Below are 230686 nucleotides of genomic sequence, written 5' to 3'. Positions count from 1 at the left end.
GGGGTCGCCGGCTTGCGAATAATCAGGTTGCCCACCTCGTCCACCACGGTGTCCAGGCCGCGCAGTTCCGCCCAGCCTTTCAGGTAGTCGCGCAATTGCTGCTCATGCTTGGACGGACGCGGGATTTCACACAGGGTCTGGAAGTGCTCCCAGACGACTTTGGGTTCTAGTTCTGCAATTCGGGTCACGGAAAGTCCTCTAAATCATCAAGATGCGATAGCGGTTCGGGCTATGGCCGAACGCGCCGCGCCAGGCGCGGCGACGTTGGAATTCAGACTGTCCACTTTATCACGCCCGCATGCGCCGCGTCATGTGGGAAACTCATGCCAAAAGCGTCTAATCCGCTGAATCGCTTGACCGAAGTCATGAGTCCGCCTGCAAGCGTCGCCATGCTATTTGCCAGCTGTGACAAAGCCGCTATCCTCCGACACTGAATAATCCCCGCATCTGTTTGTCAGAGCCTGTTCAAAGGCTGGCGAGCTGGAGCGCCGCAGACTTGAACAGCATCTAAAGAAAGGCCCGCCATGCACCGTTACCCCGATCAAGACATCGCCGCCATTTACCGGGTGATAGAGCAGCGGCGCGATATGCGCCATTTTCTGCCGGACCCGGTGGACCCGGCGCTGCTGCGCCGCCTCTTGGAAGCCGCCCACCACGCGCCCAGCGTCGGCTATATGCAGCCGTGGCGCTTCATCCGCATCGCGGACCGCGGCCTGCGCGAAAAAATAGGCGCGCTGGTGGACGCGGAGCGCTTGCGCACCGCGGATCAACTGGGCGAGCGCCAGGCGGAATTCCTGCGCCTGAAAGTGGAAGGCATCCGCGACTGCGGCGAGGTGCTGGTGGCCGCCCTGATGGACGGCCGCGAACGCCATGTGTTCGGCCGCCGCACCTTGCCGGAGATGGATCTGGCCTCGGTGGCCTGCGCCATCCAGAACCTGTGGCTGGCGGCGCGCGCCGAAGGCCTGGGCATGGGCTGGGTGTCCCTGTTCGACCCCGTCGCGCTCTCCGCGCTGCTGGGCATGCCGGAAGGCGCCAAGCCCATCGCCGTGCTCTGCCTCGGCCATGTCTCCGAGTTCTACGCCCAACCGATGCTGGAGCAGGAAAAGTGGGCCAGCCGCCAGCCGCTGGAGCAATTGGTGTTCGAAGACCGCTGGCGCGACCATTGAGCCCCCCCGCGTCGCCATGCTAGCCTGAGGCGATGGAACACGCTCTGTACGACTTTCTCGATCAGCACCAGATCCGCCATCAGCGCTTCGACCACCCGCCGGTCTATACCTGCGAAGAAGCCGCGCGCCTGACGCCGGGCCTGCCCGGCGCGGAATGCAAAAACCTGTTTCTATGCGACGCCAAGGGCCGCCAGCACGTGTTGCTGGCGGTGCCGGCCGACGCCGGCGTCGACATCAAGGCTCTGGGCGAGCAACTGGAGCTCAAAGGCCTGCGCTTCGCCTCGCCGGAGCGCCTGCAGCGTTATCTGGGCCTGACGCCGGGCGCGGTGACGCTATTGGCCGCCTTCAACGACCGCGACCGCCAGGTCGCCATCGTCGTCGATCAGGACTTGAGCCGCCGGGACGCCATCCTCTGCCATCCCCTGGTCAATACCAGCACGCTGGCGCTGCCGATGGCGGAGCTGATGCGCTTCCTGGACCTGACCGGCCACGCGCCGCGCATCGTCGAGGTGCCGCGCCGGCAGGAGCAAGCCGGCCGGCCCTGAGCGCCGCGGCTTGTCAAGGCCACGGCAGTTCCTGCATGATGGTCGTTTCTTTCGATTCGCCCGGATTGCAGACCCAAGCATGTCAGACATACTCCACACCATCATCGCCACCAAGCGTGAAGAAATCGCCGCCGCCTTGCGCCAGCAATCGCTGAGCGCGGTCCGCGCCGCCGCGGAAGCACGCAGCGGCGATCGTCGCGATTTTGTCGCCGCGCTGCGCGCCAAACACGCGCTGGGCCAGGCCGCGGTCATCGCCGAGATCAAAAAAGCCAGCCCGAGCAAGGGCGTGATCCGCGAGGACTTCCGTCCGGCCGACATCGCCGCCAGCTACGCCGAACACGGCGCGGCCTGCCTGTCGGTGCTGACCGACCGCCAGTATTTCCAGGGCGACGCCGCCTATCTGCAGGCCGCCCGCGCCGCCTGCCGGCTGCCGGTGCTGCGCAAGGACTTCATCGTCGACCCCTACCAGGTATACGAAGCCCGCGCGATGGGGGCCGATTGCATTCTGCTGATCGCCGCCGCGCTGGAACTACCGCTGATGCGCGAACTGGAGGCCTTGGCGATGGAGCTGGGCATGGCGGTGCTGGCCGAGGTGCACGACGCCGAGGAACTGGAACAGGCGCTGCAACTCCAAACCGAGCTGATCGGCGTCAACAACCGCAATCTGCGCAGCTTCGAAGTCAGCCTGGCCACCACGCTGAAGCTGCTGCCGCAAATCGAGAACGGCCGCATCGCCATCACCGAAAGCGGCATCGCCACCGTCGACGACGTGAGGCTGATGCGCAGCCACGAGGTGCACACCTTCCTGGTGGGCGAAGCCTTCATGCGCGAAAAAGAGCCGGGAGAAGGACTCTCCCGGCTGTTTCGAAACCCGACGGACCGCTAAAACATTGCCGGCTATTGCGGCGGGAGGAAAGCGTCCAGCCGCAATTGCTCCTGCGCATTGAAGCGTTGGACGCGCAAGGCGGTCAGCGCCTGCTGTCTTTGCGCGGCGTCCAGGCCGGGCGCCGCCCGCAAGCGCTGCGCCTCCCGTCGGTAGCCGTCTATGCGCGCCTGCCACTGAGCCTGTTCGCGGTCCAGCTGCGACAAACGGTCGGCGGCGGCCTGCCCCACCATGCCGGCGCGCAAGGCGTACAACTCCTGCTCGCCGCCGCCCTTCTTCCTCAAAGCCGCCTCCGCCTCCGCCAGCGCCAGATGCTTGACCGGCTCCTGCCGCGCCGCGCGCAGCTCGGCCGGCAAAGCCGCCTCCAAGGCCTTGAGCCTAGCCGCCTTCTGCTCCGCGCTCAAACCGGCGTCGGCGGCGATGCGCAGCCGCTGGACGGTGAAGTCGTCGTAGACGTCCTCATCGCCAAACAAGCCCGCCACCTCGCTTGCGGACAAGAATTGCAGACGCAACGCCCTCATCCGCTGCAAACCCGCGGCCGCGTTTCCCGCCGCCAGCTTGGTCTCGCTCAAGGCTCGCCGATAGGCGACGTAACGGTCGAACAAGGCCAAAGCCTGCCCCAAGGCCGCGGCGCCCAATTGCGATTGCAAGGCCTGCTGCACCGCCTTGCGCACCGCCGGCAAGTCCCGCTCCCCCAGCGTCGCCAACTGGTAATCGAACAAGCGCCGCAGCTCCGCGTCCACTCTCAGCGCCCCGCTCGCCTCCACGCGCGCTTGGCCATCCGCCTGGGTGCCGCGCAAGGACGGCGCCGCCGCCGGCGCGGCGACTCCGGTTTGCGCCGCCGCGTCGTCGGCTCCGGACACGCACAGCCAGCCCAGCGCGGCCAGCAGCAGCGCGCAGCCCCACCCCATCCAGGCCCGCAACATCACAGGCCCGTGTTCTTCAGGCGATTGGCCTGCTGCCGGTACAAGCTCACCGGGCTGACCTCGAACAGGCTGACCAGACCAAAGCTCTGATTGATCTCGTTGACGTGGTTCATCCGGTAGTTATCGCGGATCACCTGACCCAGATGCGCGGAGCAGGCGCTGACCAGGCCATCGGTGGGCGTGGAGCCGAAGGCCAAGCCCAGCACGCCCATCGGCACCGACAGCGGATCCAGCACATTGGTGACGGTGGCCGAACCGGTCCATGAATAGTAGCGGATGCCGTTGACCTGATAATCGCCCTCGCCGCAAGCGCTGGTCGGCACCCCTTGCGGGAATTTGGCGCTGAAGGCGGAGGCTCCCGCCGTGGTCAGGGAATCCAACGCGCCCACCGGATATTGCGGCTGCCCGGTGGTGCCGGCGAAGAACTGCATCACCGCGGTCAAGGCCTTGGCCACCGCGGACGCCACCGCCTCGGACACCGATCCCGGAGGCGCGACGCCGCGCACGATGTCGGCCACCGCCGACCCCTTGTTGACCCCGCCCACCGAAGTGACCGAAGCCACCAGGTCCGGCCGTACCCCGGCCACGTAGCGCGCCGTGGGCGCGCCCTGGCTATGGCCGATCAGATTGACCTTGGCGGCGCCGGTGATGGCGATGATTTTTTGCACCTGCTGCAGCAACTGCTCGCCGCGCGCCTCATTGCTGTTCAGCGCGGACACCTCGGCCACGAACACCTGCGCGCCGTCGGCGCGCAAGGCCGCCGGCACTTGATAAAAATAATCCACTCCCAACAACTGACCGAAACCGAACAAGCCATGCACCAGCACGATGGGGTAGCGCGTCTGGGTATAGCCGCCGGCGGCGTGGGCGGCGGACAGGGGCAACAGCAGGCCCAGACACAGCAATGCTCCGTGTAACAACTTCTTCATGGTGTTTCTCCTCTAGTTGATCAATGCGGGCTGAGTATTTGCTCTTATTTGCATGCCCAAGATTGGTAATAGGAGAAAGCGGCCCAAAACACCAGAATTATTCAAACGTTTGTATTTTTACGTCACATATCAACAACAGAAAATACAAGAACTTAAAATTCAACCGTCCGAAAGATCGATAAGCGTGGGCCGGAGCAGCCGTTCGCTCCCACCAGGCCAATAAAAACAAAACGCTATATGGCGGCTGCCATATAGCGTTTTTAGTTTGATGAGCCTCAGGCCCAAGCCACAATCGACTCAGTAGTCGGACCCCAGATACAGATAGGCGGTGGGTTTGCCGCCCTTGGCGGTGCCGACGCCAAGGAAGAACGGCCCGATGATGGTGTCCGCGGCGAGGAAGACCGATCCGGCGGGAATCCAATCGGTGTTTTGCGATACCGACTCGTCAAAGCTGACACGCCCCCAAATCTTGCCCAGCTCCATCGAAACGCCGGCGTAGACGCCGGAACCAATTGCCGACGGCAGGCTGGACGCTCGCCAATACAGCATCGAGCGGAACAGCGACGAGCGAATGCCCACCAATTCGGAATCCTGATAACCGCTCAGGTTCAAGAAGCCGCCCAGCGATCTGGGCAAGGTCTGGGTATCCTCTCTGTTGTCGAGATTCAAAGCGCCCTTGTTCTTGGCGGTCAAGCGCATCGTCACGCTGCCCAGTGTCTTGACATACTCCATGGCCGTATCGTAGTTGGTCAGATTGACATCGCTGCCCCAGGACGGAATGCTCTTGGTCACCCGGCCGCTAAAGAAATAACCGGCACGCGGCCAGCGCGGATTGTCGAACTGATCCACCACCAGGCTAGTGCTGATCCCGGTATCCCTATAATTGAACGGCGCCACACCAGAAGCCCATGTCACTCGCGAGCCAAAGTGATTATCGTCCCGGTACGCGCCAATCCTCCACTCGCCGTAACGCCCCAAGGCCACGCCGCCATCCAGACGCACGCTGCCCACATCATTGTTCCACGCCATATTCAGCGTATGGTCAGCGTTATAAATCGACAAAAAATCCTGTCGATACCCAAAGGACGCCGCGCCGAACACCGGACTGCCCTCGTACAGCGGCTGGTACCACTCAGTCTTGAACAGCTTGTTCTGGCCGATGGACACATCGTTGCGCCAGGCGCCGCCGGCGCTATTGGCGTTGCGCCATTCATGCGAAGCCAAAAAGTTGAAATTGCTCTCGCCCGGCGTCGCGCTGCTCAGGTTCAGGCCGAAGCGCAGAAAGTTCGGGCCTATGCTGCGCTCCAGCGGCGACACCGTCATCACATTGCGGCCGGACACACTGTCCACGCGGTAGGTCAGCCGGTCGTAGTCGCCGCCGGCGAACACGCCGCGCAGACGGGTCTGAGCGCTGCTGACCGGCTCCACCACCGAGGAGAAAGCCAGCGATTTGGCCAGTTGCTCCGGCTTGGTGAACTGGCCGGGCTTGCCTTCCACCTGAATCTTGTCGATCAAGGGGAAGTGCGGCCGCTCCAAGCGGCGCTTCCACGCCGCGTACTCTTCTTCCGACACCGAATAGGCCGACAGCTGCTTGGCCAGAGCCTTGGCCGCCTCCTCGCCGCGCTGGGTGATTGCCTGGTGTTCGCTGAAAGAGGCCGCGGTATAGCCGCTCAAATCCGGCTTGATCACCAGATCGCGCTTATCCAGCTTCCGCAACTGCTCCTTGGCATTGCGGCTGACCATCAGATTGGAAGTCTGCGCCACCACATCGAACAGGCTGTTGATCTCTTTCGCCTTCATCAGCGGCGTAGACACGTCGACGACGATCACCCGATCGGCGCAGCGGCCTTTGACATCCTGAATCGGCAGATTGCGCGCCAGGCCGCCGTCCACCAGCAGGCGGCCATCGTCGTCTTCTATCAGATCGAACAAGCCCGGCACCGCCATGCTGGCGCGCAGCGCGCGCGCCAGCGAGCCCTGCGCGAACACCACCGGTTCGCCGGTGGCCAAGTCGGTAGCCACTGCGCGAAACGGGATCGGCAACTGGTCGAAACTGCCCACCACGCGATCACGCGTCAGCTTGTGGATGTACAGCTCGATTTCCTGCGAATTGATCGCGCTGCGCGGCACTTTCAGGCCGTCCTTCTTCAAGCCGAAGGTAACGTCCAGATAGTTCTTGTAATCGTCGCGCTTGCGATCGTAGGGCACGTCCGCCCGCGTCGGCTTGCCGGAGAGCAAGGCGTCCCAATCGGCGGCGTCGAACTCGTGCTCCATCTGCGCCAAAGGCAAGCCATTTGCATAAATACCACCAATCAGGGCGCCGGCGCTGGTCCCCGCGATACAGGCGATGGGAATCCGCAAACGCTCCAGCTCCTTCAGCACCCCCAGGTGGGCGAAACCGCGCGCGCCGCCGCCGCCCAGTACCAAACCCACGCCTTGCGGCGGATATGCGCCAAGCTCTTCCCCGTTGCCCGCCCAGGCCGTTTGCGACAAAACCCCGAGCAACAGCAGCGATGTCAGCCGCTGTCGCCGATTCCAGCGATTGTTATTTGTAAGCATATGGGTAAATAATGAGAATTACCGTTTCACCCACGCCTGTGCGTGGCGTAAGATATAGCGATATGCCAATGAAAACATAATTTCCTATAAAGCCGGGCTAAATGTTTGACTTCAAATCACTAGTCAGTTCCCTACTGAACAAAAACACGACTGCCTCCGAAGTGGCGCAGTCTGCAACGCTATTAGTGCGCGACCTGCCTGAAACCGAGTATTTCGGCGCCTTGGTGGAAATCATCAAAGCCGTCGCCAAAATCAATACCGACACCGATATCTCGCTGAAAGAGCGCGTCAAGACCCTGGTCTACGTCGACGACAAGGCCAACAACATCCACCGCCAGCTGTGCCGGGACTATTTGCAGTCCAAAGGCGGCAGCAAAGGCTATCTGCCCACCATCCTCGCCTACTGGCACGAGCTGTCCTCCGCCTACCAGATCTGCCTGAGACTGTACAAAAGCCATCCCAACGCGGTGCCGGAAGACGAAATCCGCATCGTCACCATCCGCGGCCTGCATCATCAGATGCGGCTGATCGCATGGAACTCCCTGCGCTATCTGAAGCCGGAAGGCGCCGCCTGGCAAAACGGTTTCCGCTTTTTCAGCCAGGCAGAGGAAAGCGGTTTTTCCCGGCACCCGATCAAGCTTTATCTGAACAGCCCGGACGAATTCAGCTGTGAACAACTGCTGATCCAGGCCGGCATGCTCTTCCTGGCGCAGACCGACAATATGCTGCACAAGGAGATCATCGCGGTAGACCAGTTGCTGATGATGCTGAGCCAGAGCATTCCGCTGGACAAACAGCCGCCGGTGGAAGAGCCCATCTTCGTCTACAACCTGTCGATGCCCGAACCGCCGCAAGCCATGCTGCGCGGCATGGCCGGCAAATGGCACCGCTACTGGTCCGCTTACGAAATCACCAGCCGCCTGGCGGATCTGATGTTCGATCTGGACAGGCGGATCCCTCCCGCCCTGGCGGCCATGGACGGTGGGCTGGAGCGCGAGGAATGGGCCATTCTATGCGAAAAACTGGCCATTCGCTGGTCTACCGACGGCGGCAAGTCCCTGCGCAAGTCGGAGCGCTCGCTGCACGCGTCCAACGCCCACGTCAGCATAGGCTTCGAACGCGTCGCCTATCAGGTCAAGGTTCAGGACGTGCCGACGCAGGATCCCGAGCGCGCCAGCGATTGGCGCATCAACGACATCAGTTCCACTGGCATGGGCCTCACCTTCATCGGCAAGGCGGTGGAACAGCTGGCCATCGGCCGCGTCATCCTGGTCAAAGCGGACAATCACCCGCAGCTGCTGGGCGTGATCCGCCGCATCCTGCGCCAAAGCAACGGCACCAAGGTGGGCATAGAAATCCTCGGGCAAAACCCCGTCGGCGTATCGCTGCTGGACCCCGAGCACTCGGAATCCCCGCCCTCCACCGCCATCTACATCACTCAGCCCAACTCCCGCAAAGGCCAGCGCTACTTCCTGATGCCCAAGGCCCTGACGCTGCCGGACAAGCAATTGGTGCTGGCGGCGCAAGGCAAGTCTTACCAGATTCGCCTCAAAACGCCGCAGCACGAATACGAGGACTGCAGCCACAGCGACTTCGACACGCTGTCCAAGGTGGACTAAGCCCCGCCCTCCGCCGCGCGGCGGGCAATAAAAAACCGGCTCGCCATGGCAAGCCGGTTTTTTTACGCGAGAACCGTCCCGCTTACAAGACTTCGATGATGCCGGCGGCGCCCATGCCGGTGCCGATGCACATGGTCACCATGCCGTAGCCCTTCTGGCCGGCGTCGCGCATGCCGTGCACCAGGGTGGCGGTGCGGATGGCGCCGGTGGCGCCCAGCGGGTGACCCAGAGCGATGGCGCCGCCATGCGGGTTGACCTTGGAGGTATCCAGCTCCAGATCGCGGATCACCGCCAAAGCCTGAGCCGCAAACGCCTCGTTCAGTTCGATCCACTTCAGGTCGTCCTGCTTCAGGCCCGCCTGGCTCAAAGCGGCCGGGATCGCCTCTTTCGGACCAATGCCCATGATTTCCGGCGGCACGCCCTTGACCGCGAAAGTGACGTAGCGGCCCAGCGGAGTCAGATTGAACTCCTTGAGCACGCGCTCGGACACCAGAATCACCGCGCCGGCGCCGTCGGACATCTGCGAGGAATTGCCGGCGGTGACCGAACCCTTGGCGTCGAACACCGTTTTCAGCTTGGCCAGGCCTTCCAGCGTGGTCTCGCGGCGCGGGCCTTCGTCGGTGTCCAGCACGCGGGTCTTGACCGCCACTTCGCCGGTTTCCAGATTGGGCGTGCGGTAGGTCGCCTCCAGCGGCGTGATCTCGCTCTTGAACTTGCCGCCGTCGATCGCGGCTAGCGCGCGGCGGTGCGATTCCACCGCGAACGCGTCCTGGTCTTCGCGCGACACGCCCCACTGCTGCGCCACTTTTTCGGCGGTCAGGCCCATGCCGTAAGCGATGCCGTAGTTTTCATCCTTGGCGAAGATTTCCGGGTTCAGCGACACCTTGTTGCCCATCATAGGCACCAGCGACATCGACTCGGCGCCCGCGGCGATCACCACGTCGGCCTCGCCCAGGCGGATACGGTCGGCGGCCATCTGCACCGCGTTGATGCCCGACGAGCAGTAACGGTTGATGGTGATGCCGCCCACGGTATTGGGCAGGCCGGCCAGCAACACGCCGATGCGCGCCATGTTCAGACCCTGTTCCGCTTCCGGGAAGGCGCAGCCCACCACGCAGTCGGAAATCAGCTTCGGATCCAGATTAGGCACCTGGGCCAGCGCGCCGGTGATCACGTGCGCCAGCATATCGTCCGGACGCACATGACGCATCATACCGCGCGGCGCCTTGCCCACCGGCGTGCGGGTGACGGCGACGATGTAAGCTTCTTGTACTTGTTTGCTCATTTTGATTCTCCTGTCGGCGGCCTGACCCGCGCTCCGGCGATCAGGCTGCCTTTCATCTGGCTATTGGCCGTGCTTGCGGGAGGATTCGTCGCGAGCGGGCCGAGATCGAAGCGAGAAGCGCAGCCGTACATGCGGTACGGCGAGCATCGCAGCATTCGATATCGGCGTGCGCAGCAGAATCACCCCCAAGCACTTAGTTGCGCAGCGGCTTGCCGGTGGTCAACATATTGGCGATGCGATCCTGGGTCTTGGAGTTCTTCAGCAAGGTCATGAAGGCCTTGCGTTCCAGATCCAGAATCCACTGCTCGTTGACCAGGGTGCCGGCCTCGACGTCGCCGCCGGTCATCACGTCGGCGATCAGGCCGGCGATGAAGAAGTCATGCTTGGAAATGAAGTTGCCTTCCAGCATGTTCACCAACTGGCCCTTGATGGACGCGGCGCCGCTGCGGCCGGCCACCGGGAAGCCCTTGACCTTGAGCGGCGGACGGTAACCGGCTTCGGCCAGCGCGATCGCCTGCTGTTTGGCCACGTGCAACAGCTCGTAAGCGTTGAACACCACCGGGTCGCCATTGCGGAAGAAACCGATTTCCTGCGCTTCGAAGCCGCTGGTGGCCACTTTGGCGGTGGCGATGGCCATGAAGTAGTCCTTCAGCGCGGCCAGCACGTCGCCGCGCGCCTCCTGAGCGGCGCGCAGGGCGAATTCTTTGCAGCCGCCGCCGCCCGGCAGCAGGCCGACGCCCACTTCCACCAGGCCGACATAGGACTCCAGCGCCGCCACGGTCTTGTCGCAGTGCATGGCGAATTCGCAGCCGCCGCCGAACACATAGCCCTGGGTCGCCGCCACCGTCGGCACCTGGCAATAACGCAGGCGCATCGAGGTTTCCTGGAAGCGGCGCACCGTCGCGTCGATCGCGTCCCAATCGCCCATCATGAAGGCCGGCATCATAGACTGCAGATCGGCGCCGACGGAGAACGGCTCCTCGGTCTGCCAGATCACCAGGCCCTTGAAGCGGTCTTCGGCGATGTCGACGGCCTTGTTCAGCCCCTCGATCACGGCCGGGCCGATCGCATGCGCCTTGGACTTGAACGACACCACCAACACTTCGTCGCCGGTGGTGAAAGCGCGCACGCCCTCGTTTTCGAACACGGTTTCGCCCAGCGGCGCCGCCGCCTCGCCCAGCACCTTGGCCGGCGCCAGCTGGCGCTGGTACACGTCCAGCGTGGAGCGGCCCACCAGCTTGTTGCCGGCCGGATCGTAAGAACCTTCGGCGAAGTGCACGCCGGCGCGGTCGCCCTGCAGCACCCAGGCCGGCAGCGCGGCGGCGCTCAGCGCCTTGCCGGCTTTCACGTCCTCGTCCAGCCACTTGGCCACTTGCTGCCAGCCGGCGGCCTGCCAGGTTTCAAACGGACCCACGCTCCAGCCGAAGCCCCAGCGGATGGCGAAGTCGACGTCGCGCGCGCTATTGGCGATATCGGCCAGATGGTGGGAAATGTAATGGAACACATCGCGGAAACATGCCCACAGGAATTGCGCCTGCGGATGGCTGCTCTCGCGCAGTTTCTGGAATTTTTCCGCCGGATTGGCGATCTTCAGGATTTCCTTGACCGCGTCGTCGCCCTTCTCGCCGGAGCCGACGTACTCGCCCTTGGCCGGGTCCAGCACCAACATGCGCTTGCCGTCTTTCTTATAAATGCCGGCCTTGGTCTTGGCGCCCAGCGCGCCGGCGGCGATCAGCTTCTGCATCCATTCCGGAGTCTGGAACAGGCCGTGCCAAGGGTCTTGCGGCAGGGTGTCCTGCATGGTTTTGACCACGTGGGCGAAAGTGTCCAGGCCCACCACGTCGGCGGTGCGGAAGGTGGCCGATTTGGGGCGGCCCAGACGCGGACCGGTCAGGTCGTCCACCACGTCGAAGCGGATGCCGAACTTGTCGGCGTTGGCGATGGTGGCCAGCATCGAGAATACGCCGATGCGGTTGGCGACGAAGTTGGGGGTGTCCTTGGCGCGAACTACGCCCTTGCCCAGGCTGGACACCAGGAAGCGCTCCAGATTATCCAGGATGTGCGCGTCCGAGGTCAGGCAGGGAATGATTTCCACCAGATGCATATAGCGCGGCGGATTGAAGAAATGCACGCCGCAGAAACGCGGGCGCACATTGTCCGGGCAGCTTTGCGCCAGCGTGTTGATCGACAGGCCGGACGTATTGGTGGCGAAAATGGTGTGTTCGCCCAGGTGCGGCGCCACTTTGTGGTACAGATCCGCTTTCCAGTCCATGCGCTCGGCGATGGCTTCGATCACCAGGTCGCAATCCTTCAAGAGGTGCAGGTGGTCGTCGTAGTTGGCCGGCTGAATGTGGTTGACGGCATCCTTATTGGCCAAGGGAGCCGGCTTCTGCTTTTTCAAGCCTTCCAGCGCCTTGAGCACGATGCCGTTCTTGTCGCCTTCCTTGGCGGGCAAGTCGAACAGGATGGTCGGAACTTTGGCATTCACCAGATGGGCGGCGATTTGAGCCCCCATCACGCCAGCGCCTAACACGGCTACCTTGCGTACGTTGAACTTGGTTTGAGACATGGTTTCCTCGTTTTGTTGAAACACAACATGAGACAGGCCCCTCTCGCCTGCTCAGCCTGCCTCAAGGACGGGCGTTGTTCGTCCTTGCGCTGAGTCGGCGGCGCGCCGCCGCTGCAGCCGGCACAACTCGGCCGGCCGGGAGAATGATTATGATGAAGCCCGGCCCGCCCGGAAGCCTGGCGAGAGATGGCTTCCCCTCCGCCGCGGACATCCGTCAATCTACTGAAAAACCGCGCCGGCAGCCACTATCGCGGCGGATCAAGCGCAGCTGGAAAAGATCCGCATTGAAAAATATCAAACACTCGCTTTTCTCTCAAATAAGTCTAACCCAATTTGGGCAAAAAAACAGGGGGTTCATGGAAAAATAGAGAGAGAAAACAAGCGGGAAAACCGGCACGGCACAGACGCAAAAACCGGGCGAGCGCCACCGCGCCCGCCCGACCCGAAATCCGCGCGCCCAGTGGCGCCGATTCAATTAAAACCGATAGTTGTACTGCAGACCGATCAACTGCAGATAGGTCTTGTAGCTGCCTTTGACCGTACCGCCGTTGCCGGTGCACGCCGCGCCTGTTGTCGGGCTCTTGCCCGCCGGGCTGCAGCCGTCGGTATAGTTCACATTGGCATTGGTAAAGTTGATGAAGCTATAGGCGACGTCGACCGAGCTTTGCTTGTTGATCTTGTAGTTTGCGCCCAGCGACAGCCACAGGCGGTCGCTATCCGGCAGCGCCGGGTGACGATCTTTGTCGGACTGCAACGGCGATTGCTCCCAAGCCACGCCGCCGCGGAACAGCCAGGCATCGCTGTACTGGTAGTTGGCGCCCAAGGAGACACGCCAGGTATCGCGCCAGTTCTGGTGAATCACCATATCGCCTTGAGCCACTCCACCCACGGTGGACTGCTGGATCACGATGTCCTTCATTTGCGAGTTGGCCACCCAGGTCACATCGCCCATCACCGCCCATTTCGGATTCAACTGATGGAAGAAGTTGGCCGATGCGGTTTCCGGCGTAGTGACATCTACCCTAGCCGAGGCATTCGGATGAGCCCCTTTAGCGAGAGTTGCTGCAGGCACCCCAGAGAGAGAGCCGGTGACATTATTAAATGTCCAAGTGGAAGAGCCACTCAGAGTATGCTTAATGCTCGAGCGATAGGCCAAACCAAACCGGGTATTCTCATCGAGGCTGAACATATAGCCGACATTCCAGCCAAACCCCCAATCATCCCCCTGAACATCGGCAAGCCCATCTCCACGAACTCCTGCCGCAGCCAGCAGGCCCGCAGCCGTATTCAGGTTACCAGGAGTCAACCCACCGGGTAGCCCACTAGCAACCTTCAAGGTCAGGCCGGAGGTTGCATCCGCCATCTGCTGCAGCTTAGCGTCCATATACTGCGCGGAGAGACCAAAGCCGAAGGAATGGCGGTCATCCAGCTTGAACGACATCGAAGGGTTGAAGTTGAACGATTGCAGATTCACACTCTTCAAGGCATAACGGCCGGCCCAGTCGAAACCATAGTCCAACTTGGCGCCATAGGGCACGAACACGCCAAAGCCCAGACTGATCTTGTCGTTCAGCTTGTGCGACAGGTAAAAGTTGGGCGCCGCCACTGCCTTGGGCGCAAAGGAACCGCCATTGCCGCCGCCAATCGATTTGCCAAGAATATTGGTCGAACCGTTATCGGTGTACTCGGAATGCGGCACGACCAAGGTCGCGCCGCCGGAAAACTGCGTGCCCTCCAGCCGGGACAGACCGGCCGGGTTGGCGAAAATAGTGGAAGGATCGTTGGCCTCGGCGCCGTTGGCATGCGCCGTGCCCTGGCCGGACACGCTCTGCGAACCAAACTGATAACCCGAGGCCACGGCCTGGGTGGACATTAGACCGAATGTTGCGCCCATGACCATCACGGACAGGCTGAGGTGCTTGAGTTTCATGTTCTCCCTCTCTCTTTGGCGTTGCTATAGTGTTCTTAGGTGTTAGATGACCAATAACAAGCACTGGTCATATTTGATGCTACCAGAGAATTAGAGCAATTCCACAAGGTTTTGGAGTGTTTGTTCCAAACAAACGTTTAATGAGACATTTCTGCAACAAGCACGCAAAAAAGCATGGAAATGCGCTAAATAACACCTAAAAGACGCGATTTTCCATCGCAATCCACCGCCACATAGGTAGCCACCACTTCGGTGATCGCCTCGTGCGAGCCATCGATGCGCTCCGCTTCGACGGTGATTTTCAGGGTGATGGATTTCTGGCCTATTCTCAGCCGTTCCACATAAAGGTCCACCACGTCGCCCAGCAGGATGGGCGCGGCGAATTGAAAGGTGTTGACCGCCACCGTGGTCACCGGGCCGCGCGACAGGCGCTCGGCGTCAAGGCTGCCGGCCATGTCGATCTGATTCATCAGCCAACCGGCCTGGACTCGGCCGTAAGCATTGGTGCTGGTTGGCAGCGCGCGCACGCGCAGCGTGGGAATCCGGACTTCAGGGCGGTCCATGCTCACTCCTTTGTTCTTGTTCATCGCTCGATCTTGGCGACTTTTCATCATTTCACGCCAGCGGCCGTCTGCCAGCCGCTGGCGTGAAATGCCGGGACGGATCCCGGCAAATCTTACCCCTTACGCTCAGAAGATCAAGCGTTGCAGCAGCTTATCGTCATGTTGCTCCAGCATCTTGTCGAAATCGTCCACCATGATCACGTCGCGCTTGAGCTTGCGCGCGCGGCTGACGGCGTCGAACTCGGTCTGATTGAGCAAACCGGCCGCCAAGGCTTCCGCCAGACGCTCTCTCGCGGTGACAGAAACAAACTTGCCGTCGCGCGCCAGCTTGCGCAGCTTCTGCTCCAGCGGCTCGGTGGCCAGCACGGCTTCCAGCGCGTGCGCCAGCACGCCCACCGCATCGGTTTCCTCCTTGGGCAGATACATGCCGCGCGTCAGCCGCTCGCGGGTCGCGCCCGGCTCCATCATCGCGCGCGCCACCTGGGTGCCGACGCGGTCGGACGCCGGCTTGAGCGTCAGGCCCCACGGGAAGATCAGCTTGCGCAGTACCGCCGCCAGCATGCGGCTGGGCAAGTTGGCCAGGAAGCCGTCCATCGCCTGCTGCACATCGTACAAGGCGTTTTCCACCGACCATTGCAACACCGCCAGGTCTTCCTTGGGCGCGCCGTCGCGCTCAAAGCGCTTCAGGCAGGCGGAGGCGATGTAAAGACCGGACAGCATGTCGCCCAGACGCGCGGACAGCTTCTCGCGGAACTTCAGGCTGCCGCCCAGGCTGAACATCGCCATATCGGACAGCAAGGCGAAGGCGCTGGAGAAACGGGTCAGCCGACGATAGTAGGCGCCGACTTCGCCGCCGCGCGGCGCGCCGACGAAACGGGCGCCGCTCAGACCCAGCCACAGCGAACGCACCACATTGCTGATCACGAAGTTGATGTGACCGGTAATGGCGGCGTCGAATTCCTTGCCGTCGTCGGTCATCGCCGCCTTCATTTCGCGCAGCACGAAGGGATGGCAGCGGATCGCGCCCTGGCCGTAGATGATCATCGAACGGGTCAGGATGTTGGCGCCTTCCACGGTGATGCCGATCGGAATCGCCTGATAGGCGCGCGCCAGATAGTTGCGCGGCCCCAGCACCACGGCCTTGCCGCCATGGATGTCCATCGCGTCGTTGATGGCTTTGCGCATGCGCTCGGTGTTGTGGTACTTGAGGATGGCGGACAGCACCGACGGCTTCTCGCCGGTATCGAGACCGGTCAAGGCCAGGTCCTGCGAGGCCTCCATCTGATAGGTGTAGCCGCCGATGCGCGCCATCGCCTCGTCCACGCCCTCGAACTTGCCGATGGGCAGGCCGAACTGATCGCGGATGCGCGCGTAAGCGCCGGTGACGAAGGTGCTCATCTTGCCGGAAGCCACCGACATCGCCGGCAGGGAAATGCAGCGGCCCACCGACAAGCACTCAACCAGCATGCGCCAGCCCTGGCCGGCGAATTCGCGGCCGCCGATGATCCAGTCCAGCGGAATGAACACGTCCTTGCCCCAGGTCGGGCCGTTCATGAAGGCGGCGCCGCCCGGGAAGTGGCGACGGCCGATGGCCACGCCCTCGTGTTCGGTGGGCACCAGCGCGCAGGTGATGCCCAGGTCTTCTTTATCGCCCAGCAGATGCTCGGGATCGTACATCTTGAACGCCAGGCCCAGGATGGTGGCCACCGGGGCCAAGGTGATCCAGCGCTTTTCCCAGCTGACGCGCAGGCCCAGCACGTCGTCGAAACGCTCGCCGGTGCGCGGATGGGTGTAGGAACCGCGGCAGACGATGCCGTAGTCGGGAATGCTGCCGGCATCCGAGCCCGCATAGGGGCTGGTCAGCGCGAAGCAGGGAATCTCCAGACCCTTGGCCAGGCGCGGCAGATAATAATCCTTCTGCTCCTCGGTGCCGTAGTGCTGCAGCAATTCGCCCGGGCCCAGAGAGTTGGGCACCATCACCGATACCGCGGCGGTGCCGCCGCGGGTGGCGATCTTGGTGACCACTTTGGCGTGGGCGTAGTTGGAGAACTCCAGACCGCCGTACTGCTTTTTGACGATCATGCCCAGGAAGCCGTTGTCCTTGATGAATTGCCACACTTCCGGCGGCAGATCCTTCAGCTCGTGGGTGATCTTCCAATCGTCAATCATCGCGCACAGCTGTTCGGTGGGGCCGTCGATGAAGGCCTGTTCTTCCGGCGTCAGCTTGGGATCGGGAAAGGACAGCAGGCGGTTCCAGTCCGGCTTGCCGGAGAACAGGTCGCGATCCCACCAGACCGTGCCGGCGTTGATGGCTTCCTGCTCGGTCTGGGACATCGCCGGCGTGATTTTCTTGAACACGCCGAACACCGGGCCGGTGAACACGGCGCGGCGCAAGGGCGGAAGATTGAGAACGGCGGCGATCACCGCGAAAACAGCCCAGGCCGCCGGCGGCAGCGGGCAATGGAAGACGAACTGGAGCGCGGCTAGCCAGGCGGCCAGCCCCACGGTCCAGGCCAGAACAGGCGCGCGGAAATACGCCAGCGCACCCAGCAGCACGACCAGAACAACGGCAGATATCATTTTGTTTTACCCTCGTGTTGACCCTTCCATTCCGGCGGCAACAGCAAGGGACGCGGCCTTGGTCGACGCGTCCTGCCCTGCGCTCCGGAATCAGCCTTCCATGGGCGCGACCAGGCCAGCCATGACAAAGGGCACGAGGTATTTGACGATCATGTCCGGATCCCGCGCGCTGACGATCTGACTACGAGTGAAGATCTTCAGCACATCGTTGCCGGCGAAGGCATTGAACATGACGCTGAACGCAAGATGCATTCTCCAGGCCAACTGCTCCGTGTCCAGCAAGGGCAAGGCGCGCTGAAACGCGCGACTGTAACGCTGGACGAACACGCTGTACTGCTGGGAGATGGTTTCGCGCAACAGGCGGTGGTTCTCCACCAAGGTGCGCGACAACAGGCGCACGAACATCGCCCCGCCGCGCGACGGGTCCTTGGACAGCGATAGGCAGGGCCGTATGAACGACAGCACCAAGCCTTCCACCGACAGTTTCTCCTCCGAGGCCTCCGCCTCCAGCTTGTCCAGTTCCGCCAGGCAGTCCGCTATCAGCGGGGCCAGTCTGCGCATGAACACGGACTCGAACAACGCGTCCTTGGAGCCGAAGTGGTAATTCACCGCGGCCAGGTTTACCTCGGCTTGCTGGGTGATCATACGCAGCGAGGTCGCTTCGAAACCGTGCTCCACAAACAAGCGTTCTGCAACGTCCAGAATGCGGGTGGCGGTATCGGGGCGGCTTGCTTCCATGTTCTCCAGTGCCTTTTTTGTATTTGCTGGTTTTATGGTCTTGCTCATTTCAGTTTTCGAACAAGCGTTTCAAACTTACGTTTTAATTTGACGAATGTCAAGACATGTCTCGACGGCGCTCGGGCCAAACTCTCAGGGCGGCAACAAAAGCGGCAGTCCGTATTTTAGACTGCCGTTTGAATGAAACACATGTTGAAAGCGTTTAGTCAAGGCCGCGCGCCAAATCCCGCTTCAGATCCTCGACATGCTCCAGGCCCACCGCCACCCGCAACAGGCCTTCGACGATGCCGGCCTTGGACCTGGCTTCCGGCGTGATGCGGGCGTGGGTGGTGGACGCGGGATGCGTAATGGTGGACTTGACGTCGCCCAGATTGGCAGTGCGGGAAATCAGCTGGACCCGGTCCACCACGCGCCAGGCCTCGGCCCTGCCCCCCTTGACCACGAAGGACACCACCGCGCCGCCGCCGGTTTGCTGACGCAAGGCCAGTTCATATTGCGGATGGCTGGCCAGCCCTGGATAAAACACCCGCTCCACCGCCGGCTGCGCTTCCAGCCAGCACGCCAACTCCAGCGCGTTGGCGCTGTGCTTTTCCATCCGCAGATGCAGGGTTTCCATGCCGGAGAGCAAAGCCCAGGCGTTGAACGGCGCCAAGGTGGGGCCGGCGGTGCGCACGTGCAGGTAGATCTGCTCGATCAGCGCGTCGCTGCCCACCACCGCGCCGCCCATCACCCGGCCATGGCCGTCCAGGTATTTGGTGGCGGAGTGCATCACCAGGTCCGCACCCAGTTTCAGCGGCTGCTGCAAGGCCGGGGAACAGAAGCTGTTGTCCACCACCAGCAGGGCCTCATGCTGATGGGCAATAGCCGCGATGGCGGCGATGTCGGCGATTTCCGTCAGCGGATTGGACGGCGTCTCCAGAAACAACAAACGGGTATTGGGCCGCGCCGCGTCGCGCCAGGCTTGCAGGTCGGTGGCGTCGACGAAGGTGGTTTCCACGCCGAACTTGGCCAATAGGCCGGCAAACAGATTGGTGGTGGAACCGAACAGGCTTTGCGAGGACAGGATGTGATCGCCGGCCTTGAGCAGACTCATCATGATGGCCTGGATCGCCGCCATGCCGGTGGCGGTGGCGATGGCGCGCTCGCCGCCCTCCATCAGCGCCAGCCGCTGCTGAAAGGCCGCGACGGTGGGGTTGGTGAAGCGGGAATAGGTGTAGCCGTCCAGTTCGCCCAGGAACATGGCCGCAGCCTGTTCCGCCGAATCGTAGGTGAAGCTGGAAGTCAGATGCAGGCTTTGGCTGTGCTCGCGATAATCGCTGATTTCGCGGCCGCCGCGGATTGCCTGGGTTTCCGGGTGCCAACAGGCTTGTTCGATATTGTCGGATGCCATTGATGTTTCTCTGCGGGTGCTTCTAAGAATTTGTTCACGATCGGCTGCGCGTCATGAGACCTGGCGCGGCGAATACTGCTTCGAAAGGCTCATGCGCCGTGCGCACACTCCGCTTTCCCAGCCGCAAGGCCTTGTCTCGCCTTGCCTCGCGGGAGCATGAACAGGCGCCAAGGATAAGGCCAACGGCCATATTGCCTGAAAATCCGCGGTTTGCTAAATGCCTGCCGGGCATAAAGCCGCCGGCCCGGCGGCATTAGCGCCAGCCGGCGACGGCGGCCGGCTCACTCGATCAGCAGCATATGCGCGCGCACCCAGTCGCGATCCGCCGCCTCGAAGTGCCACCACTCGGTGGCGATGCCGTTGAAGCCGGCCTGGCTCATGCAATGGCGCAACAGCTGACGGTTGGCCACTTGCGCCTCGCTCAGCCTGCCGGTCCGCAGCAGCTCCGCCTCGCGCTGCGGCTGCGCCCGTTCGGTGAAGTCGTCGAAACCGGTGCCCATGTCCAGTTCGCCCCCGTCGGCATCCTCCACGCTCAGGTCCACCGCCATGCCGAAGCTGTGGATCGAACCGCGCGCCGGGTCGGCGACGTAGATGCGCTGCGGCGTGTCCTTGACGATGTCCCACAGCACCCGCTGCACCCGCCCCGGCCTCAGCGCGTCGAAAACCAGCAAATGGAAGCCGGGACGCAGCCGGCGCAGCTCGCGCGCGGCCATGGTCAGGCCTTCGGCCGCGCGGCGGTGCAATAAGGCCGGCGCCGCCTCGCCGTAAAGGTTTCGCCCCACGAAATTGTTGGCGCAGGCATAGCGCAGGTCCAGTCTCACCCCGTCGATGTCCGCTATCGACAGGTATTCCGGATGCGCCGCCAAGTCCTCCATCCCGATCACCGCTTTCATGCTCGCCTCGCTTCCCTCGTCCATCCCCCGGCCCTCATTCCCCCGCCATCTCCCGCGCCAGCCGCTCGGCGCTGCCCAGGGCCAAGGTGAAGCCCAAGGCGCCGTGTCCCAGATTCAGCCACAGATTGGCTGGTCCGCCGGGCGCGCGGCCTATCATGGGCACCCCGTCCGGCGTCGCCGGCCTCAAGCCGGCCCATTCCGCCGCCTGTTCCAGGCGGCCCGCCCGCGGCCAATCTCGCATCACTTGCCGGCGCAAGCCGGCCACGCGCCGCGGGTCCGGGCTTTCGTCATAGCCGACCAGGTCCGCCGCCGCCGCCACCCGCAGACGGCCGCCTATCGGCGCGTACAAGATCTTGCGCTCGAAATCGGTGACGCTGAGTGCGGGCAAACCCTCGCCCGCCGGCATGTCCAGGCTATAGCCCTTCAGCGGGTAGAGCGGCAGCCGCAGGCCCAGTTTGCGCGCCAGCCCCGCGCCGCCGACGCCGGCGGCCAGCACCAGATGCCGGCAAGGCAGAGCGCCTCCGGGCAGCCAAACTTGCCGCACCCGCCCCTGGGCCAGTTCGAAGCCTACGACCTCCTCGCCGAAGCGGAACTCTACGTCCAGACCCTCGTCGCGCATTCTTCGCTGCATGGCCAGGCAGAACAGCCGGCAATCCGCCACCTCCTCATCCGGGGTATGCACCCCGCCGGCCAGCGGCCCGCTCAAGCCGGCCAAGGCCGGCTCCAGCGCGCGGCAGGCGTCCGCGTCCAGCAAGCGCTGGCGCGCGCCCAGCTCGCTCAAGGCCGCCACGCCTTGTCGCGCATGCTCCAGCGCCGCCGCGCCGCGGTACAGCACCAGCTTGCCGTTGCGCCGCCAGGCGAACCCCTCCAGGCCTTCCGCGCGCAGCGCGTCCAACTGCTGGCGGCTGCTTTGCGCCAAACGCCACAATTGGGCGCTGCCGGCGCGGTTGGCCTCGCGGTTGCAGGCGCGGTAGAAGCGCCACAGCCATTGCCACTGGGCCGCGTCCCAACGCGGGCGCAAACGCATCGGCGCGTCCGCGCTCAGCAGCCAGGCCAGCGCCTTGGCCGGCACCCCGGCGTCGGCCAGCGGCGCCACATAGCTGTAGCTTAGCTGGCCGCCGTTGGCGTGGCTGGCGCCGGCCGCCGCTTCGCCGCGCCGTTCCAGCACCGTGACCGGCCAGCCCGCCCGCGCCAGCCGCCACGCGCTGCACAGTCCAATCACGCCGGCGCCCACGATCAGCACCCTCGCTTCGTCCATTCCGCCCCCTCGCAAAGTCCGTCAAACCGCAAAGTCGGCTTTCGACGCCGGGAACCAATCGCCAAGACCTTGGACCGACAGCGGTAGATGACGGACAATTCGCCTGCCGCGAACAAGAACTCAGGATAGCGTAAATGACAAAATCGATCCTCTCCCTTTCCCTGCTGCTGGCCGGCGCGCTGCCCGCCGCCGCGCTGGCGGCCAAGCCCCTGGTCTTTTGCGCGGAAGCCGCGCCGGAAGGCTTCGACCCGGCGATGTGGGACACCGCCTCCACCTACAACATCGTCAAGCCCGTCTTTCAGGGGCTGACCGAATTCAAACGCGGCGGCGTGGCGCTGCGCCCTGGGCTGGCGGAAAGCTGGAGCGTGTCGGCGGACGGGCTGGAATACACTTTCAAGCTGCGCCGCGGCGTCAAATTCCATCAAACCGATTACTTCAAGCCCAGCCGCGACTTCTCCGCCGACGATGTGGTTTTCACCGTCAACCGCTGGATCCGGCCGGAGCTGCCGTTCAACCAGGCGTTCAAGACCCCGCTGACCGGCCCGGACGGCTACGGCCTGGTCAAGCTGATAGACTCGGTGCAAAAGCTGGACCCGAACACCGCCAAGATCCGGCTGAAAGAACGCAACGCCACCTTCCTGACCTTCTTCGCGATGGGCTTCGCCGGCATGCAGTCGGCGGAGTACGCCCAGCAGTTGCTGCAGGCCGGCAAGCCCGCGCAGATCAATCTGCAGCCCATAGGCACCGGCCCCTACCGCTTCAAGAGCTACGCCAAGGATTCGACCGTGCGCTACGAGGCCAACCCCCAGTACTGGGGCGCGCCGCAGAAAACCCGCAGCCTGATTTTCGCCATCGTCACCGATCCTCAAGTGCGCATCCAGAAACTGAAAGCCAATGAATGCCAGGTGGCCGCGGCGGTGCGCGAGGCCGATCTGGACACCTTGAACGCCGACAAGAACATCAAGATCGCCGCCACCGGCGCCAGCAACATCTCCTATCTGGCCTACAATCTGAAACGGCCGCAATTCGCCAAGCGCGAAGTGCGCGTGGCGCTGGACATCGCCATCAACCGCGACGCCCTGTTCAAGGCGATGTTCCCCAAGGGCGGCGCCACCCAGGCGGTCAACCCCTACCCGCCGTCCACCTGGAGCTGGAACCCCAAAACCCGCAATGAATACAACCCGGCCAAGGCCAAGGCGCTGCTGGCCCAGGCCGGCTACCCCAACGGCTTCGCCCTCGATCTGTGGGCGCTGCCGGTGCAAAGGCCGACCAACCCCAACGGTAAGCTGATGGCGCAGATGATCCAGCAGGACTGGGCCAGGATAGGCGTCAAGGCCAATATTCGATCCTACGAATGGGGCGAATACCTGAAACGCGCCGCCGCCGGCGAACACGATGTCTATATGTCCGGCCTGACCAGCAACTCCGGCGATCCGGACGATTTCCTGTGGAACTCGCTGTCCTGCAGCGTCAGCAAGGGCGGCCAGCGCTTTTGCAACCCCGAGTTCGACAAGCTGCTGCTGCTGGGCCGGCAGGCCACCGAGCAGAAGCAACGCGCCCAGTACTATTTGAAAGCCCAGGAGATTTTCAAATACGAGCGCCCCTGGATCACCATGGCCCATTCCCGCATTTACATTCCGCTGCGCAACAATGTGCAGGGTTTCGTGATGAATCCCAACGGCTCTTTCGACTTCGAGGACGTATGGCTCAAATAAACCCAAGCTGGCCGCCCTATTTCGTCAGCCACCGTTATCAGGGCTTGCGGGCCGGCTCCCGCTTGATCGTCACCGCCGCCGTGCACGGCAACGAGGGCTGCGGCACGCTCGCCGTCCGCCGGCTGATGGCGGAGCTGGAACAAGGCGCGCTGGCCTTGCGCACCGGCCGGCTGACCCTGGTTCCGGTGAGCAATCCGCTGGCCTTTCAGTTGGGCCAGCGCGGCGGCGAACGCAATCTGAACCGCCATCTCGCCCCCAGCGACGCGCCGCGCGATTACGAAGACCATGTCGCCAACTGGTTATGTCCGCTGCTGGCGGAGCACGAGGTTTTGCTGGACTTGCATTCCTTCCAGTCCCAAGGCCAGGCTTTCGTGTTCCTGGGACCGCGCGACAACGCCGGCGAGCTGGAGCCCTTCGCCCTGGCCGCGCAAGAAGAAGCGCTGGCGCAAAGGCTGGGCGTGGCCCGCGCGGTGGACGGCTGGCTCGCCACTTACGCGCTGGGCGTGAACCGGCGCGGCAAGACCCCGGACGGCGACGTCCGCTACGGCGTCGGCACCACCGAGTACATGCGCCAACAAGGCGGCTGGGCGCTAACGCTGGAATGCGGCCAACACGACGACCCGGCCGCGCCGCGCGTCGCTTACCAGGCCATCGTCAATACGCTGGCTCATCTGGGCATGATGGACGCGCAGCCCCCCGCGCCCGCGCCTCTGGAGGCGCTCAGCCTGTACGAGGTGGTGGACAAGCTTGACGACGGCGACCGCTTCGCCCGCGACTGGACCAGCTTCGACCCGGTGAGCAGAGGCGAGCTGATAGGCTGGCGCGCCGACGGCAGCCCGGTAACGGCGCTGGACGACGGCCGCATCGTCTTCCCCAACCCCCGCAGCCCTAGCGGCCAGGAGTGGTTCTATCTGGCCCGGGCGTCCTCCCGCTTTTGAGAAGCTGTTGACGATCCGCCACGCGCAGCGAGGCGCGGCCACCGCTTCGAAATGCTCATGCGCCGCATGAGCATTTCACTTTCCAAGACCGGCTCCCAGCGCCATTCTGCACGACTCAGCATTTCCACTTAAGTATTTGTTTTTCATAAAAACCGCCATTTAGGCCAGCACGCCCCCCACCCCAACTGCTACACCGATAAGCACTGCCGCGCGGCCGGCAGCCGCTACCGCGCCCGGTCGTCCCTGGCCGTGCGTCCACCTCAAATCATTCAGCGCAAGGAAGTGAACACCATGAGCCATCTTCCCACGCATCAAACGCTGCCTTATGGCGTCGCCATTCATCAGGCGATCGCCGAAGGCAACCTGGCGCAGATGAAAACCTTGCTGGAGCAAGGCGAGCAGCATCTGCACCAATACGGCGATCTGCACGCCGCCATTGAGCAATTGAAGCTGGAAATCACTCGTCTGGAACGGCGCTGAGCGCCGCGCAGCCCGAGGCATCCCTCACCTTTAGTTTTGGAGGTCTTATGTCAGGCAATACTCAGACTGAAATCGGATTGTTCCCCGTCAGCTACCTCATCGGCAACGATCTGGCGGGCGCGCCGACACTGCTCTTGAACCTGCTGGTGGCGCCCCCCACCCACTCGGTGACCGGCAGCGCCCACGTCGTCAACCAAAGCCTCCACCCGCCGCTGAACCTGCACTCCCATGTTCACGGCCAATACGCCTATCTGGGCGTGGTGCCGACCAGCGAGGGCCGCATCCTGATCTCCGCCCAAGGCCACAACGGCAACACCACCAACTTCAAATTGCACCTGGTGCTCAGCCACGACTGGAAAAAGGGCATCGCCAATTACAGCTATCTCGACGGCTCCACATGGGTGGAGGTGGACAATGTGCCGGCCAAGCTGAACCCGGAACTGAAATCCCGCTATTTCCCGCTGCCGCTGGAACCCGGCCCGGTGATCCTGCCCAATCCGCCCATCATGGCCCTGTACGGCGTGCCGATCCAAAGCGCCATCGCCAGCGGCGACCTGGCCCATATGAAAACCCTGGCCGCTTACGCCAAACAGCAGCTGGACGCCCAGCCGCAACTGCGCAAGGAACTGGATGCGCTGAAGGCGGAAATCACCAAGCTGGACCGCAAATAAGCAGGCGCGCGCGCCGATACCTTCCCATTCGTCAAGGAGTGCTCCATGTCAGCAACAGGATTGTTCCATGTCCGTTACCTCATTTCCCAACCGGTGCTGGGCGCGCCGGTCCTGACCCTGGACTTGCTGGTCGACACGCCGCAGAAAAAGATCAGCGGCCACGCCAGCATCACCCAGAGCGTCAGTCCGCCGCTGCAGTTCCAGGCCAATGTCTGGGGCCATTACAGCCAGGCCAAGCTGGACCCGTCGGCCGAGCATCACATCGTGCTGTCGCTGGAGGGCAGCCCCAGTTCGCCCAATAGCCAGATCGCCGAAACCTTCCATCTGCAAGGCATCCTCGATCAGGACTGGCAGGACGGCCACGCCAGCTATCGCTTCTTCTACCAGGAAGCCTGGCACACCGTCGCGCACGCCATCGTCACCGAAGCACCGGCCGTGCACCCGGAGCCGCGCGCCGGCAGCAAGCCCTATCCGCACCCCATCCCGCTGTACGCCGCCGCGCTGCAACAATCGCGCGTCAGCAGCAATCTGGCGCAGATGAAGTCCTTGGCCGGCCAGGCGGAAGAGCAGCTGAAGCAGCACGACAATATCGAGGCCGCGCTGAAGCAGCTTCATGCTGAAATCGCCCGCCTCGAAGGCAGGCACTAAACCGCCCCGCCTCATCCGCGCTTGTTCAAAGCCCAGGAGCGCCCGCCGGGCGCTCCTCGCCCTCTCTCAAGGACCCGCCCATGCTAGACGACAGCCCCGCCGTCCGCCCTGCACGCTATCTGGACGACGAAGACTTCAAGCGCTACGTCCCGGTGCACGTGGTTTGGGAAATCACCCTGGCCTGCGATCTGAAATGCCTGCACTGCGGCTCCCGCGCCGGCCACCGCCGCCCCAACGAGCTGTCCACCGCCGAATGCCTGGAAGTGATAGACGCGCTGGCGGCGCTGGGCACCCGCGAAATCACCTTGATCGGCGGCGAGGCCTATCTGCGCAAGGACTGGACCCAGCTGATCCGCGCCATCCGCGGCCACGGCATGTATTGCGCGATTCAGACCGGCGGCCGCAATCTGAACCCCGCCCGGCTGCAACAGGCGATAGACGCCGGCCTCAACGGCGTCGGCGTGTCGCTGGACGGCCTCGCGCCCCTGCACGACAAGGTGCGCAATGTGCCGGGCGCTTTCGACAAGGCGGTGGACGCCTTGCGCCGCGCCAAGGCCTCCGGCCTCGCCGTCAGCGTCAACACCCAGATCGGCGCGGCCACCATGCCGGACTTGCCGGCGCTGATGGATCAGATCATCGAGCTGGGCGCCACCCACTGGCAGATCCAGCTGACGGTGGCGATGGGCAATGCGGTGGACAACGACGAACTCTTGCTGCAGCCCTACCAATTGCTGGAGCTGATGCCCTTGCTGGCGCGGCTTTACCGCGAGGGGGTGGAACGCGGCCTGTTGATGAACGTGGGCAACAATATCGGCTACTACGGCCCTTACGAGCGGCTGTGGCGCGGCTTCGGCGACGAGCGGGTGCACTGGAGCGGCTGCGCCGCCGGTCAGACCGTGCTGGCGCTGGAGGCGGACGGCACCGTCAAGGGCTGTCCCTCGCTGGCCACCGTCGGCTTTTCCGGCGGCAATGTGCGCGACATGAGCCTGGACGACATCTGGCACCACAGCGAGGGCATCCATTTCGGCCGGCTGCGCTCAGTGGACGATTTATGGGGTTATTGCCGCGGCTGCTACTACAACGACGTCTGCCGCGGCGGCTGCACCTGGACCTCCCACTCGCTGCTGGGCAAGCCCGGCAACAATCCCTACTGCCATTACCGCGCGCTGGAACTGGAAAAACAGGGCCTGCGCGAGCGCATCGTCAAACTGCAGGACGCCGCGCCGGCCTCCTTCGCCGTCGGGCGTTTCGACCTGATCACCGAGGACATCACCAGCGGCCAGGAAGTCGGCCGCATCAGCCGCAGCGGCCAGGTGATCGCGCTGACTTGGAAAAACAAGGGCAAGGCCACGCCGCGCGAAGGCCGGCCGCCGGCCAAGCTGGCGCTGTGCCGGCAGTGCCAGCAATACATCCACCCCGACGAGACCTGTTGTCCGCACTGCGCGGCCGACGTCGCCGCCGCCGAACGCGATTACCTGCAAGAACAGGCCAGACGCCAGCAGGTGATCAACAATCTGCGCCGCCTGCTGGGTTTGCCGGACGATTAAGACGCCGCGCCGGCGCCGAAACGCGGTTTTATGCCAAAAAACTCGGCGCCGCCGCCACGGCCATCCACTGGCCATAGCTCATTTGACGAAAATCGGTCTACAATCGCGGCTTGCCTAGCCTCACCACGCCGCCATGGGAGCCCGATGCCCGCATGAACCGTTTCGCGCCGTTCGCCCTATCCCCGGAAGCCGTCGCTTCCGCCTTGCCGGGCCCGCGTCATGAGCGATAAGCCGCGCCGCCCGTCGCTGCAGGACATCGCCGACCGGGTAGGCACTTCCAAGATGACGGTCAGCCGTTATCTGCGCAACGCCAGCCTGGTGTCGGACGCCACCGGCCAGCGCATCGCCGGCGCGATGGAGCAACTGGGCTATATCCCCAACCGGGTGCCGGACCTGCTGGCCCGCGCCAAGAGCCGCGCCATCGGCGTGCTCTTGCCGTCCATGTCCAATCAGGTGTTCTCCAGCCTGGTGCACGGCGTCGAAGCCATGACCCGCGAGGCCGGCTACCACACGCTTTACGGCCATTACTGCTACGACATCGAACAGGAAACCCGGCAGGTGGAGCAGCTGCTGTCCTTCCAGGTGGACGGGCTGATCCTGTGCGAAACCGTTCACTCCGAACGCACTTTGCGCATGCTGCAGGTGGCGGCCATCCCGGTGGTGGAAGTGATGGAGCTGCCGACCCAGCCCATAGACCTGGCCGTGGGCCTGGACCATCAGGCCGCCGCCGAGGACATGACCCGGGCCATGATCGCGCGCGGCAAGCGGCGCATCGCCTATCTGGCCGCCCGTCTCGACCGCCGCACCCGCTTGCGCGCCGCCGGCTACCGGGCGGCGATGGAGCAAGCCGGGCTGATCCCGCTGGAGATCCAGACCGAACAACATTCCAGCTTTCAGCTTGGCGGCGAAATGCTGCGCCAGGCCATGGCCTCCGCGCCGGATCTGGACGGCGTGTTCTGCACCAACGACGACATCGCCGCCGGCGCGCTGCTGGAGGCCCAGGCCATGGGCCTGGCGGTGCCGGAGCGCATCGCCGTCGCCGGCTTCAACGCGCTGGACATCGGCGCCGCGCTGCACCCGCGGCTGGCCAGCGTGGTCACGCCGCGCGAAGCGATAGGCCGGCTGGCGGCGCAACGCCTGCTCGGCCGCATCCACGGCCAGCGTTACGCCGATCCGGTCGTGGACCTGGGCTATACCCTGAGCCTGGGCGGCAGCGTCTAAGCCGGTGCCGGAATACGACACCGGCCTCCCCGTAAAATCCCTTAGCAATCAAGCCCTCAAGCGATGACGCCGGTTCCGGATCAAGCCCGGCGCTCAAAACGCTTGCCTGCTCGCCGCAAAGCCGACATATTGTCATCGGCATGATGTTACCGGTAACAATCACGATCCGCCTTCAAACGAAAGCGACAACTCATTGGAGTGGCTTCATGAATTCCACACCACATCAGGTTTACGTGCTGATGGGCGTCTCCGGCTGCGGCAAATCGGCGCTCGCCGCGCGGCTGGCCCAACACCTGACATGCGCCGTGCTGGACGGCGATTTCCTGCATCCGCGCGCCAATATCGACAAAATGGCCGCCGGAACGCCGCTGGACGACGCCGATAGGCTGCCCTGGCTTGCCGCGCTCAGCGACGCCGCCTACGCCATGCAACGCAGCAACGCGCTGTCCATCATCGTCTGCTCCGCGCTGAAACGGCGATACCGCGACCAGCTGCGCGCCGGCAACCCCCAGCTGTCCTTCCTCTATCTGAAAGGCGACTTCGACTTGATCCTGCAACGGCTTCAAGCCCGGCAAGGCCATTTCCAGAAGGCCGACATGCTGGCCTCTCAATTCGCCGCGCTGGAAGAGCCGGGGCCGGACGAGACCGACGTCCACGCCCTGGACATCCGCCCCGAGCTGGACGGCGTCGTCGCCGGCGCGCTGCGCCTGATCCAGTCCCGCCAGGAGCGCTGACATGTCCATCGCAACCCTGGTATTGACCGCGCTGGGCTCGGTCGCTCTGTTGTTGTTGCTGGTGATGAAGGCGCGCCTGCACGCCTTCATCGCGCTGATGCTGGTCTCGATCGGCGCCGGCGTGGCCTCCGGCATGCCGGTGGAGAAAATCGCCGACACCATGCAAAAAGGCATGGCCGGCACGCTGGGCTTCCTCGCCGTGGTGGTGGCGCTGGGCGCCATGTTCGGCAAGATCCTGCACGAAACCGGCGCGCTCGATCAGATCGCCGACCGGCTGCTGAGCCGCTTCGGCGAACGGCGCGCGCATTACGCGCTGGGCGTGGCCGGCCTGGTCTGCGCGTTGCCGCTGTTCTTCGACGTCGCCATCGTGCTGTTGATCGGCGTGGTGTTCGCGGTGGCGCGCCGCACCGGCGGCAATGTGGTCAAGCTGGCGGTGCCGCTGTTCGCCGGCGTGGCCGCGGCGGCGGCCTTCCTCTTGCCCGGCCCCACGCCCATGCTGCTGGCTTCGCAGATGCAAGCCGACTTCGGCTGGATGATTCTGATCGGGCTGGCGGCGGCGATTCCCGGCATGCTGCTGGCCGGACCGCTGTTCGGCAGCTTCATCAGCCGGCACGTCAGCCTGGCGCTGCCGGACGACATCAGCGAGCCGGCTCTGGACCGCGGCCGCATGCCCTCCTTCGCCTTCAGCCTGACCCTGGTGCTGTTCCCGCTGGTCATGGTGGCCTGCAAGACCCTGGGCAGCCATCTGGCCGCGCCGGGCTCGGCCGTCTACCACTGGCTGCAGTTCATCGGCCACCCGTTCAGCGCCATCCTGGCCGCCTGCCTGATCGCCATCTACGGCCTGGCGATCCGCCGCGGCATGGACGCGGAACAGGTCATGCGCATCTGCAACGCCGCACTGCAACCGGCCGGCATCATCCTATTGGTGACCGGCGCCGGCGGCGTGTTCAAGCAGGTGCTGGTGGATTCGGGCGTGGGGCCGGCGCTGGGCAACGCGCTGATCGGCGCCGGCCTGCCCATCGCCGTCGCCTGCTTCGCGCTGGCGGCCGCGGTCAGGGTCATACAGGGCTCGGCCACCGTCGCCTGCCTGACCACGGTGGGCCTGGTGCTGCCGGCCATCGAGACCATGGGCTTGTCCGGCGCGCAGCTGGCGGCGCTGTCCGTCTGCATCGCCGGCGGCTCCATCGTGCTCAGCCACGTCAACGACTCCGGCTTCTGGCTGTTCGGCAAATTCACCGGCGCCGACGAGACTCAGACGCTGAAAACCTGGTCGCTGATGGAGACCATACTGGGCACGACCGGCGCGCTGGTCGGCATGGCGGCCTTCGCCATGCTGTGACGCGCGGCATGCGCCTTGGCAAGCATGGCCGCCGGGTACGATACTCACTGAAACACGCTTGAGTAGCCCACCGCCATGACGGACCCCCTCTGCACCACTCTGCTTGCCTTGCTGGACGACAGCGCGGTCCTGATCGCGCTGTTCGACCCGCAAGACATGCTGCGCTACGCCAACACCGCCTTTCGCCAAAGCTTCTTCCTGTCCCAAGAAGAACACCTGAGTTGGGCGGAACTCATGCGACGAAACTACCGGCAGAAGCAAGGCTCGCGGATAGAAACCGACGATATCGAAGCCTGGCTGCGCTCCGCCTGTTCGCGCCGCGGCAAACTGCCTTACCGCGCTTTCGAGGCCGATCTATGCGACGGCCGCTGGATGTGGATGACGGAAACCATGAGCGCGGACGGCTGGATGCTGTGCCAGGCCAGCGACATCACCGAACTGCGCGCCGACAAGCGCGAACTGCGCCAGGCCCGCGACGTGGCCGTGCGCGCCGCCCAGACCGACCCGATGACCGGCATCAGCAACCGCACCCATCTGATGCAGTTATTGCAACTGCTGTTGCAGCAGCGGCTTCAGCACGCGGCGCCGTCCTGTCTCGCCATTCTCGATCTCGACCACTTCAAGCGCATCAACGACCTGGAGGGCCATCCGGCCGGCGACCACGTCATCTGCGGCTTCGTCCAAACCGCGCGCGCTCAGCTGCGGCAAAGAGACGGCTTCGGCCGCTTGGGCGGCGAGGAATTCATGCTGCTGCTGCCGCAAACCTCGCTGCTGGAGGCCGAGCAATGCTGTGAACGGATTCTCGCCGCCGCGCGGCTGGACCGCCCCCTGGCGGCCAAGCCGGAGCTGGGCTACACCTGCTCGATCGGGCTGACCGAGCTGCGGCCCGACGACGACATCGCCAGCTGCTACGCGCGCGCCGACGAAGCGCTGTACCACGCCAAGGGCAGCGGGCGGGATTGCGTGAGCAGCGTGCGTTAAAACCGGCTCAGTCGGCCGTGGCCAACAGCTCGGACGCTTGCCAGCGCTGGAATCGCCGCTGCGCCGCCGCCACGCTGGACGCGGTCAGCGTCAGGCCGCCGCAAGCCGGCGCCCAGTCTTCCGCGCGCTCCGGCGCGTCGTCGAAGGCCAGCAAATGCGGCGCGCCGCCGGCCGCCATGCCCGCGCCCAGCAACACCGCGCCGTCCGGATTGCCGGCGCTTTCCACCAGGCCCACCCGCCCCTCGTTCAGCAGCATCGGGAAACGATGGCTGGCCGCCACCGCCTGGCGCGCGTCGCGAGCGATCTGCAGCTTGTCCGCGTCGCCGGGCTCCAGCAATACCGGGCATGGCAACGCCGAAGCCAGCTCCCGATGAATCTGACTCTCGATCACGGTGGGCGGCAGCAACACCGCGCTGACCAGATCGCTCAGATACGCCATCTCATTGGGCTGAATCAAGACATGCGCCAAGGGAACGCCCGCGGCCAGGCATCGCAGATAAACCTTTCTTTGCTCCAACAGCGCTTGTCGTCCGCGCCCCGTCGTCGCGACGGCAAGCGGCTGGGCCAACACGCTCCAGCCCGCCTCCCGCGACAGCCAGGCGCTCAGCTGTTCAGCCTGCTCCAGCAAGGCCGGCAGCGGCAAACGCAGCAACAGCAGGCGGCGCGTCCCCGTTCCGGCTATCGCGGCCTGAGTCAGACGGCGGCCGCGCGCCACCGTCTCCCGCGCCCTGTCGTCCGCCATCGCGTCGGCCATCAGTTCCCGCGGCGAGGGCAAACGCAGTAAGCCCATCGGCTCCGCCGTCTGCGCACTATCGGGAACACCGTCCATGCTATCGCTGCCTTCAAAATACATTGTCGCTCTCCATCCTGCGCCTGCCATGCAAGCGGTTCAATTGGCGGCTACGATATTTTTATTGATAATGATTGTCAATTGCATTCTTGTTCCAGACAAGCAAATCGCATAGCCAACCACTCCCTCTTCATCCCTGAGTAGCCCACCGTCTTGCCCGCTTAGTCGCTCTTTCCAAACTTTATCGACCGGCAAGGACAACTCCTTAATCCCAGACCCTTCTCACGACCCAAGCGCTTCAAAAAAACAGTATTCCCCCTATATCCCTAGTCAAAAAATGTGGAATCAATATCATCTGTACGCAATATCACCGTATTGCAATGGATAACGATTATCATTTATATTCGCCCTCGACGCTCAGACGAGCCATCCCCCACCTACCCAGTGGACTCAGGAATAGCGATGAACCAAACCTCACTCGACCCAGCCTATAGCGGCGAACACAATCTGTTGGCCGCCTACCAGGCCGATTCCGCCTTCTTCTTCGCCTCGCCATGCCACACCCTGCTGGCCGAAGGCATCCAGCAAGTGATCACCGACACCGATCCCAGCGCCGCCATCGCCGCCGCGCTGGCCGCCCAGCCGGACCCGGCTCAGGCCGTGGTCGTCGGCGCCATCCCCTTCATGCCGGAACAACAACCGTGGTTGTTCGTGCCGCAACAAGTGCGCCGCGCCGACGCGCTGAGTCAGGATCAGCGCAGCGCCCTGCGCCAGCCCTTGCAAGCCGATTGCCAATTGACGCCGCAGCCGGCGCCGGCCGCTTACTGCCAGGGCGTCAGCGACGCGCTGGCCCGCATCGGCAGCGGCGCGCTGGACAAGGTGGTGCTGTCGCGCACCTTAGAGCTTTCCGCCAAGCAGGCCATAGACCAGCGTCAATTGCTGCTCAATCTGGCCAGCCAGAATCAGCACGGCTACACCTTCGCCGTGCAGCTGAGCGAAGACGGCGCGCCGCGCCGCGCGCTGATGGGCGCCAGCCCGGAACTGCTGCTGGCGCGCTACGGCCGGCAAGTGATCACCAATCCGCTGGCCGGCTCCGCCGCGCGCAGCCCGGACCCGGCGGAAGACCGCCGCCGCGCCGACGCGCTGCTGGAGTCCGGCAAGGACTTGTTCGAGCACAAGCTGGTGATCGACGCCGTGGTCGAGGCGCTGGCGCCGTACTGCCGCGATCTGCAAGTGCCGGCCGGCCCGTCCCTGGTCTCCACCGCCACCATGTGGCATCTGTCCACCCGCATCAGCGGCGAGCTGATCGATCCGGCGGTGGGCTCCTTCGAACTGGCGCGCGCGCTGCACCCCACCCCGGCGGTGTGCGGCTTCCCAGCCGACCCGGCGCGCAGCCTGATCCGCGAGATCGAACCCTTCGACCGCGGCTTCTTCACCGGCATGGTGGGCTGGTGCGACGGCAAGGGCGACGGCGAATGGGCGGTCACCATCCGCTGCGCCGAAATCGCCGAACGCACGCTGCGCCTGTTCGCCGGCGCCGGCATCGTCACCGGCTCGCTGCCGGAAAGCGAATTGGCCGAAACCGCGGCCAAATTCCGCACCATGCTGCGCGCAATGGGCCTGGCCGACCTGGCGGAGGCGGCATGAGCGAGCAACAACTGGACTGGACGCCGTGGCCTGAAGATTTCGCCCGCCGCTACCGCGAGGCCGGCTATTGGCAAGGCCAGACCCTGTTTTCCATGCTGGCGGCCCAGGTCGAGCAGCAGCCGGAAAAGCTGGCGCTGGTGGCCGGCAAGCAGCGGCTGAACTACCGCGAGCTCAAGCTCTACGCCGAGCGCCTGGCCGCCGGCCTGTACGCCCGCGGCCTGCGTCCCGGCCAGCGCGCCGTGGTGCAGCTGCCCAATTGCGCCGAATTCTTCATCGTCGCCTTCGCGCTGTTCCGCCTCGGCATGCTGCCGGTGTTCGCTTTGCCGGCGCATCGCCGCGCCGAAGTGTCCTACTTCTGCCAGCACACCGACGCCGCGGTCTATATCTGCGCCGACCAGCACGCCGGCTTCGACTACCGCGCGCTGGCGGCCGAGCTGCTGCCGCTGGCGCCCTCGCTGCAGCAGGTGATCGTGGCCGGCGACGCCGGCGACTACACCCCGCTCAACAGCCTCTACCTGATGGACCAGCCCTTGCCTGCGGAGCCGGACCCCAGCGGCCTGGCCTTCTTCCAGCTCTCCGGCGGCAGCACCGGCGTGCCCAAGCTGATTCCGCGCACCCATGACGACTATCTGTACAGCTTCGCCGCCAGCGCCGAGATCTGCGGCCTGAGCCGCGACAGCGTCTATCTGTGCGTGCTGCCGGCCGGCCACAACTTCCCGATGAGCTCGCCCGGCAGCTTCGGCGTCTTCCACGCCGGCGGCACCGTGGTGCTGGCCTCCGGCCCCAGCGTCGACGAATCCTTCGAGCTGATCGAGACCGAGGCCGTCACCATCGCCGCCCTGGTGCCGCCGCTGGTGCCGCTGTGGCTGGACGCCGCCGCCAAGCAGCCGGGCAAGCTCGCCAGCCTGCGCCTGCTGCAAGTGGGCGGCGCCAAGTTCGGCCCCGAGCTCGCCGCCCGCGTCGAGCCCGCGCTCGGCTGCAAGCTGCAGCAGGTCTTCGGCATGGCCGAAGGCCTGGTCAACTACACCCGGCTGGACGACGGCCCGGAGCAGGTGCTGAACACACAAGGCCGGCCGATCAGCGCCGACGACGAAGTGCGCATCGTCGACGACGAGGACCAGCCGGTGGCGCCGGGCGAAGTCGGCCACCTGCTGACGCGCGGCCCCTACACCATCCGCGGCTACTGGCGCGCCGCCGACCACAATCAGCGCGCCTTCACCGCCGACGGCTTCTACCGCACTGGCGACCTGGTGAGCATGAACGCCGACGGCTATCTGACGGTGGAAGGCCGCGCCAAGGACCAGATCAACCGCGGCGGCGAGAAAATCTCCGCCGAGGAAGTGGAAAACCACCTGCTGGCCCACCCGCTGGTGCGCGACGTCGCCATCGTGGCGATGAGCGACCCCTATCTGGGCGAGCGCTCCTGCGCCTTCATCATCCCGCGCGAGCAACAGGCGATCCGCCTGCCCCAGGTGGCCGCCTTCCTGCGCGAGCGCGGCCTCGCCGCCTACAAGATTCCGGACCGGCTGGAGCTGGTCGACACCCTGCCGCAAACCAGCGTCGGCAAGGTCAGCAAGAAAACCCTGCGTCAGATGCTGGAACAGAAACTGGCCGCGCAGTCCACCCAAAGGTCACAAGCATGAGCATTCCCCGCATCGCCCCCTACGCCATCCCGTCGCAACTGCCGGACAACCGCGTCAACTGGACGGTGGCGCCGCAGCGCGCCGCGCTGCTGATCCACGACATGCAGGAATACTTCCTGGATTTCTATGACCGCGAGGCCGAGCCGGTGGCCACCGCGCTGCGCAATATCGCCGCCATCCGCGCGCGCTGCCGCGAGCTGAACATCCCGGTGTTCTACACCGCCCAGCCGGCGGAACAGGCCGACAGCGACCGCGGCCTGCTCAACGATATGTGGGGCCCCGGCCTGCCGGCGCGCCCGGAACGCCATCCCATCGTGGCCAGCCTGAGCCCGGCCGCCGACGACACCGTGCTGACCAAGTGGCGCTACAGCGCCTTCCAGCGCTCGCCCTTCCTCAATCTGCTGCGCCAGCAAGGCCGCGACCAGCTGATCATCTGCGGCATCTACGCCCACATCGGCTGCATGAGCACCGCGCTGGACGCCTTCATGTACGATATCCAGCCCTTCTTCGTCGCCGACGGCCTGGCCGACTTCTCCGCCGACCGCCACGCGATGGCGCTGGAATACGTGGCCCAGCGCTGCGGCGTGACCCTGGACAGCCAGCGCCTGCTGGGCCAGCTGGACCAGCAGGCCGCACCGGCCAGCGCCGCGCCCAGCGCGGAAGCGCTGCGCGCCGCCATCGCCGAACTGCTGCAGCAGCCGGCCAGCGACATCGGCCTGGACGACAATCTGCTGGACTGGGGCCTGGACTCCATCCGCCTGATGAGCTTGCTGGAACAATGGCGCGCGCTGGGCGCGGAAATCGACTTCATCGAACTGGCGCAACAACCTACCGTCAACGCCTGGCAGGCGCTGCTGGCGCGCCAGCTGGACGGGGCCGCCGCATGAGCGCCAGCTACCCGGAATTCCACGGCCGGCTGGCCGTGGTCAGCGGCGCGGCCCAGGGCATAGGCGCGGCGCTGGCGCGCTCGCTGGCGGACCAGGGCTGCCGCGTGGCGGCGCTGGACCTGCGCGCCGACGGCCTGCAACAGCTGGCGCTCCACGCGCCGGCCCACGCCGACGGCCGCATCATCCCGCTGCCGCTGGACATCCGCGACGGCGCGGCGGTGGAACAGGCGGTGGCCCGCATCGAAGACGAGATCGGCGCCATCGACATGCTGGCCAATGTCGCCGGCGTGCTGCGCCTGGGCACGGTGGAACAGCTCAGCGACGAGGACTGGCTGCAAAGCTTCGCCGTCAACACTCACGGCGTGTTCTTCCTCAGCCGCGCGGTGGCGCGGCGCATGCAGGCGCGCCGCCGGGGCGGCATCGTCACCGTGGGCTCCAACGCCGCCGAAGTGCCGCGCACCCAGATGGCGGCCTACGCCGCGTCCAAGGCCGCCACCACCCAGTTCAGCAAATGCCTGGGCCTGGAGCTGGCCGAGTTCGGCGTGCGTTGCAACATCGTGTCGCCCGGCTCCACCGACACCGCGATGCAGCGCCAGTTGTGGAGCGACGACGCCATCCCGCCGGCCATCTTGCAAGGCTCGCTGGAGCAGTACCGCACCGGCATCCCGCTGCAACGCATCGCCGCGCCGCAGGATGTGGCCAATGCCGCGCTGTTCCTGCTGTCGGATCAGGCGCGCCACATTACGCTGCATAATCTGTACGTGGACGGCGGCGCGACGCTGGGGATCTGAGAACCTGTTTACGATCTGCTGCGCGTCGGCGATACGGCGTTGAAACCGGATTCGAAATGCTCATGTACCGTATGTACACTCCGCTTTCTCAGCCGTTTTCGCCTTGTCTCACCTTAGCTCGCGAGATCGTAAACAGGTTCTGAACACCGATTCACGATCCGCAAAGAAAAACGGGCAAGACCATTGGTCTTGCCCGTTGTCACGTCGCCGCGCCAAGCGCGGCGCGGCTCCGGCCCAGCGGATCAGTTCACCGGGCAGCGGTTGGCGGCGCGGTAATCCACCACCTTGATCTTGCCGCTGACGATGTCCTTGCGCGCCTGCAGAATCTTCTTCTCCATCTCAGGCGTGATCAGCGAACGGTTGTGCGGGTCCAAGGCCCAGTCCACGCCGTTTTCCTTCAGGCCCATCAGCTTGACGTCCGGCTTCCACGCGCCGTTCTTGGCGTCGCGCATGGTTTCGTACACCGCGTTGTCCACGCGCTTGACCATGGAGGTCAGCACCACGCCCGGCTGCAGATAGTTCTGATTGCTGTCCACGCCGATGTAGAACTTCTTGGCGCCCTTGGCCGCCTGGATCACGCCCATATTGGACAGCGCCGCCGCGGCGAACACCACGTCCACGCCGCGATCGAACTGGCTCTTGGCCAATTCCCCGCCGCGCGCCGGGTCGTTGAAGGCGGCGTGGGTGGTGCCTATCATGTTCTGCATCACCACCGCCTTGGGATTGGCGTACTTGGCGCCCTGGGCGTAACCGCAGCCGAACGCGCGGATCAGCGGCACGTCCATGCCGCCCAGATAGCCCACCTTGCCGCTCTTGGACTTGAGCGCGGCGGCCATGCCCACCAGGAAGGAGCCTTCCTGCTCCTTGAAGGCGATGCTCTGCACATTCGGGCCCTTGGCCACCGAATCCACCAGGGTGAACTTCACCTTGGGGAATTCCTTGGCCACGGTCTCGATGGACTGGGTGTAGGCGAAGCCCACCGCCACCACCAGGTCGGCGCCCTTGCGCGCCATATTGCGCAGCATCTGCTCTTTCTGAGCGTCGTTGCTGACCTGGCCTTCGCGGTAGTTGATGTGGAATTCTTTCTTGAAACGTTCGGCGCCGTTGAATGCCGCTTCATTGAAGCTCTTGTCGAACTTGCCCGCCTGATCGTAGATCACGGCGACAGTGAAATCCTTGGCTGCAACCGGGCCTGCCAGCAAGATGGCAGCGGTTGCGCCTGCGATGTGTTTCAGCGCAAACGTCATGTTTTATCTTTTCTATGTGGATTACAGGCGATGCGACAGCGCCGCGGGCGGCGTTGCCGGCGCTTCAAGCGAAAGACGGAGGGGGAAACCGAGTGGACCGCGGCTGCCGGAGCAGACGGGACGAAACAGAACCACGCCGCTGCGAACCGCAGCGGATACAACGCGCCAATTGAAGCTGCCGGATTGTAGGCAGCCCGCCGCCGGCTGTAAACCGGCGTGGCCGAATCCTGCAACAACAGGTCGAAAAACGGACAGCGCGCCGTATGAGAGGCGGCACGGTGAGTGCGGCTTCGAAATGCTCATATACCAAACGTACATTCCGCTTTCTCAGCCGCGACACCTTGTCCCGCTCCCGCTCGCTAGACTTTGAACAGGCTCTGAAAACTAGGGCGACGGGCCGTCGGCAACGCTCAACACACGCTCAGCGCGGAAACAGCTGGCCGATGTCCTTGGCCTCCCAGTGCGGGAAGTATTTGCGCACCAGCGCGTTCAACTCCAGCTCGAAGGCGCGCAAGCGCTGCAATTCGTCCTGAGGCGCGGCCGCCTGCTCCGTCCTGGCCGCCGTGATCATGCCGGCGCCGGCGGTGGCGTTGCTCAGCCGGTCGATCACGATGAAGCTGCCGGTGCCGCGGCAGGCGGCGTAGGCGTCTATCACCGCCGGCGCGTTCAGGCTGATCCGGCACAGCGCGATCTCGTTCAGGTGCAGCGCCTCGGCCGGCTTCTGCTCCAGCGTGTTGACGTCCACCTGGTGCAGGATGGCCTCCACCCGGCCGGTGACGAATTTGCCGGCCAGCTTGAAGCCGTACTCCTTGCCGGCGCGCAAGGGCGCGTCCTGCATCCACACCAGATGCGCGTCCAGGCTGGACGCCACCGCCGGCGGCGGCTGATCGGCGCGCACCAGCATATCGCCGCGCGACACGTCGATCTCGTCTTCCAGCGTCAGCGTGATCGCCTCGCCGGCCCCGGCCGCGGCCAGTTCGCCCTCGTAAGCCACCACGGCCTTGACCCTGCTGCGGCGGCCGGACGGCAGCGCCAGCACCTCGTCGCCGGGGCGGATCTCGCCGGCGGCGATGGTGCCGCAAAAGCCGCGGAAGTCCAGATTGGGCCGGTTCACGTACTGCACCGGCAAGCGGAAGCCTTCCAGCGCCGCGTCGCTGCGCACTTCCACCGTTTCCAGCAACTGCATCAGCGTCGGCCCCTGATACCAGGGCGCGCCCTCGCCGCGGCTGACCACATTGTCGCCGCGCAGCGCGGAGATCGGCACAAAGCGGATGTCCGGAATCGCCAGGCCCTCGGCGAAGGCCAGATACTCGTCGCGAATGCGCTCGAACACCGCCGGGTCGTAATCCACCAGGTCCATCTTGTTCACCGCCACGATCACATGACGGATGCCCAGCAGGCTGACGATGAAGCTGTGGCGGCGGGTCTGGGTCTGCACCCCGCGCCGCGCGTCGATCAGAATGATGGCCAGATTGCTGGTGGACGCGCCGGTGGCCATATTGCGGGTGTACTGCTCATGGCCCGGGCAATCGGCGATGATGAACTTGCGCTTGTCGGTGCTGAAATAGCGGTAGGCGACGTCGATGGTGATGCCCTGCTCGCGCTCCGCCTGCAAACCGTCCACCAGCAAGGCCAGGTCTATCTCCTGATCGGTGGTGTTGTATTTCTTGGAGTCGCGCTCTATCGCCGCCAGCTGATCCTCGAAGATCAGCTTGGAATCGTGCAGCAGCCGGCCGATCAAGGTGGACTTGCCGTCGTCCACGTTGCCACAGGTGATGAAGCGCAGCAGATCCTTGTTTTCGTGCTGGCGCAGGTATTCCAGGATGTCGCCGGCGATCAGATCGGATTGGTGGGTCATCAGAAATATCCTTCCATCTTTTTCTTTTCCATCGAACCGGCGCTGTCGTGGTCTATCACCCGGCCCTGACGCTCGGAAGTGCGGGTCAGCAGCATCTCCTGAATGATGTCCGGCAGCGTGGCCGCCTGCGATTCCACCGCGCCGGTCAGCGGATAACAGCCCAGGGTGCGGAAGCGGACGCGGCGGGTTTCAATGCTCGCCTTCTCCGCCGGGCTCAGATAATCCAGTATCCGCTCGTCGTCTATCATGATCAGCGTGCCGTCGCGCGCTATCACCGGCCGTTCGGCGGCGAAGTACAGCGGCACGATCTCGATGTTTTCCAGGAAGATGTATTGCCAGATATCCAGCTCGGTCCAGTTGGACAGCGGGAACACCCGTATGCTCTCACCCTTGTCTATCTTGCTGTTGTAGATGTTCCAGAGCTCGGGCCGCTGGTTCTTCGGGTCCCAGCGGTGGTTGCGGTCGCGGAAGGAATACACCCGCTCCTTGGCCCGGCTTTTTTCCTCGTCGCGGCGAGCGCCGCCGAAGGCGGCGTCGAAACCGTATTTGTTCAAAGCCTGCTTCAGGCCCTCGGTCTTCATCACGTCGGTGTGCTTGGCGCTGCCGGCGGTGAACGGATTGATGCCGGCGTCCACGCCCTCCTGGTTGACGTGGACGATCAGATCCCAGCCATACTCTCGCGCCTGCTTGTCGCGCAGCGCGATCATTTCCTTGAACTTCCAGGTGGTGTCCACGTGCATCAAGGGAAACGGCGGCTTGCCCGGCGCAAACGCTTTCTTGGCCAGATGCAGCATCACCGCCGAATCCTTGCCTATCGAATACAGCATCACCGGGTTTTCGAATTCCGCGGCCACTTCGCGAATGATGTGGATAGACTCCGCTTCCAACTGCTTGAGGTGAGTCAGCCTCTGTTGACCGATGTTCATGCTTCCTGCCCATCCTGTAGATGCGCTCAAATCTACCGAAAGCCCATCGGCGCATCAAAACCGATGGGTTATATCAATATGCTCTTAGCAAATCAACAATTAGTCCAAAGGGCAATAAGAACGCCAGGACGGACGCTGCGGAATCTTCGGCCCACGCGGCAATAACTGTCTACATTAGTACAAATACGCAAGCCGCACGGAGACAGCGATGAGCCCCGCCGCAGAGCCGGAATACCAAATCGTCGCCACGCTGCACTGCCCGGACGGCCTGTCGGTACTGCTGGCCAGCCGCGACGGCGCGGCGCTGGCGTTGGTGGAGTCCGCGTCCGAGCTGCCGGACGCGCCGCCGCGCCCGGCCTTCCGCCATCCCTTGCTGCAAGCCTGGCAGGGCCAGGCCCGCCTGGACGGCAAACCCTACGCCGTCTACCGGCAGGACACGCTGCAGCCCTTGCGTCTGAAGGCGCTGGCCGCGCTGCCGCTGGCCGAGCGCATCGGCCTGGCCTGCGACATCCTGGAGCCGCTGATCCACCTGCACGCCAGCGGCAAATGCCTGGGGCGGCTCTATCCCGAAACTGTGCTCGCCGACATCCACCAGCGCGTCGCGCTGCTGGGCGAACACGCCTGCCAGGCCTTGAACCCGGAACGGCTGCGCCAAGAGCTGTCTCAGGCCGAACAACTGCTGCGCTGGCTGATCAGCGCCGGCGCGCCGGAACGGGACTGCGATCCGGAGCTGGAGCAATGGCTGGACGCGCTGCGCGACCTGGCGGCCGACGCCGGCGCCTGTCGCCGCGCGCTGGCCGGGCTGCAGGACTGGTTGGCCCGCCATCAACGCTTCAACCGCCAGGAAGGCGGCCGCGCCGCGCTGGACCACTTGCTGCAACGCATGCGCCACGCGCCGGACTTTCCGGCGCTGTCCCAGGCCATCGCCGCCATCAACAAGAGCAACAACGCCGACAGCGAGCGCCTGCAAGCGCTGTCCAGCGCCATCCTCAAAGACGTGTCGCTGACCAATAAGCTGCTGAAAGTGGTGAATTCCGCCAATTTCAGCCAGTACGGCGGCGCGGTCAGCACCATCTCGCGCGCCATCGTGATCCTGGGCTTCGACACCATACGCAATCTGGCGCTCAGCCTGCTGCTGTTCGAACACCTGCACAACCGCGCCCACGCCGACGAGATCCGCGACGTGGCGATCAAGACCCTGTTCACCGGCCTGCTGGCCCGCTCGCTGGCACCGGCCTGCGGCGTGCGCGAGGCGGAAGAAGCCTTGATTTGCGGCATGCTGCAAAACCTGGGCGAACTGCTGTGCGTCAACTACTTCCGCGACGAGTACCGGCAAATCCAGACGCTGATCGCCGCCGGCGCCGGCGTCGACCAGGCCGCGCACCAGACGCTGGGCGCTCATTACGCCGACCTGGGCGCCGCCACCGCCGCCTTGTGGCGTTTTCCGGAACGGATTCTGACCGGCATGGAACCGATGCCGGCCGGCGCGGTGCGCCAGCCGCAAACCGGCGAGATGCGGATGAAGGCGCTAAGCTCGCTGTGCCGCGAACTGGTCTGCCAACTGACCCAGAGCGGCATCGACCAGGCCGACGCCAGCCGCAAGCTGCTGCAACGCTACAGCCGGGCGCTGGCGCTGGAGTGGGCACCACTGGAGCGGGAACTGGCGCAGGCCCAAACCCAGCTCACCACCTATCTGGCGGAACTGGGCCCGGAAGCCGGCCAAGGCCCGCGCTCGCAGGCCTTGCGCCAGGCCAGGCTGGACAAGAGCGCGCCGCCGCCCAGCCCCGCCGCGCCGCCGCCGCCCGCGCCGGACCCCACCCGGCTGCAGGCCACCGCTGGCTCCGCCGGCCGGATCGCCGTGCTGTCCGCCGGCGTGCAGGACATCACCAACACCCTGCTGGGCGATTACAAGCTCAACGACCTGCTGCGCATCATTCTGGAAACCATGTACCGCGGACTGGGCTTCGACCACGCGCTGATCTGCGCGCGCAGCGGGGCCGATCTGCCGCTGCAGGCGCGCTTCGGTTTCGGCGAAAAAGTGGAGTTGCTGCTGCCGGCGCTGCGCGCCGACATCGACAGCGGCGACAGCCTGTTCCGCAAGGCGCTGGAACGCAACGCCGACATGCTGATAGACGACATCGACGCGCCGGCCATCGCCCAGCACATCCCAGCCTGGTTCCGCCAGATGGGCGTCGCCCATACCTTTGTGCTGCTGCCGCTGTCCTTGGACAAACGCAAGCTGGGCATACTCTACGGCGACCGCCGCCAGGCGGGCTCGCTGGCCATCGCGCCGGAGCAGCTCAGCCTGCTGAAGACGCTGCGCAATCAGGCCTTGCTCGCCATCCGCCAACAGCCCGCGCGCTAAGAAGCTGTTTACGATCTGCTGCGCGTCGTGAGACGTGGCAAGGTGAGCGCCGCTTCGAAATGCTCACGCCCCCCTTGTACACTCCGCTTTCTCAGCCGCAACGCCTTGTTCCGCTCTGGCTCGCGAGAGGTTGAACCGGCGCTAAACCACCTCGCCGGCGAAACCGTCCAAGGCCTCCAGCAGGCGATCGATGTCGGCGAACTCCGCGTCCGGACACAGCAGCAACATATTGTGGAAGGGCGTGATCAGGAAACCGCGGTTGAGCAGGTAAAGATGGATCACCCGCTCCAGTTCCTCGTCCAGCATCGCCCCCGCCTCGCTGCCGTTGCGCGGCGGACGCGGGGAAAACTGGAACTCGCAGCGCGCGCCGACGCGGCTCACGCACCACGGCAGCCGCCAGCGTTCTATCCAGTCCTGCAAACCGTCCGCCAGATGCTGGGCCAGCGCGAACATCCGCTGATAGGCGGCGTCGCTCATCACCTCGGCCAGGTTGGCGCGCATCGCCGCCGCGGCCAGCATATTGCCGCTCAAGGTGGTGCCGATGCCGGAATGGCCGGGCGCGGCCGCGCGCTTGGCGCGCTGCGCCCGCTCCGCCAGCTCGGCGCTGAAGCCGTACACCGCGCACGGCAGGCCGCCGCCCAGCGGCTTGCCCAACACCAGCGCGTCCGGCTTCAGGCCGTAGGCCGCGCCGTAGCCGCCCGGCCCGCTGCTGATGGTGTGGGTTTCGTCCAAGAGCAGATAGCTGCCGTAGCGGCGGATCAAATCCTGGGCCTCGCTCCAGTAACCGGGATCCGGCAACACCATGCCGATATTGGTCATCACCGGCTCGGCCAGCACGCAGGCCGCCCGCTCGTCGCTGAGGGCCCGCTCCAGCGCTTCCAGATCGTTGAACTCCACCACCCGGGTATGCGCGGCCGGATCGTGGACCTGGCCCAGCAGGCTGGCGCGCCGCCTGGGCCGGCCGTCGACCAGATCGACGAAGGCATCGTCCACCGTGCCGTGGTAACAGCCGTTGAACACGACGACCTGGTCCCGGCCGCTAGCGGCGCGCAGCCAGCGCAGCGCGAAGCGGTTGGCGTCGCTGGCGCTGAGGGCGAACTGCCAGTGCGACAGACCGAAGCGCCGCGCCAGTTCCTCCGCCACCCAGACCGCGTCCGGCGACGGCAGCATGGCGGTCAGGCCGCGCGCCGCCTGTTCGGCGATGGCGCGCGCCACCGGCTCCGGCGAATGGCCGAACATCGCGCCGGTGTCGCCCAGGCAGAAATCCAGGTATTCATGGCCGTCCACGTCGCGCAGCCGCGCGCCCCGGCCCTCTTCCACATAGAGATTGAAGGGAGTGGACCAGTCCGCCATCCAGTGCAAGGGCGCGCCGAACAGCAAATGCTCGCCGCCGGCGGCGGACAGCTGCCGCGAACGCGGGCGCCGCTCGGAAAACATCGCCAGTTCCTGCCGGTGCAAGGCCTGGGCCTTGTCGAAATCGATGCCGTGACGCAAAGCCATGAAGCTCTCCTTGAAGGGGAAGACTGCGCGTCAGTATATCCAGATGCCGTCGACGGCGGCAGCGGCGCCGGCCCTCCCCGGCACAAGGAACAGCCTGAATGCGACGAAGCCCGGCCGAGGCCGGGCTTCGTCAGCGCCGCGATGGCGGCTTTCACAAGGGCAGATGGCCTGCCAGAGCGTTGATTTTTTGCAGCGCGCGGCGGAAGCGGCTGTGAGCGCGGGACACGGTGGACTCGCTGATGTCCATTTGCTGGGCGGCGAAGTAGCCGGTCATGCCCTCCACCTCCATCAGCCACACCGCTTCGCGCGAGCGTTTTTTCAGGCCGATCAGATCGGCCACCTGGTTGAAATCGTCAAGCTTCATCGCGCTGTTCTCCTCAGGCGTTCGCCTTCGCATCATGACAGTCCATGCAGTGGGCGGCTTTCTCGACAATGACGTGGCCGCGCGTTTCGCGCGACATTACCAGTATAGAGGCTTGCAAAAAAAATGCAGGCAGCGCTCCGTGTAAATACGCAGTCGCCGCCTATTGCGCTGGCGTGGACGCAACAGGCCTCAAGCCTGCCGCATCCAGCGCAGCACGCCGCCGGCGGCGGCGCGCCCGGTGGAGAAGCAGGCGGTCAGCAGATAACCGCCGGTGGGCGCTTCCCAATCCAGCATCTCGCCGGCGCAGAACACGCCGGGCATCGCCTGCAACATCAGATTGTCGTCCAACGCGCCGAAGGTCACGCCGCCGGCGGTGCTGATCGCCTCGTCCAGCGGCCGCGGCGCCAGCAAGCGCAACGGCAAGGCCTTGATGCCCTCGGCCAGCTTGGCGGGGTCGTTGAACACGTCCTTGTCCAGGCATTCGCGCAGCAAGCCCATGCGCACGCCCTTCAGACCCAAGCGGCTTTGCAAATGGCTGGACATCGAACGCGAACCCCGCGGCCGCGCCACTTCGCCCAGAATGCGCTGCAAGCTCCAGTCCGGCATCAGGTCCAGATAACACAAGGCCGCGCCGCTGCGCGCGATTTCGTCGCGGATGGCGCCGGAGCAGGCGTAAATCAGATTGCCCTCCACGCCGCCGGCGGTGATGACGAACTCGCCGCGGCGGCTGAACGGATGACCGACGGCCGGATGGAACTGCAAGGTCACCGATTTCAACGGCGCGCCGGCGAACTTGTCGGCGAAATACTCGCTCCAGCCGGCGTCGAAGCCGCAGTTGGACGGCTGCAGCTTGGACACCTCCACGCCGCGCTCGCGCAGCATCGCCGCCCAGCTGCCGTCCGAACCCAGCTTGCGCCAGCTGCCGCCGCCCATGGCCAGCACCACGGCGTCGGCCTCGGCCAGGCGCTCGCCGTCCGGCGACGACAGCCGCAGGCGGCCGCGCTCGTCCCAGCCCAGGAAACGATGGCGCACGTGGAAGCTCACCCCCGCCTCGCGCAAGCGCGTCAGCCAGGAGCGCAGCAGCGGCGCCGCCTTCATTTCCTTGGGAAACACCTTGCCGGAACTGCCGATGAAGGTTTCTATGCCCAGGCCGTGCACCCAGGCGCGCACATGTTCGCCGTTGAACACGTCCAGCATGGGCCGCAACTCGGCGCTGTGAGCGCCGTAGCGCTGCACAAAGCTGGCGTGGGGCTCGGAATGGGTGATGTTCATGCCGCCCACGCCGGCCAGCAGGAATTTGCGGCCGACCGACGGCATCGCGTCGTAGACATCGACCCGCACGCCCGCCGCCGCCAGTTGCTCGGCGGCGGCCAGGCCGGCCGGCCCGCCGCCGATGATGGCTACGCGGCGTCCGCTTGTGTCACCCATATACTGCGCTCCTTGAAATCCATGGTGAAGAATGCGCCCAAACTGCGGCGAGGGCGGGATTTTCACAGAAAACCGCCGCAAACCCAAGCCTAATCGTTTTAACTATAAGTTTGATTTAAACCAACATTCCTACGTCATCAAATCACTACCATCGCGCTGCGACCCATTTCAATAAACCTATAGCGGCAATCGCGCGATTCTACAAACACACCGGGAGAACGGACCCTCCGTCCGCACACGCATGCGCAAATTTTCCGATTGGCCGATCTGGCTGAAACTGACCATGGCGGTATGGTGCTGCCTGGTCCTGGCCTGGAGCGGGCTGATTGCCTGGGAAACCAGCGTCAGCCGGGACATCGCCGTGGAACAGGCGCAAGACCTGGCCCACAGCATGAATGAAATGACCATGGCCGGGCTCACCGGCATGATGATTACCGGCACCGTGGGCCAACGCGACGTTTTTCTGGACCAGATCAAGGAACTGTCCGCGGTGCGCGATCTGAGAGTGATCCGCGCCCCGGCCGTCAGCAAACAGTTCGGCCCCGGCAACGCCGGCGACAAGAATCTGAACGGCGACGCGGTGGAGCAACAGGCGCTGCGGGACGGCAAGCCTCATATCCGGATTGAATCCACGCCGGCGCTGGGCGAACATCTGCGCGTGGTCTATCCGGCGCTGGCCTCGCGCAACTATCTGGGCAAAAACTGCATGATGTGCCACCAGGTGGCGGACAAGACGCCGCTGGGCGTGGTCAGCATGCGCGTCTCCCTGGAGAAGCCTTACGCCTCGGTCAGCCGTTTCCGCGATCAGAGCATTCTGTTCGCCATCCTGGCTTCCCTGCCCCTGATGGCGGTGGTCTTCCTGCTGGCGCGCCGCCTCGTCACCCGCCCGCTGCAGGCGATGTCGGCCGGGCTCGCCGAACTGGCCCAGGGCGAAGGCGACCTGACGCGACGGCTGCCGGTGCGCAGCCGCGACGAAATCGGCGACACCGCCTTGCGCTTCAACCAGATGCTGGCCGCCATCGCCGAGCTGGTGCGCCACGTCGGCGCCTCCGCCGGCGCGGTGTCCCAGTCCTCGCGCCAACTGGCCGACGGCGCAGCCCACCTGGCGGAAAGCTCGCACAGGCAAAACCGCCAGTCCCAGTCCGCCGCCGGCGCGGTGGAGCAGCTGGCCAGCCATATCGGCGAAATCGCCGGCAAGGCCGAGGACGTCAGCGCCGAAGCCGACCAGAGCCTGCAACGCTCCGAAGACGGCCGCGCCAGCCTGAGCCAGCTGCAACGCGAAGTCAGCCAGGTGGAGCAGGCGGTGCGGCTGATGGCGCAGGCGGAAACCGAGCTGGCCAGTTCCACCTCCAGCATCACCAATATGACCAAGGAAGTGCGCGAGATCGCCGAACAGACCAATCTGCTGGCGCTGAACGCGGCGATCGAGGCCGCGCGCGCCGGCGAACAGGGCCGCGGCTTCGCGGTGGTGGCCGACGAGGTGCGCAAGCTGGCGGAGAAATCGGCCCGCTCCGCCAGCGAGATCGACGCCGTGACCGGCGCGCTCAACCAGAAAACCGACGCGGTGCGCGCCGCGGTCAACGCCGGCCTCAGCTCGCTGGCCGCCAGCCGCCAGTCCGCCGACAGCGTGTCCAGCGTGCTGGACGCCGCCAATCAATCGGTGGCCGAGGTGCGCCAGGGCCTGCGCCAGATCGTCGCCGTCACCGAGCAGCAGCGCGCCGCCAGCCAATCCGTGACCGGCAGCATAGACGCCATCGCCGAAATGGCGCAGACCAACGATCAGGAGATCGGCCAAACCGTGAACGCCGCCGAACAACTGGAACAATTGGCCCAGCGGCTGACGGAATCGGTGTCGCGCTTCACCGTGTGAATCCAACTTCATGGAGCCGCCAGTCAATTTCGGCCCCGTTCGCGCGGGGCCTTCGCCTTCTTGCGAGCCGGAGCCGAAATAAATCCGCCGGCGGCGGATATCCGATTTGGCCGTTGGCCGCCGGCCTGTTACACTCGCAGCCCGATACCGTAATACGCCAAGTCATTGTGAAAAAAGCCGCTTTCTCCACCCTGCCCCTGTCCGCCGCCCTCTTGTCCAATCTGGACAGCCTGGGCTACCACAGCATGACCGCCATCCAGGCGGCCAGCCTGCCGGCCATTCTGGACGGCCAGGACCTGATCGCCCAGGCCAAGACCGGCAGCGGCAAGACAGCGGCTTTCGGACTCGGCATCCTGGCGCGCTTGAACCCGCGCTGGTTCGGCGTGCAAGCGCTGGTGCTCTGCCCCACCCGTGAGCTGGCCGACCAGGTAGCGCAGGAAATCCGCCGGCTGGCGCGCAGCATAGACAATGTCAAAGTGGTTACCCTGACCGGCGGCAGCCCGATGGGCCCGCAAATCGGCTCGCTGGAACACGGCGCCCACATCGTGGTGGGCACCCCCGGCCGGCTGCAGGATCACCTGTTCCGCGGCTCGCTGAATCTGTCCGGCGTCGGCACCCTGGTGCTGGACGAGGCGGACCGCATGGTGGACATGGGCTTCATCGAGGAAATCGTCGGCATCGTGCGCGCCTGCCCGCGCCAGCGCCAGACCCTGATGTTCTCCGCCACCTATCCGGAAAACATCCGCAAGATCAGCGCCCAATTCATGCGCCGGCCGCAGGAAATCCAGGTGGAGTCGCTGCACAGCGGCGAACGCATCGAACAATGGTTCTACAAGATCAAGCCGGAACAGCGGCTGGAAACCGTCACCACCATACTGCGGCACCTGCGCCCGACGTCCGCGCTGGCCTTCTGCAACACCAAGGAACGCTGCAAGGAGCTGGTGCGAGACCTGCAGGCGCGCGGCTTCAGCGCGCTGGCGCTGTACGGCGACCTGGAGCAGCGCGAACGCGACCAGATCCTGCTGCGCTTCGCCAACAAGAGCGCCACCGTGCTGGTGGCCACCGATGTCGCCGCGCGCGGCCTGGACATCAAGGAACTGGACCTGGTGATCAACGTCGACGTCACCCATGATCCGGAAATCCACATCCACCGCATCGGCCGCACCGGCCGCGGCGAGGCGATGGGTCTGGCGCTGACCCTGACCGCCGACAACGACGACAAGCGGCTGGCGCTGATCGAAAGCTATCAGCAGGCGCCGCTGACTTGGGCCAAGCTGGAACAACTGACCCCGGCCCCCGGCGGCCCGCTGCTGCCGCCGATGGTCACGCTGGAAATCGCCGGCGGCAAGCGCGAAAAACTGCGCCCCGGCGACATCCTCGGCGCGCTGACCGGCGACGCCGGCTTTAGCGGCGCCCAGATCGGCAAGATCAGCATCTTCGAATTCGCCAGCTTCGTCGCGCTGGACCGCGCCATCGCCGAGCAGGCGCTGGAGCGCTTGTCCGCCGGCAAGATCAAGGGCAAGCAGTTCAAGATGCGCCTGATTTGAACGACGACGCGCCCCCGGCCCGACAAGCACTGCCGGGCCGGGGGCGTTTTTGCTAGAATACGTCTCATTAGCCGCAGACACGCACATCACCAGAATCCCATGAGCATCCAACTGAAAAACGCCCAAGACATCGAAAAGATGCGGATCGCCGGCCGCCTGGCGTCGGAAGTCCTCGACTACATCACCCCCTTCATCAAGCCCGGCGTCACCACCGAAGCCATCGACAAGCTGTGCCACGACTACATCGTCAATGAGCAGGGCGCGATCCCGGCGCCGCTGAACTACGCGCCGGACGGCCACAATCCCTACCCCAAATCCGTGTGCACCTCGGTCAACCATGTGATTTGCCACGGCATCCCGAACGACAAGCCCCTGAAAAGCGGCGACATCATGAATCTGGATGTCACCGTGATCAAGGACGGCTACCACGGCGACACCAGCCGCATGTACCACGTCGGCAACGTCAGCGAACACGCCCGCCGCCTGTCCCGCATCACTTACGAATGCATGTGGCGCGGCATCGACAAGGTCAAGCCGGGCGCCACGCTGGGCGATATCGGCTACGCCATCCAGCAGCACGCGGAAAACTCCGGCTACAGCGTGGTGCAGGAATTCTGCGGCCACGGCATCGGCACCAAATTCCACGAAGAGCCGCAAGTGCTGCACTACGGCCGCCCCGGCACCGGGCTGGAACTGCAGGCCGGCATGATCTTCACCATCGAGCCCATGATCAACCAGGGCAAGCGCCACCTGCGCATGCTGGGCGACGGCTGGACCGTGGTCACCAAGGACCGCAGCCTGTCCGCGCAATGGGAGCACACCGTGCTGGTCACCGACAGCGGCTACGAGATCCTGACCCAGTCCGCGGGCACGCCGCCCAAGCCCGGCAAATAAGCCGGAAACGCCATCCCCAGCCCGGCGCCGCCGGGCTTTTTCACGCCCATGCCCGCGCCATCCGCCGCGGCGCGACTTTACCCAAAACCCGGCTTGCCCTGCCCCGCGCGCTTTCTTACACTGAAGAAGTGAAACCACATCCAGCGGGAGCCGGCCATGGCACTGACCATCAATAGCAATCTGAGCGCGCTGCAGGGGCAGAACCAGCTGAACCAGACCCAGAAAGCCAAAGACAAGCTGCTGGCTCAACTCTCGGCCGGCAAGACTACCAACAACGCCGCCAACAACCCGGCCAACGCCGCCATTTCCGAAGCGCTGCTGGCCCAGATCAACGGCAACAATCAGGCGATCAACAACGCCAACGACGGCATCTCGCTGGCGCAAACCGCCGACGGCGCGCTCAATCAGCTGCAAAGCAATACCCAGCAAATCCAGGAGCTGGCGATCCAGGCCGGCAACGGCGCGCTCAGCGCCAGCAACCGCCAGGCGCTGCAACAGCAGGTGGACCTGCTGACCCAGGCCAACTCCGCCATCGTGCAAAGCACCGAATTCAACGGCACCCCGCTGCTGAACAGCAACGCCTCCACCACCTTCCAGGTGGGCCCCAACGGCAGCGCGGACAACCAGGTGAACATCTCCGGCGTCAACCTGTCCGCCGCGCCGGCCAGCGGCGGGCTCAACAGCTACAACGCCAATCTGAACGCCACCGGCACCATAGACATCAGCACCCAGGCCGGCGCGCTGGCCGCGCAGCAAAGCACCAACGCCGATCTGAACACGCTGGCCAACACCCGCAGCACGCTGGGCTCGATCAGCAACCGTTTCGAGGCCAGCATCAACAATCTGCAAACCGCCTCGGTCAACACCGCCGCCGCCAATAGCCGGATCAGCGACACCGACTTCGCCGCCGCGACGGCGCAGCTGGCGGCCAAACAGATCCTGGGGCAAACCGGCCTCGCCGCCCAGGCTCAGGCCAATGTCGGCCCGCGCGCGGCGCTGTCCCTGCTGGGCTGAAGCGCGAGGCCGGGGCTCCCCCCGGCCCAAAGCCCAGTATTAGCGGCGATTGCGCCGCCAAGCCTTGTTACACGCGGTTACAAGCGATATCATTGGCACACACGCTTTTCGCGCACTAAATCATCGGGCACCCTGCGGTGCCCTTTGTCTATCTGAAGGAGTTGCATATGTCGACAAGCCCGGCCATCACGGTGTCCTCTCTGGACTATGAGCGCCTCGCCGCGCTGCTGGAGGATTGCGAGAGCGGCCACCCCACCGCGGCCGCGCTGGAAGCCGAGCTGGAGCGCGCCGATGTGGTGGAGCCCGCCGCCATGCCCGCCGGCATCATCACCATGAACAGCTGCGCGCGGGTCAAGCTGGACGACGCCCAGGAAAAAACCCTGACCCTGGTCTACCCGCGCGAAGCGGACAGCGAACAGGGCAAGATCTCGGTGCTGGCGCCCATCGGCGCCGCGCTGCTCGGCCTCTCCGCCGGACAGAGCATAGATTGGCCGACGCCGGCCGGCAGCATCCGCCTGAAGGTGCTGGAAGTCACCTACCAGCCAGAAGCCGCGGGCGAACTGCACCGCTGATAAAAAAACCGGCCATCGCATGGATGACCGGTTTTTTTGCGCCAGGGCCTGACGACGCCCTACCAACAGCGCTGAATCGTCTGCGCCAGCTGCACCAGGCGGCCATGGAAGAAATGGCCGGCGCCGGGAAACACCACCACCGGCAAGCCTTGCGGCCGCGCCCATGCCATCACCGCGGACAGCGGAATCACCTCGTCCTCCTCGCCGTGAATCACCAGCGCATCGGCCGGCACCTCCGGCGTCGGCGTTTCGTACTTGCCCACCGCCACGCCCATCAGCAGCAATTTGTCCGACGCTATGCGCGCGCGGGTGCGCGCCGCGACGAAGCCGCCGAAGGAAAAACCGGCCAGCGCCAGCGGCAGATCGCCCTGCTCGCGGCGCGCGTGCTCCACCACGGCGATCACGTCCTCCACCTCGCCGATGCCGTAATCGTGCTGTCCCTCGCTGTCGCCCACGCCGCGCAGATTCGGGCAGTAGCAGACATAGCCCAGCTGCGACAAGGCCTTGGCCGCGGTCTGCACCACCTTGTTGGTGTTGGTGCCGCCCTGCAGCGGGTTGGGATGGCAGATCACCGCAATGCCGCGCGCCTCCGCCTGGGCCGCCACCACGATGGTTTCCAGACCGCCGGCGGGCCCGGCCACCACTTGCTTGTTCATCGCCTTCAACATCAGATCTTCAACCTTTCCACCACGCGCCCGCCCACCATGTGCTCGGCGACGATTTCGTCGATGTCTTCCTTGTCGACGAAGGTGTACCAGGTCTCCTCCGGATACACCACCATTACCGGGCCGTCGTCGCAGCGCCCAAGACAGCCCGCCTTGTTGACGCGGATCTTGCCCTCGCCGGCCAGGCCCAGGGCCTTGACCTTGTCCTTCATATAGCCCAGCAGTTCGCTGGCGCCGTGATTATTGCAGCAATCCTCGCAGCCGGCGCGCTGATTACAGCAGATGAATACATGCTTGTCGAAAAAGCTCATGGAATGCCTCGTATGCTCACAGAACCATCTTAGAACGTGTTTACGATCTCGCGAGCTAAAACGAGACAAGGCGAAAACGGTTGAGAAAGCGGAGTGTACAGACGGTACATGAGCATTCCGAAACCATTTTCAACGCCGTATCGCCGACGCGCAGCAGATCGTAAACAGGTTCTTAGGAGTCGCTGTCCGCCCAACCGCTGACGCCCAGCGTGGCGGCGTTGTCGAACTTGGCGTACTTGCCGACGAAGGCCAGCCGCACCGCGCCGGTGGGACCGTTACGGTGCTTGCCGATGATGGCCTCGGCCAGGCCCTTCACTTCCTGGTTCTCCGGGTTGTAATACTCTTCCCGGTACATGAAGACGATCAAGTCGGCATCCTGCTCGATGGCGCCGGATTCCCGCAAGTCCGACATCATCGGCCGCTTGTTGGGACGCTGCTCCACCGCCCGCGACAGCTGGGACAGCGCGATCACCGGCACCTGCAGCTCCTTGGCCAGGCCTTTCAGGCCGCGCGAAATCTCGCCCAGCTCGGCGGTGCGGTTGTCGCCGCGGCCCGAGCCCGACATCAGCTGCAAGTAGTCGATCACGATCAGACCCAGCTTGCCGCCGTGCTGGCGCGCCAGACGGCGCGCGCGCGCGCGCACTTCCAGCGCGGTCAGCGCCGCGGTTTCGTCGATGTACATCGGCGCCTCGGACAGCTTGCCTATCGCGTAAGTCAGCTTCTGCCAGTCGTCGTCGCCCAACTTGCCGGTGCGCAGCGTGTGCTGATCCAGCCGCCCCACCGAACCCAGCATACGCATCACCAGCTGCGTGCCGCCCATCTCCATCGAGAACACCGCCACCGGCAGATGCTGCTCCACCGCCACGTGCTCGGCGATATTCATCGAGAACGCGGTCTTGCCCATGGACGGACGTCCGGCGACGATGATCAGATCGCCCGCTTGCAGGCCCGAGGTCTTGGCGTCCAGATCGATGAAGCCGGTGGGCACGCCGGTGACCTCGTCCGGGTTCTCCCGGCTATAGAGCATGTCGATGCGCTCCACCACCTCTTTCAACAGGCCCGGCATTTCCAGGAAGCCCTGCTTGGACTTGGCGGTGGATTCGGCGATCTGGAACACCTTGCCCTCGGCCTCGTCCAGCAGCTGCGAGGCGTCGCGCCCCATCGGCGCGTAGGCGGCCTCGGCGATCTCGGTGCCCACCAGCGCCAGCTGGCGCATGATGGAGCGCTCGCGCACGATCTCGGCGTAGCGACGGATATTGGCGGCGGACGGCGTGTTCTGCGCCAGCGTGGCCAGATAGGACAGGCCGCCGATATTGCCCAGTTCGCCGTTCTTGTCCAGGCTTTCGGAAACGGTGACCACGTCGGCCGGACGCGCCAGTTCCACCAGCCTGGCCACGTGTTTGTAGATCAGCCGGTGGTCATGGCGGTAAAAGTCCGCCTCGGACACCACGTCGGCGATCTTGTCCCAGGCGCTGTTGTCCAGCAACAAGCCGCCCAGCACCGATTGCTCGGCTTCGATCGAATGAGGCGGCGTGCGGATCGCCGCCATCTCGCTGTCAAAATTCTCGTACGATTCAGTCATGTAGACTCGGAGTGATGGCGCGGCCTGGCCGCGCGAATGAAGCAAGCCTGGATCAGGCAAAACCCGATTTTAACCCGAAACCGCCACTCGCTGAGCATGCGTTGACAAGCGCCCCGCGCGGCCCCAGCATCGAAGCTTCGTTCATCTGGAGCCGCCATGACGCCCACCGCCCTCGTCCAAAGACAACTCGACGCTTACAACCAACGCCAGCTGGAGCCCTTCCTCGCCGTCTACGCCGACGACGTGACGGTGTACCGGCTGCCCGGCGCGGAGCCCAGCCTGCGCGGCAAAGCCGCCCTGAGAGATTTCTACGCCGGCCAGCGCTTCAACTTGCCGGACCTGCACGCCGAACTGGTCAAACGCATCGAGTTCGGCAACAAGGTAATCGACCACGAACGCGTTAGCGGCGTGGCCGAGCAGCCCTTCGAAGTGGCGGCCGTCTATGAAATCATCGACGGCAAGATCCAGAACGTGTGGTTCCTGGCGGCGGACTAAGAACCTGTTTACGATCTGCTACGCGTCGGCGATACGGCGTTGAAAACATCTTCAAAATGCTCATGTACCGTATGTACACTCCGCTTTTTCAGCCGTTTTCGCCTTGTCTCGCCCTTGCTCGCGAGAGCATAAACAGGCTCCAAGATCAGCAATGCATCCCGGCCACATAGCCTGACGACCAGGCCCACTGGAAATTGTAGCCGCCCAGCCAGCCGGTGACGTCCACCACCTCGCCGATGAAGAACAGGCCGGGCACCGCGTTGGCCATCATGGTCTTGGACGACAGCGCCTTGGTCGACACCCCGCCCAGCGTCACCTCGGCCTTTTTATAGCCTTGGGTGCCGTTGGGTTTGACCCGCCAGCCGTGCAAGCGCTCGGCCAGCTGCTGACGCTGCTTGGGCGACAAGTCCTTCAGCCGCTTATTGCAGCCCTCGCGCTCAAGCCAGGCCTCGGCGAAGCGCTTGGGCCAGCCGAACTCGGCCAGCGCGTTGGCGATAAGCTGCTCGCTGCCGGCCTTTTGCTCCAGCCAGGCCGCGGCGTCCGCGTCCGGCAGCAGGTCCAGTTCCAGCGTCATGCCCGGCTGCCAATAGGACGACACTTGCAGAATGGCCGGGCCGGACACGCCCTTGTGGGTGAACAACACGTTCTCGCGGAAGCGCCCCTTGCCGGCGCGCGCTTCCACTTCCAAAGACACGCCGGCCAGCGGCGCGAACGCTTCCGCGTCCTCCACGTGAAAGGTCAGCGGCACCAGGGCCGGCGTCAGCGGCGTCAGCTCCAGGCCGAACTGTTCGGCCAACTGGTAGCCGAACGGCGTCGCGCCGATCTGCGGGATGGACAAACCGCCGGTCGCCACCACCAGCGACGCCGCGCGAAAAACGCCGGCGCCGGTCTCCAGCGCGAAACCGTCCGCGTCCCGGCTCACCCGCAGAACCTGCGCCTCCATGCGCCGGTCCACCCCGCCCAGCCGGCACTCCTCGTCCAGCATGGCGATGATGCGTTCGCTGCCGTCGTCGCAGAACAGCTGGCCCAGCTTTTTCTCGTGATAGCCGATGCCGTGGCGCTCGACCATGGCGATGAAATCCTGCGGCGTGTACTGCGCCAGCGCCGAACGGCAAAAATGCGGATTGGCCGACAGATAACAGTCGAAACGGGCATGGAGATTGGTGAAATTGCAGCGGCCGCCGCCGGAAATGCGGATCTTCTCGGCCAGCTTGCGCGCATGGTCCAGCAAGAGCACGCGCCGGCCGCGCTGACCCGCGGTGGCCGCGCACATCAGGCCGGCAGCGCCGGCTCCAATGACAATAACATCATACTGCAATGGCGTTCATCCTTACTTTACTTTTTTAGTCAACTATTGGCGACCAGCGGCTTAATCCAGTAAACTTGCGGCTAAAGCATCCGCTTATGCGGCTTACTTTCTCAACAAGGAGAGCATAATGGAACACAAACTGCCGGAACTGCCGTACGCGCTGGACGCGCTTGCCCCGCACATTTCCAAGGAAACCCTGGAATTCCACTACGGCAAGCATCATCAGACCTACATCACCAACCTGAACAACCTGGTCAAGGGCACCGAGTTTGAAAACGCCTCCCTGGAAGAGATCGTGAAGAAATCCTCCGGCGGCATCTTCAACAACGCGGCCCAAGTTTGGAACCACACCTTCTACTGGCTGGGCTTCGCCCCCAACGCCGGCGAAGAGCGCAAGCCCACCGGCGCGCTGGCCGACGCCATCAACGCCAAATGGGGTTCCCACGACGAATTCAAGAAAGCCTTCACCCAAACCGCCATCGGCACCTTCGGTTCCGGCTGGGCCTGGCTGGTGAAGAACACCGACGGCTCGCTGGACCTGGTATCCACCAGCAACGCCGCCACTCCGCTGACCACCGACAAAAAGCCGCTGCTGACCTGTGATGTGTGGGAGCACGCGTATTATATCGATTACCGCAACAGCCGCCCGAACTATCTGGACAGCTTCTGGAAGCTGGTGAACTGGGACTTCGTCGCCAAGAACTTCGCCTGATTCGACGCTGCCTGACAGCCTGATGCAAAAGGGACCTCCGCGGTCCCTTTTTTGTCGCTCTCGCGCCATGGCCTCTCAGGTTTTTACGCCCTGCATCCGCTGCCGCAAGGCCGCCACCGCGCGCAGGGCGAAGGCGTAAATGGACAGCTGCGGATTGGCCCCCACGCTGCTGGGAAACACCGAACCGTCCACCACGGTCAGATTGTCCAGCTGCCAATGCCGCCCCCATTCGTCCACCACCCCGGACTCAACGTCGCCCGACATCGCCAAGCCCCCCATCACATGAGCGCTGACCACCTTGGCCAGCAAGGGCTTGAGCGTCAGCCCCGCAATCATGCTCCGGGCCTCGCCCCAGCTGCGGGTCAGGCCGGCCTGCTCGTGCACCGTCAGCACCTGCCTGGCGCCGGCCGCGAACTGGATCTCGGCCATGCTCAACCAGGCGCGGCGCGCGCCCTCCCACAAGACCTCGTTCAAGGGATAGTCCAGCTCCGGCGAACCATCGCCGCGCAAGCGCACCTGGCCGCCGCGGCTTTCCGGGTGAAAACCGTCGCGCAACAAGGCCAGCGTCGCGTGCAGATGCGGCAAGCGCCGCAGCAAGGCCGGCTGCGCCGCGCCGAAGCCGGGAAAGGTGATGCCAGCCAGCAAGGGATGGATGGGCGGCACCTCCAGCTTGTAACCCAAGGGACCGTCCAGCGCGTGAACATGCATGAAGTGATCGCTGTACACCGTCTGCGGCGCGCCGTTGAACGGCTCCACCGGTTCCGGCATCAAGGCCGCTGACAGCAGCACCGGATGCAGAAAGGTCCGCGTCCCGGTATGACCGCCCGGATCGATCAGGCCGCTGCGCAGCAGGATGGCCGGCGAACCGATGGCGCCGGCGGCCAGCACCACCTGAGCCGCCTTCACCGTGAAGCGGCGCCCGGTTTCTCCCACCCCGTCCGCTGCCAGAAAACGCCCTTCCAGCCCTTCCAACCGGGTTCTGGCGGCATTGGCGCGCAAACGATCCACCCGCGCCCGGCTGATCAGCCTGGCGCCATGCTCCAGCGCGGCGGGAATCGCCGTCACCAGCATGGACTGCTTGGCGTTGGTGGGGCAGCCCATGCCGCAATAACCCAGGTTCCAACAGCCGCGCACATTGCGGCGGATGCGCGCATGGGCGATGCCCAAGGCCGCGCAGCCGCGGGCCAGCGCCGCGTTGTTGGGGTTCGGGTCCGGCAGCCAGTCGGCGATGCCCAGCCGCGCCTCGGCTTGCTCGAACCAGGGCCGCATCGCCTCCTCGCCCACGCCGCTCAAACGGTGGCGCTCCCGCCACCAGTTCAGCGTGTCCGGCGGCGTGCGGAAGGAACTGGTCCAGTTGACCACGGTGCTCCCGCCCACGGCCCGGCCCTGCAGGATGGAAATCCCCTTATCCGCCGTTTTGCGACAGGCGGACTCCTGATACAGCTCCGGGTAGGCCTTGGCTTCCAACAGACGAAAATCGCGCGAGCTGTACAGGCCGCCCTCCTCCAACAGCAGCACGTCCAACCCGGCCGCGGCCAATTGCTCGGCCGCCATGCCTCCGCCGGCGCCGCTGCCGACGATGACCACATCGGCCCGCAGCTCCAGATCGGGCAGGCTCGCGCCGTCCAGCGCCTTCCAGCCTGCGGCGACGCCGGCGGCCACCGGATCGGGTATCGTCGCGCGGCTCACGGCAACATCTCCATCACCGCCGCCGGCTGCCGATAGCCCAGCGCCGGCCAACTGGCCGGATTGCCGTACCAGGCCGCGTTCAGCAATTGGTGCAGGGCCTGATAGCCGCTGCGTAGCAAGGGAAAAACGCTGCCGCGCCAGCGCCGCAGAAAGGCTTCGATGTCCTCGACCGACGCCTGGCGCCACGGCGCGGACACTCCGGCGATCCAGCGCCGCCCCCAGGGGTTGCCGAGCAAATCCAGCAATTGACGCAGTTCGGCCCGCATCGCCGGCGGCAAGCCGGCCACCGCGCGGTCCACGCCGCGCACCACGTCCTCGGGCGGCGCAACGCCCGCCCCCAGGATGCCCGGGGCGATCGCCGCCAGCAACTGGGCGTCCCGCGGCGTCAAGGCGCGCAGCTTCAAGGGCTTGGCCCAGCCCTCGGCCGGGCCGTCCGGCTGCGGCGAGGCCAACAAGGTGGCCAGCGCCAAGGCCGCGGCGCCGCCCAGACCGGTTTTGAGCAACTGGCGGCGGCTCAACATCTCAGCGCAGCATCCACTTCAACAGCCGCTCCACGCCGGCGCCGTAAGGCGCGCGCGTCAAGGCGGTGCCGGCCCAGCGGCTTTGCCGGAACACCGGCTTGAGCTTGGAGAAGGCCATAAAGCCCTCCTTGGCGTGACAATGCCCCATCCCGGACGGGCCGACGCCGCCGAAAGGCAAATCCTCCTGCACCACCTGCAGGGCGATGTCGTTGATCGCCACCCCGCCCGACACGGTTTCGCGCAAGGTTTTCTCTATGCGCAGCGCATCCCGGTCGAACAGATACAAGGCCAGCGGCCGCGGCCGCGCGTTGACGTAGGCCAGCGCCTCGTCGAATTTGTCGTAACTCAGCACCGGCAGAATCGGCCCGAAAATCTCCTCCCGCAACAAAGTCGCGTCTTCCGGGCAGCCCTGCACCAGGGTCAGCGGGAATTTGCGGCTGGGCCGCCAGTCCTCCGCCGCCGGGTTGATCTGCTCCACCTCGGCGCCGGCCACGCGCGCCTCCTCCAGCCACTGCAGCAGGCGCTGGCAATGACGCTCGTTGATGATGGCGCTGTAATCGGGATTGTCCGCCAGCGTCGGATAGGCGCGCCGCGCCGCGCCGCGCAACTCGTCCAGCAAGGCCTCGCGGTCCTTGTCGTTGACCAGCACATAGTCCGGCGCCACGCAGGTCTGGCCGGCGTTCAGCATTTTGCCGGCGACGATGGCCTCGGCCGCGTGACGCAGATCGGCGCCCCGGGCGACGATGACCGGCGATTTGCCGCCCAGCTCCAAGGTCACCGGCGTCAGATTCTCCGCCGCCGCGCGCATGACGTGACGGCCCACCGCGGTGGAGCCGGTGAAGAACAGGTGGTCGAAAGGCAGCCGGCTGAAGTCCTGGGCCAGTTCGGCGTCGCCGTTGACCACGACCATCACCTCCGGCCCCAGATAGCGCTCGGCCAGGCGCTGCAACAGCGCGCCGGTTGCCGGCGTGTATTCCGACATCTTCACCATCACCCGGTTGCCGGCCGCCAAGGCGGACACCACCGGCCCCAGCGCCAGAAACAAGGGATAGTTCCACGGCACCAGCACGCCGATGACGCCCAAGGGCTGCGGCATCACGCTGTTGCCAGCCGGCTGGAACCACATAGACACCCCGCGCCGTTCCGGCCGCATCCAGCGCCGCAGCCGCCGACGCGCGTAACGTATGGCCTCCAGCGAGGGAAACAGCTCGGCCAGCCGGGTTTCCACCGCGCTGCGGTGGCCGAAGTCCTGGCTGATGGCGTCGACGAAAGCCTGGCGGTTGTCCTGCAACATGCTCTCCAGGCGCTTGAGCCAATCCTGGCGCTGCTCCAGCGGCGGAAACGCTGAAGCCCGGCTAAGGCGGTACAGGCGGGAAAACTCCGCTTGCAGATGATCATCCCGGCAAATGGGCATGGCGGCGGCATTCATTGTATTATCCTTAGGATAGCAGTATCCGAACGATTGTTTAGAGCCGTGACTCTAAAACAAGAATATCATCGCCCACCCACGCTGTCACCCTCTAGCCGCGCCATGTTGATCGATTTTTTTTACGCCCTGCGCGAGGCCGGCCTGCCGGTCACGCTGAAAGAATTCCTCACCTTGCTGGAGGCGCTGCAAAAACGCGTCGCCTTCGGTGATCTGGACGCGTTTTACTATCTGGCGCGCACCGCGCTGATCAAGGATGAGAAACACTTCGACCGCTTCGACCAAGTGTTCGGCAGCCATTTCAAAGGCCTGTCGCTGGCGCTGGACGAACTGAAAACCGGCATCCCGGAAGACTGGCTGCGCAAGCAGGTGGAAAAGCACCTGTCCGAGGAAGACAAGCGCCGCCTGGAAGCGCTGGGCTGGGAGCAGTTGATGGACACCCTGCGCCAGCGGCTGCAAGAGCAGCAGGAACGGCACCAGGGCGGCAATAAATGGATTGGCACCGGCGGCACCAGCCCCTTCGGCGCCTTCGGCTACAATCCGGCCGGCATCCGCATCGGCCAGCATGAGTCGCGCCATCGCCGCGCGGTGAAAGTGTGGGACCAGCGCGAATTCCGCAATTTCGACGACTCGGTCGAGCTGGGCACCCGCAATCTCAAGATCGCGCTGCGCCGGCTGCGCGAGTTCGCCCGCGACGGCGCCGAGGAAGTGCTGGATCTGGACGCCACCATCGCCGCCACCGCCGGCAAGGCCGGCATGCTGGACCTGCGCATGCAGCGCGAGCTGCGCAACGCGGTCAAGGTGCTGGTGCTGTTCGACATCGGCGGCTCGATGGACGACCACGTCAAGGCCTGCGAGGAACTGTTCTCGGCGGTGAAGTCCGAGTTCAAGCACCTGGAGTATTTCTACTTCCACAACTGCGTCTACGAAGCGGTATGGAAGGACAACGCCCGCCGCCACACCCAGACCCTGCCCACCTGGGACCTGATCCATACTTTCGGCGGCGATTACAAACTGATCATCGTCGGCGACGCCACCATGAGCCCCTATGAGATCAGCTATCCGGGCGGCAGCGTGGAACACATGAACCAGGAGGCCGGCGAAGTCTGGCTGCGCCGCCTGCTCGCTCACTTCAAGCACGCCGCCTGGCTCAACCCGGTGCCGGAAGCGCACTGGGACTACACCCAATCGCTGCACATGCTGCGGCAACTGATGTCCGGGCGGATGTACGGGCTCACGTTGCAAGGCATTGATCAGGCGATGCGGGCGCTGAAGCGCAGCGCGCCTTGAATTTTAACTTTCCGACACAAATTATTACTTGAGCTTGCGGCGGCTTGTGTTCCAGAATGAAATCACAGGGGGCCGCCATAGACGACTTTGCTTCCAGGCCGGTTGGCCGGCAATCGTCTTCACCAACAAGTTCGTACTCAAGCCTCGGGGAGCCATGCCATGGAAATTTTGCTTTTATTCGCCCTCATCGCCGCTGTGGTCGTCGTCGCCAAGATGTTGAGCGGCCCGGTGGAAGACCAGGACCAACTGGCTCCGATCCGCATTCGCAACGATCAGGACCAGCGCCGTCGCTGACCCCCGTCCACGCATAAGAAACGAAAAAGCGCGCCGCTAGGGCGCGCTTTTTTCATTCGGCGACACGCGGATCAGAACTCGCGCTGCGGCACCAGCACCGTCCGGTTGCCGTTGCTTTCCATCGGGCTGACGATGCCCGCCGCTTCCATTTCCTCGATCAGCCGCGCGGCGCGGTTATAGCCTATGCGCAGATGGCGCTGCACCGATGAAATAGACGGCTTGCGGGTGCGCATCACGATTTCCACCGCCTCGTCGTACAGCGGGTCGCTTTCCGTCGCCGCCTGCGCCTTGGCCGTGGCCGCGGCGGACTCCTCCTCCGCCTCGCTCTCGCCGGTCAGCAGGCCTTCCACATAATCGGGCTCGCCGAACTGCTTCAGATGTTCGACGATGGCATGCACTTCGTCGTCGGTGACGAAGGCGCCGTGCACGCGCTGCGGGTAACCGGTGCCCGGCGGCAAGAACAGCATATCGCCCTGGCCCAGCAGGCTTTCCGCGCCCATCTGGTCCAGAATGGTGCGACTGTCCACCTTGCTGGACACCTGGAAGGCGATCCGCGTCGGAATATTGGCCTTGATCAGACCGGTGATCACGTCCACCGACGGCCGCTGGGTGGCCAGGATCAGATGGATGCCGGCGGCGCGCGCCTTCTGCGCCAGCCGCGCGATCAATTCCTCGATCTTCTTGCCGGCCACCATCATCAGGTCGGCGAACTCGTCCACCACCACCACGATGAAGGGCAGCGCCTCCAAGGGCTCCGGCGTTTCCGGCGTCAGGCTGAACGGATTGCCGATGCGCTGCCCCATGGCTTCGGCCTCGCTCACCTTGTCGTTGTAACCGGCCAGATTGCGCACGCCCAGCGCGCTCATCAGCCGGTAGCGGCGCTCCATCTCGCCCACGCACCAGTTCAAGGCGTTGGCCGCCAGCTTCATATCGGTGACCACCGGAGCCAGCAGATGCGGGATGTCGTTGTACACCGACAGTTCCAGCATCTTGGGATCTATCATGATGAAGCGCACTTCGTCCGGCCGCGCCTTGTACAGCATGGACAAAATCATCGCGTTGACGCCCACCGATTTGCCGGAACCGGTGGTGCCGGCCACCAATAGATGCGGCGCCTTGGCCAGATCCATCGCCACCGGCTGGCCGGTGATGTCCTTGCCCAAGGCCAGGGTCAGGCGAGAACGCGGCTGCTGGAACACTTCGGAGGAGAAGATCTCGGACAAACGTATCATCTGGCGCTTGGGATTGGGCAGCTCCAGACCCATGCAGGTTTTGCCGGGTATGGTTTCCACCACCCGGATCGCGGCCAGGCCCAGCGCGCGCGACAAATCCTTCATCAGATTGACCACCTGATTGCCGCGCACGCCCACCGCCGGCTCCACCTCGTAACGGGTGATCACCGGGCCGGCGTAAGCGTCCACCACGCTGACCTTGACCTTGAACTCGGCCAGCTTTTCCTCGATGACGATGCCGCGCTCCAGCAACTCCTCCTCCGAGCACGTCACCGTCGCCTCGTCCGCCGGGCGCAGCAAATCCAGCCCCGGCAAACCGTAATCGTCGTATACCGGCCGCGGCTTGGCTTCCGCTTTGGCGTCCGGCGTCGCCGCCTGCTCCACCTCGGCCTGCGCCTGCCGCGCCCATGCCTCGGACGCCTCCGGCGCCGGCTCGGCGTCCCAGGGCGGACGAAGCTCGGCCAAGACTTCCTCCGGCTTCGCTTCCGCCGCCGGCGGCTCGATCAAGACCCAGGGCATGGGTTTGGCCGCCAGCTGCCGCGCCGCGGCCGCCGCCGAAGGCGGCTCTTCCGCCGGCAACACCGCCTGCTGCACCACCGCGGGCTTTTCATCCTCCTGCACCAGAACCGAGCGCGTTTGCGGCCAGCGCCACGGCGCCGGCTCCGGCGGCCGCGTCGGCTCCGCCTCGTCTACGGTCTGCGGAACGGAAACCGGAACCGTGTCGATAAGCGGCAACGCCGCCTCGTCGGCCGCGGGAGCCGGAGGCGCGGCCTCGGCCGGCGGCGGCGCCCATTCCTGCTCGGACCTGGGCTCCACGTCAAACAGAAACGCCGGCGCGGCGGGCTCGACCGGCGCGAATACCGGCGACGCCGGCTCCGACGACGGGGCCTGGGCCTCGTCCTCCGGCCTAGGCGGCGCGATCTCCGCCATCGGCGCGGACATCTCCTCGAACACCACCACTTCGGGCTCGATCAACGGCGGCGCCGGTCGCGCCTGCGCGGGCGGCGGAGACAGCCAGCCGTGATGCGCGGGCCGCGCGCTGGCCGGCAATTCATGCCGCACCACGGGCGGCGGCACGATTTGCGGCTCCTCCGCCTCTTGCGGCTTGAGCGCCTGGGGGCGAATCACGAAAGCTTGAGGCGCGGCCATGGTTTTGCCGCGCTTGGAATGGATGTGGCGCAACTGCTCGCGCACCTCGCTGGGCTCGATCACCGGCAAGGCGGACGCGCCCTGATCCTTGGCGCTCTGCGTCAGAACCCGGGAGGCCTGGCGGCGACGGTAATCCGACTGCAGATTATGTTGCAGCTCATGCAGGCCGATCACCGGCAGATCCTTGGCCTGTTCTTGCTCGGCCGACGGCTGGCGCACGCGCTTGCGGTATTCGCGGGACAGTTCCAGCGTCGGCAGTTCCGGCTTGGCCTGCGGCGGCGCGGCCGGCCGTTTCGGCAAGACCACGGTTTCGCGCTCGACGGCGGCCGGCGGCGCTTCGCGCTCAGGGGACGGCTGCGGCGCGGACCGTCTGGCCGGCTCCTGCTCGGCTGGAGCGGGAGACACGTCGCGGGGCGCGATCGGCTCGGTCCGAGGACGGCTCCACGTCTCCGCGGCGTGCGGCCCGGCGTCGGCCTCCTCCGCGAAGTAGTCCGGCTCATGACGCTCCGTCGGCGACATGCCCAACAAGCGATCCAGCTTTTGGGTCCATTCGGACAAGACGACGCGGCCGGTATACACCAGCCAAGCCAGCGCACCCAGCACCAACAGCAGCACACACAGCACAAACCACACAGTTCACAACCTCTGACGATGTCGAAAATTAACGGCCGGACCCGCACCCGCTGCGGGCCCGACTGCGGCGATTGTACCGTTTTTTATAGTGTTCGCGGCAGGCGCGCGCGGACGATGAGCGTCCAGGCGGAGAAAAAAATTAAGCCGCGGCATGATGCGGCGGCTTAATCCCTGCTGGCGGCGCGGTCCGGCTAGGCGGCCAGTTGCAAATATCCCTGCAGCTGACCGTTGGCCAACAAGCGGCGCAGATGGCTGCCCGGCGTGGGGCCGGCGTAGGCGACGCCGGCCTGTTTGCAACGCAGCACCTGGCCGGTGGCCAGGGTCACGAGCTCCATTTCCAACACCCAGGCCTGAACGTCGTCCACGCCTTCGACTTCCGGCTCCAGCGTCGCGGTCAGGCGATAGCGGCCATCGCCGGAATTCACATCCAACAAGCCCATCAGCCCCAGATTGTTGCGCACATCGGCATCGTCCGCGTCAAAAGCGCCCGTCGCCAACGCGGCGGCCGGCAGCTTGTCTTTAACAGTGTTTGCAACCATGACAGTTAATCCCCTTTGATGTTGTTATCGTTTGCCGCTTTGGGCTGGCCGCGGTTCAAAGCGCCGCGCGGGCGCGGGCTCCCGAACTAAATCAGCCGCGGAGACGGGAAACGCCGCAACATCATGCTGCATTTCATTGGCCTACTGCAATCCCTTGCCAGAGGCCTCTGCGTTGCGAGACGGACAAACTGTCCTTTTTGCCACTTCTTCACATTGCGGGACGATTACAGCAAACGCGGATTTAGCGTATAGCGGCCGCTCAAGCTGGCCGAGGCCAACACATGGCCGTCCAAAGCCGCGACGATATTCGCAGGCGTCAAGACGCCGTCCACCGGCAAAGCTGCCACGTCCAAGGCGTAGACGGTGAAAACGTAGCGGTGCTCCAGGCTATCGTTCCACGGCGGGCAGGGGCCGTCGTAGCCGTAGTAGTCGCCGGCCATAGCCGCGTCGCCGGCGAACCAGCCGGTGTAGTCGTTGATGCCGTGACGCAAGCCCTGCGGCGCGTCCGGACCGCTCTTGCCGCGTGCGCTCACCCCCGCGCTGTGGCCGCCCTCGGCGATCTCGCTCTGTCCGGCGGGAATGTCCAGCAGCAGCCAGTGATAGAAGTCCACCCGCGGCAGATCCGCCGGCACCTCCCTGCCCTCCTGATTGACGTCGTCGCCGCGCGACGGCACGTCCGGATCATGGCATATCAGCGCGAACGAGCGCGTCCCCTCCGGCGCTCCGCTCCAGACCAGATGCGGGTTGAGGTTGTCGGACAGCGCGACATGGCTGTCGGCGTCCGGCACGCAGAAGGCCAGGCGGCCCGGAATGCGTTCCCCGTCTTGAAAGCTGCGGCTGTGCAATTGCATGAATCTGCTCCTTGACTACGGCCGGCGATAGGCCGATTGAAAAAAAGCCCCGACTTGCGGGGCTTTGGCGATGCTGGATATCAAAACCGGCCAGGCTTAGCCCGCCTTCACCACCTGGGCGATGGCGGAAGCCACATAGGTCAGGTTCTTGCTGTTCAACGCCGCCAGGCAGATGCGGCCGGTGGACACGGCGTAGATGCCGAAGTCGGCGCGCAAGCGCTCCACCTGGGCCGCGCTCAGGCCGGTATAGGAGAACATGCCGCGCTGCTGGGCGACAAAGGAGAAGTCCTGAGCCACGCCTTCGGCCTTGATCGCCTCGACCAAGCCGACGCGCATCGCGCGAATGCGATCGCGCATGCCGGCCAGTTCGTCTTCCCACAGCTGGCGCAGTTCAGGGTTGGACAGCACCGCGGCCACCACCGCGCCGCCGTGAATCGGCGGGTTGGAATAGTTGGTGCGGATCACGCGCTTCAGTTGGGACAGCACGCGCGCGGATTCTTCCTTGCCGGCGGTGACGATGGACAAGGCGCCCACGCGCTCGCCGTACAGCGAGAAGCTCTTGGAGAAGGAGCTGGACACGAAGAACTGCAGGCCGGAGGCCGAGAACAGGCGCACGGCGACGGCGTCGGCGTCGATGCCGTCGGCAAAGCCCTGATAAGCCATGTCCAGGAAAGGCACCAGGCCGCGCTCGCGGCAGACCTGCACCACCTCGGCCCATTGCGCGTCGGACAGGTCGGCGCCGGTGGGATTGTGGCAGCAAGCGTGCAGCACGATCACGGAGCCGGCCGGCAGTTGCGCCAGGAAGGCGCGCATGCCGTCGAAATCGACGCCGCGGGTGGCCGCGTCGTAATACGGGTAGTTTTCCACCTCGAAGCCGGCGGACTCGAACAGCGCGCGGTGGTTTTCCCAGCTCGGGTTGCTGATATAGACCTTGGCCGCCGGGTTCAGGCGCTTCAGGAAGTCCGCGCCGATTTTCAGGGCGCCGGTGCCGCCCAGCGCTTGAGCCGTCACCACCTGGCCCGCCTTGATCAGCTCGCTGTCCGCGCCGAACAGCAGGTTCTGCACCGCGCTGTCGTAAGCCTGAGCGCCTTCGATCGGCTGGTAGCCGCGCGGCGGCATGGTTTCAAGACGCGCCTTCTCCGCCGCCTTCACCGCCGCCAACAGCGGAATCTTGCCGTTGTCGTCGGAATAAACGCCAACGCCCAGATTCACCTTGGTGGTGCGGGTGTCGGCGTTGAATGCTTCGTTCAGGCCCAGGATAGGGTCGCGCGGCGCCAGTTCTACGGCGGAGAAGATCGAGGTCATGCAAGGCTCCATTACTTTACGCAACAACCGGCCAAAAGCGCTCGCCCTGGCCGGCTGGACAAGAAAAACCGGATGGCCACAGTCTAACATGGAGAGCCGTTCTCCGGGCTCTCATCCACCGTCGCCGCGTTTTGACAGTGCGTCGCCCGGCCATTACCCTGACATCAGCCACCCAAGCATTTCCTTGCGGCAGCCACAGGAGCATGACTCAATGAAAAAAGGCATCTTGCTGTTCTGGCCCTCCTTCATCATCGCCATTCTGGCGACAGGGGTGTTCTTCTCCATTTTCGATCCGGCCGAGCTCAGTCTGCACGGCAAAACCCTGTTCAACGACAAGCTATCGGCCTACTCGGTGTTTTTCCTGGTCAGCTGGGCTTTCGGCGCGCTCAACACCAGCATTGTGCTGCTGTTGGAAAAAAACGCCCGCGAACTGAACGGCTTCACCCCGCCGCCGGTGGTGATACCGGAAGACGACGCCGCCCAGCCCTAAACCCCTGCCGGCAGGCATGAAAAAAGGAGCCTCGCGGCTCCTTTTTCTGTTTGACGGCACGGGCTCAAATCACGCCCAGGCCCTTCAGCATCACCACCAGGATCAACAGCGGCGACACATAGCGCAGCACGAAGAACAGCGCTTTCAACAAGCCCTCGTTCTTCAGGGCGCCCTGATTGCTCAGCGCCTGCTTCAGCTGTTCGAAGCCCCACATCCAGCCGACGAACAGGCAGAGGAAGATGCCGCCCAATGGCATCAGCAGGTTGGAGGTCACGAAGTCGAACAGGTCGAACAAGGTCATGCCGAAGAGCTTGAAGCCGGACAGCGTGCTGTTGGACAAGGCGCAGCCCGCGCCCACCAAGGCCAGCAGCAGCAGGTTGATCACCGTGGCCTTGACGCGGCTGATGCCGAAGCGCTCGCTGAACACCGACACCGGCACTTCCAGAATGGACAGCATCGCGCCGGTGGCGGCGATCGCGGCCAGCACGAAGAAGGCCACCATGAACACATTGCCCAGCGGCATGCTGGCGAACACCGCCGGGATGGTGATGAAGAGCAGCGACGGGCCCGCCGCCGGCTCAAAGCCGAAAGCGAACACCGCGGGAAAAATGGCGATGCCGGCCAGCAGGGAAACGAACAGGTCCGCGCACATCACCCGGAAGGTGGTGACCGGGATGTTCTGATCATCGCGGAAATAGCTGCCATAGGTAATCATGGTGCCCATGCCGATGGACAGCTTGAAGAAGGCCAGCCCCACCGCGGTCAGCACCACCGCGCCGCTGATCTTGGAAAAATCAGGGGTAAACAGGAAGTCCAGCCCTTTGGCCGCGCCGGGCAGCATCAGGCTGCGCGCGCCTATCACCAGCAACAGCAGGAACAGCAAGGGCATCAGCTTCTTGGTCACCGCCTCGATGCCTTTGGACACCCCCATCAGCAGAATGCCGCCTATCAGCAGCAAGACCAGCCATTGCCACAGCAAGGATTGCACCGGATCGGAGATCAAGGCGCCAAACGCCTGCGAGGTCACCTTGGGATCGCTGGACAAGAGGCCGCCGCCCAAGGACTTGAACACATAGGCGAAGACCCAGGCCGCCACTTCGGAATAGAAAGCCATGATCAGGAAGGCGGCCAGCACGCCGAAAGCGCTGATCAGCCACCAGGGCTGACCGGCCGGCGCCAGCGTCTTCAGCGCCGTCACCGCGTCGCGCTTGGCTTTGCGGCCCAGCATGATCTCGGCGATCATCACCGGCAAGCCCACCAGCAGCGTGGCCAGCACGTACACCACCAAAAAACCGGCGCCGCCATTGGTGCCGGTCAGATAAGGAAACTTCCAGATATTGCCGAGGCCCACGGCGGAACCGAGAGTCGCCGCCAACACGCCAAAGCTGGAGGTGAAGCCGTCTCGCGACTTGGCCGCGCCTCCCTGCCGCACAGATCCCACGTTCTGACTCATTTATTTTTTCTTTCTGACTACCGCGGCGCCAACGCTCGCCGGCCCCTTGGGACCGGGCGTTGAACAGCTGCTCACGCCGCCATAAAACAAGCCCGCCTAAGGGATCCCCCCGGCGGGCAACTTGAGTGTTCGGCTTGTCGCCGGCAGCGATTTTGCGGCTATTCGGTCATCAGCGCAAAAAAATCTTCACGGTTTTTGCGTCAGCTCATCTCCCAGTCGCCGCAACCAGGCCGCGCACTGCTCCAGTTGATCGATGTCGATGTATTCGTCGGGCCGGTGCGCTTGTTCGATGTTGCCGGGCCCCAACACCACGCAAGCGATGCCGGCCTCGCTGAACAGGCCGGCCTCGGTGGTGTAGGCGACGCCCTTGCCGCCGTCGCAGCCGCACAAGCGCGCCACGGTGCGGCGCACTGCGCTGTCTTCAGACGATTCGAAGGCCGGGCTGTACACCACCCGTTCGATCTCGATCTGCGCCTCCGGCGCCACCTCGCGCATCTCCAGCAACAAGGTGGCGGCGTAGTCCCGGACGGAACTGACAAAACGCTCAGGCCCATCGCCCGGCAACCAGCGGCACTCGAACATGAATTCGCAATCCTTGGGCACGATATTGCAGGCGGTGCCGCCATGAATGGTGCCGGTCTGCAAGGTGGTGAACGGCACATCATATAAGGACTGACGATGGCCGAAGGACGCTTCGGCGTCGGCCAGCTTGCGGATATGGGTGATCAGCCGCGCGGCGAACTCGATGGCGTTGACGCCTTGCGGGGTGAGCGAGGAATGCGCGGCGCGGCCGCCCACCTTGCACAGGAAATGAGCGATGCCCTTGTGCGCGATCACCGGCTGCATGCTGGTGGGCTCGCCGACGATGCAGCCCGACACCTTGACCCCGTCCGCCGCCAGGCGGTCTATCAGCCGGCCCACGCCCAGGCAGCCGACTTCCTCGTCGTAAGACAGGGCGATGCCTATGCCCTGCCTTAATTCTCCGCGCGCGGCCAACTCCGCGAACCAGGGCGCCAGCGACAGCACGCAGGCGATGAAGCCCTTCATATCGGCGGAGCCGCGGCCATACAAGCGACCATCGCCCTTGTCGGTCAGAACGAAGGGATCGCTGCTCCAGACCTGGCCGTCCACCGGCACCACGTCGCTATGGCCGGACAGCACCACCAGCGGCAGCTCCGGCGCGCCGATGCGGGCGAACAGATTGGCCTTGCTGCCCTCGTCGTTGAAGGTCAGCGTGGACTCCACGCCCAATTGCGACAGATAAGCGCGCGTCCACTCGATCAATTGCAGATTGGAATGCCGGCTGGTGGTGTCGAAGCGAATCAGTTCCGCCAACAGTTCTTGCGCCGATTGAACCATCACACACTCCCACGCTTGCCGCGGTATTAATATAGATGCCGCCCAGTCTGCCTGCGCGGCCGCGCTTCGGCAACCGACGCCGCGGCCGGCGTCGCGACAAAAACGCACGCCGAGCTTGGCAAAACGGCCGCTTGTCGTTAGAATGCGTCTTCTCTTGAGGCGGGTCTCCCCGCATTGCGCGATAGCGAACCTGGTCAGGTCCGGAAGGAAGCAGCCACAGTTATTTAGCGCAAGTGCCGGGGGTCAGGCTCGCCGCCCCTCCCCTTTTTTTCAGTCTCAAATGCCAAAACGCTTTACAAAAAAGCGACCACACAGTATCTTTTTGCGTCTCGACCTGCAAATCCCATTGTCCTTGACAATAAGAATCCACTAACATTGCAAAAAACGAAGTCGACTCTTAACGGAACTTCATGAACTTTTTTGCATCAGAATTATTCCTGATGGATTTTTTTTGCTATTTTTAGGGTGCAGGGCACGAAACCTAAAAAATATTAGAACCAATATTCTTTGATACTGAGAGGAACACTCATGAAACTGTTTGAAAAGATCCCCAACCCGCGTGAGATCCGCCGCAAGCTCGGCCTGAACCAGCAAGAATTCTGGAGCCGCATCGGTGTGACCCAGTCCGGCGGCTCCCGCTACGAAAGCGGCCGCAACATGCCCAAGCCGGTGCGCGAACTGTTGCGCCTGGTTCACGTCGAGCAGATCGACCTGTCCAAGGTTCGCCGCGAAGACTTCGAAATCGTCGAGTACCTGAAGGAAACCCACCCGGACCTGTACAAGAGTCTGCGCAAAGCGGTTCGCACCAAGCTGGAAGCCCAGGACGGCAGCGTGGAAGCCACCGCCGGCTGATCCCCTTCCGCGAGGAAAGCCAGCCCGCAGCGATGCCGGCTGGCTTTATTTTTGCCCGCGTGATTGTCCGACAAGCAACGGCGCGCCTCACTCCGTCCATGCAAGGCGCCCGCCATGCCATCAGCCTAGTCCCCCGGGTTGCGCACCAGCAACACCGGTACGTCCGCCAGTTTAAGCACGCCCTCCGCCACGCTGCCCATCAGCAAATGCATTAAGCCGCTCCAGCCATGGGTACCCATCACTATCAAATCGGCGCCCCAGACGCCGGCGTCGTCCACCAGCACCGCGGCGATTTTGTCGCCCCAGCTTTCCAGGATCTTGCAATCCGCCGTCACGCCCAGTTCCTTGGCCTTGGCCCCGGCCTGGCCCAACACCTGCTCGCCCGCCTGCTTGATCGATTTCTGCAGCTCGGTCGCGTCCAGAAACTCGGTGCCGCCCCAGCCGAACTGGGCCAAATCCACCACATGCACCAACTTCAGGCTGGCGCCCACCTCCTTGGCCAGATGGCAAGCCTCGTGCAATGCCAGGTTGGAGGTTTCACTATCATCCACGGGTACGAATATGCGCTGATACATGACTCTGCTCCTTGTTGTATTTGCCTTACACTTGCAGTCTATCAAACCATGCCACTGCCCTGTTGACTCAGGTTAAGACAAACAACTCAGCCAAACCACTCGCCCAAAGCCCACATCATGCCCAGAATCCAGATTGTCCTGCCTGAGCGCTTCGCATTCGAAACCCGCGTCGACATCCGCATCGGAGACATCAACTACGCCGGCCACCTAGGCAACGACGCCGTGCTGAGACTGGCTCAGGAAGCGCGGCTGCGCTTTTTACAAAGTCTAGGCTATCCGCACGAACTCAGCATCGAGGGCCTGGGCGTCGTGGTGGCGGACACCGCCATCCTCTATCGCGCGGAGGCCTTTCACGGCGAGGTGCTGCGCTTCGCGCTGGCCGTGGACGACGTCGGCGCGCGCGGTTTCGATCTGCTCTATCAGGCAAGCAATGACAAAACCGGGAAAGAAGTGGCAAGATTGAAGACAGGCCTAGTCTTCTTCGACTACGTCAGCCGCAAGCCTGCCGCCATGCCCCCAGCGTTTCTGGAGCGGCTAGGCGTCACATCAGAATAAAGGAAAGGCGTCATGAGAAAATACGCACTCAATAGCCCGGAAGCACTGGCGCGCCTGCTGGCCATGTTTATGATCACGGATGGCAATATGGACCCGCGCGAGCTGGAGCTGCTGGAGAAACTCCACGTCTACGACCTGATCGGCCTGCCGCGCAAGCAGTTCACCAAGGTGCTGGTGGATTACTGCGACGACGTCTCCGACGAAGCCAACGACGACGGCACCATTCATTTGCTGGACGCGGAGCGCATCAACGGCCTGCTGGCCGAGGTGAGCGACCACCGCAAACGCATCCTGGCCTGCGTGCTGGCCATGGACATCAGCAAGTCAGACGGCACCATCAGCGAGCCGGAAATGGCCTTGCTGAGCCATATGATGAAAAGCTGGGGCATTTCGCTGGACGATCTGGAACGCGAATTCGCCCGTTAACCCCTTTCCGCGCCAAAGCAGCCGTCCGCGCGGCTGCTTTGGCCATTTTGAAGCCTCCCCCGCCCATGACGAGCAATACCCGATTTTCCGGCACCGACAACTACATCGCCACCGAAGACCTGATGATGGCGGTGAACGCCGCCATCACGCTGGAGCGCCCGCTCCTGATCAAGGGCGAACCCGGCACCGGCAAGACCATGCTGGCCGAGGAAGTGGCCCGCAGCCTGGGCCGAGAGTTGATTGTCTGGCCGATCAAGTCCACCACCAAGGCGCAGCACGGCCTGTACGAATACGACGCGGTGTCGCGGCTGCGCGACTCGCAGCTGGGCGACGCCCGCGTGCACGACATCCGCAACTACATCGTCAAAGGCAAACTGTGGCAGGCTTTCGACGCCGACGCCGCCCCGGTGCTGCTGATCGACGAAATCGACAAGGCCGACATCGAATTCCCCAACGATCTGCTGCGCGAACTGGACCAGATGGAGTTCTTCGTCCACGAAACCCAGGAGTTCGTGCGCGCCCGCCAGCGCCCCATCATCATCATCACCTCCAATAATGAAAAAGAGCTGCCGGACGCCTTCTTGCGCCGCTGCTTCTTCCATTACATCCGCTTCCCGGACCGGGACACCATGCAGGCCATCATCGACGCCCACTTCCCCGCCCTGCGCCAGCAACTGGTCAGCGAAGCGCTGGAGGTGTTCTTCTCCATACGCGAGCTGCCGGGCCTAAAGAAGAAACCCAGCACCTCGGAATTGCTGGACTGGCTGAAACTGCTGTCGGCGGAAAACATGGACGCCGCCGCGCTGAAGCAGCGCCATCAGGACAACGCCCCGCCGCCGCTGGCGGGCGCGCTGCTCAAGAGCGAACAGGATCTGCAATTGTTCGAGCGCCTGATGCAGATGGCCAGGCTGCGCCGCTGAAATGGACATCCTGGAGCGCTTCGCCGCCTCGCTGGCGCTGGCTGGCCGCAGCGGCCACACCGCCGCCGCCTACCTGCGCGATCTGGAACAACTGGCCGCCCTGCTGAGCCCCGCTCCGCTGGAGCGGGCCGAACACGCCCAGTTGCGCAGAATCCTGGCCAAGCTGCACGCGCAAGGCCTGCACAGCCGCAGCCTGGCGCGCAAGCTCTCCGCCTGGCGCCGCTTCTACCAATGGCTGTTGGACAACGGACAGCGCGGGGACGACCCCAGCCAGGGTCTGCGCGCGCCCAAACAGGACAAGCCGCTGCCCAAGGCCTTGCCGGTGGACAGCACCGCGGCCTTGCTGGACCGCATCGACGACAACGACGCGCTCTCCATACGCGACCGCGCGCTGTTCGAGCTGATGTATTCCTGCGGGCTGCGCCTGTCCGAAGCGGTGGGATTGAATCTGGAAGACCTGGACTTTTCCGACGATCTGCTGCGCATCCGCGGCAAGGGCGGCAAGGAACGCATTGCGCCGCTGGGCGCCGAGGCGCGCGCCTGCCTGCAGCGCTGGCTGGCGCAACGCCAGGCGGCGCAGGAGGAGCGCGCGGTCTTCATCGCCCGCCACGGCGGACGGCTGGGCGGACGGCAAGTGGAAAAACGCCTGCGTGACTGGGCGATCAAGACCGGCGCGCAACAACACGTACATCCGCATATGCTGCGCCACTCCTTCGCCTCTCACCTGCTGCAATCATCCGGGGACTTGCGCGCGGTGCAGGAACTGCTGGGGCACGCCAATCTGTCCAGCACCCAGATCTATACCGCGCTGGACTTCCAGCACCTGGCCAAGGTCTACGACGGCGCGCACCCGCGCGCGCGCAAAAAACCGGACAACAAAGACTAAAAGCCTGTTCAAAGCCCGCCGCGCTTCAGCGGGTGGACGCTAAGCCGCGCGGCTGCGCGCGGCCAACAGCTCGTCCAGACGCTGCAAGGCGCGGATCACGGTTTGCGCGCGCACCTGCGCGCGATCGCCGTCGAAGCGGCAGCTGAAAGCCTCGCTCCAGCCGTCAGGGCCGGCGATGCCGAACCAGACCAGCCCCACCGGCTTGGCCGCCGTGCCGCCGCCGGGGCCGGCGACGCCGGACACCGCCACGCTCCAATCCGCGCCGGACAACGTCTGCGCGCCGGCGGCCATCTGCCTCACCACCGCCTCGCTGACCGCGCCGTGCTCGCGCAAGGCGCCGTCCTCCACCCGCAGCAGACGCTGCTTGGCCTCATTGCTGTAAGTGACCACGCCGTAGCCGAACCAGGCGGAACTGCCGGCGATGTCGGTCAGCGCCGCGGCGATCATGCCGCCGGTGCAGGATTCGGCGGCGGCGACGCTCTCGCCCGCCGCCAGCAAACGCTCGCCCAGACGGCGAGCCAATTCCAGACTTTCTTGCATAGCCATCCTCTCAGCCTCGCCGCGCTTTGAAATGGCGGATCAAGCCGTTGGTGGAGCTGTCGTGAGCCAGCGCGTCGTCGCCGGCGGCCAGCTCCGGCAGAATGCGGCGCGCCAGTTGCTTGCCGTACTCCACCCCCCATTGATCGAAGGAGTTGATGCCCCAGATCACGCCCTGCACGAACACCTTGTGCTCGTACAGCGCCAGCAGCATGCCCACACTGCGCGGACTCACCTCGTCCAGCGCCAGGGTGTTGGACGGCTGATTGCCCGGGAAGAGCTTCTGCGGCAACAGCATGTCCAGCTGCTCGCCCGGCAAATGCGCCAGCTCCCGCATCGCCTCAGCCTCGCTCTTACCGCGCATCAAGGCTTCGGTCTGGGCCAGGCAGTTGGCCACCAGCACCTGGTGCTGGTCCGCCACCGGATAATGACTGCGCATCGGGATGATGAAGTCGCAAGGCACCAGTCGCGTGCCCTGATGCAGCAGCTGGAAAAAGGCGTGCTGGCTATTGGCCCCCTCTTCGCCCCAGATCACCGGGCCGGTGTCGAAATCCAACGCCTCGCCGTAACGGCCGACGCGCTTGCCGTTGGACTCCATGTCCAATTGCTGCACATGGGCCGGCAAACGCCGCAAGCCGTGGTCGTAAGGCATGATGGCGTGGGTATGGGCGCGATAGAAGGTGTTGTACCAGACGCCGATCAGCGCCAGCAGCACCGGCATATTGGCGGCGAAGGGCGCGCTGAAGAAATGCCGGTCCATCGCGTGACCGCCGGCCAGGAATTCCTGGAAGCGGTCGAAGCCTATCGACAGCATCACCGGCAGGCCAATGGCCGACCACGTGGAGTAGCGGCCGCCCACCCAGTCCCAAAAGCCGAACATATGCGCCGGATCGATGCCGAAAGCCTGCACCGCCGGCTGATTGGTGGACACCGCGACGAAATGACGCGCGATATCGGCCTCGCTCCCCGCCTGCAAAAACCACTGCCGCGCCGCCTGGGCGTTCAACAGCGTCTCCGGCGTGGTGAAGGATTTGGACGCGATGATGAACAGGGTTTCGGCGGGGTCCAGCCGCTGCAGCGTGCGCGCGACGTGCGCGCCGTCCACATTGGAGACGAAATGCACGTCCAGCTCCGGCGACGCGTACGCGGCCAGCGCCTCTTTCACCATCAGCGGCCCCAGATCGGAACCGCCTATGCCCAGATTGACCACGTGACGGATGCGCCGGCCGCTGAAGCCTTTCCACTCGCCGCCGCGCACCTGTTCGCTGAAAGCGCGCATCCGCGCGAGCACCGCCTGCACCTCGGCCACCAGCTCGCAGCCGTCCAGCAGCAGGCTCTCGCCGGCCGGCAGCCGCAAGGCGGTGTGCAGCACCGCGCGGTCCTCGCTGACGTTGATGCGCTCGCCGCCGCGCATTTTCTCCATCCAGCCGGCCAGATCGGCCTCGCGCGCCAATTCGAACAACAACTCCAGCGTACGTTCGGTGATGCGGTTCTTGGAGTAGTCCAGCAACAGGCCGTCCAGCTCCAGCGAAAAGCGCTGGAAACGCTGCGGATCGGCATCGAACAACTCGCGCATATGCATGTGCCGGGTCGCGCGCTGATGCTGATGCAGCCGGGCCCAGACCCGGGTGGAATTAATGTCGGAACTGCGTTGCGAAGCCATATGGATTGCCGCTGGAATAAGTGTTCGCCAATAAAAAGGAGCAAGCTCCGCTGCGGAGCCGCTCCTGTGGGACAGTACCCCGCTTAAAACGTGTCTACGATCTCGCGAGCTAGAGCGGGACAAGGCGTTGCAGCTGAGAAAGCGGAATGTACTCGTGGCACATGCGCATTTCGAAGCGGCACTCGCCGTGCCACGTCTCACGACGCGCGGCGGATCGTAAACAGGTTCTTAGAGCTTGAGGAAATGCTCACGGTAGTAACGCAACTCCTCGATGGACTCCAGGATGTCCGCCAGCGCCTCGTGCTTGCCGCGTTTGACCACGCCGCGCGCCACCTCCGGCTTCCAACGCTTGCACAACTCTTTCAGCGTAGACACATCCAGGTTGCGATAGTGGAAATACTCTTCCAGCTTGGGCATCCAGCGCACCATGAAACGACGATCCTGGTGGATGGTGTTGCCGCACATCGGCGTGATCCGCGGCGGCACGTGCAGAGCCATGAAATCCAGCAGGATTTGCTCGGCCTCGGCTTCGCCCAGCGTGGAGGCCTTGACCTTTTCGATCAGGCCGCTCTTGCCGTGGGTGTTCTTGTTCCAGTCGTCCATGCCGTCCAACACCTCGTCGGGCTGGTGGATCACCAACACCGGCGATTCCGCCACCACGTTCAGCTGGCTGTCGGTCACGATCATCGCCACTTCGATGATGCGGTCGGTCTCTGGATTCAGGCCCGTCATTTCCATGTCGAGCCAGATGAGGTTCATTTGATCTTGTGTCATACTTGCCAATCTTTGCAAAACCCTTCTATTTTCCTTCATTGCCGCGCTGGCGGCAAACCTGACAGCAGATAACGGACTCCGATGACCGAGGCATTCAGCTCTCTCTTCCTGGCCGCGCTGGCGGCCACACTCGCGCTAAAACTCTGGCTGGGCTGGCGCCACGCCCGCCACATCGCCCGCCACCGCGCGGAAGTGCCCGCCGCTTTTCGCGACGCCATCGCCTTGCAACAACATCAATTGGCCGCCGATTATTGCATCGCCAAGACCCGTTTCGGCCTGTTTTCCGCCGTGCTGGACAGCCTGGTAATCCTGGCGCTGACCTTTGGCGGCGTGCTGCAATGGCTGGCCGGCGCCGTGGCCGCCGCAGGCGTCTCGCCGCTGCCGTCCGGCCTACTGCTGATCGTGGGCGTGGCGGCGCTGACCGGCTGCGTCAGCTTTCCGCTCAGCCTGTACTCCACCTTCGGCATCGAGGCCCGCTTCGGCTTCAACAAGACCACCCCCAAGCTGTTCATCATCGACCAGATCAAGGGCCTGCTGCTGGGCGCCGTCATCGGCTTGCCGTTGGTGGCGCTAGTGCTGTGGCTGATGGACATTTCCGGCCCGCTGTGGTGGCTATGGGTCTGGCTGGTCTGGACCGGCTTCCAGCTGCTGATGGTGGCGATCTACCCGACGCTGATCGCGCCGCTGTTCAATAAATTCACCCCGCTGGAAGACCTGGAGCTCAAGGCGCGCATCGAAGCGCTGCTGCAACGCGCCGGCTTCCAGAGCCAGGGCGTCTTCGTGATGGACGGTTCCCGCCGCTCCAGCCACGGCAACGCCTACTTCACCGGCTTTGGCGCCGGCAAGCGCATCGTGTTCTTCGACACCTTGCTGGGGCAATTGGACCATCAGGAAATCGAAGCGGTGCTGGCTCACGAGCTGGGCCATTTCAAGCGCCGCCACATCGTCAAGCGCATCGCGCTGGCCTTCGCGCTGTCGCTGGGCTTCCTCTTCCTGCTGGGGCAGTTGCTGGACGCGCCCTGGTTCTACGCCGGCCTGGGTGTTTCCACGCCCAGCACCGCGATGGCGCTGATCCTGTTCTTCACCGCGGTGCCGGCCTTCACCTTTCCGCTCACCCCGCTGTCCAGCAGCCTGTCGCGCCGCCATGAATACGAGGCCGACGACTTCGCCGCCAGCGAAACCGACGCCGGCAAACTGGTGTCCGCCCTGGTCAAACTTTATCGCGACAACGCGTCCACGCTGACGCCGGACCCGCTGCATTCCGCTTTTTACGACTCGCACCCGCCCGCCGCGCTGCGCATCAACCATCTACAAGGAAACCGCTGACATGAACCTGCTCGAACTGTCCTGCGAAGCCCAACACGGCGCCAGCCCGCTGGCCGCCAGCACCGTCAACCAATTGATGGGTTCCCTGCCCGGCTGGAACATCCGCGGCATCGAACTGACCAAGACCTTTCCCTTCGCCAACTTCCACGACACCATGGCCTTCGTCAACGCGCTGGCCTGGATCGCCCACCGCGAAGACCACCACCCGGACCTGTCGGTGCATTACAACCGCGTCGTCGTCAACTTCAGCACCCACGACGCCGGCGGCCTGACCCTGAACGACTTCATCTGCGCCGCCAAGACCGAAGCGCTGCTGGCCCGCCCATGACAGGTCAGACCGGACAAATCATCCGCAGCCACGGCCGCCGCTTCATCGTTGAATCCGACGGCCAGGTTTACGATTGCACCACCCGCGGCAAACGCGTCGATTTCGCCTGTGGCGACTGGGTGGACATCCTGGTGCAGAACAAGGAACAGGCCGTCATCGAGCGCTCACAAGAGCGACGCAGCCTGCTCTACCGCCAGGACGACTGGAAAACCAAGGTCATCGCCGCCAATGTGACCCGCATCCTGTTCGTGATCGCCGCCGTGCCCAGCCCCAACGAAGAACTGCTGGGCCGCTGCCTGATCGCCGCGGAAGCCGGCGACATCAATCCCGTCATCGTGGTCAACAAGGCCGACCTGCCGGAAACCGAGGGCTTGCTGCGCAAGTTGGAGCTGTACCGCCAACTGGGCTACCAAGTGGTCACCCTGTCCGCCAAGCAGGACGTTGCGCCGCTGCTGCCCTTGCTGCAAGGCCAGACCAGCGTCTTCGTCGGCCAGTCCGGCATGGGCAAGTCCACGCTGACCAATGCGCTGCTGCCGGACGCCAACGCCCGCATCGGCGACATTTCCACCGCGCTGGACTCCGGCCGCCACACCACGACTCACGCCACGCTTTACCATCTGAACGCGGACAGTCATCTGATCGATTCCCCCGGTCTGCAGGAGTTTGGCCTCAAGCATTTGAAGGCCGCCGAACTAACCCGCTACTTCCCGGAAATACGCCCGTTGATTGGTCAATGCCGCTTCCACAATTGTTCGCACCGCGTGGAACCGAACTGTGCCATCATGACCGCATGTGAATCGGGCGCCATCGCCAAGTCCCGGCTCTCTTTGCTGCAACGTCTAACGGATGAACTTTCACCGTCCAAGCCGTGACGAAGGGTGTGCGTACTTTCCATTCACATACGCGGGTAATTCACTTATCCTAAAAAACTGAAAGTCGTATCGCATAAGCATATCCAGACAGACAGCCAAAAAAGGAGCCAGCACTATGACTAAGCGAATCGCACTCGTAACCGGCGGCATGGGCGGTATTGGCACCGCCATCTGCAAAGCCCTGGCGGAAAGCGGTCACATCGTAGTCACCACCTACAGCAAGCCCGGCCGCGAACAAGCCTGGCTCGCCGACATGAAGGGGCTGGGACTCAAGGATATCCACGCCTACCAATGCGACGTCACCGACACCGCAGCCTGCAAGGCACTGGCCGAAAAGGTGGCCAAAGACCTGGGGCCGGTGGACGTGCTGGTCAACAACGCCGGCATCACCCGCGACTGCAGTTTCAAGAAGCAGACCAAGGACGATTGGGACGCGGTGCTGCGCACCAATCTGGACTCCCTGTTCAATATGACCAAGCCGGTGGTGGACGGCATGGGCGACCGCGGCTTCGGCCGCATCATCAACATCTCCTCGATCAACGGTCAGAAGGGGCAGTTCGGCCAGACCAACTACTCCGCCGCCAAGGCCGGCATGCACGGCTTCACCATGGCCCTGGCACAGGAAGTGGCGCGCAAGGGCGTGACCGTCAACACCATTTCGCCCGGCTATATCGCCACCGATATGGTGATGGCGGTGGCGGAGGAGACGCGCAACAAGATCGTGGCGCAGATTCCGGTGGGCCGCCTGGGCAAGCCCGAGGAAATCGCCGCCCTGGTCGCCTTCCTCGCCTCCGAACAAGCCGGCTTCATCACCGGCGCCAACGTGGCGATGAACGGCGGTCAACACATGATGTAAACGGGCCCCGGCCCGCCGCGCGACGCCGCCCCGCCGGGCGGCGTTTTCTTTTGCCCGCCCGCTGTGTATGCTGTCGCTTTCCCAAGCCACACCCCGACGACACCCCATGGCAGAACAGCTGATCATCCACGGCGCCGACAAACAAGAGCGCTATCAAACCCTATTGCCGCAGGCGCTGGCGCTGATTGAGTCCGAGACCGATCAGATCGCCGCGCTGGCCAATCTCTGCGCCGCCTTGCACAGCAGCTTCGACTGGCTGTGGACCGGCTTCTACCTGGTCAAGGACAAGCAACTGGTGCTTGGCCCCTTCCAGGGCCCGATCGCCTGCACTCGCATCCCGTTTGGCAAAGGGGTGTGCGGCAGCGCCTGGCAGGCCGAAAAAACCCTGGTGGTGGATGATGTCGACGCTTTCCCCGGCCATATCGCCTGCTCCTCCAGCGCCCGTTCGGAAATCGTGGTGCCCGTCCGCAACGCCGCCGGCGAAGTGGTCGCGGTGCTGGATGTGGACTCCAGCGAACCGGCCAGCTTCGACGCGGTGGACGCCGAATACCTGGAGCGCATCGCCGCGGGGCTGGCCCGCTTGTTCTGAGAAAGCCCGCAAACCGGCCTCAAGAGCTTTCGAGGCCGCCGCGGCCATGAAAAAGCGCGCCCTTTGGCGCGCTTTTCATTGCCGGCCCTTGCCGCCGGCTACGACTGCAAATGCATAGGGTCTCGCCCCTCGCGGGATCTCGACCACGCGCGCCCCGCCAGCTCCAGAACCCAGAACACGGCCAGACCGGACAGAATGGACAGATTCTTGCCCGCGGCCATCGCCAGCAAACCCTGCCAGAAAGAGCCGCCGTCCGCCCAGCACAAGCCGCACCACACGAACAAGGCCAGCAGGGAGATCAGCGCCGGCGCGCGATAATATTCGACGAAAGTCATATTGCCTCCAATCAAGACAATCCTCACGTCAAACTAGCAAAGCCGGCTTCCGCCGGCATCGTGGCAAGCACTTAGTAGAAACACGCGTCCGGAGCGCGCTAGCCCAGCAAGGGCAATTGCAGTTGCCGCCCCAGCCATTCGCGCAAGCCGGCCTCGTCCAGCGCCAACAGCTCCTGGCGCGAACCGGCCAGAATCTCGACCAAACGCGCCAGCTGCCGCTCGGCGCCCAGATTCACCTCGCCGGCCAGCCGGCTGTTCTCGCTGGCCATATCCAGCAAGCGCGCCGAAGTCTGCTCCAACTGCACCGCCTGCCGCAACGCATCCTGCTCCAAGGCGGCGCTGCGCCCTTCCAGCCACTCCAGCCTCGCCTCCAAACGGCCGTTGTCTCGCTCGCGCTCCGCTAGACGGTCGCGCCACTCGCCCTCCAGCCGCGTCCGCTCGCGCCGGCTTTGTTGCAAAGCCTCTTCCTGGCGCGCCTGCGCCTGCTGCATCGCCCGACGCTCCTCTTCCATCTGTTCGTAGAGCCGCAGCCGCAAACCTTCCAGCCGCTCATAGGCCAGCGCCTCGCGCCGCGCGGCTTCCTCTCGCGCCTCCTGCACTTTCAGCTCAGCGCGCTCTTCCAGTTCCTGCTGACGTTGCTCCGCCTGACGCCTAAGCTCGGACAACTCCTTCCTGGACTGCTCCAGCCTCGACTCCTGCTCCAGCTGCGCCCGCTCCAGCATCTGGCGCCGGGTTTCCTCGCCCTGCAAGCGTCCTTCCAAATCCGCCAGCCTCGCGGCGCGCAACTCCAGCTCGCGCAAGGCGGACTGCAACTCGGCCTGGCGCGCCGCCAAGCCGGCTTCCAGCTCGCGGGTCTCCGCCGCGGCCTGCGCCACCGCGGTTTCCGCGTCCTGACGCAAAGACTCCAGCCGCCCGTCCGCCTCGTCGCAGGCCCGCTGCCACACTTGTTCAAAGGCTTCGGCCAGGCCGGCCGGCCAATCCGGCCGCCGCGACGACACCGCCACCCGCGACAGAAACTCCTGCCGCCACTCTTTCAAGGTGTTGTTGATCGTGGTGTTGGAGCCCGCGCCTATCCTGGCCCTCACCTCCATCACCGTCGGCCATACGCCTTCGCCCACCAGCTCGAACGCCGCCTGCCGGATGCGCGAATAAATATCTGTCGCCATGCCTGAAAATGCCCGTTTGTCGTGGCCGACATTCTAGCAAAGCGTCGCTTTAAAATATATTACGTATTACATTTAAAATTTAACAGACAGCCTGCGCATGCCTTGGCCGGAAAACACAAAGGGCGGCGCGCCGTTTACGGCGCCCGCCCCGCATCGCTCCGTCCGCCCGCGTCAACCGCGCGCGGCTTCGCCCACAAAGATTTCCACCCGCCGGTTCTTCGCCCGCCCAGAGGCGCTGGCGTTGCTCGCCACCGGCTCATGCGAGCCGCGGCCGGCGATGCTGATCCGCCCCTCCGCCACGCCGCGCGCGGTCAGATAGTCGCGCGTGGCGCGGGCGCGGTTCAGCGACAGCGGGTCATTGACCGCATTGGAGCCGGTGTTGTCGGTATGGCCGACGATCTTCACCGTGGTCACCGGGTTCTGGTTCAAGGTGGCGGCGAAACGGTCCAGAATCGGCCGCAGATTGGGCTTGATGTCGTAGCGGCCCACGTCAAAAGACACATCGCTGGGGATGTCCAGCTTCAGCTGATTGTCCGCGGTTTGGCTGACGCTGACGCCCGAACCCTTGGTCGCCTGCTCCATCGCCGCCTTCTGCTCCTGCATGTGCTTGGACCACAAATAGCCGCCGCCGGCGCCCAGCGCCGCGCCCAGGGCCGCGCCGGTGGCGGCGCTGCGGCCAGGGTTGCCGCCGGCGGTCAGGCCGCCCAGCACCGCGCCGGCCACCGCGCCAATCGCCGCGCCGGTACCAGTGTCTTTCTGGGTTTCGGACATGTTCGCGCAGCCGGACAGACCGCCGCTCCCCAGCGCCAATGCAACAAACATCACGATCAGTTTATTCATGCCTGGATCCTTTCCATTCAGTCCATTACCCGCCCCGGCTCCTGCGGGACGCGCTTTCAGCATATACCCATTGCGTTGCGGCCACCGCGCGTCCCGGCCAAAAGACAGGCGCGGCCAAAGCCGCCAAAGCGACAAAACGCTTGATTCGGTTGCCAAAGCCTTCCCTTGCCGCGCCAATCCGCGTACCATCGCGCCTCGCTTTACGGGAGGGAATATGAACACGCAGACTACGGCCCGCGCCTGCGGCATTGACTTTGGCACATCCAACTCCACCGTGGGGTGGCTGCGCCCGAACCAAGCCACTCTATTGACGCTGGAGGACGGCAAGATCACCTTGCCTTCGGTGGTTTTCTTCAATTACGAGGAAGATCATTCCGTGTTCGGCCGGCTGGCGCTGCAGGAATACATGGAAGGCTATGAAGGCCGGCTGATGCGCTCGCTGAAAAGCCTGCTGGGCTCCAACCTGATCGACAGCCAAACCGAAGTGCAAGGCAAGGCCCTGCCTTTCCGCCACCTGCTCAGCCTGTTCATCCAGGAATTGAAGCTGCGCGCCGACCGCGCCGCCGAGCGTCCGTTCGAACAAGTGGTGCTGGGCCGCCCGGTGCACTTTGTCGACGACAACCCCAAGGCCGACGCCGAAGCCGAGACCACACTGGGCGAGATCGCGCGCCAGGTGGGCTTCAAGGACGTGTCCTTCCAGTTCGAACCCATCGCCGCCGCCTTCGACTACGAAGCCCGGCTGGAGCGCGAAGAGCTGGTGCTGATCGTCGACATCGGCGGCGGCACCTCGGACTTCACCCTGATCCGCCTGGCGCCCGAGCGCCACCGCCTGGACGAGCGCCTCGACGACATTCTCGCCACCGGCGGCGTCCACATCGGCGGCACGGACTTCGACAAGCAATTGAGCCTGCACGGCGTGATGCCCCTGTTCGGCTTCAAGAGCCGGCTGCGCAACAACGCGGAGATGCCGTCCAGCCAGTACTTCAACCTGGCCACCTGGCACACCATCAACTTCGCCTACACCCGCAAGGCCTGGATGGACCTGCAGGACGTGCACCGCGACGCGGCGCAGCCGCAGGTGCTGGACCGCCTGTTCCGCCTGATCCAGGACCGCGCCGGCCACCGACTGGCGATGCAGGTGGAAGCCGCCAAGATCGCGCTGTCGGACGAGGCGCAGCACCGGCTGGACCTGGGGCATATCGAGGCCGGCCTGCACTGCGAGTTGAGCCGCGATCAATTCAATCACAGCATAGACGCGATGCTGGGCCAGATCGGCGCCACCGTGCGCCAATTGCTGACCGACGCCTGCGCGCAGGCCGACGACATCGACACCGTCTTCTTCACCGGCGGCTCCAGCGGCGTGCCGGCGCTGCGCGACAGCATCAAGCGCCTACTGCCCCAGGCCCGCCATGTGGAAGGCGACCTCTTCGGCAGCATCGGCAGCGGCCTGGCGATCGAGGCCGCCAAACGCTACGGTTAAGACACGATTCGCGCCCGGCCCGCCGGGCCCGGAAACGCCAAAGGCCGAGCATGCTTGCTCGGCCTTTTCGCTTATTCGCACGCCGGCGGCGCTTACGCGCCGGAACCGCCGTTAGTCTTCTTGCCCTTGCGCCGCGCCTCCGGCGGCAGATCGAACTCGAACAACTGCGCGGTGCGCCCGGTCTGCGATTGACAGGCTATCATCAGCGCGCGGTTGATCGCCTCCTTCTTGCTGACGCCCCACCACTCTATCATTTTATCCAGCGACTTCTGCGCGTCCCGGCTCAGCTCCACCGTCACCGACAGCTCCTGCAGACGGCTGCGGCGCAGTTCGCGGCTGCGCCGCTTGCGCTCGGCCACCGTCATCGCGCGCTCGCCCAGGGGCTTGCGTCCCGGCTTTTTGCGGACGCCGCCAATCAGATCGAAGGTGTAGTGATCGCAAGGATCTTTCATGGCTTGAGTGACGGGTCACGGTCGTTGCTGAAGAGGGGCGCAAGGATAGCACAAAGCAAGCCCTGGCGGGCGTTTCACGCATTCCCGGCGCAAAATATCCCATTGCGATGCGGCGGGCGCAAAAAAACCCCGGCCTGGTGCCGGGGCAGACTCAATCAGCCGCCCTGAAGGCTGATCGAAAGCGACTATACAGTTCCAGCATAGCCCTTGTTTCGGCTTTGCACAGCCCGCTTTGGCGTAGTCGGGCCCCGTCTCAGTCGCTGCCGAATTCCCGCTCCAGTTCCGCCAGCGCCTGGCGCGTCACCCGCACCGGCATCAAGGCGCGGCGCAAAGGTTGGGCCTGCCCCAGCACCAGCTCTTCGAACTCCAGTTCGGTGGCGTCTTCGCCCGGCGCGTCCTGCTTGATCCCCATGCGGTTCAGGTACAAGGTCCGCCATTCCAGCCGAAAATATTCGGCCGGATGCTCCAGCACATGGCGCACCGTCTCCAGCAAGCCCTCAAGGCTCAGCGCGCCGCGCGCCTCGCGCAATTGGGGCTCGATCTCGGCCATGCGCCGCTGCACCCCTTCGCAGGTATCGGGCAAGGGCGAACCGTCCGAGGAGCCGTCCACCACGGTGCCGGCCTCGCAACGCAGCACGCTCAAGCGCAATTGCAGCCGCGACATCTCGTTGTCCAAGGTCTGGCGCAACTGCTCCAGCAGGCTCAGCCGCCGCGCGATCACCGTGACCAGCATTTCCTCGCTGCGCCGCGCGCTGCTCTCAAGCAGCAGCTCGCGCGACGCGCAGGGCATGGCCAGCCTATGACCGTCGAAGCTCACCACCTGCTGCGGCACTTCGCGGCGCAGCTCCCCGCCCTCCATCGCCACGCCCAGGCGGCCGGTTTCGCTGCGCGCCATCGACAACAAGGCCCAGGCCTCGTCGCCCTGGCTGGCGGACAGGAAGAAATTGCGCAAGGCTTCGCTCTGCCGCAGGCAGGACAAAAGGCTGGCCGGCCCGGAAAACAGCAAGCCCAGCCGCGGGTCCTGCGCAAAGCCGCGCAAGGACAGCGTCAGCGGCTCCGGCATTCGGCTGGGCAACTCGGCCAGATAGGCTTGGGTGACGCGCATGCCCGGGGCCAGCGCGTCCAGATAGCCGGGAGACAGGCGCAAACGCTTGTCCGTGCCGTCGACCAGGCTCTCTATCGCCTGCGTCAACTCCCGCTGCTGCTGCCGGCTTTCGGCATCCAGCCCCCATCTTTGCAACAAGCGCCCTAACATGCGTCCCCCACTGACAACCGGCCGTCCGGCCGGATCAAAACGATTCGTCGTCGCGCAGATAGCGCCATTGGCCGGTGGGCAGATTGCCCAGCTTGACCTTGCCGATGCGAATCCGCTTCAGGCCTACCACGCGCAAGCCCACCAGTTCGCACATGCGGCGGATCTGGCGTTTCTTGCCCTCGCGCAGCACAAAACGCAACTGATCCTCGTTTTGCCAAGCCACGGTGGCAGGCAGCAATTTTTTACCATCCAGCTCCAGACCGTGATTGAGCAGACTCAAACCTTCGTCGGAAAGTTCGCCCTCCACCCGCACCAGGTACTCCTTGTCCACGCTGGAATGCTCGCCGATGATCTGCTTGGCCACCCGGCCGTCCTGGGTCAGGATCAACAGGCCCACCGAATCAATGTCCAGGCGGCCGGCCGGCGCCAGCCCTCTCAGATGCTGCGCAGAAAACCGGCGGCGGCTCTTGTCCTCCGCCCACTGGTTTTCCGGTTTGACCAGCACCACCGCCGGCTCGTAGCCGTCCTCGGCCTGGCCGGACACGTAACCCATGGGCTTGTTCAGCAGGATGGTGACGCGCGAGGCTTGAGCGTCCTGCGCCTTCTTGTCCACTTCGATCAGATTGTGCGGCAGCACTTTCTGCCCGAGGACGGCCACCTCGCCGTCCACTTTCACCCACCCTTGTTCGATATAGCTATCGGCCTCGCGGCGCGAGCACAAACCCAACTCGGCCATGCGTTTCGACAGGCGCACTGGTTCCATCATTTCGTTCCGTAATAAAAAAAGCGGCTTGCGCCCGCTGCGGCGCCCGCTCCGTCTCCATCTTCCAAGACAGACGCTCGGGCCACCCGCAACCACCGGCAAGTCCGCTGTTGCATTTCGCCGTATTGTAGGGGATAGCGCCCCCGCTGACCATGGATGGATACGCCCTTTGGCCCGCCTGCGCCCAAAAAGGCCTTGCGCCTGGCCTTGCGCCAACGATACCGTTAGCATAAGCCTACGCCACCGCATCGCCACGAGGATCGCATGACCGTTTTCAACGACTATGAACAATACGACGGCATTGGCCTGGCCCAGCTGATCGCCGGCGGCCAGATCAGCGCCGGCGAGGCCGCGGCCGCGGCCCAGGCACGGCTGGAGCGCTGGAATCCGGCGCTGAACGCGGTCTGCCTGCCGCTGCCGGAACAGGCTCAGGCCCAGTTGCGGCAAGCGCAAGGCGCCGGCCCGCTTGCCGGTTGCCCGATGCTGATCAAGGATTTGCTGGCCGACATCGCCGGCGTGCCCACTCGCAACGGCAGCCGCCTGTTCGACGGCTATGTCGCGCCGCGCGACGCCGACATCATCCAACGTTATCGCCAGGGCGGCCTGATCTTCATCGGCAAAACCGCCACGCCTGAACTGGGCCTCAGTCCCTACACCGAATCCGAGGTCTACGGCCTCAGCCGCAATCCCTGGGACCTGACCCGCACCCCGGGCGGCTCCAGCGGCGGCTCGGCCGCGGCGGTGGCCGCCGGCATCGTGCCCATCGCCCACGGCGGCGACGGCGGCGGCTCCATCCGCATTCCCGCCTCCAACTGCGGCGTGTTCGGCCTCAAGCCCAGCCGCGGACGCGGCCCGGCCGGACCGGACTACAGCGAGGGCTGGCAGGGCCTGGTCTGCCAACACGCGCTGACGCGCAGCGTGCGCGACAGCGCGGCGATGCTGGACCTGCTGGCCGGCGGCCCGCGCGGCGGCGAGGCCTATTACTGGCCGGCGCCGGAGCAAAGCTTTTTCGCCGCGCATCAGCGCGAGCCCGGCAAGCTGCGCGTCGCCTGGAGCAAGCGCCCCATCCTGGGCGGCGCGCTGCACCCGGACTGCGCCGCCGCGCTGGACGACGCGCTGGCCTTGCTGACCGAGCTGGGACACGAGGTGGAAGAAGCGTCGCCGCCGCTGGCGTCGCCGGAGGAATACAACCGCGCGATGCTGGCCATCATCTGCGGCGAGATGGCCGGCCTGCTGCGCGACATCGAGCGCCGCACCGGCAAACCGGCGCGCCACCAGCAACTGGAAGCGGCCAGCTGGGCGCTGGCGCGCTACGGCGAGCGGCTCAGCGCCGGTGAGCTGGCCTGGGCGCGCGGTTTCGCCTGGGAGCAGGCCCGGATCATGGAAACCTTCCACCAGCGCTACGACGCGCTGGCCACCCCGACCCTGAACCAGCCGCCCGCCCTCGTCGGCGGCCTGGGGCCCAGCGCCGCCGAAACCGCGATCTCGCGCTGGATGCTGGGCAAGCTGGGCTGGGACTGGACTTTGCGCTTCGGCCGGTTGATTCCGGCCACTTCGCGCCGTCTGATGGAGTATCTGGGCTGGACCATACCCTTCAATATGAGCGGACAGCCGGCAATGAGCGTGCCGCTGCACTGGAGCCAGGCCGGGCTGCCGATAGGCGTGCAATTCGTCGCGCGCTGCGGCGACGACCTGACCCTGCTGCGGCTGGCCCGCCAGTTGGAACAGGCCAGACCGTGGGCGCAACGGCGCCCGCCGGCCCCGCCTAGCGCTTGAAGCCGGCCAGAGCCGGCCCCAACTCGCCGGCCAGCCGGCGGCCCAGTTCGGTCACCAGCGTCTGCAGGCCGGCCGCGGCCGCTGCGGCGTCCGGCGTCGCCAAAGGCTGGCTCTGCAGGAAATAACCGCTGGCCAGCGGCCGTTTGTCGCCCTGCGTCGGCAACGCCTGCCAAGCCACTTCCAGCGAGGCGTCGCGCCCCGGACGCAGGCGCAGCTGGCGCACGTCCAGCAATAAGCGGACGTCCCCGCCGCCCATGCCCGGTTGCGGATAGGCGTAGATGCTGGCCAGACCCAGCGAGCGGGACAGGTCCGCCGCCACGGCTTGCGTCAGCATGCGGTCCAGCGGACCGGCCCAGCGCTGCAAGTCCAGCAATTCGACATTGCCGGCGGCGTCTTCCACCACCAGCTGGGGCCGCTCCAGCCCCGCGGGCAGGCTAGCCGGCCCCACCATCACGCTGACGCCCAGCACGGGGGTCGCGGCCGCCGTCGACAGCGCCGGCCGCAATTGATGGAAGGTGGTGGGCGGCGAGGCGCAGGCGCTTAGCAGCGCCAGCATGATCAAGCTCTGCGCGATGGATTTCATTTTTTCTCTCCCTTGCCGCGTATCAACGCTTCCGGATGGCGGTCCAGATAATCGGCCAGCGCGCGGAAGCTGCGCGCCGTTTCCGACACTTCCTGCGCCGCCGCGCGCACGTCCTGCTGCAGCGGCGAATCCGCCTGCATCGTCTGGCGCGTGCTTTCCAGCGTTTTCTGCAAGTCTTCCAGCGTTTTCACCGCCTGCGGCAGCACCTTGCCGTCCATGTTCTCGGACAGCTTGCGCATGCCGTCCAGCGTCTGGTGCAGCGATTTCAACGATTGATTCAGCTCCTCGCCTATGCTGTCGAACGGCACCTTGTCCAGCCGGCGCGCAATGCGCTGCAATACCCGCTGCAGTTCTTCCAGATCGCCCGGCAGCGTCGGCAACTCGGTCATGCCGTTGCGCACCGCCACCTTGGCCGGCTTGGCCTCGGGGAAAAAGTCCAGCGCCACGTAAAGCTGACCGGTGATCAGGCTGCCGGAGCGCAGCTGGGCGCGCAGGCCGTTGCGCACCAGAGATTCCACGGAAATCTTGGCCGACAGACTGTGATCGCCGGACAGGGTGTTGAGCCGGCTGGGATAGGTGCGGATGTCCACCGTCATGTCGAAGTCCTTGCGCGCCGCCGCGTATTCGATGCCGATGGCGGTGACTTCGCCAAAGGTGATGCCGCGGAAATCCACCGGCGCGCCCACGGTCAGGCCGCGCACCGACTGCCGGAACTTCAGCCGGAAGGACTGGGTTTCCCGGTCGCGGTTCTGCAGCGCCTTCTCTCGGGTTTCGTTGAGCAGAAATAAGTATTTGGCGTCCGGCGCCTTGTCCGGCCCGTCGCTAAGCGGGGTTTCGAAAGCGATGCCGCCCAAGGCGATCGCCGCCAAGGATTGGGTGTTGACGCTCAGGCCGTTGGCGCCGATGGCCACGTCGATGCCGCTGGCGTGCCAGAAGCGGCTGTTGACGGTGACGAAGTGATCATAAGGCGCGTTGACGAATACCGACAGCTTCACCGCGCTGCCGGCCGGGTCCAGCTCATAGCCCACCACCTGCCCCACCGGCACGCGGCGGAAATACACCGGCGAGCCGGCATTGAGCGAACCCAGATTATCCGAACGCAACACAAACATCTTGCCCGGCAGGTCCGCGTTGATGATGGGCGGCACTTCCAGGCCCTTGAACTCGGTGCGGCGCTCCTTGCTCTTGCCCACGTCCATGCCGATGTAGGAACCGCCCAGCACCGTGCCCAGACCGGACACGCTGCCGCCGGAGATGCGCGGCCGCACCACCCAGAAACGGCTGTCCGCCACCAGGTAATCGTCCACGTTCTTGCTCAGCTCCGCGGTGACCAGGATGGATTGACGATCCGGGCTCACCGACACCGCCTTCACCTCGCCTATCTCCACGTCCTTGTACTTGATCCGGGTTTTGCCCGCCTCCAGCCCTTCCGCGTTCTGGAAGGCGATGGTGATGGTGGGCCCGCGCGACAAGACCGCGCTCACCGCCAGCCAGCCGCCTATCACCGCCGCCACCACCGGAATCAGCCACACCAGCGACGGCGACCAGCGCCGCCGCTTCACCGGCACCGCGGCCGGCAAGTCCTCGCCGGCTGCGGCCGGTTTTTCGGGTTGATCACTGCTCATCGTCTTCCTTTACCTGATCCCAGATCAGCCTGGGATCGAAACTCATCGCCGCCACCATGGTCAGCACCACCACCGTGCCGAAGGCGATCGCCCCCGGCCCGGCCTTGATCGACGCCAGCGACTGCCATTGCACCAGCGCCACCATCAGGGCCACCACGTAAATGTCCAACATCGACCACGGGCCGATCACCTCCACCACCCGATACAGCCGCGTGCGTTGCCGCGGCGCCCAGCCGGAACCCAGCTGCACCGTCACCAGCAAGAGCAGCAAGGCCAGAATCTTCAACAGCGGCACCAGCACGCTGGCGGTGAACACCACCAGCGCCAGCGGCCAGGAGCCGGATTTCCACAAATACACCACCCCGCTCATGATGGTGTCGTTCTGCATGCCCATGATGGTGGAGGTTTCCATGATAGGCAGCAGATTGGCGGGCAGATAGGCCACCATCGCCGCCAGCAGCAAGGCCCAGCTGCGCTGCAGGCTGTGCGGCTTGCGCGAGTGCAGCGCGGCGTGGCAGCGCGGGCAGGATTGGGCGCCTTCTCCGGCCCGGCACAGCAGCCCGCAGCCGTGGCACAGCCACAGGCCGGACTGCGCGGCGGTTTTCACGCGGTAGTCCGACATTGCTGACAACGCTCCCACAAGTCTTCCGGATTGAAACGACTGGCGCTGGCCGCCATCAACACGATCAAGGCGAACAAGGCCATCAGGCCCACGCCCACGTGCACGGTGGCCAGGCTGACCAGTTTGACCAGGGACACCAGGATGCCCAGCAAAAACACTTCCACCATGCACCACGGGCGGGTCAGTATCTTCAGCCGCATCAGCCAGGGAAAGCCGCGCGGCACATGGCCGAAGGCCAGCGGCAGCCGCACATAGAGCATGCTGCCCAGCTCCAGCGACGGCATCACGATGCCGGTGAACATCACCAGCATCGCCACCGACAACATGCCCTGGCGCTCCAGCGCCACCACCGTCTGCCACAAGGTGGCCGCGCTGCGGGCTCCGGCGGCCTCCAGGGTCACCACCGGATAGACGTTGGCCAGCAGAAAGGCGATCACCCCGGTCAGCAGCAGCGCCAGTTCGGCGTCCTGCCGCTGCGCGCCGTAACGGCGCACCAAAGCGCCGCAGCGCGGGCAGCACGTCCGGCCCTCCCCCTTCAACGCCACCCGCATCAGTAGATCGCAATCGTGGCAGGCGGTCAGCTTGGAATCGGCGTCCGGCCGCGTCATCAGTAGCCGCCTTTCGCCTTGCGCTCGGCGGTGAAGCTCCACCACGGCCGCGCCTCGTCGCTGTCCATGTAATGGACCACCGACATCAGCGTATCCAGCACGCACGGGTCCTGCCGGGTTCCGGTCAGTTCGCACAAACGGTGGTACAGCCGCAAAGGCTCGGCGCCGCGCAATTGGCGCGGCTCTTCGATGCCGAGCAAGCGCAAATCTTCGGCCAGGCTGGGGCCGATATTGGGCAGCTCGCGCAAATGCCGCGCCCGCGCCGCGGGCGGACAACGTGATGGATGCATAAACTCTCTGCGCAGATGGCGACAACCCGCATCATAAAGGAGGCCGCGCCAGAGTTCAAAAGCCGGCCCGGCCCGGAGGCCGTTCAACATCCCGAGAATTAGGCGAGACAAGGAGGGAGGAAAGGAAGAAACGGAAGGGAGGCGGCGCATGCGCCTTGCGCAACGGCGCCCGCCGCGCCCGGTCCAGCACGGCGGACTTGAACAGACGCTCAGCCGTGGAAGATGTCCCAGCCCAGCTTGAGGATCAAGGTGCTGGTCAACAGCAGGAACAGCACCCGCACAAAGCCGGTGCCCTTCTTCATCGCCACCCAGGTGCCCACCGTCGCGCCGGCCATATTGCACACCGCCATCGGCAGCGCGTACTGGAACAGCACATGGCCGGCGGGGATGAAGAACAGCAGCGCCGCGCAGTTGGTGGTCAGGTTCACCACCTTGGCCGAGGCCGAGGCGTGCAGAAAATCGAAAGCGAAGAAGCGGATGAACAAAAACATCAGAAAGCTGCCGGTGCCGGGGCCGAACAGGCCGTCGTAAAAACCGATGGCGCCGCCGATGGCCATGCCTATCGCCATTTCGCGCCGGCCTATCGCCACCGGCTTGTGCAGGGAGCCGAAGTCCTTCTTCCACAAGGTGTACACCGCCATCACCACCAGGAGCGCCAACACCAGGGGGCGCAGCACGGCCTTGTCGATCAGGCTGACCGTGGCCGCGCCGGCAATGGACATGAAGAAGGCCGCCACCGCCGCCGGCAGCACCAAGCGCCACGGCACCTTGACCCGCTTCAGATAGGACCGCGCGGCGGACAGCGTGCCCATGGCCGCCGCCAGCTTATTGGTGCCGAACACCGTGGCCGGCGCCAGATTGGGCAAGGCGCTGAACAGGGCCGGAATCTGAATCAGGCCGCCGCCGCCCACCGCCGCGTCCACCAGGCCGGCGGCGAAGGCAATCACGCACAAAAAACTCAAGGTCAACAGCATCCACTTCTCCCGGCTCCGCGCCGCTTACAGTTAGGACAAGATTCTATGCCTTGCCAGCCAAGCGTGCTTGCAATACCGTATTGCGAAAATCGCAATCAGAATGCCGGGGCCGGGATGAAATCATTATGGGAATTGCGCGTGTTCTGCGCGGTGGTGGAAAGAAAAAGCTTTGTCGCCGCCGCGCGCCAGCTGGGCACATCGCCCAGCAGCGCCACCCGCGCGGTGCAGACGCTGGAAGAAGCGCTGGGCGGCAGCCTGCTGGCGCGCTCGCAAAAACAGGTCAATCTGACCCTGGCCGGCGAAAGCTATTACGCCGCGGCGCGCAAGATGCTGGACCTGCAGGAAGAAGCCGAGGACGAGCTGGCGGCCTTGAGCGAGGCGCCGCGCGGCCTGCTGCGCTTTTCCGCGCCGGAGGCGATGAGCCACGCTCTGTTGCCGCCGGTGCTGACCCGCATGGCCGACGCCAACCCGGAGCTGCGCTTCGACGTGCTGTACAGCGACACCATACTGGACCCGATACGCGAGAAGCTGGACTTCAGCATCCGCGGCGCCTTCCCCGCCTCCAGCGAGCTGATCGGCTACCCGCTGTGGGATTACCAGCGCCACCTCTACGCCAGCCCGGCCTATGTCGAGCGCCACGGCGCGCCGCAAACGCCGGAACAACTGCCGGAGCACCGGGTGCTGATCCACTCCGCGCCGCGCGTGCTGAAAGCCTGGAACTTCGTGTCCGCCGGCCACCAGCTCAGCCTCAATCTGACGCCCTGGCACCGCGTCAGCTCCGGCAGCGCCGTGCTCCACGCCGTGCTGGCCGGCCTGGGCGTCGCCCGCCTGGGAGACTGGCTGGCCGAGCCGCTGGTGCGCGCCGGCCAGCTGCTGCGGCTGTGTCCGGATTACCGCATCGTCTCCAGCCACGGCGACAATCCGCAGATGCACGCCGTCTTCGCCAACCGCCGCATTCCGCGCAAAGCCCGGCTATTGCTGGAGGAGGTGCGCGCGGCCGCCCGCGACGCCGGCTACGGGCTTAAAGCGCGCTGAACCATAAAAAAACGGAAGCCAAAGCTTCCGTTTCGATCGTGCTCACCATGGCCCGGAACACCGGCCCGCCATGGCCCCGCTCAACCCACCCAGCGGCGGGCGGCGGCGAACATCCGGTACCAAGCGCCGTTCTCGCCCCAATCCGCCGGGTGCCAGCTGTTCTGCACCGTGCGGAACACCCGTTCCGGGTGCGGCATCATGATGGTGAAGCGGCCGTCGGCCGTGGTCACCCCGGTGATGCCCGCCGGCGAGCCGTTGGGGTTCAGCGGATAGGTCTGGGTGGCGCGGCCGTCGAAATCGACATAGCGCAACGCCGTCAGCGCCTGCTCCTGCGCGCCCGGCGCGAACACCGCGCGGCCCTCGCCGTGGCTGACCACCACCGGCAGCTGGCTGCCCACCATATCGCCCAGGAAGATGGACGGCGAGGCCGTCACTTCCACCATGGCGAAGCGCGCCTCGAACTGCTCGGAAGCGTTGCGGTGGAACTTGGGCCAGTGTTCGGCGCCCGGGATGATGGACGACAGATTGGACATCATCTGACAGCCGTTGCACACGCCCAGCGCGAAAGTGTCGCCGCGGCCGAAGAAGGCCTCGAACTGATCGCGGGCGCGCGGATTGAACAGAATGCTCTTGGCCCAGCCTTCGCCGGCGCCCAGCACGTCGCCGTAGCTGAAGCCGCCGCAGGCGGCCAGGCCCTTGAAGTCCGCCAGCGACACGCGGCCGCTGATGACGTCGCTCATATGCACGTCCACAGTGTCGAAACCAGCGCGGTCGAAAGCGGCCGCCATCTCCAGCTGACCGTTGACGCCCTGCTCGCGCAGCACCGCCAGGCGCGGACGCGCGCCGCCGGCGACGAAGGGCGCCGCCGGATCAGCGTGCACGTCGAAGCTCAGCTTGGCGCTCAGGCCCGGCGCTTTCGGGCTGGAACGCAGCAGGTGTTCGCTGTCGGCGCAGGCCGGATTGTCGCGCAGGCGCTGCATGCGGGCGCTGGTCTCGGACCATTCGCGGTGCAGATCGGAACGGCTCTCGTTGAACAACTCCACGCCGCGGTGCTTGATCACCAGACGGTCCTTGTTGTTCACGCGGCCGATCACGAACAGCTCGCGGCCGATGCCGGCCTTCATGAAGCGCGAAATCACTTCCGGCGTGTCGGATTTCTTCACCTGCAACACCGCGCCCAGCTCTTCATTGAACAGCACCCGCATCAGGCGGCCATGGGTGGCGGCTTCCTGAGTGGGCTGCACGAAGTCGTCGATGATGCGCTGGGTGTTCTTGCGCTCGATCACCAGTTCCTGCAGATCGATGGTGACGCCGATATGGCCGGCGAACATCATTTCCGACAAGGTCACGAACAGGCCGCCGTCGGAGCGGTCGTGATAGGCCAGCAACATATCGTCGCGCAACAGCGTCTGCACGGTGTTGAAGAAGGCCGCCAACTGGTGCGGGCTTTCCACGTCCGGCGCCTTGCCTTCCATCGCCTTCCATACCTGGCCGTAGATGGAACCGCCCAGACGGCAGCGGCCGTAGCCCAGGTCGATCAGGATCAGATCGGTGTCCTTGTCCTCTTTCAGCTCCGGCGTCGCGGTTTTGCGCACGTCTTCCACCGGGGAGAAAGCGGAAATGATCAGCGACAGCGGCGCGGTCACCGCCTTCTTCTCGCCGGCCTCTTCCCACACCGTCTTCATCGACAAGGAGTCCTTGCCCACCGGGATGCTGATGCCCAGGTCCTGGCTCAGCTTGGACACCGCGTCCACCGTGCGGTACAGGCGCGCTTCCTCGCCCGGGTGGCCGGCGGCGGCCATCCAGTTGGCGGACAGCTTGACGTTGCCCAGGTGGCCGACAAAAGAGGCGGCGATATTGGTCAGCGCCTCGCCTATCGCCATGCGGCCGGAGGCCGGCGCGTCGAACAACGCGGTGGGCGTGCGTTCGCCCATCGCCATCGCTTCGCCGCGGTAGGTGTTGAAACCCATGGTGGTGACGGCCACGTCCGCCACCGGCACCTGCCAGCGGCCCACCATCTGATCGCGCGCGGTCATGCCGCCCACGGTGCGGTCGCCGATGGTGATCAGGAAGGATTTGTCCGCCACCGTCGGGTTGCGCAGCACGCGCAGCGCGGTTTCCTTCAATTCAAAACGCGAGGCGTCGAAGATGGCCAGATCGCGTTCGCGAGTGGCTACGTCGCGGGTCATCCGCGGCGGCTTGCCCAGCAACACCTCCAGCGGCATGTCCACCGGCTTGTTGTCGAAGTGATCGTCGCGCACTTGCAGATGGCCGTCGTCGGTGGCCACGCCCAGCACCGCGAACGGGCAGCGCTCGCGTTCGCACAGCGCGGTGAAGCGTTCCAGATCCTGCGGCAGCACCGCCATCACATAGCGCTCCTGCGACTCGTTGGACCAGATCTGCATCGGCGTCATGCCCTTTTCTTCCAGGTGCACTTTGCGCAAATGGAAGACGGCGCCGCGGCCGGCGTCGTTCACCAGCTCCGGGAAGGCGTTGGACAGACCGCCGGCGCCCACGTCGTGAATCGACACGATGGGGTTGGCGTCGCCCATCTGCCAGCAGCGGTCGATCACTTCCTGGCAACGGCGTTCGATTTCCGGGTTGCCGCGCTGTACCGAGTCGAAGTCCAGATCCGCGCTGTTGGCGCCGGTGTCCATCGACGAGGCCGCGCCGCCGCCCAGGCCGATCAACAGGCTGGGGCCGCCCAGCTGAATCAGCAGCGCGCCTTCCGGAATCTCGTTCTTGTGGATTTGCTGCTGCTGGATATTGCCCAGGCCGCCGGCGATCATGATCGGCTTGTGATAGCCGCGCATCTCGCCTTCCACCACTTCTTCGAAGGTGCGGAAATAGCCGGTCAGATTGGGACGGCCGAACTCATTATTGAACGCCGCGCCGCCGATAGGGCCTTCCAGCATGATCTGCAAGGCGGAGGCGATGCGCTCCGGCTTGCCGTATTGCGCCGCTACATCGCTGTAACGCTCCCACGGCTGCACAAAGCCGGGGATGTTCAGATTGGACACGGTGAAACCGGTCATGCCGGCCTTGGGACGCGAGCCGCGGCCAGTGGCGCCCTCGTCGCGGATTTCGCCGCCGTTGCCGGTGGACGCGCCGGCGAACGGCGAAATCGCCGTCGGGTGGTTATGGGTTTCCACCTTCATCAGAATATCGGTGGGCTCGCTGTGGTAAGCGTAGCCGTGGCCTTCCGGCTGCGGATAGAAGCGCTCGATGAAAGCGCCTTCGATCACCGAGGCGTTGTCCTTGTACGCCACCAGCGTGCCTTGCGGATTGGCGTCGTGGGTGTCCCGGATCATGCGGAACAGCGACTTTTCCTGCTCCTCGCCGTCGATGATGAATTTGGCGTTGAAGATCTTGTGGCGGCAGTGCTCGGAGTTGGCCTGCGCGAACATCATCAATTCCACGTCGGTGGGATTGCGGCGCATCTTGGTGAAGTTTTCCACCAGATATTCCACTTCGTCCTCGGACAGGGCCAGGCCCAGATCGGCGTTGGCCGCCTCCAGCGCCGCGCGGCCGCCGGCGAGGATGTCCACGCTGCTCATCGGCTGCGGATCTTGATGGACAAACAGGCGAGCGGCGTCGTCCAGCGAGGCCAACACCGTTTCCGTCATCCTATCGTGCAAGAGGCCCGTCAAAATATGACGAGCCTCTTCATTTAAAGATTGTTGCGCGGACTTAACCCAGAAGGCGGTGCCGCGTTCGATGCGGTAAATCCCTCCCAACCCGCAGTGCTGGGCGATATCGGTGGCCTTGGAGGCCCAGGGCGACAAAGTGCCCAATCGCGGCGTCACCAGAAACAGTTCGCCATCCGGCTGGCCGGCCAACGGCGCTTCGCCGTAACTCAGCAACTTGCCCAAGGTGGCCTGCTCTTCCAGCGTCAGTTCGGTTTCGCTTTCGGCGAAATGCCAAAATTCGGCACTGATGCTGAGGTCCGGCAGCCCGGCTTCGGCGGCTGCGGCAAGCAGTTTTTCAAGACGGAACGGCGACAGCGCAACGCCGCCACGGAGCTTGGTAAGGTAAGACATTAGACACCCGCGACAAGTATCAGGAAAGCGCGTCATAATACAGCAATTCACTGTTTGTTTTAAGCGGCTAATTGCCCGGATGTCCGCCGCTTAATAAAATAATCCGCATTTAGACAGCATTTCTTCTCATCAGCAAGGAGCTTCCAGCATGAAAAAGGTTGAAGCCGTGATCAAGCCGTTCAAACTGGACGAGGTGCGCGAGGCCCTGTCCGAGCTGGGCATCAACGGCCTGACCGTCACCGAGGTCAAGGGCTTTGGCCGCCAGAAGGGCCATACCGAGCTCTATCGCGGCGCCGAATACGTGGTGGACTTTTTACCCAAGGTGAAAGTGGAAGTGATCCTGCCGGACGACCTGGTGGAGCGCGCCATCGAAACCATCGTCGCCACCGCCCGCACCGGCAAGATAGGCGACGGCAAGATCTTCGTCACCCCGGTGGAGCAAGTGGTGCGCATCCGCACCGGCGAAACCAACGAACAGGCGATTTAAGCCCACCGGCAAGCGCCGGAACCCGTTCTCCAAGGCCCCGCTTCCGCGGGGCCTTGTCATTTAATCCAAAGGCCCGAACAGGCAGGTATGCGTATCCTGCCCCGCGGCCACCACCTTGCCGTCCCCGGACATGACGATGTGGCTGCTGCTCCTCTCCTCGCCCGGGCAGAACAGGCGCTGCGTCTTGGGCGCGCCAAAGCGCCAGCGTAAAGTGGCGTAGCCGCCCTGCTCCGGCTGGGTGGAGATGCCCGCCACCACGCGGCCGTCCTGACTATAAGCGGTCAGCGTCAGATCGCCGATCACCGGCGAGAACGGCGCCAGCTTGCCGTTTTCCAAGCGCAGCGGGTGTTCTCCGTCCATAGCGGACGCGCTCAGCCATACGCGGCGGCCATCCTCGGAAACCGAACGCAAGAACATCCCCAGGCTCTCCTTGCGGGTTTCCGCGCGCACCGCCGCCTCCAGATCCGCCTCGCCCTCCGGCGAGATTTGCACCAAGGCGCGCCTATGGTCGTTTTCCCGGTCAAAGGACACAAAAACCGTGCGCCCGTCCGCGGACAAGCCCTCCAACACCGACTTGGCGCGGATCACACTAACACCCTCGCCCCCACGCCAACGCACGGCGTCGCTTTCCGTGAAGATCTTCCCGTCTGCGCCGCTCATGCCGGCCCAGGCCAACACCTGAGCGTCGCGCTGCGCGCCATCCATCTTGCCTTCCGCCTCGACCGGCCACGGCAAGGGCTCGCGCCGGCTTGGCTTACCCTCGTCCGAGTTCCAGACAAAGCCGTGCCACATGCCGGTGTCGGCATGCTTGAAGTAGCCGGCCACATCGCCGCGCCCCAGATGGACGCCGGAAACATGCAGCTGAGTCGCCACGCCATCGCTCATCAGCGGGCTTTCATTCATGAAATCTTGCATGCGCCGCATCCGTCGCAGCGTGTCCAGATCGCCGCGCAGGGCGATGCCGGCCGTTACGGCCCCATCCGCGCTCAGCGCCAGCGGCAGACTCATGGGCTCCGGCAACAAGCTGAAGCCCTTGCCCTCCACCCATTGGAAGCCGCGCGGCATGGCTCCTTTATCGCTCAGCAGCCAGCCAATCACCGTGCGGCCGTCGGCGCTGATGTCGGTGACGCCGGACAGCCAGGCCTGGCCGGCAGGCACCAGCGTTTCCAACGTCCCGCCGCGCCGCCAGCGCACCGCCTCCAGCTTGCCGTCCCCGCCGCTTCCAAAAGCCAAGGTCAGGCCGTCTCGCGACATCGCCACATAGCTGGCGGTGAAATAGCCGCCCTTGGGCAAAGGCAAGGCCGCCTCCATTCCCCCCTGACGCAAGCTCAGGCCATTGGCCGAACGCAGCGCCCACAGCTCATGCCAGGGAAAACGCAGCTTGAGCGCGTCGATCAAACCCATGGCGGAATCGTTCAGTTCGCCGCTGCCGGCGCTCAGCAATTGCGCCGAGCCGTCGTAGGACAGCTTTTCCGGGTAACGCGCTTTCAATAGGACGAAGTCTGGTTTTGCGGCGGCGGCAAGCGGCGCGCACAAGACGGCCAGCGCCAATAGGGAGGCGAAGGTTTTGGACATGGCTAATTATGATTATCAGCTTAAAGGGCGAAACCATATCATCCCGCAGGCATTGCCCTCAAACCCTTGCCCCGCTGCGCCTGCGCGACATCAAACAAAAAGCCCCCGGATTCCGGGGGCTTTCAAACCATTTAAGGTCGGCTTACTTCCACAGCTTCCACCACGGCATGTCCTCGATGGACCAGCCTTCTTTCAGGTATTCGCTATTGGGGTAGTTCAGCGCCAGCACGCGCTTGGCGTCGTCGCGCAGTTGCGGCATGGACAGCTTGTCGTAAGCCGCCACCATGATGCCCAACGCCTCTTCCGGATACTTGGTGTTGGCGTAACTCTTCACCACGCCCTGGGCGCGGTTGGCCGCCGCCAGGTAAGCGCCGCGCTTCATGTAATAACGGGCCACATGCATCTCGTTGCCGCCCAGCGCGTCCAGCAGCCGCTCCATCTTCTTGGAGGCGTCTTCCTTGTAAATGCTGTTGGGGAAGCGCGTCACCAGCTCGCGGAAGGCGGCGAAAGCCTCTCGCGCGGCGCGCGGATCGCGCTCGCTCATGTCCTGACCGGCCCATTTGGCCAGCAGCCCGGAATCATCGTTGTAAAACACCAAGCCTTTCAGATAATAGATGTAGTCCAGGTTTGGATGGGTGGGATGAAGCTTGATAAAACGGTCGGCGGAGGCGATGGCCTGCTCCGGCTCATTATCCTTGTAATGGGTGTAAGCCAGGTCCATCTGCGCCTGCTGGGCGTAGCGCCCGTAAGGGAAACGCGCTTCCAGCGTTTCGTAGAGCTTGACAGCGCGGGTATAATTGCCGCTGTTCAACTCATCATGCGCTTCCGAATACAGCTTTTCCACGGTCCAGCCGCGAGTCTCATCGTAGGTTTCCGTGGTTGCACAACCGGCAAGCCCCATCACCAACATTGCAGCGACAACGTATCTTTTCATGACTGATCCTTACTTTGACCCGGACGATTATAGCGACATCTCGGAAAACGAGGTATCCGCTACACAACAACTTGATGTTCCGCTGTCGCTGTGCGGCGAACGGCTGGACGCCGCGCTGGCGAAATTGATGCCGGAATACTCCCGCAGCCGGCTGACGCAATGGATCAAGGACGGCCATGTGCTGCTGGACGGCAAACCCGCCGCGCCCAAGACCAAAGTGCTGGGCGGCGAAAAGCTGGACGTCACCCTGATGCGCAGCAACGAGGAGATGGCCTTCCAGGCGGAAGCCATGGACCTGCCCATCATCTTTGAAGACGATCATATCCTGGTGATCAACAAACCGGCCGGTTTGGTGGTCCACCCCGCCTCCGGCAACTGGAGCGGCACCTTGCTCAACGGCCTGCTCCACCACTGCCCGGCGCTGGCCCAGGTGCCGCGCGCCGGCATTGTGCACCGCCTGGACAAGGACACGAGCGGCCTGATGGTGGTGGCCAAGACGCTGCCGGCCCAGACCGAGCTGGTGCGCCAGTTGCAGGCGCGCACCGTCAAGCGCATCTACCGCGCCATCGCCGACGGCAACGTGCCGTTTGACGGCACCATAGAAACCCAGATGGGCCGCGATCCGCACAACCGCCTGAAAATGGCCGTGTTGAAGTTTGGCGGCAAACAGGCCATCACCCATGTGCGGGTGCTGGAACGCTTCGCCAGCCACTCCTACATTGAATGCAAGCTGGAAACCGGCCGCACCCACCAGATCCGCGTGCACATGCGCGAGGCCAACCACCCGCTGGCCGGCGATCCGGTCTACGGCAACCTGCGCCACAAGATGGACGAAGGCGTGGCCGCCGTGGTGAAGACGCTGGGCCGTCAGGCGCTGCACGCTTACTCCCTGACCCTGGTGCACCCGGCCAGCGGCGAAGAACGCAACTGGAAAGCCCCGCTGCCGGACGACCTGCGCCACCTGCTGGACGTGTTGCGCGGAGACGGCGACACCGCCGACGCCGCGCCGCTGCCGCAATTGCAGGACGAGCCGGAAGACGAGGATTGGGACGAAGAGGACGATGAAGACGACGGCGACGTGGAGGTGATCTATGTCCGCTGAACGGCCCGCCGAACAAGCGCCGGACTGGCTGGAGGCCGACTGGCCGGCGCCGCCCAATGTGCGCACCCTGATCACCACCCGCAACGGCGGCGTCAGCGCCGCGCCCTTCCACAGCCTGAACCTGGGCCAGCACGTGGGCGACGACCCGGCCGCCGTGGCCGCCAACCGCGCGCTGCTGCGCCAGCAACTGCCGGCGGAGCCGGCCTGGCTGAACCAGGTGCACGGCGTGACGGTGCTGAACGCGGCCGAGGTGGGCGCCCAGCCGCCGGACGCCGACGCCAGCTTCAGCCGCCAAAGCGGCGCGGTGTGCGCGGTGATGACCGCGGACTGCCTGCCGCTCCTGCTGTGCAATAGCGAAGGCACGGTGGTGGCCGCCGCCCACGCCGGCTGGCGAGGCTTGTGCGAAGGCGTGATAGAAGCCGCCGTGGCCGCCTGCCAGGAACGCCCGGCGCGGCTGATGGCCTGGCTGGGCCCCGCCATCGGCCCGGACGCCTTTGAAGTGGGCGCGGAAGTGCGCGCCGCCTTCATGGAACGCGACCCCGCCGCCGCGGCCGCCTTCAGCGATATCGGCGACGGCAAATTCCTGGCCGACATCTACGCGCTGGCGCGCCAGCGCCTGAACGCCGCCGGCGTGGAACAGATCTACGGCGGCGAAGAATGCACGGTGATAGACCGCGCGCGCTTCTACTCCTACCGCCGCGACGGCCAGACCGGCCGCATGGCCAGCCTGATCTGGCTGGAGTAAGAACCTGTTTACGATCTAAGAGCGTGTTTACGATCTCGCGAGCAAGAGCGAGACAAGGCGAAAACGGCTGAGAAAGCGGAGTGTACATACGGTACATGAGCATTTCGAATCCGGTTTCAACGCCGTATCGCCGACGCGCAGCAGATCGTAAACAGGTTCTAAGACACCCTCCCCACAGCCCCGCCGCCCGCGGGGCTTTTTATTGACCGCGCGGTCGGACAGGCCAAAAACCCAACACACCAATTACGCACCAATTTCCGCCCGCGCGACGCCGTCCGCGCCCTGATGCAAATCCACAACATCTAGTGGCCCGCGCCGCCCTCCCCGCTGCGGCTTGTTTCAGCAAGGTTTCCTGCCTACAGAGTGAAATGTGTCGGCCGGCCAAAAAAAAATCTCAGGCCCCGCAAAGCCAACAACCACGGGCTTTCGCCCCTCGTCCGCGCCAAAACAGCCATTAAATCTTCCGCTGTCAAGACTTGTACTGCCCCATACTCAACACTAGAATTTGGGTGTTCCGCGAGCTACAAACAATACATATTGTGTTTACCCACAGCTCGCGCACAGCTTTTCAACAGATTTGTCCACAGCCGGCCTGCCCCTCGGGAAACGCAGCAACGGAAGGACGCAACCACCCACCTTATCGAGGGCTACATGCAATTGACCACCTTTGAAGGGCAGACCGCCGCAGAACTCGGCCGCGCAGCCGCGCCCAAGGCCGATTTCAGCCAGTACAAAACCATCCGTCGCAACGGTGCGGTGGTGCCGTTCGAGCCCGTCAAGATCTCCATCGCCATGACCAAAGCCTTCCTGGCCGTCATGGGCCATCAAGGCGCCACCTCCGCCAGCCTGCGCGAAAAAGTCGCCCAGCTGAGCGAACAAGTGGCCAGCGCCCTGATGCGCCGCAAGCCGGAAGGCGGCGCCATCCACATTGAAGACATCCAGGACCAAGTGGAACTGTCTCTGATGCGCTTTGGCGAGCATGATGTAGCCCGCGCCTACGTGCTGTACCGCGAACAGCGCGCCCAAGAGCGCGCCGCCCGCGGCGAAGCGCTGACCCAGGTGCAGATCAACGTGGTGCGCAAAGACGGCCGCAAGCTGCCGCTGGACATCGCCCGCCTGCGCGCCACCATCGAATCCGCCAGCCAGAACCTGGCCGGCATCGATATCGACGCCATCCTGAGCGAAACCCTGAAGAACATCTACGACGGCGTCAGCGAAGACGAAGTCAACAAATCCGCCATTCTGGCCGCCCGCTCCATGATTGAGCAGGACCCGGCTTACGATTACGTGACCGCCCGCCTGCTGCTGAACAATATCCGCCTGGAAATCCTGGGCGAAGCCGTCAGCCAGGAAGAAATGGCCAAGCAGTACGCGCTGTACTTCCCCACCTTCATCAAGAACGGCATCGACGCCGAACTGCTGGATGAAAAACTGGGCGAATACGACCTGAAAAAAATGGGCGCCGCGCTGGACGCCAACCGCGACCTGAAGTTTGGCTACCTGGGCCTGCAAACCCTGTTTGACCGCTACTTCCTGCACGTGGACGGCAACCGCATCGAAATGCCGCAGGCCTTCTACATGCGCGTGGCCATGGGCCTGGCGCTGAACGAAGTGAACCGCGAAGAGCGCGCCATCGAGTTCTACAACGTGCTCTCCAGCTTCGACTTCATGTCGTCCACCCCCACCCTGTTCAACTCCGGCACCCGTCGCAGCCAGCTGTCCAGCTGCTACCTGACCACCATTGCCGACGACCTGGACGGCATCTACGAAGGCATCAAGGAAAACGCCCTGCTGTCCAAGTTTGCCGGCGGCCTGGGCAATGACTGGACCTCCGTGCGCGCCATGGGCTCCCACATCAAGGGCACCAACGGCAAATCCCAAGGCGTGGTGCCGTTCCTGAAAGTGGTCAACGACACCGCCGTGGCGGTGAACCAGGGCGGCAAGCGCAAAGGCGCCGTCTGCGCCTACCTGGAAACCTGGCACGCGGACATTGAAGAATTCCTGGAGCTGCGCAAGAACACCGGCGACGACCGCCGCCGCACCCACGACATGAACACCGCCAACTGGATTCCGGACCTGTTCATGAAGCGCGTGATGGAAGGCGCGGACTGGGCCCTGCTGTCCCCGTCCGAAGCCCCGGACCTGCACGACCTGTACGGCGCGGCCTTCGAGAAGCGCTACAAAGAATACGAAGCCATGGGCGAGCGCGGCGAACTCAAGGTGTACAAGCGCATCCCGGCGCTGTCCCTGTGGCGCAAAATGCTGACCATGCTGTTTGAAACCGGCCACCCTTGGATGACCTTCAAGGACCCGTGCAACATCCGCAGCCCGCAGCAGCACATGGGCGTGGTGCACAGCTCCAACCTTTGCACCGAGATCACCCTCAACACCAATGAGGACGAAATCGCGGTCTGCAACCTGGGTTCCGTCAACCTGTCCGCCCACCTGAAGGCCGACGGCAGCCTGGACTCCGAAAAACTGCAGCGCACCATCCGCATCGCCCTGCGCATGCTGGACAACGTGATCGACATCAACTTCTACCCGGTGAAGAAGGCGCGCAACTCCAACCTGAAACACCGTCCGGTGGGCATGGGCATCATGGGCTTCCAGGACTGCCTGCACCAGAAGCGCGTGGCCTACGGCTCCGACGCCGCGGTGGAGTTTGCCGACGAATCCATGGAAATGGTGGCCTACTACGCTTACTGGGCGTCCACCGAACTGGCGGAAGAACGCGGCCGCTACCCGTCCTACAAGGGCAGCCTGTGGGACCGCGGCATCCTGCCGCACGACAGCATCAACCTGCTGGCGGCCGAACGCGGCGGCTTCCTGGAAGTGGACCGCAGCGAACGCATGGACTGGAACGCGCTGCGTGAACGCGTGAAAACCCACGGCATGCGCAACAGCAACTGCCTGGCCATCGCGCCCACCGCCACCATCGCCAACATCATCGGCGTATCGGCGAGCATCGAACCGACCTACCAGAACCTGTTCGTCAAATCCAACCTGTCCGGCGAATTCACCGTCACCAACGAATACCTGGTGCGCGATCTGAAAGCCGCCGGCCTGTGGGACGAAGTGATGGTGGCCGACCTCAAATACTTTGACGGCAGCCTGGGCCAGATCGACCGCGTGCCGGCCGAGCTGAAAGCCATCTACGCCACCGCCTTTGAACTGGACCCGCGCTGGCTGGTGGAAGCGGCCTCCCGCCGCCAGAAGTGGATCGACCAGGCTCAGTCCCTGAACCTGTACATGGCGGGCGCTTCCGGCAAGAAACTGGACGAGCTGTACAAGCACGCCTGGTTGCGCGGCCTGAAAACCACCTACTACCTGCGCACCCTGGCCGCCACCAGCGCCGAGAAATCCACCGGCCGCGGCGGCGAACTGAACGCGGTGTCCAACAGCCACAGCCAAGCGGCCGCGGCTCCGGAAGCCATGGTGGACAACACCCCGGCCACCGACGCCAAGTTCTGCAGCATCGACAACCCGGATTGCGAGAGCTGCCAATAAGGCGGAAGCAGCCATCCTGGCTTGAACGGCCGGCCCCTCGGGGCTGGTCCAGCCTGGCCCCGGCCAGGCTCCATCTCACAGCCCCCTGCCCGCAGCCGGCTGTGAAATGGCCCCACAATCCGGCCGCCCCACCCATTGGCCAGCCGCCTGCCCGTCCAGACGGCTGGCCAATGGGGAACGCAGCAACAACCCGCGCCAGACCGTAAGGGCAAGGGAAGCCGCACACACACAAAACCAGGGGAAACCGGATGAACATAGAGGAATTTTTCAACAGCTACGCCGTTGGCTACAGCCAGCTGGATGTGCCCCAAGTGACCGCGCACTTCACCGTGCCCTTCACCGCCATCCACCAGGGAGACCTGAGCAGCTGGGAAGACATGGCATCGCTGCGCGACACCACCACCGCCTTGCTGGCGTGGTACCGCAGCCAGGGCTTTCTCAGCGCCAGCCACCAGCTAGACAGCGTGCTGAATTTTGGCGAAGACGCCGCCAGCGCCCGCGTGCGCTGGATTGTGCAACGCCAGGACCAGCCGGCCTGGGAATACTGCACCGGCTACCACCTGAAACGGGTGGACGGCCAGTGGAAGATTTACGGCCTGGTGCAGTACCAGGACGCGCCGCAGCAGTAAGTAGCGCCCAGCCTCAAGCCGCTTGCCCTCAGGCGGCTTCGGGATGGAAACGCCGCCGGCCCGCGATGCGGGCGACGGAAACAGCTCAAGGCCAAGCAAGCAAGCGCGGCGGGTGTTGAGCGGGTTCCAGGAAGACGAGGCCCACGGCCCCGCCGCCACAAGCCAGGCTTCAGCAGGAGGTCAGATGCAAACGTTTGAAAACATCCGGATCAACGGGTTTTGCGAACAAAGAACCCACAACCCTGACAAGCAGTTTGTGCTGTTCAATATGTACCTGACGCTGAACCAGGCCCCGCCCTGCGAATGGAAGGACCTGTTCAACGAAGCCCGCCGCCTGCCGCGCCAGAAAGTGTGGCGCAAAGCCTGGGTGGAAGCGGACGCGCTGGTGGTGTACTGCCAGCCGGAAGAACTGCAGCAGCAAATAGAGCTGCTCAAGCAAGACATAGAACAAGCCAACCGGCAATACCGCCAGCTGCTGAAGCTGCGGCAGCCGCGCGGCAGCCAGGTGGAGCAGGAGGAAAGCAGCGAACGCCAGCTGATCCACCGCCTCAGCCAACAGCTGCGCTTCTGAAAGGACGCCGCTCATGAGCGCCACCGCATTCTGTATCGCCCGCCATGGCGAAAATGGCAAAGACGCAGGCTACCGCAAACTGGGCAGCCTGCACGTGGACCTGGACCCGGTGCCGGCACTTGTCGCCGCGCCGCGCCAGATACAAATACTGCGCAAAAGCAGCCTGCCGCTCAGCCCCAGCCTGGCTGGCGACAAGCAGCCGCTGCCGCCCCAAATCACCGCGCCGGACGCGGAGTAAATCCAGACAGGAGCCCTTAATGCTGAACTTTGACGACACCATCGAAACCAAACCGGCCGCCCCCTCCGCGGGCGCCAACGCCGCCGGCCGCGTCAACGTGGTGGACAAAAAAGTGATCAACGGCACCACCGACGTCAACCAGCTCGTGCCCTTTAAACACAAATGGGCATGGGAAAAATACCTGGCCCAATGCGCCAACCACTGGATGCCGCAAGAAGTGAACATGCAGCGCGACATCGAACAGTGGAAAACCGGCCAGCTGACCGAAGACGAAATGCGCATCGTCAAGCGCAACCTCGGCTTCTTCGTGACCGCGGACTCCCTGGCCGCCAACAACATCGTGCTGGGCACCTACCGCCAGATCACCAGCCCGGAATGCCGCCAGTTCCTGCTGCGCCAGGCCTTTGACGAAGCCATCCACACCCACGCCTACCAATACATCGTGGAAAGCCTGGGCCTGGACGAAGGCGAAGTCTTCAACGCCTACAACGAAATCAAATCCATCCGCGACAAAGATGAATTCCTGATCCCCTTCATCGACGTACTGTGCGACCCGGCCTTCAAGACCGGCACACTGGAAAACGACCAGAAGCTGCTCAAATCCCTAATCGTGTTTGCCTGCATCATGGAAGGCCTGTTCTTCTATGTGGGCTTTGTGCAAATCCTGGCGCTGGGCCGCCAGAACAAAATGACCGGCGCCGCGGAACAGTACCAGTACATCCTGCGCGACGAGTCCATGCACTGCAACTTTGGCATCGACCTGATCAACACCATCAAGCTGGAACAGCCGGAAATCTGGACCGAAAGCTTCAAGGCCGAGATCACCGAACTGTTCAAGCACGCGGTGGAACTGGAATACGCTTACGCCGAAGACACCATGCCGCGCGGCGTGCTGGGCCTGAACGCCAGCATGTTCAAGGAATACCTGCGCTTCATCGCCAACCGCCGCATGCAGCAGATTGGCCTGGACCAGCTCTACCCCGGTGTGAACAACCCCTTCCCGTGGATGAGCGAGATGATTGACTTGAAGAAGGAGAAGAACTTCTTTGAGACGCGGGTTACTGAGTACCAGACTGGCGGGGCGTTGAGCTGGGATTGATTTGACATAGATTGTTGACAGGATTTTATGCAAAAGGCACACTTTTAAGTGTGCCTTTTTTATGCTTTATTCACATGACTGAAAATATTGCAATTAATGCGGAAAACAAAATTGATGCCTTTAATCATACATTTTATTTAAAGTATAAGCAGCACTTTGCCTATAGAAGCCGAAGATAAATTAAATGAGATTCGGCAAATTTTCTCTAGCAAAAATCAAGGAACTTCTTTGAATAATTGTCAGAAAATTTTAGCCAACTGATGGCAGAAATATATTAATCGCACGCAAAAGCATTGATGAAAAATAGAACAACTTGACTTAAGCCATTCAAATAATTGGCTCATAGAAAAAGCAAGTGCAAACGAAACGGATGAATCAACTTCCGGCTTAAATATTTTAAAGAACAAGGTCACTACAATTGAGTCATGACACAGCAGATCACTACCAATTATACCCGCCTTCATCGGCAGGATTAGCAATAATAAAAACGTGATATTGTTTGTTGATTTTATTGGAACTAAAAAATGCTTCGAAAAAAATAGCAATATTCTACAAGAAGGCAGCCAAAAACACCCAGCCATATACAATGACCTTTACTGAAATGCACTCATGGTGTGAGGTTGTAAAATCAGACTAACTTACTTAAACCACAATCAAGCTAAAACACAATGAACCTAAAAGCCGTATCAATAATTTCAGCAGTTATATCCATATCGGGCTGTGCAACCAACATATCAAACATGTATGAAGGCCCCGTTCTCCCCAATAGTGAAATTGCAATCTACTCACCGCTGAACAGAGCAAATCTTAATAGTCCATCGATCACCACCACTCACATTGACAACAAGATTATAAAAACATACTTTCCACAAGGCCATCCATTTGGCCCTTATGTCGGAATGTTACCAGGCGAGAAAACCGTAAGGATTACATTTCAAAATTATGAAAATGTAATCCCTGCAATCATTGCACCTAATCTCATCAATATGACGATAAAAAATTTCCAAGGGTATTACGACATAACGTTCAAAGCAGTGAAAGGTAAATTTTACGCACCAATTTTCAATTACAACCTACCACAAGACAAGATGATGTCAGAGGTTTGCATCGCAGAACTAGAGCAAACTATGTCACTAAGTGAAACAAGACACCCCCAGCAATACATCGCTTGCTCAAAAGCATCAATCCCTCCGACAAAAGAAAACATTAAAATATGCCAAGAAATAAATGCACAGACATGGACAGTTAAGCTATTTGAAGAAGCATGCCAAGGCCTCACCCAAAAATAGGAACTGTTGCATAATATCGATAGCAGCTCGACCTGATGGTACTACTCAGCCGCCTGCAACGCGACATCCACGAGGAAGTTTGTGGAAAACTTGACCATACCATAATCCAGGAGCAAGCCAATGAAACTAAATCGATTACTTCAAAATGCAATTCTCAATGTCTTGTCCAACCACTATCCTAATACCATAGATATGGGAACACTTAAACAGCGACTGCCATCGAGTTTTTCAGACTGTCAACACTTGGTTGATGGTACTGTTCAATATTTTGTTGAGCACGGTCTTGTTGAGCATCAAAACACAAAGTGCACACCTAGCTCTCAACAACAAGGGTGCTTCTACAAAGCAACGGCCAAAGGGTTAGATTTTTTGGCGGATGATGGAGGACTTTCTGCAATCTTAGGTACTGTGACAGTTAAGCTTCATGCAGATACAATCCGGGATGTTTTGGAGGCAAAAATTATGGAATCCGACATCCCATCAGAAGATAAAAAACACTTTGTCAATACCCTGAAAGCGCTGCCAGGTGAGGCACTTAAAACTTTCACAAACAAACTGATTGAAATGGCCTGCGATAACCCACAAGCTGTTTTTGCTAGCCTAATCAAGCTCATCTCATGAAAAAGCCGATTCATACTTGGAAAACTTATCAAGTAGTGTTTGTAGGGGCCCTGAGTTTTATCGTTTCTGGTTTCTATCTCTTTGTATTGGGAGATGTTATACCTGACTTGATCAAGACTTCTAACAAGGTCCCACTTGAAGATTGGTGGCCTAAGGGGGTCTTGCTTTGGCTGTTTTGTGGAGTGCTAGCCTTACTTATCTGGCCATTTGCAACAGTCGCCCAGCGTTGCCATGAAGTTTTAAAAGAGCGCTTTGTCGGCTAGCAATACAGCGTTGCCAAATCGCCCCCAAACGGCTCCAACACTTCGATAAATGCTTGGGCACGTTTGGGGTATTTCTCCCGCGAGCTTCTGCACTACCTCCGCCGCCTTCGGCTGGGGCGACCACCGTCTTACTGAAGTTGTCCACTAGACTGGCCTGCATAGTGACCTTCTTCTCGGTCGGGATATAGTCGCTAAAAATCAGCGTGTCCATCATCGCTTGGTAGTCAATACCAGAGGACCATCGACTTTACCCAAAATGATACACCACAGATGCAGCCAAAATTGTTCGGCATTGGCATCGCTTCACTTGAACAGATGGCAACTTAAAACTCTGAGGTTGGCTAGAAAACCAACTTGCACTGAAAAAAACATGGCATATCTATTCAATTCTGTTTTCTATCCATCACCGGATGGTTGCACTCTACCAAAAATTCAAATCAATCTAAAAGACTAAATCTACCAGTTCGGCTCCATAAAACATCAGCCGTCACACTCACTCAACACAGCCAAAATGAGTAATAATACTTAGTTTTCAATTATTTATGGCACTCCTACTTTCCGTGTCTAATATTCATCTAAAGCAATCACTATGAATATTCATCACGAAGCCGATCAGAATGCCAAAGCAAAATCCATTTTCTCTGTATGATTTTTTAGGATATCTCATCCCCGGCTATGCATCTTTATTGCTCTGCCAACTCTGCCTTTCAATTTTTCTTCCAGTTGATCAAATACCAACACTAAGCATAAAAAATGCGAACGCCACCGAACTTGCCAACATTGCTATAATTTCATATGTTGCAGGCCATCTTTTCAATTACATATCTTCCATAACAGTTGAACATTACTCAACACGAACAATTGGATACCCAACAAGATATTTACTTGGGGATGGAGTATTCAAGAGCTATTTGGACACTAAGGACGAGGAATTAGAAACCCAGAGAAGAATACTAAGGCTACTAATTTCACTATCGATCCTACCTATATGCATTGCTGATTTTTTGCTAGACAAAACATTGAGCATCAGGAGCTTGTATGCAAAAAAGCTCGATGCATTCTTAATAACAACCATAAAAACAAAGATAAATGAAATGCTAAAACTAGAAGGAGTGAGAAACTACAACCCCACAAAAAACAATGACATCCACCGCCTCATCTATCACTACATAACTGAGCATTCAACGAATCACTTTGGAAAAACACAAAATTACGTTGCAATATATGGCCTACTACGCTCATTCTCTCTACTAGCAAGTCTACTAACACTTGTTCTTATTGCAAAAAACATTGAAGCACTACTTATATATGATATAGAAAAATTACATTTTTCAATGATCAACCTCATATGTATATCATCCTCCTTCATGGCATCCTATTTATTCTATCTGGCCTTCGTGAAATTCTACAGGCGATTCACGCTTGAGTCACTGATGGCATTAACAGCAATAATATCTACAAAATCAAGATCAGAAACCACAAACCCACCAAGTCAAAAGGGGCCCCTGAAAAAATAGCCAACGATTACCTGTAATTACCGCCCATTTTTCCATGTTGGATTTTCAGATACCGAATTAGCTGTTATATTTTCACACGGTGCTCAACACACCTCCGTTAGCGGTGGCCCACGCCCGAAAGCCGTGGTTGTTCAACACGCCCACGCATTGCATCTCAACGCGCCCTTGCGCTCGCAATGCTTGGTCGGGCAAGCCGTTTGGAGACATCGCTATGGATGCTCGTCTTATATTTGTCGTCTCTATCTCCCCTTCCCTTATTTACTCTCCCCACCGCCTATCACATGCCTGCTTGCGACTGCGTGCCGCGTATCGCCATGCGTTTTTGGCAGCGCGGTTTGCGCGCCTCACTGGGGAGGCTCGGCCATGAATGCGGCTATCGGCCTGGAAGTAAATACGCCGCTGCGGCTGGATTTCGCCAAGGATTTGTCCATGCGGGTGCTGCGGCGGCCCGAGGGGTTCTGGTTTGTCGCGGCGGAGGTGGCTGCGTCCATGAAGCTGGAGGTGAAGGATTTGCAGCAGGCCTTGGGCGAGCCGCTGGGACAATCCTTCAGCCTGACGGACGCGGCGGAGCCGGTGTTGTGCCTGTCCGAGGGAGAACTGAACGAGGTGTTCCGCCGCATCAAGAAGCCCGGCGCGCGGCGGCTGCGGCGCTGGTGGCTGGAGGAAACCCGCCCGGCCTTGCTGCATCAGGCCGGCGCGGCTGGCACCGCGGAAACCCTGGACCTGGCGCTCGCCCTCGCCGCGGAGGCGGCGCAACAGGTCAGCCGCGCGGTGCTGGACACCGTGCTGCGCGAACCCGGCCCGTGGCTGCATTCACGCTGGGTGGTGATGCTGGATTACGCGCCCAACAACCAGCAGCGCTGGCCACACGGCAGGTTGATCGGCCTGGATAGCAGCGTCTCCACGCTTAGCGGCCTGGCGGAGCTGATCGCCCCGCCCGGCAAGATGCCGGTCAGCAAGGCGGAACTGGTGAAGCTAGCCACCGCCTGCCAGTTGCGTTTGGCGGAGCGCATAGGCAGTTAGAGCGGCTCACAAAAGCCCTGATGCTGCGTTGCGCCGACTTGCCGTACTCAAGGTACTGTCTGCCTCGGCCCGCCTTGCCTCAGCCGTAAAACTGAGTTTTGTTAGCCACTCTTAGTCGGCTAATCGCGCAGCGTAATAAGAAACACCGCTTCACTATTGCGAAGCGGTGTTTTCGTCAAAAGAGTCCTAGTAGTTTAAATGCGACCTACCCGTCGGCTTCTTTCTCAAAGTATTGACCTGGATATGCGGCCAGCGCGTCACCTGGCCGTTGGAGCCGAACATGAACTCAAAAAACAGCACTTGTTCATATTGAAGCTGCAACACCTCACAGCCGTCACTGTCGATCACCGTTTGTATCCACAAATTCAGATTCATCTCAGTAACATTGGCAAAGGCGCTCACAAAGGGGGTGTTTAAAATCCCACCTTGCGGCCCACCATTGTGCTTGCTGCTGAGCTGAATCAGCGTGTATTTTTTGATGCGCTGGTCTTTGATCACATCACGCAGCCGCAAATCCGGGCGTACGGAATAGGGGTAGTTTGGGTCAGCGACAATCCGTTGGAAATAAGTCAGATTGCTGTCCGGCTGGGTGGCCGGCAATGACTTGTCAAACGCCCAAGCCGGCGCGGGTTCATCCAGATTAAGCGGCGCGGCCGGCGTGCCCTCCTGAACCGACAGCAGTGCGGCTGCGCCCATGCTGGGTGAAATGGCGAGCGGAGACCCAGCCAGGGGCACGGGGTTGGCAGCAACGGCAGCCGGCACCGTATTATTGTCTTGCGGCGGCGGAGTCGTTGGCCACGAGTTGCTAAAGGGCTGAGTCCAACAGTCGGTGCCGGTGGGATATTCCGGTTTGCCGGGAATGTCCGCCTGAAATCCGCCGGTGATCATCATCGCACTGCCATGGGGTATAGTCCCGCTACGCGCAATGGAATAAGGCGGCACGTAATTTGGCCCGTTGGCGCCGGCGCCAATGGCAATCCCAGGGAAGCCGTTATCAGAAATGACGGATTCTTCAGTAGCCGCATGGTTGTACATCGGGTTCATCCACAAATACATGCCATCTTCTTCGTGAATGCCCACGCCGTCACTGACGCGCTGTATGCTTTGATTGTATTTCACCGCGCCCGCAAACTGCTCGTTGGTACCGCCCCGATTCCGCACCCCGCCATCCACCAGGGAAAACGTGAGTTCTTCGGTATAGTTTTCACAGAGGAAGTGGAATATGCCGAAAATGGTTTCAGAATTTGTCCCTGGAGACGGCATACAGGTGGTATGCAAGCCCCATCCCAGATTCGTCTTATCCGGATTGTAGTTAACCCATGTGCCTTCCAGCTGCTTCAGCACACCATAATCAGCCGGCTGATCCAGTACTTTATCCGAATATTCCGGATAGGGCGGAGCTGGCGTTTGAACCACATTGTTTTCAGGCATACACACCTCGCATGATCATTCATTTTGATAAAGGGCGGTGCAGCGAAAAGACGAGAAAAGCCGTGTCAGCTTTACGGGACTTACTGTACAAATAAAAACAAACCAATGAAAAGCTGGGTTTCTAGCAAAATTTGTATTTGCGTGGCTGAAATATTCTGCAAATCTTCAGCCATGAAATTAAGTAAATTCCGCCATACAAAAATCCTAGCACTAGACATGACAATGTCAAGACAAATTCTATTGATTATTTTATTGTGAATAGAGAACGTCTAAGTTAGGCGAAATTTTCTGAGAAACCATCTTTGGAGAGAATGCGGTCATGGGGACGGTAGAACCGAAACCCAAGCACAGTGGAGGTGATATCGCCCTCCCGGGCGATTGCGGTACAGCCGCCTTCCATCCGCACTTCGCTTTCGCCAAACTACAGTAGCCCACAAGCCGACACTTGCCTTTGAGGAACGCTTGCTGGAGCTAGAAATGAAGATCATGCAACTGGTGGAAGCAGATGCCCCTTTGCACGGGCCAACGCGCATCGGCGTATTAGGAAACGCAGCGCATAACAGCCTGACTCTCAAGCTATTGGCTCCCCCTCCACCAGAAACCCGGATTTTTCTACAGCACACGGGGCCGCCCAGGATTGCCCACAAGTGCCGCGTCAGTCCACAATAGAGAGTATTGCGCACAACCCCAGATACATATTCTGCAAGCGCAGCTATCCTCGCAGGAAGTAACACAATGACGAACCAAACCCTCCACAACGACAACACGCCTCTGGTTGAAACCTCCAGGCTGGCCTCTGCTCTCGAAACCTTTGCTGCCGAACGCGACTGGCATCAGTTCCACTCCCCCAAGAATCTGGTTATGGCTCTCTCCGGGGAGGTTGGGGAACTGACTGAAATCTTTCAGTGGATGAGCGAAGACGCCTCAAAGAGCGCAGGCAGTCACCCGGCCACGGCCGACAAGGTACGTGAGGAACTGGCAGACGTGTTGCTCTACCTTGTCCGCCTGGCTGATGTCTTGGGCGTTGACCTCAATGATGCGGCCAGCAAAAAGCTGCAGTTGAACACTCAGAAATACCCGGCCGACAAAGTCCGCGGCTCCAGCAAGAAATACAACGAGATCTGAATGCAAGCGTCCAGTTCAACCCATACCCTCATCTACCAGGCCGATAAGCAGAAATTCCTTCAGGATGCAGACCGCTATATCGAAGACCTGATCGAAATTCAGTATCAAGAGAAGACTGGCAAGAAAGTAAGCCCTAAAGAGAAGCAATCCTGGCAGAACTCGCTGCAGGAAATGGCTAAGATCTTGCGTGATGACAGCATCCCGGCCAGTGCGGGAGTGGGTATCGAACTATTCGCACCTCAGTCGATGAGCCGCATAGACTTTACTCTCACCGGTTATGACGAATACGGGAACAAGAAGGCAGTCATCATTGAGCTCAAGCAATGGAGCGGCATTGAGCAGACCAGCAAGGATGCCATCGTACGCACCATGCTGGGAGGCGGATTGAATGAGGCCATTCACCCCTCGTACCAGGCCTGGTCCTACGCCATGCTGTTTGAAAGCTTCAATGAGTCGGTTTCATCCGGCGACATCAAGGTGATACCGTGCGCCTTCCTTCACAATTACCCCGAAAACGACAACGCCATCCTGGATGCCCGATTCAAGGAGTACACCGAACAGGCGCCATTATTCCGTAAAGGGCTAGCCGAACGAGACAAGCTGCTTGCCTTTCTGCGCCAACACATCCAAAAGGGAGACCAACAGGCGGTGTTGCAGCAACTCATCAGCAGCCGAATTGGCGCATCCAAGGCGTTTGCTGACTCCCTGGCTCAGCTGATGAAAGGAAACACCGAGTTTGCCCTGATCAATGACCAAAAACTGGTTTATGAAAGCATCAAGGAAATTGCGCAGGCGGCAGCCCCGGGCAAACACAAAGTCATCATCATTGAAGGCGGCCCTGGCACCGGCAAAACCCTCATCGCCATCAATCTGCTGGTCAAGCTGCTGCAAACCGGCATAGCCATCAAGTATGTTTCCAAGAATGCCGCTCCTCGGCATGTCTACAAGGCCAAGCTAACTGGTACGGTTAAACAGACCCACTTTAACGGCTTGTTCACTGGCTCAGATAGCTTTCACGCCATGGAGCCGGATAGTTTTGATGTGTTGCTCGTTGACGAGTCCCATCGGCTGACAGAAAAAAGCGGCATGTTCAATAATCTGGGCGAGAACCAGATGAAGGAGTTGATCAACGCCGCCAAGTGCACGGTCTTCTTTATTGATGAAGACCAACGCGTTACCTTCCGCGACATTGGCTCCAGGGAGCAGATTCGTCACTGGGCGGCCATCAAGGAAGCGGAGATACACGAGTTCACCCTCAGCTCGCAGTTCCGTTGCAGCGGGTCAGATGGCTACATGGCATGGCTGGACAATGTTCTCGACATCCGCGAAACCGCCAATAATCTGCTGAACACCCAAAGTTACCACTTTAAGGTTTTTGATACGCCGGAAGCCATGCATGAGGCTGTCGAGAAAAAGAATGGAAAAAACAAGGCACGCGTTGTCGCAGGTTACTGTTGGCCATGGAACAGCAAGACGGATACCCGCCAGATGGACATCGTCATTGGTTCTCACTACCAGCGCCAATGGAATCTGGCCAGCAACAGCATGGTGTGGATTATTGCCCCAGACTCCATTGACCAAGTGGGCTGTATCCATACCTGCCAGGGTCTTGAGGTCGACTACATCGGCGTGATCATTGGCCCCGACCTCATCGTCCGCGATGGCCAGGTCATCACCGACGCCAGTCAGCGCTCCTCCATGGATCAAACCATCAAAGGCTACAAAACGCGTATCAAGAAAGATCCTGCGGGTACCAAAGCACTGGCAGACCGCATCATCAAGAATACTTATCGCACCTTGATGACGCGCGGCATGAAGGGTTGTTATCTCTACTGTTCGGATCCAGAAACTGCCGACTACTTCAGAAGCAAGTTACAGTAAGCCAACCCTTGCTTACAAAACAGCACGCGAAAACGCAAGCAACAGAAACCGCCGCCAACAGCACATGACCGCACTCGCCACACTGACCATTCAAGAATTCTGTGAAAAAGCCAAAAACCCAAGCTTTCCAGATGAACTTGAACAGCGTTATGCAGAAGTCTTTGAGCAGAGCCCGCTCAGCCCTCAAGAAAAGTCATCATGGACTCACTCCTTGCCGGCCCTGGCAGCCTTGCTGGAATCACAGCGGATCAACGGGCACATTTTGCTCGAATACCCCATGCCGCTAGGCACTAGACGAGCAGATTGCGTGCTGATTGGCGCTGACGCGGATGACAACACGCATATCCTCATCATTGAGCTAAAGCAATGGTCTCAAGGCAGCATCAGCCTGAGTAAAAGCGATGAGCCACGCAGCCTGACGGTTCATGCTCAACCGCCTTACTCAACGGAGCACCCTTGTGACCAAGCGCAAGTTTACATGACCGCGCTTGAGCACATGCTTGATTTCGGCTCCCATCAGCCAGTCATGCATGCCATGGCTTATCTGCACAATTACAGGGAAGTTGAAGATGATCTGCTAAGGTCACACCCCTTTGCCTCCCATCTGCAAAATGCGTTGCTACTCACTCTTAACCAGGGACAAGAAGCCGCCGCGAGCGTGCTTGGGCAACTACAGCAGCCCAGTTCTCTTCTTCCCTTTTTGTGCAACCCGGTACTGCATTACTCCGATGCCTTTATCGCCAACTTCAGCGACAAACTCAATTGCAGCGCCCTATTTGAGCCCAGCGCCGAACAAGAACAGACATTCCGAAAAATTCTCAGCGTGTTGGATGATACAAAGCATCGAAGCTGCGTCGTCATTAAAGGGATAGTTGGCACCGGCAAAACGGTTCTGGCCATGATGCTTATTCGGCATCTCATGCAGCAGCGGAAAAACCCAAAATACTATGTTATCTCCGCAGCCATCAAAGACTGCCTGCGCGCCCTGGATTTTAGCGCAGGCGGGCCTGCAAGCACCAAGTATTTAATCGTCGACGAGGCGCATCGTCTTAACGGCAAGTTTCTAGCCCAGCTCTTTAAAAATAAGCAACTCATCGTTTTTTTCATCGATGACAATCAATGGCTACAGCCCAACGAGAACTGCCGCAGCGCCGACCTCTCTGCTGCCGCCCAAAAAGAAGGCATGCAGCTCATCCAGCATACCCTCTCCGTACAATTGCGTTGCCGAGGGGCCGATAACTATATCGCTTGGGTTGATCGCTTTCTCAACCATGGCAAGCTCGACACCCTCAAGCCGGACACAGACTTTGAAGTTCAATTGGTAGACAATCCGCAACAAATGGAAAACCTGCTGCGCCAACGCGCACAGGGCAACACAAGCTGCCGCATGGTTGCCGGGTACTGTTGGGATTGGAGCACAATACATAGCCCGCCTGGCGAGGGCCACGATATTGAGATCGAAGATTGGACTGCGCGCTGGAATCAGTACTCGGCCTATGCCGACTGGAATCAGAGGCCTGGCTTTCACACTGAAGTTGGCGCAATCTATACCGTTCAAGGTTTTGAATATGACTATGTCGGAGTGATCATTGGACCAGATTTAATCCATACATCCAATGGCCTTAGAGTGCGCCCTAGTTATCAGAAATACAAACCACTACAAGATTCGCTGGATAGACCAGAAATCTCAATACCGCAGAGGAAGCAAGAATTTGCCAAGGCTGTACGCAATATCTACTACGTATTGCTTACCCGCGCCAAGAAAGGCGTATTCATTTACGCAACAAACCCGGAATTAAGGAATACTCTGCAAAAATTAAAAACACTTGAACCAACCTAACTCAAAAAATACAGGATGGCGCATAAGACGGACGGCAGAGCGGGGAAATCGAAAACTGCACAGGTGCCTGATGATCGCCAGGACGATACGGCTGTCAGGCATCCCCACCCCAAACGTGGCCTCCATCAGTCAAGCAAAAACCTATACACATTCCCCTCCTCCACAAAGGAAGCGAAATGCTTGCCCGCCAAGGGCACAAATCGGCCGGACTTAATCGCGTACTCATTGAGTACCACCCCAGCCGGCTCATCCTTGCCACCCTGATAGCGATACTCAAGCTTGTCGAACCGTACTTGGCCGTTCAAAAACCTAAGGCCCTGGCAAGATGCAAACAAGCTGGGCAACTTCCACCCTTGGGGCTTGGATCTGCCCAAGCGCAACAGGTAGACCGACTTATGTCTCACCGCCGTACCCGAGGCCGATGCAGGCGTATTTTCCACGCATGCCCAGCCGGTGGCAAAATACGCCACAGACCCCCTCCCCAGATCCCCTGCATTAACCACCTCGCCAGGGAAAGCCTTGATCGACTTGGCCAACCATGTCCTGCCATCCAGGATGATCTTGCCCTCTTTCAGCTCTACCTTATGACGGCCTCCCGCTGCCATGCCCTGCCAAACATATCGGATGTCTTGTTCCCCCTCCAGGCTGAAAGGTTCTAGCTCGATACCCGAAGACTGGAATAAGCGATTTGGCAGGCTGCGGTAATAGGTCTCATACCCATCAAACAGCCCAGCAGCCTGGGCCCATGTTGGCAGAAACAGTAAAACCGCAAAATGATTCATGCGCATATCATTGTAAGGTCAGCAGAAACAAGCCATTTTATCGCCGCTCTAGCCTGCAGAACTCGGCATTTTACACTTCAACAGAAGCTCCCGGCTTCACCAACAATCAAACCTAGCATTTTCTACTAGCAGCTCCCCAATCTCGTAGTGTAAGATACTTTTTAGGTCTCATAAAACCAAAGCACGACCTGTGTTTTAGCTCATTCAACGAATAACTTACCCGCCCCTCCTTCTGAACTGACAACTCATATCTTTTCCCGCTTTTATACTTATAAAAAATCAAGCCATTCCCTTGAAGATGATGCTCTTGAATAAACCCATTATCCTCAGGCGTTGCGCTCAAATTAATCCGATCGACAACGTGAAAACCCTCATCAAGCAGATAGAACAGATAATTTGTCCCCTCCCAAAAATCATTCTCAAGAACAACAAGAAATAAATGATCTATCTTATATTGAGCAAAAACAGTTTCATAATCCACCCTAACTCTTGTAGCATGACCATCAAACATCAAGTCAAAGCATTCGTCCACCTCCCTTAAGGGCTTCACTTTCTGCAAGTGAAACAAATTTATTGAATGTACCATCTAATAAAATCTCCCCACACTTGCCCCACTTAGCATTTGACAACCACTTTTCAAAAACAAGCCCCTACACCTCTGTTAAAAGCAAATATTTTCTCAATCGAAAAAAATCAAAAAATGGCCTCCCCTTAAAATCACTCAACGAATAAAAAACCTTTCCTTTACCATCTATCTTTAAAGAGTACTTCTTGGAGTTATCTGATCTTTTGAAAACAAACTCTCCCTCCGAAAAATGCTTATCAGTCATAAATCCATCACACCCATAAGACTGAAATTGCTTCACACAATCCAAAGTCGAAAGACCTTTATCCAAAAGATAAAAAGCATAGTTGACAATCTCAAAATGTTCATTCTTCAGCACAACAAAAAAACACCCACCCATTAATTTATATTGAACGACAATATCGTGATAGTAGATAGATTTGATACCAGTGTCCGCTCCTTCATACAAAAGTGTATACTCAACATCTCTTGATTCAGAAAGGTAGACATCACGTTTAGCTATGCTGAAAGCGCTTATTGCAACTGCCAATTTGCAAACTCCCCTAGCCTTTCATCTAGACAATCAATCGCCATTTTTATCAAGATTACAAGAACAGAAGGCATCATGCCTGCACTGACAGGGTTAAGAATTTCCGTGGCCTGATGAAATCAAGCAAAGCCCTATATTTGAAATCCCTTCCTGAATAACGAAATTCACCATCATCGCTAATCTTCAGCGCATATTTTTTATTACTCAGAGATCTCTCAAAGCAAAACACACCTTCATTCAGCTGATAGCTCTGTATAAACCCCCTATCCAATTCAGACCAATCCAGACACAAGCAATCCAAGACATGAAGATTGGCATCAAGCAAATAAACAATATAATTTACAGCATCCAAACACTCATTTTCCAAAACAACAAAAAATTGCCCACCTTCACCTAACCGATGCTGAATAAAGATAGTTTCACAATATGTTCTTACTCCTGTCCTATTGCCATCAAACAGTAGAAAGTAATAAGCACCCCCATCATTTGATGACCTCTCATCTTTTAGCAAGCTGAAGTTTATTATTTCAGACACCACCTTGCCCTCCTTTACACCTTACCCTACCACAACAATCGAAACCTTAAATAGCAGCACTACACTTCAGTTAGTGAAAAATATTTTTTCAGGCGAAGAAAATCAAAAAACGACCTACTCTTCAGGTCTCTTGTCGAATAAAAAAACCTTCCTACATGATCAATTTTCAAGACATATTTTTTCGCATTACCGGCTCTTTTGAAAGTAAACTCATCTCCATCAAGCCTATGGTCAACGATAAATCTCTCTTCACAATCATCAGAAGCAAATTGTCGCACACAGTCTAGAATCGAGAAATCAAAACTCAAGAGATAAAACTGATAATTAGTATCTTCCCAAGAGTCATTTTCCAGCACAACAAAATAGCGCCCCTCCTCCAACTGATATTGGGCAAAAACAGCATTATAGTAAATAGACTTGATACCGGTATCTTCTCCTTCACACAAAAGCACATACTCCACCTCTCCAGACTTGGAGAGGTGGCCATTACGTTCTTCTATACTGAAATATTTTATTGCAACTGCCAATTTGCAAACTCCTCCAGCTCATCATCTAGACTATCAACTACCACCTCAGACAATACCCCGCCAGCAACACTCCCCGCTAGGATCACAGCAATCGCACAAAATGGAGCACCTGGACCACAAAGAGTTGAAACTGCAAGTCCAGCAGCAGTTCCTCCCAGCATACCACCGCTAATAATAACTCCTTGTCTAATGGCTTCCTTTTTCTTATTCTCCGCTGCGGCCACCGAATACGTTGCTAGTGTGGCAGTTACAACCCAGCCCACCCTCCCCATCACTTTAAGTTTTTTTGCTTTCACATCAAACTTAGTACTTGAACTCGCTGCTGACTTGACTATTGCGTAGTAAACACTAGTTTTCTTTGAGCGCGTTAATCTTTCGAAGTCTTTACCATACAATCTCTTTGAATAAATATCTAACAACTCCTTTTCCGTAAGCCCTACTTTCTTATGGGCCTCGGCAATAGCAAGACCTTGCCTTGAAGTTATAACCCGGTGCTCCATCATAATTTTATTGCGCATCTTACTAGCAAATTGCATTCCTTCCTTTGCCGTTATAGTGCCAGCATCCACTTCATCAAGTACCGCCTGTGACATCCGCTGAATATTCTTCTGATAAGAAACCCGTACATTCCCATCACTGATAGCATCGGTTGCAAAACGTGCAGCCGCAGCTTCAAGTGCTTCAATGCTTTTCTTGAGCGGGGACTCCAGCTCATGCCGCTGGTTCACCTGATAATAGCCCCGGTACTCAATCTTATACTCGGGAGCGCTGGCCCCGCTGGTAGTGGAAGTACCGGCGCTGCGGCTTCTGCCATAAGTTACGGTATCGCTCATGTCTCAGCCCTCGATCAGATTAAGGATTTTGCTGGAGAGGTTTTCGTCGCTAACGTCTTCATTTGCCGGAATTTCAACATGGATGCCCGCGATCTCCGCAATGGAGTCGATCCGCAAACAGCTGGCCTGGTCAAATGTCATCTCCTTCGAACTGCCGTCGTTAAAGTTGATGGTGCAAGCCAAGCCTTGGTAGTTCTCCTGCTCAGGCAGAGCAAACTCGATCCAGTTCGGGCCTTGAGCCGGCAAGGCCGACCCTGCCGCAATCATCGCGCTCAGCGGCCCCGGCACCCTCTTGGCTGCGCCAGGGTCGGTATCTACCGTGGCTTGAGACTGGGAGGCAATCAGGACTGCGCCGCAGGAAGTGAGCATCCCTTCCACCGCCACATTCTTGCCCATGAAGATGACGTTTTGCGCCCCGGCCACGATGACGAACTCTGTCTTGCACTGCGGACAGTAGCCACGGTGGCCGATGCCGGATGCGTTCTTGCCATAGATATTGAAGTTGGGGAATGACTCCAGCACGGTGCCGCCATGTGAAGTGGTATCGCCCTCCCGGACGATTGCGCGCGCAGCCATAGTTTTCCTTTCCATTCAAGAAAGTAGCTTCCGGCACGCCACGGGCATTCTCGGCAATTATTCTTAAGATATCAACTAAACGAAGTCCCCTGCTCCGATTTGTCCATACGGAGGCAACCGAACCTAGCGGCTCCGCCGCTGTATAGGTTCGTCTGGCTGCGCCCTCGTCGTACCCGCAAGAAGGCCAAGCCTGACGGCTGCCGTAGTAGATCGCGGCCTTGCAACCTTGTCGCGCGCCGGGTCAAGCCTCTCCCGGCCGGCGCCAAAGTTGACCAGGAGGCCGCAATAACGCCTTCCCCTCCGCACTCCGCTGCGTATGCCTCGTCCATGGGATATGCCGGGCCGCCGGTCATCAAAGCATTGCGGGGCTTAAGCCAGCGCTTGCTCGCGCAACAGGAGCAAAACCCCTTGCCGCAGCTAGCCGTCCAAGCAAAGCGGCTTGCGGCACAGGAGGCTTTCCCACGCTATGGCGCCCGGAAAGTGGTGGTCCAGGCGGCGAACTGCTCAGCCGGCATCGGCGCGGCAATAAAATACCCCTGAGCATAGTCGCAGCCCAGTTCGCGCAGGCTCTGCCAGTCAGCGGCGGACTCCACTCCCTCCGCCACCACCAGCCGTCCCAGATGGTGGACAAGTTCGATGGTGGATTTCACGATCATGGCGGAGTCTTTGTCCTGCGACATATTCATCACAAAAGACTGATCAATCTTGATGTAATCCACCGGCAGTTTTTGCAGATAGCTCAACGACGAGTAGCCGGTGCCAAAATCATCCACATATAGTGCGACACCAGCGCATCGCAGTTCATGCAACAAGGCCAGCGCCAGCTCCGGGTCCAACATCACGGAGCTTTCCGTGATTTCCAGCTCCAGCAAGCCGGTGCGAATCGAACGCTGTTCCTGCCAAAGCCGCAGCTTGTCCGGCAAGGCGTCGTCTTGCAGATTGCGCGCCGATAAATTGACCGCGATGGGCAGCATCAGCCGCTGCCTCTGCCAGGCTTGCAGAAGCTCCAGCGTTGCCGTAATGACCCACTCGGTCAGCGGGTGGATAAGCCCGGACCTCTCAGCGATATCAATGAAGGCGCTGGGCCCCAACAAGCCCTGCTGCGGATGCTGCCAGCGCACCAAGGCCTCGGCGCCGCAGACCCGGCCATCGGCCAGACTGACCTTGGGCTGCAGGTATAGCCGCAGCTCGCCCTGCGCTATGGCATGGCGGAGTTCTCTGGCCAGCGTCAGCCGCTCGGCCTGCGTCTCGCCCTTGCCCGGTTCGTACAGGCAATAAGCCACCCCTCGCTGCTTGGCCTGCTGTGCGGCCTTGCCCATATGACGCAACAAATCGTGTACGTTCCCCCCATGTTGAGGGAACAGCGCGATTCCCACTCTTGCAGCAACGTCCAGGGTCAGCCCCGCCACTTCAAAAGCGGTGATCATCGTCCAGGTGACCGCCGTGACCAGCACCAAGGCCTCTTGCGCGTCGGCGCCGGGGAGCAAGACCGCAAATTCGTCGCCTCGCACGCGCGCGGCCAACGCGGCGGCGGGCAGGCAAGCCCTCAGGCGAGCGCCAAACTCACGCAATACCTGGTCGCCCTGCGCAAAGCCGAGCACCTCGTTGATTTCCCCCAGCCGTTCGATATTGAACTGCAGCACGGCCAGCATGCGGCCCTCCTGGCTGGCGTGCACAACGGCCAGCGTCAATGCCTCTTCAAACTGCAACATATTGGGCAGGCCGGTCAGTTGATCATGGCGCAGCATTTGCTGCATGGCTGCGCGGGCCTGCTCTCGTTCCCGCTGCGCACGCAAGGAGCCGATGCCGAACGCGAGATCGGCGCTGGCCTCAATCAGCAAATCAATCTCGTCGTCGTCAAAGGTATCCGCCTGCTTGTCGTAAATGGTCAGGGCGCCGATCACGCGGCCGTCCACCCGCAACGGGCAGGCCAGGCCGGATGCCGCCCCATACATCAAGGCCCGCAGCGCCTGGTACCGGCTGTCGTTCTGCATGTCGCGCGCCAGTTGCACCTTGCCGGTACGCACGGCAGTCGGCGTGATGCTGATGCCGCCGGCGGCATCGGCCCTGCCCAGGACAATGCCTTTCAGTTCGTCCAGCCCGCCGGCAAAGCCGCATTGAGCCATCGGCTGTAGCTCTTGCGCCTCTCCGTCGCCATACCAGATCACCGCCGTGTCGTAACCGCCGGCCTCAACAATGGCCCGGCAGCTGCTGTCCAGCAACTCCTGCTCGTCCTTGGCGCGCAACATGGCGCGGTTTCCGGCGCTGAGGGTACGCAAGGCGCGGGAAACATGCTCCAGCTCGCGCACTTGCTGAGACAGTTCGTTGTTGAGCAGCTGGATATGCTCCTCTGCCGCCTTGCGCTCGGTGACGTCGATGCCCAGCACGTAATAACCGATCACCTCCTCCTGCTCATTGCGTTTGGGCACATAGCGTATGTTTTGCCAAACCCCCGGAAAAGGTTGCCAGTCATAGTCCAGCGGCTCGCCTGCCAGCGCCTTGTCAATGCGCGGACAGGCTATGTCGTAACGCTCTTCCCCCAGAATTTCCTTCACTGCGCAGCCGGTGATGTTCACGCGCTCTGGCGCAAAGCGCTGCCGGTACTGTTCGTTGACATACACATAGAGGCGATCGGCATTGACATAGGCAATCAGCACCGGCACTGCGCTGAGGATGGCGTCCAGATGCGCCTCGCTTTCCACCAAGCGCAAAGACCGGTCCTGCACTCTCTCGGTAAGCAGGGCATTCTGCGCCAGTATGGTCAGCCGGGCATCCCGTTCCGCGGTGGAGTCATGGAATACGACCACCACGCCGTTTAGCTGACCGCCGCTGGCGATAATCGGGGCCACGGTGTAGCTGATCGGGCACTGCCGGCCGTCGCGCGCCACCAGTTCCCCATGCCAGGACTCCGGCATGTGCAGGGCCTGAGTCACCATTCTTGTGCCGCACGCCAATAAATCGATAGCCCGGTCGTCTTTATCCCGCCGCACCGTCAATATCTGTGACAGGGGCAAGCCGACGGCCTCGGCGGCGGGCCAACCCGTGAGTAACTCGGCCACCCGGTTGCAACGGGTAATCAAGCCGGCCGCATTGACGGAAACAACCGCGTCCCCAATCGAATGCAGCGTGGCGGCCAGGCTTTCCTCGCTGGACGCCAATGCCTCCCGGCTGGCCTTGAGCGCCCGCCATTGCCGCCGCACCATGAAAAAAGTCCCGGCCAGCAGCAGGTAAAGCGTGATGCCGCTCAGGCCGTTCCACCATAGCTGCCACTGCTGTGAGCGCTCATAATCGATCTGCCTCTGTTCCAACACCAGGTGCTCTTCCTGGTCCATTTCGTCCAGCAAGCGATATACCTGTGTGCGGGAGGCGCGTAGCGGCGCTTGCGTCGCATAGGCGCTGGCTGCGGTTCCGCCCTGCTGGCGATACAAGCGCTCAACCTCACGGGAGATTGCCAATCGCTGATTGACGACTCTGCGCAGAGCCATCCAACGCTTAAGCTGTTCCGGGCTATCGCCGACTCGCACACGAAGCTGCGCCAGCAAGCGCTCGCGTGCGTCAATTGCCCTGTCGCGCTCCTTTAAATTGGATTCATCGCCTGTCAGACGATAGTTCTGAGTGCTCATTTCCACTTGCGTGGTATAGCCGCGGATATGCGCCAACTGGTCCATGACCAGAACGCTGTTCGCCAGCCAGTGCGCGGCTTGACTGGCGTTGTCGACAACCTTCCAGATGGAAAGCGACAGCGCCGCTACAAACAACATGGCAACGGCAATGGCGACTCGCAACTTGGCTTCAAATCGGTCTGGCAAAATGTCCACCCCGGCGTGCTGACCCCAATCAATATCCTATATAGATAGTAAATTCCGCCGCGGTAGAACAAGGCATTAACCAAGGGTTTGGTCTTGAGGCCCCACAAACTCCAGCCCGCCCCCCCTTGAAAATTCCGACTTGATGAACCACTGCGCATCCTTTAAAAGATGACAATCATGAAACCCTCCTCTCCTCCGCCATTGGCTTGACGCCCCATCCCCGTCTCAGTACCCTGTGCCTCGCGCTGCGCCCAATACGCTGCGTAGGGCTGGCAAGCCCAGAAATGTATGATCGCAGACTCTTTTGTGTCCGCTTTGGCACAACTACGTCTGCTGCCACGCTGTACCCATTCGGGTAGGCCGTGGCAGGGAGCTCCTTGTGGGCTGCCGGTCCTTGATCATACATACCGGTCTTGCCACCTTGTCACGTGCCTGTCCATGCCTCTCCGGGCAGGCTCTAAAGCTGACTAGGAGACCGCAATGACCCCTTCCCATCCGCACTCCGCTTTCGCCAAACCGCCGCCTGATCCACAGAGCCAAACCCTGGCCGCCTGCGCCCTGGCCTTGAACTGCCTCGCCACCCTGCGTCATGCGCTTGACGCCTTCCAATCCCACGCCGCACAGTCACATCAACCCCGTTTGCAGCATCTGGCCTGCGCCGCCACCGCAGTGCTGGACGATTGCGCCAGCCAGTTGCACAGCCTTTGCCCCGACGCCGTTCCCTGCCCGCGGAACGACAGGCTTCCAACACTGACTTGGAGACCGCAATGACGCCTTCCCTCTCTTTCTCCACGGCCGCTAAACCGCCCCCGGCTGCCCGCTCTGTCAGACGTCCGCATCAGTCGGCGTTGAATTGTCATATTTTTAACAAATTAAGTTGTCATTCCTACCATCCTATGGTCTTATGCGTTGATGACAGCTGGGACCAAAGCCGTGACAGGGTTCCCGCGTCGTCAAACCGGATGTATGTGCTCAAGGATTGTTACTGCGCAAGCAGGCAAAACCTGATGACTTGGCTGAGGCCAAGCCGTCAGGTTTTTTTGTTTTCAGGGTGCGCGCTATGAAAATCAGCAAAATCTTGAACAACAACGCGGCCCTCGTGTTGGACGAACACCAGCATGAGTTGGTGGCCATGGGCTGCGGCCTGGGGTTCCAAAAGCGCCCGGGAGACGCGCTGGACCCGGCCCGGATCGAAAAACTCTTCGCCTTGCAAAACCATGAGCTGACATCCCGCTTGAGCGAGGTCTTGAGCGGCATCCCCGCGGAGGTGATGGCGGTGTGCGCCGATATCCTCAGCCTGGCGAAAAAGCAATTGGGCAAACTGCCCGAGGAGGTGTATCTGGCGCTGCTGGATCACTGCCATTTCGCGATTGAACGCCAGCGCCAGGGCATTGCCCTCCACAACGCGCTGCAATGGGAAATGCGCAGGCTCTACCCAAGAGAGTTCGCCCTTGGCCAGCAAGCGCTGATGCTGATTGAGCAGCGCCTGGGTCTGAGCCTGCCGGAAGATGAAGCGGGGTTCATCGCCTGGCATTTGACCAATGCCCAAATATCAACCGAGGCTCTCGGGATGCAAGCTATTTCCCAATTGATGCAGCAGATACTCCGGATTGTCACCTACCAGCAAGGGCGTGAGCTTGACGAGCAAATGCTGAACTACCACCGCTTCATTGCCCACCTGAAGTTTTTTGCGCAACGCGTGTTGTCGCAGCAGACATTGCCTGTTGGAGACGCCTCCTTGCATGCGGCGGTGAAGGCAAGCTACCCGCAGGCGTGGCGCAGCGCGGAAAGCGTTAGAGGCTTTATTTGGGAGCAGTACCAGAAGGAACTTGAGTTGGACGAGATGATGTTCCTCGCCATTCACATCAGCCGTCTGTAAGCCTGATCTTTACTCGCCGGCGGCTTTGAGCCGCCGAGACATCAACAGGGTTGTTACTGTCTAGAATAGGCAAAACCTGACCACGCCTCCCCCATTGCGGGCGGGCGCGGTCAGGTTTTTTTTTGAGCGTTCGCTCGCCATAGGGAGGAGAACAATGGACATACTCGCCAAGCTGATCGTCGCGGGAGTGGGCGGCAAGGACAATATTCTGAGCCTGGTGCACTGCGCCACCCGTCTGCGCTTCAAATTGCGCAACCCGGGGCTGGCCCATGCCGAAAGCTTGAACAACCTGCCCGACGTTCTCATTGCGCTGGAGAGCGGCGGGCAATTCCAGGTGGTGATCGGCAACCGGGTGGCGGAGGTCTATGCCGAGATACAGCCGCTGATGGGTGCCCAGGAGGACGCCGATAAGGAAGAAAAGGATGGGCTGTTCAATCGTTTTATCAGCCTGGTATCGGCCATCTTCATGCCCGTCCTGGGCATTCTTACCGCCTCCGGTGTTTTAAAAGGGCTGCTGGCTCTGTTCGTGGCTTGCGCTTGGCTGAGCAAGAGCAGCGGCACTTATTTACTCTTGTTCACCGCCAGCGACGCCTTGTTTTATTTCCTGCCGATGGCGCTGGGCTATACCGCCGGCAAAAAATTTGGCGGTAATCCTCTGTTCACCATGGCGATTGGCGGCGCCTTGGTGCATCCACAAGCGCTCCGTGCTTTTGAGGCCGCCAAAGACCCGGGGACGGCGGCTTTGGATTTTCTCGGCCTGCCCGTGACCTTGATGAATTACAGCTCCTCGGTGATGCCCATCCTGTTTGCGGCCTGGGTCAGTTGCCAAGTCGAGCGTAGGCTCCGTCCACGCCTGCACGACTCGGTGCGCAACATCCTGACGCCCCTGGCCTGCCTGATCCTGGTTGTGCCGCTCACCTTCATTCTGATAGGACCGCTGGCCACTTGGGCCAGCCAAACACTGGCGGGCGGCATTCAGGTCTTGTACGGCTTCATGCCCATGCTTGCGGGTGCCGCCTTGGGCGCGGGCTGGCAGGTCTTGGTGATCTTCGGCCTGCACTGGGGCTTCATCCCGCTGTTCTACAACAATCTGAGCGCGCTGGGCTACGACACCTTGACGCCCATGTTGATCCCCGCTGTTTTAGGGCAGGCTGGCGCAGCCTTTGGGGTGATGCTGCGCAGCCGCGACGCCAAAAAACGCGCCCTGGCCGGCTCGGCGGTCACGTCCGGCCTGTTCGGCATTACCGAACCAGCCATCTATGCCATCAATTTGCCGGCCAAACGCCCTTTCATCTTCGGCTGCGTGGGAGGCTCGCTAGGCGGCCTGTTTGTCGGCTATGTGCAGGCAAAAAAATACTCGATGGGTCTGGCCAGCATTTTTTCCTTTGCTCAACTCATTCCCGACAGCGGCATCGACTATACGGTTTGGGGAGCGATTGCCGGCAGCCTGCTGGCGGCGAGTCTCGCCGCGCTGCTCACCTTCTTCTTCGGCCAGCCCAAGGCCGAGGCGGCTGCCGCCGCGACGACAGAGCCTCCAACCGCGGTCGATGCCGCATCGTCTTATCAAGTCCTCTCCCCGATTCATGGCCAGCCCCAGGCGCTCGACACGGTTCCGGACCCCGCCTTCGCCAGCGGCGTGCTGGGCAAGGGCGTGGCCATCCTGCCGCACAGCGGCCGGGTGGTGGCGCCGTTTGGCGGCCGGGTCAAATCCCTATTCCACTCTTGCCACGCCCTGGCGCTCGTCGCCGACGACGGCATCGAAATACTGATCCATATCGGCATCAACACCGTCAAGCTCGATGGCCGCCACTTCAACGCCCATGTCCGGACAGGCGACGCCATCACGGCGGGCGATCTGCTGTTGGAGTTTGACCGCGCCGCCATTGCCGAGGCCGGCTTCGACATGACCAGCTTGGTGCTGATCTGCAACCCCGGCTGCCCGCAAGTGCAGCCTCTCACCATGGCCGAGGTGGCGGAGTTGGCCCCTCTGCTGGCCGTCAGTCGTTAACCACCGCATCAGGAGATATAGAGATGACATTGTTTCCCGCTGATTTTCTATGGGGCGGCGCTTTGGCCGCCAATCAGGCTGAAGGCGCTTACCTGGCCGACGGCAAAGGCCTGTCCACCTCGGATGTGCTGCCGCAAGGGGTGTTTGGCCCCATCGCCCAGCGCGTGGCCGGCGACAGCGGCCTCAAGGACCAGGCCATAGACTTTTATCACCGCTATCCGGAGGACATCGCCCTGTTCGCCGAGATGGGTTTTAGCTGCCTGCGCGTGTCCATCGCCTGGAGCCGCATCTTTCCCCAAGGCGACGAGGACGCACCCAACGAGGCCGGGCTGGCGTTTTATGATCGCCTGTTCGACGAAATGGCCAAGCACGGGATTCAACCCTTGGTCACGCTGTCGCACTTCGAAATGCCCTATGCGTTGACCCAGCGACACGGCGGTTGGGCCAGCCGCCAGACCATCGCCTTTTTTGAGCATTACGCCCGCACCGTGTTCGCCCGCTATCGCGACAAGGTCAAATACTGGCTGACCTTCAATGAAATCAATATGGCGCTGCACGCGCCGTTTACCGGCGTCGGTCTGCCGCCGGACAGCGGCAAGCAAGCGGTTTACCAAGCCATCCATCACCAACTGGTGGCCAGCGCCCGTACCGTCAAAGCCTGCCATGAACTGATACCGGGCGCCCGGATCGGCAATATGTTGTTGGGAGGCGTTCGTTACCCGCTCACGTGCCGGCCGGAAGACGTGCAGGAAGCTTTGCGGCAAAACCGAAAGTGGCTGTTCTTTGGCGATGTGCAGGCAAGAGGCGCTTATCCGGCCTATATGCAGCGCTTCTTCCGCGAGGCAGGCATCGCGTTGGACATCCGCGCTGCCGACCTTGACGACCTGCGCGCCACCGTGGATTTCATCTCCTTCAGCTACTACATGTCCGGCTGCGCCTCAGCCGATCCCATATTGGGCCAACAGGCAAACGGCGTGCTGGGCATGGTGTCCAACCCTCATCTGCCCAGTTCGGAATGGGGCTGGCAGATCGACCCGCAGGGCCTGCGCTACTTGCTCAATCTGCTCTACGACCGCTACCAGAAGCCGCTGTTCATCGTGGAGAACGGCCTGGGCGCGCGCGACGAGGTGACGCCGGACGGCCGCATCCACGACCCCTACCGCATCCAATACCTCAACGATCACCTGCTGCAAGCGGCCGAGGCGCTGGACGACGGCGTGGAACTCCTTGGCTACACCAGTTGGGGGCCTATTGATCTGGTCAGCGCCTCCAAGGCGGAGATGTCCAAACGCTACGGCTTCATCCACGTCGATCTGGACGACCAAGGCCAAGGCAGCCTGGAGAGACGGCGCAAGGACAGCTTTTACTGGTATCGAGACGTGATACGCAGCCGGGGACAAACGCTTAAGCCGGCCGGCTAATCGCAGAAACGGGAACATTTGCGGCCCGCCAACAGCGGGCCAAGCCATAGCAGGCGCTGCCATAGGCCAGGAGCGGGCTTTGCCCGCGCCTAGGCAGCCGCCGGAAAGATCAGGAGACAAACATGCCTACCTTGTTCTCTACCGCCCCGCGTCGCGGTCCCTTGGCTTTGGCGCTGAGCTTAGGGGTATTGCTAAGCCCCGATGTCATTCAAGCCGAAAGCCAAAACCCAGCCTGGAACGGCACGGTTCTGGGCTTCGAACCACAGGCCGGCGACTTGCTCAGCGCCGATACCGGTATTCGCAACCGGCTGGAACAATATGGTTTTCGTTATCGCCTGGCCCACGTCAGCCAAACCGCCTACAACGCCAAAGGCGGTTACAACACGGACAAGAAAGCCGAATACATCGACCAGTTTTCGCTGACCTTCAGCCAAAGCCTGGAGGCGCTGACCGGCATGCCCGATGCCGCGATCGAAGGCAATATCGTCAACCGTAATCATGACAACAATCTGACCAGCACGCGGCTGCAAGACCCACGCGTCGGTTTCAACGACCTGGCGCAGGAAAGCTGGGGCGGCCAGTCCATTACCCGGCTGGGCTGGCTGACCTTCCGTCGCAGCTTTCTCGACGGCAGATTGCAGTGGCGGATAGGACTGATGAACAAGGTGCAGGACTTCGACCAGATCATTCCCTGCGATTTCCAGACCTTGAATCTGTGCGGAGGAAAATCCGCCGGCTCGCGCACTTGGTACAACTGGAACGTGCACTACTGGGGCACAAGCTTACAGTACCGGCTCACTCCGGAAGTCACCCTGAAAACCGGCCTGCTGGAACAGAACCCGCAAGCGCCATCACGCAGCCACGCCTGGAGCGTATCCACCGACGGCAGCCGCGGCATCCTGCTGCCGCTGGAAGCGGAATGGAAAACCCGCCATTTTGGCCTGCCAGGCATTTACATGCTGGGATTGCTCTATACCAATGCCAAGCAACGCGACTTCTACGCCGGAGCATCCGGAGGCGCGGGAACGGACGACCCCACGGGGTATCGGCACTACCGCAATACTTGGTATCTGTACACCGGCTTCAATCAACAGCTGACTCGCCGCCTTGAAACAGCCAACCGCGGGCTCAGCCTCTCCTGGAGCTTGGGCGTGGCCGATCAACGCAGCAACGCCCGGTCCTATGCCAGCTCCTTGTCCTTACGCTATCGCGGACCATTTGATGCCCGGCCAAATGACTGGCTGGCCTTGGGCGTATCCAAATTTCAGGCCAGCCCCAACTGGCGCCGCAGCCAGAACCTGCTGAATCAGCGAGCCGGCGTCAGCGACTATCAGGACCCGCTTTACGCGCCGCTGCCGGAATCCTCGGTCAACGCCGAATTGATCTACCGCTACCAGGTCTGGCCCTGGCTGGAGTTGCAACCCGGACTCCAATACTGGGTGCGGCCGGGAGGGCTGGTTCAGACGCCCAATGCCTGGGTCGTGGGCCTAAAAACCACCCTCAACTTCTGATATCGCCAATCTTCTTGAGTTTTTCAGAGGGGTCAAACCAAGGAATGCCATGACAACGACCTTGCCCGCCATGGAGCAATTAAGGCGCTTGAACCAGAACCTGAGCAATGCACAGGACCAGAGCGCCTTGCCGCAGCTTGGCCGGCAACTGGCCCGGCAATGCGAAGAGATGGACGCCCGTCTGACGCAGGGCCTGATCGACATCCGAGCCGGCCATCTCGGCCTGCAGGCCATCCTGACCCTGCTGCAGCGCCGCGACGAGCCCTTGCTGTGGAGCAGCGAGGAAGCCGCGGCGCTGCTGGAGCCGCTGCAACAGCGCCTGAGCCAGGGCTTAAGCCGCATCAACCGCCTGGTCTAGGCTACCCGCCGCCAGGCGGCATCTACGCTACTTGGCGCTCAGCGGTATTTATCGGCGGATTCCAACGTCAGGTAAACGTGACTTAACGGCTGCCGGCCTTTTTAAGCCCCTCGGCAATCATTCCTGGTTCATAAATGGATTTCACCGCTTTCATGAAGGGCATACCCCACACATTGGCATGCGCAGCGCCATTGAACGGCTGCGCAAATACATGCTCTTCTTGCATCAATACATTCCACACTATCCCGCCAAACCATGCGCAGTTATGAATGGGCGTATACGCGCCATTCTGCGGATCGGCATTGGGCATCCCCATGGCTAGGCCAGCAAAATAACTCGCCATATTCAGCTCTGGCACAATCACATCTTCAAGGATTTTGATTTGTTTTTTCGGGCTATTCAGCGTCACGCACCTTTGGAGGTGAAATGATCTAGTAGGCTTATCTAGAGCATGATTTTTGACATAGCCTTTGCCTTCTCGATAGCTATAAGACGTGGGAGCTGTCGCACCTCCACGATCATGAAACACATTGATCCAGGTATGCCCAAATTTTCCTGATCCAAACTCCTTGGTCAGATGCATCATCACCGCCTTGGATCGATTGTTGTAATCCTCTTGCGGAAACCGATTAGCTACCTCATCAGCCTTCTTGACAATGGGAGCCATATCCGTTTTTTCCGGAGTCCGATTGGTTCTAATGCAGACTTGCGGATAGGCTACGCTGAGATCTCCATTGGGCATGTTCTGATCCGCCAAGATTTCCGCATAAGCCGCACAAGATAGACTTGCCAACACCACAGAACTGAAAATTGCTCTCTTTATTTTCATCATTTATTCCTAAAACTTAATCCATACCAGCCGCGCCGGTAAGCCATAAAAAAGTGCAGCAATTTAAGCCAAGCACAATCTCATTGACATTAAAAAATGCCAGACGCAACCCTACTCCCAATTTTTCATTCTATTAATAGGACTGGTACTAAATTAATTTTGTCTAATATATTTTTTATCGATAAATTTATTTAACAGACAATGGAATGTTGCCATGAGACGCGTATCCTGCTTGCTCCCAAGATTGCCGCAGCGGATAGGTCGCTGGAATGGAAGCTACGCCCGGCCAAGAAAAGGGAACTGTCAGAACTCAACGACGCCAGCCATGAAAGGCACGTCCTGTTCCCGACAAACGTCGATCTGACGATTGCAATAGTTGGGATAGGCCCTGCGCAACAGCGCCTGAGCCTGAGCCTGAGCTTAAGCCTGGTCTAGCCCGCCGGGCCTCCCTGCCGGCGGCCGGCGGGCCTCAGGTGCTGCTCTCGCTCAGCAGCCCCGCCAGGGTCAGCAGCCCGGACGCGCCGGTGGCGCCGTTGGGATCGGCGACATCCTCGCTCTGCGGGATGACCGACGCATCCGTCGGGCCCAGCCACAGCGGGGCCAGCCGGCTGAGGCCGCCTTGCATCAGCAGATCCGAGATCAGATCAAAGGCCGCGGCGGGCGATTGCAGGCGCAGCCATTCCGAGGCCGGCAGCCCCGCCGCGTCCGTTGGACTCACCTGCAGCTTGGCCGCCATCAGTTGCCGGCGGAAGGCGCTCACCTTGCGGCTGTAACCGCCGGCGATGTCCCGATCGAACGAGGCCACCGCCATGCTGCCGTCGAAGGTCATGCCGCGGCGCCGAAAATGGGTGGCGCCGCTCAGGCACCAGACGTCGTCGACAATGACGGTGGTGGTGCGCAGCTGCGCCCAGCGGCCGGGGAAGCCGCGCGGGTGGAACACCGCCACGCGCGCCGCGCCGGCGCTTTGCAGGATGTCCACGGCGTCCTTGCGCTGGGCGATCGCCCTGCGCACAAAGGGCGCGTACGCGGGCGCGAAGTCCGTCTCGCGCGGCAGGCAGACAATCACTTTCAGATTGGGGTTGACCGCCATCCGGTCCGCTATCTTTTGCGCAAGGTCTATCTCATAAGCGGCGGGCGGGCCGCTGGGCCGCGCGGTGCGGGCGAAACCGGCGGTCTCGATGTAGATCAGTTCATCGGCCTCGCCGATGGCGCGGGTCAGCGCCCAGAGCGAATCGCGGTTGCCGTGCTTGGAGACGAAGAATTCGCGCCGCACCGCGTTGATCAGCCGGTCTTCGTTGGAGATGGTGATGGACGGCGCGCTGCCCAGCCCCAAGGCGGCGGCCAGCTGGTTGAGCAGGTTCTGGAAGGTGATGGGCGAGGACGAGCCCAGCGGGTTGTCGTCGGGCAGCAAGGACAGCTCCGGCGTTTCGCATACCGCGCACACCGTTTCCAGCGCCACGCCCGAGGAGCTGCCGGGTGTGGCCGCCGGCGCGGCGGCGGGCGGGTTGAAGTTGTTGCCGCCAGACATGGCGATCCAGCCCGGCGTGCTGTCTCCAGGCAAGGGAAAGATGGGCTGGACGCGGCGCAGCGCGTGCTGGGCCAGGTCGTAAGCCAGCGCGCCGGTGACGCGCACGCCCGGCGCATGGGTGTCCGGGCCGGCGGGGTTGCCGGGGTTGGCGTTGGCGTGGTCCGCCGATCGGCTTTCGCGCGCCCAGCGGCCACCGCTGAGCACCGCGTCCCAGTCCAGCCCCGCCGATACGTTGGCGCTGGGAACGCCGGTGACGACGATCGCGTCGAAGCGCGCCATGGTGGGCATGCGCGGCCCTTGGCGCGGCTGGGTCTCGGACATCAGCGCGCGCGCCAGATCCGCCGCGGTGGCCGGGGAGCCGCCCGGCGGCGTCACGGTGCGCGGCAGGCCGAAGAGCGGCACCGGGCAGATGGATTTGATGTTGTCCGGCCAGGCCGCCAGCGGGTCTCCGGCGGCGAAGGGGTCGGCCGGCGCGGCCGCCGGCCCGGCGGCGATGACGGCGCGCTGCGCCGCCCACATGCGCCGCCGCCCGGTGCGCGGCGCGATCACCAGGTCATAGACCAGGGTGCCGGGGCTGGGCAGCGGGTCCCCGGGCTTCAGGCCAAACGGGTTGCGCACCAACACCTGCACCGGGCTGCCCGCCGCGGCGATCGCCGCGCCGCCGTCCGCGCGCAGGAAGGAGAGCTCCTCGCCTATGGCCTGGATCAGTTGGAAGCGCTGCGCGAAAACGCGCACGGTGGCGCCGCTGGGCGCGAAATCGGCCGGGATGGCCACCACCACGTCGTTGGTTCCGGACCAGGCGGCGGTGACGCCGGCCGGCGGCGCCATGCCCGCGCCAAAGCCGGCATTGGTGTTGGGGCCGGGAAAAGCCGGCCAGTGCGCGCCCGCGCCCGGCGCGGCGGCGGTGCCCACGCCGGGTTCAAAGGTGGGCGACACGGCGAACATCAGCGCGCCGGCGCCGGCTCCCATCATGCGCCCCGCCGTCTGAGACGCCGCGGCCAACATGTCCGGGCCGTCCGCCAGGTAATCCACGGTTACGCCGTCCCTGACCTGGGGCTGCAGGTCCGCCGGTATTTTCTGGTCGTCCGCGGGGATGCCGTTGACCGCGGAGGCGGTGCGGTTGCCGCGCAAATGCCAATCCAGGTCCACGGCGAAGGCGCGGACGAACTGGCGCGCCAGCGTCACGCCCGCCGGCAGATTGGGCACGGTGAGCGGTCCGGCCGACATGGTGCCGCCGCCGGCCCAGCCCAGGCGCAGCCTGGCCGCCGCGCCGGCTCCCATGCCCGCCAGTTGCTGGCCGGCGCTCATGGCCACCAGCCCTGCCGCGCCCAGCGCCGTGGACGAGCCGCCGCCGGACGCCTGCCTTTCCACGCCGGGGCCGCCGCCCACCGCTGAAAACGCGCGCCCGTGCAGCGTGACCACCTGGGCGAGCACGCCGCCGGCCAGGCCGGCAATGCTGCGCACCCCGCCCGCCGCCGCGGGCGATACCGCGCCGGCGCTGATATCCAGCGCGGGAAACGCCGTTTGCAGATCGTCCAACATGGCGGCCACCGCGACGGGGTCGACGATGAGTCCGCGCGCATCGTGAAAACTCAGCGCCGCGCCCGCGGCCCCGGCCGGCAGGTCATCGCCCGGATCGTAGCTGTGCGGCGAGACGTTGTCCGTCAGGCCGCGGACAATCAGGGTATGCGGCACGGCGCGCACCTGGGGCTGCCCGGGCGCGGCGTAACGGCCGGCGGCCAGCGTCTCCAGCCGCGCCGCCGCCTGCGGATGCAGGCGCAGCGCCGCGCCGGCCCCGCTCAGGGGCGCGCCGTCCGCCGCGCGGAACGCGGCCAGGCTGTCCAGGTATTCAAGAATGCCGCGCCACGGCGCTTTGGGCGCGCCGGCAAAGGCGAGCGTGAGCGCCGCGGCGTCAAACGCGGGGTTGGCCCCGCCCCAGCGAGGCCCCAGCCGCAGCGCGGTCAGCCCCAGCGCGTCCAGTCCGTGGTCCTTGAGCGCCTGCGCGGCGCCCGCCGGCGTCAACGTGAAAACCGTCACCATGGCGCGCTCCTTATCCGTGGGCCCGTTGTTCGACCGTGCGGCCGTCGGGCGTGATGATGCGAACCAAGACGCCGCGCAAGGCCAGCGCCGAGACGATGGCGAAATGGTCGTGCGCCGGCGCGGCCTGCCGCGCCACGGCCGGCCCCGACACGCCTAGGACGGGCCTGCCGGACACGGTGGGCACCGAGCCCAGCTCCGCCTCGAACACATAGACCCCGTTGATCAGCTTGAACTGGGACGGCGCGGGACGCGGGCCGATGATGATGGGCGGGATTCCTATGCCGCCTATGCCGCCCAGCCCGGGCGGCAGCCGCGGCGAGAGGGGCGGAATGGTCGGCAAGGGCCGGATGGGCGGTATCGGCGTAATGGGCGGAACCGACGGTTCGGGCGTCAGTTCTATGCGCAGACGATAGACCCCGCCCGCATCGCTGTCCGGCGCGTTGCTGCTAAAGGTGTAGGCCTTGCCGGATGGCGACAGGGCCGCGCCGACGATGGGCGACAACAGCGGCAGCGGGACGATGGAGCCGGACGGGATGGCCAGCGTACGCTCGCTCGCGCGTCCCAGCGGGTCCGTCATCCGCACCGTCACCGACACCGCGTCGCCCATGGCGGCGCGGCGCACCAGCAGCCGGTATTGGGTGGGGCCACCGTCTATGCGCCAGACGTCCGTGCCGGTGACGGGCGGCGCCAGGCCCAGCTTGTCCAGCGCCGTCTGCCGCCGCAACAGGGGCGCACCGCCGGCCAGGACGGCTTCCACCGACAGCATATGCGGCCCGGCCGGCGTGGCCGCCACCGGCGCGTTGGAGCTGAACTGCAGCAGCACCGCGGCCGGATCGCCGCCGGGCCAGCTCATCGTCAGCGGGGACAGGTCCGGCGGCCCGGCCGGCGGGATCAGCACCGACACCGCGGGCGACGGCCGCGAACGCCCCTTGAGCACGCCGCGCAGCGCGTCGTCGTCGCTCCAGGCCACGGCGCGATACCAGACATTGCGCCATGAGCCGCTGGGGCGGTCTTCGCCGGCCAGGCGGGCGATCCAGTCGCCGCCGCCATCCGGCGCGCTCACCGTCCAGCCGCCGCCGCTGGCCATGACGCTGGCGATTGGCGGGCCCATGCTGTCCAGCGCGCGCGCCGCGTCGTCCACGCGCACGCGGTACAGGTCTATGCGCTTGGGCCGCGCGCCGGCGCCGCCGCGCGTGCCCACCCGGATGCGCGCCCGGTAGTCCGGCGCGGCGGGCGGTTTGTCGAACACCATCTGCACTTCTATCGTTGGCGGCGCGGGCTCGGCCACGCGCGGCGCGGCGTAGGCGATAAGCGCCTGATCCGCGTTCGGCCCGCTGGGCCAGGCCGCTTCGTGGCCGCCCGCCATCATGGGCAGCACGGTGTAGACGTGGATGTCGCGCGAGCCGCGCGGCATCGTCACGTCGGCGGCGGTGACGGTGATCAGTTCGGCGTTGCGGCGGATGAAGTCCCGGCGGATGGGGTTGGCCTTGAACGCCTGCTTGATCGTGCTCAGCCGCTGGCTGAGCGTGCGTTCCGGCGTGGGTTCCGGCTGCCCGGGGTGGCTGCTGAGGATGCGGGTTTCGGTGCTTTCGTACACCGCGTAGCCCACGGCGCCGGCCACGGCCGCCCAGCTCAGGTGCGCGTGGCATTCGCCGGCGGCGTCCGGCAGGCTGGCGAGCTGGACGATGTCCACGACGGTGGGCCGCGCGCGCGGATCGGAGGCGTAAGCCAGGCGCGGCGTAGGCGGCCAGGGGCCGCTGCGGTGCGGCGCGATGGCCTCCACCGCGCGCGCCTCCAGCACCAGGCCGATATGCGGCGTGGCGCCGAAGTCCAGCGAGAAGCCGGGAATCGTCAGCCGGTAACGCCGGCTGCTGCCCTGCGCGGCGTGGCCGGGCGTCACCACCGCCGCGCCTTCCGCGTCCAACGCATCCACCGTGCCGCCGGCCAGCGCGGGCGCGTCGCCGGCGAAAGTCAGCTGCATGGCCGCCGCCGCGCCGCCCAGCGATTTTTGCAGCCCCGCCGGCGCGGGCGCGGCCGGCGGAGCGCTGCTGCGCGTGGCCGCGGCGAACAGGCGGCCGCGCAGATCGATGCGCGACGGGGTGCGCACGCGCCAGTCCACCGATATCTCGCACACCAGAGACGCCGCGCAGACGCTGCCACTGCCCGGGTCCGTCGCGCGCAGGTCGGCGGACAGGAACTGCACCGGCGAGAGGTCCGGCTGGCCCACGGTGATGGCCGCCGCCGCCCAGGGGCTCCAGATGCCGAAAATATTCTGGGTGGCCGCCGCATACGTCATGGCCACGCTGCCCGGATCATTGGGGACGGCGAGCGCGCCGTCGGTGGCGCTCTGGCGCGTCGGCTCCGGGTCGCGGTCGTTGCGCGCGCTGCCGATGGGGCGATGGCCGCCGGCCTGAGCGTGCTTTTGCAGCAGCGCCTCGGCCGCGCCGGGTGCGCCGTTGCGGCGCCGCGCCGCGGCGTAGCTGGCCACCGCGCTCAGCTGGTTCAAGGGAAAGCGCTCCCAGCTCGCCCGGATCGACGCCAGCCAGTCCCGGTCCGCCTGAGACGGCCGCAGATTGGCCTGGAAGTCCACCGCGAAATCCGCCGGCGTGGGCGCGGGCAAGGCCAGGCCCGGACGCGGCACCAGCGCGGCGAACTCCACCGGCCCCGACGCCCCGTCCAGCCCCTTGTCCCACAGGCCGGTGATCAGCCAGTCCCAATCGCTGCGGCTGGCGTCGCCGAACAGCTGGCTGCTGGCGAAGTTGATGGGCGGAATGTCCTCGTCCGCGTAGCCGGTGCCGTAGCCCAGCGTCACGGCCAGCAGCGGATCGGTCGACGCCGCCATCGCCAACAGCCCCACCGGCGACAGATCGGCCTTGCCCGGGGCCGTGGCGGGCATGGTTTCGCCGGCCGGGTTCTGCGGCGGATCGATGGTGAAGGTGAAGCGTTTGGCCGCCTGCTGATTGGGCGGCAGCGAGGCCACGTCATGCAGCATGGGCAGCAGTTCGATGGCGCTCTCGTCCACCAGCTTGGCCGGGTCCGGCAATTGCCACATCGGCGCCGGCGCGGCGTCCGGAAACGCCGGCCACCAGCCCAGCGGGTTGACGCCGCGCTGGTAGCGGTCCACCGCCGCGTCCGGCGCCGGCATTTCCGCGCCCACCCTGCCCTGTTTGACGCCGTGGCGCTGGCCCAGCCCCGCCCAGTCCGCCTCCGCCACCGGCAGCCCCACCGTTTCCACCAGCTGCCAGCCTTCCACTTTTTCCAGTTCGTCGGCGTTGAGCCCGGTGGGCGCGTCGTAGCTGGAGACGTTGACCAGCATCAGCCCAGTGATCAGCGGCGCCTGAAACTCCAGGGTGTCGCTGCCGCCCGCGGCCAGGGTGCGGGACTGCACGGCCACGATGGCCTCCAGCACCGGCGGCCCGGCCAGCACGGCCACGCTGAGCATGCCGCCGGCGCTGGAATGCACGGTCAGCCGCGCCGAAGCCAGCGGCGCGTCGAACTGAATGATGCGGAACAGCGGCGGCAAGGCCAGTTCTTCATAGCCCACCGGATGCGGCTGGCCCAGCGGCGTGGCCGGACGGCGCCAAACCTTGAAGGGCTCGCTGGGCAGCCCGGCCGCGGGGCTGGTCTGCCAGCGCAGCAGCAGCGCGCGCCGTTTGGGCGGCACCATGGTCGCCGCGCCGATATTGGGGTTGACTCCGCCGCGCTGGCGCAGGAGGGCGGTGAAATCCACCAGGGCGCCTTGCGCGTTCAGGATCGCGGGGTCGTAGATACGGGTCGCCATCTCGGGGCTCCTCAGAACTCTTCCCACGGCGCATGCGCCAGCGGTTCGTCGACGATCACAAAATCGGTGGGCGCGGCGCCCGCGCCATCGAGATAAGCCGCCTTGAAGACCTTGCGCTCCAGCGCCAGGCGCAGCCGCTGACCGCGCACGCCCGCGCCCAGGCGGATCAGCGCGCGCTGATTGCCCGGCGCCCACAGCGTCTGGCTCACGCCGGCCGCATTGCCGGCCGCCGGGGTCAGATCCAGCCAGACTTGCTCGGTCATCTGCCAGCGTTTGCTGGGCGGCGTGTCGCCGCTGGGCTCCTCGCTGGGCAGCGGGCGGGTGCGGCGCATGGGCTCGGGGGCGTCTATCATCACCGCCACCGGCTGCGGCGTGGCCGCGGGGTTGGCCTGTTCCCAGAACACGACGACGCGCGGCTCCTTGGGCACCGGCATCGGCTCCAGCCCGGCGGCCATCATCGCCTGATCCAGCTCCGGCCCCTGCGGGTCCCGGCTGGCGAAGGCGGCGGTGGCGAAAATGCCCTGCATGGCCCCCGTCGGCGCGTAACGGTGCTCGGTCAGCACGCCCTGGAAGGCGGTGGCGAACGCGTCGAAGGTGCCGAAGGCGCCGGTTGAGAAATGCCGCCGCAGCACGCGCTCGCCCACGGCGTTCTTGGGCGCGCCCATGGGCACGGCTTCGATGTCCAGCACGTAGTCGGTGTAGGGTTCGAGCGGGATCGGGAGGGTCAGCTCGCTGTGGCGCGAGCGGTCGACATCGACCGGGATGCACGGCCCGAACTCGGCCAGCTTGTCCACCAGCGCGCCTTCGAACGGCGACATCACGCTCGCCTTCACATCGCCCAGCTTGGGCTGGATGCCGGCGCCGCCCCCGGCGGGATGGACGATGGGCACAGGATGCTCGATGCCCGGCACGTTCACCTGGGCGAACGAGGCGGCCTTCAGGCGCACGCGCAATTCCTTGCCGTAGGCCCCCCACAATTTGTCCACATCGTTGGTCCCGAACACCAGGCGCACGTGCTCCTCGCCAAAATAATGCGCTTCCCCGGCGGCCGGCAGCGTGCACAGCATCCATGGTTCCAGCGATTTGGGGCTGTTGGCGTCGGTGCGGAACCAGAAGTCCTGCGTCTGCGCGCCGCCGTCGGTTTCGTTGCCGGCTTTGTCGCGGGCGCGGATATGGACCGTGGTGCGCAGGTGGTACAGTTCGTCCGGCGCCAGCAAGGCCACGTCGCCGCTGGCGGCGCCCAGCAATTGCTCCAGCACGCCGCGGTTGCGCTGGGTCTGGCGTTGATCCCAGTCTTCGCGCGCGGCCTCGGCCCAGCGGGTGAACTCCAGCGCGGCCACATAGTACGGCCGCCCGCTCACCTCGCGTTTCTTGGCCGCGGCCGGGTCCTTCGCGTGCGGCACGCCGATCTCGATGCGGTCCAGCTTCTCCGCCTTGTCCAGGTGGATCAGATACGGCACATAGCCCTGCGCCTGCATCAGCTGGGATTGCAGCACCACGTGGGACACCGGGTCCACCCACGGCCCGTTGGCGTCCGTCCAGCGCGGCGGCAGGCCGAGCAGGCCAAGCGCGTCGGCGTTGCTCACCACGCGGCGGCCGATCTCGGCGCCGTTCACGTCCAGCAGGCGCAGCACCAGGCCGCGCGCCGGCGTGGGGTTGGGCGGCAGTTCGCGCCGGGCCAGCAGCAGGATGCGGCCGTCGACGATGGCGCCGCAGCTCACCACGATCACATCGTCCAGCGGGCCTTGCTTGAAGCCGGCCTGCTCCAGTTGCGCGGCCACCTCGCCCGCGCGGCGCTTGTCGCCGAACACCACCGGCAGGCCGATGTCGTACAGCGGAGACGCCAGCAGACGGCTGTCGCAGCGGCGCGGCGGCACGGTGGCGGCGCCCGGCGTGGCGCCCGGCGTGGCGGCCGGCGGCGCCAGCGTGGCCAGGCCGGCGCTGATCTGCGTCAGCGCCGCGCGGTTGATGACGGTGCTGCTCGCCAGCTGGCGCACGGTGTCGGCAAACGCGACCGGGGCGACGTCGATGCGGTCGGTCCGGCGCAGCGCGATGGACGGCGCGGTGGCGGCTTCCAGCACCGCGCGCCCGACGGCGAGACGGCTGGCGAAACCCGACAGATTAAGCGGCGCGGCGACGCCCGCGGGCACGGTGGAGGACGGCAGTCCGGGCTTCTGGCGGCACGGCACTTGCGTGCCCGCGATGACGGCCGGCACGATGCCGCGCTGGCGGTCCAGCTGGCGCTGGCCGGTGCGCCAGCGTTCGCTCACCTCCAGCTCCAGGTCCGGCGCTTCCGAGCGCTTGGTCTTGTCCGGGTCCGGCCAGGCGATGCCGTCCACCTGCCAGCCGGTTTCCGACGGGCCGCTGGGCTCGTGCTCGAAGGTCCAGAGCACGGCGGCGGCGGGCGCGGCGTCGTGGCAGACGGTGCCCCAGCGTTCGGTGATGTTTTCTTCCAGGAACTGGCTGCGCTCCAGCGCCTTGGGCGTGGGATTGGGCACCCAGTTCAGCAGGGACAGATTGGCGACGAGATTGCCTTCGGTGGGGTCGTTCAGCGTCCACCAGGTCGACGGCGTCGGCCCCGGGCCGACCGCGACGCCGCCGTCGGCGCGCGTCAGCTCCACGGCGGTCACGTCGTAGCGGTAGGCGTAGTCGCCGCGCTTGACGAAGCCGTCGGCCGGCGCGCCGGGCGATCCGCCCGGCGTCTGGCCCAGAATCGTCAGCGCGTCGTCCACCGGGGTGGCCGACATCGTGATCACCGGAATGGCGTCTATGGGCACCACCGGCAAGGCCGGATTGTTGGCGGCCGGCTGCGCCGCGCCGCGCAGCGCGTCGCCGATTTTCGAATCAATGCCGCGGTCCACCCCGGTGCCCACCACCAGCGCGGGCGAACGGCTGACCAGGCTCACCGCCCGGACCAGCTCTGGCGCGGCCGGGATGATGGGGTTTTGCTCGCCGATGTGGAAATCGACGCAGCCCTTGATGCTGAAGAAGAACAGATCGATCTCGCCGCAGATCTCGCCGTCTATCCGCGAGATCTGCGAGCCGTCGGACTTGGTACCGATCTGCACCGTCAGATCCGCCGACGCGCTGATGCTGATGATGAACAGGTGCAAGTCCCCGCGGACGTAGAGCAGGCCGCCCACGTAGAACGGGTCGAAGCCGAGCACCGCGTTGAAACCGGCGGTGGCGCGCAGATAAAGGTTGATCGAGGTGTTGCCCCAGGTGATGGACACCTCCAGGCCCACGGCCAAACCCACGCCCGAGACCGCCGACAAGCCCTTGTACGCCGGGATGCCGTGCCCGGACACCATCACATAGCCCTGGCCGTCGAACACCTTGAGGATGTTGGCGTGGATGGGGCCCGGCAGCGGACGGTTCATGCTGTCGCTGCCCGGGAAGGTGCCCAGGTAGACGTGCCAGTCGCCGCCGTGATTGAGGTTGAAATACGCCTCGATCGGGATGGTGATCTGCACGATGGGGGTGATCTTGAAATCGATGGACAGCCCGATGGTCAGCGTGCCGCGGCCGAAGTCGAGATCGATCACGCACAGGAAGGTGCCTTCGGCGGTTTTGTCCTTGAGGTCCGGCAGCTTGGCCAGCAGATTGGCCTTGACCACCAGCAGCAGGCGCGGCCCCGGCAATTCCAGCAGGACCATCCCCTTGACGTTGAAGATGATGCCGCCTTCCATCGTGCCCAGGATGGCGCCCACGCCGAAGGCCCAATGGTCTATCTGCGGCTTCCACGCCTGAAGGTTGGTCGGATTGCCCTGAGCCCGGTCCTTGAGCCAGGTCAGCGCGGGCGTCAGCGAGACGATGCCGTCCTCGTTGCGGGCGTAGTGCATGGCGAACAGGCCGAGGAAGCCGTAAATGCCGAAGCCGGACTGCGCCAGCGGTATCGCCACCGGCAGCTCCAGTTCCAGCGAGATCGCCACCGCCGTGGCCGGCCCGCCCAGGGCCGCCGGGATGTCGGACACCGCGATGCCCGCCGCCAGCCGCAGCTTGATGGGCACCAGCGATACGTCGATCTGCCCCTTGATCTCGAACGGGTTGGCGTTGATCTCCATATAGCCGCGCCCTTCTATGGTGCCCGGCACCTTCAGGCTGGCGGCGAAGGCGGTCAACTCCGGCGGACCCGCCGGGTCCACGGGAATGCGCACCCGCGCGCGTTCTATGGTGATCACGCCCAGGTTGACCGCGAAACCGAGATCCACTTCGAAGGTCAGCGGGTTGGTCCGCGCGATGCGCGCGCCCAACACCTGGATGATCTGGCCCAGCGGGTCCGGCACGCGCACCGCACCCGGCCCCGACAGGTCGATGGAATAACCCTTGGACGAATCGAACATCGGCCGCAGCTGGAAGCGGTTGGCCGAGCCCGGCGGATAGCCCATCTGCAGGCCTATCGCCTTGTAGCGCACCGCCAGCGGCTTGTTGCGCGGAATCTCCAGCAGCTGGAAGCCGCCGATGGAGACATTGGCCGACACCGCCGTTTCCACGTCGAACAGCAGCGTGGAAACCCACTGCCCCGCTCGCGTCGTCACATGCAACTCGCCGCCGTACAGCACCACGCGCTCCACATTGAACAGGCCCAGCTCCGCCAGCGTGATGGGCAGCGCGAGCGCGGCCCCGGTCAACACCAGGGCGCCGACGTCGCCGTCGGCCGGATTGGCGGGCGCGGTGGCGGCCAGCAGCGGCGTGAACACCGTGGTCATGCCCAGCACGTTGCGGCCGGTGCTGGGGGCTTGCAGCGGCTGGCCGGCCAGCTGCCCCGTCATCACCAGGCCGTCGCGGTCGTTGGGATCGGCGCCCAGGTAGAGCTTGACCTCGTCGGTCTGGCTGGCCGGATCGCGCTGGTAGAGGATCTGGTAATTGACGATGCCGTCCGACGGGTTCTGGCTGCCCAGGCCCTGGAAGGTGGGGATGTCGCCCTGGGCGACGCCGCCGTTGCGCAGCCGCTGTTCGGCCGCGGTTTCAAAGTCGATCGACCCGCTCAATTCAATGGCGACGAACTGATCGCGCACGATGCGCACCTTGAGCGCGGCGGAGCGGAACCAGTCCGGCGGCGGCGGCGTGGCGGGCGCGGGATCCCGCGTGGGGATGGTGGGCGGCGGCGGCGGCGGGGCCGCCGGCCGCGTGGCGTCGCCCTGGGTGACGGTGCCCGGCAAGGCGATGGGCCCGAAGCCGCCGATGCTCGCCTTCCACCACAGATTGCGCGCGCCGGAATGCGTCTGCCAGTCCGCGGTCCAGGCCGGCGGCGGTTCCGCCGCGCCGATGTCGGGCGGGTCCAGCGTCAGCGTAAAGCTGGGGATGCGCAGATTGGCGTCCGGATTGGCTGCTTCCGCGCTCAGGATCTGCTGCAGCGCCCGCGCGCGGCGGCGCGAGAGCAGGTAGTTGTACTTGGCCTTGGCCACATTGCCTTCGAAGCTGGCCACGCCGGTCAGCGTCAGCGCGGCGGCGGAAATGCGTTTGAGCGCCGCGCGGTACTGCTGCATGAACGGCGTCGCCGGCGGCGTCCAGACGGCGCTGCCGCTCGGGTCCACCGCCGGCGAACTGTTGGTGTTGTCGGGGATCAGCGCGTAGTCGGCCGGATCGCTGTCATTGGGGTGATCGAAGCGGTAGTAGCAGGTGATGCCGGTCACGGAGCCGCTGCTCAGCTCCGCGCGTATCGCCCGGGTTTGCCCGGCGGACACCGGGATCGTCACCGTGGCGCCGGGGCTCTGCGCCGCGCCGTCCACGGTCCAGGCCGTGGCCGGATTGGCCGGGTTGAGGCTGACGGTGACGGAGCTCGCGTCCTGACGGACGAGCAGCAGCTCGGGCGTGGTCTGCGGCTGCCCCTCCAGCGTAATGGAGGTGGTGCGCACCGTGGCCGGCTGGCCGGGCGCGGCGCCGGGCGCGGGCAGGCTCTGCGCGGCCTGCTCCCGCCGCACGGTGATGGTGAGGGTGGCGCTTTTCTGCGGATTGGACGCGTCGGTGGCGGTGACGCCTATGCTCATGTCGGCGGCGCCGGACAGATCGATGTCGTGCACCAGGCCGTTATGCGCGCCGCCGCCGAAGCTCGCCTGCCCGACATAGGGCGCGCGGCCCCCCGTGATGTCGATCACCATGCGCGTGTGCGCGGGCAAGGACGCCTCGGCGGTGTGCTCGCCGGTGCGGCGGATGCCGATGGCGGCGCCGTCCGGCGTGAAAAAGCGCGCCGACACATTGAGCTGGCCAGCGCCCTGATTGATCACCATCAGCTCGAAATCGCCGGTCACGCCGCTGGATTGGCCGAAGCCGATCAGGAAGTTGCGCACCCCGGCGTCCACGGCGAAGTCCTGCATGCCGTTGGGGGCCACGAACAGGCGGATCTCCGGCAGATAAAGCCCGGTCCAGCTCTCGTCGAAGCCAAACTGGTCCAGCACCTCCGGCGGCGTGTAGCCGTCGGCCAGGTCCAGCGTGGCGGAGCGGAATCCGAAGCCCACCACCTGCCCGTCGCCGACGAAGGCATAGGGCGGCGTCATCGTGATCAGCTGCGCGGCGCCGATGTCGCCGGGATCGTCTATGCCGGTGACGCCCAGCGAGGCGATGGACACGTTCAGCGCCGCGGCGGCGTCGCTGCCTTGCGACAGGCGCAGCTTGATCTTGGGCAGGGTGAAGAAGACGTCGCTGCGCGAGGCGTCCGGCACCAGCAGGCCGTCGCTCTCCATCTTGGCCGGCTTGAGGAAGGGAGGCCGCAGCACGATGCCGGCCAGCACCAGGTCCAGCGTGAAGCCGGTGCCGGGATAGTCCGAGGGCGGCGCGTCGCCGGGAATCGGGTCCCAGGCGTTGAGCACGGCGCGCACCGGCGCGAAACCCGCGTCGCCGCCGGGAATGCCGCCCACGCCGTTGGCGATGATGGCGCCCGCCGCGCGCGGCACCGACAGGGCGAACTCGACGTGGGTGTCGGTGATGTCGAACCAGGGGTCGCGCCGGCCGGGCTGGCTGCGCGGGTGCCCTTCGGTATTGGACGCCTCTGCGCGCAGCGTGCCGCTGGACGGATCGAAGCTGATCTCGACATCGCCGGAGAAGCGCGCCACGCCGCGGATGACCGTGCCTTCCACGCCAAACGCCGTCTCGAAACTCTCGACATACAGGACGGACAGCACGGCATGCCAATCCGTGTTCTCGCCCTTGAGCAGATAGGGGCGGAACAAATCCACGAGCGCAAGTTCGGTAACCATCAGAGCTCCCTTTCTTGAAAAGGAGTCAACGCGTCGGCGGGGCGCTAGAGACTGATCAGGAAAGCATAGGCCACTGTCAGCGGATATTCCATTAAGTTTGTAAATTCAATAGGATATGGTTTATGGAAAGCCTTTTGGCTGATTGAATGCGTCAACAAACCCGGCGGTAATTGACGGCTTCCGCCCGCCTGCGGGCCATCGACCGACCCGCCCCTTCACCGCGGCATGAGCGCCTGGCCACATGCGCGGCGTACCTGCCGATGCGGCTGGGGGCACGCGGTTGCTCCCGCCCTCCTTCCACCACAGGCCGGCAGATACGGCGCATGAGCGCTACGACAGACGCCGTTTGCCCAAGCCCGCCGACGCGTCCGCCATTGTCTATACCTGAGAGGAGTCCCGGCGCTTGAGTTGGCATAGCGTAAAGAAACCATTGAAAATGGGGAGTCCATGCTCAGTTCGTTTTTCATTGACGCTTACCAGTCCTATTTATTTCTACCGACCCAATACAATCTGTGGCTGGTGGCGCTGTCCTTGCTGGTCGCCGTTTTCACCTCTTGTCTGGCGCTGCAGATCGCCGGCCTGGCCCGCGAGGCCAGCGATCGCTGGCTGCGCCGGGTCGCCCTCGCCACCGGTTCTTGCGCCATGGGCGGCGGCATCTGGGCCATGCACTTTGTCGGCATGCTGGCTTTCAGCGTTTGCAGCACGGTCCAATACGCGCTGCTGCCCACTCTCTTGTCCATGCTTCCCGCCGTCGCCGCCTCGCTGATTGCCTTGCACTTGCTGTCTCAGCCCAAGATCGACGGCAGGCAGTTGCTGATCAGCGGAGTGCTGGTGGGGAGCGGCATCGGCACCATGCATTATTCCGGCATGGCGGCCATGCGGATGACGCCGCTGCTGCGTTACGACCCGCTGTGGTTCTCCGTTTCTATCCTGCTCGCCGTTTTGCTGAGCACCTTGTCGCTGTGGATACGCTTTGGCCTGGACAATAAAAAAATCGGCAAGGGGTGGATGACGCTGCTCAGCGGCGCGGTAATGGGGGTGGCCATTGCCGGCATGCATTATTTCGGCATGGAAGCCGCCCGCTTCATCGGCACGCCGGACCCGGCGTTCCGCAACGCCTTGGACAACAACGCCGGCCTGGCCGTCGCCATCGCGATCACGGTGCTCCTGCTCGGCAATATGGTCTTCGTCGGCAATGTGTTGCTGCGTTACCGTCCCTTGTACCTCAGAACGCAAAGCAATGAATTGAAGCTGCAAGCCACCTTCAACACCTCGCTGGACGGCATCATCACCATTGATGAAAAAGGCCGCATCTTGACGGCCAACCCGGCGGTGGAGCGCTTGTTTGGCTGGAAGGTCGACGAGTTGCTGGGCAAGAACATCAAGCTATTGATGCCGGAGCCGCATCACTCCGAGCATGACCGTTTCCTCTCCGACTACAAGCAGACTCAGATTGCGAAGCTGATCGGCAGGGAGCGCGAGGAGATGGCGCTCAGAAAAGACGGCGTCCAGTTTCCCATCCGGCTATCGATAGGCAAGGTGTTGCTGCCCGATCAGGTGATCTACGTCGGTTTCATCGGCGACATCAGCGAACGCTACCGCATCCAGCAAGAGTTGGAGGACCGTGAAAAGCAGTTCCGCACGCTGATAGACAACATTCCCGGCGTCGCCTTTCGCAGCCACTGCCTGGAGCCCTGGAAGACCATCTTCATCAGCGAGGACATCGAGAAGCTCTGCGGCTGGCCGGCCAAATCCTTTCTGGACGGCCGCATTCAGCTGCTGGACATCATCCATCCGGAGGACCGGGACAGGGTGCGCGAGACCATCCGCGCCGCCCTGGAGCAGCGGCAGCTCTATGTTCTCGAATATCGTCTGCTATGCCTGAACGAGGAGGAGCGCTGGGTGCTGGAGAGCGCTCGCGGCGTCTACGACGACGCCGGCGCGCCGCTGTTGATTGACGGGGTGATTCTGGATATTTCGGAGAAAAAGGCGGCGGAGTTCGCCTTGATCGAGGCCAAGAATCGCGCGCTGTCGGCGGTCAAATCCAAAAGCGCTTTCCTGGCCAATATGAGCCATGAGATCAGGACGCCGATGAACGCAATCATCGGCTACACCGATTTGCTGCAAGACACCGAGCTGGACGCTCAGCAAAAAAGCATGCTGAAAACCGTCAACCACTCCGCCAAAAGCTTGCTGGGCCTGCTCAACGATGTCCTCGACACCGCGAAGCTCGAACAAAACGCCCTGGAGCTGGAGGAAGCGCCCTTTTCATTGCGCGAGGTGGCGGAACACGTGATCGACATCCTGCGGCTGAGCGCCAGCAAAAAAGGCATCAGCTTGCAGTTGAAATACCCGGCTATTATCCAGCAGGCCTTTATCGGCGACGCTTTCCGGGTGCGGCAAATCTTGATGAACCTGGTTGGCAACGCCATCAAATTCACCGCTCAGGGCGGGGTTTGGCTGACGGTGCTGTCCGCGGGAGAAAACGTGGTCATCCTGATCCGCGACAGCGGCATCGGCATGAGCAAGGACACCCTGGCCAAATTGTTCGAACCCTTTTCCCAGGCGGACGCCTCCACCACTCGCCGCTTTGGCGGCACCGGCCTGGGCACCACCATCGCCTTGCAGCTGGCCCAGAAAATGGGCGGGCGGATCGAGGTGCAAAGCACCCCGGACAAAGGCTCCATCTTTCAGGTTTACCTCCCCTTGCGCCCGGCGCCGCCGGACGCCCTGTCCTGCCTGGAGCCGGCGGCGACGGAGCTCATGCCCAAGCCGCCGTCCCCCCTGAACATCCTGGTGGCCGATGACGATGCGATCAATCTGGACATCGTCACCATCCTGCTCAAAAAATACGGGCACCGCATCTATACCGCGTCCAATGGCAAAGAGGTCATCAACGCGTGGCAGCACCACGACATCGACCTCATCTTGATGGACATTCAGATGCCGGTGATGGACGGCATCACCGCCTGCAAGTTCATCCGTCAGGTGGACCCCGACAGCGACAAGCGCGCCACGCCCATTATCGCCTTGACCGCCGGAGCGTTTCAGGAGGACCGCGAGGCGGCCATGGCCGCCGGCATGGACGGCTTCATGACCAAGCCCATAGACGTCATCCGGCTGCAAGATGAAATCGAACGCGTGATGAAGCGCATGGCCGGCTAGCCGCCGGCGCTCCCGACCGAGGGCGGCGGCGGGGCCGCCGCGCGCCGTGGCAGCTTGCGCGATGAGCGCCGCATCGAACCCCTCGCGCCGTACGCGCATTCCGCCCCCTCCGCGTTTTTCTCCCTGCCCCGCTCCGCCTCGCCATAGTCCATTTATTGCGATAAAACCATATTTATTTAATGACATGTTCATTTTGTATTGATATGCTGTTCAGATATTTCTGCGCATTGACGCAGACAAACCTCATGAGACAGCCACAGGGAGAAGTATCATGGCGAACCCGTTCGACAATAAGGAAGGCGTTTTTTTCGCCCTGGTCAACGATGAGGGCCAGTACTCGCTCTGGCCCGAGTTCGCTCCGGTTCCGGAGGGTTGGCAAGCCTGTTTCGGCCCCTCTGACCGTCAGTCCTGTCTGGACCACATCGAACAAAACTGGATAGACATGCGGCCCGCCAGCCTGGCCCGCGCTCAGGACGCCTTGCTCTCCACCGGCTGATTCCCGCCCCGGCTCAAGGGGGCCATGCCGGGACGCGCCCGCTTTCAGGACAAAGCGCGGCGCCGCTCTCGCCATCTCGCGGCGGCGCGTTCGCCGCGCCTCCTACCCGCCATCCCGCTCCACACCGAAAAAAAACGCCGGCCGGCCGCGCATGCGCGGAAGGTTGCGGCCTCACGCCCTGTTCCGCAAGCCATTCAAGGTGCGATATGAACGACAACGCCGTTTTCCCCTCCCGCAATCCGCACGCCGCGGCCGCCCCGACTGAAACCTTCGCCGCCCTGTTCGCCCGAAGCGCGGCGGACCATCCCGACGCCATCGCGCTGCGACACGGCGCGCGCGCGCTCAGCTACCGCGAGCTGGACGACCAGGCCAACCGTCTGGCCCATTATCTGCGGGAGCTGGGCATAGACCGCGAAACGCCGGTGGGGCTGTGCCTGGACCGCTCGCCCGAACAAATCATCGCCATGCTGGCCATTTTCAAGGCCGGCGGCGCTTATCTGCCGCTGGACCCCGATTACCCGCGGGAAAGGCTGGCCTATATTCTCAACGACGCCATGCCGGCCACGCTGCTGACGCGGGCCGCGCTGACCGAACAACTGCCGGTCCACTGGGCGCGGGTGGTGGAACTGGACACCGAGCAGCCCACATGGCAGGCGCAGCCGGATCAGGCGCTTCCGCTTCACGATTTCCCGGACCAGCTGGCGTACCTGATCTACACCTCGGGCTCCACCGGCCAGCCCAAGGGCGTGGCGGTGACTCACCGCGGCATAGGCGCGCTGGCGCGCGCGCAGAGCCGCCGCTTCGGTATCGCCGCCGGCGCCCGCGTGCTGCAATTCGCGTCTTCCAGTTTCGACGCGGCCTTCTCCGAAGTCGCCATGACCTTGCTCTCCGGCGCCTGTCTGGTCACCGCGCCGGCGGCGGAATTGACGCCGGGCGCGGCGCTGGCGGACTTGCTCGCCCGCCAGAAAATCAGCCATCTGACCCTGCCTCCCAGCGCGCTGGCCCTCATGCCGGACGGCGGCATCCCGCAGGATTGCGGCCTGATCGTCGCCGGCGAGGCCTGCCCGGCGGCCCAGGTGCGGCGCTGGTCCGCCGGCCGGACCATGCTTAACGCCTACGGCCCCACCGAGGCCACCGTGTGCGCGACGATGAGCGGCCAGATGCGGGACGAGGCGCCCGCCGACATCGGCGCGCCGCTGCCCGGCGTCCAGGCTTACGTGCTGGACGACGCCCTGCGGTCGCTGCCGCCGGGCGTCGAGGGCGAGCTGTATCTTGCCGGCGACGGACTGGCCCGCGGCTATCTGGGCCGGCCGTCGCTGAGCGCCGAGCGCTTCGTCGCCAATCCCTTCGGCCCCGCCGGCAGCCGCTTGTACCGCAGCGGCGACCTGGCGCGGCTGCGCGCCGACGGCGCTCTGGACTACCTGGGACGGGCGGACGAACAGCTCAAGCTGCGCGGCTACCGCATCGAGCCCGGCGAGATCGAACACCTGCTGACCCAGCAAGCCGGCGTGAGCCAGGCCGTGGTCCGCCTGCGCGAAGACCTGCCCGGCATCAAGCAGCTGATCGCCTACGTCGTTTCCCGCGCCGGCCTGCAAGCCGACGGCGCGGCCTTGCGCGCGGCGCTGGCCGAGCAACTGCCGGATTACATGGTGCCGGCGGCGGTGGTGCCGCTGGAGCACCTGCCGCTGACGCCCAACGGCAAGGTGGACAAACAGGCGCTGCCCGCGCCGGATTTCGAAAACGCCGACGCCGGCGAGGCGCGGGACTGGCTGGAGAAAACGCTGGCCAAGCTGTACGCGGAAGTGCTGGGGCTGTCCAGGGTGGGCCTGGGCCCGGGTTTCTTCGATCTGGGCGGCGACAGCATCAGCGCCATTCTGCTGGTCAGCCGCGCCCGCGCCCACGGCCTGCAATTCAGCCCGCAGGACGTGTTCGACCACCCCTGCATCGAGCGTCTGGCGCTCCGGGTCCGCCCGGTGGACGCCGACGCGGCGGCGGGTGAATTGCCGCCGCCCAGCGCCGCGGACCTGGAAAGCATCCGCGCCCGCTATCCGGCGGTCAGCGCGGTGCTGCCGCTGTCGCCGCTGCAGCGGGGCCTGCTGTTCCACCTGCTGTACGACGAAGGTCAAAGCGACGTCTACCTGATACAGATGGGCTTCCAGCTGGACGGCCCGCTGGACGCGGACAAGCTGCGGGCGGCCGCCGAAGGCTTGCTGCAACGCCATCACCATCTGCGCGCGGCCTTCTCCGCGGACGGGCTGGAGCAGCCGGCGCAAATCGTGCTGGAGCGCGTGGAGACGCCCTGGCGCGAGCTGGACCTGTCCGCGCATCAGGCCGATGAACAGCAGCGCGCCCTGGAACGGCTGCGCGCGGACGACTACGCCGCCGGCGTGGACCCGGCGCGCGCGCCGCTGCTGCGCTTTACCTTGGTCAAGCTGGACGCGGAGCGCCACCAGCTGCTGTGGAGCTTCCACCACCTGCTGTTCGACGGCTGGTCGGTGCCGGTGCTGCTGCGCGAACTGTTCGCCCTCTACCGCGGCGACGCGCTGCCGCCCGCCATTCCCTACCGTGATTACCTGGCCTGGCTGCACACCCGCGACCGCGACGCCGCCAAGCGCCAATGGATCAAGCATCTGGCCGGGCTGGAGCAGCCGGCGCGCCTGGCGCCCAGCGCGTCCCAAAGCCGGCAGCTGCCGCGCAACCACAATGTGACGGCGGACCCGGCGGTCTACGCCGCGCTGGAACGGCTGGCCCGCCGGCAAGGCCTCACCCTCAACACCTTGTTGCAAGCCGCCTGGGCCATTCTGCTCGCCCGCCTCTCCGCCTCAGACGACGTCGTTTTCGGCGTCACCGTCTCCGGACGCCCGCCGGAGCTGCCCGGCGTCGAGCGCATGGTCGGCCTGCTGATCAACACCGTCCCGCTGCGCCTGAAGCTGCAGCCCGAGGAAACCCTGACCGCCCTGCTGCAACGCTTGCAGGCCCAGCAGGCCGCGCTGATCGAGCATCAACACCTCAGCCTCGCCGAGATCCAGCAGGCGGCCGGCCTTGGCGATTTGTTCGACACCCTGCTGGTCTTTGAAAACTATCCGATCGCCGATGACGATCGCCGCGTGGACGACGCGCTGTCCATCGGCTATCTGGGCGGCCAGGGCGTGGACACCTCGCACTATCCGCTCAACCTGTGCGCCGTTCCCGGACCCGAACTCGAGCTGGCCGGGCAGCCCCGGCAATCAAAATCATCATCCGCGCAGCGGATTCCATGTCTTGGAGCCATCACTCGGAAAGATCGTAAACACGTTCTAAGAACCGGTAACGACGCGCAGCGGACTTTGGACAGGCGCCAAAGCGCTGGCCGACAATAGAGGAAAACATGATGCCAGGATCCCCCCCGTTCCCCATGACGGCGCCCGCGCAGCCCCTGCCCTACGCCGGATCGCTGCGCCGAGTCTTATCGCTGCCGGCGCTGACCTTGTTTGGCCTGGTCTATATGGTGCCCTTGACCGTATTCACCACCTATGGCGTGGTCACTCAAGTCACCGGCGGCCGCACCGCTTTGGCTTATCTGCTCACCTTGCTGTCCATTTTTTTCACCGCGCTGTCTTACAGCCGCATGGTCGGCCGTTACCCGGTTGCAGGCTCGGCCTATTCTTATGCCCGTAAAAGCTTTGGTCCGATGGCGGGCTTTCTGGCCGGCTGGTCTTTATTGCTCGATTACCTGTTTTTACCGATGATCAATTATCTGGTGATCGGCATCTACCTGCATCAAAGCTTTCCTCAAGTGCCGGCCTGGGGCTTTATCGTGACCATGATCGCGCTGGTCACGGTGTTTAATGTGCTGGGCATTCAATCGGTGTCGCGTTTCGGCAATGTGCTGGTGGCCGCTCAACTCGTCTTTGTTCTGGTGTTTGTCGCGCTGGCCGCCCGGCAGATCATGACTCAGACCAGCATGGATCTGCTGGCCCCCTGGCAGGGGGACGGCAGCGCCATCGGCCTGGCTCCGGTGCTGGCCGGCGCGGCCATTCTGTGTTTGTCCTTTCTGGGCTTTGACGCGGTGTCCACTTTGGCGGAAGAGGCGCGGGAACCGCACCGCGACATCCCGCGGGCCATCATCATCACGACAATAGGAGCGGGACTGCTGTTCATCCTGCTGGCGGCCATCAGCCAGCTGGCTTTCCCCGGCAGCCGGTTCCAGCATGCGGACTCCGCCGCCAATGAGGTGATGCAGCGCATCGCCGGCCCCTATTTCGTCAGTTTTTTCACCGCCAGCTATGTGGCCGGGGCTTTTGGATCGGCGCTGGCCTCCCAAGCCTCGGTCTCGCGCATTCTGTACAGCATGGGCAGGGATCGCGTCTTGCCGCACCGGGTCTTCGCCGGTCTGTCGCAACGCTTCAACACCCCGATCTGGTCGATACTGATGGTATCCCTCTGTTCCCTGCTGGCGCTGGTGATGGATTTGGCCACCCTGGCCTCCCTGATCAGTTTCGGCGCGCTGGTCGCGTTCTCGGTGGTCAATCTGGCGGTGATCAAAACTTATCTGCTGGACGGCAAGCCGCATCCGTTCAGCGCCTGGCTGCGTTATGGCTTGCCGGCGGCGATTGGATTTGCCCTGACGCTATGGCTATGGACCAGCCTATCGGCGCTCACCCTGCAAATCGGCCTGGCCTGGCTGGCCGCGGGCGTGGCGTATTTGCTGTGCCTGACGCGCGGCCTGCGCAAAGCCGTGCCCACGGTTCAATTCGACGACAGCGGGTCTTGAGCGAAGGCGGGCGTCCGACGCCCGCGCCTCCACCCAAAATGACATGGCAATCATCAGCTATGCTCATACTCTTGCGCCCCGGTTTCATTAGCCACAGAATGCATGGCATACATCCCCCGGAGCCGGCATGAACACCCTCGCAACCCCGCAATTGGACACCATTCCGCAACGCATCGCCTCCTTGCGCGCCGCCATGAAGAACGCCGGCGTCGACGCCTGTCTGGTGCCCTCCTCGGACCCGCATCTGTCGGAATACCTGCCGGCGCGCTGGCAGGCTCGCCAATGGCTGTCCGGCTTCACCGGCTCCATGGGCACGCTGATCGTCACCCGCGACTTCGCCGGCGTCTGGGCCGACAGCCGCTATTGGGTGCAGGCCGAGGCCGAATTGGCCGGCAGCGGCATCCAGCTGGTCAAAATCATCAGCGCCGCCAGCGCCGACCACCTGGGCTGGATCGCCAAGACCCTGAGCGCCGGCCAAACGCTGGCGGTGGACGGCGACTCGCTGGGCCTGGCCGCGGCCAAGGCGCTGCAAGCCGCGCTGGAACAGGCCGGCGCCCGGCTGCGCACCGATCTGGACCTGATAGACGCCATCGACCCGCAGCGCCCGCCGCTGCCGGACGCGCCGGTCTATCAACATGAATCGGCCTTCGCGCCGCAAAGCCGCGCCGACAAGCTGGCACGCTTGCGCGCCGCCATGGACGAGGCCGGCGCCGACTGGCACTTCCTGTCCACGCTGGACGACATCGCCTGGAGCTTCAATCTGCGCGGCAGCGACGTCAACTACAATCCGGTCTTCATCAGCCACGCGCTGCTGAGCCGTCGGCAGGCCACCCTCTTCGTCGGCGAAGGCAAGGTTTCCGCCGAGCTGCGCGCCCAACTGGCGGCCGACGGCGTCGAAGTGCGGCCTTACGCCCAGGCCAAGCCGGCGCTCGCCGCCTTGCCGGCCGGCGCCAGCCTGCTGCTGGACCCGCGCCGCGTGACCCTGGGCCTGCGCCAGGCGGTCAACCCGGCCGCCCGCGTGATCGAGGCGATCAATCCCAGCACCCTGTTCAAGTCCTGCAAGACAGAGGAAGAGGCCGCCCACATCCGCGGCGCGATGGAACAGGACGGCGCGGCCCTGTGCGAGTTCTTCGCCTGGTTCGAAGGCGAGGTCAACCGCAGCCGCGTCACCGAACTGACCATAGACGAGGAAATCACCGCCGCGCGCGCGCGCCGGCCCGGCTTCGTGTCGCCCAGCTTCGGCACCATCGCCGGCTTCAACGCCAACGGCGCGCTGCCGCACTACCACGCCACCGAAGCCGCCCACAGCGAGATCAAGGGCGACGGCCTGCTGCTGATAGACTCCGGCGGCCAATACCTGGGCGGCACCACCGACATCACCCGCGTGGTGGCGGTCGGCGCGCCGTCCGCCGAGCAGAAGCGCGACTTCACCCTGGTGCTGAAAGGCACCATAGGCCTGTCCATGGCTCATTTCCCGCGCGGCACCCTGTCGCCGATGCTGGACGCGCTGGCGCGCGCGCCGCTGTGGCAGCAGGACATCGACTTCGGCCACGGCACCGGCCACGGCGTCGGCTACTTCCTCAATGTGCACGAAGGCCCGCAGAGCATTTCCCGCGCGGTGCCGGACGCCAATATGGCGATGCAGGAAGGCATGGTCACCTCGATCGAGCCCGGCGTCTACCGCCCGGGCCGCTGGGGCGTGCGCATCGAGAACCTGGTGCTGAACGTGGCCTCGTCGCAGAACGAATTCGGCGACTTCCTGCGCTTCGAAACCCTGACCCTGTGCCCCATCGACACCCGCTGCCTGGACTTCAACCTGCTGTCCCGCGCCGAGGTGGACTGGCTGAACCAGTACCACGCCGAGGTGCGCGCGCGCTTGCTGCCGCTGGTGGACGGCGCGGCGCGCGAATGGCTGCTGGCCAATACCGAAACCATTTAAACCCCTCCCCGCCCGGGCGCTGCCGCGCCCGGGCCACGCTCATGCTCGATCGACTCAACGACCTACGCCTCTTCCTCGACGCCGCCCAGCTGGGCAGCTTCTCCGCCGCCGGCCGCAAGCAAGGCCTGTCCCCCGCCGCCGCCAGCGCCTGCATCCAGCGGCTGGAGGCCGCGCTGGACAGCCGGCTGTTCCAGCGCACCACCCGCCAGCTGCGGCTGACCGAGGCCGGCGAAGTGTTCCGCGACCACTGCCAGCGCGCGCTGGACACCCTGCAGCAAGGCCAGGACCGGCTGCAGCGCGAGCAGCGCGAACTCAGCGGCCTGATCCGGCTGTCGGCGCCGTCGGACCTGGGCCGCCACGCCTTGCTGGACTGCCTGGACGAATTCCGCCGCCTGCACCCGGCGGTGCATTTCGCCTTGCAGCTGGACGACACCCCGGCCGATTTGATCGGCGAAGACATCGACATCGCCATCCGCTACGGCCAGCCGGCGGACAGCGGCCTGATCGCGCGCGAACTGGCCGCCAGCCGCCGCGTGGTTTGCGCCGCGCCGGCGCTGCTGGCGCGCACCGGCATGCCCAGCCATCCGCGGCAGCTGGCCGAGCTGCCGACGCTGACCCTGGTCACCGGCGACGGGCCGATGCATGAATGGCCTTACCGCGAGCACGGCCAGCGCCGCGCGCTGCGGCTGGAGCGCGCGCAGCAGAGCAACGACGGCGAGGTGATCCGCCGCTGGGCGCTGCAAGGCCAGGGCTTCGCCTACAAATCGCTGCTGGACATCGCCGACGATCTGCGCCAGGGCCGCCTGCTCACGGTGCTGGACGAGTACTTCACCGACAGCGCGCCGCTGCACCTGCTCTACCCCGGCCAGCGCGGCCAGCCGCTGCGCATTCGCCGCTTGATAGATTTCCTGCGCGAGCGGCTGTCGACGCTGCCGGCCACCGCCCTACTACCGGAGGCCGGCGCCCAATTGTAAGAACCTGTTTACGATCTGCTGCGCGTCGGCGATACGGCGTTGAAAACGCTTTCAGAATGCTCATGTAACACCTGTACATTCCGCTTCTTCAACCGTTTTCGCCTTGTCTCGCCTTAGCTCGCGAGATCGTAAACAGGCTCTAAGAAAACCGCGGCGCGGCCAATGGCCGTCCCGCGGTTGTGGAACGCTTCTCAAAACCCAAGAACTCAGTCCGCCGGCACTTTGTCCGCCTGCAGCGCGTAGCGCGCGATCTCGTCCTTGCGCATGAAGGCGACGCCGGCATGGCTTTGCGCATAGCGGATGAACTGCTCCAGCGCCTTGACCCGCGCCGGCGAGCCGGAAATGCGGTCGTGGGTGCTGATCGACATCATCCGTCGCCGCGAACCCGCCTCGGCGTACAACACGTCGAACTCGGCCTTCAGATCCGACAGATAAGCCTCATTGCTCAGCGCCGGCGAATCGAAACGCACGATGTCGTTGTTGCGCAAGGTATAGGGCACCACCACGAACGGCTTGCCCTTGACCGCCACCGTGAACGGCTCGTCGCGGCTGACGTTGTCGATGTGATAGAGAAAGCCCAGTTGCTGCAGAATGCTCAGGGTATTGGGCGTGCCGCGCAGCCAGAAGGCGTTGAAACCGACCGGCCGCGTGCCGGTGGCGCGCTCGATGCTGGCGATATTGGCGCTGTAGGCCGCCAGTTCCTGCTCCGGCGTCATCGGGTATTGCGGCTCCCAGGTTTGGCCGTGCGCCGCCGCCTCGTGGCCGCGCGCCACGATCTCGCGCGCCAGCCGCGGGCTGCGGTCCACCGCCTGCCCCACCATGTGCGAAGTCACCTTGACCCCGGTGCGGTCCCACAAGTCCAGCAGCCGCGGAATGCCCTCCTTCACGCCGTAGTCGTACCAGCTTTGCATCGGCAGATCCGCGTACTTGGGGTCCAGTGGCGGAAACGGCCCGCTGGCGCCGCGCTCCGGCTGCGCGCCGGCCTCGAACTGCATGGAAATCGAAATCGCCAGGCGGGCGCCGTTCGGCCAGAAGGCGCCGCCGCTTGTTGAAGTTGCCGTCATTTTGCTTGCTCCTGTCGCCGCCAGCGCCGCGCCGTGCGCCAGCATCAGCGCGGTGCCGCCCGCGGCCGCGCCGGCCAGGAACTGGCGACGATTAATGGGTAGGGTATCGGACATCTCGAGTCCTCTTGTTCGCTTCGGCGCGGCCTACAACAAGGCCCCGCCCTCCACGTCCAGCACCGCGCCGGAGATGAAGCCGTTGGCCATCGCCAGCAGATAGGCTTGCGCCAATTCCCGCGGCTGGCCGACGCGGCCGACGGGCAGGCCCTGGCCGATGCGCGCCAGCGTCGCCTGGCGCGCGGCCGAGCCGGCCTCGCCCCATAGCTCGGTATCCACCACGCCGGGGCTGACCACGTTGACGCGGCGCGGCGCCAGTTCCTTGGCCAGATTCTTGGCCGCCGCCTCCAGCGCGGCGTTGACCGTGCTTTTCAGCAGGCCGCCGCTGGAGAATTTGCGCGCCAGCAGGCCGGAGGTGAAGGTCACCGACGCCCGCTCCGTCAGATAGGGCAAGGCCTCGCGCACCGCCAGCAGGCTGCCGAACAGCTTGACGTCGAAAGTCTGCCGCAAAGCCTCCTCGCTCAACTCGGCCAAGGCCGGCGCGCCGACCCGGGCGCCGGCGGTCAGCACCAGATGATCGATGCGGCCGATGTCGGCGAAGGCCCGGGCCAATGCCCGGCTGTCGGTCATGTCCGCCTGGATGCCTTCGCGATCCGACTCGGATTGGGCGCTGCGTCCCAGCACATAGACCCGCGCGCCGGCCGCCGCGGCCGCGTCCGCCACTGCCCGGCCGATGCCGGAGCCGCCGCCCAACACCGCCACGGTCTGGCCGTGGAAAGAAAAGGTCGCCGCGTTCATGGCTTCACCACGCCCAGTTGCTGCATCAGGGTCAGATTGTCTTCCAGGTGCCAGTTCTCGGCGATGCGGCCGTTCTTGACGCGGTACAGGTCGAAGGCCTGGAACTCCACCGGCTGGCCCTGGCCTTGCACGTCGCCGAAGCGGCCGCTGAAATGGCCCTGGAAATGCAGGCGCAGCGCGACGCGGTCGCCGGCCAGCACCATGTCGGTGACGTCCACCTTCAAATCCGGCACCGCGGCGCGGAACTGGCGCGAGGCCTGCAAGGGCCCGGCCACGCCCTGCTGACGGCCGGCGGGCAGGGTGCGGTCGATGAAGTCGGGGTCCAAGGCCAGTTCGGCGTAGCGCGGATCGCCGCTGTTCCAGAACGCCGCGTAACGCAACGCGGCCAACTTCACCGCCGCCGTGCTGCCGGCCGGACGGTCCGCCCACACCCGCGCCGGCTGCGGCAGGTTTTCCGCCGCGCCGGCGAAGGCCGCGGTCAAGGCCAGGCCGAAGCCCAGCGCCAAGGTCAAAGCTTTCATCATCGTCTCCCGATTGCGGCGTCGCCAACACGGCGACACCGGACCAGCGCATTGTGTCGCCGCTGAAGGGATTTGATAATTGGCTTTAAATTTGGATGATCTGCTTGTTCAATTTGAAAATAGGCGTAAAAAAAGGCGAAGCTCCAGCGCTTCGCCTTTCTCAAAGAACCTGTTTACACAGGTTCTTTGAGCCTGTTCAAAGTCTCGCGAGCAAGAGCGAGACAAGGCGAAAACGAGTGAAAAAGCGGAATGTACACGTGGTACATGAGCATTTTGAGCTCGTTTTCAACGCCATATCGCCGAAGCGCAGCAGACTTTGAACAGGTTCTTAGCCGCCGGTGCCGCCCACGGTCAGGCCGCCGTCTATGCGCAGCGTAGGCTGGCCCACGCCCACCGGCACGCTCTGGCCCTCCTTGCCGCAGACGCCGACGCCCTGATCCAGCTGCAAATCATTGCCTATCATGCTGACGTAGTTGAGCACGTCCGGCCCGTTGCCTATCAGGGTGGCGCCCTTGACCGGATAGCTGAGCTTACCGTTTTCGATGCGCCAGGCTTCCGACGCGGAAAACACGAACTTGCCGCTGGTAATGTCCACCTGGCCGCCGCCGAAATTGACCGCGTACAGGCCGTCCTTGACCGAGGCGATGATTTCCTGCGGATCGTGCTGGCCGGCCAGCATATAGGTATTGGTCATCCGCGGCATCGGGATGTGGGCGTAGGACTCGCGGCGGCCGTTGCCGGTGGCGCCCACCTGCATCAGGCGCGAATTCATCGCGTCCTGCATATAGCCCTTGAGCACGCCGTCCTCGATCAGCACGGTGCGCTGAGTGGGATTGCCCTCGTCGTCTATCGCCAGCGAGCCGCGGCGCTCTTCCATCACCCCGTCGTCCACCACCGTGACGCCCGGCGCCGCCACCCGCTGGCCGATCTTGCCGGAAAAGGCCGAAGTGCCCTTGCGGTTGAAATCGCCTTCCAGGCCATGGCCTATCGCCTCGTGCAAGAGCACGCCGGGCCAGCCCGGCCCCAGCACCACGGTCATCTGGCCCGCCGGCGCCGGCCGCGAATCCAGATTGGTCAGCGCCTGATGCACCGCCTGGCGCGCGTAGCGCTCCAGCACCTCGTCGTCGAAGTAGGCCAGGTCGAAGCGGCCGCCGCCGCCGCTGGAGCCCTGCTCGCGGCGGCCGTTCTGCTCGGCGATCACCATCACCGACAGCCGCACCAGCGGCCGCACGTCGGCGGCGCGCACGCCGTCGTGGCGCGCCACGTAGACCACGTCGTATTCGCTGGCCATGCCGGCCATCACCTGGATCACCCGCGGGTCCTGCGCCCGCGCCATCCGCTCCACTTTTTCCAGCAAGGCCACCTTGGCCGCCGCCTCCAGGCTGTGGCAGGGGTCCAACGCCGGGTACAGCGGCTTGGGCGCGCGCCGGGTCTGCGCGCCGGCGGAACCGTCCCCGCCCGCCTGGCCGATGGCGCGCACCGCGTCGGCGGAGCGGCTCAGCGCCTCCAGGCTGATGGCGTCGGAATAGGCGAAGGCGGTCTTGTCGCCGGCCACCGCGCGCACGCCCACGCCTTGGTCAATGCTGAAGCTGCCGGACTTGACGATGCCCTCTTCCAGGCTCCAGGCCTCGCTGCGGGTGTATTGAAAATAGAGATCGGCGTAGTCGATGGCGTGGTGGCGCATGCGCGCCAGCGTGGCTTCCAAAGCCGCCTCGTCCAGACCGTAAGGCTTGAGCAGCAGGCTGTCTGCCGCGGAGAAAGCATCTTGCATAGTGTCGGGTTCTTTCACGCGAGTACGCGGTGCGCCAGCGCCGGCAGGCGGGTGCGCACCGACTGGATCAATGTCGGGTCGATTTCGGCGAGGATCACGCCCTCGCCCTTGTCTATTTCGGCCAGCACGCGGCCCCAGGGATCGATGATCATCGAATGCCCGTGGGTCTTGCGGCCGTTGTCGTGTTCTCCGCCCTGCGCCGAGGCCAGCACATAGCTCTGATTCTCTATCGCGCGCGCGCGCAGCAAGGGCTCCCAATGCGCCTCGCCGGTGGTGGCGGTGAAGGCCGCCGGCAAAATCATCAGATCATAGGGCGACAACTGGCGGAACAGTTCAGGGAAACGCAGATCGTAGCAGATGCCGAAGGCCATCTCGGCGAAGCCCAGATCCGCCTTGACCGGCTGTTCGCCCGGACGGATGGTGTTGGATTCGCAATAAGTCTCGCCCAGGCCGGAGAAGCCGAACAGATGGATTTTGTCGTAGCGGGCGCGCACCTCGCCGTCAGGGTCGAACAGCAAGGTGGTGTTCAACACCCGCTGCGGCTCCGGGCTGCGCAAGGGCACGGTGCCGGCCGCCAGCCACACGCCGTTCTCCTGCGCCATCCGCGCCAGCGCGCTCTGGATGGGGCCGTCGCCGTAGGCTTCGCACACGGCCACCTTATCGGTTTCCTGCCGCCCCATCAGGCAAAAATACTCGGGCAAGACCACCAGCCGCGCGCCCTTGCCGGCGGCTTCCGCCACCCAATGCGCGGCGCGCTGCAAATTGGCCGTCACGTCGGAGCCGGACACCATCTGCACCGCCGCCGCCAGGAATTTTTGCTTCATGGTTTTCCCCCTTTGTTCTGCTGTATCGGACCGATCGCCGTGCGCACCACCTTGGGGTCGCGCAAGGAGCCGCTCACTTCGTAATCCACCGACAGGATGCGGCCCACCGGATCGCGCAGCACTTTCTGCGCCGCCAGCGTGGCGATGCCCACCACCGGATTGAGCAGGGCCGCCCCCGCCGCCAGCGCCACGCTTTCCGCCAGCCGCGGCACCACGTGCACTTTCAAGGCCTGGCTTTCCTTGCCCAGGTCCAGTTCTCCGGAAATCGTCACGTCCGCGCCCGGCCCCTTCATCTCCACCTTGGACGAAGTGAACAGACCGTTGCGGGCCTGCGCCTCGCCCTTCAGGCTGTCGAAGGCGAAGCCGTCGCTGAACACGTCGGTGAAGTCCAGCCGGATGCGGCGCGGCAGCGATTGCAGGCTGAGCGCGCCCAGGAGCTTGACCACGCCCGGGTCCACCTTGGCGAAGCGTCCGTCCTTGAAGTCTAGCGCCAATTCGCCGGATACCTTGGCCAAATCCAGATCGCCCAGGCCGCCGGGCCAATTCAAGCGGCCGTTGAGCGTGCCCTGACCGTTGCGGAAAATCTCGCCCTGACCCAGCCGCGTCAGCAGCTTGCCGGCGTCGCCGACGAGCAATTCGAAGCGGGCGTCGACATTGCCGGCGCCGCGCGCGTCCGAACGCACCGTGGCCTTCAGCGTGCCGTCGTTGGTGGTCAGCCGCAAGGGCGCCATCTGCCAGACGCTGCCCTCGCGGCGCGCCTCCAGCTCCAGCCGGCCCACCGAGCGCCCCTGCAACACCAGCTCGCCGACGCGCACCTTCATTTCCGGCAACTTACGGTTCAACACCGAGGTCTCGCCGCCGGCCGCGGCCTTGGCCTCCGCCGCGCCCTCCTTCTTCTCCGCCGGCAGGCTCAAGGCCAGACGGCTGAGGTTGGCCTGCAACAGACCGTTGCCTTCCGGCCGATAGCTGGCGTCGCCGCTCATCTCATTGGAGCGCAGCTGTACGGTCCAGGCCTTGGACAACTCGCGGTTGCCCAAGCGGGCGTTGACCTTGTGCAGGCTCAGGCCCGGCAACACCAGTTCCGGCGTTTCCAGTTCCAGCTGCAAGGCCGGCAGGGCCGCAGGCTCTCCGCCGCCGCTGGACTGCGCGGCGCCGTCGGCCAGTTTCAGCCAATCGTCCAACACCACTTTGGGCTGCGCCACCCGCACCGCCAGGCCGGACGCCGCCGGCTCGCCCGGCGCGCGGCCCACGCCCAGCGCGCCGGCCTGCAAATCGCCGTGTTCGTTCAAACGCAGGCGGCCGGCTATCATGCCGTCCAGACTGAAGTCCAGCCGCTGGGTCTGGACGCCGCGCATCTGCTGCGGCCGCAGCTGCAGTTGCAGCGGCAAGGCCGCCCCGGCGCTCTTGGCCAGCGGCGGCGGCAAATCGAAGGCGGTGCCTTGCAAGTCCGAACTCACCGCCAGGCTTTCCAAGCCCTGCTTGACGACGAACTGCGCGCGGTAGCCGGACTTGCCCGACACCTGCTCCGCCAGCGCCGGCAGATACTGCTTCAGCACTTGACGCGAATCGGCCTGGCCGGCCAGTTCGAAACGCATGCGCTTGTCTGCGCCGGTGTTGGCCTTCAACTGGAACGGACCGCCGAAGCCGACGAACTGCAGGCCCGGGCTGTCCACGCCGCGTTCGGTAAAGGTCAGCCGGCCGCGCGCCTTGCTCAGCGGCGGAATCGGCAGGGATTTGAAGCGCAGCGCGTTGTCGGCGAAGCGGATGTCGCCGCGCACCGTCACGCCCTGTTCGCCGGCCAGCGGTATCCCCAGTTTCAAATCCAGGCTGGCGTCGCCGCCGGCTTCGATCTGGCCGGTGAAACCGTCCAGCCAGCCGTCCACCGGGCTTTGCGTGGTGAAGGCCAGCATGCGCTGCAGACGGTCGGCCGCGCGGCCCTCCACCGTCAGCATGGGCACGTCGGCGCCCAGATTGTCTATCACCGCCTTGACGCCGCTCAGCGGCACGCCCACGGTGACGGCGCGGCGCGCGTTCACTTCCATCCGTTCGTTGCGGAACAGCAATTGGGCGTCGATGTCGTCGATGCGCGGCCAGCCGGACTGATAGCTGAGACGCGCGCGCTCCACCTCGGCCTCCACCAGAAACTCGCCGCCCTTGCCGCCGGCAAAGGGGAACTGCTCCAGATCGCCGCGCAGCTTCATCGTCGCCTGGCGCAGCTGCCCGCCCTGCAAGGCCTGGCGCAGCCAGCGCAAAGTGTGCTCGCCCACCTCGTGCGGCAGATACTCCGCCACCCTGGCCGCCGGCACTCCGGCGATGCTGGCGCGCAGATCGGCTACGCCGGCCCCGGCGCCCTGATGCCGATAACTGCCTTGCAGGCTGCCGGACAAATCGGCGTTGGAGAAGGCGGCCTGGCGGAAGTCCAAGACCACCGCCTGCCCTTCCCGCCGCCAGCCCACGTCGGCGGTCAGCTTGTCGAAATTCAACGGCGCGACGAACACCGAGGGATAGCTGACCTGGGACTTGCCGGTGTCCAGCTGCAGGCTGCCGCCTTTTTCGTCGAAGCTGATCGCGCCGCTGACGCCGGACACGCCGGGCAGCTCCCCGAACGGCTGCCAGGCCAGCTTTTCAAAACGGGATTTGAGTTTGAAGGCCTTGGGCGCTTCCAACGCGCCCTTCCAGCTGACGGTCAGGTCGCGCAGCGCGCCGCTGGGCGAGAAACGCGCGAACAGCGGGTTGCGGTCGGCGCCCAGCGCGTGGATGAAGGGGGTCAGGTGGCTGAGGTCCACATTGTCCAGCGTCAGTTGGCCGAAGCCTTGCTCGCCGTAACGCCACTCGCCGTCGATATTGGAATTGTCGAAAGCCAGCCCGCTGGCGCTGGCCAGGCTCAGCCGGCTGGCCTTGACCTTATAGCTGCCGCTGAGCTGGCGCGTCAGCTGCAACTCGCCCTGCAGCCGCGGCAGCACCAGTTCGTGGGAATCCGGCGGCGTGTAGGCGGCGTCGTGGACGTTGACGCTGGCTTTCAAGGCGTCGATGGCGCCGTCGGAGAAGGACATCTCCACCGTGCCGCTGCCCTCGCCGCTGCGCAGCATGCCCAGTTGTTGCAGATAACGCGTCCACGACCCCACCTTGGCGCCGTCCAGCGCCACCTTGAGCGAGCCCGACCACTGCTGCCAGGCGGCGATGTCGTCGCCGCGCCAGGACGCCGTCAGATCGAAGCCCTTGCCCAAGGACGCCGCCGGCTGGCCGGACAGCTTCAGGCCGTGGCCGAACAGGCCGGCGCTCAGCTTGAGCTGGCCCTGGCTCAGATCCAGCCGCGGCAGGCCCAGCAATTCATCCTGCCAGCTCAGCCGCGCGTCGCTGATCTCCAGGCTGGGCTGGCGCAGCAGCCAATTGCCCAGGCCGCTGTCGGCGGAACCGGAACTCAGATCGAAGCCGTTCAGATAGATCACGCCCTGGCGCGAGCGCAGCAGCTCCACCGTCGGGCCCTTGACCACCACGCTGGCCAGCCGCGGCTCCAGCGCCAGCAAGGAACGCCACGACGGCTCCAGCGACACCTGGCGCAAGGTCAGCGCCTTGCCGTCCTGCGGATTGGCGATGGTGACGCCGCCCAGCTCGAAACGCGGCCCCACGGTCAGCCATTCGCCGGACAAGGCCGCCACCTGCACCGGCCGCCCCAGCGACTGGCTCAGATAACGCTCCAGCGGCTGGCGAAACTGGTTCAGATTGGGCAGCACCCAGAAAGTGAACGCGCAAAAGGCCGCCAGCAGCAGCGTCAAGGCGGCGGCGGCGGCCATTCCCAACAGCGCACAGGTCCGTTTCAGGACCTTGATCACATGGATATGGGACAGAACGGAGAAGAGCTTTTCCAAATGCGGCAAACCGTTACAATGTGGCCATCAAGAATTGACATGCCGTAGAGGCCTATTATGCCAGCAAACACGGCCGCTGCCATTGCCCGCAGCCGCGAGTTCTCTCACTATCTGCAGCGTCTGCTGACCGCCCGCCCCGAAGAATTGGAGCGGCTGCAAGCCAGGCTAGGCCGGCCTTTCGACGCGGCGGAGATGGAAGCCTTCGCCGACTGGCGGGCGCTGAGCGACGCCGAAGGGCTGGCGCCGGCGCTGCGGCGGCTGCGCCAGGCGGTGGTGGCGCGGCTGATCTGCCGCGATCTCAACGGCCTGGCGGATCTGGACGAGGTGGTGTCCACCGTCAGCGCGCTGGCCGATTTCGCCGTCGAACGGGCGCTGGCCTGCGCCCGCGCCGGCCTCGCCCACTACGGCCAGCCGATAGGCGAGGACAGCGGCGAGGTCCAGCAATTGATCGTCATCGGCATGGGCAAGCTGGGCGGCGGCGAACTCAACGTCAGTTCCGACATCGACCTGATCTTCGTCTACCCGGAGAGCGGCGACACCGACGGCGCCGCCCATGGCGGCCGCGCCATCAGCAACCACGAATACTTCACCCAGGTGGGCAAGAAGCTGATCGCCCTGCTCAACGACGTCACCGCCGACGGCCAGGTGTTCCGCGTCGACATGCGGCTGCGGCCCTACGGCGACTCCGGCCCGCTGGCGATGAGCTTCGCCGCCTTGGAAAACTATCTGCTGAGCCAGGGCCGGGAATGGGAGCGCTACGCCTGGATCAAGGCCAGGCCGCTCAGCGGCGACGCGGCGGCGCTGGCCGACACGGCGCGCCCCTTCGTCTACCGCAAATACCTGGACTACAGCGCCTACGGCGCGATGCGCGAACTTCACGCGCAGATCCGCCGCGAAGTGGCCCGCCGCGACATGGCCGACAACATCAAGCTGGGCCCCGGCGGCATCCGCGAAGTGGAATTCATCGCCCAGGTCTTCCAACTGATACGCGGCGGCCGCGACCGCAGCCTGCAACTGCGCGGCACCCGCGAAACCTTGCGCCGGCTGGGCGAACTGCGGCTGCTGGAACCCGCCGCCGTCGCCGAACTGCAGGAAGCCTACGCCTTCCTGCGCAATCTGGAACACCGGCTGCAATATCTGGACGATCAACAGACCCAGACCCTGCCCGCCGCCGCGGACAACCGCGCCCGCATCGCCGCCGCCATGGGCTGCGCCGACTGGGAGCAGTTCATGAACCGGCTCAACCAGCAGCGCCGCAAAGTCACCCGCCACTTCGAACAAGTGTTCATCCTGCCCACCGAGGGCGCCGCCGACCATCCGCTCACCGAACTCTGGAGCGACATCGCCGAGGAATTGCCGGTGGAGAGGCTGCGCCAGCTGGGCTTCGCCGAGCCGGAACAAGTGGCGCGCCAGCTGCAAAGCCTGGCCCAGGGGCAGCGCTACCAGCAGATGCCGCTGAACGGCCGCAAGCAGTTCGATCAATTGATGCCGGCGCTGATCGAAGTCGCCTCCCGTTTCGACAACGCCGACGCCACGCTGACCCGCATCATCGCCTTGATGGAAGCGATCAGCCGCCGCGCCTCCTACCTGGCGCTGCTGACCGAATACCCGCAGACCCTGCAACGGCTGGCCTCGCTCTACTCGTCCAGCGCCTGGGTTTCCGGCTATCTGACCCGCCACCCGATACTGCTGGACGAGCTATTGGACGCGCGCGTGCTCTACGCCACGCCGGACTGGCCGCAGCTGGCGGAACAACTGGAACAGCAGCTGAGCCAGGCCGACGGCGACGTGGAAGCCAAGATGGACGCGCTGCGCCACTTCCAGCACGCGCAATCCTTCCGCCTGGTGGCGCAGGACCTGGCCGGCATGTGGACAGTGGAGGCGCTGTCCGATCAGCTGTCGCTGCTGGCCGACATCGTGCTGGCGGCCACGCTGCGCCACGCCTGGCAGGACATCCCCAGCCGCCACTGCGACACGCCGCGTTTCGCCATCATCGGCTACGGCAAGCTGGGCGGCAAAGAGCTGGGCTACGCCTCGGACCTGGACCTGATCTTCCTCTACGACGACGAGCACCCGGACGCCGCCGAACTCTATTCGCGGCTGGCGCGCAAAATGTCCACCTGGCTGACCAGCGCCACCGCCGCCGGCGTGCTCTACGACATCGACCTGCGGCTGCGCCCCAACGGCGCCAGCGGCCTGCTGGTCAGCTCGGTCAACGCCTTCCGCCAATACCAGGAGCAACAGGCCTGGGTCTGGGAACACCAGGCGCTGACCCGCGCCCGCTACGTGGCCGGCGACGCCGAAGTCGGCGTCCAGTTCGAACAGGAACGCCACGCCATCCTGACCCGTCGGCGCGAGCCGGCCGTTTTGCGAGACGAGGTGCTGGCGATGCGCCAGCGCATGTTGGACAGCCACCCCGCCCGCGACGAAGACCCCAAGAACGCGCGCGGCGGCATCATAGACATCGAATTCCTGGTCCAATACCTGATCCTGGCCCACGCCCACGCGCTGCCGGCGCTGACCGCCAACGCCGGCAATATCGCGCTGCTGGCCACCGCCGCCGAGGCCGGGCTGATCCCCGCCGCCGACGCCGAGGCCGCGCGCAACGCCTACCGCCACTACCGCCGGCTGCAACACGCCGCCCGGCTCAACGAAAAGCAGACCGTGACGCCGGACGCCGCCTTGCTGGAGGACTACGGCCTCTGCCGATCCTTGTGGCGGCAAGTATTCGAGCAAGCGCTCAAATAACGGTTCACAGCGTTATGAGGGCGAGATAAACTCATTGGATAAGAACCTAGTTCAAAGTCTGCTGCGCTTCAGCGATACGGCGTTGAAAACCAGCTCAAAATGCTCATGTACCACGTGTACATTCCGCTTTTTCGCTCGTTTTCGCCTTGCCTCGCCCTTGCTCGCGAGACTTTGAAAAGGTTCTGAGGTCGGACAAGATCCGGCCCCATCCCAAAGCGAAAACACAATATTGGAGAACACCAAGATGTCGATGGCTGATCGTGACGGAAAAATCTGGTATGACGGCGAAATGGTGGACTGGCGCGACGCCACCACCCACGTGCTGACCCACACCCTGCACTACGGCATGGGCGTGTTCGAAGGCGTGCGCGCTTACGAAACCCCCAAGGGTCCGGCCATCTTCCGTCTGGAAGACCATACCGCGCGGCTGTTCCGCTCCGCCAAGATCCTGGGCATGGCGCTGCCGTTCACGCCGGAACAGATCAGCCAGGCCCATCTGGACGTGGTCAAGGCCAACGGCCTGAAATCCTGCTATTTCCGCCCGATGGCCTTCTACGGCTCCGGCAAGCTGGGCGTGGCGCCGCTGAAGAACGACGTGCGCGTGATCGTGGCCGCCTGGCCCTGGGGCGCCTATCTGGGCGACGAAGGCCTGGAAAAAGGCATACGCGTGAAGACCTCCTCCTTCACCCGCCACCACGTCAACATCACCATGTGCAAGGCCAAGGCCAACGGCAACTACATGAACTCCATCCTGGCCAACAACGAAGCCACCGCCGACGGCTACGACGAGGCGCTGCTGCTGGACGTGGACGGTTTCGTGGCGGAAGGTTCCGGCGAAAACATCTTCATCATCCGCAAGGGCAAGCTGTACACTCCGGACCTGACCAGCGCGCTGGAAGGCATCACCCGCGACACCGTGGTGCAGATCTCCAAGGAAATGGGCCTGGAACTGATAGAAAAGCGCATCACCCGCGACGAGGTCTACAGCGCGGACGAAGCCTTCTTCACCGGCACCGCCGCCGAAGTGACCCCGATCCGCGAACTCGACAGACGCGCGATCGGCGACGGCAATCGTGGTACCATCACCGCCGAAATCCAGAAGCGCTACTTCGACATCGTCAAAGGACTGGATGCCGAACACCAGCACTGGCTGACCTACGTCAACTAAGCAAGACGAGCCGCCCGCGCGGCGGCTCCGCAAGGAATACAGAATGGCTGAACAGAAAGAAAACACTCAACGCGTGATCGAAGTCACCCAGCACGACCTGCCGCTGCATTGCCCGATGCCGGACATGGTGTCCTGGAACTCCCACCCGCGCGTGTTCCTGCCCGTGCACAAGACCGGCGAAGCGCTGTGCCCCTATTGCGGTACCCGCTACAAGCTGAACGGCCCGGCAGGCGGCCACCACTGAGACCGGCTCCGCGCCGGCAACGCAGCTAAGGTGTGGCGCGAGCCGCACCTTTTTTGCTTGCCGGCCCGCCTCGTCTGCAAACCCAAGCCGGGCCGCGCCCCGGTTTCGGTTTGCAATCGGAACATCTGCAATGAAGAAGAAAATCCTCGTCATCGGCCCTTCCTGGGTCGGCGACAGCGTCATGGCGCAACCGCTGTACCAAAGACTGCACCAACGCCACCCCGATCTGGAGCTGCACGTGTTCGCGCCGGCCTGGACCCTGCCCTTGCTGGCGCGGATGCCGGAAGTGGCCAAGGCCCATCTCAACCCCTTCGGCCACGGCGCGCTGCGCCTGGGCGAGCGCTGGAAAGTGGCGCGCCAGCTGGCCGCCGAACGCTTCGATCAAGCCATCGTGCTGCCCAACTCGCTGAAATCCGCCTTGATTCCGCTGTTCGCCGGCATCCCGCTGCGCACCGGCTTCCTCGGCGAATCGCGCTACTGGATTCTCAACGACGCGCGCGAACTGGACGAGCAGGCGCTGCCCATGATGGTGGAACGCTTTTGCGCGCTGGCGGAAGACAAGGGCGAGCCGCTGCCGCGGCCGCTCAGCCATCCGCGGCTGGCGCTCACCGACGCCAGCCAGCGGGCGGCGCTGGACAAGCTGCAACTGGACGCCGGCCGGCCCGCGGTCGCCTTCTGCCCCGGCGCCGAGTACGGCCCGGCCAAGCGCTGGCCGGCCCGGCACTTCGCCGAACTGGCGCGCCGCTTCGACGCCGCCGGCTACGCGGTGTGGCTGTTCGGCTCCGGCAAGGACCGAGAAGTGGGCGACGACATCAGCCGCCTGTCCGGCGGCCTGGCCGTCAACCTCTGCGGCGCCACCGGCCTGGAAGAAGCGATAGACCTGATCGGCCTGACCCGGCTGGCCGTCTGCAACGACTCCGGCCTGATGCATGTGGCCGCGGCGCTGGACAAGCCGCTGGTGGCGCTGTACGGCTCCTCCAGCCCCGACTTCACACCGCCCTTGTCGACGCGGGCCGCCATCGTCTCCCTCAACCTGGATTGCAGCCCCTGTTTCGAACGGACCTGTCCGTACGGCCATACCGATTGCCTGGAAAAAATGGAGCCGGAACGGGTCTGGCAAGCCGCGCTTCCGCTGCTGCCCGCCCACTCCCAAGAAAAAACACAATAATGAGCACAGACAACACCGCACCCGTCGAAGAAAACAGCCGCCGCATGGAGCTGATCCGCGCCGCGGCGATACTATTCCGCGACCAGGGCTACGAGCGCACCACGGTGCGCGACCTGGGCAACGCGGTCGGCATGCAGTCCGGCAGCCTGTTCTACCACTTCCGCACCAAGGAGGAGATCCTGGTCGCGGTGATGGCGCTGGGCATCACCAGCACCACCGAGCAGCTGAAGCGCGCGCTGGACGCGGCCGGATCGCCGCGGGCCAAGCTGGCCGCGCTGTTCCGCGTCCACCTCAATTCGCTGCTGGGAGACAATCAGGCGGCGCTGGAAGTGATGCTCTACGAATGGCGCAGCGTGTCCGCCGCCGCCCGGCCCGGCCTGATCGTGTTGCGCGACCGCTACGAAGCGCTGTGGCAGCAAGCGCTGGACGAAGCCGCCGCCGCCGGCCTGGTCAAGCCCGACACCGCGCTGCTGCGCCGCACTCTGCTGGGCAGCCTGCACTGGTCGGTACAGTGGTACCGCTCCCAAGGGCCGCTGAGCGTGGATCAATTGGCCGAACGCATGCTGGAATTGGTATTACTGCCACAAATCTGACCTTTAGGCCTGAAAAAATTCGGCAATCCGGTAAAAAAGATTCTAGAATCAGCGATATAGGGCAACTGGGCTCTATACCGTCCTGCGCGACGGCAACGGCACCCACGGTTTGGAGAGAGCGATATGGCAAGCACCGGCAGCATAGGCAGCCTCAACTCTCTGCAGCAATTGCAATCGCTGCAGAACACGCGGCCTGAGCAAAAGACGCTGGAAGAACCGCGGTCCGCCACTCCTGCGGTTTCCCAGCAAAACGTCAGCCAGGCCGCGGTCCGGCAGAACCCCGACACCGCGCGGGTCGAACAGCAGCTGCAACGCCAGCTGAACACCGCGCAGACCAATGCCGCGCAAACCCGCAACGGCGAGCAGCAAAGGGTCAGCCAGGAACAGGCGCAAACCGCCGCCCTGGCCAGCTCCGCCGCGCCGGCCGCCGCGGCCAACGACACCCCGCGGGCTCAGCAGCGCGCGGCGGAAGCGGCCAGCGCCAATCGCGCCGCCAGCGCCCCGCCGGCGACGCCGCCGCGCCCGAACACGGTGCCGGCGGCCAATGAGCAGCAAGCCGCCAACAATCAGGCGGAACAGCAGACCAATCAGACCAACAACAACGCGAACAACGCGGTGGCCCGTTCCCAACAGCAGAACGCCAGCGGCCAGCTGGCGGTCACCCAGTACCAGACCACCCAGTCCCTGCTGCAGAACAGCACCTACCGTCCGCGGGTTTCGGAAGTGGCCTGAGGCCTCCTCACTGAAAAAAAACGGCAATCCATGCGGATTGCCGTTTTTCTTGCCGGATCGCCGCTCGGACCATCCCGCCGACGCGCAGCAGACATCGAACAGCCTCTCAGGCCTCTCCGGTTTTGCGCCCCGGCCGCCACAGCACGTCCGGCTCGCCGGCCTGACGGTTCAGATAACGCGACAGCACGAACAGCAGATCGGACAGACGGTTCAGATAGCGGCGCGCGGCGTCGGACACCGTCTCCCGCTGCGCCAGCGCCACCACCGCGCGCTCGGCGCGGCGGCATGCCGAACGCGCCTGGTGCGACAGCGCCGCCGCCCGGCAGCCGCCGGGCAGGATGAACTCCTTCAGCGGCGGCAAATCCTCGTTGAGGAAGGCCACCACGGCCTCCAGCGCCTGCACGTGCTCGGCGCCCAAGGCGCTGTAGCCGGGCACCGCCAGCTCCGAGCCCAGGTCGAACAAATCATGCTGCGCCTCGGACAACCAGGTCCTGACCTCGTCCGGCAAGGTCTCCGCCAGCAACACGCCCAGCACCGAGTTCAGCTCGTCCACCTCGCCCAGCGCGCAAATGCGCAAGCTGTCCTTGCCCACCCTGCTGCCGTCGCCCAGGCCGGTGCTGCCGTCGTCGCCGGTGCGGGTGACGATATGCGATAACCTATCACTCATCGCGTTTTCCATCCTTTTCAATCTTGCCCAAAGAATTGATGGTCTGGCGCAAGCTCTCCTTCAAGGCCTCGCCGAACAACATCTCGTAATCCTCCTTGAGCTGATGCATCACGCCGGACAACATCTGCTTGGCCTGCAACTCCAAAGCGTCCTGCAACCACAAGGACAGCTCCACCTTCATCCGCGGCAGCATTTTCTCGTACATGGACTGCAACAAGGCCTGCTCGTCTATCACCGCCACCGTGCCCGGCGGCGCATTCACCGCCTGAGGCGCCATCATCGCGGCGGCCGCGGCGGCCGAAGCCACCTCGGACACTTTCAAGACCTCCACGCCGCGCGCCGGCGGCGCGTCGGAAACGGCTTCCCGCTCGGGTTCTCCCGACGACGCCGCGCCGGCTGCCAACGCCAGGCCCGCGGCGGCCAGCGCCCCGGCTCCCGCCGCCAACTCCGCGGCCCCCGTCCCATCCGTCTCGGTCTCGGGTTCGGACTCCAGCACTGTCAGTTCGGGAATCTCGCCCTCGGCCAGGGCCAAGGACTCGGGCTCGGCGTCCGCCAAGAGCATGGTCGGCTCGGCCGCTTGCGGCTCCAGCATTTGATCCAATACAGGCTCGGCCATCGCTTCGACTTCCGCCTGCTCGGCAAACGCAACGTCCAGTTGCGGGACTTCCGGTTCGGCGACTTGCGACTCCAGTGCCTCATCCAGCACAGGCTCAGCTACCGCTTCGGCTTCCGCCAGCTCGGCAAACCCAGCGTCCAGCTGCGGGACTTCCAGTTCGGCAGCTTGCGACTCCAGCGCCTCGTCCAGCACAGGCTCGGCTACCGCTTCGGCTTCCGCCGGCTCGGCAAACCCAGCGTCCAGCTGCGGGACTTCCAACTCGGCGGCTTGCGGCTCCAACGCCTCGTCCAGCACCGGCTCGGCCACCGCTTCAACTTCCGCCGACTCGGCGAACACAGCGTCCAGATGCGGGACTTCCAACTCAGCGACTTGCGACTCCAGCACCTCGTCCAGCACAGGCTCGGCTACCGCTTCGGCTTCCGCCGGCTCGGCAAACCCAGCGTCCAGCTGCGGGACTTCCGACTCGGCGACTTGCGGCTCCAACACCTCGTCCAACACCGGCTCTGCCGCCGCTTCGGCAAACGCGGGGTCCATCATTGGCGCTTCCACCGCAGCCGGAGGCTCATGCGCCTCCGCCTCAACGGCCTCCGGCATCGCCAAGACAGGCTCCGTCTGCAAGCCCGCCAGCGCCTGGTCGATCTCGGCCAGCAAGGGCTCCTCTCCCGGCGCGGCAAGCGCCGGGGAGACGGCGGACTCCGGCGAAATCATCGCATCGGGAAGCGCCACCGCCGGTTCAAACACCGCTTCGGGCGCTACGGCCGGCGCGACGTCAAACGCCGGCACAGGCAGCTCATCCATCTCAGGCGGCGCTTCGACGGCGCTCTCGCCCTGGAGCGGCGCAAATTGTTCCAGATCGTCCGCCGGCGCGCCGGCGGACGGGGCCTCGGCGGGTTCCGACCAGACGGGGGCGGCTTCCTCCGCCGGGCTCTCCGGCCAATTCGGCAGCAAGCTGTCCACCTGGGTTTCCGGCCCGACTCCGCCGCCCAGCACGCCGGTGGGCAGGCTATCCAAGGAAATGGAAGTGAAAGGCGTCGGCGCGGGCGGCTCGATCAGCGTCTCGGCCACGCCGACATCCGGCGCGGGCGGTACGGCGGTCGGCGCCTCCGCGTCCGGAATCTCGATGCCAACAGGCTCCGGTTCGGCGGCCGCAGGCGCGGCGGCCATTGCCGGCTCAGCCTCGGCGACTAGCGGCACGGCATCGAGCGCCGGAGCAGGCGCCGCGGCCGGCGGCTCTTCCGCGATGGACGCGGACTCGTCGGCCAAAACCTCCGCCGGCGGCTCCTCGCCGGCCGGCTGCAGCGAAAATTCGAAATCGCCGGCTTCCGCCGCCGGCAGCGCCGCCTCCGGCAAGGCCGCGGCGGGGTTCCAGCCGGGCAGCACTTGCTCGATGCCCAGTTCGGAGGCCGGCATGTCGTCCAGATCCAGCGACGGCAGCGAAGCCAGGTCCAGCAAAGGCTCTTCGCCGGGAACGGGAGCGGCGATCAACTCCTCCAGGCTCAGTTCGGGAATTTCCAGTTCGGCGGGCAGGTCCTGCGGCGGCTCGCCCAACTGGTCGGCCAGCGCGTCCAGTTCGCTGGAGAAATCAAAATCGGGGATGTCGATGACTTCGTCGCCCAAGGTAGGCACTTGCGACTCATCCACCACCTCGGTCAACACCGGCAGGTTGAGGCCGGACCAGTCAGGCTCTTTGGGCTTTGACGGCTCGCTCATGGTCACTTATTGCTCATGTCGTGATGTTCGATTGCATAACCGCGCTCGCGATACGCCTTGAACCGCAGGCGCGCCGTCTCCAGCGACGCTTCGTCGCGTCCGACTATTTCCAGAATACGATCAAAGCGCTCCATCCGCTCCGGCAAATTCGAACCCAGGTTCAACAATACCGGGTGCTCCAGCGCGTCCGGCAGGCGGGCGGTCAGCCAGATCGGCGTGTCCGCCGCCTCGTCGGCGCCCAGCCTGCAGTGCGGCACGAAGCGGGTATCGCCGAAGCTCCACAGCTGCCGGCTGAAGGTGTCGAGCTGCTGCTCGCTGTCGAACCAGATCAGCAGCCGCTCCCCCTTGCGCATCACCGTGGCCGCCAGCAGGCAGGCGAAGCCCTGCGGGTCGGCCACTTTGGTGTAAAAATCAATCCTGCTCATCGTCCACCGTTTCAGGGGTTTCGCGGCGCGGACGGCCGCGGCGCACCACATTGCCCAGCGCGATGTCGGCGCGGTCTTGCAGGAACTGCACCAGCAAAGGCACCGGACGCGCGGTGGCGCCCTTGTCCTTGCCGCCCTTCCAGGCGGTGCCGGCGATGTCCAGATGCGCCCAGTCGTATGCTTTGGCGTAGCGCGACAGGAAGCAGGCCGCGGTGATGCTGCCGCCCGGACGGCCGCCGATGTTCGCCATGTCGGCGAACGGGCTCTTCAGCATGTCCTGATACTCGTCCCACAACGGCATATGCCAGGCACGGTCGGCCACTTCCTCGCCGGCGGCCAGCAGTTCGCGCGCCAGGCTGTCCTGATTGCTGTACAGCGCGGTGGCGATATGGCCCAGCGCGATCACGCAGGCGCCGGTCAGCGTGGCCACGTCGATCACGGTTGCCGGGTCGAAGCGCTCGGCGTAGGTCAGCGCGTCGCACAGGATCAGCCGGCCCTCGGCGTCGGTGTTCAGAATCTCGATGGTCTGGCCGGACATCGAGGTGACGATGTCGCCCGGCTTCAGCGCGTTGCCGTTGGGCATGTTCTCGCAAGTGGGCACGATGGCGACCAGGTTCAGCGGCAGGTTCATTTCCACCGCGGCGCGGAAAGCGCCCAGCACGGTGGCCGCGCCGCACATATCGTACTTCATCTCGTCCATGCCCTCGCCCGGTTTCAGCGAGATGCCGCCGGAATCGAAGGTAATGCCCTTGCCCACCATCACGATGGGCTTGTCGCCCTTGTCCTTGGCGCCGTGATGGCGCAGCACGATCAGGCGCGCCTCTTCCACACTGCCCTTGGCCACGGACAGGAAGGAGCCCATGCCCAGTTCCGCAATGTCTTTGGGGCCCAGGATTTCAGCGTCGGCGCCGAAGGCCGCGGCCATCTGGCGCGCTTCTTCGCCCAGATAGCTGGGGGTGCAGACATTGCCCGGCAGATTGCCCAGGTCCTTGGCCAGCTTCATGCCGCTGCCGATGGCCAGGCCGCGCTGCAGGCCCTTTTCGCCGTCGGCGAGATCGCTGCGGCGCGGCACCGCCAGCGTCAGTTTGCGCGGCTCGCGCACCGATTCGTCCACCTTGCTCTTGAAGCGGTCGAAACGGTACAAGGCGTCCAGCGTCACCACCGCCGCCTGTTCTATCATCCACTCGACGTCGTGTTTCTTGACTGTCAGTTCGCTCAGGTAGCTGACCGCCTCCACCGCCGAAGTCTGGGTCAAGGCCTTGACCGAGGCGCGCACCGCCTCGCGGTATTCCTTGGCGCGGAACTCCCGCTCCTTGCCCAGGCCCACCAGCATCACCCGGTCGCACAGGGTGTGCGGCACCGAATGCAGCACCAGCGTGCTGCCCAGTTTGCCCTCCATATCGCCGTGGCGCAGCACGTCGCTGATGAAGCCGTTGGAGATGCGATCCAGCAGGTCCGCGGCGAAGGTCAGCTTGCGGGATTCGTACACGCCGACGATAACGCAAGCTACCCGTTGCTTTTCCGGACTGCCGCTTTTTATGTTAAATTCCATTGAGAACTCCCGTGTAGAGCGAGTGTCTGTAGCTCCACCTCTTAACCGGCCGTCGATGCGCGGGTAGAATCCTGACGGCCCGGCCTTCCGGTGAAGACGGATTTTGTTGTTGATTCCGAAATCGTCCGTTTTTGACGTTTCTGGATGGTCCCCGGAATTATCACAATGCTTTTCATGAAAAGTCAAAAAGGCACTGAATAAATGGTTTTTCAAAAAAGCCTGACTCGCGAGCTGACTTTGAGCGCTTTAGGCGTTTTCATCGTGCTCCTGGCGATTATCGTTTCCACTCAGGCAGTCAATCTGCTGGGCCGCGCGGCCGAAGGACAGATGGCCAACGAGGCCGTTGCCGCGGTGCTTGGCTTCACTACGCTGGGCTTTTTCCCGGTATTGATGATTTTGACGGTTTTCGCCACCATTTTAGTGGTGTTGACCCGTATTTGGCGCGATCACGAGATGGTGGTCTGGCTCAGTTCCGGCCTGTCTCTGAGCAATTGGGTGTGGCCGGTGATGCGCTTCACCCTGCCGCTGGCGGTGCTGATCGCCGGCGTCACCCTGTTCATCGGCCCCTGGGCCGATCAGCGCAGCCAGGACTATGCAGAACAGATCAAACGCCGCGAGGAGGTTTCCGCGATCTCTCCCGGCGTGTTCAAGGAATCGGCCTCGTCCAACAAGGTGTATTTCATCGAGAACTACTCCGGCGAGCACGGCGCGGCCACCAATATTTTCATGCAGGAAATCACCGACGGCAAAGTGGCGACGATTTTCGCCAAATCCGGTTTTATTACCACTAAGCCGGACGGCGAGCGCGTAGTGGTGCTGGAACACGGCCAACGCTACGTCGGCGAACCCGGCAGCGCCAACTACGAGGTGGCGGAATTCCAGCGCTACACCGCCGGCATCGGCGAAAGCCAGCAGATGCCGGGCCCGTCCGGCAATCGCCAGGCCATTCCCACCGCCCAGCTGCTGAGCCAGGACTCCGCCGACTACCGCGCCGAGCTGGCCTGGCGGCTGTCCATGCCGATCAGCTGCGTGATCCTGGCGCTGCTGGCGATTCCGATGTCCTATTTCAACCCGCGCAGCGGCCAGACCTACAATCTCTTGCTGTCGCTGCTGGTTTTCTTCGTTTATCAGAACGGACTGACCGTGGCCCGCAACTGGGTGGCCCAGGGCAAGGCCGGCGTCTGGCTGGTGCTTCTGGTGCATCTGGCCATGCTGGCGCTGGCGCTGGCGCTATTGAGCTACCGCAACCGCCCGGCCCGTCCCATCGGCCAGGCCTTGTCCCTGCTGTTCCGGAAATCCTGATCCCGTCATGAAACTGATTCATCGCTACATCGTCGCCACCCTGAGCCAGGCGACCTTGTTCACCCTGCTGGCCCTGCTGGGCCTGTACGGCTTCTTCGACCTGCTGGCCGAGGTGCCCAATCTGGGCAAGGGCAGTTACACCCTGGGCAAGATGCTGGGCTATGTCGCGCTGCTGATGCCCGGCCACGCCTATGAACTGATGCCGCTGGCGGTCTTGATCGGCGGCATGGTGGCGATGACCCAGCTGGCCACCAACAGCGAATACACGGTGATACGCACCAGCGGCGTGACCCTGCCGCAGATCGCCGCCACGCTGTTGAAATTCGGCCTCGGCTTCGCCCTGCTCACCGTGCTGCTGGGCGAGGTGGTGGCGCCGCGCACCGGCCAGCAGGCGCAGAGCCTGAAGCTGTCCGCCACCCACTCCATGGTGGCGCAGGAATTCCGCTCCGGCATCTGGGTCAAGGACAATCAGAACTTCATCAACGTCCATGAAATGCTGCCGGACACCTCGCTGCTGGGCGTGCGCATCTACACCTACGACGATAATTTCCGCCTGGTGCGCACCCGTTACGCCGAACGCGGCTCCTTCTCCAAGAGTGATCAGCAATGGCGGCTGATCAATGTGCGCGAAACCACGCTGACCGCGGACCAGGCCGTCAGCCGTCATTACCCCGAGCTGTCCTGGAAGTCCATCGTCGAGCCGGAAATCCTGTCCGTGCTGCTGGTGGTGCCGGAACAGATGTCGGCCAGCGCGCTGCTGACCTATCTGGAGCATTTGCGCAGCAATAAACAGCAAACCCAGCGCTACGAAATCGCCTTGTGGAGCAAGCTGTTCTATCCGCTGGCCTGCATCTCGATGGCGCTGGTGGCCCTGGCCTTCACCCCGCAGCAGCGCCGCCACGGCCAGTTGGGCATCCGTCTGTTCGGCGGCATCTGCCTGGGCATCGCCTTTCACTTCGTGAATCGCCTGTTCGGCCATCTGGGCCTGTTGTACGACTGGAACCCCATCCTGTCCGCCACCCTGCCCACCTTGCTGTTCCTGGTGGCCGGCGTCGCCATCATCGCCAGACAGGAAAGGCGCTGACATGAGTTCGCCGGCCGCGGAATCCCTCGCCCGCATGCGCCAGGAACTGGCCGGCAAACGTCAGGCGCTGGCCGAGCAATACCGGCAGCAGCGCAATCCCCAGGAATATCTGAAACGGCACAGCCAGACCGTGGACGCCGCGCTGCAGGCGCTGTGGGCGCAGTCCGGCCTGGACGGCGCCGCCAGCCTGATCGCGGTGGGCGGCTACGGCCGCGGCCAGCTCTTCCCCTATTCCGACATCGACCTGCTGGTGCTGCTGGACCAGCCGCCGTCGCCGGAGCTGGGCGAACGCGTCGGCGCCTTCATCAGCCTGCTGTGGGACGTGGGCCTGGAAATCGGCCACAGCGTGCGCACCGTCGAGGAATGCCTGACCGAGGCCCGCGGCGACATCACCATTGAGACCAATCTGCTGGAAAACCGGCTGATCGCCGGCGACGCCGCGCCCTGGCGGCGCATGAGCGCGCTGCTGGACCGCCAACGCGACCCGCTGGCCTTTTTCGAGGGCAAGACCCAGGAACAGCAGCAACGCCACACCCGCCACTTCGGCGTCGGCAACAATCTGGAACCCAATATCAAGGAAAGCCCGGGCGGACTGCGCGATCTGCACACCATTCTGTGGATCAGCAAGGCCATAGGCCTGGGCGACAACTGGGACGCGCTGGTGCGCCGCGGCATCCTGACCCTGGCCGAAGCGCGCCTGATCAAGCACAGCGAACGCCAATTGCTGAGCCTGCGCATCGAACTGCACTTGCTGGCGCGCCGGCGCGAGGACAGGCTGATCTTCGATCTGCAACAACAGCTGGGCCAGGCGCTGGGCCTGCAGGACACGCCGGCCAAACGCGCCAGCGAACAGGCGATGCAGCTGTATTACCGCGCCGCCAAGACCGTCAACCAGCTCAACGGCATCCTGCTGCCCAATCTGCGCGGCCGGATTTATTCGCAAGTGCCGCGCGTCACTCAGAACCTGAACGAACGCTTCTACTCGGTCAACGGCATGCTGGGCATCCGCCAGCCGGACGTGTTCGAAAAATACCCGTCCGCCATCCTGGAAGCTTTTCTGATGCTGCAGCGCAACCCGGAACTGAGCGGCTTCGCGCCGCGCATGTTGCGCGCGCTGTGGCACGCCCGCAGCCACATCAACGAGCGCTTCCGCAACAACCCGCGCAACCGCGAGCTGTTCCTGCAACTGTTCCGCGAGCCCAACGGGCTGACGCGCTGCCTGCGGCGGATGAATCTATACGGGGTGCTGGGCCGCTACCTGCCCAATTTCGGCCACATCGTCGGCCAGATGCAGCACGATCTGTTCCACGTCTACACCGTGGACGAGCACATTCTGATGGTGGTGCGCAATCTGCGCCGCTTCGCCAGCAGCGCCTTCACCCACGAATACCCGCTGATGTCCCGGCTGATCAACGACTTCGAACGCCCGGAAACCCTGTATCTGGCCGGCTTGTTCCACGACATCGCCAAGGGCCGCGGCGGCGATCATTCGGCGCAGGGCACGGTGGACGCGGCGGACTTTTGCCGCCAGCACGGCTTGCCGGCCGAGGACGGCGAGCTGGTGGCCTGGCTGGTGGGCCAACATCTGACCATGTCCAGCGTGGCGCAGAAGCAGGATATCTACGACCCGGAAACCGTGCGCCGCTTCGCCGAGCTGGTCGGCACGCCGCGCCGGCTGACCGCGCTCTACCTGCTCACCGTGGCCGATATCCGCGGCACCAGCCCCAAAGTCTGGAACGCGTGGAAAGCCAAGCTGCTGGAAGACCTTTACCACGCGGCGATGCGCCAACTGGTGCGCGGCGGCCAGCTGGACGTCGCCTCGGAGCTGGAGGAACGCAAACACCAGGCCCAGGCGCTGCTGCGTTTGCACGCGGTACCCGGCGGCGTGGAGGCCGCGCTGTGGCAGGAGCTGGACACTGTTTACTTCCTGCGCCACGAGGCCAAGGAGATCGCCTGGCACGCGCGCCTGCTCAACCGCTTCGTCCACGCCGAGCAGCCCCTGGTCCGCGCCCGGCTGTCCGACGACCACGAGGGCATACAGGTGCTGATCTACACCCGGGACCGGCCGGAACTGTTCGCCCGCGCCTGCGCCTTCTTCGGCCGCACCCACTACAGCATCGCCGACGCCAAGGTCTACACCACCCGCCACGGCTACGCGCTGGACACCTTCCACGTCTTCGTGCCCGAGCATCATGACGGCGATTACCGCGACATGATCAATTTCATCGAGTTCGAACTGGCCGAATGCCTGCGCCAGGAGGGCGAACTGAGCTTGCCCGCCTCCGGCCGCATCAGCCGCCACCTCAAGCACTTCCCGATCACGCCGCAAATCCTGATCCGCCCGGACGACAAGGCCAGCTTCTATGTGCTGTCCATCGTCGCCGGCGACCGCCCCGGCCTGCTGGCCCGCATCGCCAAGGTGCTGTCCGACTACCGGATGAATGTGCAATCCGCCAAGATCATGACCTTGGGCAGCCGCGCCGAGGACTCCTTCCTGATCTCCGGCCCCGGTCTTAGCGACGATAAAACCGTGCTGGCGCTGGAAAACGCCTTGCTGGCCGCGCTGCGGCTGTAAGCGCCCGTTTAACGCCAGGCGGGCAGGCGCGAGACAAAGCGTTTGCGGCCATGGCGGCGACTCTTCGTAAATACTCATGCCGCTCATGAGCAAAGTGCTTCCCCGCTTACCCCTATCTTGCGCGCCAGGTCTTGAATAGACCCAAAACGCAAGCCGCAAACCATCAGGCATACTCATTAGATCAATCAGAAAAATGCATTGCCATTGTCATTTTTTTGCGTTTTGCATACAGATTTGACGCTGATCAATAATTTACTTGTCATCGATTGAGATTTGGGATTACACATTCAGCGTTCCCCATCGGGAGCAGCCCTTCCGCACCAAGGGCAACCAACCTGGACCAAAGGCGCGCCGTCGAGCGACTACAAGCCCGGTCCAAGGGCCCTGCCCAAGCGCAGGCCCGCGCGGTACTTCTTCAGAGGAGAAGTGAATGTTTGCCAAGCAATACACGGCCGCACTGGTGTCCGCCGCTTTCTTCAGCATCGCGGCGCAAGCAGCAAACCTCAACTGGCAATCCACCAACACCCTGGCTCACCCGGTACAGACGCTGACCCCGCAGGCGCAAGACAGCGGCGAAGTCGCCGCCGGCCAGAGCGTCCACGTCGCGGTGGCGCTGAAAGTGCGCAACAAGGCGCAGCTGGACGCGCTGACCCAGGACATCCTTCAAGGCCGTAGCAAGCGCTACCTGAGCAAGGCCGAGTTTCTGAGCCAGTTCTCCCCCACCGAGGCCCAGGCGCAAACCGTGGTCAAACACTTGCAGGCCAGCGGCTTCCGTAACATCAAGGTGGCGCCCAACCGGCTGCTGATCACCGCCGACGGCAGCGCCGCCACGGTCAAGGCCGGCTTCCAGACCTCGCTGCACCGCTACGACATCAATGGCCGCCAGGCCTTCGCCAATGTCGCCAACGCCCAGGTGCCCGGCGCGCTGGCCGACATCGTGCTGGCGGTGCACGGCCTGCAGAACGTGCATCAATTCCACACCGCGCTGCGCCATCCGACGCCGCAGGCCTTCAAGACGACCAGCGTCAGCGGCCACGCCCCCACCGACTTCCCGTCCATCTACAACGCGAACAGCCTGCCGCCGGCCAGCAACACCACCGTCGGCATCATCGCCGAAGGCGACCTGAGCCAGACGCTGAGCGATCTGCAGGACTTCGCCAGCGGCGCAGGCTACGGCGCGGTGGCCACCTCGGTGATCAATAGCGGCACGCCCAGCAGCGACACCTCCGGCACCGAGGAATGGAACCTGGACAGCCAGGACATTCTCGCCGCCGCCGGCGGCGCGGTGCAGCAGATGAACTTCTACGTGGCGCCGTCGATGACCAACGCCGACATCACCGCCGCCTTCAACGCCGCGGTCAGCGACGGCACGGCCAAGGTGGTCAACGTTTCGCTGGGCGAATGCGAGACCAGCGCCCAGAGCGACGGCATGACCGCCAGCGCCGACCAGATCTTCCAGGCGGCGGTGGCCCAGGGTCAGACCTTCTCGGTGTCCACCGGCGACTCCGGCTCCTACGAGTGCGGCGGCCGCACCGCGCGCCAGAGCTACCCGGCGGTGTCGCCCTACGTGATCGCGGTGGGCGGCACCACCCTGTCCACCAGCGGCAAGACCGCGTATCTGTCGGAAAGCACCTGGAACGGCGGCGGCGGCGGCCCCAGCTACACCGAGAACGCTCCGGCCTGGCAAAGCAGCGCCGGCGTGCTGACCATTTCCAAGACCAAGCGCGGCGTGCCCGACGTCTCCTTCGACGCCGACCCCAATAGCGGCGCGCTGGTCCTGGTCAACGGCGGCACTTCGCAGATCGGCGGCACCAGTCTGGCGGCGCCCTTGTTCACAGGCTTCTGGGCGCGGATAGAGTCGGCCAACGGCAACAACATCCACTCGCCGGCGCCGTCGATCTACAAATACTTCAAGGCCAACCCCGCGCTGTACCACGACGTCACCAGCGGCAGCAACGGCGCTTACAGCGCCGCCAAGGGCTGGGACTACACCACCGGCTGGGGCAGCCTGAACATCGCCAATCTGAACGCCTTCATCGCGCGGACCCCCGGTTTTTAAAGCAGCGCTCTCTCGCCTTGAGCCCCGGTCCTCCGGGGCTTTTTTGCGCCCGGCGGTGGCGCCGGCTAAGATGGGCCCACTTCGCGCCGGAAACCAAACATGAAAATCCCGCCCTCAGCCCCCGTCCATCTGCTGCACCGCTGCGTCCACGCCAGCCTGGCCACCCACAGCACTCAACTGGCCGGCTATCCCTACGCCACGCCGATACCCTGCGTGCCCGACCTGCGCCACCGGCCCACGCTCTGCCTCAGCGCGCTGGCCGAGCACAGCAAGAATCTGCAAGCCGATCCGCGCTGCAGCGTGGCCTTGCTGGACCCGGCGGCGGCGTCCAGCCAGAGCGGCGCGCGCCTGACCCTGCTGGGCGATATGGAAGCCTTCCAACCCACGCCGCTGGAACTGGCGCGCCATCTGCGCTACCAGCCGGAGGCCGAAGACTGGCTGCAGCTGGACTTCGCCTTCTACCGACTGCAGCCGCAACGGCTGCGCTATATCGAAGGCTTCGGCCGCATGGGCTGGCTGGAGGCCGAGCAGTGGCTGGACGGCCCGACGCTGGAGCCGGAACAAGAGGCTGAGCTGCTGGCGCAAAGCGCCCCCTTGCCCGCCGGCGTCCGCTTGCTGGGGGCAGACTGCCACGGCATCGATTACGAGATCGCCGCCGCGCGCCGCCGGCTGGCCTTTCCCGCCGCGTTGGCGGCGGACGAGCTGGCCGCCCGCTGGACAGCGCTCTGCGCGGCGCTGGCATGAAAAACGGGAGCCTGTCGGCTCCCGCTCGCACATCCCCCCGACTGCGCCGTTCCGGCGCGGCCGCTCACTTGAACAACATATGGCCCAACTTGCTGGCCTTGGTGTCCAGATAACGGTCGTTGTGCGGATTGCGTCCCACTTCCAGCGGCACCCGTTCCACCACATCGATGCCGGCATTGCGCAGGGTTTCGATCTTGCGCGGATTATTGGTCATCACCCGCACCCGCGACACGCCCAGCTGGTCCAGCATATGACGGGCGATGCGGAAATCGCGCATGTCGGCGGGAAAGCCCAGCCGCTCGTTGGCTTCCACGGTGTCGGCGCCGCCGTCCTGCAGCTGGTAGGCGCGGATCTTGTTGATCAGGCCGATGCCGCGGCCTTCCTGACGCAGATACAGCAGGGCGCCGCGGCCTTCGGCGGCGATGGCGGACAAGGCCGCCTCCAGTTGGAAGCCGCAGTCGCAGCGCAGTGAAAACAGCGCGTCGCCGGTCAGGCACTCCGAATGCAGGCGCGACAGCACCGGCTCGCCGTCGTCTATCGTGCCCAGAGTCAGCGCGACGTGCTCGCGCCCCCCCACTTCCTCAAAACCATGCATGGTGAACTCACCCCAGGGGGTGGGCAGCTTGCAACTGGCGATGTACTCCATCCTCGGCTCATCAGCGCTGAGCTCGACAGCAGGCAATGACATTGTTTCTCCGCTAAACCTGATGAACGCGCCTGAATCCGCGCGCGATAATCTTTATTAACTGTGGTCGGCTTCCGGATTTTCAAGCGCCAGCGGCAAGGTGGCGAAAGGCTCGGCCAGCACGATGGCCAACGCGGCCAGCCACACCAGCCGCTCCGGCGTGAAGAAACCGGCGCTGGACGCCTCGGCGTCCAGAATGCCCAGCACATTGTCGTCCTGACCCAGCACCGGCAGGCAGACCTCGCTCATCACCTTGGGGTCGCACTCGTAATAGCCGCCGCCCTCGGCGCGCCAGGCTTTGACGTCCTCGATCAGCACCGCCCAGCCGGTCAGGCCCACCCGGCTGTTGTTGCTGTACTCGGCGAAGGCCTCGGTCAAAGGAAACTCCGCGCGGCTGGGCACGCCCTGATAAGCCAGCTTGACCAGCTTGGCTTGCTGGCCCTTGCCTATCTTGCGATACACGCCCAGCCAGTCCGCGCCCACCTTGAGGTTCACCGACTCCACCAGCGCCAGCAGATTGCGCAACGCCGTCGTCGCCTCCGGACTTTCGCCGCCGAACAGCGGCGCCAGGTCGTAAGGCTCGTCGGCCAGTTCCTCGAACAAGGAGCAACTGCCGTCCTCGCTCAATTTGGGCACCCGGTAGCGGTACAAATCCTGCCGCGCCGCCGGCTTGTCCGCGTTCAACACCGCGGACAGGGTCAGCACCGCGATCTGCAGCTCGGTGCGATCCAGATCCAGGCTCTGCTCGCGCAGATAGTCGGCCAGTTGGCTTACGGGTATCATGACAGTGCTCCTGAAGGCGGCCGCGCCGCCCGATGCGAATGAATATCGAAACCCAGCAGGATACCAAAAACCGCCCCGCGCTGGCCAACCCCAGCCCAGAATAAAACACCATGCCCGCCATTCATATTCCCTACCCGCCTCTCGTGATCAAGGCCGGCGCGCACGCCCGCAAGCTGCTGGCGCGCCAGGGCCTGCCCGCCGCCAGCGTGGCCACCCTGCCCGGCGCCGCCGGCGGCCCCAAGGCGATAGGCATCACCGGCCTGGACCAGGCGGTGTTCGAATGGCTGAACCGCAGCCCGCGCCAGCGCGAGCTGGTCGGCGCCTCCATCGGCGGCTGGCGCTTCGCCTGCGCGATGCAGGCCGAACCGCGTCAGGCGCTGGCCCGGCTGGCGGAGCGCTACACCGCTGAAACCTACGCGGCCAAGATCGGCGTGGCCGACATCACCCGCCAGACCCGCCTGATGCTGGACGAGGTGCTGCCGCCCGAGGCGCGCGGCGCGCTGATCGATCACCCTCACTATCAGCTTAGCCTGTTGCTGGTGCGTTCCCACGGCCTGCTCGCCAGCGAGGCGCGCGCGGCGCTGCTGGGCGGCCTGGCGCTGAGCGCCGCGCTCAACGCCGTGTCCCGCGGCCTGCTGCGCCACGCCTTCAGCCGGGTGATCTGCCACGACCCGCGCAGCGACTTGCGCTTCAAGCCCGCGGACGACATCCCTACGCTGTGCCAACCGCTGGGAATGGACAATCTGGACGCCGCGCTGATGGGCACCATCGCCATTCCCGGCGTGCTCAACGGTGTACAGTTGCCGGGCGCGCCGGCGGCCACTTATCGCGACGGAGGCCTGACCGACTACCATCTGGACTTTCCCTTCGCCCAGGGCGACGACATCGTGCTGTATCCTCACTTCACCGAGCGCATCGTCCCCGGCTGGTTCGACAAATTCCTGCCCTGGCGCCGGCCCAATCCGGCCCACCACGCCAACACCGTGCTGATCTCGCCGTCGCGCGACTACCTGGCGCGCCTGCCCGGCGGCAAACTGCCGGACCGCAACGACTTCCACCGCTACCTGGGCCGGGACGCTCAGCGCCAGCAGGTCTGGCGCCAGGCCACCGCCGAGAGCCAAAGGCTGGGCGACGCCTTCATGGCGTGGCTGGAGCGGCCGGATCCGGGCCAGGTTCAAGCGCTCTAAAACAAAAAGAGCCGGGAATCTCCCGGCTCTTTTCATTCATGCCTCAGACACGCCTCAACCGGCGCGGGCCCAGCACGCCTCGTCCGACATATTCACCGGCGTCGCCAGCAACTGCACCACCACGTCCCGCGTTTGCGCGCCCTTGCGCACGCGCACGGTGATCTGGTCGGCCACGCCCGGCTGGTCCTGATCGCGGCGGTAGTTGAAGGCGCCGTGGTCGGCCATGACGGCGCGGCCCAGCTTGGGACCGCTCACCAGGCTATAGCCGTCCGGCTCGCCCACGCCTTGCAGCTGGCCGCGCAGGCAGCGCACAGGGCTGGAATAGCTAAGCTTGGCCAAACCCAGCTTGGCGTCGCCGCCGCCCGGCTGCGACGGCTGCGACGCGGCCGGACCCAGCGGGCCTTCGCAGCGCAGCGCGGCGCGCTTGGCCTTGAAGTCGTAGTCGGTGGCCGCGCAGTTGAGCGCCATCATATTGTTGATGCCGCTGCCGCGCAGCAGGTTCTGCAAGGCGGAGTCCAGGGTCTTGTCCAGCTCCTGGCGCGCCATGGTGGCGGTGCCGGAACGCAAGGGCAAGACGCCGTCGCATTCGAAGCGGCGCAGAGCGCTGCGTTCGCCGTCGGCCCAGACGCGGCACGCCACCGGCAGATGACGGCGCATCGCGCCCTCGATCGCGCGAATCTCGCCGGCCTGCCACTCCGTCTGTTTCAGCCAGTCCACGCCCCGCTCGGTCGAGGTATTGCCCAGTTGACCGGCGCGCTGCGCTTCCACCTGGCGGCCCACATAATCGTGGAAGCCCTGCACCAGACTGGCGTCGCGGCCCATTTCCGCCACCAGGGCGTCGAAGCGCTTGACGTCGTCGGCGCGCAGCGAGGCCAGGATCTCGGCGATGCGGCCCGGCTGTTGCTGGTTCAGGTAGTAGAACCACAAGGCGGAATGGCTGTAGAAGTCCCAACCGTCGCTATAGCTGGAACGCATGATGCGGGACGGTTCCAGATAGCTTTGCGGCCAGCCGTTGGCCACCACGTCCACCACGTGGCCGCGTACCTTGATGCCGTCGCGCGACGTGCTCCAGGCCATGAATTCGGCGAAGCCCTCGTCGTACCAGGCCATGCGGCGGTCGTCGCGGTAGAAGTCCGAGCTGCCCCACATGCCCGGCTGGATGAAGCGGCCGGACAGATAGTGCACGTACTCGTGGCGCACCAGTTCTTCCAGGCTCAGATAGCTCTCGCGCGGCACTTCGCGCTGGAAGGTGTAGAAGGTGCCGTCCTTTTCGATGTAAATGCCGCCGTTGTCGGTGGACAATTCATTGAGCAGGCCCTGGAAGCGCTGGTAGGCGGTCTTGCTGCCGTAGATCACCATGCGCAATTTGGCGTTGGTGTCGCCGTTCACCGGCTGGCTGATGCCGCTGACCCGGCCCAATTGCGCCTGCACCTGCTTCATCGCGTAGTACAGCGGCTCCACTTCGGCCAGCGCCAGCGGGGTTTCGAACACCAGATTGCCGTTGTCGAAGCTCCAGCTATGCGGGAACAGATGCGTTTTCAGCTCCTGTTCCGCCTGGCAGATGCCGTAGCGCTCGCACGGCACCTTGCCCAGTTTCTTCAAGGCGTACACCGCTTCCGCCCACGAAGCGCCGAACTTCTCCCCGCCCAGCAGGCCGGCCACCGCGTCTTCCGCCAGTTTGGCGGTGCGCGGGTATTGCATGAAACGGCCGGTTTCGCGCACGGTGTTCAGATACATCTGTTCGTCGGCGAAGGCCGGCTGTCCGGCGCGGGTCAGCCCTGCCAGGCTGGTCGCCAGCGCGTCCAGTTGACCGGCGCCCGCCTTGTCGGCGAAGCCCTCGGTGTAATGCATATTGAACAGGGTGGTCTGCATCGGATGCAGCGCGATGCGCGCCCAGTTGTTCTTAGCCGCGGCGTTGTAGCGGCCGAAGAAGCGCTGCAGCAGCGGCAGCGCATATTCCTGCTTGCGCACCGAATCCGCCAGAATCATGGTTTCCGCCACCGACTGACGCAGATCGGTCGCCAGATACCAGGCGTCGTGGTCGCCGCTGCCGTCGCGCACCGGCTCGCTCCACAGCGCCGGGTTTTCCGCCAGCGCGCTCACCGCCTGCATCACCGGCTCGTCCACCGGACGGCCGTAATCGCCCACTTCCGCGGCGTGGCTGTACTGGGTGAAGTAGCCGGCTTTCAGGAACACCGCCAGCGGCCACAAGCCGTTGGCGCTCTTGCCGTCCCAGCTTTGCGCGCGGGCGCGGGCCTCGGCCGCCACTTCCCGCATATTCGCCGGCGACACCACCCGGTAGCTGAAGGCGTCCGCCTGGAACAGGCGGTTCATGCACGTGCCCTGCACGCTGGCGACATAGCGCGCCAGCGCCGCGCCGGACAACTGGCCCAGCTTGGCCTCCTCGCAGGCGGCGTACTGCGGCCCGGCCGCGGCCTCCTTGGCGCGGCGCGCGCCGGTCTGCTGCATCGGGCCTTGCGGCTTGGCGCCGGGACCGGCGCCGTCGGCCGGCGCGCCGGGCGGCAGGCCGTGCGGATAAGACGGTTTCTCCGACAAAGCCGGAGAATGCGAGGAGTGGCCGGCCTGAGGAAGATTGGCCTGCGGCGCCGGCTGGCTGACCGCTGTTTTTTCGGAATCGCTGACGCAACCGGCCAATAAGGCGGCCGCCATCACGGAAAGACTCAGTGCGCGCACGCCGCTGAGCGAAGCTGTTTTTATCATGACGCTATCCAAGACATTAATAATGTCGCATCAATATTCAGATGCGCATTTCAAATCATATAGAATAGCCATCGTCATGAGAATTCAGTTTAAAATAAAACGCCCAATTTAAACCATAATTACAACATTGGTATTTTTACCCTGTTTTTCACCGAAAAAAGGGCGTAAAAAAAGCCGCGCAAGCGGCTTCGATAAAGTTTGTTGCCCAACCAAGGGACAGGCGTCAATGCCTGGCCTCGCGCGCGGCGGCGATCACGTCGTAATCAAACAGACGGTTGGCGTCGTCCTCGTCGTAAACGTAATGCTGGTTGCAGTAGTCGCAGACGATTTCCACGCTGCCCTGTTCCAGCAACACCTCGCCCACCTCCTGGCCGCCCAACATCTTCAGCATGTCGCCGACGCGTTCACGGCTGCAGTTGCAGGCGAAGCTCACCGTCTCCTGATCGAACACCCGCACCGTTTCCTCGTGGAACAGACGGTGCAGGACGTCCTCGGCCGGCAGGCCCAGCAGTTCGTCCGCCCTCAGCGTGGCGCCCAGCATCTGGATGCGCTCCCAGCCTTCCGGATCGCCATGGCCTTCCGGCAGTTTCTGCAACAGCATGCCGGCGGCGGTTTCGTCGCTGGAGGCCAGGATCAGCCGGGTTTCCAGCTGCTCGGAACGCAGCATGTAGTTCTCCAGCATCTCGCCTATGCTGTCGCCCTCCAGCGCCACGATGCCCTGCCAGGTTTGCGCCTTGTCCACGCGCGGTTCCAGCGTCACCACAAAACGCCCGTGCCCGCCCAGCAAGGACTGGATGGAAGCGTCGTCGGCAATGCCGTCGTCCCACTTGGCGGTGGCGCGGATGGTGCGGTCGTTATTGCACTCCACCACCGCCAGCTTCAGGGCGCCGGCGCCGTGAAGCTGCAGGATCAGCGCGCCGTCGAACTTGAGGTTGGCGGCCATCAGCTCGGCCGCCGCCATCATTTCGCCGACGATCTTCTTCATGGCCGGCGGGTAGCTGCGGCGGGCCAGCACCTGCTGCCAGGCGCCGTCCAGGCGCACCAAGGCGCCGCGCACCGGCGCGCCGTCAAACAAAAATCGTTGCAATCTGTCTTGTGTGCTCATGCTGTGTCTTTCTTTTCCTTGTCCGCCGCCAGCTCTACGGTATAGACCGTCATCGGCATCGAAGAGCTGACGTCGAATTCGCAGCCAGCGCGCACGCCGATTTCGGCGATTTCGCGCGCGCTCAGCGCCTGGTCGTACACCGCGTACATCGCGCCCATCGCGAACTTGCGGCCGGAGCCTATCGCCCAGATGCGGGAAAACTCATAGATCTCGCGCATGGGGTAAACCCCGAAAATACCGTGACGGTTGGCGATCACCACCATCATCTGGCTGGATTCGTACGGATCTTCCTCGTCCTCCTCGGGACGCAGGTAGAAACCGTCCTTCAGCTTGGGATGCAGTTTGCGGAAGGTTTCGAAAATGCCCTGGCGGCTGCTCAAGTCTTTTTTCTTCAACTCCTTCAGCGCGCCTTGCAGCACCAGGTCGTGCGCGGCCGAGCCGGAGATGGCCAGATAGCTGTCCCCGTGCTGGAAAATCTTGTTGTGGAAACAATCATAGCCGGCCAGCAGCTTCTGGTCGTCGCCAAAAGTGGTCTGGCTGTCTGCGGCGATCGCAATCTGATCGCCCTTTCTTACCGCCACGATGGTAGTCATCCCTGCGCCTTTTTCGTCGATGGCGGCCCCGGGTTCGGCGGCCGCGCAAAACCGCCTATTGTATCGGCTTACGCCCGGTAACCCAAGCTTTGCGCCCGCGGCCGGCTTTGGGGAAGATGGGGACCGTCGGCGCGAATCTCAAGGCCGCGCCGCGGCCGCGACGAGATGACAAAGCGGGTTTTTATCGATACAATGATATTGATTCTCATTTACAAAAAAGCCATGCAATTCCACGCTCAAGACTTTCCCATCGTCTGGCTGGATCGCCGCCGCCCGGATGGACAGCAGCCCACCGACATCTTCGCCACGCTGGACCAGCTGCTGCTCCAGCAACGCCCCTTCGTCTTCATCGCCAAGGAACCGGCCCCCACCGAGCTGGACCTGCACGCGCGCATCATCCGCAAGATGGCGGCGCTGTGGGTCAAGGACAACCGGCTGCAAATCCGCCAGCTGATCCGGGGCACCATCGTGATCGCTCCTCTGACCGACCAACAGCGCTATCTGGACGAGTTCGCGCCGCGCTTCGAAAAATTCTGGGGCTATCCGCTGCGCCACCGCCCGGACTGCGACGCGGCGCTGAACCTGGCGGCGGAACTGCTGGCCGGCCCGCCCGCCGTCGGCCACGCTCTCAGGCGTCGCGCAGTTCGAAATCGTGGCTGATGTCGGCGGTCTTGCCCAGCATGATGGAGGCGGAACAGTATTTCTCCGCCGACAGCCTGATCGCCCGCTCCACCGCGTCCGCCTTCAGTTCGCGCCCGCTCACCACAAAGTGGAAATGAATGCGGGTGAACACCTTGGGCTCCTCCTCGGCGCGCTCGGCCTCGATCTCCACCCAGCAATCGCTGACCTGCTGCCGCGATTTTTTCAGAATGGTGATCACATCGTAGCTGGTGCAGCCGGCGGTGCCCAAGAGCAACAGCTCCATGGGCCGCGGCCCCAGATTCCTGCCGCCGCCCTCCGGCGCGCCGTCCATCACCACCGCGTGACCGCTGCCGCTTTCGCCCAGAAAACACACGCCGTCCACCCACTTCAACCTGGCTTTCATCCCCGCCTCTCCTCATAGTAGGAATTCCGAAACGGCCTAGCCTAACATCCGGATTTGGGCGAACAAAGATTCACCGGTAAAATAGAAAGATTGTCCCGCTATATCCGAGCTGCGCCCAAACATGCTGGTACTAGGTATTGAATCTTCCTGCGACGAAACCGGAGTCGCTTTGTACGACACAGACGGCGGCCTGCTGGCCCACCAACTGCACACTCAGATGGCCATGCACGCCGAATACGGCGGCGTGGTCCCCGAGCTGGCCAGCCGCGACCACATCCGCCGCGCCATCCCGCTGACCGAGGCCTGCCTGGCCGAGGCCGGCAAGACCCTGGCCGACCTCGACGCCATCGCCTACACCCAGGGCCCCGGCCTAGGCGGCGCGTTGCTGGTGGGCGCCAGCGTGGCCAACGCGCTGGCCTTCGGCCTGAACATCCCGGTGCTGGGCGTCCATCATCTGGAAGGCCATCTGCTGTCTCCTCTGCTGGCCGAGCCCAAGCCCGAGTTCCCCTTCCTGGCCCTGCTGGTTTCCGGCGGCCACACGCAGCTGATGGCGGTGCGCGGCGTCGGCGACTACCAAATCCTGGGCGAAACCCTGGACGACGCCGCCGGCGAGGCCTTCGACAAGACCGCCAAACTGCTGGGCCTGCCCTATCCCGGCGGCCCGCTGCTGTCGCGGCTGGCCGAGGAAGGCGACCCGGCCCGCTTCACCCTGCCGCGGCCCATGCTGAACTCCGGCGATCTGGACATGAGCTTTTCCGGCCTGAAAACCGCGGTGCTGACGCTGAGCAAGCAGGTGGCGGACGCCGACGGCCACATCGACGAACAGACGCGCAAGGACATCTGCCGCGCCTTCCAGGAAGCCATCGTCGAAGTGCTGACCAAGAAATCGCTGGCCGCGCTCAAGCAGTGCGGCATGAAGCGGCTGGTGGTGGCCGGCGGCGTCGGCGCCAACAAGCAGCTGCGCGCCGCGTTGGACGAGGCCGCGCGCCGTCGCCGCTTCGAAGTCTTCTATCCTCCGCTGGCGCTGTGCACCGACAACGGCGCGATGATCGCCTTCGCCGGCGCGATGCGGCTGAAACACGCCCAAGCCCCCGGCAGTTACTCGATCAAGCCGCGCTGGGATCTCAGCGCGCTGCCCCTGGCCTGACCCACACCCATGCGCCGCGCCGGCCGCGAACGCCGGCGCGGCCGTTCGGACTCCTATGATTCAACTCAAAAACCTCAATCTGCGCCGCGGCCTGAAAGAATTGCTGCTAGGCGCCAACCTGACGCTCAACCCCGGCTACAAGACCGGCCTCACCGGCGCCAACGGCGCCGGCAAATCCAGCCTGTTCGCGCTCTTGATGGGCGAATTGCACGCCGACAGCGGCGACGCGCTGCTGCCGCCGCACTGGACCATCGCCCATGTAGCGCAGGAAACGCCGGCGCTGGAACGCTCGGCGCTGGACTACGTGCTGGACGGCGACCATGAGCTGCGCCAGCTGGAACAGGGGCTGCGGGACGCCGAAGAGCGGCACGACGGCAACGCCATCGGCCATCTGCACGGCGAACTGGCGCGCATCGACGCCTACGCCGCGCCGGCGCGCGCCGGCAAGCTGCTGACCGGCCTGGGCTTCGACGTGGACGCCCAGCAACGGCCGGTGGCCAGCTTCTCCGGCGGCTGGCGCATGCGCCTCAACCTGGCCCAGGCGCTGATGTGCCGCTCCGACCTGCTGCTGCTGGACGAACCCACCAACCACCTGGACCTGGAAACCGTGCTGTGGCTGGAAGACTGGCTGCAAGGCTATCCGGGCACCCTGCTGATGATTTCCCACGACCGCGACTTCCTGGACAGCGTCTGCGACCACATCGTTGAAGTCGCCAACCAGGAACTGACGCTGTACACCGGCAACTACAGCCAGTTCGAAGTGATGCGCGCGGAAAAACTGGCGCGCCAGCAAGGCGAATACGAAAAACAGCAGCGCCAGATCGCCCACCTGGAATCCTTCGTCAACCGCTTCAAGGCCAAGGCGTCCAAGGCGCGCCAGGCGCAGAGCCGGGTCAAGGCGCTGGAAAAGCTGGAGCGCATCGCGCCGGCCCACGTGGCTTCGCCGTTCGACTTCCACTTCGACAGCCCGGACAACCTGCCCAATCCGCTGCTGAAGCTGGAACAGGCCGACGTCGGCTACGGCTCCACCGCCATTCTTAGCGGACTGAATCTATCGGTGGAGGCCGGCGCGCGCATCGGCCTGCTCGGCGTCAACGGCGCTGGCAAATCCACCCTGGTCAAGCTGCTGTCCGGCGACCTCGCGCCGCTGCGCGGCGAAGTCGTCAACGCGCAGACGCTGAAGATAGGCTATTTCGCCCAGCACACGCTGGAAACCCTGCGCGAAGACGAAACGCCGCTGCAGCATATGCAAAGACTGGCGCCCACCACGCGCGAACTGGAGTTGCGCAGCTTCCTGGGCGGCTTCAACTTCCGCGGCGACGCCGCCACCGATCCGGTGGGCCCGATGTCCGGCGGCGAGAAAGCGCGGCTGGCGCTGGCGATGATAGTCTGGCAAAAACCCAATCTGCTGCTGCTGGACGAACCCACCAACCACCTGGACCTGGAAATGCGCCATGCGCTGACCATGGCGCTACAGGACTTCAGCGGCGCGCTGATCGTGGTGTCCCACGACCGCAGCCTGCTGGAGGCCACCACCGATATTTTCTGGCTGGTCAGCCACGGCAAGGTTCAACCCTTCGACGGCGATCTGGAGGATTATCGCCAGTGGCGGCTGACCCTGCTCGCCGACGCCGACAAGCCCTCGTCCGGAGATGCCCAGGGCCTGAATCGCAAGGAACAGAAACGCCAGGAGGCGGAAGCGCGGCAGCGGCTGTCCCTGCTGCGCAAACCGCTGCAGAACAAGCTGAACAAGCTGGAAAAGGAACTGGACCAGCTCAGCGCGGCGAAAGCCGAACTGGACGGCTTCATGGCCTCCGCCGACGCCTACGAGGACGCCAACCGGCAACGGCTGGCCGACGCGGTGCGCCGCCAGGGCGAGGTGGCGACCCGTCTGGCCGAAGTGGAGGAAGCCTGGCTGGACGCCCAGGCCGAACTGGAGGCCTTGGAACAAGCGGAATGAAGGCGGCGGCGGCCCGGGTTTTCCACAGCAATCGCCGGATAACTGTGTGGATAACCCCGGCCGGACGCCAAAAAAACTTTTGCAATTAGCCACTTGCCTCTTACGCTTATAAAAAAGGCAAATCCGGGGAACTTTCCCACCTTGCCAATGGGCAAATCTGGTGACAGCATGTGGATAAGACCGGCAACTCCATGATTGCAAAAAACAAATGACTGCCGCCCATTTTTTACGCAAGGCCGCGCAACGCCTTCCCCGCCGCCACGCATGCCCGTCGCCCATCCGACGCGTCCTGCTTGCCGGCCTGCTGCTCGCCGGCGCCGCCGCCGCCGAGCCCCCCATCCGGCTCAACACCCATCAGCAAGCTCCGCTTTCCTTCCGCAAGGAGGACGGCAGCGCCGACGGCCTGGCGGTGCAAGTGGTGCAATGCGCGCTCAAACAACTGCAACGCCCCTACTCCATCGCCTTCCTGCCGTGGCCGCGCGCGCAATGGCAGGTGCAGCACCAGCAGGCCGACGCCTTCTTCACCGCCACGCCGTCCGCGGAGCGCGACGGCTACGCGGTGTTGTCCGCTCCCATCCTGCCTTACGAGCGGCGCTGGTATCTGCTGAAGGACAATCCGCAATCCCCGTCCGGCAGCGATTTCAAGCGCCAGGGCCGCACCGCCGCCTTCAACGGCTCCAATATGGACGACTGGCTGCGCGAACACGGCTACCAGCTCACCTCCACCCCGCCCAATAGCGAACAGCTGGTCAAGATGCTGCTGAGCCGCCGCGTCGACGCCATTCTCGGCAACGCCTACGTGGTGGACGCGCTGATCGCCAAGATGGGCGTGCAGGAGCAGCTGCGCAGCGAACTGGCGCAAAGCCTGCCCTTCGGCGTCTACTTCGGCAAAGCCTTTCTCGCCCGCGAATCGCCGCAGTTCCTGACGCAATTCAATCGCGCGGTGCAAACCTGCCGCGCCAAATAAAAAAGCCGCCATCTCTGGCGGCTTTTCAATGCGGCTTGGCTGCGGATCAGACCGGAGCCGGCTCCTTCATCAGCAGCGTGGACAGCTCCGCCAGCTTGCGCTTCAGCTCGCGGCGGTCCACCACCATGTCCACCGCGCCCTTGCTCAGCAGGAACTCGGCGCGCTGAAAGCCTTCCGGCAAGGTTTCGCGCACGGTTTGCTCGATCACCCGCGCGCCGGCGAAGCCGATGCGCGCCTTGGGCTCGGCCAGCACCACGTCGCCCAGGAAGGCGAAGGAGGCGGACACGCCGCCCATGGTCGGGTCGGTCAGGATCGAGATGAAGGGCAGCTTGGCGTCGGTCAGCAGCTGCAAGGCCGCGCTGGTCTTGGCCATCTGCATCAGCGAGTTCAAGCCTTCCTGCATCCGCGCGCCGCCGGAAGCGGCCACGCAGATGAAGGGCGCCTTGGCCTCCACCGCGGCGCGCACGCCGCGCACGAAGCGCTCGCCCACCACCGAGCCCATGGAACCGCCGATGAATTTGAATTCAAACGCGGCCACCACCACCGGCATCGATTCGATGCTGCCCTGCATCACCACCAGCGCGTCGTCCTCGCCGGTGTCGCTCTTGGCGGCGGTCAGGCGGTCCGGATACTTCTTGCTGTCCTTGAACTTCAGGATATCCACCGGCTTGACCTCTTCGCCCAACTCGCGACGGCCTTCTTCATCCAGCAGCAGGTTCAGACGTTCGCGCGCGGTCAGCGGATGGTGGTGATTACACTTGGGACACACCTGCAGATTGCTCTCCAGATCGGTGTAATACAACACGGCTTCGCATTCCGGGCACTTGCTCCAAAGCCCCTCCGGTACCGCGGAAGGTTTGTCGGCGCGGTTGTCGCGCTTGATCTTCGGCGGCAGGAGCTTATTCAACCAGCTCATGCTGACTCCTTGATTCTTGGGCCCGCCGCCAAACGGCGGGCACAGTAAAACGGGGGCTGAGCCCCCGCAGTGTTCTATCGGATGGCGGCCTTCAGTTCGGCCACCAGACGGGTTAACCGCTCTTTGGCGGTTTCGGGTGTCGCCGCCTCAATTTCCTGCACCAAGCGGCTGCCCACCACCACCGCGTCTGCGGCGGCGGAGATCGCCTTGGCTGTCGCACCGTCGCGAATGCCAAAGCCGACGCCTATCGGTACGGTCAAATATTCTCTAAGGGCAGCAATTTTACGCGCTACGTCGTCAATGTCCAGATGCCCGGCGCCGGTCACCCCCTTCAGAGACACATAATAGACGTATCCGCGCGCCAGTTTGGCGATTTCCGCCACACGTTGCGGCGGCGTGGTGGGCGCGATCAGGAATACCGGATCCAGGCCGTTGGCGGTCAAGGCCGCCGACAGATCGGCGGATTCCTCCGGCGGGCTGTCCACAGTCAGCACCCCGTCGACGCCGGCGGCCTTGGCCGCCGCGGCGAAGTCCTGATAGCCCATGGCGAACACCGGATTCAGATAACCCATCAGTACCACCGGGGTGTGATCGTTGTCGCGGCGGAACGCCGCCACCAGCTCCAGCACCTGGCGCAGACCCACTTTGTGGACCAGAGCGCGCTCGGAGGCGCGCTGGATCACCGGGCCGTCGGCCATCGGATCGGAAAACGGCACCCCCAGTTCGATGATGTCGGCGCCGCCCTCCACCAGGCCGTGCATCAGTTGCACGGTCAGCTGCGGCGACGGGTCGCCGGCGGTGATGAAGGGAATCAGCGCCTTGCCGCCGGCCAGCGCTTCAAAACATTTGGCGATACGTGACATAGCGCCTCCTTACAGAGTGATGCCGGCAAGACCGGCCACAGTGTTGATGTCCTTGTCGCCGCGGCCGGACAGATTGACCAGAATCACCTGGTCCTTGCCCATCTTCGGCGCTTCCTTGACGGCCCAGGCCAGCGCGTGACTGGATTCCAGCGCCGGGATGATGCCCTCGAAGTGACAACAGTCGTGGAAGGCGCGCAAAGCCTCGTCGTCGTTGATCGCCACGTAGTCGGCGCGGCCGATGTCCTTCAGATAGCTGTGCTCCGGCCCCACGCCCGGATAATCCAGGCCGGCGGACACCGAATGGGTTTCCACCACCTGGCCGTTCTCGTCCTGCATCAGATAGCTCTTGGCGCCGTGCAGCACGCCCAGGGGCGCGCCGCCGGAAATCGGCGCCGCGTGCTTGCCGGAGTCCAGGCCCAGACCGCCGGCCTCTACGCCCACCATGCGCACGCCGTCCACGCCGATATACGGGTAGAACATGCCGATGGCGTTGGAGCCGCCGCCTACGCAAGCCACCACCACATCCGGCTGGCGGCCGATCACTTCCGGCATCTGCACCTTGGCCTCCTCGCCGATCACCGACACGAAATCGCGCACCAGCATCGGATAGGGATGCGGACCGGCCGCGGTGCCCAGGATGTAGAAGGTGCTGTCGATATTGGTCACCCAGTCTCGCATCGCCTCGTTCAAGGCGTCCTTCAGCGTCTTGGAGCCGGACTCCACCGGCACCACGGTGGCGCCCAGCAGCTTCATGCGGAACACATTGGGCGATTGACGCTTGATGTCCTCGGCGCCCATATACACCACGCACTCCATGCCGTAGCGCGCCGCCACGGTGGCGGAGGCCACGCCGTGCTGGCCGGCGCCGGTTTCGGCGATCACCCGCTTCTTGCCCATGCGCCGTGCCAGCAGCGCCTGGCCGATGGCGTTGTTGATCTTGTGCGCGCCGGTGTGGTTCAGGTCTTCGCGCTTAAGATAAATCTGCGCGCCGCCCAGTTGCTCAGACCAGCGCTTGGCGTGGTAGACCGGGCTGGGCCGGCCGACGTAGTGCTTGAGCTCGTGGCGGAATTCTTCCCAGAACGACGGGTCGGCCTTGACGCGAGCGTACTCGTTCTTCAGCTCGTCCAGCGCCGCCATCAAGGTTTCGGCGACATAGACGCCGCCATGCGGGCCAAAATGGCCCTGGGCGTCCGGCAGGTCATAACGATCCATGTCTAACTCCTGATATGAACGCCGCCATTCTGGCGGCATCTTTGATTCCCTTGGACGCCTCCACACCGCTGGAGACGTCGACCGCGGCCGGGCGCACCTGCGCCACCGCCGCCGCCACATTGTGTTCGTCCAGGCCTCCGGACAGGATCAGCGGCAGAGGCAAGGCCTCCGGCAGCAAGCTCCAGTCGAAGGTGGCGCCGGTGCCGCCGTGCGCGCCTTCGACGAAGGCGTCGCTCAGCACCGCGCGCGCGTCCGGGTAGGCGGCGGCGATCTCGGCCAGGTCCACGCCCGGCTTCACCCGCACCGCTTTCAGATAAGGCCGCTGGAAAGAGCGGCAGAAGGCGGCGTCTTCCTCGCCGTGGAACTGCAAGATGTCGATCGCGCAGGCGGCCAGCACTTCGCGCACGTACTCCGGCTCCGGATTGACGAACAAGGCCACCACGCTGACGAAGGGCGGCAGCGCCGCGATCACCGCGCGCGCCTGCTCGAGGTCGACATGGCGCGGGCTCTTGGCGTAGAACACCAGGCCGATGGCGTCGGCGCCCAGCCGCGCGGCCTCGACGCCGTCTTCCGGCCGGGTAATGCCGCAAATCTTGATTCGGGTCGTGCCGCCCACTCTCATCTCCACAAAGCCAGCCGCGCGGCGTCCGCCTGCGACGGCAAATCATATGTTTCCGGATAACCCACGCCGGTCAGGTACAAACCGTCCGGCATGAAGGTGGGCGGCGCGAAGGTACGGTCGCGCGCGGCCAGCAAGCCCGCCATCTCATCCGCGCGCAAAGCTCCCTTGCCCACGTAGACCAGCGCGCCGACGATATTGCGCACCATATGATGCAGGAAGGCGTCCGCCAGCAGATCGAAGCGGATCAGGCCGTCTTGCTCGCTGATGTCCAGCCGCTGCAAATCCTTGAGCGGCGATTTGGCCTGGCACTCCGAAGCGCGGAAACTGGAAAAATCATGCCGCCCCAACAGATGGGCCGCCGCCTCTCGCATCGCCGCCACGTCCAGCGCCTGATGAAACCAGCCCATCTTGCCGGCCAGCAGACAAGGCCGCACCGGGCTGGTCAGCAGAAAATAGCTGTAACTGCGGGAAAACGCCGAAAAACGCGCGTGAAAATCCGCCGACACCTCCCGCGCCCACACCACCGCCACCTCAGCCGGCAGCAAGGCGTTGACGCCGCGCACCCAGGCGTTCAGCGGCCGCTCGGCCGGGCTGTCGAAATGCACCACTTGCATGGCCGCATGCACGCCGGCGTCGGTCCTGCCCGCGGCCAGCGTGCCGACGGCCTCCACGCCGGCGATCTGCGCGATCGCCTGATTCAATCTGTCCTGCACCGTATTGCCATGCGGCTGAGTCTGCCAGCCGGCGAACGCCCGACCGTCATACTCGATGCCGAGCGCTATCCTCATACCCACACCTTCTTCAAACTCCGACGCGGCGCGCCGCGTCGTTTCAGCAATAAAGCACTCACTCTACCTTATCCTGCCCGGTTTGCGCCACGACCAAACGATGACGTTTGCTGCGAACGCACGAGAAAAGCGCCCAACCGCGGCATAAGACGCCGTCGAAGCAAAACGAAAAGAGGCCGGCTCGCGTCAAGCGCGGCCGACCTCTTCCATGCGCGCGGGCGCGACCGGCGCTTTAGCGGCCGGCCTCCTTCATCAAGGCGTCCGCGGTTTCCTTGTCGCCCATCTCCAGATACAGCTTGGCCAACTCCATTTTCTCCTCGTCCGGGCTCGCCGCGGCTGCCGGCGCGGGCGTCGGCGCTGCCGCGACGGGCGCGGGTGCCGGTGTGGGCGCTGCCGCGACGGGGGCCGCGGGAGCGGCCACAGGCGCAGGCTCGGCGGCCGCGGGCGGCGGCGCATCCGCCGCCGGCTCGGGCTTGGCCTGGGCGAACAGCGGATGGCCTGGCGCGACGGTCTGGCCGATTTCGCACACCCTCATCCATAAGGTGCTGTCCTTGCCGAACACGCCCTTGGCGGTGGTGGCCTCGGCGATGAACATCTGCTTGTCCTGCTGGGTGGACAAGACTTCCAGCAATTTGTAGCGCAAATCCTGCCGCATCGGCTCGTGAGCCAAGCCTTCGCGCAGAATCTCCAAAGCCTGGTCGTCGCGGCCGTAGGCCAGGTAGACATCGGCTTCGGCCACCCGGTCCACCGAGGACAGGTCGATGCCGTCGCCCTTCTTCAAGGAGCTCATCAAGGTCGTCAACGGCCCCAACATCGACGCGCCCGCCGCCGTGCCGCTCAAGGCTGGCGCGGCGGGCTCGTCCTTGCCGCCGCCCTTGCGTTTGCGCCGCGCCAGCAGCAAGGCCACCAGGCCCAGCGCCGCCGCGGCCCCGCCCAGCTTCCAGCGCATGGACTCGTCGGACAAGGCCGCGGCCAATTCGTCCGTCCAGCCATTGGCCGCCGCCGTGACCGGCGTAGCCTTGCTGTCGACGGGTTTGGCCGGCGGCGGCTCGTGCTGAGCGGCCGCTTCGACAACCGGAGGCTTCTCCGCGTGTTCCGCCGTCGCCGCCTGCGGCGCGGACGCCGCCGCGACCGGCATGGAACTGACGGCCGCCACCTTGGGTTCCGGCTTGGGTTCCGGCTTGGTCTCGACCTTGGGCTCCGGCGCGGACTCGGGGCCGGGCTCTCTTTCCGCCGGCGCTGGGGCCGGCGCGGCCTTGGCCGCCGCCTGGCGCTGGTAATCCTGGATTTTCTGTTCCAGCGCCTTGGCCCGCTGCTCGGCTTGCTGCAGGGCCTGGTCTTGCCGCTGCAGCATCTGCTGCAAATGCCTCTCCTGCTGCGACGGCGCGGCCGCTTGCCTCGGGGCTTCCGCCGCCGGAGCCGGTTTGGACGCTTCCTTGGCGACAGGCGGATGCGCCGGCGCGAGCGGAGCGGCCGGCTTGGCCGCCGATTTGGCTTCTACGGGTTTGTGCTCCTGAGGTTTGGATTCCGGCGGCTTGTGTTCCTGCCGCGCGGCTTCCGGCTGCTTGCGTTCCGGGGGCTTCTGCGCCGGAGGCTGATGTTCCTGCGGCGCGCGCGCCTGGGGCTTGCTGTCTTGCGGCGCGCTTTTCTCAGCCGCGCGGGCCTCGGGCGAAGCCGCCGGCCGCTTAGGCTCCGCGGCGCGGGCGGCGCTCTGGCCGCGCAGTTGCCACTCCGATGGATATTCCAGCGCCACGCCGGCGCGCAGGCGGTTGGCGTCTCCGGCGATGAAGGCCTCGGGATTGCCTTGCAATAGTTGCTGCGCCACCGCGCCCGACTCCCCGCCGCCGCGCACGCGGCTGGCGATGCCGGACAGCGTATCGCCCTTGAGCACCCGGTACACTTTCAAACCCTGCGTCTTGGCGACGGGGGCCGGCTTGACCGCCGAATGGGGGTCCAGCAACACCGAGTAGTTTTTCTGCGCCTTGAGCTTGCCCGCCGCCACCTCCAGCCGGAAGGCCAGCATCGGCTCGGTCACCGGCTGCTCGGTGCGCAATTGCACATTAAAGCGGCCCTTGGCCACTTTTTCGACGTGGGGCACGATGGAAGCCACCAGGCGCACTTGCTGGGCGTTGGGCTCGCCCTGAGCCGCCACAGCGAACAAGGCCAGCCGCGGCGGGTCCGCCTGATCCAAGGCGCTGCCCTGCAAAGTCAGCTCCAACAGCAAGGGTTCGCCCAGACGGGAACGCAGGCGGGCGTCGCTCAGGCCCAAGGAATCCAGCCGCGGCGAGGCGTCGACGCCGGCCAGCGGCTTCTTGCCCTCCTCCCGCGCCGGCGCGGGCTTGTTGCGCGGGCCGTCTCGCCGATAATCCACTTCGAACTCGCGCACCAGCCGGCCGGCCGGCCAACTCAGATCCACGGCGAAGCGCAGCAGCGGCTCCGGATAACTGGCGGCGCCCTTGACCTGGATTTTCTGAACATTGCCGTCCGGTTTACGGACGATGGAAAACTGCAGGCTGCCGGCGGAACCGCTATAAGTGGACAACAGCGGATAGCGGTTGCGATCCGCCAGGCCCACCAGCACATTGTCGGAGGGCTCCTCGTCCACCACCGGAATTTCCGCCAGGAAAGGCTCGCCATCGGCGGACAACACCCGGATCGGCCCCAAGCCGGCCGTAGCGGCCGCCGCCAGACCAAGACCGGCCAGCAGCGACGCGATTTGACTCATGCGTGTCTTGAAAGACATGAACGAATTTCCCCACCCTCATTCTTCGAAGCCGCCGCGCCGCTTGCCTTGGCCGGCAGCCGGGTCTCGACAGGCCCTTATAACGTTTTAATTATTGCAACGAAACTATACAACAACCACTTAGCGAGGATAAATCGGGCATCCCCGCCTCATTGCATCCAGGCAATGGCCAAAAAAGCCACACATTTTCCGGTTTTTCGCCTAAAAACCACGCACTGGCGCGAGATCGTCAAGCGGCGGGAGGAGTGACTCCATCCCGCCGCTCATTGCCTTTGAAGCCGCCCCATGTCCGCAGCGCCGCGTCGGACGTTCACGACGAGCGCCGCTTCGCAATCCTCATGCGCCAAGCGGACACCCGCTTTTTCAGCCGTTTTCGCCTTGGCTCGCGAGACATTGAACCGGCTCTCAGCCTCTATCTCAGGCGCTGATCGTGGCCAGCAAGGCCTCGGCCTCCGCCTTGAGCGGCCCCTGCGCCTCGGCGATCAAATCCTGCAATACTTCTTTGGCGCCGTCGCGGTCTCCCATGTCCAGATATACCTTGGCCAGGTCCAGCTTGGTGGCCAGCGGGTCGTCCAGCACCGACATGCCTTCGGCCTGCGCCGCCGCAGGGGCTTCCGCCTCGGCGGCCGGCGTTTCCGCCAACATGTCCTCGTACAGGGACTCGAAGCCCGCGGGCGGGGCCGCTTGCGGCGCCGGCGCTTCCGCTGCGGCCGGCGCTTCCGCCGCCATGCCTTCCAGATTGAAATCGAAGTCCAGCAAATTGTTTTCCGCCGGCGCTGGCGCCGCTGGCGCGGGCTCCGGCTTGGATTCGGCCGCGGGCGGCGTCAGTTCCGTGTCCAGATCGAAATTGAGCAGATTGGCTTCCTCCGCCTTCTCCTCCTCGGCCTGGGGTTCGGCGAACAGCGCGGCCAAGGGATCGTTCTCGGGCGCGGCCGCTTCCGGCGCGGCGACCGGTTCAGGCGCGGCGGCCGGCTCCGTCGGCGCGGCCTCGGGCTCGCCGAACAATTCCCGGTCCAGATCGATGCCGCCCGGGGGCGACGTCGGCGCGGGCGCGGCTTCGATGTCCTCGCCCTCGCCGTCCGACAAGTACAAAGAGTTGGTCGGGTCTATCGAGCGCCCCATCGCCGCTGCCTTGGCCCAGATCGGTCCATGGCCGTCGAAGGTGGCGTGCATTTCCCGCGCCAGTTTCTCAAAGCTGGCGACGTCCGGCCGCGCCGCGTAGATCTCCATCAGCTTCAGCCTGACTTCCTGGCGCGACGGGTCTTTGGCCAGCGCGTCCTTGAGGATGTCCTCGGCCTGCACATCGCGGCCGTAGGCGATGTACACCTCGGCTTCCGCCACCGGGTCGACCTCGGCCGCGTCGATGGCGCCGGCCGCCTGGGTGAAGTTGCTCATGAAGGAATGGCCGCCGCCCACCGACGGCGGCTCCATGCCGGAAGACGCGCCGCGGCTCAGGGCGGCGCTGGTATTGTTGGCGGACAGCGACAAGGGCTTGCCGCCCTTGCGCCGGCGCGCCAGCAGCAGGCCCAGAGCGCCCAACAGGCCCAGGCCGGCCACGCCGCCGCCCACCAGCGGCAGGTGGTCTATCACTTTATCCAGCAGCGAAGGTTCCGGCGGCGGAGGCGGCGCCGCCGGCTTGGCCGCGGGCTTATGCTCCGCCGGGGCGGGCTTGGCCGCGGGCGCCGGGGCCGGCGCGCTGGCGGCGTGCGCGGGAGCGCTGGCCGCCGCCGACTCGGCCGCGGCCGGAACGGCACTGGGACTGGAGCTGGGCATGGCCGGCAAGGGCTTGCCGGCCTGCAAGGCCTTCAATTGTTCTTCCAGCGCGCTGATGCGCGCCTCCGCGTTTTTCAGCGCCTGCTCGCGCGCCGCCACTTGCTGCTCGAGATCGGTCAGCTTGCCGCCGCCCGGCTCGCTGGGCACCAGCTTCAGCACATCGGAGCCGGCCTTGGCTTCGCCCGCCGGCGCAGCGGGCTGGCCGCCCAGAATGCTGGCCACCTGAGCGGCGCTCAGGGCTTTGATCTTGCGGCTGGTCGGCACTTTCAGCACCGCGCCCAGCTTGAGGCGGCTGACGTCGCCGTCGACAAAGGCGTCGGGGTTGGCCTGAGCCAGCGCGGCCATGGTCTGGTCCAGCGTGGCGCCGCGCGGCCTCACCTTGCCGGCCAGGCCGCGCAGGGTGGAGCCGGACTTCACTTTGAGAATGCCGGGCTGCGGCCGCGCGATGGGCGCGACGTTGCCGCGGTAGCGGCTGGACAGATTGTTGTCGGCGTAGCTGGGCACATCCTGCACAATATTGGCGGACGGCGAGGCCATAGAGTAATTGCTGGGGTCCAGCAGCACGGTGTACTCGCGCACCGCGCGTCCCGACGAGGTCTTGGCCTCCACCACGAAGCGCAGATAGGGGTCGTTGATGGGGCCGGAAGAACTGATGCGTATCATGGCGCCGCGCGAGCTGGGCGCCACGCTGAAGCGGAGCATATTGAGCACCGTGGCGTAATCGACGTTCAAATCCTGAAACGTATCCGCCCCGGCCAGCCCTATCCTCGCGCTCTCCAGTTCCGCCGCCCTTACCCCGGTCAATTCGATATCGGCGCGGAACGGCTCGCCCAGATTGGACCTGACGTTGATTTTCCCCAGCCCTGCCCAGGCGCTGGCGGAGCAGGCCAAAGCCACCGCCAGAACGCCGATTCTGATTTTTGCCTGATGTGTCACTGTCAACCTTCCGGCACGGTTTATCTTGATTTTATTTGCGCTGGCCCAGCGGGCGCAGACGGTAACTGTTGCAATCTTAGGCCCTGCGGCTGTTTTTAGCTAGATTTCATAATGACGCCGTTTACCCGCGATTTCCGCCGCAGCCATGAAACAGGGCGGCACTCTCGCGAATGCCGCCCTCTGTCCGCGCGATGCGCGGCTTCACCCAAACCGCCGGATCAGATCAAGCCATTCTGCTTTAACAGAGTTTCGGCGATATTCACGCAATTGAGCGCGGCGCCGGCCTTCACATTGTCGGCGGCCAGCCAGAAGCTCAGCGTCCGGCCCTTGCCGCGCAGGCGGCTGACCCACACCGCCTCGTTGCCGGTGGCTTCCATCGGCGTCACATAGCCGCCCAGCTTATCCGCGGCCACCACTTGCAAGCCTGCCGCAAGCAGACGTTTGCGCGCTTGCTCCATGTCAAATTCATGTTCGAATGCCGCGTTCACCGCCCAGGCGTGGCCAAAGAACACCGGCACGCGCACGCAGGTGGCCTCCACTTGCAGCTGCGGCAGATCCAGCAGCCGCGTGAGCTCGCGCTCCACCGAACGCTCTTCCTCGGACGCGCCGTCCGCGTCCAGCGCGCCGATCTGCGGCAATACGTTGAAGGCGATGCGCTTGTCGTAGACCCGGCTTTCGGTCTCGCGCTGGGAGAACAGCGCCGTGGTCTGGTCCGCCAGCTCTTCCATCGCCGCCTGGCCGCTGCCGGACACCGATTGATAGGTAGCCACCGACACGCGCTGCAAGCCCAACGGGCGCAGCGCCGCCAGCGCCAGCGCCAGCGGCGTTACCGTGCAATTGGGCGCGGCGGCCAGCGCGGCTTCGCCGGCGTCCGCCAGCAAGGCGCCGTTGATGGCGGGGATCACCAGCGGCACGCTGTCGTCCTCGCGGAAGGCGGAGCTGAAATCCACCACCGCCGCGCCAGCCGCGCGCGCCAGCGGCGCGTACTCGCGCGCCAGCTCGCTGCCGGCCGCGAAGATGGCCAGCGCCACGTTTTCAAAGGCGAAACCGTCGATGGGATGCACGTCCAGCTCCAGATTGCCGTAGGCGGCGGTCTCGCCTTCCTTGTCCGCCGCGTCCACGGCAAAGACCCGGCCAACGGGCAATTGGCGCTGGGCCAGCAGTTCCAGTACCGCCTGGCCCACCAGGCCGGTGGCGCCGACTACGGCGAGCTGAATAGAGTTCGACATCGCTTTACTTTCTCAATCAATCATTGCAAACAGAATACCGCACGCAAAAAAGGGCACCTCAGTGCCCTTTTCAACTAGGCCGCGCGTTTGACGCGCGGCTCGGCAGTAGGTGCTCGCCAAGGCGAGCCCCAGGCTGCCGCCATTCTACCCTGTCAGCGCTCGATCAGGATACGCAACATGCGACGCAGCGGTTCGGCCGCGCCCCACAGCAGTTGGTCGCCCACGGTGAAGGCGGACAGGTATTCGCCGCCCATCGCCATCTTGCGCAGGCGGCCCACCGGCGTGGCCAGCGTGCCGGTCACCGCCGCCGGGGTCAGCTCGGCCATCGAGGCCTCGCGGGTATTGAGCACCACTTTGGCCCAGGGATTGGCGGCGGCCAGCATGGCTTCGATCTCGTCCAGCGGCACATCGCGCTTGAGCTTGATGGTCAAGGCCTGGCTGTGGCAACGCATCGCGCCCACGCGCACGCACAAGCCGTCCACCGGCACCGGGTTGGCGGAGCGGCCCAGGATCTTGTTGGTTTCCACGCCGCCCTTCCATTCTTCTTTGGATTGGCCGTTGCCCAGGTCCTTGTCTATCCAAGGGATCAGGCTGCCGGCCAGCGGCACGCCGAAGTTCCGGCAGGGGAAATCGTCCGCGCGCAGGAAGTCCGACACTTTGCGGTCGATGTCCAGAATGGCGGACGCCGGGTCCGCCAGCAGGCCGGACACCTGGGCATTGATCGCGCCCATGCCGGACAGCAGTTCGCGCATATTCTGCGCGCCGGCGCCGGAGGCGGCCTGATAGGTCATGGAGGTGGCCCACTCCACCAGATCGTTCTGGAACAGGCCGCCCAGCGCCATCAGCATCAGCGACACGGTACAGTTGCCGCCGACGTAATCCTTGACGCCGCGCGCCAGGCCCTGCTCGATCACCGCTTTATTGACCGGGTCCAGGATAATGATGGCATTGTCTTCCATGCGCAGCGCGGAAGCCGCGTCCACCCAGTAACCGTTCCAGCCGGCGGCGCGCAGCTGCGGATAGACTTCATTGGTGTAATCACCGCCCTGGCAGGTGACGATCACGTCCATGGTCTTGAGTTCGGCGATGTCCTTCGCGTCTTTCAGCGTCGGGGCGTCGCGGCCGATGTCGGGGGCTTTGCCGCCCACATTGGAGGTGGTGAAGAACACCGGCTCGGCGATCACCGCAAAATCGTTCTCTTCGCGCATGCGCTGCATCAGCACGGAACCCACCATGCCGCGCCAGCCAACAAAACCTACTCTCACTGGGTCTCTCCTGGTATCTGTCTGTCAAATCGTCGCGCCCGCCTGTGCGGCGGGCGGCTGTAATGTTGTCACCCCATTGTGCAGCGCGATAAAGCGTCAGGCAATGGGGTATTTCGTTTTTATTGTATTCAAATCAGAACAGACGGTTCGCCCGGCGCAAGCCGGGCGGACCACTGCCATTTACAGCGCCGACACCACCGCATCCCCCATCGCCGAGCAGCTGACCTTCTCGCAGCCGGCCTCGTAGATGTCGGCGGTGCGCAGGCCGCGCGCCAGCACGGTTTTCACCGCATTTTCCACCCGCTGCGCCGCGTCTTCCAGGCCGAAGGTGTAGCGCAGCATCATCGCCGCGGACAGGATGGTGGCCAGCGGATTGGCCAGATTCTGCCCGGCGATGTCCGGCGCCGAGCCGTGCGAGGGCTCGTACAGGCCCTTGTTGTTTTCGTCCAGCGAGGCCGACGGCAACATGCCGATGGAGCCGGTCAGCATCGAAGCCTCGTCCGACAGGATGTCGCCGAAGATATTGCCGGTCACCATCACGTCGAACTGCTTGGGATTGCGCACCAGCTGCATCGCCGCGTTGTCCACGTACATATGGGACAACTCCACCTGCGGATACTCCTTGGCCACGTCTATCATCACCTCTTTCCAGAACTCAGTGGTTTCCAGCACATTGGCCTTGTCCACCGAGCACAAGCGCTTGTCGCGCTTCATCGCGATGCCGAAGGCGACATGGGCGATGCGGCGCACCTCGCCCTCGCTGTAGCGCATGGTGTTGTAGGCCTCGCGCTCGCCCAGCTCGTTGACGGCGATGCCGCGCGGCTGGCCAAAGTAAATGTCGCCGGTCAGCTCCCGCACAATCATGATGTCCAGGCCGGACACCACTTCCGGCTTCAGCGTGGAGGCGTTGGCCAGTTCCGGATACAGGATGGCCGGGCGCAGGTTGGCGAACAGGTTCAAATCCTTGCGGATGGCCAGCAGGCCGCGCTCCGGCCGCAGCGGACGCTCCAGCTTGTCGTAGGCCGGGCCGCCCACCGCGCCCAGCAGCACCGCGTCGGATTCGCGGCACAGCTTCTGGGTGAACTCCGGATACGGCTGGCCGAAGGCGTCGTAGCCGGCGCCGCCCAGCGGGGCCTGCTCGGTTTCGATCGGCAGGCCGTCCTTGCGCAATACTTCCAGCACGCGCTGAGCCTGAGCGATGATTTCCGGACCGATGCCGTCACCCGGCAGAATGGCGATTTTCATGGTGTTTTCCTTTTCAGTCTTGAGGACCGCGCCGGGTCAGCCGCTCCACCAGCGCCCGCTCGCAACATTTGAATACGATATAAGCCGCCATCGCGGCATAGCCGGACGCCAGCAGTTCCAGCAATTGGCGCAACGCGCCGTCCATCGCCGCCTGCCAGCCGGCGTCCAGCCACAGCTTGAAATTCAATTGCAACAACAGGGCCAGATTGACCGTGCCCGCGCCGAACACCAGAAAGCTCAAGCCCAGCAGCGCGAAGGCCCAGCAGGGATGGCGGTGCAGCCAGGCCATCGCGCCGCGACGGCCGTCGCCGCGGGCGGCGTTCATGTTCTGGCCCACAACACCATCACGTCGGCGCTGAAACTGCCGTCCGCCTCGATGGCGAAATAATCGCGCACCTCCCGGCCCATGCGCTGCTGCAGCAGGCGGATGGCCGCGGCCATCTCCGGCGGCGTGCGCATGCGCGCGGTCCAGGCGTCGAAGGCCAGCCTCAGCCGCTGGCGGCGCAGGCTGTCCACCGCGAAACCGGCCTCGGCCAGCATCGCCAGCCATTCTCCGGCGCTGTAATCGCGCACGTGGCTGGAATCCCGCAGCACCTCCACCGCCTGCAGATGCGTGTCCAGCAAGGGCTGCCCTGGAGACATCACGTCGATCAGCGCCAACCGGCCGCCCGGCTTCAGCACTCGCCGCGCCTCGCGCAGCGCCAGGCCCACATCGCCCCAGTGATGGGCGGAATAGCGGCTGAACACCAGATCGAAATCGCCGTCGGCAAAAGGCAGCCGCTCCGCCGCGCCCTGGCGCGTGCTCAGATTGTCCAGGCCGCGCCGGGCCGCTTCCGCCGCCACCACCTCCAACATGGCGGCCGACAAATCGTAAGCCACCACCTCCCGCGCCGCCTCCGCCACCTGAAAGCCCACATGGCCGGCGCCGCAGCCCAGGTCCAGCACCCGCGCCGCGCCATGCTCCGCCGCCGCTTGGCGCAGCTCGGCGAACTCCGCGCCTTCCGCATGCACCTGGCTGCTCAGATAGGCGGCGGCCTGGCCGCCGAACTGCTGCTCCACGTGCTGCTTATGCGCGTGGCCGCCCTGCTGTAGCGCGCTCATCGCCGGCCGCCGTTCAGGCGAACAGCCACGGCTGCTCGCCGCGGCGCTTGGCTTCAAAAGCCTTGATTTCGTCCGCGTGCCGCAAGGTCAGGCCAATCTCGTCCAGGCCGCCCAGCAGGCAGTGCTTGCGGTGCTCGGTGATGTCGAAGGAGAACACCTGCCCGGCCGGCGTGCTCACCGTCTGCGCCGCCAGGTCCACGGTCAGTTGATAGCCTTCGGCGGCCGCGCATTCGCGGAACAGCCGATCCACCGCGTCCGCCGCCAGCACGATGGGCAGCAGACCGTTCTTGTAGCAATTGTTGAAGAAGATGTCGGCGAAACTGGGCGCGATCACCACGCGGAAGCCCTGGTCGTCCAGCGCCCACGGCGCGTGCTCGCGGCTGGAGCCGCAGCCGAAATTCTCGCGCGCCAGCAACACCTGCGCGCCCTGATAGCGCGGCAGGTTGAGCACGAAGTCCGGGTTCAGCGGCCGCTTGCTGTTGTCCATCCCCGGCTCGCCGTGATCCAGGTAACGCCATTCGTCGAACAGATTGGGACCGAAGCCCGAGCGCTTGATGGATTTCAAGAACTGCTTGGGAATGATGGCGTCGGTATCCACATTGGCGCGGTCCAAGGGACAGGCCAAACCGGTCAGGGTGGTAAATGCTTTCATCGTCAATGCCGTTTCCGGGCGCTAGCGCCCGCCTTCATTTAGAGAGTGCGAGGAGACAACCGCCCCGGCGGACGCCGGGGGCGGGCCGCCGCATCACATTTTGTTGGACACGTCCTTGGCGGCGTTTTCAATCGCCTGCCCGCCCTTGGACACGTCCTGGCCCACGCCCTTCACCGTATTGCAAGCGCTCAGGGTCAGCGCGGCCAGTACCAACAACAGCAGTTTTTGCATGATTCTCTCCTTGGAACGGTTACAACGAACGCACATCGACGAAATGACCGGTGACGGCGGCGGCCGCCGCCATCGCCGGGCTGACCAGATGCGTGCGGCCGCCCTGCCCCTGACGGCCCTCGAAATTGCGGTTGGACGTGGACGCGCAACGTTCGCCCGGCAACAGGCGGTCCGCGTTCATCGCCAGGCACATGGAGCAGCCCGGCTCGCGCCACTCGAAGCCGGCGGCCAGGAACACCTGGTCCAGACCCTCGGCCTCCGCCTGCGCCTTTACCAGGCCGGAGCCCGGCACCACCAGCACCTGCTTCACATTGGCGGCCTTGTGGCGGCCCTTGGCCACGCTGGCGGCCTCGCGCAAATCCTCGATGCGGCTATTGGTACAGGAACCGATGAAGACGATGTCCACCGCGATGTCGTGGATGGGGGTGTTGGCCTGCAAACCCATATAGCTGAGCGCGCGCTCAATGCCGCTTTTCTTCACCGGATCGCTTTCCCGCGCCGGGTCCGGCACCGCGCCGTCGATATCCACCACCATCTCCGGCGAAGTGCCCCAGGTCACTTGCGGCAGAATGTCCTCGGCGCGCAGCACCACTTCCGCGTCGAATACGGCTCCCGGATCGGAACGCAAAGTGCGCCAATACGCCACCGCCTGCTCCCACTGCTCGCCTTTAGGCGCAAACGGCCGGCCTTTTACATAATCGATGGTCTTCTGGTCCGCCGCCACCATGCCCGAACGCGCGCCGGCCTCGATCGCCATATTGCACAAGCTCATGCGGCCTTCCATCGACAAGCTCTCGATGGCCTCGCCGGCGAACTCGATCGCATAGCCGGTGCCGCCGGCGGTGCCGATCTTGCCGATGATGGCCAACGCCACATCCTTGCCGGTGATGCCGTGGCCCAGCTTGCCGTCCACCCGCACCAGCATATTCTTGGATTTCTTGGCCACCAGACACTGCGTGGCCATCACATGCTCCACCTCGGAGGTGCCGATGCCATGCGCCAGCGCGGCGAAAGCGCCGTGGGTGGACGTGTGGCTGTCGCCGCACACCACCGTCATGCCCGGCAGCGTGGCGCCCTGCTCCGGCCCCATCACGTGGACGATGCCCTGGCCCTTGTCCTTGAACGGGAAGTACGCCAGCGCGCCGAAGGCCTTGATATTGGCGTCCAGCGTTTCCACCTGCTGGCGCGAGATCGGGTCCTTGATGCCCTCGTCCCAATGATCGGTGGGCGTGTTGTGGTCCGCGGTGGACACCACCGAATCCACGCGCCACAGCGGGCGGCCCGCCAGCTTCAGCCCCTCGAACGCCTGCGGGCTGGTCACCTCGTGCACCAGGTGGCGGTCGATGTACAGCAAGGCCGTGCCGTCCGCCTCCTGGCGCACCACGTGGCTGTTCCATAATTTGTCGTACAAGGTCTGTGCGGTCATGGTGTTTGCTCGAATCCGGTTATTCAACTTGAGACTGCCGCCGGCGCCGCGGGTTTCCGCGCGCCGGGCACAAGGCTCTGCTCCGTGGACTTATCTTGGAGCCAAACTTTCCCGGCAACAAGCCAGTTGCTTATACTAGTAGCGATACTAATACCCAGAGCCCTACGCCCATGACCGCCAGCAAAGACAGCGCGCCGCTGGGCCAATTCATCCGCGCCCACCGCGAGCGCCTGAGCCCGGAACAAGCCGGCCTGCCGCCCGGCCAGCGCCGCCGCGCCAAAGGCCTGCGCCGCGAAGAAGTGGCTGCGCTGTGCGACATCAGCACCACCTGGCTGACCTGGATAGAACAAGGCCGCACCCAATCCGTGTCCGCGCCCACCCTGGCCCGGCTGGCCGAGGCGCTGCGCCTGACCGCCGCCGAGCGCGACTACCTGTTCAATCTGGCAGGCCTCAAAGACCCGGAACCGGAATGGCGCGGCCCGTCCGAACAGGCCAAGGCGCTGTTAAAGCAGGCCACCGCCCATATCGATTCCCCCGCCTACGTGCTGGACGCCGAATGGCGCGCCGTGGCCTGGAACCCGCCGGCCCAAAGGCTGTTCCGGGACTGGCTGGGCCGGCCGGACGCCAGCCGCAGCCTGCTGGACTTCATCTTCCTGGCCCCGGAAGCGCGCAGCTTCATCGACCAATGGGCGGAGCGTGCCGGCCGCATCGTCGCAGAACTGCGCGCCGATCTCAGCCCGCGGCTGAATCAGCCCGCCATGGCCGCGATGATTGCGGCGCTGGAGGCGAAAAGCCCGGAATTCCGCCAATACTGGCAACAGCAGGACGTGCAAGGCCGCGAAGGCGGCAGCCGCGTGTTCCACCACCCCAGCGCCGGCCGCATCGAGCACCAGCAAATCACCCTCAAACTGGCCCAGGCGCCGGAGTACAAGCTGGTGATGCTGCTCTGAGCGCATGCCGGGGACATGACCAATTCTTTATATTGAGCTTTCCCGGGCTTGGGCACACTGCGCCGCATCCCAACCACGGCGGCGGCGCACGCCACCGCCCTTGCTCAGGAACGCCCAATGAAAATAAGCAACGACATGCCCAGCCGCATCCACCCCCGTGGCTGCGCCGATCCGGACACCCCGCCGCAAACCGCGCTGGCCGCGGACATCCGCAGCGCGGTCAATAATAGCGAACGCCCGTCCAGCGTCGGCCGCGCCAGCCCGCGCGGCGCGCAGCCGGCCGAAGCGCTGCGCCGCCTGGCCCCGGACACCCTGCAAGCCGCTCTGGCGCAATCGCAACGCCAGTTCAGCCTGTGGCTGGCCGGCCGGACGCAGGAAGACGCCCACAACCTGCTGCGCAACTACTACACCTCCATGCTGCACGACCATATCGACAGCAGCGCCGAAGCCACCGTCAAGCAATGCCTGCCCCAGGCGCCCAGCAGCCGCTTGGCGGAACAGGCCAAGCACTACCGTGCCTTCATCATAGACAGCGCCGCCGCGCGCTTCCCCAGCCAGGCGGAATACTTCCGCAAGCAAGCCGGCCCCAGCCTGCTCAACAACCACCTCAGGGCCATCAGCACCAAGACCGGGCTGAACGACAAAAACCCGCAACACCAGGCGGCGCTGAAACAACTGGTCGAACACTGCACCGTCCAGCTCTCCAACAGCCTGCAACAGCTCAGCCCGCTGACGCTGCGCGACACCCTGGAACAAGCCCGCTGCGACTACCTGCGCAGCCACGCGCCCGAGCACGCCATGTCCGAACACGCCGCGCCCAAGCCGGAACAGGACCGCCTCGCCCCGCTAGCGCAGGCCGAAGCACTCCTCCGACGCGGCAAGGGCAAGCGGTTCCAGTCTCACCGCGATTCGCGCCAGATCAACTTCAGACGGATGACCGGCTCCGCGGCTTAAGCGCAGCCCAGAACCTGTTCAAAGTGCGGCACTCACCGTCTCAGAGCCAGTTCAAAGTCTCGCGAGCAAGAGCGAGACAAGGCGAAAACAACAGAGAAAGCGGAATGTACATACGGTACATGAGCATTTCGAAGGTGTTTTCAACGCCGTATCGCCGAAGCGCGGCAGACTATGGACAGGTTCTCACGACGCGCAGCGGGCTTTGAACAGGTGACCCAAACCGCGTTCACGATCCGCCCAAGGCCCGCAACATCGCCGGCCGTTGGGCCTTGGGCAGCTTGGCCACATAGTCCCGCGCCGACTGATCGTATTTGTCCCTGTCCTCCAGCGAGGCTCCGTGCTTGAGCAGATCGGCCACCAGCTGCGGCGCGCCGCTCAACACCGCCGCCATCAGCAGCGACATCTGCGAAAAGCGCGTCGATACATTCACATCCGCGCCATGCTCCAGCAGCAGCTTCGCCGCCGGCGCATTGCGCGCCTCCGCCGCGTAGAACAGCGGCGTCTTGCCGTCGTAGACATCCGCGTTCACATCCGCGCCGGCCGCCAACAAGGCCGCCACCGCCGCCGGACGGCCACTCTGGATCGCGTACACCATGGCCGAGCTGGCGCCGTTGTCCAGGCCCTGGTTCAAATCACAATGATGCTGCCGCGCATACTCGACAATCGCCTGCTCCGAACCACGCAGCACCGTCTTCCAGTCCTGCTCCGAGCACGCCGCCGACGCCTGCGCGCAGACCACGACCAGCGCCACGCCGGCCAAGCCTCTCAATCGCATGGTTCCCCTCCCAATTGGCTAAGAACCTGTTCAAAGTCTGCTGCGCTTCAGCGATACGGCGTTAAAAACGAGCTCAAAATGCTCATGTACCACGAGTACATTCCGCTTTTTCGCTCGTTTTCGCCTTGTCTCGCCCTTGCTCGCGAGACTTTGAACAGGCTCTAAAAGCCGCCACTATAAGCGCAAGCCCGCCGCTTGGCATCCCCGCGCCCTTGACCCGGCCGGCCCGCGCCGCCACAATCATCCGCGTGCCGGCCTACATCCGGCACTGGGACTGGAACCCCAAAAACTTCACTCTCAGCGAACGGGCCGCTTTGCGGCCCTTATTGTTCGCTGCTTGAGCACGCCCATATGGCGGGCGCAGGCTGCGGGAACGGCTTCGGCCGTGCCGAGAGGAGAGTGAATCGGTGTTCCAGTCCCGTGGTCTTGCGCCCGCCTCCCGACTGGAACCGAGAAGCGGGGACATCATGCACACTCTCATAGGAGTATTCCTAATGTCCCAAGCACTTCCCCCGCGCCGTCATTACCGGCCTAAGCCTCACGAAACCCAGGCCACGCAACTGCCCTTCGTCCGCTACCTGCCGCAACGCGGTCAGCCCCACCATTGGCAGATGCCCCCCGCCGACGACTATGTCGACGCCTGCGCCTACGGCCGTGAATGCGCTGCCCACCTGGCCCAGTACCTGAAAGACAATCTGGAACGCCACAACAGGGGCCTGCTCGGCAAGATCGCCTACGACATCGACTTCCGCGATCCTCACCATGCCCGCGGCTATTGGGTGGGGTTTTTCAACTACGCGGAGCAGTTGATGGTGCTGGGCGCGCTGCGCTGCGACGTCTTCCAGCACGTGGACAGCGTGCACGCGATGCAGCGCGCGCTAATCGCCAAAACCGAGCTGGAAGGCAAAACGCCCGGCCGCAATAGCTAAGACGTAAAAAAAGCGGTGCGCCGAATTGGCGCGCCGCTTTCATATTCAGACGAAATCGCAGATTTCGGCCTCTAGTTAAGGCCTTCAACTCATGCCACCACCGGGCTTTCCAGCTCCGGCAAGGCGATTTTGTGATCCTTGCTGTATTGGTAGTCGTGGAACACGTGCTCGGCGCTGAGCAGTTGATAGCCGCCGTCTTCGCGCCGGACTGTGGTGTCTTTGAGACGATAGGCGTTGTGGCCGCAGGTCCAGCAATCGAAATTGCGCATCTGCGTGCACAAACAGGTCTTGTCCCACACCTTGATGCGGCGCTCGCCGGGGTGGGCGGCCACTTCGCGGTTATAGGCCTCGATATAGGAACAGCCGCCCTTGGCGTCCAGCAGATAGCCGTAGGCCTCGCAATTGGGCCGGATGCCGTCGCCGATGGCCGGACAGTGCTTGATCATCCGCATCGGATAGCCGGTGGGCGACAGCTGGTTGACTTCGATGTCGTCCTCGTTGGCCTTGAAGTATTCCTGCTGCACCTTCTCCGGCAAGCCGCATTCGCGCGCCACGGTGAAGCGGGTGGCCACCTGCACCGCGCCGGCGCCCATCTCCAGGAAGTTGGTCGCATCGCTGCCGGTGAACACGCCGCCGGCCGGAATCAGCGGGATGTCCAGTTGTTCCGCCCGCAGCCAGTCGCGGATTTCCACGACGATGGCGGCCAGATCGTATTGCGCCCAGTCCATGCCGAAGCCGAGGTGGCCGCCAGCCAGCGGGCCTTCCACCACCACGTAGTCCGGCAAGCGGCTGCTGCGCGCGCTCTTTTTCAGGAAGAGCTGCAGGGCGCGCAGCGAGGAGACGATGATGCCGAGTTTGGCGTCGCGAAAGCGCGGATGGTCTTCCATCAGCGCGAAGGAACCCAGGTGCAGACCGGCGGCCAGGGTGATGCCGTCGATGCCGGCGTCCAGCGCGGCGTGCATGCGCGTGCGCAAGGTTTCCTTGGGCGCGTTCATGGTCAGCTTTTCCATGCAGTTGATGAAGACCAGGCCGTCGCCGCGTTTGGCTTCCATGGTCTTGCCCACATGCATGCGGGTGGCCTCGGCCAGCAGGCCCAAGTCGAACTGCACGACGGATTTGTCGCTGTTCTCGACATTGAATTTGTACTGCTTGAGCTTGTCTTTGACGTATTTGGTGTTGAAGCGGCGGTCGGTCACCGTGGGCACCATGGCGTCGGAAATATGGCCCACGCCGCCCAGCCTGGCCGCTTCCAGCGCCAGCGCCGAGGTGGAGATGTCCACGCCCATGCCGCCTATCATGATGGGCACCAGCTCCTGCTTGCCCAGCCGCAGTCTGAAATCGTCAACGCACTTCATTAAATCAGCCTATCTCTCCTGAATGCTGGCGGGCATTATCCCCCCGCATTGTGGGAAAATCCATTTTTTTAGAGTTTTTGCTCCGAGCTCTCGGCCGGGGCCGAGACCGCCAGGCCGCAATCTGGCCTTTAGCCCGCCCAAGCCACTATGCGCCCGCCAGATTGCAGCCGTGCTACGCGCCTGCCATTGAAAAAGCCGGGAGACCCCGGCTTTTTCCAGCCCGCCGACGCGCGGCGGGCATTGCGCCGGCGCTTACCAAATGCGAATGCGCTCGTCCTGGGGCTTGAACATCTTGTCGCCGGGCTTGACCTCGAAGGTTTCGGCGAAGGCGTCGCTATTGCTCGCCGCGCCGATGGCGCGGAACTCCCCCGGCGAATGCGGATCGGTCACCAAACGCGACAACAAGGCCTCGTCGCGAATCTTGGTGCGCCACACTTGGGCGAAACCGTAGAAGAAACGCTGGTCCCCGCTCATGCCGTCTATCGTCGGCGCGCGCTTGCCGTCCAGGGACAGCAGGTAGGCTTTGTAGGCGATTTGCAGGCCGGCGTTGTCGGCGATGTTCTCCCCCAGCGTCAGTTCGCCGTTGATATGCTTGCCCGGCAAGGGTTCGTAGCCGCTGTACTGCGCCACCAGCTTGCCGGTCAGCAGGTCGAAACGGGCCCGGTCTTCCGCCGTCCACCAATTGCGCATATTGCCGTCGCCGTCGAACTGGCTACCCTGATCGTCGAAACCGTGACTGATTTCATGGCCGATCACCGCGCCGATGCCGCCGTAATTGGCGGCGTCGTCCGCCTTGGCGTCAAAGAACGGCGGCTGCAGAATGGCGGCCGGAAACACGATTTCGTTCAGCGACGGATTGTAGTAGGCGTTGACGGTTTGCGGCGTCATCCCCCACTCCTCGCGGTCCACCGGCTTGCCCAAGCGGGCCAGCATGCGGCGGTATTCGAACATCGAGCCGCGCTTGATATTGCCCACCAGATCGTCCCGCTTGATCTCCAGGCCGCCGTAGTCTCTCCACTTGTTGGGATAGCCTATCTTCAGCATGTATTTGGACAGTTTTTCCTGCGCGGCCTTCTTGGTGGCCGGGCTCATCCAGCTGAGCGTGTCTATGCTCTGGGCGTAGGCCTTCATCAGATTGCCCACCAGCGCTTCCATCTTGGCCTTGGACTCCGGCGGGAAGTAAGCCTGCACATAGAGCTTGCCCAGGGCTTCGCCCAGATTGCCCTCCACCGCCTTCACCCCGCGCTTCCAGCGCGGCTGTTGCTCCAGCGTGCCGGCCAGCGCCTTGCCGTGGAAATCGAAACGGGTTTGCGCCAGGACGCCGTCCAGATAAGGCGCGTAGGCGTCCAGCGTCTGCGCCGTCAGATAATCCTGCCAGTCTTGCAGCGGCAACGCGGCCGCCAGCTTGGCCCAGGCTTCTGCATAGCTGGGCTGATTGACGTTGACGGCGCTGACGCCGCCGGCTTCGGCCGCGTCCAGGAAAGCCTGCCAGTCAAAGCCCGGCGCCCGCTTTTTCAGCTCGGCCACGCTCATCTTGTTGTAAGTCTTTTGCGGGTCCCGGTTCTGCACCTTGCTCCACTGGGCTTCCGCCAGCTTGGTTTCCAGCGCGAACACGCGCTGGGCGCGCTGCTCCGCGTCGGCGTAGCCGCCCAGCTTAAATAGCTTAACCAGATAGGCGCGATAGGCCTGGCGCGCCTTCTCGAAGCGCGCGTCCTTGCCCAGATAGTAGTCGCGGTCCGGCATGCTCAGGCCGTTCTGATACAGGCCGGCCAGGTATTGGCGCGCGTCCTTGGCGTCCGCTTCAACGTAAAAAGCCAAGGGCTGTTGCACGCCCAGGCCCTGCGCCGCGCCCATCCAGGCCGCCAAGGCGCTCTTGTCCTTCAAGGCGGCGATGGCCGTCAGTTCGCCGCGCATCGGCGTCAGGCCCAGCTTGTCCAGCGCGGCCTCGTCCATGAAGCTGTGATACAGATCGCCGATCTTTTGCGCCTCAGCCGACGCCTTCGGCTTGGCGGCGGCCTCCTCTATCAGCTTGCGGCTGCGCTCCAGGCTCAGATCGCGCAATTGCTTGAAAGCGCCGTCATTGTCTTCGGACGCCGGCAACACCGCGTGCTTGACCCAGGCGCCGTTGACCGCGTGATAGATATCGTCTTGCGGACGCACCGCGCTGTCGAAATGCTGTTTGTCGATGCCGGACACGGCGCTGGCTTGCGCTTGCCAAGCCAGCAACAGGCTGGCGGCCATCAGGGCTAACTTCATTTTCATCGGGGTTCCTTTCACTCCATTTCTCTGCGGCCCTGTTTTCCTTGTTTTGGTTCCGGTGAAAATGCCGGGCCGGCTCGCAATTGCGAAATAAAGGCAGCCCGAAGGCTGCCTTTTCCTCACAAAGGGTCAAACATCAATTTCATGACAAAGACAATATATGGATCAAGACAAGTTATATAAAGCGTGCCTTGGCCGGACTCGCGGGCTCACTGCACAAACTGCTCGGAGCCCACGATGCCCAATTTAGTCACCCCCAAACGCTGAGATTCCGCCAGCACCATCGCCACC

The 230686-nt window shown here is 63.9% G+C and carries 188 protein-coding genes and 1 other RNA gene (1 of these 189 only partly in view); 89 read left to right on the top strand and 100 right to left on the bottom strand.

Features of this window, described 5'->3' with window-relative positions:
• A protein-coding gene (locus DB032_RS07240) for an aminoacyl-histidine dipeptidase (protein WP_107798879.1) crosses the window boundary here: on the bottom strand, positions 1–188 show its start. The gene continues 1267 nt to the left of window position 1, outside the view; 188 of the gene's 1455 nt are visible here — the first part of the coding sequence; it begins with the start codon at positions 186–188; the stop codon falls past the left edge of the window.
• Positions 189–524: 336 nt separating this feature from the next.
• On the opposite strand from DB032_RS07240, the gene bluB reads away from it, so the two are divergent.
• From bluB to trpC, 3 genes are all read left to right on the top strand, one after another.
• Positions 525–1166 (top strand): 5,6-dimethylbenzimidazole synthase, encoded by a 642-nt coding sequence (gene bluB, locus DB032_RS07235; RefSeq protein WP_107798878.1) that lies wholly within the window; start codon positions 525–527, stop codon positions 1164–1166.
• Between the two features lie 32 nt (positions 1167–1198).
• Positions 1199–1711 carry a prolyl-tRNA synthetase associated domain-containing protein gene (locus tag DB032_RS07230; RefSeq protein WP_107798877.1) on the top strand — a complete coding sequence of 171 codons (513 nt, stop codon included), beginning with the start codon at positions 1199–1201 and terminating at the stop codon, positions 1709–1711.
• 79 nt (positions 1712–1790) lie between these two features.
• Positions 1791–2597, top strand: coding sequence for an indole-3-glycerol phosphate synthase TrpC (gene trpC, locus DB032_RS07225; protein WP_107798876.1), 807 nt, complete (start codon positions 1791–1793; stop codon positions 2595–2597).
• An 11-nt stretch (positions 2598–2608) separates the two neighbouring features.
• On the opposite strand, the gene DB032_RS07220 is transcribed toward trpC, so the two are convergent.
• The 3 genes from DB032_RS07220 to DB032_RS07210 all read right to left on the bottom strand — a co-directional run bounded on the left by DB032_RS07220 (position 2609) and on the right by DB032_RS07210 (position 6882).
• Positions 2609–3520 (bottom strand): lipase secretion chaperone, encoded by a 912-nt coding sequence (locus tag DB032_RS07220; RefSeq protein ID WP_107798875.1) that lies wholly within the window; start codon positions 3518–3520, stop codon positions 2609–2611.
• A complete protein-coding gene (locus tag DB032_RS07215) occupies positions 3520–4449 on the bottom strand; it encodes a triacylglycerol lipase (protein ID WP_107798874.1) in 930 nt (309 codons plus the stop codon). Before DB032_RS07215 ends, DB032_RS07220 begins: the two co-directional genes overlap by 1 nt.
• Before the next feature lie 297 nt (positions 4450–4746).
• Complete coding sequence (locus tag DB032_RS07210; RefSeq protein ID WP_158274253.1) at positions 4747–6882, bottom strand: patatin-like phospholipase family protein; 2136 nt, start codon at positions 6880–6882, stop codon at positions 4747–4749.
• Positions 6883–7193: 311 nt separating this feature from the next.
• Between DB032_RS07210 and DB032_RS07205 the strand changes: the two genes are divergently transcribed.
• On the top strand, positions 7194–8627 hold the full coding sequence (locus tag DB032_RS07205) for a PilZ domain-containing protein (protein ID WP_227103326.1): 1434 nt from the start codon (positions 7194–7196) through the stop codon (positions 8625–8627).
• Between the two features lie 82 nt (positions 8628–8709).
• Here the strand turns inward: DB032_RS07205 and DB032_RS07200 are convergent, their stop codons facing one another.
• The 9 genes from DB032_RS07200 to DB032_RS07160 all read right to left on the bottom strand — a co-directional run bounded on the left by DB032_RS07200 (position 8710) and on the right by DB032_RS07160 (position 21833).
• The gene (locus tag DB032_RS07200; RefSeq protein ID WP_107798871.1) at positions 8710–9912 is read right to left on the bottom strand and encodes an acetyl-CoA C-acyltransferase; all 1203 of its coding nucleotides are present in this window, start codon (positions 9910–9912) and stop codon (positions 8710–8712) included.
• A 193-nt stretch (positions 9913–10105) separates the two neighbouring features.
• Positions 10106–12481, bottom strand: coding sequence for a 3-hydroxyacyl-CoA dehydrogenase/enoyl-CoA hydratase family protein (locus DB032_RS07195; protein WP_107798870.1), 2376 nt, complete (start codon positions 12479–12481; stop codon positions 10106–10108).
• Between the two features lie 475 nt (positions 12482–12956).
• Entirely contained in the window at positions 12957–14411 is a 1455-nt protein-coding gene (locus tag DB032_RS07190) for an OmpP1/FadL family transporter (protein WP_107798869.1), read from the bottom strand.
• 185 nt (positions 14412–14596) lie between these two features.
• Positions 14597–14974, bottom strand: coding sequence for an acyl-CoA thioesterase (locus DB032_RS07185; protein ID WP_107801726.1), 378 nt, complete (start codon positions 14972–14974; stop codon positions 14597–14599).
• Between the two features lie 126 nt (positions 14975–15100).
• Positions 15101–17554, bottom strand: a complete 2454-nt coding sequence (locus DB032_RS07180) for an acyl-CoA dehydrogenase (RefSeq protein ID WP_107798868.1) — start codon at positions 17552–17554, stop codon at positions 15101–15103.
• Positions 17555–17644: 90 nt separating this feature from the next.
• Complete coding sequence (locus tag DB032_RS07175; RefSeq protein ID WP_019102939.1) at positions 17645–18292, bottom strand: TetR/AcrR family transcriptional regulator; 648 nt, start codon at positions 18290–18292, stop codon at positions 17645–17647.
• 202 nt (positions 18293–18494) lie between these two features.
• A complete protein-coding gene (locus DB032_RS07170) occupies positions 18495–19682 on the bottom strand; it encodes an O-succinylhomoserine sulfhydrylase (RefSeq protein WP_107798867.1) in 1188 nt (395 codons plus the stop codon).
• Positions 19683–19963: 281 nt separating this feature from the next.
• On the bottom strand, positions 19964–20575 hold the full coding sequence (locus DB032_RS07165; RefSeq protein ID WP_107801724.1) for a M15 family metallopeptidase: 612 nt from the start codon (positions 20573–20575) through the stop codon (positions 19964–19966).
• 34 nt (positions 20576–20609) lie between these two features.
• Positions 20610–21833, bottom strand: coding sequence for a D-amino acid dehydrogenase (locus tag DB032_RS07160; RefSeq protein ID WP_107798866.1), 1224 nt, complete (start codon positions 21831–21833; stop codon positions 20610–20612).
• Between the two features lie 134 nt (positions 21834–21967).
• On the opposite strand from DB032_RS07160, the gene DB032_RS07155 reads away from it, so the two are divergent.
• The 10 genes from DB032_RS07155 (at position 21968) to DB032_RS07110 (ending at position 32107) form a co-directional block, all read left to right on the top strand.
• Positions 21968–23548 carry an ABC transporter substrate-binding protein gene (locus DB032_RS07155; protein WP_107798865.1) on the top strand — a complete coding sequence of 527 codons (1581 nt, stop codon included), beginning with the start codon at positions 21968–21970 and terminating at the stop codon, positions 23546–23548.
• The gene (locus tag DB032_RS07150; RefSeq protein ID WP_107798864.1) at positions 23536–24486 is read left to right on the top strand and encodes a succinylglutamate desuccinylase/aspartoacylase family protein; all 951 of its coding nucleotides are present in this window, start codon (positions 23536–23538) and stop codon (positions 24484–24486) included. Before DB032_RS07155 ends, DB032_RS07150 begins: the two co-directional genes overlap by 13 nt.
• A 291-nt stretch (positions 24487–24777) precedes the next feature.
• A complete protein-coding gene (locus DB032_RS07145; RefSeq protein WP_107798863.1) occupies positions 24778–24966 on the top strand; it encodes a DUF1843 domain-containing protein in 189 nt (62 codons plus the stop codon).
• A 47-nt stretch (positions 24967–25013) separates the two neighbouring features.
• A complete protein-coding gene (locus tag DB032_RS07140) occupies positions 25014–25637 on the top strand; it encodes a DUF1842 domain-containing protein (RefSeq protein ID WP_107798862.1) in 624 nt (207 codons plus the stop codon).
• 45 nt (positions 25638–25682) lie between these two features.
• Positions 25683–26285 carry a DUF1842 domain-containing protein gene (locus DB032_RS07135; protein WP_107798861.1) on the top strand — a complete coding sequence of 201 codons (603 nt, stop codon included), beginning with the start codon at positions 25683–25685 and terminating at the stop codon, positions 26283–26285.
• 80 nt (positions 26286–26365) lie between these two features.
• On the top strand, positions 26366–27832 hold the full coding sequence (locus DB032_RS07130) for a GDL motif peptide-associated radical SAM/SPASM maturase (RefSeq protein WP_107798860.1): 1467 nt from the start codon (positions 26366–26368) through the stop codon (positions 27830–27832).
• 219 nt (positions 27833–28051) lie between these two features.
• On the top strand, positions 28052–29053 hold the full coding sequence (locus DB032_RS07125; RefSeq protein WP_107798859.1) for a substrate-binding domain-containing protein: 1002 nt from the start codon (positions 28052–28054) through the stop codon (positions 29051–29053).
• Between the two features lie 206 nt (positions 29054–29259).
• A complete protein-coding gene (gene gntK / locus DB032_RS07120) occupies positions 29260–29787 on the top strand; it encodes a gluconokinase (RefSeq protein WP_107798858.1) in 528 nt (175 codons plus the stop codon).
• Between the two features lies 1 nt (position 29788).
• Positions 29789–31126, top strand: a complete 1338-nt coding sequence (gene gntU, locus DB032_RS07115) for a gluconate transporter (RefSeq protein WP_107798857.1) — start codon at positions 29789–29791, stop codon at positions 31124–31126.
• 75 nt (positions 31127–31201) lie between these two features.
• Positions 31202–32107 (top strand): sensor domain-containing diguanylate cyclase, encoded by a 906-nt coding sequence (locus tag DB032_RS07110; protein ID WP_107798856.1) that lies wholly within the window; start codon positions 31202–31204, stop codon positions 32105–32107.
• A gap of 7 nt (positions 32108–32114) precedes the next feature.
• Here DB032_RS07110 and DB032_RS07105 read toward each other — a convergent pair whose 3' ends face one another.
• Positions 32115–32936 carry a hypothetical protein gene (locus DB032_RS07105; RefSeq protein WP_146176599.1) on the bottom strand — a complete coding sequence of 274 codons (822 nt, stop codon included), beginning with the start codon at positions 32934–32936 and terminating at the stop codon, positions 32115–32117.
• A 60-nt stretch (positions 32937–32996) separates the two neighbouring features.
• A complete protein-coding gene (locus tag DB032_RS24090; protein ID WP_158274252.1) occupies positions 32997–33152 on the bottom strand; it encodes a hypothetical protein in 156 nt (51 codons plus the stop codon).
• Positions 33153–33359: 207 nt separating this feature from the next.
• Here DB032_RS24090 and dhbC point away from each other — a divergent pair, with 207 nt between their 5' ends.
• The 4 genes from dhbC to DB032_RS07085 are packed head-to-tail and all read left to right on the top strand — an operon-like array spanning position 33360 to position 37865.
• Positions 33360–34544: an isochorismate synthase DhbC gene (dhbC, locus tag DB032_RS07100; RefSeq protein ID WP_107798854.1), complete on the top strand. Its 1185-nt coding sequence runs from the start codon at positions 33360–33362 to the stop codon at positions 34542–34544.
• Positions 34541–36187 (top strand): (2,3-dihydroxybenzoyl)adenylate synthase, encoded by a 1647-nt coding sequence (locus tag DB032_RS07095; protein ID WP_107798853.1) that lies wholly within the window; start codon positions 34541–34543, stop codon positions 36185–36187. The genes dhbC and DB032_RS07095 overlap by 4 nt, the downstream gene beginning before the upstream one ends.
• Positions 36184–37074 (top strand): isochorismatase family protein, encoded by an 891-nt coding sequence (locus DB032_RS07090; protein ID WP_107798852.1) that lies wholly within the window; start codon positions 36184–36186, stop codon positions 37072–37074. Before DB032_RS07095 ends, DB032_RS07090 begins: the two co-directional genes overlap by 4 nt.
• The gene (locus tag DB032_RS07085; RefSeq protein ID WP_107798851.1) at positions 37071–37865 is read left to right on the top strand and encodes a 2,3-dihydro-2,3-dihydroxybenzoate dehydrogenase; all 795 of its coding nucleotides are present in this window, start codon (positions 37071–37073) and stop codon (positions 37863–37865) included. The genes DB032_RS07090 and DB032_RS07085 overlap by 4 nt, the downstream gene beginning before the upstream one ends.
• Before the next feature lie 242 nt (positions 37866–38107).
• Here the strand turns inward: DB032_RS07085 and DB032_RS07080 are convergent, their stop codons facing one another.
• The 3 genes from DB032_RS07080 to cysD all read right to left on the bottom strand — a co-directional run bounded on the left by DB032_RS07080 (position 38108) and on the right by cysD (position 41896).
• The gene (locus DB032_RS07080) at positions 38108–39112 is read right to left on the bottom strand and encodes a BMP family protein (RefSeq protein ID WP_107798850.1); all 1005 of its coding nucleotides are present in this window, start codon (positions 39110–39112) and stop codon (positions 38108–38110) included.
• A 421-nt stretch (positions 39113–39533) separates the two neighbouring features.
• On the bottom strand, positions 39534–40970 hold the full coding sequence (gene cysN / locus DB032_RS07075; RefSeq protein ID WP_107798849.1) for a sulfate adenylyltransferase subunit CysN: 1437 nt from the start codon (positions 40968–40970) through the stop codon (positions 39534–39536).
• On the bottom strand, positions 40970–41896 hold the full coding sequence (gene cysD / locus DB032_RS07070) for a sulfate adenylyltransferase subunit CysD (RefSeq protein ID WP_107798848.1): 927 nt from the start codon (positions 41894–41896) through the stop codon (positions 40970–40972). The genes cysN and cysD overlap by 1 nt, the downstream gene beginning before the upstream one ends.
• Positions 41897–42104: 208 nt before the next feature.
• Between cysD and DB032_RS07065 the strand changes: the two genes are divergently transcribed.
• On the top strand, positions 42105–44261 hold the full coding sequence (locus DB032_RS07065) for an HDOD domain-containing protein (RefSeq protein WP_107798847.1): 2157 nt from the start codon (positions 42105–42107) through the stop codon (positions 44259–44261).
• A 141-nt stretch (positions 44262–44402) separates the two neighbouring features.
• Here DB032_RS07065 and DB032_RS07060 read toward each other — a convergent pair whose 3' ends face one another.
• The 3 genes from DB032_RS07060 to DB032_RS07050 all read right to left on the bottom strand — a co-directional run bounded on the left by DB032_RS07060 (position 44403) and on the right by DB032_RS07050 (position 47553).
• Positions 44403–45761 carry an aspartate aminotransferase family protein gene (locus DB032_RS07060; protein ID WP_107798846.1) on the bottom strand — a complete coding sequence of 453 codons (1359 nt, stop codon included), beginning with the start codon at positions 45759–45761 and terminating at the stop codon, positions 44403–44405.
• A 151-nt stretch (positions 45762–45912) separates the two neighbouring features.
• Entirely contained in the window at positions 45913–46125 is a 213-nt protein-coding gene (locus DB032_RS07055; protein ID WP_048415477.1) for a sigma factor-like helix-turn-helix DNA-binding protein, read from the bottom strand.
• Positions 46126–46314: 189 nt separating this feature from the next.
• On the bottom strand, positions 46315–47553 hold the full coding sequence (locus tag DB032_RS07050) for a TIGR03862 family flavoprotein (RefSeq protein WP_107798845.1): 1239 nt from the start codon (positions 47551–47553) through the stop codon (positions 46315–46317).
• 241 nt (positions 47554–47794) lie between these two features.
• Between DB032_RS07050 and DB032_RS07045 the strand changes: the two genes are divergently transcribed.
• The 5 genes from DB032_RS07045 (at position 47795) to rnk (ending at position 53450) form a co-directional block, all read left to right on the top strand.
• The gene (locus tag DB032_RS07045; protein ID WP_107798844.1) at positions 47795–49423 is read left to right on the top strand and encodes a methyl-accepting chemotaxis protein; all 1629 of its coding nucleotides are present in this window, start codon (positions 47795–47797) and stop codon (positions 49421–49423) included.
• Between the two features lie 167 nt (positions 49424–49590).
• Positions 49591–50970, top strand: a complete 1380-nt coding sequence (gene dbpA / locus DB032_RS07040) for an ATP-dependent RNA helicase DbpA (RefSeq protein WP_107801722.1) — start codon at positions 49591–49593, stop codon at positions 50968–50970.
• A 99-nt stretch (positions 50971–51069) separates the two neighbouring features.
• Entirely contained in the window at positions 51070–51864 is a 795-nt protein-coding gene (gene map, locus DB032_RS07035) for a type I methionyl aminopeptidase (protein ID WP_048415481.1), read from the top strand.
• Between the two features lie 156 nt (positions 51865–52020).
• Positions 52021–52878 (top strand): flagellin, encoded by an 858-nt coding sequence (locus DB032_RS07030; protein WP_107798843.1) that lies wholly within the window; start codon positions 52021–52023, stop codon positions 52876–52878.
• A 167-nt stretch (positions 52879–53045) separates the two neighbouring features.
• Positions 53046–53450, top strand: coding sequence for a nucleoside diphosphate kinase regulator (gene rnk / locus DB032_RS07025; protein WP_107798842.1), 405 nt, complete (start codon positions 53046–53048; stop codon positions 53448–53450).
• Between the two features lie 59 nt (positions 53451–53509).
• Here rnk and DB032_RS07020 read toward each other — a convergent pair whose 3' ends face one another.
• The 3 genes from DB032_RS07020 to dnaB all read right to left on the bottom strand — a co-directional run bounded on the left by DB032_RS07020 (position 53510) and on the right by dnaB (position 56008).
• Positions 53510–54118, bottom strand: a complete 609-nt coding sequence (locus DB032_RS07020) for an alpha/beta hydrolase (protein ID WP_107798841.1) — start codon at positions 54116–54118, stop codon at positions 53510–53512.
• Entirely contained in the window at positions 54118–54426 is a 309-nt protein-coding gene (locus tag DB032_RS07015; RefSeq protein ID WP_107798840.1) for a ferredoxin, read from the bottom strand. Before DB032_RS07015 ends, DB032_RS07020 begins: the two co-directional genes overlap by 1 nt.
• Before the next feature lie 172 nt (positions 54427–54598).
• A complete protein-coding gene (gene dnaB, locus DB032_RS07010; RefSeq protein WP_107798839.1) occupies positions 54599–56008 on the bottom strand; it encodes a replicative DNA helicase in 1410 nt (469 codons plus the stop codon).
• 156 nt (positions 56009–56164) lie between these two features.
• Between dnaB and DB032_RS07005 the strand changes: the two genes are divergently transcribed.
• Positions 56165–56503 (top strand): nuclear transport factor 2 family protein, encoded by a 339-nt coding sequence (locus DB032_RS07005; RefSeq protein ID WP_107798838.1) that lies wholly within the window; start codon positions 56165–56167, stop codon positions 56501–56503.
• A 145-nt stretch (positions 56504–56648) separates the two neighbouring features.
• On the opposite strand, the gene DB032_RS07000 is transcribed toward DB032_RS07005, so the two are convergent.
• On the bottom strand, positions 56649–57821 hold the full coding sequence (locus DB032_RS07000) for an NAD(P)/FAD-dependent oxidoreductase (protein WP_107798837.1): 1173 nt from the start codon (positions 57819–57821) through the stop codon (positions 56649–56651).
• Positions 57822–57939: 118 nt separating this feature from the next.
• On the opposite strand from DB032_RS07000, the gene DB032_RS06995 reads away from it, so the two are divergent.
• On the top strand, positions 57940–58524 hold the full coding sequence (locus DB032_RS06995) for a superoxide dismutase (protein ID WP_107798836.1): 585 nt from the start codon (positions 57940–57942) through the stop codon (positions 58522–58524).
• 75 nt (positions 58525–58599) lie between these two features.
• Here DB032_RS06995 and DB032_RS06990 read toward each other — a convergent pair whose 3' ends face one another.
• From DB032_RS06990 to DB032_RS06980, 3 genes are read right to left on the bottom strand one after another with little or no spacing between them, the layout of a single operon-like run.
• A complete protein-coding gene (locus tag DB032_RS06990; RefSeq protein WP_107798835.1) occupies positions 58600–60213 on the bottom strand; it encodes a GMC family oxidoreductase in 1614 nt (537 codons plus the stop codon).
• Positions 60210–60734: a twin-arginine translocation signal domain-containing protein gene (locus DB032_RS06985; RefSeq protein WP_107798834.1), complete on the bottom strand. Its 525-nt coding sequence runs from the start codon at positions 60732–60734 to the stop codon at positions 60210–60212. Before DB032_RS06985 ends, DB032_RS06990 begins: the two co-directional genes overlap by 4 nt.
• 1 nt (position 60735) lies before the next feature.
• Positions 60736–62163 (bottom strand): coniferyl aldehyde dehydrogenase, encoded by a 1428-nt coding sequence (locus DB032_RS06980; RefSeq protein WP_107798833.1) that lies wholly within the window; start codon positions 62161–62163, stop codon positions 60736–60738.
• 102 nt (positions 62164–62265) lie between these two features.
• Between DB032_RS06980 and DB032_RS06975 the strand changes: the two genes are divergently transcribed.
• Entirely contained in the window at positions 62266–63450 is a 1185-nt protein-coding gene (locus DB032_RS06975) for a VWA domain-containing protein (protein ID WP_107798832.1), read from the top strand.
• Between the two features lie 159 nt (positions 63451–63609).
• Complete coding sequence (locus DB032_RS24745; protein ID WP_019100128.1) at positions 63610–63744, top strand: hypothetical protein; 135 nt, start codon at positions 63610–63612, stop codon at positions 63742–63744.
• A 71-nt stretch (positions 63745–63815) separates the two neighbouring features.
• Here the strand turns inward: DB032_RS24745 and DB032_RS06970 are convergent, their stop codons facing one another.
• The 4 genes from DB032_RS06970 to DB032_RS06955 all read right to left on the bottom strand — a co-directional run bounded on the left by DB032_RS06970 (position 63816) and on the right by DB032_RS06955 (position 69444).
• Complete coding sequence (locus tag DB032_RS06970; RefSeq protein ID WP_233246661.1) at positions 63816–66758, bottom strand: DNA translocase FtsK; 2943 nt, start codon at positions 66756–66758, stop codon at positions 63816–63818.
• 191 nt (positions 66759–66949) lie between these two features.
• A complete protein-coding gene (locus DB032_RS06965; protein ID WP_107798831.1) occupies positions 66950–67297 on the bottom strand; it encodes a hypothetical protein in 348 nt (115 codons plus the stop codon).
• A gap of 224 nt (positions 67298–67521) precedes the next feature.
• Positions 67522–68148, bottom strand: coding sequence for a YbhB/YbcL family Raf kinase inhibitor-like protein (locus DB032_RS06960; protein WP_107798830.1), 627 nt, complete (start codon positions 68146–68148; stop codon positions 67522–67524).
• Between the two features lie 96 nt (positions 68149–68244).
• Positions 68245–69444 (bottom strand): amino acid aminotransferase, encoded by a 1200-nt coding sequence (locus tag DB032_RS06955; RefSeq protein WP_199226002.1) that lies wholly within the window; start codon positions 69442–69444, stop codon positions 68245–68247.
• Positions 69445–69664: 220 nt separating this feature from the next.
• Here DB032_RS06955 and DB032_RS06950 point away from each other — a divergent pair, with 220 nt between their 5' ends.
• Complete coding sequence (locus tag DB032_RS06950) at positions 69665–69943, top strand: hypothetical protein (protein ID WP_107798828.1); 279 nt, start codon at positions 69665–69667, stop codon at positions 69941–69943.
• A gap of 64 nt (positions 69944–70007) precedes the next feature.
• Here the strand turns inward: DB032_RS06950 and DB032_RS06945 are convergent, their stop codons facing one another.
• On the bottom strand, positions 70008–71396 hold the full coding sequence (locus DB032_RS06945; protein WP_107798827.1) for a sodium-dependent transporter: 1389 nt from the start codon (positions 71394–71396) through the stop codon (positions 70008–70010).
• A 186-nt stretch (positions 71397–71582) separates the two neighbouring features.
• The gene (argE, locus tag DB032_RS06940; protein WP_107798826.1) at positions 71583–72755 is read right to left on the bottom strand and encodes an acetylornithine deacetylase; all 1173 of its coding nucleotides are present in this window, start codon (positions 72753–72755) and stop codon (positions 71583–71585) included.
• Between the two features lie 158 nt (positions 72756–72913).
• On the opposite strand from argE, the gene ffs reads away from it, so the two are divergent.
• Together ffs and DB032_RS06930 are read left to right on the top strand one after the other, a co-directional pair.
• An RNA gene (gene ffs / locus DB032_RS06935) (signal recognition particle sRNA small type) lies at positions 72914–73012 on the top strand.
• A 271-nt stretch (positions 73013–73283) separates the two neighbouring features.
• Entirely contained in the window at positions 73284–73607 is a 324-nt protein-coding gene (locus tag DB032_RS06930; RefSeq protein ID WP_107798825.1) for a DNA-binding transcriptional regulator, read from the top strand.
• Positions 73608–73732: 125 nt separating this feature from the next.
• Here DB032_RS06930 and DB032_RS06925 read toward each other — a convergent pair whose 3' ends face one another.
• Positions 73733–74182 (bottom strand): universal stress protein, encoded by a 450-nt coding sequence (locus DB032_RS06925; protein ID WP_107798824.1) that lies wholly within the window; start codon positions 74180–74182, stop codon positions 73733–73735.
• A 117-nt stretch (positions 74183–74299) separates the two neighbouring features.
• On the opposite strand from DB032_RS06925, the gene DB032_RS06920 reads away from it, so the two are divergent.
• The 4 genes from DB032_RS06920 (at position 74300) to xerC (ending at position 76969) form a co-directional block, all read left to right on the top strand.
• Positions 74300–74737, top strand: a complete 438-nt coding sequence (locus DB032_RS06920; RefSeq protein WP_107798823.1) for a thioesterase family protein — start codon at positions 74300–74302, stop codon at positions 74735–74737.
• Positions 74738–74749: 12 nt separating this feature from the next.
• Positions 74750–75163: a hypothetical protein gene (locus DB032_RS06915; protein ID WP_107798822.1), complete on the top strand. Its 414-nt coding sequence runs from the start codon at positions 74750–74752 to the stop codon at positions 75161–75163.
• A 65-nt stretch (positions 75164–75228) separates the two neighbouring features.
• Complete coding sequence (locus DB032_RS06910; protein ID WP_107798821.1) at positions 75229–76083, top strand: MoxR family ATPase; 855 nt, start codon at positions 75229–75231, stop codon at positions 76081–76083.
• A gap of 1 nt (position 76084) precedes the next feature.
• The gene (gene xerC, locus DB032_RS06905) at positions 76085–76969 is read left to right on the top strand and encodes a tyrosine recombinase XerC (RefSeq protein ID WP_107798820.1); all 885 of its coding nucleotides are present in this window, start codon (positions 76085–76087) and stop codon (positions 76967–76969) included.
• A gap of 39 nt (positions 76970–77008) precedes the next feature.
• Here the strand turns inward: xerC and DB032_RS06900 are convergent, their stop codons facing one another.
• The 3 genes from DB032_RS06900 to orn all read right to left on the bottom strand — a co-directional run bounded on the left by DB032_RS06900 (position 77009) and on the right by orn (position 79943).
• Positions 77009–77497 carry a CinA family protein gene (locus tag DB032_RS06900; protein ID WP_370445213.1) on the bottom strand — a complete coding sequence of 163 codons (489 nt, stop codon included), beginning with the start codon at positions 77495–77497 and terminating at the stop codon, positions 77009–77011.
• Positions 77498–77519: 22 nt separating this feature from the next.
• Entirely contained in the window at positions 77520–79169 is a 1650-nt protein-coding gene (pgi, locus tag DB032_RS06895; protein ID WP_107798818.1) for a glucose-6-phosphate isomerase, read from the bottom strand.
• Between the two features lie 228 nt (positions 79170–79397).
• Complete coding sequence (orn, locus tag DB032_RS06890) at positions 79398–79943, bottom strand: oligoribonuclease (protein ID WP_107798817.1); 546 nt, start codon at positions 79941–79943, stop codon at positions 79398–79400.
• 81 nt (positions 79944–80024) lie between these two features.
• Here orn and DB032_RS06885 point away from each other — a divergent pair, with 81 nt between their 5' ends.
• The 5 genes from DB032_RS06885 to DB032_RS06865 all read left to right on the top strand — a co-directional run bounded on the left by DB032_RS06885 (position 80025) and on the right by DB032_RS06865 (position 83914).
• A complete protein-coding gene (locus DB032_RS06885; RefSeq protein WP_107798816.1) occupies positions 80025–81269 on the top strand; it encodes a M48 family metallopeptidase in 1245 nt (414 codons plus the stop codon).
• A 1-nt stretch (position 81270) separates the two neighbouring features.
• Positions 81271–81597 carry a 4a-hydroxytetrahydrobiopterin dehydratase gene (locus DB032_RS06880; protein WP_048415508.1) on the top strand — a complete coding sequence of 109 codons (327 nt, stop codon included), beginning with the start codon at positions 81271–81273 and terminating at the stop codon, positions 81595–81597.
• Entirely contained in the window at positions 81594–82469 is an 876-nt protein-coding gene (gene rsgA, locus DB032_RS06875) for a ribosome small subunit-dependent GTPase A (RefSeq protein ID WP_107798815.1), read from the top strand. The genes DB032_RS06880 and rsgA overlap by 4 nt, the downstream gene beginning before the upstream one ends.
• A 115-nt stretch (positions 82470–82584) precedes the next feature.
• Entirely contained in the window at positions 82585–83325 is a 741-nt protein-coding gene (gene phbB, locus DB032_RS06870; RefSeq protein WP_107798814.1) for an acetoacetyl-CoA reductase, read from the top strand.
• A gap of 106 nt (positions 83326–83431) precedes the next feature.
• Positions 83432–83914, top strand: a complete 483-nt coding sequence (locus DB032_RS06865; RefSeq protein ID WP_107798813.1) for a GAF domain-containing protein — start codon at positions 83432–83434, stop codon at positions 83912–83914.
• A 98-nt stretch (positions 83915–84012) separates the two neighbouring features.
• Here the strand turns inward: DB032_RS06865 and DB032_RS06860 are convergent, their stop codons facing one another.
• From DB032_RS06860 to DB032_RS24790, 3 genes are all read right to left on the bottom strand, one after another.
• Positions 84013–84249: a hypothetical protein gene (locus DB032_RS06860; RefSeq protein WP_107798812.1), complete on the bottom strand. Its 237-nt coding sequence runs from the start codon at positions 84247–84249 to the stop codon at positions 84013–84015.
• Positions 84250–84347: 98 nt separating this feature from the next.
• The gene (locus DB032_RS06855) at positions 84348–85415 is read right to left on the bottom strand and encodes a DNA-binding protein (protein WP_107798811.1); all 1068 of its coding nucleotides are present in this window, start codon (positions 85413–85415) and stop codon (positions 84348–84350) included.
• Positions 85416–85586: 171 nt separating this feature from the next.
• Positions 85587–86255 carry an OmpA family protein gene (locus DB032_RS24790; protein WP_107798810.1) on the bottom strand — a complete coding sequence of 223 codons (669 nt, stop codon included), beginning with the start codon at positions 86253–86255 and terminating at the stop codon, positions 85587–85589.
• 214 nt (positions 86256–86469) lie between these two features.
• Here DB032_RS24790 and DB032_RS06845 point away from each other — a divergent pair, with 214 nt between their 5' ends.
• Positions 86470–87735: an Hsp70 family protein gene (locus DB032_RS06845; protein WP_107798809.1), complete on the top strand. Its 1266-nt coding sequence runs from the start codon at positions 86470–86472 to the stop codon at positions 87733–87735.
• Positions 87736–87827: 92 nt separating this feature from the next.
• Here the strand turns inward: DB032_RS06845 and DB032_RS06840 are convergent, their stop codons facing one another.
• From DB032_RS06840 to DB032_RS06830, 3 genes are all read right to left on the bottom strand, one after another.
• Positions 87828–88187 (bottom strand): hypothetical protein, encoded by a 360-nt coding sequence (locus tag DB032_RS06840; protein WP_107798808.1) that lies wholly within the window; start codon positions 88185–88187, stop codon positions 87828–87830.
• Between the two features lie 253 nt (positions 88188–88440).
• The gene (locus DB032_RS06835; RefSeq protein ID WP_107798807.1) at positions 88441–89442 is read right to left on the bottom strand and encodes a hypothetical protein; all 1002 of its coding nucleotides are present in this window, start codon (positions 89440–89442) and stop codon (positions 88441–88443) included.
• Positions 89443–89476: 34 nt separating this feature from the next.
• A complete protein-coding gene (locus tag DB032_RS06830; protein WP_107801719.1) occupies positions 89477–90205 on the bottom strand; it encodes a pseudouridine synthase in 729 nt (242 codons plus the stop codon).
• Between the two features lie 264 nt (positions 90206–90469).
• On the opposite strand from DB032_RS06830, the gene DB032_RS06825 reads away from it, so the two are divergent.
• Positions 90470–91981 carry an amidase gene (locus tag DB032_RS06825; RefSeq protein WP_107798806.1) on the top strand — a complete coding sequence of 504 codons (1512 nt, stop codon included), beginning with the start codon at positions 90470–90472 and terminating at the stop codon, positions 91979–91981.
• Here DB032_RS06825 and DB032_RS06820 read toward each other — a convergent pair.
• From DB032_RS06820 to DB032_RS06795, 6 genes are all read right to left on the bottom strand, one after another.
• Entirely contained in the window at positions 91971–92564 is a 594-nt protein-coding gene (locus tag DB032_RS06820) for a membrane integrity-associated transporter subunit PqiC (protein WP_107798805.1), read from the bottom strand. The genes DB032_RS06825 and DB032_RS06820 overlap by 11 nt on opposite strands.
• Positions 92561–94189, bottom strand: coding sequence for an intermembrane transport protein PqiB (locus DB032_RS06815; protein WP_107798804.1), 1629 nt, complete (start codon positions 94187–94189; stop codon positions 92561–92563). Before DB032_RS06815 ends, DB032_RS06820 begins: the two co-directional genes overlap by 4 nt.
• Positions 94179–94811, bottom strand: coding sequence for a paraquat-inducible protein A (locus DB032_RS06810; RefSeq protein ID WP_107798803.1), 633 nt, complete (start codon positions 94809–94811; stop codon positions 94179–94181). Before DB032_RS06810 ends, DB032_RS06815 begins: the two co-directional genes overlap by 11 nt.
• Positions 94793–95419 (bottom strand): paraquat-inducible protein A, encoded by a 627-nt coding sequence (locus tag DB032_RS06805; protein WP_107798802.1) that lies wholly within the window; start codon positions 95417–95419, stop codon positions 94793–94795. The genes DB032_RS06810 and DB032_RS06805 overlap by 19 nt, the downstream gene beginning before the upstream one ends.
• Complete coding sequence (locus DB032_RS06800; RefSeq protein ID WP_107798801.1) at positions 95419–95709, bottom strand: helix-hairpin-helix domain-containing protein; 291 nt, start codon at positions 95707–95709, stop codon at positions 95419–95421. Before DB032_RS06800 ends, DB032_RS06805 begins: the two co-directional genes overlap by 1 nt.
• Before the next feature lie 209 nt (positions 95710–95918).
• Entirely contained in the window at positions 95919–96683 is a 765-nt protein-coding gene (locus DB032_RS06795) for a TSUP family transporter (protein WP_197081470.1), read from the bottom strand.
• Between the two features lie 114 nt (positions 96684–96797).
• Here DB032_RS06795 and DB032_RS06790 point away from each other — a divergent pair, with 114 nt between their 5' ends.
• A complete protein-coding gene (locus DB032_RS06790) occupies positions 96798–97718 on the top strand; it encodes a LysR family transcriptional regulator (protein WP_107798800.1) in 921 nt (306 codons plus the stop codon).
• A gap of 80 nt (positions 97719–97798) precedes the next feature.
• Here the strand turns inward: DB032_RS06790 and purL are convergent, their stop codons facing one another.
• The gene (gene purL / locus DB032_RS06785; protein WP_107798799.1) at positions 97799–101758 is read right to left on the bottom strand and encodes a phosphoribosylformylglycinamidine synthase; all 3960 of its coding nucleotides are present in this window, start codon (positions 101756–101758) and stop codon (positions 97799–97801) included.
• A 148-nt stretch (positions 101759–101906) separates the two neighbouring features.
• Here purL and DB032_RS06780 point away from each other — a divergent pair, with 148 nt between their 5' ends.
• Positions 101907–102245, top strand: a complete 339-nt coding sequence (locus tag DB032_RS06780) for a P-II family nitrogen regulator (RefSeq protein WP_019100167.1) — start codon at positions 101907–101909, stop codon at positions 102243–102245.
• Positions 102246–102305: 60 nt separating this feature from the next.
• Here DB032_RS06780 and DB032_RS06775 read toward each other — a convergent pair whose 3' ends face one another.
• Both DB032_RS06775 and DB032_RS06770 read right to left on the bottom strand, forming a co-directional pair.
• Positions 102306–103820: a hypothetical protein gene (locus DB032_RS06775; RefSeq protein ID WP_107798798.1), complete on the bottom strand. Its 1515-nt coding sequence runs from the start codon at positions 103818–103820 to the stop codon at positions 102306–102308.
• 142 nt (positions 103821–103962) lie between these two features.
• On the bottom strand, positions 103963–104754 hold the full coding sequence (locus DB032_RS06770) for an outer membrane protein assembly factor BamD (RefSeq protein ID WP_107798797.1): 792 nt from the start codon (positions 104752–104754) through the stop codon (positions 103963–103965).
• Here DB032_RS06770 and rluD point away from each other — a divergent pair.
• The 12 genes from rluD to DB032_RS06730 all read left to right on the top strand — a co-directional run bounded on the left by rluD (position 104753) and on the right by DB032_RS06730 (position 117358).
• A complete protein-coding gene (rluD, locus tag DB032_RS06765; protein ID WP_107798796.1) occupies positions 104753–105856 on the top strand; it encodes a 23S rRNA pseudouridine(1911/1915/1917) synthase RluD in 1104 nt (367 codons plus the stop codon). The two genes, DB032_RS06770 and rluD, sit on opposite strands and share 2 nt — an antisense overlap.
• Positions 105846–106601 (top strand): peptidoglycan editing factor PgeF, encoded by a 756-nt coding sequence (gene pgeF / locus DB032_RS06760; RefSeq protein ID WP_107798795.1) that lies wholly within the window; start codon positions 105846–105848, stop codon positions 106599–106601. Before rluD ends, pgeF begins: the two co-directional genes overlap by 11 nt.
• 651 nt (positions 106602–107252) lie before the next feature.
• A complete protein-coding gene (locus DB032_RS06755) occupies positions 107253–110108 on the top strand; it encodes a ribonucleoside-diphosphate reductase subunit alpha (protein ID WP_107798794.1) in 2856 nt (951 codons plus the stop codon).
• Positions 110109–110356: 248 nt separating this feature from the next.
• Positions 110357–110737 (top strand): hypothetical protein, encoded by a 381-nt coding sequence (locus DB032_RS06750; protein ID WP_107798793.1) that lies wholly within the window; start codon positions 110357–110359, stop codon positions 110735–110737.
• A gap of 184 nt (positions 110738–110921) precedes the next feature.
• A complete protein-coding gene (locus DB032_RS06745) occupies positions 110922–111308 on the top strand; it encodes a hypothetical protein (RefSeq protein WP_019102819.1) in 387 nt (128 codons plus the stop codon).
• Between the two features lie 13 nt (positions 111309–111321).
• On the top strand, positions 111322–111546 hold the full coding sequence (locus DB032_RS06740; protein ID WP_107798792.1) for a hypothetical protein: 225 nt from the start codon (positions 111322–111324) through the stop codon (positions 111544–111546).
• Positions 111547–111565: 19 nt separating this feature from the next.
• Complete coding sequence (locus DB032_RS06735) at positions 111566–112645, top strand: ribonucleotide-diphosphate reductase subunit beta (RefSeq protein WP_048410338.1); 1080 nt, start codon at positions 111566–111568, stop codon at positions 112643–112645.
• Between the two features lie 668 nt (positions 112646–113313).
• Complete coding sequence (locus tag DB032_RS23590; RefSeq protein ID WP_146176598.1) at positions 113314–113934, top strand: hypothetical protein; 621 nt, start codon at positions 113314–113316, stop codon at positions 113932–113934.
• Positions 113935–114054: 120 nt separating this feature from the next.
• Positions 114055–114555, top strand: coding sequence for a hypothetical protein (locus tag DB032_RS23585; protein ID WP_146176597.1), 501 nt, complete (start codon positions 114055–114057; stop codon positions 114553–114555).
• Positions 114552–114818 carry a hypothetical protein gene (locus DB032_RS23580; RefSeq protein WP_146176596.1) on the top strand — a complete coding sequence of 89 codons (267 nt, stop codon included), beginning with the start codon at positions 114552–114554 and terminating at the stop codon, positions 114816–114818. Before DB032_RS23585 ends, DB032_RS23580 begins: the two co-directional genes overlap by 4 nt.
• A 617-nt stretch (positions 114819–115435) precedes the next feature.
• The gene (locus tag DB032_RS23575) at positions 115436–116335 is read left to right on the top strand and encodes a hypothetical protein (protein ID WP_146176595.1); all 900 of its coding nucleotides are present in this window, start codon (positions 115436–115438) and stop codon (positions 116333–116335) included.
• A gap of 363 nt (positions 116336–116698) precedes the next feature.
• Complete coding sequence (locus DB032_RS06730) at positions 116699–117358, top strand: hypothetical protein (RefSeq protein WP_107798791.1); 660 nt, start codon at positions 116699–116701, stop codon at positions 117356–117358.
• A 186-nt stretch (positions 117359–117544) separates the two neighbouring features.
• On the opposite strand, the gene DB032_RS06725 is transcribed toward DB032_RS06730, so the two are convergent.
• A complete protein-coding gene (locus DB032_RS06725) occupies positions 117545–118789 on the bottom strand; it encodes a peroxidase, FMP-type (protein WP_146176594.1) in 1245 nt (414 codons plus the stop codon).
• 735 nt (positions 118790–119524) lie between these two features.
• Between DB032_RS06725 and DB032_RS06720 the strand changes: the two genes are divergently transcribed.
• The 3 genes from DB032_RS06720 (at position 119525) to DB032_RS06710 (ending at position 123635) form a co-directional block, all read left to right on the top strand.
• Positions 119525–119914: a nucleotide pyrophosphohydrolase gene (locus tag DB032_RS06720; protein ID WP_107798789.1), complete on the top strand. Its 390-nt coding sequence runs from the start codon at positions 119525–119527 to the stop codon at positions 119912–119914.
• Positions 119915–121795 (top strand): DUF2075 domain-containing protein, encoded by a 1881-nt coding sequence (locus DB032_RS06715; RefSeq protein WP_107798788.1) that lies wholly within the window; start codon positions 119915–119917, stop codon positions 121793–121795.
• Between the two features lie 64 nt (positions 121796–121859).
• The gene (locus DB032_RS06710) at positions 121860–123635 is read left to right on the top strand and encodes a DNA/RNA helicase domain-containing protein (RefSeq protein WP_107798787.1); all 1776 of its coding nucleotides are present in this window, start codon (positions 121860–121862) and stop codon (positions 123633–123635) included.
• Positions 123636–123760: 125 nt separating this feature from the next.
• Here the strand turns inward: DB032_RS06710 and DB032_RS06705 are convergent, their stop codons facing one another.
• The 8 genes from DB032_RS06705 to DB032_RS06690 all read right to left on the bottom strand — a co-directional run bounded on the left by DB032_RS06705 (position 123761) and on the right by DB032_RS06690 (position 131821).
• Positions 123761–124417: a hypothetical protein gene (locus DB032_RS06705; RefSeq protein WP_107798786.1), complete on the bottom strand. Its 657-nt coding sequence runs from the start codon at positions 124415–124417 to the stop codon at positions 123761–123763.
• Between the two features lie 112 nt (positions 124418–124529).
• Positions 124530–124898: a hypothetical protein gene (locus DB032_RS23570; RefSeq protein WP_146176593.1), complete on the bottom strand. Its 369-nt coding sequence runs from the start codon at positions 124896–124898 to the stop codon at positions 124530–124532.
• Between the two features lie 169 nt (positions 124899–125067).
• Positions 125068–125532 carry a hypothetical protein gene (locus DB032_RS23565; RefSeq protein WP_146176592.1) on the bottom strand — a complete coding sequence of 155 codons (465 nt, stop codon included), beginning with the start codon at positions 125530–125532 and terminating at the stop codon, positions 125068–125070.
• 73 nt (positions 125533–125605) lie between these two features.
• Positions 125606–126067 (bottom strand): hypothetical protein, encoded by a 462-nt coding sequence (locus DB032_RS23560; RefSeq protein WP_146176591.1) that lies wholly within the window; start codon positions 126065–126067, stop codon positions 125606–125608.
• A gap of 59 nt (positions 126068–126126) precedes the next feature.
• Entirely contained in the window at positions 126127–126594 is a 468-nt protein-coding gene (locus tag DB032_RS23555; RefSeq protein WP_146176590.1) for a hypothetical protein, read from the bottom strand.
• The gene (locus DB032_RS06700) at positions 126579–127427 is read right to left on the bottom strand and encodes a hypothetical protein (protein ID WP_199225836.1); all 849 of its coding nucleotides are present in this window, start codon (positions 127425–127427) and stop codon (positions 126579–126581) included. Before DB032_RS06700 ends, DB032_RS23555 begins: the two co-directional genes overlap by 16 nt.
• Before the next feature lie 3 nt (positions 127428–127430).
• On the bottom strand, positions 127431–128003 hold the full coding sequence (locus tag DB032_RS06695) for a PAAR domain-containing protein (RefSeq protein WP_107798785.1): 573 nt from the start codon (positions 128001–128003) through the stop codon (positions 127431–127433).
• Positions 128004–128467: 464 nt separating this feature from the next.
• On the bottom strand, positions 128468–131821 hold the full coding sequence (locus DB032_RS06690; RefSeq protein WP_233246660.1) for an EAL domain-containing protein: 3354 nt from the start codon (positions 131819–131821) through the stop codon (positions 128468–128470).
• Positions 131822–132872: 1051 nt separating this feature from the next.
• Here DB032_RS06690 and licT point away from each other — a divergent pair.
• The 5 genes from licT (at position 132873) to DB032_RS06665 (ending at position 138989) form a co-directional block, all read left to right on the top strand.
• Positions 132873–133691, top strand: a complete 819-nt coding sequence (licT, locus tag DB032_RS06685; RefSeq protein ID WP_107801716.1) for a BglG family transcription antiterminator LicT — start codon at positions 132873–132875, stop codon at positions 133689–133691.
• 154 nt (positions 133692–133845) lie between these two features.
• Positions 133846–135699: a beta-glucoside-specific PTS transporter subunit IIABC gene (locus DB032_RS06680; RefSeq protein WP_107798783.1), complete on the top strand. Its 1854-nt coding sequence runs from the start codon at positions 133846–133848 to the stop codon at positions 135697–135699.
• Between the two features lie 23 nt (positions 135700–135722).
• Positions 135723–137120, top strand: coding sequence for a glycoside hydrolase family 1 protein (locus DB032_RS06675; RefSeq protein ID WP_107798782.1), 1398 nt, complete (start codon positions 135723–135725; stop codon positions 137118–137120).
• Between the two features lie 161 nt (positions 137121–137281).
• On the top strand, positions 137282–138631 hold the full coding sequence (locus tag DB032_RS06670; RefSeq protein ID WP_199225835.1) for a carbohydrate porin: 1350 nt from the start codon (positions 137282–137284) through the stop codon (positions 138629–138631).
• 49 nt (positions 138632–138680) lie between these two features.
• Entirely contained in the window at positions 138681–138989 is a 309-nt protein-coding gene (locus DB032_RS06665) for a DUF1484 family protein (protein ID WP_107798780.1), read from the top strand.
• A gap of 82 nt (positions 138990–139071) precedes the next feature.
• Here DB032_RS06665 and DB032_RS06660 read toward each other — a convergent pair whose 3' ends face one another.
• From DB032_RS06660 to DB032_RS06640, 4 genes are all read right to left on the bottom strand, one after another.
• Entirely contained in the window at positions 139072–139818 is a 747-nt protein-coding gene (locus DB032_RS06660; protein ID WP_199225834.1) for a hypothetical protein, read from the bottom strand.
• A gap of 469 nt (positions 139819–140287) precedes the next feature.
• Positions 140288–143386, bottom strand: a complete 3099-nt coding sequence (locus DB032_RS06650) for a hypothetical protein (RefSeq protein WP_107798778.1) — start codon at positions 143384–143386, stop codon at positions 140288–140290.
• Positions 143387–143396: 10 nt separating this feature from the next.
• Entirely contained in the window at positions 143397–147167 is a 3771-nt protein-coding gene (locus DB032_RS06645) for a hypothetical protein (protein ID WP_107798777.1), read from the bottom strand.
• Positions 147168–147178: 11 nt separating this feature from the next.
• On the bottom strand, positions 147179–154363 hold the full coding sequence (locus DB032_RS06640; RefSeq protein WP_107798776.1) for a hypothetical protein: 7185 nt from the start codon (positions 154361–154363) through the stop codon (positions 147179–147181).
• Positions 154364–154810: 447 nt separating this feature from the next.
• Between DB032_RS06640 and DB032_RS06635 the strand changes: the two genes are divergently transcribed.
• The 6 genes from DB032_RS06635 (at position 154811) to DB032_RS06610 (ending at position 165690) form a co-directional block, all read left to right on the top strand.
• Positions 154811–157528 (top strand): MHYT domain-containing protein, encoded by a 2718-nt coding sequence (locus DB032_RS06635; protein WP_107798775.1) that lies wholly within the window; start codon positions 154811–154813, stop codon positions 157526–157528.
• A 271-nt stretch (positions 157529–157799) separates the two neighbouring features.
• Positions 157800–158024: an MbtH family protein gene (locus tag DB032_RS06630; RefSeq protein WP_107798774.1), complete on the top strand. Its 225-nt coding sequence runs from the start codon at positions 157800–157802 to the stop codon at positions 158022–158024.
• A gap of 206 nt (positions 158025–158230) precedes the next feature.
• A complete protein-coding gene (locus tag DB032_RS06625) occupies positions 158231–161383 on the top strand; it encodes a non-ribosomal peptide synthetase (protein ID WP_107798773.1) in 3153 nt (1050 codons plus the stop codon).
• An 11-nt stretch (positions 161384–161394) separates the two neighbouring features.
• Positions 161395–162777 carry an APC family permease gene (locus DB032_RS06620; protein WP_199225833.1) on the top strand — a complete coding sequence of 461 codons (1383 nt, stop codon included), beginning with the start codon at positions 161395–161397 and terminating at the stop codon, positions 162775–162777.
• A gap of 151 nt (positions 162778–162928) precedes the next feature.
• Positions 162929–164716 (top strand): aminopeptidase P family protein, encoded by a 1788-nt coding sequence (locus DB032_RS06615; RefSeq protein WP_199226000.1) that lies wholly within the window; start codon positions 162929–162931, stop codon positions 164714–164716.
• 41 nt (positions 164717–164757) lie between these two features.
• The gene (locus DB032_RS06610; RefSeq protein ID WP_233246659.1) at positions 164758–165690 is read left to right on the top strand and encodes a LysR family transcriptional regulator; all 933 of its coding nucleotides are present in this window, start codon (positions 164758–164760) and stop codon (positions 165688–165690) included.
• Between the two features lie 206 nt (positions 165691–165896).
• Here the strand turns inward: DB032_RS06610 and DB032_RS06605 are convergent, their stop codons facing one another.
• The 6 genes from DB032_RS06605 to DB032_RS06580 form a co-directional block, all read right to left on the bottom strand.
• Positions 165897–166868, bottom strand: coding sequence for a polysaccharide deacetylase family protein (locus tag DB032_RS06605; RefSeq protein ID WP_107798769.1), 972 nt, complete (start codon positions 166866–166868; stop codon positions 165897–165899).
• Positions 166869–166898: 30 nt separating this feature from the next.
• Entirely contained in the window at positions 166899–167606 is a 708-nt protein-coding gene (locus tag DB032_RS06600; protein WP_107798768.1) for an SDR family oxidoreductase, read from the bottom strand.
• Positions 167603–168127, bottom strand: a complete 525-nt coding sequence (locus DB032_RS06595; RefSeq protein WP_081544511.1) for an ester cyclase — start codon at positions 168125–168127, stop codon at positions 167603–167605. The genes DB032_RS06600 and DB032_RS06595 overlap by 4 nt, the downstream gene beginning before the upstream one ends.
• Positions 168128–168455: 328 nt before the next feature.
• Positions 168456–169898, bottom strand: a complete 1443-nt coding sequence (gene tldD, locus DB032_RS06590; RefSeq protein ID WP_107798766.1) for a metalloprotease TldD — start codon at positions 169896–169898, stop codon at positions 168456–168458.
• 14 nt (positions 169899–169912) lie between these two features.
• Positions 169913–170722: a carbon-nitrogen hydrolase family protein gene (locus DB032_RS06585; RefSeq protein WP_107798765.1), complete on the bottom strand. Its 810-nt coding sequence runs from the start codon at positions 170720–170722 to the stop codon at positions 169913–169915.
• Positions 170719–174591: a YhdP family protein gene (locus DB032_RS06580; RefSeq protein ID WP_146176589.1), complete on the bottom strand. Its 3873-nt coding sequence runs from the start codon at positions 174589–174591 to the stop codon at positions 170719–170721. Before DB032_RS06580 ends, DB032_RS06585 begins: the two co-directional genes overlap by 4 nt.
• A gap of 57 nt (positions 174592–174648) precedes the next feature.
• Between DB032_RS06580 and glnE the strand changes: the two genes are divergently transcribed.
• The 6 genes from glnE to DB032_RS06550 all read left to right on the top strand — a co-directional run bounded on the left by glnE (position 174649) and on the right by DB032_RS06550 (position 181244).
• Positions 174649–177339: a bifunctional [glutamate--ammonia ligase]-adenylyl-L-tyrosine phosphorylase/[glutamate--ammonia-ligase] adenylyltransferase gene (glnE, locus tag DB032_RS06575; RefSeq protein WP_107798763.1), complete on the top strand. Its 2691-nt coding sequence runs from the start codon at positions 174649–174651 to the stop codon at positions 177337–177339.
• 244 nt (positions 177340–177583) lie between these two features.
• Complete coding sequence (locus DB032_RS06570; RefSeq protein WP_107798762.1) at positions 177584–178507, top strand: branched-chain amino acid transaminase; 924 nt, start codon at positions 177584–177586, stop codon at positions 178505–178507.
• A gap of 43 nt (positions 178508–178550) precedes the next feature.
• Positions 178551–178751 (top strand): zinc-finger domain-containing protein, encoded by a 201-nt coding sequence (locus DB032_RS06565; protein ID WP_019104039.1) that lies wholly within the window; start codon positions 178551–178553, stop codon positions 178749–178751.
• 130 nt (positions 178752–178881) lie between these two features.
• Positions 178882–179919 carry a lipopolysaccharide heptosyltransferase II gene (gene waaF / locus DB032_RS06560; RefSeq protein WP_107798761.1) on the top strand — a complete coding sequence of 346 codons (1038 nt, stop codon included), beginning with the start codon at positions 178882–178884 and terminating at the stop codon, positions 179917–179919.
• Positions 179919–180512, top strand: coding sequence for a TetR/AcrR family transcriptional regulator (locus tag DB032_RS06555; RefSeq protein ID WP_107798760.1), 594 nt, complete (start codon positions 179919–179921; stop codon positions 180510–180512). Before waaF ends, DB032_RS06555 begins: the two co-directional genes overlap by 1 nt.
• 123 nt (positions 180513–180635) lie before the next feature.
• Positions 180636–181244, top strand: coding sequence for a hypothetical protein (locus tag DB032_RS06550; RefSeq protein ID WP_107798759.1), 609 nt, complete (start codon positions 180636–180638; stop codon positions 181242–181244).
• Between the two features lie 106 nt (positions 181245–181350).
• Here the strand turns inward: DB032_RS06550 and DB032_RS06545 are convergent, their stop codons facing one another.
• Genes DB032_RS06545 through DB032_RS06530 form a run of 4 tightly spaced genes read right to left on the bottom strand, consistent with a single transcriptional unit; the run spans position 181351 to position 186214 of the window.
• Positions 181351–181911: a cob(I)yrinic acid a,c-diamide adenosyltransferase gene (locus DB032_RS06545; protein WP_107798758.1), complete on the bottom strand. Its 561-nt coding sequence runs from the start codon at positions 181909–181911 to the stop codon at positions 181351–181353.
• Positions 181904–184237, bottom strand: a complete 2334-nt coding sequence (locus tag DB032_RS06540; protein ID WP_107798757.1) for a hypothetical protein — start codon at positions 184235–184237, stop codon at positions 181904–181906. Before DB032_RS06540 ends, DB032_RS06545 begins: the two co-directional genes overlap by 8 nt.
• Before the next feature lie 2 nt (positions 184238–184239).
• Positions 184240–184662: a DNA polymerase III subunit chi gene (locus DB032_RS06535; protein WP_048412222.1), complete on the bottom strand. Its 423-nt coding sequence runs from the start codon at positions 184660–184662 to the stop codon at positions 184240–184242.
• Positions 184649–186214 carry a leucyl aminopeptidase gene (locus tag DB032_RS06530; protein WP_107798756.1) on the bottom strand — a complete coding sequence of 522 codons (1566 nt, stop codon included), beginning with the start codon at positions 186212–186214 and terminating at the stop codon, positions 184649–184651. The genes DB032_RS06535 and DB032_RS06530 overlap by 14 nt, the downstream gene beginning before the upstream one ends.
• A gap of 201 nt (positions 186215–186415) precedes the next feature.
• Between DB032_RS06530 and lptF the strand changes: the two genes are divergently transcribed.
• From lptF to DB032_RS06505, 5 genes are all read left to right on the top strand, one after another.
• On the top strand, positions 186416–187516 hold the full coding sequence (gene lptF, locus DB032_RS06525; RefSeq protein WP_107798755.1) for an LPS export ABC transporter permease LptF: 1101 nt from the start codon (positions 186416–186418) through the stop codon (positions 187514–187516).
• Between the two features lie 7 nt (positions 187517–187523).
• The gene (gene lptG / locus DB032_RS06520; protein WP_107798754.1) at positions 187524–188600 is read left to right on the top strand and encodes an LPS export ABC transporter permease LptG; all 1077 of its coding nucleotides are present in this window, start codon (positions 187524–187526) and stop codon (positions 188598–188600) included.
• Between the two features lies 1 nt (position 188601).
• Entirely contained in the window at positions 188602–191175 is a 2574-nt protein-coding gene (locus DB032_RS06515) for a [protein-PII] uridylyltransferase (RefSeq protein WP_107798753.1), read from the top strand.
• Between the two features lie 430 nt (positions 191176–191605).
• The gene (locus DB032_RS06510) at positions 191606–193234 is read left to right on the top strand and encodes a protease pro-enzyme activation domain-containing protein (RefSeq protein ID WP_107798752.1); all 1629 of its coding nucleotides are present in this window, start codon (positions 191606–191608) and stop codon (positions 193232–193234) included.
• Between the two features lie 99 nt (positions 193235–193333).
• Positions 193334–193978: a HugZ family protein gene (locus DB032_RS06505; RefSeq protein WP_107798751.1), complete on the top strand. Its 645-nt coding sequence runs from the start codon at positions 193334–193336 to the stop codon at positions 193976–193978.
• Between the two features lie 64 nt (positions 193979–194042).
• Here the strand turns inward: DB032_RS06505 and ribA are convergent, their stop codons facing one another.
• Both ribA and DB032_RS06495 read right to left on the bottom strand, forming a co-directional pair.
• Complete coding sequence (ribA, locus tag DB032_RS06500) at positions 194043–194624, bottom strand: GTP cyclohydrolase II (RefSeq protein WP_107798750.1); 582 nt, start codon at positions 194622–194624, stop codon at positions 194043–194045.
• 96 nt (positions 194625–194720) lie between these two features.
• Positions 194721–195446, bottom strand: a complete 726-nt coding sequence (locus DB032_RS06495; protein WP_107798749.1) for a GAF domain-containing protein — start codon at positions 195444–195446, stop codon at positions 194721–194723.
• 110 nt (positions 195447–195556) lie between these two features.
• On the opposite strand from DB032_RS06495, the gene DB032_RS06490 reads away from it, so the two are divergent.
• Positions 195557–196633 (top strand): hypothetical protein, encoded by a 1077-nt coding sequence (locus tag DB032_RS06490; protein ID WP_107798748.1) that lies wholly within the window; start codon positions 195557–195559, stop codon positions 196631–196633.
• A 54-nt stretch (positions 196634–196687) separates the two neighbouring features.
• Here DB032_RS06490 and DB032_RS06485 read toward each other — a convergent pair whose 3' ends face one another.
• From DB032_RS06485 to DB032_RS06475, 3 genes are all read right to left on the bottom strand, one after another.
• Positions 196688–199354, bottom strand: coding sequence for a collagenase (locus tag DB032_RS06485; RefSeq protein ID WP_107798747.1), 2667 nt, complete (start codon positions 199352–199354; stop codon positions 196688–196690).
• Positions 199355–199577: 223 nt separating this feature from the next.
• Positions 199578–200459, bottom strand: a complete 882-nt coding sequence (gene hslO, locus DB032_RS06480; RefSeq protein WP_107798746.1) for an Hsp33 family molecular chaperone HslO — start codon at positions 200457–200459, stop codon at positions 199578–199580.
• Entirely contained in the window at positions 200456–201052 is a 597-nt protein-coding gene (locus tag DB032_RS06475) for an MFS transporter (RefSeq protein WP_107798745.1), read from the bottom strand. Before DB032_RS06475 ends, hslO begins: the two co-directional genes overlap by 4 nt.
• Before the next feature lie 222 nt (positions 201053–201274).
• Between DB032_RS06475 and DB032_RS06470 the strand changes: the two genes are divergently transcribed.
• Complete coding sequence (locus DB032_RS06470; protein ID WP_146176588.1) at positions 201275–201712, top strand: hypothetical protein; 438 nt, start codon at positions 201275–201277, stop codon at positions 201710–201712.
• On the opposite strand, the gene DB032_RS06465 is transcribed toward DB032_RS06470, so the two are convergent.
• A complete protein-coding gene (locus DB032_RS06465; RefSeq protein WP_107798743.1) occupies positions 201681–202097 on the bottom strand; it encodes an OsmC family protein in 417 nt (138 codons plus the stop codon). The genes DB032_RS06470 and DB032_RS06465 overlap by 32 nt on opposite strands.
• Before the next feature lie 121 nt (positions 202098–202218).
• Between DB032_RS06465 and tsaD the strand changes: the two genes are divergently transcribed.
• The 3 genes from tsaD to DB032_RS06450 all read left to right on the top strand — a co-directional run bounded on the left by tsaD (position 202219) and on the right by DB032_RS06450 (position 206171).
• Complete coding sequence (tsaD, locus tag DB032_RS06460) at positions 202219–203244, top strand: tRNA (adenosine(37)-N6)-threonylcarbamoyltransferase complex transferase subunit TsaD (protein WP_107798742.1); 1026 nt, start codon at positions 202219–202221, stop codon at positions 203242–203244.
• 55 nt (positions 203245–203299) lie between these two features.
• Positions 203300–205204 (top strand): ATP-binding cassette domain-containing protein, encoded by a 1905-nt coding sequence (locus DB032_RS06455; RefSeq protein ID WP_107798741.1) that lies wholly within the window; start codon positions 203300–203302, stop codon positions 205202–205204.
• Between the two features lie 208 nt (positions 205205–205412).
• Positions 205413–206171: an ABC transporter substrate-binding protein gene (locus DB032_RS06450; protein ID WP_107798740.1), complete on the top strand. Its 759-nt coding sequence runs from the start codon at positions 205413–205415 to the stop codon at positions 206169–206171.
• A gap of 46 nt (positions 206172–206217) precedes the next feature.
• Here DB032_RS06450 and accD read toward each other — a convergent pair whose 3' ends face one another.
• From accD to leuC, 15 genes are all read right to left on the bottom strand, one after another.
• On the bottom strand, positions 206218–207087 hold the full coding sequence (gene accD, locus DB032_RS06445) for an acetyl-CoA carboxylase, carboxyltransferase subunit beta (RefSeq protein ID WP_107798739.1): 870 nt from the start codon (positions 207085–207087) through the stop codon (positions 206218–206220).
• Positions 207088–207161: 74 nt separating this feature from the next.
• On the bottom strand, positions 207162–207950 hold the full coding sequence (gene trpA / locus DB032_RS06440; protein WP_107798738.1) for a tryptophan synthase subunit alpha: 789 nt from the start codon (positions 207948–207950) through the stop codon (positions 207162–207164).
• A gap of 9 nt (positions 207951–207959) precedes the next feature.
• Positions 207960–209162 carry a tryptophan synthase subunit beta gene (trpB, locus tag DB032_RS06435; protein WP_107798737.1) on the bottom strand — a complete coding sequence of 401 codons (1203 nt, stop codon included), beginning with the start codon at positions 209160–209162 and terminating at the stop codon, positions 207960–207962.
• Positions 209149–209778 (bottom strand): phosphoribosylanthranilate isomerase, encoded by a 630-nt coding sequence (locus DB032_RS06430; protein ID WP_227103612.1) that lies wholly within the window; start codon positions 209776–209778, stop codon positions 209149–209151. Before DB032_RS06430 ends, trpB begins: the two co-directional genes overlap by 14 nt.
• Positions 209779–209780: 2 nt before the next feature.
• Positions 209781–210572: a tRNA pseudouridine(38-40) synthase TruA gene (truA, locus tag DB032_RS06425; RefSeq protein ID WP_107798735.1), complete on the bottom strand. Its 792-nt coding sequence runs from the start codon at positions 210570–210572 to the stop codon at positions 209781–209783.
• Positions 210573–210804: 232 nt separating this feature from the next.
• Positions 210805–213297, bottom strand: a complete 2493-nt coding sequence (locus DB032_RS24390; RefSeq protein WP_199225832.1) for a FimV family protein — start codon at positions 213295–213297, stop codon at positions 210805–210807.
• Between the two features lie 435 nt (positions 213298–213732).
• Positions 213733–216024 (bottom strand): FimV/HubP family polar landmark protein, encoded by a 2292-nt coding sequence (locus DB032_RS06415; RefSeq protein WP_233246658.1) that lies wholly within the window; start codon positions 216022–216024, stop codon positions 213733–213735.
• Between the two features lie 218 nt (positions 216025–216242).
• Entirely contained in the window at positions 216243–217253 is a 1011-nt protein-coding gene (locus DB032_RS06410) for an aspartate-semialdehyde dehydrogenase (protein WP_107798734.1), read from the bottom strand.
• 152 nt (positions 217254–217405) lie between these two features.
• Entirely contained in the window at positions 217406–218518 is a 1113-nt protein-coding gene (gene asd, locus DB032_RS06405; RefSeq protein WP_107798733.1) for an aspartate-semialdehyde dehydrogenase, read from the bottom strand.
• A 180-nt stretch (positions 218519–218698) separates the two neighbouring features.
• On the bottom strand, positions 218699–219763 hold the full coding sequence (leuB, locus tag DB032_RS06400; protein WP_043592101.1) for a 3-isopropylmalate dehydrogenase: 1065 nt from the start codon (positions 219761–219763) through the stop codon (positions 218699–218701).
• Positions 219764–219776: 13 nt separating this feature from the next.
• Positions 219777–220088 (bottom strand): hypothetical protein, encoded by a 312-nt coding sequence (locus DB032_RS06395; protein ID WP_107798732.1) that lies wholly within the window; start codon positions 220086–220088, stop codon positions 219777–219779.
• A complete protein-coding gene (locus DB032_RS06390; protein ID WP_107798731.1) occupies positions 220085–220864 on the bottom strand; it encodes a class I SAM-dependent methyltransferase in 780 nt (259 codons plus the stop codon). The genes DB032_RS06395 and DB032_RS06390 overlap by 4 nt, the downstream gene beginning before the upstream one ends.
• A gap of 13 nt (positions 220865–220877) precedes the next feature.
• Positions 220878–221516 carry a 3-isopropylmalate dehydratase small subunit gene (leuD, locus tag DB032_RS06385; RefSeq protein ID WP_107798730.1) on the bottom strand — a complete coding sequence of 213 codons (639 nt, stop codon included), beginning with the start codon at positions 221514–221516 and terminating at the stop codon, positions 220878–220880.
• A gap of 93 nt (positions 221517–221609) precedes the next feature.
• Positions 221610–221747, bottom strand: coding sequence for an entericidin A/B family lipoprotein (locus DB032_RS06380; protein ID WP_081544472.1), 138 nt, complete (start codon positions 221745–221747; stop codon positions 221610–221612).
• Positions 221748–221766: 19 nt separating this feature from the next.
• A complete protein-coding gene (gene leuC / locus DB032_RS06375; RefSeq protein ID WP_107798729.1) occupies positions 221767–223173 on the bottom strand; it encodes a 3-isopropylmalate dehydratase large subunit in 1407 nt (468 codons plus the stop codon).
• Positions 223174–223343: 170 nt separating this feature from the next.
• Here leuC and DB032_RS06370 point away from each other — a divergent pair, with 170 nt between their 5' ends.
• Positions 223344–224123: a helix-turn-helix transcriptional regulator gene (locus DB032_RS06370; RefSeq protein WP_107798728.1), complete on the top strand. Its 780-nt coding sequence runs from the start codon at positions 223344–223346 to the stop codon at positions 224121–224123.
• Between the two features lie 117 nt (positions 224124–224240).
• Entirely contained in the window at positions 224241–225077 is an 837-nt protein-coding gene (locus DB032_RS06365) for a hypothetical protein (RefSeq protein ID WP_107798727.1), read from the top strand.
• A 226-nt stretch (positions 225078–225303) separates the two neighbouring features.
• Here the strand turns inward: DB032_RS06365 and DB032_RS06360 are convergent, their stop codons facing one another.
• Positions 225304–225852 carry an ankyrin repeat domain-containing protein gene (locus DB032_RS06360; RefSeq protein ID WP_107798726.1) on the bottom strand — a complete coding sequence of 183 codons (549 nt, stop codon included), beginning with the start codon at positions 225850–225852 and terminating at the stop codon, positions 225304–225306.
• 494 nt (positions 225853–226346) lie between these two features.
• On the opposite strand from DB032_RS06360, the gene DB032_RS06355 reads away from it, so the two are divergent.
• Positions 226347–226781 (top strand): hypothetical protein, encoded by a 435-nt coding sequence (locus DB032_RS06355; protein WP_107798725.1) that lies wholly within the window; start codon positions 226347–226349, stop codon positions 226779–226781.
• Positions 226782–226870: 89 nt separating this feature from the next.
• Here the strand turns inward: DB032_RS06355 and DB032_RS06350 are convergent, their stop codons facing one another.
• Together DB032_RS06350 and DB032_RS06345 are read right to left on the bottom strand one after the other, a co-directional pair.
• Positions 226871–228136 carry a nitronate monooxygenase gene (locus DB032_RS06350; protein WP_107798724.1) on the bottom strand — a complete coding sequence of 422 codons (1266 nt, stop codon included), beginning with the start codon at positions 228134–228136 and terminating at the stop codon, positions 226871–226873.
• A gap of 252 nt (positions 228137–228388) precedes the next feature.
• The gene (locus DB032_RS06345) at positions 228389–230398 is read right to left on the bottom strand and encodes a M13 family metallopeptidase (protein ID WP_107798723.1); all 2010 of its coding nucleotides are present in this window, start codon (positions 230396–230398) and stop codon (positions 228389–228391) included.
• Between the last annotated feature and the right edge of the window lie 288 nt (positions 230399–230686).

Origin of the sequence: Chromobacterium sp. Panama (assembly GCF_003052555.1) — a bacterium.
Taxonomy (GTDB): domain Bacteria; phylum Pseudomonadota; class Gammaproteobacteria; order Burkholderiales; family Chromobacteriaceae; genus Chromobacterium.
Note: the sequence above shows the minus strand (reverse complement) of the source record. Positions and strands in the feature narration are given on the sequence as shown.

Coding starts and splice junctions, on each gene's coding strand:
- bluB (WP_107798878.1), top strand. CDS start 525: ATGCACCGTTACCCCGATCAAGACATCGCCGCCATTTACCGGGTGATA.
- DB032_RS07230 (WP_107798877.1), top strand. CDS start 1,199: ATGGAACACGCTCTGTACGACTTTCTCGATCAGCACCAGATCCGCCAT.
- trpC (WP_107798876.1), top strand. CDS start 1,791: ATGTCAGACATACTCCACACCATCATCGCCACCAAGCGTGAAGAAATC.
- DB032_RS07220 (WP_107798875.1), bottom strand. CDS start 3,520: ATGTTGCGGGCCTGGATGGGGTGGGGCTGCGCGCTGCTGCTGGCCGCG.
- DB032_RS07215 (WP_107798874.1), bottom strand. CDS start 4,449: ATGAAGAAGTTGTTACACGGAGCATTGCTGTGTCTGGGCCTGCTGTTG.
- DB032_RS07200 (WP_107798871.1), bottom strand. CDS start 9,912: ATGAGCAAACAAGTACAAGAAGCTTACATCGTCGCCGTCACCCGCACG.
- DB032_RS07195 (WP_107798870.1), bottom strand. CDS start 12,481: ATGTCTCAAACCAAGTTCAACGTACGCAAGGTAGCCGTGTTAGGCGCT.
- DB032_RS07190 (WP_107798869.1), bottom strand. CDS start 14,411: ATGAAACTCAAGCACCTCAGCCTGTCCGTGATGGTCATGGGCGCAACA.
- DB032_RS07185 (WP_107801726.1), bottom strand. CDS start 14,974: ATGGACCGCCCTGAAGTCCGGATTCCCACGCTGCGCGTGCGCGCGCTG.
- DB032_RS07180 (WP_107798868.1), bottom strand. CDS start 17,554: ATGATATCTGCCGTTGTTCTGGTCGTGCTGCTGGGTGCGCTGGCGTAT.
- DB032_RS07175 (WP_019102939.1), bottom strand. CDS start 18,292: ATGGAAGCAAGCCGCCCCGATACCGCCACCCGCATTCTGGACGTTGCA.
- DB032_RS07170 (WP_107798867.1), bottom strand. CDS start 19,682: ATGGCATCCGACAATATCGAACAAGCCTGTTGGCACCCGGAAACCCAG.
- DB032_RS07165 (WP_107801724.1), bottom strand. CDS start 20,575: ATGAAAGCGGTGATCGGGATGGAGGACTTGGCGGCGCATCCGGAATAC.
- DB032_RS07160 (WP_107798866.1), bottom strand. CDS start 21,833: ATGGACGAAGCGAGGGTGCTGATCGTGGGCGCCGGCGTGATTGGACTG.
- DB032_RS07155 (WP_107798865.1), top strand. CDS start 21,968: ATGACAAAATCGATCCTCTCCCTTTCCCTGCTGCTGGCCGGCGCGCTG.
- DB032_RS07150 (WP_107798864.1), top strand. CDS start 23,536: ATGGCTCAAATAAACCCAAGCTGGCCGCCCTATTTCGTCAGCCACCGT.
- DB032_RS07145 (WP_107798863.1), top strand. CDS start 24,778: ATGAGCCATCTTCCCACGCATCAAACGCTGCCTTATGGCGTCGCCATT.
- DB032_RS07140 (WP_107798862.1), top strand. CDS start 25,014: ATGTCAGGCAATACTCAGACTGAAATCGGATTGTTCCCCGTCAGCTAC.
- DB032_RS07135 (WP_107798861.1), top strand. CDS start 25,683: ATGTCAGCAACAGGATTGTTCCATGTCCGTTACCTCATTTCCCAACCG.
- DB032_RS07130 (WP_107798860.1), top strand. CDS start 26,366: ATGCTAGACGACAGCCCCGCCGTCCGCCCTGCACGCTATCTGGACGAC.
- DB032_RS07125 (WP_107798859.1), top strand. CDS start 28,052: ATGAGCGATAAGCCGCGCCGCCCGTCGCTGCAGGACATCGCCGACCGG.
- gntK (WP_107798858.1), top strand. CDS start 29,260: ATGAATTCCACACCACATCAGGTTTACGTGCTGATGGGCGTCTCCGGC.
- gntU (WP_107798857.1), top strand. CDS start 29,789: ATGTCCATCGCAACCCTGGTATTGACCGCGCTGGGCTCGGTCGCTCTG.
- DB032_RS07110 (WP_107798856.1), top strand. CDS start 31,202: ATGACGGACCCCCTCTGCACCACTCTGCTTGCCTTGCTGGACGACAGC.
- DB032_RS07105 (WP_146176599.1), bottom strand. CDS start 32,936: ATGGACGGTGTTCCCGATAGTGCGCAGACGGCGGAGCCGATGGGCTTA.
- dhbC (WP_107798854.1), top strand. CDS start 33,360: ATGAACCAAACCTCACTCGACCCAGCCTATAGCGGCGAACACAATCTG.
- DB032_RS07095 (WP_107798853.1), top strand. CDS start 34,541: ATGAGCGAGCAACAACTGGACTGGACGCCGTGGCCTGAAGATTTCGCC.
- DB032_RS07090 (WP_107798852.1), top strand. CDS start 36,184: ATGAGCATTCCCCGCATCGCCCCCTACGCCATCCCGTCGCAACTGCCG.
- DB032_RS07085 (WP_107798851.1), top strand. CDS start 37,071: ATGAGCGCCAGCTACCCGGAATTCCACGGCCGGCTGGCCGTGGTCAGC.
- DB032_RS07080 (WP_107798850.1), bottom strand. CDS start 39,112: ATGACGTTTGCGCTGAAACACATCGCAGGCGCAACCGCTGCCATCTTG.
- cysN (WP_107798849.1), bottom strand. CDS start 40,970: ATGACCCACCAATCCGATCTGATCGCCGGCGACATCCTGGAATACCTG.
- cysD (WP_107798848.1), bottom strand. CDS start 41,896: ATGAACATCGGTCAACAGAGGCTGACTCACCTCAAGCAGTTGGAAGCG.
- DB032_RS07065 (WP_107798847.1), top strand. CDS start 42,105: ATGAGCCCCGCCGCAGAGCCGGAATACCAAATCGTCGCCACGCTGCAC.
- DB032_RS07060 (WP_107798846.1), bottom strand. CDS start 45,761: ATGGCTTTGCGTCACGGCATCGATTTCGACAAGGCCCAGGCCTTGCAC.
- DB032_RS07055 (WP_048415477.1), bottom strand. CDS start 46,125: ATGAAGCTTGACGATTTCAACCAGGTGGCCGATCTGATCGGCCTGAAA.
- DB032_RS07050 (WP_107798845.1), bottom strand. CDS start 47,553: ATGGGTGACACAAGCGGACGCCGCGTAGCCATCATCGGCGGCGGGCCG.
- DB032_RS07045 (WP_107798844.1), top strand. CDS start 47,795: ATGCGCAAATTTTCCGATTGGCCGATCTGGCTGAAACTGACCATGGCG.
- map (WP_048415481.1), top strand. CDS start 51,070: ATGAGCATCCAACTGAAAAACGCCCAAGACATCGAAAAGATGCGGATC.
- DB032_RS07030 (WP_107798843.1), top strand. CDS start 52,021: ATGGCACTGACCATCAATAGCAATCTGAGCGCGCTGCAGGGGCAGAAC.
- rnk (WP_107798842.1), top strand. CDS start 53,046: ATGTCGACAAGCCCGGCCATCACGGTGTCCTCTCTGGACTATGAGCGC.
- DB032_RS07020 (WP_107798841.1), bottom strand. CDS start 54,118: ATGTTGAAGGCGATGAACAAGCAAGTGGTGGCCGGGCCCGCCGGCGGT.
- DB032_RS07015 (WP_107798840.1), bottom strand. CDS start 54,426: ATGAGCTTTTTCGACAAGCATGTATTCATCTGCTGTAATCAGCGCGCC.
- dnaB (WP_107798839.1), bottom strand. CDS start 56,008: ATGACTGAATCGTACGAGAATTTTGACAGCGAGATGGCGGCGATCCGC.
- DB032_RS07005 (WP_107798838.1), top strand. CDS start 56,165: ATGACGCCCACCGCCCTCGTCCAAAGACAACTCGACGCTTACAACCAA.
- DB032_RS06995 (WP_107798836.1), top strand. CDS start 57,940: ATGGAACACAAACTGCCGGAACTGCCGTACGCGCTGGACGCGCTTGCC.
- DB032_RS06985 (WP_107798834.1), bottom strand. CDS start 60,734: ATGTTGAGCCGCCGCCAGTTGCTCAAAACCGGTCTGGGCGGCGCCGCG.
- DB032_RS06980 (WP_107798833.1), bottom strand. CDS start 62,163: ATGAATGCCGCCGCCATGCCCATTTGCCGGGATGATCATCTGCAAGCG.
- DB032_RS06975 (WP_107798832.1), top strand. CDS start 62,266: ATGTTGATCGATTTTTTTTACGCCCTGCGCGAGGCCGGCCTGCCGGTC.
- DB032_RS24745 (WP_019100128.1), top strand. CDS start 63,610: ATGGAAATTTTGCTTTTATTCGCCCTCATCGCCGCTGTGGTCGTCGTC.
- DB032_RS06965 (WP_107798831.1), bottom strand. CDS start 67,297: ATGGTTGCAAACACTGTTAAAGACAAGCTGCCGGCCGCCGCGTTGGCG.
- DB032_RS06960 (WP_107798830.1), bottom strand. CDS start 68,148: ATGCAATTGCACAGCCGCAGCTTTCAAGACGGGGAACGCATTCCGGGC.
- DB032_RS06950 (WP_107798828.1), top strand. CDS start 69,665: ATGAAAAAAGGCATCTTGCTGTTCTGGCCCTCCTTCATCATCGCCATT.
- DB032_RS06945 (WP_107798827.1), bottom strand. CDS start 71,396: ATGAGTCAGAACGTGGGATCTGTGCGGCAGGGAGGCGCGGCCAAGTCG.
- argE (WP_107798826.1), bottom strand. CDS start 72,755: ATGGTTCAATCGGCGCAAGAACTGTTGGCGGAACTGATTCGCTTCGAC.
- DB032_RS06930 (WP_107798825.1), top strand. CDS start 73,284: ATGAAACTGTTTGAAAAGATCCCCAACCCGCGTGAGATCCGCCGCAAG.
- DB032_RS06925 (WP_107798824.1), bottom strand. CDS start 74,182: ATGTATCAGCGCATATTCGTACCCGTGGATGATAGTGAAACCTCCAAC.
- DB032_RS06920 (WP_107798823.1), top strand. CDS start 74,300: ATGCCCAGAATCCAGATTGTCCTGCCTGAGCGCTTCGCATTCGAAACC.
- DB032_RS06915 (WP_107798822.1), top strand. CDS start 74,750: ATGAGAAAATACGCACTCAATAGCCCGGAAGCACTGGCGCGCCTGCTG.
- DB032_RS06910 (WP_107798821.1), top strand. CDS start 75,229: ATGACGAGCAATACCCGATTTTCCGGCACCGACAACTACATCGCCACC.
- xerC (WP_107798820.1), top strand. CDS start 76,085: ATGGACATCCTGGAGCGCTTCGCCGCCTCGCTGGCGCTGGCTGGCCGC.
- pgi (WP_107798818.1), bottom strand. CDS start 79,169: ATGGCTTCGCAACGCAGTTCCGACATTAATTCCACCCGGGTCTGGGCC.
- orn (WP_107798817.1), bottom strand. CDS start 79,943: ATGACACAAGATCAAATGAACCTCATCTGGCTCGACATGGAAATGACG.
- DB032_RS06885 (WP_107798816.1), top strand. CDS start 80,025: ATGACCGAGGCATTCAGCTCTCTCTTCCTGGCCGCGCTGGCGGCCACA.
- DB032_RS06880 (WP_048415508.1), top strand. CDS start 81,271: ATGAACCTGCTCGAACTGTCCTGCGAAGCCCAACACGGCGCCAGCCCG.
- rsgA (WP_107798815.1), top strand. CDS start 81,594: ATGACAGGTCAGACCGGACAAATCATCCGCAGCCACGGCCGCCGCTTC.
- phbB (WP_107798814.1), top strand. CDS start 82,585: ATGACTAAGCGAATCGCACTCGTAACCGGCGGCATGGGCGGTATTGGC.
- DB032_RS06865 (WP_107798813.1), top strand. CDS start 83,432: ATGGCAGAACAGCTGATCATCCACGGCGCCGACAAACAAGAGCGCTAT.
- DB032_RS06860 (WP_107798812.1), bottom strand. CDS start 84,249: ATGACTTTCGTCGAATATTATCGCGCGCCGGCGCTGATCTCCCTGCTG.
- DB032_RS06855 (WP_107798811.1), bottom strand. CDS start 85,415: ATGGCGACAGATATTTATTCGCGCATCCGGCAGGCGGCGTTCGAGCTG.
- DB032_RS24790 (WP_107798810.1), bottom strand. CDS start 86,255: ATGAATAAACTGATCGTGATGTTTGTTGCATTGGCGCTGGGGAGCGGC.
- DB032_RS06845 (WP_107798809.1), top strand. CDS start 86,470: ATGAACACGCAGACTACGGCCCGCGCCTGCGGCATTGACTTTGGCACA.
- DB032_RS06840 (WP_107798808.1), bottom strand. CDS start 88,187: ATGAAAGATCCTTGCGATCACTACACCTTCGATCTGATTGGCGGCGTC.
- DB032_RS06835 (WP_107798807.1), bottom strand. CDS start 89,442: ATGTTAGGGCGCTTGTTGCAAAGATGGGGGCTGGATGCCGAAAGCCGG.
- DB032_RS06830 (WP_107801719.1), bottom strand. CDS start 90,205: ATGGAACCAGTGCGCCTGTCGAAACGCATGGCCGAGTTGGGTTTGTGC.
- DB032_RS06825 (WP_107798806.1), top strand. CDS start 90,470: ATGACCGTTTTCAACGACTATGAACAATACGACGGCATTGGCCTGGCC.
- DB032_RS06820 (WP_107798805.1), bottom strand. CDS start 92,564: ATGAAATCCATCGCGCAGAGCTTGATCATGCTGGCGCTGCTAAGCGCC.
- DB032_RS06815 (WP_107798804.1), bottom strand. CDS start 94,189: ATGAGCAGTGATCAACCCGAAAAACCGGCCGCAGCCGGCGAGGACTTG.
- DB032_RS06810 (WP_107798803.1), bottom strand. CDS start 94,811: ATGTCGGACTACCGCGTGAAAACCGCCGCGCAGTCCGGCCTGTGGCTG.
- DB032_RS06805 (WP_107798802.1), bottom strand. CDS start 95,419: ATGACGCGGCCGGACGCCGATTCCAAGCTGACCGCCTGCCACGATTGC.
- DB032_RS06800 (WP_107798801.1), bottom strand. CDS start 95,709: ATGCATCCATCACGTTGTCCGCCCGCGGCGCGGGCGCGGCATTTGCGC.
- DB032_RS06795 (WP_197081470.1), bottom strand. CDS start 96,683: ATGCTGTTGACCTTGAGTTTTTTGTGCGTGATTGCCTTCGCCGCCGGC.
- DB032_RS06790 (WP_107798800.1), top strand. CDS start 96,798: ATGAAATCATTATGGGAATTGCGCGTGTTCTGCGCGGTGGTGGAAAGA.
- purL (WP_107798799.1), bottom strand. CDS start 101,758: ATGTCTTACCTTACCAAGCTCCGTGGCGGCGTTGCGCTGTCGCCGTTC.
- DB032_RS06780 (WP_019100167.1), top strand. CDS start 101,907: ATGAAAAAGGTTGAAGCCGTGATCAAGCCGTTCAAACTGGACGAGGTG.
- DB032_RS06775 (WP_107798798.1), bottom strand. CDS start 103,820: ATGTCCAAAACCTTCGCCTCCCTATTGGCGCTGGCCGTCTTGTGCGCG.
- rluD (WP_107798796.1), top strand. CDS start 104,753: ATGACTGATCCTTACTTTGACCCGGACGATTATAGCGACATCTCGGAA.
- DB032_RS06770 (WP_107798797.1), bottom strand. CDS start 104,754: ATGAAAAGATACGTTGTCGCTGCAATGTTGGTGATGGGGCTTGCCGGT.
- pgeF (WP_107798795.1), top strand. CDS start 105,846: ATGTCCGCTGAACGGCCCGCCGAACAAGCGCCGGACTGGCTGGAGGCC.
- DB032_RS06755 (WP_107798794.1), top strand. CDS start 107,253: ATGCAATTGACCACCTTTGAAGGGCAGACCGCCGCAGAACTCGGCCGC.
- DB032_RS06750 (WP_107798793.1), top strand. CDS start 110,357: ATGAACATAGAGGAATTTTTCAACAGCTACGCCGTTGGCTACAGCCAG.
- DB032_RS06745 (WP_019102819.1), top strand. CDS start 110,922: ATGCAAACGTTTGAAAACATCCGGATCAACGGGTTTTGCGAACAAAGA.
- DB032_RS06740 (WP_107798792.1), top strand. CDS start 111,322: ATGAGCGCCACCGCATTCTGTATCGCCCGCCATGGCGAAAATGGCAAA.
- DB032_RS06735 (WP_048410338.1), top strand. CDS start 111,566: ATGCTGAACTTTGACGACACCATCGAAACCAAACCGGCCGCCCCCTCC.
- DB032_RS23590 (WP_146176598.1), top strand. CDS start 113,314: ATGAACCTAAAAGCCGTATCAATAATTTCAGCAGTTATATCCATATCG.
- DB032_RS23585 (WP_146176597.1), top strand. CDS start 114,055: ATGAAACTAAATCGATTACTTCAAAATGCAATTCTCAATGTCTTGTCC.
- DB032_RS23580 (WP_146176596.1), top strand. CDS start 114,552: ATGAAAAAGCCGATTCATACTTGGAAAACTTATCAAGTAGTGTTTGTA.
- DB032_RS23575 (WP_146176595.1), top strand. CDS start 115,436: ATGCCAAAGCAAAATCCATTTTCTCTGTATGATTTTTTAGGATATCTC.
- DB032_RS06730 (WP_107798791.1), top strand. CDS start 116,699: ATGAATGCGGCTATCGGCCTGGAAGTAAATACGCCGCTGCGGCTGGAT.
- DB032_RS06725 (WP_146176594.1), bottom strand. CDS start 118,789: ATGCCTGAAAACAATGTGGTTCAAACGCCAGCTCCGCCCTATCCGGAA.
- DB032_RS06720 (WP_107798789.1), top strand. CDS start 119,525: ATGACGAACCAAACCCTCCACAACGACAACACGCCTCTGGTTGAAACC.
- DB032_RS06715 (WP_107798788.1), top strand. CDS start 119,915: ATGCAAGCGTCCAGTTCAACCCATACCCTCATCTACCAGGCCGATAAG.
- DB032_RS06710 (WP_107798787.1), top strand. CDS start 121,860: ATGACCGCACTCGCCACACTGACCATTCAAGAATTCTGTGAAAAAGCC.
- DB032_RS06705 (WP_107798786.1), bottom strand. CDS start 124,417: ATGAATCATTTTGCGGTTTTACTGTTTCTGCCAACATGGGCCCAGGCT.
- DB032_RS06700 (WP_199225836.1), bottom strand. CDS start 127,427: ATGAGCGATACCGTAACTTATGGCAGAAGCCGCAGCGCCGGTACTTCC.
- DB032_RS06695 (WP_107798785.1), bottom strand. CDS start 128,003: ATGGCTGCGCGCGCAATCGTCCGGGAGGGCGATACCACTTCACATGGC.
- licT (WP_107801716.1), top strand. CDS start 132,873: ATGAAAATCAGCAAAATCTTGAACAACAACGCGGCCCTCGTGTTGGAC.
- DB032_RS06680 (WP_107798783.1), top strand. CDS start 133,846: ATGGACATACTCGCCAAGCTGATCGTCGCGGGAGTGGGCGGCAAGGAC.
- DB032_RS06675 (WP_107798782.1), top strand. CDS start 135,723: ATGACATTGTTTCCCGCTGATTTTCTATGGGGCGGCGCTTTGGCCGCC.
- DB032_RS06665 (WP_107798780.1), top strand. CDS start 138,681: ATGACAACGACCTTGCCCGCCATGGAGCAATTAAGGCGCTTGAACCAG.
- DB032_RS06660 (WP_199225834.1), bottom strand. CDS start 139,818: ATGAAAATAAAGAGAGCAATTTTCAGTTCTGTGGTGTTGGCAAGTCTA.
- DB032_RS06650 (WP_107798778.1), bottom strand. CDS start 143,386: ATGGTGACGGTTTTCACGTTGACGCCGGCGGGCGCCGCGCAGGCGCTC.
- DB032_RS06645 (WP_107798777.1), bottom strand. CDS start 147,167: ATGGCGACCCGTATCTACGACCCCGCGATCCTGAACGCGCAAGGCGCC.
- DB032_RS06640 (WP_107798776.1), bottom strand. CDS start 154,363: ATGGTTACCGAACTTGCGCTCGTGGATTTGTTCCGCCCCTATCTGCTC.
- DB032_RS06635 (WP_107798775.1), top strand. CDS start 154,811: ATGCTCAGTTCGTTTTTCATTGACGCTTACCAGTCCTATTTATTTCTA.
- DB032_RS06630 (WP_107798774.1), top strand. CDS start 157,800: ATGGCGAACCCGTTCGACAATAAGGAAGGCGTTTTTTTCGCCCTGGTC.
- DB032_RS06625 (WP_107798773.1), top strand. CDS start 158,231: ATGAACGACAACGCCGTTTTCCCCTCCCGCAATCCGCACGCCGCGGCC.
- DB032_RS06620 (WP_199225833.1), top strand. CDS start 161,395: ATGCCAGGATCCCCCCCGTTCCCCATGACGGCGCCCGCGCAGCCCCTG.
- DB032_RS06610 (WP_233246659.1), top strand. CDS start 164,758: ATGCTCGATCGACTCAACGACCTACGCCTCTTCCTCGACGCCGCCCAG.
- DB032_RS06605 (WP_107798769.1), bottom strand. CDS start 166,868: ATGTCCGATACCCTACCCATTAATCGTCGCCAGTTCCTGGCCGGCGCG.
- DB032_RS06600 (WP_107798768.1), bottom strand. CDS start 167,606: ATGAACGCGGCGACCTTTTCTTTCCACGGCCAGACCGTGGCGGTGTTG.
- DB032_RS06595 (WP_081544511.1), bottom strand. CDS start 168,127: ATGAAAGCTTTGACCTTGGCGCTGGGCTTCGGCCTGGCCTTGACCGCG.
- tldD (WP_107798766.1), bottom strand. CDS start 169,898: ATGCAAGATGCTTTCTCCGCGGCAGACAGCCTGCTGCTCAAGCCTTAC.
- DB032_RS06585 (WP_107798765.1), bottom strand. CDS start 170,722: ATGAAGCAAAAATTCCTGGCGGCGGCGGTGCAGATGGTGTCCGGCTCC.
- glnE (WP_107798763.1), top strand. CDS start 174,649: ATGCCAGCAAACACGGCCGCTGCCATTGCCCGCAGCCGCGAGTTCTCT.
- DB032_RS06570 (WP_107798762.1), top strand. CDS start 177,584: ATGTCGATGGCTGATCGTGACGGAAAAATCTGGTATGACGGCGAAATG.
- DB032_RS06565 (WP_019104039.1), top strand. CDS start 178,551: ATGGCTGAACAGAAAGAAAACACTCAACGCGTGATCGAAGTCACCCAG.
- waaF (WP_107798761.1), top strand. CDS start 178,882: ATGAAGAAGAAAATCCTCGTCATCGGCCCTTCCTGGGTCGGCGACAGC.
- DB032_RS06555 (WP_107798760.1), top strand. CDS start 179,919: ATGAGCACAGACAACACCGCACCCGTCGAAGAAAACAGCCGCCGCATG.
- DB032_RS06550 (WP_107798759.1), top strand. CDS start 180,636: ATGGCAAGCACCGGCAGCATAGGCAGCCTCAACTCTCTGCAGCAATTG.
- DB032_RS06545 (WP_107798758.1), bottom strand. CDS start 181,911: ATGAGTGATAGGTTATCGCATATCGTCACCCGCACCGGCGACGACGGC.
- DB032_RS06540 (WP_107798757.1), bottom strand. CDS start 184,237: ATGAGCGAGCCGTCAAAGCCCAAAGAGCCTGACTGGTCCGGCCTCAAC.
- DB032_RS06535 (WP_048412222.1), bottom strand. CDS start 184,662: ATGAGCAGGATTGATTTTTACACCAAAGTGGCCGACCCGCAGGGCTTC.
- DB032_RS06530 (WP_107798756.1), bottom strand. CDS start 186,214: ATGGAATTTAACATAAAAAGCGGCAGTCCGGAAAAGCAACGGGTAGCT.
- lptF (WP_107798755.1), top strand. CDS start 186,416: ATGGTTTTTCAAAAAAGCCTGACTCGCGAGCTGACTTTGAGCGCTTTA.
- lptG (WP_107798754.1), top strand. CDS start 187,524: ATGAAACTGATTCATCGCTACATCGTCGCCACCCTGAGCCAGGCGACC.
- DB032_RS06515 (WP_107798753.1), top strand. CDS start 188,602: ATGAGTTCGCCGGCCGCGGAATCCCTCGCCCGCATGCGCCAGGAACTG.
- DB032_RS06510 (WP_107798752.1), top strand. CDS start 191,606: ATGTTTGCCAAGCAATACACGGCCGCACTGGTGTCCGCCGCTTTCTTC.
- DB032_RS06505 (WP_107798751.1), top strand. CDS start 193,334: ATGAAAATCCCGCCCTCAGCCCCCGTCCATCTGCTGCACCGCTGCGTC.
- ribA (WP_107798750.1), bottom strand. CDS start 194,624: ATGGAGTACATCGCCAGTTGCAAGCTGCCCACCCCCTGGGGTGAGTTC.
- DB032_RS06495 (WP_107798749.1), bottom strand. CDS start 195,446: ATGATACCCGTAAGCCAACTGGCCGACTATCTGCGCGAGCAGAGCCTG.
- DB032_RS06490 (WP_107798748.1), top strand. CDS start 195,557: ATGCCCGCCATTCATATTCCCTACCCGCCTCTCGTGATCAAGGCCGGC.
- DB032_RS06485 (WP_107798747.1), bottom strand. CDS start 199,354: ATGATAAAAACAGCTTCGCTCAGCGGCGTGCGCGCACTGAGTCTTTCC.
- hslO (WP_107798746.1), bottom strand. CDS start 200,459: ATGAGCACACAAGACAGATTGCAACGATTTTTGTTTGACGGCGCGCCG.
- DB032_RS06475 (WP_107798745.1), bottom strand. CDS start 201,052: ATGACTACCATCGTGGCGGTAAGAAAGGGCGATCAGATTGCGATCGCC.
- DB032_RS06470 (WP_146176588.1), top strand. CDS start 201,275: ATGCAATTCCACGCTCAAGACTTTCCCATCGTCTGGCTGGATCGCCGC.
- DB032_RS06465 (WP_107798743.1), bottom strand. CDS start 202,097: ATGAAAGCCAGGTTGAAGTGGGTGGACGGCGTGTGTTTTCTGGGCGAA.
- tsaD (WP_107798742.1), top strand. CDS start 202,219: ATGCTGGTACTAGGTATTGAATCTTCCTGCGACGAAACCGGAGTCGCT.
- DB032_RS06455 (WP_107798741.1), top strand. CDS start 203,300: ATGATTCAACTCAAAAACCTCAATCTGCGCCGCGGCCTGAAAGAATTG.
- DB032_RS06450 (WP_107798740.1), top strand. CDS start 205,413: ATGACTGCCGCCCATTTTTTACGCAAGGCCGCGCAACGCCTTCCCCGC.
- accD (WP_107798739.1), bottom strand. CDS start 207,087: ATGAGCTGGTTGAATAAGCTCCTGCCGCCGAAGATCAAGCGCGACAAC.
- trpA (WP_107798738.1), bottom strand. CDS start 207,950: ATGTCACGTATCGCCAAATGTTTTGAAGCGCTGGCCGGCGGCAAGGCG.
- trpB (WP_107798737.1), bottom strand. CDS start 209,162: ATGGATCGTTATGACCTGCCGGACGCCCAGGGCCATTTTGGCCCGCAT.
- truA (WP_107798735.1), bottom strand. CDS start 210,572: ATGAGGATAGCGCTCGGCATCGAGTATGACGGTCGGGCGTTCGCCGGC.
- DB032_RS24390 (WP_199225832.1), bottom strand. CDS start 213,297: ATGAGTCAAATCGCGTCGCTGCTGGCCGGTCTTGGTCTGGCGGCGGCC.
- DB032_RS06410 (WP_107798734.1), bottom strand. CDS start 217,253: ATGTCGAACTCTATTCAGCTCGCCGTAGTCGGCGCCACCGGCCTGGTG.
- leuB (WP_043592101.1), bottom strand. CDS start 219,763: ATGAAAATCGCCATTCTGCCGGGTGACGGCATCGGTCCGGAAATCATC.
- DB032_RS06395 (WP_107798732.1), bottom strand. CDS start 220,088: ATGAACGCCGCCCGCGGCGACGGCCGTCGCGGCGCGATGGCCTGGCTG.
- DB032_RS06390 (WP_107798731.1), bottom strand. CDS start 220,864: ATGAGCGCGCTACAGCAGGGCGGCCACGCGCATAAGCAGCACGTGGAG.
- leuD (WP_107798730.1), bottom strand. CDS start 221,516: ATGAAAGCATTTACCACCCTGACCGGTTTGGCCTGTCCCTTGGACCGC.
- DB032_RS06380 (WP_081544472.1), bottom strand. CDS start 221,747: ATGCAAAAACTGCTGTTGTTGGTACTGGCCGCGCTGACCCTGAGCGCT.
- leuC (WP_107798729.1), bottom strand. CDS start 223,173: ATGACCGCACAGACCTTGTACGACAAATTATGGAACAGCCACGTGGTG.
- DB032_RS06370 (WP_107798728.1), top strand. CDS start 223,344: ATGACCGCCAGCAAAGACAGCGCGCCGCTGGGCCAATTCATCCGCGCC.
- DB032_RS06365 (WP_107798727.1), top strand. CDS start 224,241: ATGAAAATAAGCAACGACATGCCCAGCCGCATCCACCCCCGTGGCTGC.
- DB032_RS06360 (WP_107798726.1), bottom strand. CDS start 225,852: ATGCGATTGAGAGGCTTGGCCGGCGTGGCGCTGGTCGTGGTCTGCGCG.
- DB032_RS06355 (WP_107798725.1), top strand. CDS start 226,347: ATGTCCCAAGCACTTCCCCCGCGCCGTCATTACCGGCCTAAGCCTCAC.
- DB032_RS06350 (WP_107798724.1), bottom strand. CDS start 228,136: ATGAAGTGCGTTGACGATTTCAGACTGCGGCTGGGCAAGCAGGAGCTG.
- DB032_RS06345 (WP_107798723.1), bottom strand. CDS start 230,398: ATGAAAATGAAGTTAGCCCTGATGGCCGCCAGCCTGTTGCTGGCTTGG.